Here is a 230,686-nt window from a genome sequence, read left to right on the forward strand (position 1 = left end):
CAGGTAAATGGTTGATGATCTTATTCAAACTCTCCTGCATCTTCGCAAAATTGCCGCCGGGCAGATCACATCTGCCGCAGTTTTCACAGAAAATGGTGTCCCCGCTCATGAGCACACCTTCGTCTTCGATATAATAACAGCAGGACCCCTCCGTGTGTCCGGGAGTCAGGTACATTTTTATCTGAAAACCCGCAAGTTCAAAAACATCCCCATCCTCCAGAAAGCAGTCCGCCTTCACAGTGCAATTGGTGCCCTCCCAGGATGCGGACAGATTTAACCGGGGGTCTGTGAGCATTTCTTCCTCCGCTCTCGCCGCATAGACAGGCACCTGCCACTTTTTCTGCAGCTCACTTACTGCCATAATATGGTCATAGTGTCCGTGGGTCAGGAGTATCCCTGCCGGTTTTCCCCCGATCCGGTCAATCGTACGGCAGATACGCTCCGCCTCAGCTGCGGGGTCAACCACAAGGATCTCCCCGCTCTGTGTATTTTTCAGGAAATAGCAGTTGGTCATGACCGGACCAACCACAATTCCTCTCAGGTTCAGATTCTTCATATCTCGACTCCTTAGCCGGTAGTACGCCCGATATCCAGGACGCTCTCTACCTGTCTGATTTTTTCCACCAGGCTGCCCAGTTCTTCCTTGCTCTTAATGTCAAAGGCAATGTTAATGGTGGCACGTCCCTGCTTGCTGGTTCTGGTATTCATGGACGTGATATCAATTTTCCTCTCTGTAAAGATCTTGGAAATGTCAACCAGAAGACCGGTGCGGTTATTGGCATACACATTGATCTCCGCCGTGTACTGCTCCCCGTCGCCTACGCTCTCTGCCTGCCATTCAGCATCGATCAGGCGCTCCCTGTCCTCCAGGGACATATTGATGATATTGATACAGTCTGTGCGGTGGATGGTAACGCCGCGTCCCCTTGTCACATAGCCTACGATCTCGTCGCCGGGAATAGGGTTGCAGCATCTGGAAAACCGGACGGAGACATCATGGATCCCCTTCACCACAATGCCGCTCTTGCTTTTGCGGATGTGCAGTTTATCTTTACTCTCCTCCGCGGCTTCCAGCACCTTCTCGTCTGTCAGTTCGCTCTTGTGGTCCTTCGTGTAAATCTCCAGGAGCTTGTTGATGACCTGGCCTTCCTTCAGACCGCCGTGTCCTACAGCCGCCAGTACGGAATCCCAGTCACGGAAACCGTATTTTTTCATAACGGATTCCAGGTATTTGGGCTTTGTCAGATTTCCCAGTCCGATGCCTTTTAGCTTGGCATATTGGGTGAGCATATCCTTGCCCTTTAAAATGTTGTCCTCTTTTAACTCCTGTTTGAACCACTGGTTGATCTTGTTCTTGGCCTGGGTGCTCTTCACCACCTTGAGCCAGTCGCGGCTTGGTCCTTTGGAGTTCTGAGAGGTGATGATCTCGATCCGGTCTCCGTTCTTGATCACATAGTCAATGGGAACCAGCTTTCCGTTCACTCTGGCACCCACCATCTTGTTGCCCACCGCACTATGTACATTATAGGCAAAGTCAATGGGAGTGGAGCCGTTCGGCAGTGTCTTCACATCTCCTGCCGGAGTAAAGCAGTACACACTCTCGGAAAACAGGTCCAGATCGCTTTTTAAGAGGCTTAAAAATTCCTTGTTGTCGGACATATCCCGCTGCCACTCCAGGATCTGGCGCAGCCAGCTCATCTTCTCCTCTTCCTGCTGGGTCACATTTGCCTTGCTGCTGTTTGATGCCTCCTTGTATTTCCAGTGGGCCGCAATACCGTATTCCGCGGTGCGGTGCATCTCAAAGGTACGGATCTGGATCTCAAAAGGCTGTCCGTTTGGTCCGATCAATGTGGTGTGCAGTGACTGGTACATATTGGGCTTTGGCATAGCAATGTAGTCCTTAAACCGGCCAGGAATTGGCTTGTACATCTCATGGATGATTCCCAGAGATGCGTAGCAGTCCTTCACCGTATCCACAATGATGCGGACCGCAAATAAATCATAAATCTGGTCCAAGGTCTTATCCTGGTTGACCATCTTCTTATATATACTGAAAAAATGCTTTACACGCCCGTCAATCTGGGCGTGAATGCCTGCATTCTCGATCTGATCCCGGACGCCGTTCACGATTTCGCTTACAAAGGCTTCCCGCTCACTTCTGCGCAGGTTGATCTTTTCCACCAGGTCGTAGTAGACTTCCGGCTCCAGATATTTTAAGGACAGATCGTCCAGCTCGATCTTCACCTTGGAAATACCGAGTCTCTGGGCTATGGGAGCATAGATGTCCATGGTCTCCCTTGCCTTCTCCTTCTGCTTGTGGGGAGGCATGTATTTCAGTGTCCTCATATTGTGCAGCCTGTCGGCCAGCTTTATCAGGATGACTCGGATATCTTTCGCCATGGCAAGGAACATTTTTCTTAAGTTCTCTGCCTGGACCTCCACCTTGTCGGCGGAGTAGTTCAACTGGCCCAGCTTGGTGACGCCGTCCACCAAAAGGGCCACCTCTGCGCCGAACTCCTGGGTGATCTCCTCCGTGGTCATGACCGTATCTTCCACCACATCATGGAGCAGGCCGGCCACGATCGTCTCCTTATCAAGCTCCAAATCCGCCAGGATGATCCCCACACAGAGGGGATGAATGATATAAGGCTCGCCGGACTTGCGCACCTGCCCTTCATGGGCATCTCTTGCAATCCGGTAAGCCTTCTCAATCATAGATATATCGGTGGAGGGATGGTACTTCTGCACACTGGAAATAAGCTCTTCATACAAAACAGAAGGGCTTGTAAAATCTTCCATTGTCTTCACACTTGCATCTGCCTTTTTAATTTTCGCTAATTCATCATCCAGAAGTGTTGCCTCTTTACTTTTCTCCATCTGCCATCACCTGATTTCTATTTACCTTCATAACATATAACGGAAGCCACATCGTAATCTTTTAAACGCTCTCTGCCATTGAGTCCGGCCAGTTCCATGAGGGTTATGATCTTCACCACTTTCCCTCCAAGCTCCTCCACCATTCTGGCTGTCGCTTCAATGGTACCGCCTGTGGCAATCAGATCATCCACCAGCACCACGTTCTGTCCCGGTGTGATGGAATCCTTATGCATCTCTATGGTTGCACTTCCGTATTCCAGCTCATAACTGCTCTCAATGGTCTCGCAGGGCAGTTTCCCCTTCTTTCGTATCAGTACAAAGGGCTTATGTAAATTGTAGGCAATAGGTGCCCCGAATATAAAGCCCCTGGACTCCGCGCCGGCAATCACATCCACCTCCACGCCGTCCAAAAGGGCCTGCATGGAATCCACCGCCAGTGCAAATCCATCCGCATCCTGCAATATGCTGGTCACATCTCTGAAAATGATTCCCGGCTCAGGAAAATCCGGGATACTGCGCACATATTCCTCAATCTTCTTCATAACTCTCTCCTGCCTTTAGTTTCATCAAATTATCTCACTATATGTCAACTATACTCAGATTTTGGGTGTAGTCTTTAGTATATCATCTTTTTTTAACATAATCAAATGTAATTTTGAACGATAATTTCAATACTTTCCCTGCCATTATAGGCATTTATGGATGGATAGTATGCAACAGACCATCTGGGCTTCTCTTTTATCCGCTCCACAAAGGCATCCCCCTCTCCGAACCACACGCCCTGTGCCTCACATCCGTTCTCGTCAAAGAGCTTCATCTTCACCACATTCCTGTTCTTTCCGAAGACGCGGCAGTTCTCAATGCGGACGTTTTTCTGTGCAAACAGAGGCTTGGTGTTTCCCTTGCCGAACGGCTCCAGCAGGGAAAGCTGGCGTATCAGAGGCATGTTCACATAAGAAATGGGCATGGGCACGTCAATCAGCACCTTCTGTGCCATGTCCTCCTCTGTAAGAGTACAATTTTCATTGAGCATCTGCCGGAAAGGCTCCACATTTTCCTCAGGAAGGGAAAGCCCCGCTGCCATGGGATGTCCGCCGAACTTTGACAGCAGCTCCCTGCATTTTGTAAGTTCCCTGAACATGTGGTAGGTCTCTATGGAGCGGCCGGAGCCCTTGACCCCCTCCTCCGCTTTTGTAAGGACAAATACCGGTTTGCTGTATCGCTCCCGGATACGGCCGGCGATAATGCCTGCCAGACTCTCATGACACTTGGGAAGGTAGATGACAAGTACCCTGTCCTCATGAAGAGATGTGTTCTCCACCATCTCTGCCGCTTCCTCCACACCTTTTGCTGTCATATCCTTTCTGCTGTCGTTGAGTGCTTTCAAATCCGCCGCCAGAGCTGCCGCTTCCTCCCGGTCACGGCACAGAAGCAGGTTCAGCGCTCTTTTGGCTGTGCTCAGGCGCCCGCTGGCATTCATACAGGGACCGATAACAAAGCCGATATGGTAAGCGGTAAGAGGCCTGTCATCCAGATTATTGACATGAATCAAAGCTTTTAATCCCAGATTCTGCGTGTGCATGATTCTTTTCAGCCCTTCTTTTACCATGATCCTGTTCTCATCCTGCAGGTCCATCACATCCCCCACGGTGGCGATGGCTGCAAATTCAATGAGTTCCTCCGTCTCTGAAGCAGGAATTTCCATCCGCTCATAAAGGCCGCAGATGACCTTGTAGGCTACCATGGCCCCGCAGATCCCCTTGTAAGGATAAGGGCAGTCCTGCTGTTTTGGATTTACAATGGCATCCGCGTCCGGGACAAAGGTCCTCACACTGCCGTCCTCCTGCTCCTCATAGGGAATCTCATGATGGTCTGTCACCACCACGGTCATGCCGAGGCTTTTGGCGTAAGCGATCTGCTCCAGGGCGCTGATGCCGTTGTCGCAGGTCACAATGGTGTCTGTATTTGCCGCCAAAGCCAGGTCGATCAGTTCTTTGCTGATGCCGTATCCGTCTTTCATCCTGTCCGGAATATCCACATCCACACAGGCCCCTGCGCGGCGAAGGCCAATGAGCAGAATATAGGTGGAACAGATGCCGTCAATATCGTAATCCCCGATGATCCTGATCTTTTTTCCTTCCCTGATCTTATGTATCAGAATGTCAAGAGCTGTGTCCATTCCCTTTAACAGCTTCCAGGAGTGAAGGCCCGTAAGCTTTCCATGCAGATATCTGTCGATCTCCTCATCTGTTATCTGTTCCCTGTTCCGTATCAGTCTTGCTATGACCGGGTCCACGCCGAACTTCCGGCTTATCTCATAAAAATCCGCTTTCTTGGCGGAAATCACCCATTTTTCCATCTGCTGTACTCTCCGTCTTCTTCTATTTTAAAAGAAAGGAGCGCTGCCGCTGCAGCACCCCTTCCCCATTTTAAGCCATTTTCTTTTTGATTTTTGTCTTCATGACATACCACAGAGCGCCTGTGATGCACACGGAGGAATATCCGCCGCACACAATACCGACCATCAGCGGCAGGGCAAACTCTCTTACAGAGGAAACACCCAGCACGAACAGCAGGAACACCATGATAAAGGTTGTCAGTGAAGTATAGATACTTCTTGTCAGAGTCTGTGTGATACTGTTGTTGACCAGTTCCTCCAGATCCGCTTTCTTTCTGGACACTGCCATGTTCTCACGGATACGGTCAAAGATAACGATCGTGGCATTGATGGAGTAACCCACAATGGTCAGCATACATGCGATAAAGGTGTTGCCCACAGATACTCTGGCCACTGCATAGAAAGCCAGAACTACCAGCACATCGTGAAGCAGAGCTACAACCGCACTGCTGGCGAACCGGATATCCTTGAAACGCAGCCAGATGTACAGCAGCATAAGGATCGTGGCGATCACCACTGCCTTCACCGCGTCAGCACGCATCTCATTGCTGACAGTGGAGGAAATGCTCTCGGTTGCGATCAGATCTTCTTCCACATCAAACTCGTCCACCAGGGCCTTATTAAGAGCTTCTCTTGTCTTAACATCCAGTGTGATGGTCTTGATGATAACCTGGTTGGTGCCCACCACCTTTGTGGCCTGCACATTGTTGTCACCGGTAACCTCTTCCACAATGGGAACTACCTTTGCGTCAATCTCTTTGATGTCCATATTGTCATGAAATGTCACATTGGTGGATGTACCGCCTTTGAACTCCAGGCTGTATTTCAGCGCATCCCCTGTGCTGGCTTTGAACACGCCCATGGCAATGGGAGCGCAGAGAACCAGAATGATAGAAACCGCAAAGAAGATTTTTCTCTTCTGTAAAAAGCGGACCGGCTGTCTCTCTTTCTTTCTGCCGTAGAACTTTTCGTCGCGGATTCCCACAGCGAACATGGCATAGGCAATGAAACGGGAAACTACCAGCGCGGTGAACATGGACAGAACAATACCGAGTGCCAGTGTCTGTGCAAAACCTTTTACTGTACCGGAGCCAAGCCAGTTCAGCACAAACGCCGCGATCAGCGTAGTGATATTGCCGTCAAAGATCGCAGAGAACGCTTTCTGAAATCCGTTCTGGATGGCAGTCCGCACGTTTCTTCCAAGGGCGATCTCCTCCTGGATACGGGCGTATATGATGACGTTTGCATCCACCGCCATACCGATGGACAGGATAATACCTGCAATACCCGGCAGAGTCAGTGTCAGGTCAAACGCGTTCAGGCATATGAGATCCAGGCATGTGTAGATAATCAGCGCAATGCCGGATACAAGACCGGGAATCCTGTATACGAAGATCATGAACAGGATAACAAGTGCAAGTCCGATCCCTGCAGCCTTCACACTGCTGGCAATGGCTTCCTCACCTAACTGTGCGGCAACCACGTTGGAACGAAGCTCGCTCAGCTCCAGCTTCAGACCACCGATACGGATGGTGGAAGCCAGGTTTTCAGCCTCAGCAGAATCCTTCATACCGGAAATCTGGGCATTGCCGTCTTTGATCTCCGCGTTTACATTGGGTACACTGACGAATTTGCCGTCATAGTAGATACCAATGCTGTCATGGCTGTCCTCAAAGGCAGCTTTTGTGGCCTCCGCGAATTTTGTGGTTCCCTCCTCTGTCAGAGTCAGGTCCACCACATTTTCTTTGTTCTTTAAATCGTTTTCAATGATGGCAGCTTTTGCTGTCTTAACCTCTGTACCTGTCAGGACAATGGAACCATCCTTCTGCAGTTCCTCAATAGTCTTGTTCAGAACATACTCTGTGCCGTTAAAGGTGTAGTTCTCAGAACCGTCAGAACCCTTGTGGGCAATAAAATACAGGGAGCCCGGTTTTCCCAGCTCTTCCAGAATCTGGTTGGCATCCGTAACACCCGGGATTTCCACGTTGATCCTGTTTGTACCCTCTTTGTAAACCTGGGCCTCGGAGCTGTACTGCTCCACTCGTTTTTGTAATTTGTAGATGGTGTCCGCCATCTCATCGTCTGTGGGGTTTTTCTTTGACGCCTCGTATGTAATGCTGACACCGCCTGCCAGATCAAGGCCGGTCTTAATGTGTTTTGCGGCACCTGTTCCGGTGGGACCCAGTCCGACTGCGGAGGTGAATACCAGGAAACCGGTAATCAGAACCGTCAGCACAAGTACGAGAATACCTCTGCTTTTCTTCATTGTTCTTTCCCTTCTTTACTTTTAGTCTTTATGTGTGTCATGATGTATGCTATTGTTCTGCCAAAGCGGCTTTTATCATAATGGCACATTCCACTCTCTTGCGCTGCAGTTCACAGCCAAGGTCATAGACATCGTTGATGGAGCCGTGGAAATTATAGGAATTTGCCGCACATCCGCCGCTGCAGTAAAATCTGGCGAAGCACTCCCGGCATTTTTCCTTTGCATATACATTACACTCTTTGAACGCATCGCGGATCTCCGGTTTCTGTACACCGTCCCACACATTGCCCATGAGGAATTTTTCCTCACCGACAAACTGATGGCAGGGATACAGGTCACCCCATGGTGTCACAGCCAGATATTCGGTTCCGGAACCGCAGCCGGAAAGCCGCTTATACACACAGGGACCTCCCGTCAGGTCTATCATAAAGTGGAAAAAGTTAAAGCCTCTTCCCTCTTTTTCCCTCTTGATGATCTCTTTTGCCAGCTTGTCATACTCCTCACAGATTTTCGGGACATCCTCCCACTGAAGCGCATATTCTTCTTTTTCATCCGCCACCACAGGCTCCACGGAAATCTGTTCAAATCCCAGGTCCGCCAGATGGAGCACATCTTTGGAAAAATCCAGGTTATGACGGGTAAAGGTACCTCTGGCATAATATTTCTTCTGCCCTCTGCTGTCGGCAAATTTCTGGAATTTCGGTACCACCAGGTCATAGCTGCCCGCTCCTTTTCGGAAGGGACGCATAAAATCATGGACTTCCCTGCGGCCGTCAATACTGAGCACTACGTTGTCCATCTCTTTGTTGGCAAATTCCATAATCTCATCATTGAGCAGGACGCCGTTTGTTGTGAGTGTAAAGCGAAAATGCTTGTTGTGGATCTTTTCCTGGGAACGGCCGTAGGCCACAAGGTCTTTGACCACCTTCCAGTTCATAAGCGGCTCCCCGCCGAAGAAATCCACCTCCAGGTTCTTCCTGTTGCCGGAATTGGCGATCAGAAAATCCAGCGCCTGTTTTCCCACTTCATAGGACATCATGGCCCTGCGTCCATGATACTCCCCTTCCTCCGCAAAACAGTAACGGCAGGCCAGGTTGCAGTCGTGGGCAATATGCAGGCAGAGAGCCTTCACCACTGTGGGCCTGTCCTTAAAACTGTCGATTGCTTTTTCGTACACATCCTCTGTAAACAGCATCTGCTCTTTTTTGAGCACCGCGCATTCCTCAAGAGCAGTTTTAATATCTTCCTCCTGATACCTGTCTTTCAGGGCAGTGAGTATCTCCTCCTCACTTTTTCCCTCATCCAGCAGACCGACCATGTCGTAGACAATCTCATCCACCACATGCACGGAACCGCTGTTTACATCGAGTACAATGTTGTATCCATTATTTTTATAACGATGAATCACAGTATTTTTCCTTTCTTCTCTTAGTATGCCGTACAATGAATAAGCAGCGGCTTTTATACCGCTGCTTCTGATGTCTTCCTATGACAGCAAATTATTCTTGATAACAGGAAGTTCGTGAAGCGCAGTTCCTGTTATTTATTCTCGCAGCTCTGATTTCCTACTGTGCAGGATGTTTTACAGGCTGACTGGCAGGATGTCTGGCACTCACCGCAACCGCCTTTTTTTACTGTATTCTGTAAGTTTTTTGTATTTAATGTTTTGATATGTTCCATGACATATTCCTCCCTGTGCTTAAATGTAATTCTATGCGTCTGCACGCTTGTGGCTATTATAGCATATCTATAACCGGCAAGGCAAGTATTTCTTTCGTAATTCAAGTGAACCTATCCCGGTTCCTGCAAGCGGAACTCTCACGACAACATACCGCCCAGGGCGCCTCCCAGAAAACAGAGAAAATAGGTGACTGCCATCTCCTTAAAATCAGCGGATATCTGATGCTCCGTCAAAAATGTGACTGCGGTCAGAAGCACTGCATAGCCAATCCCCAGCGCCATTCCCCACAGGTATCTCTGGTTTCCTACTTTTTTTCCAAGATAGAAGCCTCCCAGAAAACAGGACACTATGTAAATAATCAGGATACCCAGGTTCACCTGGTTTTCTCCCAGTCCCATCTTGTACAGAAGAAGCGCCAGAAGAAGCAGCATAAGGCCGGTTGCCAGGTAAGCTGCCAGCAGCGCCTTCATCATCAGTAGAGGTTTTGATTGTTTTGCAACTGTCTGCTCCATAAAGAAACCCTCCCATATGTATATATATGGGAGGGCATTCTGATGTATTACTATGTAATCATTTCTTTTTTCTTTTACCCAAGACTAAAAGGACCACCACAACAATGACTGCCGCAGCTGCCACCAGCACATAGGTAAGAATCGGTGACTCATCGCCTGTTCTGGGGTTTACCACCACTGCTCCGTTGTTTTTCTTAATGGAGGTGTTGGTTGGCTTTTTCACTGTGGAGGAACCATTGTTTCCGCCGTTCTTGTTGATGGAAGAACTGCCGCCGTTCCCTGTTGTGCCGGCTGACGGTACTGTAGGCTTATGGTTGGGGCTCTGTGTTCCGATTCCCACAAGCTGGCTGCCGCCTACATTGAAAGGACTCAGGGAGCCGGTTTCAAATACCAGGTATCCGCCTGAAACATTCATATTGCTTCCCAGTGTGAAATATTCATAACTGCCGGTCTCTTCCATATAATGTCCGATCACCAGCTTTTTGTAGAGATCTGCGTCCTTTGGCACCGGAATGGATACCGTCACCTTTTTGCCATCCGGAATCTTGTACTCTTTATCTGCTTTCAGATCCCAGAGTTCAATCTCATATGCCTGGAGAATCTGCTCAATATCCGCTGCCGGCAGACTGTCCACATCTGTATTCAGGGATACCCTGACTTCTACATAAGAGGGAATAAAATCACCGGATACTTTCACATCTGTGGCCTTGTCCCAAAGGCTGCCCACCGGTTCTTTTTCTGCCTTTTCGGAAGACTCCTTTTTCGATGATATATTCTCTTTTTTATCTGTGTTTTCCTTTTTGGAGGATTCTTCTTTTTTGGATGCGTCATCCTTTTTGGCTGACTCTTCTTTTTTGGTCTCTTCCTTCTTGGATGCGTCCTCTTTCTTGTCCTTTGCATCCTTTTTATCTTCTACGGGCTTTTCCGTCTTGTCTGTGTCTTTCTTATCGGCATCCGTATCCTTGTCATCTGCAGGCTTCTCAGCCTGGTCAGTCTTGCCGCTGTCCGTATCCTGCTTGGGTTCCTCTGTTTCGGCCTCTTCCTTCTTCGGCTCCTCTTTTTCTTCCGCAGAAGACTCCGGCGCTTTCAGAGACTCCACATATACGGTCACACTTCGAACCACCTGCTGCCCCTCCGCGCTCCAGCCCGGGACTCCGGAATAGTCATATGTCTCCGTGTCATTGGGCGTAAAGATGATCTGATGGGTGCTCTCATAGGTATCCGGCACTTTCTCAGGCTCCGCGAAACGGAAGGTACCGTCACCGTTGAAACCGTCTCCCATGAACATGGACTCCAGTGTGGCCGGCTCCTTCATGGTCATGCTGTCCGGTACCGTCACCGCAGGTGCTTCCTGCTTTTTAACCGGTGCCTCCTCCTTGGGTTCTTCCTTGGGTTCTTCCTTTTGTTCCTCTTTTGCCTCTTCTTTAGACTCTTCTTTTGTATCCTCTTTTACCGCATCTTTATCTGCGCTGTTATCCTCTGAGGTGTTATCCTCTTTTTTTTGTTCCTGATTTTCTTTGTTCTCCTCTTTTGCCTTTTCACCCACTACAAAGGCATCGGCGCCCAGATTGGCGCTCTTGGTATCCACATCGGAGGCGCTCAGCCAACCGTAAGACAAGGTAAGCTTACCGCTTCCCTCCACCTTTATGATCGGTCCGCTGAAACCGTCCGCACGCTTGACTGTGATCCCGGAGGGCATGGTGAGCTTTGTCTCACCGGAAATGGTGATGGTTCCGCATACCAGGATGGTCGCGCTGTCGGCTGCCAGGGATTTGGCTTTCTCAAAGCTGGAAACCGCCGTATCCTTGGAGGTGCCGTCCCCGCTCTTCTTACCGCTGCCGCTTACATAGACAGTTTTTAGCTTTGCCGCATTGTCCGTCTGCTCCGCTGCTGCCACCTGGGATAATCCCATGTGCATGCCGGTGCCCGCTCCCTGTACCACCAGCATGGCTGCCAGTGTAATGCCGAGAGTTGTCTTCAGGATTCTGTTCTTATATGATCTGCTGTTATTTCCGCTGTAATTTTTCTTCATAATCTGCCCCTTTTTAAAATCTATCTCGTCGTGGTCTGCTATGTATCTTTTATATGTAAAAATTGTGTTTCTGCACATTGTGCAAATTAGACAATTTCGGTACTCTTTCTTTAGGCATAATCATCATGCCTCTATCGGAGACATTATAGCATATTTCTGTTTGTTTCGACACCCCTAAAATTCAATTTTTTTATTTTTTCTGCGATACTTGCAATCCTTCCCAAAATCATGTATCATTTCTTAATATAATTTTATATTACAAAGGAGTTGAAATTTAATTGGATTCCAGTGACGCCATACAGTTTCTCGTCTTGATTGTACTTATATGCCTCTCGGCATTCTTTTCATCCGCAGAAACTTCTATGACAACCGCAAACAAAATTCGTATCCAGACCCTGGCCGAACAGGGAAATAAGAAGGCAAAAACCCTTCTGAAGGTAACAGGCAATTCCGGAAAGATGCTCAGCACGATTCTGATCGGCAACAACCTGGTCAATATCGGGGCTTCTTCCCTTGCCACATCCATGGCTATCCGCATGTTCGGCAATGCCGCAGTGGGTATATGCACCGGTGTACTGACACTGCTGATCCTGATCTTCGGTGAGATCACGCCGAAGACCATGGCAACCCTCAACGCGGAACGGCTTGCACTTTCCTACGCCGGCCCCATCCACGGACTGATGGTGCTTCTCACACCGGTCATCTATATTGTAAATAAGCTTTCCGACGGCGTGCTGTCTCTGCTGCGCGTGGACCAAAGCGGAAAGGGCAACCGGATCACAGAGCACGAGCTGCGTACCATCGTCAATGTCAGCCACGAGGAGGGCGTCATTGAGAGCGAGGAACGCCAGATGATATATAATGTGTTCGACTTTGGGGATTCCCAGGCCAAGGATGTTATGGTTCCCCGCATTGATGTGGCTTTCGCGGATATCGGAAGTTCCTATGATGACCTGATTTCCATGTTCCGGGAGGAAAAGCATACACGGTTCCCGGTCTACGAAGATACCACCGACAATGTGGTAGGCATCGTCAATGTCAAAGACCTGCTGCTTATGGGGTCCAGGGATAATTTCTCTTTAAAAGAGATCATGCGGGAGCCTTACTTTACTTTTGAGTACAAGAAGACCTCTGAACTGCTGGTGGAAATGAAGGAAGAGAGCGTTTCTTTCGCTGTCGTTCTGGACGAGTACGGCGCCACTGCCGGAATCATCACCCTGGAGGACCTGTTGGAGGAGATTGTGGGGGATATCCACGATGAATACGATGACACCGAGGAGGATGACTTAACGGAGATCATTCCCGGAAGGGAATACGTGGCACTTGGGGCCGCGAGACTGGATGATTTAAATGAAGTGCTTCCCGTGCAGATCGAATCTGAGGACTATGATTCCATCGGCGGGTATATCATCGAACAGCTTGACCGCTTCCCGGAGCCCGGGGAAAGTATCACAACCCCGGACCATGTGCGCCTGGTTGTGGACAAGGTAGAAAAAAACAGAATCGAGGCTGTACACATTTTCCTGCCTGAGATACAGGAACAGCCCGAAGAAGAATGACCGGCAGCGGGAGGAAATCCCGGACATCTGCCATAAGAACAACAAATGGAAAGGACAACAAAGAATTATGAGCGGTTTTTTTAACATGGACAGCCCGGTTATGCGGTTTCTGTCCCGCGTATGTGACCTGATGATCTTAAATTTTATGTGCCTGATATGCTGCATTCCTATTGTAACCATAGGAGCATCTGTCACTGCGCTGTACTCTGTTACCCTGAAAATGGTAAGGGGGGAAGAATCTTATATCTTCAAAGGCTTCTTAAAGGCTTTCAAGGAGAACTTCAAAATATCCACGATTATCTGGCTGCTTCTGGCGGTACTTGGCCTGCTGATCTTCGCAGATTACAAGGCAACACAGTTTCTGCCCGACAATATGAAGAACATATTCCGCATCCTGGTAGGCGTTGTGATAACTTTCTACCTGCTGCTGATGACCTACGTTTTCCCCTATGTGGCAAGATTTGAGAACAACGTAAAAAACACGCTCAAGAACGCGCTGCTGATCAGTATTCTGAACCTGCCCCATACGGTTCTGGTTGTCTGTATTCCGGTGGGAATCGTGTTCATCACCATGTTCAACTCCACCACACTGGTTTACGGAAGCCTGTTCTGGTTCCTGATCGGACTTTCCTTTATCGCCTTCTGCAACTCCTACATATTCCGCAAGGTCTTTGCAAAGTATGAGCCTCAGGAGGAGGAAGAGCAGGGAAATCCTGACGATTATACCGTACCGGAAGAAATAACCCCTGACAAACAGGATGTTATAGAAGAGATAGAAGAAAAGAAATAAAATCCTCCAAAGCGTGCCGGAATGAACTTTCCGGCACGTTTTAAACCAAAAGAAGCCGTTACGCATTACGCGTCCGGCTTCTTTTGGTTTTCTCTCATATCTTTCATGATCTCATGGAACTGCTCCCCGCAGCGGGCGATCTCACCGAGAACGGTATCACAGCCTTTTTCACTCAGATACCAATTGTCCCTGGTGATCTCACAATCATCTGCAGGGCAGACCAGAAGTTCCGCTTCCGGATACAGAAGCTGGTAATACAGAAGCGCCCGCCTGGCATGTGCCGGTTTACAGCAGATGATTCCCCGCTTCACCTGCAGTCCTGCCGCGTCTGTCACCTCCCTGGAACGGATGGCGTTCTCATATGTGTAGGTGGCCTTTTCCTCCCTCCATATGTGGCATTCCTTCACACCATGCTTTACAAGGACAGCCTTTAAAAATTCCCACTCTGTCCTGTACGTTCCCCTGTATTCCTCTTCCTTTGCCTGAACACCTCCGAATCTGCCGCGCAGTATACTGTATTTTCCAGACGGCAGCACAAGCTCAGAAAATCCTTCTCTGTAGAGACTGGCTGCCTTCTCCGCGATCTGGGGAAATCCGCTGCCGGGGACAAAGATAATATCCGCCGGCTTTGGCTCCTGTTCCACAAAAATAAATTCTGTCATCTGGTCTAAAAATCTTTTGTTCCACATGATTCCTGTCCTCTCTTCGTTTCTTACAGGTACTTTTCGGTGATCAGGTGAAGGAAGTCCAGAATCTCCGGGTAGGTAAAAATCTCCTCTGTCCGTATCATGCGCTCCAGCTCCTCCCCGGTCACCCACCTGACTTCTGCCACTTCCTCCGGGTCCAGGATAAGCTTTGAGACAGGGATATCCCGGCGGACAAGGAAAACCTCCCAGATCATATGACTTCCGTCTTCCCGGTTAATATGTGCCAGATGAATCAGTTCTTCCCTCTCCAGGGCAAGCCCTATCTCCTCCTGCACTTCTCTGATACACCCTTCTTTGGCGTCCTCGCCGGCCTGTATCCTGCCGGCAGTCAGGGACCAGACATTGGGATAGTGGACACATCTGCTGCTTCTCTTCTGGATCAGAAATTCTCCCTTTGTGTTCATGATCCAGGCCTCCACCGCCACGTGATATTCACCATCACCCAGGTCTTTTCCCTTTTCCATGACTCTCCCTGTAGGAATCCCTTTGCTGTCGCATATATCCCAGAGCTCCATCCTTTGTCCTCCATTTACCGAATATCATATACACTTCTCAAGCGCAGGCCTTTTGGTTCTCCGCTCAGGATCCTGACACGCTTCTCCCCTGCGTTCATGTCAAAGTAATTATCTGACAGGAGCAGGTCTTCCGCTTTATTTTGTATCTCCACGCTCTTTGCATAAGCCTGTGCCCGAACGACGATCTCATCCCCTTCCACTCTGCAGGAAAGCCCGGGGTCTGCATAGGCAAAATACTTGGGAAGGGAGAAGATGACGGTCCCCTCGGACAGAATTTCACCGTTCTGCAGAATCTCATAACTTACATACCTGTCAAAAATCTGGATATGCGGGAATTCCACTTTATCCAGCCAGACACTGGACATAGCCGGAACGCAGACAAGTTCCTCATGGGAGGAAAAAATCTCCGCCTTCTGGTTCCGCACCGCCCATCTGACCAGGACCTGCTGTTCTTTTCTGGTCTCATTGGTCACATTCAGACGGATAGACTTTTCAAACTCAAAATGCTCCCGGTTCATATCCGGCTTCTGTGTAAGCCAGCCCTCCTCCTGGCAGGACACCATAATGGGCGCGAAGAAACGTTTTGCGTAATAATGCAGCGCCTTCCACCGTCCGGTGTAGTCAATGGAAGACCAGGAAGCCACAGGCCAGCAGTCATTTAGCTGCCAGTAGATGGCTCCCATGCATCTTCCCCTGTTTCTCCTGAAATGTTCCACGCCGTAGCGGATGGCCTCCGCCTGGAGAAGCTGTGAAGCATAGAGCACGGTTTCAAAAGAGGAGGGATAGCGGAATGTCTGCTGCATGTAATTCATGATCTTTCCGTTGGCACCTGCATTTCTCTGGTGCTTTTCCATCACATAGGAAAAAATATTAAAGTCATCCGGATCATCCGTAAATGTCTTGACCGTGCTCAGACAGGGGAAAGACTGGAATCCGAATTCTGACGCATAGCGGAAGAAATAATTTCTGTAATCCGAGAAAGGCTTGTTTCCGTGCCACACATCCCAGTAATGCACATCACCTCTGTTCGGGTCATTTGGTTCGTCAAAGGAACCGCCTGAGGAAGGGCTTGCCGGCCAGTAAAAGGTCACAGGGTCATACTCCCTCAGCACCTCCGGGATCACTCTCTCATACATGAGCAGATAATCCCTCACCTCAGAGTGCTTTGATACCCAGTTGCCCTCCTTTACAAACATCTCCATCTCATTGTTGCCGCACCACAGACCTAAGGAAGGGTGACGGCGGATACGTTTTATGTTGTCAGCCAGCTCTTTTCTCATATTCTCCTCAAAGGCAGGCGTCAGATCATAGACCGCACAGGCGAACATAAAGTCCTGCCATACCATAAGACCCAGTTCATCGCAGATATCGTAGAACCAGTCCTCAGGATAATACCCGCCACCCCACACACGAACGGCGTTGAAATTGGCTGCCCTGCAGTCCTTAAGCAGTTTTCTGGTCTTTGCCGAGGTAGTCCTGCCCAGCAGGTGATCCTCGGGGATATAGTCAGCGCCCATGGCAAATACCTGTACCCCGTTAACCTCATGGGCAAAGCTCTCCCCATATGCGTCCTTCTCCACATGCATGGTCATTGTGCGAAGACCGATGCGCTGTATCTTTTCATCCACTGCCGTATCCCCGCACATAAGCTCTGTCTTGACGGTATACAAGGGCTGTTCCCCAAGGCCGTTGGGCCACCAGAGTCTGGGATCTTCAATAACGATCTCCTCCGGGGAGCCGTCAAAGACACGTTTTGACTTATCGGGGTCCTCTATGGTGATCCGGTAGGAACAGCAGGAATCCTGTCCGTGGAGTTCCACGGGGTCTCCTGCCACCCGGTCCTTCACGATCCTTACATGCACCTGAGGCTTCAGTCTGACATATCCTGCCCGGTGCTCCTGGCGCAGATACACACTGTCAAGGCAGGCTTTCTGTATCCCCAGAAGGGATACCGGGCGGAAGATACCTGCATCCGGCAAGTGAGCACCCCAGTCCCAGCCGAACATACAGTGCGCTTTCCGAATGTGCACAAAACCGTCCATGGCGTCCTCAGACCCTCTTGTGGGCGCCTCCGCAAATTTTTCCCTGATGTACGCAAGCGGTGAGTGGAAAAGTATCCGCAGGGAGTTTCCCTTTTCATGGAGAAGATGCCGCACGGAAAATTCCCAGGTCCGGTGCATATTGTCTGTTCTGCCTATATATTCATGATTCACATAGATGTCCGCAATGGTATCCAGCCCCTCAAAGCGCAGCAAAACGCTGTCACAGGAGAGAAGGTCCGTCCCACAGGCGAATATGGTCTCATATTCATAGTCGTTTTCCATCAGTGCCAGAGCTTTATTCTCATTGTCCTTCCAAAATGGATCCTCCATATTGCCGTTTCTCAAAAGATCCGTGTATACGGTTCCGGGTACCTGTGCCGGCTGCCAGTCGTCCCACCCCGCGGTATGCATTTCCCAGTTTTCATGAAGATTCTGTTTTATCATTTTGCTGCTTTCCCCTTTTCAGACTTCTTATTCTTCACTGCCGTCAAGCAGAAGATGACTATATTCCGGATGTTTTGCAAACCAGTCCACAGCATAAGAACATGTTGGAAGCACTTTTTTTCCGCTCTCATCCAGATACTGTGCCGCTGCCTGCATAAGCTTTCCCGCAATCCCCTGTCCGCGCAGAGATTCATCTACAAAGGTATGGTTGATATTCACCGTGTTTTTGTTTACAGCGGGAAATGTGACTTCTGCCAGTATTTTCCCCTCTTCATTGTAATAGGCGATTTTTGATTTTTCCTTCGTAAATTCCATAATCATTCTCCTCTTCACTTTTTTATTTCATAAAAGCCGGCTTAACCGGCTTTTATATTCCTACTTTTCTGCTGCTGCAAGCGCTTTTGTTTTCCACTTTCCTCTCCTGTAGAAAAACCAGGTGACAATGGCACCCAGTACCCAGGATACCAAGAGAGAGATAAAGATACACTCACTGCGGCCGTTGGGAAGTTCCGGTGTTCTGGTGGCCCAGGATATCCCGTAAGCCAGAGGCACACGAATCAGGACTGTGGTAATGATGGAGATCCACATAGGCGTCATGGTATCACCTGCTCCCCTCATGACTCCGGAAAGACTCTGGGTCACAGCCATGGCTATGTATCCCACTGCCAGTATGCACATCATGCGCATACTCAGATCCACAAGCTCAGAGGTGCCGGTAAAGATACCCATCAGATTCCTGCCGAACAGCAGGATGAGGACCGTGATCACAGCGGATGTGCCTGCCGCGATCATGGTGCCCTGTCTGGCTCCCTGTTCCACCCGGTCGTAGCTGTTTGCCCCCACATTCTGACCCGCATAAGTGGTCATGGTGGTGCCGAAGGAAAAGTTCGGCATCATGGCAAAGCCGTCCACACGCATAACGATCACATTGGCTGCTATGAGCATTTCCCCGAAGCTGTTGGTAAGGGACTGCACAATGACCATGGCCATGGAAAAAATAGCCTGGGTAAGCCCGGAGGGAAGTCCCAGACGGATAATATTCACGGCATGGTTCTTTTTCATCTTCAGATAGTGGAGTCTGAAATCAAAGACATCCTTCATGCGGGTCAGTTTCCACATGCAGAGGACTGCCGATACTGCCTGCGCAATGGCTGTGGCAAGGGCAACCCCCGGCACGCCCAGGCCCAGGCCGGCTACAAACCACAGATCCAGGATAATATTCAGCACCGTCGCCACAAGCAGATATATAAGGGCCGATACGGAATCTCCCAGACCCCTGAGGATTCCGCTCAGAATATTGTAGTAAGCCACACCTGCAATGCCGATGAACAAAATTCTCAGATAGGAATTACACCAGTCAATGATCGTATCCGGCGTATGCAGAAGCTCCAGCATAGGCATGATCACAAAGGGTGCCAGCGCCATGATAATGACTGAGGCAATGGCGGTCAGGGTGATACAGCTTCCTATGGTGCCGGAGAGTTCCTCCCTCTCCTTTGCCCCGAAATACTGGGAAACCATAACACTGCTTCCCACGGAAATACCGATAAATAAAACAAGCAGCAGGTTTAAGATCGGTCCGGCACTGCCCACCGCTGCCAGGGCATTGTCTCCCACATACCGTCCCACAATAATACTGTCCACCGTGTTGTAGAGCTGCTGCGCGATATTACCGATAACAAGCGGCACAGTAAAAGCCACGATCTTCTCCCACGGTCTACCCTCTGTCATATCCACAGGGGCGAATAATTTCTTCAGTTGTCCTCCCATAATACGTTTACCTTCTTCTGTCACATTTTTCTCATACATATTCAGCTCCGCTGAATATGATATATACTTATCCTACTATAAAAAGACAGCCCGGTCAAAATGTATTTTTCTTTGACCGGGTGTTTTTTTCCGCTGTCCGCAGGTGCTGCGGCAAAAAGAGCAAATAGAAAGGCGGAAACGGCTCATCTCCTTCCGTTTCCGCCTATCCCCTTGGGGTTAAATCACCACAATGATTCCGCCGTCATTGGCATACATACTGCTGACGCCTGCGGTATCTAAAAGAACTACATCCTTTACCGGAATCCGTTTTACAATGGCGTCCTTCACGATCTCCGCCCGCTCCCAGCAGTTGCAGTGTGAGATGCCCAGTATTCTGTCCGCACTGTTCTCTGAGCGCTCCACAATATAATCCACCATTTTCATAAGGGCCTTGTTGATGCCTCTCGCTTGGTCAAGCTGTATGATCGTGCCCTCCGGGGTCGCTCCCATGACAGGCTTGATCTTCAGGGCCGTGGCCACAAATGCCTTCAGATTACTTAATCGTCCGTTCTTTCGCAGAGTTTCAAGGCTCTCCAGCACAAAATAGGTGTTCTGGCTCTCAATATAAGCCTCTACCTCCCGGACAATATCCTCAAATTCCATATTTTTACTCTCACACTCTTCAATCTTCAGAGCGATCAGGGTCTCGCCCACAGAAGCTGAGCGGGAATTGAATACATGGATCTTTTTCTCAGGACTGCTCTCCAAAAGCAGATTTCTGCCGAGTACGGCACTGTTATAGGAGCCGCTCAGTTCTGAGGAAAGCGTCACTGCATACACATGGTCTGCCTCACAGTCATAGGCTTCCATATATCTCTCCGGGGAGGGACATGAGGATTTGGGACAGTTCGGTGATTCTGCCACTCTTTTTAAGAAATATGCCTGATCAAAGCTCTCATCATCCACAATATCTTCTTCGTCGACAGTAAGGGTCAGGGATGCCCGTTCAATGGCCGGGTCTTCTTTCCAACGTTCTATTAATTCTCCGCAGCTGTCTATTACTATTTTATATCTCATCTTGCAACCTCTTATATGTAGTTTTTAATACTATGTTTTATGATAACACAAAACCATGCTGTTGAAAAGGGCTTTTTTCATGAAAGTACTTTGATTTTTCCCGTTTTTCGTATATACTATTCATTAGACTAATGACAGGAAGAGGAAATAATATCATGATAGCTTTACAGGTACAGGATGTAAAAGACTTTATGTCCCGTCTGCTTATCGGAACCGACTTCGATGCCTTCTGGCTGTGTGAGGCCAATGTGACCACCTTTGTCACTTACCATATTGACGGTTCCCTCCACAAGGAGTTCTTTGATTCAGAACAGGCGGAAATGCTCGCCCGGACAGAGCGCACCTTCTCAACGTGGAAGGAAATAAAACCCTTCTGCTTCTCCATCATGAAAGGAAAACATACCCCGCTGCACTTTAAAATTGTATTTCAGCTCTCCCGGCAGAATGTGGAAAAACTGCTTGTGGGAAGCGGACTTTCCCAGACACCGGCAGATGTCTTCGGCCTGTATCTGAACCTGCAGTACGACGGCAGTCATGTGACCTGCACAACAGGTACATCCCTGAGAACCTTTACCATGGACAAGTCCCTGGACCGGGTGTGGGATGAAATGGTGACCAAATTTTTCAAGCAGCAGCAGATTCCTGTGCTGCTTGTCTGATTTTATATTGATAATAGTTTATGTGAAAGAAGGAAAAGTATGCAAAATTATGAAAAAAATGACTTCAAACAGGAATGGATGGAAAATCTGTCCCTGTTTGCCCGCGAGATGGATTACCCCCGGGAAGTTGCCGCCTCTCTTGCGCAGTCTCTGGAGCAGGTCTTTAAAAATAGAGAAGTTCTCCATATACTCACTGCTGCTGACCGGACATACAGTGAAAACATCCATATGGACTACGAAAAAATCCTGGAAGAATTAAAGGATGTCTCCCCGCGCTGCGGCATCCACACATATACCCTCCACATGCTCTTCTATATTATCCTGTCACGCAAAACCAGGAAAATCTACGAAGAACGCGGCATTGCGCCGGAAATCTTCCGTGCCTCCATGATGGACCTGCACTGGAAGCTTCTGGAATGCAGAAAAATGTTCGGCATATGGGGCACCAGCGTAGCGCAGTGGCAGATCTGGTGGTTTGAGGTCAGACGTTTTGCGCTTGGGCGTTTCCAGTATGAGCTGGTGCCCTTTCGGGAAACCTACGAAAAAGACGGCGTATCCCTGCATCCCGGTGACCTTGTCATCAACGTGCACATCCCGTCCTGCGGCCCCTTAAAAAGGGAGGAATACATGAAGTCCTACGCCATGGCCGCAGACTTCTTCCGTGATTCCTTCAAGGACAGGCCCATTGTGTTCCTGTGCGAATCCTGGATGCTCTTTCCGGAACACAGGCTGTTCCTTCCGAAGACTTCCAATATTCTGGGATTTATGCAGGATTATGACATTTTCAGAGAGGAGTATAACAACGGGGATCTGTGGAGAATCTTTTATGAGGACTACGAAAAACCGGCTGACAAGCTTCCTGGTAACACAGGACTCCAGAGAGCTTACCGCTCCTGGTTAATGGAAGGACACATGGCCGGAATGGGATTCGGCGTTTTTATATATGATAAAAGAGTGACAGGAGAAGAATTATGATACAGGATATTGCACCGCATATTTACCACAACGAATATCTGCCCCACCATCCTCAAAAGGACAGTGTGCTGCTCTGTTACGATAAAGATCGGATATTCATGAATGTCACAGACGGAGAAATCACATTCCCCACTTATGCAGAGGCGGAAGCCGTATATCCGGCTGTCAGAGACATGTGGACATATCTTTTCACCATAGATGAGACTGCATATTACCTTATATCCCGGCTCCCCTTTGAGGAGATGCCGGACTATGCCTTTGAAAAGACCTACAGCCTGCGCACCTTAAGCCCCCGTCATCTTATCTTTGCAGGTATTACCGGACACCAGCTCTACAAATGGTATAAAGGGCGCCGCTTCTGCGGATCCTGCGGCCGTAAGATGAAGCCGGATAAAAAAGAACGTATGATGTACTGCCCCCACTGCCAAACTATGGAGTATCCAAAGCTCTCCCCCGCGGTCATTGTTGCCGTGAGAAACGGGGATAAGCTGCTGCTCTCCAAATACGCAGGACGTGAATTTACCAACTATGCCCTTATTGCCGGATTTGCGGAGATCGGAGAGCCTATAGAAGACACGGTGAGACGAGAAGTCATGGAGGAGGTAGGCTTAAAGGTCAAAAATATCCGCTTTTACAAAAGCCAGCCATGGTCTTTCAGTGATACTCTGCTCTTCGGCTTCTTCTGTGATCTAGACGGTGACGACACCATCCGGCTGGACGAGGAGGAGCTGGCCCTGGCAGAATGGCACGAGCGTTCCCAGATACCTGATGACGCATATGAAATCAGTCTCACCAGGGAGATGATGACGCTGTTTAAAAACGGACTTGATGACAAATTGTCACTGTAATGTCATTTTCCCCTGCTATACTGTGTTTCCATAAGGAGGATACACAACTATGGAAATACTATCTTGTAAAAATCTTACGAAAATTTACGGCGCAGGGCCAAACGCGGTCACTGCCCTGGATCATGTCACTCTCTCCGTGGAAAGCGGAGAATTCGTAGCCATTGTAGGCGCTTCCGGTTCCGGAAAATCCACGCTTCTGCATCTTCTGGGAGGCGTGGACCGCCCTACAGAAGGCGAGATCCGTATTGAGGACACAGACATTTCCACCCTGAATGAGGAGGCACTCGCCGCCTTCAGGCGCCGGAAAGTCGGTCTGATCTATCAGTTTTATAATCTGATTCCCACTCTCACCATCCGGAAAAATATACTTCTGCCTGTTCTTCTGGACGGACGCAGGCCTGACCGGGAAAGATTTGACCAGATCGTCACGACTCTGGGTCTTACCGACCGGCTGGAACACCTTCCCGGGGAACTCTCCGGGGGACAGCAGCAGCGGGCTGCCATTGCCAGAAGCCTGATCTGCCGCCCTGCCATTTTGCTGGCAGATGAACCCACCGGCAACTTAGACCGGAAAAATTCCCGGGAAACCATGGATCTTCTGAAGCTGTCACACCGCAGGTTCGGACAGACCGTTCTTCTGATCACACACGATGAAAAGCTGGCACTGGAGGCTGACCGAATCCTGACCATGGAGGACGGCAGGGTAATCAAAGACCAGGTGAACCCATCATGAAGATTCTGAGAGAATATACCCTGGATTTTATCCGTCAGAACAAGCGCACAAGCTGTGCCATTATGATTGCCCTTTATCTGACCAGCACCTTCCTGGCCTCCCTCTGCGGCTTTTTGGAGACCATGTGGAAGGACACCATCACCCTCACCGTGTACAAATCCGGTGACTGGCACGGGGAACTGTTCGGGGAGACCTTCGGCCGGGATCTGCCTCTGATCAGGGATTACTCCACGGTGGAATCCCTGTTGATAAAAGGCGAATTTATCACGGCGAAGATCGAGGACCCCAGAAGAGAATATCTGTCCTTCCGCTGTGCCAATGCCCCATACTGGGAGCATATGTCTGATAAAAATGAGCTGACCGAAGGCCGCATTCCCAGAGCGTCCGATGAGATTGTCATCTCAAAACAGTATTTTGAGAACAATCCCCAGCTCAAAGTCGGGGATAGAATAACGCTTCCCATCGGGGATCGGGTAAAGGACGGTACAGTTCTGGAAGCCACAGAGCCGCTTCGCAGCGGGGAGAGTTTTTCCCAAAAAGGGGAACGCACCTTTACGATCGTGGGCATACTGGATGTCACAACAGCATCCACGGTCCCTATGTATTATGCTATGGGTTATATGGAGGAGGAAGAGATAAAACCGGAGGAGTCCGTCACAGTCTATCTGCGCTTTCATTCCATACACGACACCTACAGGGACCTTCCCAAGATAGCGGAACTGATCGGATGGGAAACAGATGAATACGGAAATTATAACCTGAAATACAATGCCGACTATCTGTCACAGCACTTTGTGTTTCCCAAAGGACAGCTTAGTTTTGACAGTACCATGCAGATGCTGGCCTATCCCCTGATGTATCTGTTTCTGGCAGCACTGGTTGTGGGCCTTTTTATCCTCATCATACACAACGCCTTTTCCCTGTCCGCCAATTCCCGGATCACCCAGTTGGGCGTTCTGGCAAGCATCGGCGCCTCGCCCCGTCAGATTCGGCGGTCCGTCATCTGGGAGGGCCTGCTCCTCATGCTTCTGCCTCTGCCGGCCGGCCTTGCTACCGGATGGTTTCTGGACAGCCGGCTCATCCGGTATATTAACTCCATTAACAACTCCGCACGCCAGGAGGGGATGAAGGTAATTTTCTCCTACGGGCTTTTGAGCATACTGCCCGCTGTGCTCCTCACCTTCCTGACGGTCTGGTTTTCAGCCGGAATACCCGCCAAACGGATCGCACGCCTCACGCCTATAGAAGCCATACGGCAGGGTGGTATGGGAAATATAAAAAAGACACGTTCCAGGCATCTTCTGTCCCGGTTCTTCGGTATTGAGGGGGAGATGGCATCCAGTGCACTTTCCGCCCGGAAGAGATCCTACCGGACAGCCACGATTTCCCTGACTCTGTCTTTTCTTCTGCTGGCCTGCTTCTGGCATCTGAATGCCTTAAGGAGCGCCCAAACGGACGCAGCCGTCCAAAAGGATGAGGCTTCAAAAGCCCATATTGAATATTACCTGGATAACGGGCAGGCTCCGGAACAGGAGATACTCTATGACTTAAAAAAGCTTCCCCATGTAAAGGACGCTGTCTTTTATTCTTCCTTAAAATCCGCCCTGTGGATGACCGCAGACATGGAGTCCGAGGAACTGAAGCGCGCAGGAGGCATGGAAGCTGTAACAGATGCAGGAAAATATTATCCCATCAAAAGAGACGGGCAGTACCGGATCCAAAGTTACATTATGGGACTGGATGATGCGTCTTTCCGTGCATACTGCTCTCTGCTTGGCATTGACCCGGCACCTTATTTTGACACTGCGGACCCACGTGCTATTGTGTACAACCGGACTGCTGACAAGATAAACGGAAAGCCCTCCCACACAGAGGACATAGATTTTCTGAAACTTCAGGAGGGAGATACCCTGACCTTATCCGATAAGATCCTGGATGAGGAGGAGGGCGAATCCACTTTCCGTATAAAAGCCGGACATATTACAGACAAAACGCCCCTTCCCGGCGTAGAATTTCCGGGATATACCCTGATCCAGTTTGTGCCCATGAGCTCCATGGATGCCCTGGCTGAAAACTGCAGGGAAAAACGGCGGCTTGGTTCCTATCACGCCATTGGCCTTTTCTACGCTGACAGCAGAAAGCATATTGAGGGAATCCGTAAGAATATGGAAGCGTTCAGTGACAAGTATTATGGTTCCGGTGACTATTATATCTCCGACATTCTGGAGGAAGAGAAACTTGACCGGGATGCCAATAAGATGTACAGTGCTGTTATCTTCTTCATTTCCGGCCTGATGGCTGTCATTGGCCTGTCCAATGTGTGGGCAACGGTATCCGGGACCTTAAAAAGCCGCAGAAGGGAGCTTTCCACCCTGCGCTCCGTAGGGCTTTCCCCGCGGGCCCTGTCCCGTATCCTGTCACTGGAGGCTTTGCTTTTCGGTCTGACACCGATTCTTGTAAGCCTTCCCGTGCAGGTGCTCTTTGTAGCCTTCTTCCTGAACGTATCCGGGCTTCCTGTCAGCATCTATCTGGCGCACGCGCCGTTTTTAAAGATTCTTGCTTACACGGTCCTGCTGCTGGTTGTCATGCTGGGCACATACGCTCTGGGCAGCAGAAAATTACTGAAGGAAAATATCATCGACGCGCTGAAGGATGAGACGTTCTAACGGGAATCTGTATAGAACCGCACGGTAAAACAGGCGCCTCCGTCCTGCCCGTTGTCCGCCCGCAAAGTTCCGTTCTGGCGCTCGATCAGGGATTTTGACAGCGCAAGGCCAATGCCGATGCTGTCCCTGCCGGCGTTTTTCCCCCGGTAGAACCGCTGGAAAAGATGGGGGATATCCTCCTCATCAAATCCCGGGCCGTTATCTGCCACCAGAATCTCCGTATAGAGGGGGTTCTGGTGGTATTTTATTGTGATGCTCCCGCCCTCTTCTGCGTGCTCACTGCAGTTCTTAATCAGATTGGACAGAGCTTCGGCTGTCCAGTGTCTGTCCCCCTTAAAACAGGCCTGTATCTGCTGTGGAATGCTGAGCGTCTGTTCCCGCGCTCTGATCTGCGGCTCCAGCGGCTCACAGGCTTCAATGATGACGGACGCAGCATCCAGGTTTTCCTGCTCCAGTTCCAGTGTTCCCGCATCCAGTCTGGACAGGGTGAGAAGGCTGGCAACCAGATACTCCATCCGAAAAATCTGATCCTCCAGCCGGTCCAGATACACCTTTGTCCCCTGTATCTCCCCTTCCTGCTGCAGAAGCTGTACCATCAAGGACATGGAGGTAATGGGTGTCTTTAACTGGTGGGCAATATCCGCCAGATTATCCGCCAGGTTCTGCCGCTCCTGACAGGCCTCTTCCTTGGTCCTGCGAAGTTCCCGGACAGTCTTATATATCTCATCCTCCAGTATGGAAAATTCATCTTCCCTGCGGGACAACACGGTCTCACGGCCCTGGTTTACATCCTCCAGATATGCGGTGAGCTCCTCAATACGCTGCCCTTTCCCCTTCTCCGACCTTTTATACCAGCATAACCAGACTGCGAAGATCCCCAGAAAGCACAGACAAGAAATCCCCAGATACACCGGAAGCAGACCTCTTCTGTAATAAGCAGCCGTGTATCCGTATCTGTCCAGCCACTCCCTGCCCTCCCGGGATACGGAGGCGGTACTGCTTTCCTTTAATATAGCCGTCACTTTGCCGGCAAGCTCCGGCTCCTCCTTTATAGTGCAGGACATAATCTGTTCCACAGTCTTTCTCTGCATACCGGAGGAAACCGCCGCGAAGACCGTTCCAAGAAGCAGTCCCAGGCAGACTGCCGCGGCCAGCACTGCCGGTACGGTTCTCTTTTTTTCTCTTCTATCCATTCTCCCCTGTCTCCTCCATCCGATAGCCAATCCCCCGAAGGGTCTGAATCTGTTTTGGGTTATTCATTTTCTCCCGAAGGCGTTTCATGGTGACCGTAAGGGTATTGTCATTGACAAAATTTCCATCCGCATCCCACAGAAGTTCCAGCAGACGGTTCCTGGTTATCGCCTGGTTTTTATTTTCCATAAGCACACGCAGCAGGCGCAGCTCACCGGCTGTGAGAACCACTTCCTCTGTCCCCAGATAAGCTTTCATCTTCTCCGTATCCATGGAAATGTCACCACAGGTAAGTTTTCCCTTCTCCGCTGCCCTGGTGCTCCTTCTTAAGACAGCCCGAACTCTGGATAAGAGAACAGACAGCAGAAACGGCTTCACAATATAGTCATCCGCTCCCATATCCAGCCCTTTCACAATATCCTTCTCGTCATCGCGCACAGTCAGGAAGATCACAGGAAGGGTTTCATCAAAGGCCTTAACCTGACTGCAGAAAGCAAATCCGCTGCCATCCGGCAGGTTCAGGTCCAGAAGCACTAACTCCACTCTTCCGTCCAGACAGGCTTCTGCCTCCTTTAATGTCCTGCACCAGACCGTGGTGCTTCCCTCCTTCTCCATTGCGCACCGGATTCCGAAGGCAATGGTCTCATCATCCTCAAGCAGTAATATATGGGGCATGGTTTTTCTCCTTTATCAAAAATAAAACAAATCCTCGAATTTCTTATCAAGAGCAATACATAATATCAGCGCCAGCTTTGCTGTTGGGTTAAACTGTCCCGTCTCAATGGAGCTGATGGTGTTTCTGGATACCCCCACCATCTCTGCCAGTTGGTTCTGGGACAGCTTTTTCTCTGTCCTGGCTTCCTTTAAACGGTTTCTTAAAATCAGATTCTCTTCCATCCGCACACCTGTTTTCTATATAATTTCACTGATATAGCCGATAAACAGTGCCGCCCCGGTGAGCAGGGAAAGAATACCTAAAAACAACTCTCCTTTTTTATGCAGCTTCACCCCATTATACAGACGGGAGATCCCCATACCCGCAAAAAAGATGCAGTACACGTCACTCCATGGCTGTCCTGCCACAATCTTTGTGATCATCAGCGCCAGTGATGCCAGAAGAATGACCATGAGTGCCAAAGTAAACCCTTTCTGGGAGACCTGCAGCTCCCACTCATCCATAGACCCTTTTCTGCTCTTCTGTACTCTCTCCAGAACTTCTTCTTTCTCCATTATGATACCTTCCTCTCTCTGCCAAGTTTTCTTGTCACTCTCAGTATATCATGCCAAGTTTTCTTGTCAATACCTTTTGCCAAGTTTTCTTTGCATCCTTTCAGGGATCGCGAGGCTGCCTGCCGAGAGTTCCTGATTCCCGCATAAAAGTGCAGTCATCTGCGGCCCTCTTCCAATGGAACAAAGAGTCCGGCTTGCCGGACTCTCGCGCCGAAGCGCGGCCGTTTGCGGCCCTTTTCCAGTGCAAAAAAATACAGACGGAAAAGAATACTCTCTCTTCCGTCTGCACTGTCTGTTAAATTGCTGCGATTCTTTTATTTGGCAAGCATCATCATAATCTCATTGCTGCGTGCCACAAATTTTGTCATCTCTTCCGGAGTGAGCTGTCTGTGGCTCAGCACAGCCAAGTCATAGAGCTGCTCGCAGATGACTTTTGTATTGTCTGTGTCCCCGTTCTCCAGAACATACTGTACCAGCTTGTTGTTGGCATTCAGTATCAGTGTCTCCTGTCCGCCGAACATGGACGGGTCCATGCCGTACATGTTATACATCTTCATCATTTCCTGCATACGGCGGCTTTCCTCTGAAACGGTCATCATGGAAGAAACGTTCTCATTTTTCAGTTTCTCCACCTTGACTGTCAGGTTCTCTTTATTCAACACTTTCTTGAACAGCTCGGAGAGTGTCTTTGTCTCCTCCTCAAGTGCTGCCGCGTCCTCCTCTTTTACGGATTCATTTATATCCGCATCAATGCGCAGGAATCTTACATTCTCCTTAAGCTGCTCTACATGGGAGATAAACGGAGAGTCAATATTGTGCTTCATGATAACAGCATCCTGACCCTGTTCCCTGAACATATTAATGTACTGGCTCTGCTGTACCTCGTCGGTCACATAGTAAACATTGGTCTTCTCAGGCTCTTTTTCCTCTTCGTCTTTCTTGTCTCCCTCAGCGCCTTCTTCTTTTGTCTCCTCAACCGTGGTCTCTTCTGCCTCTTTTGCATCTTCCGGTTTTTCATTCTCTTTGATGCAGTCTTCCAGAGTCAAATATTTGCCGTCAATATTCTTGTACAGGATGTAGTCCATCATTCTCTCAGAGAACTTGGTGTCTTTTAAGCAGCCGAATTTGATGAACGGGCTGATATCATCCCAGTATTTTTCATAGTTTTCTCTGTCTGTCTTGCACATGCCGGACAGTTTATCAGCCACCTTCTTGCTGATATAATCAGAGATTTTCTTTACAAATCCGTCATTCTGCAGCGCACTTCTGGATACGTTCAGAGGCAGATCCGGGCAGTCGATGACACCCTTTAACAGCATCAGAAACTCAGGAATGACTTCTTTGATATTATCCGCAATGAATACCTGATTGTTGTACAGTTTGATGGTTCCCTCAATGGATTCGTACTCCATATTGATTTTCGGGAAGTACAGGATACCTTTCAGATTGAAGGGGTAATCCATATTCAGGTGGATCCAGAACAGCGGCTCCTTGTAATCCATGAATACTTTCCTGTAGAAGTCCTTATACTCCTCATCGGTGCACTCATTGGGATGTTTTGTCCAAAGCGGATGGGTATCACTGAGAGATACCGGGCGCTTATTGATCTTAACTTTATCCCGGGCAGGAGATACCTCAACGATCTCTTTCTCGCCGTTCTCGTTTTCCTTCTCCTCTGTCTTGGCCTCCTCGTGGATATGCTCAACCACCACGTCGTCATCTCTTAAATCAGCCTCGTCGATGGTCTCATATTCCTGCTCTGCGTTAGCTTTTGACAGGAAAATTTCAACAGGCATGAAGGAACAGTATTTTTCAATGATTTCCCTTGCACGGTATTCATTGGCAAACTCCAGAGCGTCCTCATTGAGGAACAGGGTGATCTCTGTACCGACTTTGGTACGATTTCCCTCACCGATCTCATATTCCGTGCCGCCGTCACATTCCCAGTGTACCGGTACGGCATCTTCCTTGTAGGAAAGTGTATCGATATGAACCTCGTCCGCTACCATGAAAGCGGAGTAGAATCCCAGACCGAAATGTCCGATGATCTGGTCTTCGTTTGTCTTGTCCTTATATTTCTCCAGGAACTCTGTTGCACCGGAAAATGCAATCTGAGTGATGTATTCTTCCACCTCATCAGCAGTCATACCAAGACCGGTATCAATGAACTTCAGTGTCTTCTCTTCCGGATTCACGATCACTTCAATCTTGTTCTTATGTCCTTCCGGGAATGTATACTCACCCATAACTTCCAGTTTTTTCAGTTTGGTGATGGCATCACATCCGTTGGAAATCATCTCACGGAAAAAAATGTCATGGTCAGAATACAACCATTTCTTGATGATCGGAAAAATATTGTCGCTATTAATTGATAAGGTACCACGCTTGTTAGCCATGATATGCATCTCCTTTGCCTTTTCTGTGTGATTTTATTTTTTATTGCAAAAAACCTTACTCCAGTTTTCTGCTGCTAAAAATAATATTAATACCAGGGGGAGGAAAAGTCAAGAGAAAATTAGCACTCAATCTAATTGAGTGCTAACAAATTTTTATTAAGATTATAAACAAATTATAAATTCAGATTCTTTAATCCCTGTTGTCTATTTTCTGTGCCACAATAAATATATTCGGCGGATTTCTGTGCAGGTTTACGATTTCCAGCACAAGAAATCCCTTTTTCTGTATTTTTCTCATAAGACCGATTGGTGTGTCAAAAGCCACATAGGGCATCAGATGTAGCTTGCTTTTCAAAAACTTTTTCACGGAATCCTTTGAAAAATTCCTGCCCAGGCAGTCTGTGGCAGAGATAAACACGCCGCCCGGCTTGAGAAGAGACCATATTTTTTCCAGGACTTCATCCCTGTCTGAGAGGTATAACAGCACATTGAACGCGGTGACCACATCAAAGCTTTCCGGTTCACCGCTGAAATTCATCAGGTCCGTATGACAAAAGGTAATATTCCGGCACTCTTCCTGTGCTGCCTTCTGCACTGCTTTTTCCATCATCTCCTCTGAGGTATCAATCGCCACGATCTCCTTCACCTTCTGCGAGATGGGAATGGTGGTGTTGCCCGTGCCGCATCCGAAATCCAGGACCTTTGCCTCCTCGTTCAGATACGGCAGTGTACGTTTCACTGTCTTTTTATATGCTTTTTTATAGACCTTCCATACCTGGTCATCGTAAACTCTGGACCTCCTGTTCCAGAAATATTCATTGTCTGATGGTCTTTTTGACATCTTATGTTTCCCCTTTCTGAAATTACTGCGGACTGCTGCCGCTGTATGAAACCTTATAAAAATCTGCGGAGCAGCCACTCTTTCCCCTCCGTGTAAGGCTGATAACGGATGGGCAGATCGATACGGTCTGACTTCTTCACCACGCTTTTTTTATGGCTGAAAGTATCAAAGCTTTCTCTTCCGTGATAGCTTCCCATGCCGCTGCCGCCCACACCGCCGAAGCCCATATGCGGAGTAGCCAGATGAATGATGGTGTCATTGATACAGCCTCCGCCAAAGGAGAGATTCCCAAGAACCTTCCGTTCGGTCTTCTTATCTCTGGTAAAAAGGTAGAGGGCCAAAGGCTTTTCCCTCTCTTTTACAAACTGAAGCGCTTCCTGTATCTCTTTAAACGTCAGCACAGGAAGCACAGGACCGAAGATTTCTTCCTGCATGACCGGCGATTTTTCCGTGATGCCTGTCAGTACCGTAGGCGCAATCTGCAGTCGTTTTTCGTCCCCATAACCGCCGATCTCAGCCTTTTCATCTCTCAGAAGCCCCATGACCCTATGGTAATGTTTCTCATTGATCATACGGGGATAATCCGGGTTTTTCAAAGGCGCCTCACCGAACATCTCCCTGATATAATGTCTGACATATACCAGAAATTCTTCTTTGGCCCCTTCCTGCACGAGCAGATAATCCGGTGCCACACAGGTCTGTCCGCTGTTCAAATATTTACCGAAGACCAGTCTTTTCGCCGCCATCTTCAGATTAGCTGTCCTGTCCACAATACAGGGGCTTTTGCCGCCCAGTTCCAAGGTCACCGGTGTCAGATAACGGGCCGCCTTTTCCATCACCAGCCTGCCCACTGTCACGCCTCCGGTGAAGAAAATATAATCAAACCGCTGCTCCAAAAGCTCCTGGTTCTCCGCCCGTCCGCCTTCCACCACACACACAAACTCCGGCGGAAATGCCTGGCGGATCATCTTCGCGATCACAGCCGATACATGCCCCGAGTAAGCAGAAGGTTTCAAAATGCAGCAGTTCCCGGCAGCAATGGCCCCGATCAGAGGATCCAGACAGAGCATAAAAGGATAATTCCACGGTGCCATGACCAGTACCACACCATAAGGCTCATGCGTCACAAAACTCCTTGCCGGAAACTGTGCCAGTGGTGTGTGGACAGTCTTATCCTTCATCCACGATCTCAGGTGTCGCTTCACAAAAGACAGCTCACTTAAAACCATCCCCACCTCTGTCATATAAGACTCAAAAGAAGACTTATGCAGATCCTGATACAGCGCATGCCGGATTTCTCCTTCATGCTTCTTTATACTCTTCTCCAGCCGTTCAAGTGCCCGGAGTCTGAAAGCCAAAGTCAGGGTACATCCCTTATCGAAAAATTTTCTCTGACACTGCACCAGTTTATCTATTTCCATATTCATTCCTCTTTTCTGCACTTTTTCCTTATTGTAATACATTTTTTCGAAAAGAACAAGGTATGCCGGCGTTACAGCCTTTCGGTTTCATAGCAGCAAAAGCAACGGTTCGGCTTGCCTTTACTGTTACGGAACATTAAGGAATGCCTATAATTTTAAGATGTTAAATTGAAATAATAGGTAAAGCAGAAAGAAAATTTAGCCAGGAACTTAAGAGATACCTATAATTTTAAAATCTTGGATTGAAATATAGGTAAAGCAGGAAGAAAAATTGGTCAGGAACTTAAGAGATACCTATAATTTTAAAATCTCGGATTGAAATATAGGTAAAGCAGGAAGAAAAATTGGTCAGGAACTTAAGAAATACCTATAATTTTAAAATCTCAGATTGAAATATAGGTAAAGCAGGAAGAAAAATTGGTCAGGAACTTAAGAAATACCTATAATTTTAAAATCTTGGATTAAAATATAGGTAAAGCAGGAAGAAAAATTGGTCAGAAACTTAAGAAATACCTATAATTCTAAAAGGTTAGAGTTGTATAGTAGGTAAAGCAGGAAAAGAATCTGATCAGAATCTCCAGAAATACCTATAATTCTAAGATATTGGAACGGAATAGCAGGTAATCTTTCATAGGCCAAGCCAGGCTCACTGGAAATGTCGGGACTTTCTGGATTTTTTGCACTTTCTCAAATGGCACGGAAAAATCGTGTAGGAAAAGAAGGTGGTTTTTCTTATATTTTACCGGCCAGTTGAATAGGATTTTTTCTTTTGCAGCAGAAGAGGCCGAAAAAAGGCACAATATCCCATCATACCTTTTTTCGGCCACACCCATCTGCATTACATTTCTATGCCACTTCAGCCGGCATTCATTTAAACACTTTCGCCGGCACGCAGTCCTCAATTTTCTGCCCCGATTCTATCAGCCTTCCACGATCAAATACTGACCGTTCGGAAGCACAAAAACCTCACTTGCCTCCTCAATCTCGTCCAGTGACATTCCATCCACATCCATCCCGTTTTCCTCAAAATAATCCCGGACTTCCTCAATAGAGTCCACTACAACTGCCATGCAGTCCTCCAGGAAGGCTTCCGCCTCCTCCACAGTCTCCGCCACCGGCTCGGCAAAAAGCTGCCCCTGATTCTGTAAAAATGTGAGTAAGCATTCATCGCTGAATTCGTTCATTCTGCATATCCTCCTTTAATAATTATTTTATTTAAAACGGTTTCCACCCGTTTTGTTTCTGCTCTGCACGCCTTTTTCACTGCATCCTTCGCGTCGCCTGCCGCATAACTGTACTTTACCTTTGACAGCATCTCCAGGTCGTTATAGTTGTCGCCAAAGGCTGCGCACTCCTCCGGCTTTATCTGCAGGCTCTGCTGCAGAATCTGCATGGCGTTTCCTTTATCCGCGCCTTTCGGCATCATATCCAGCCAGGCGAATCCGGAGGTGACAACTGTGGCCCGCTCCCCGAATTTTTCTTTCCAGTAGGGGTAGATATTCTCCACGCCCGCCTCCTCATACACCGATATCTTCAGGTATGGCTCCTCTATATGAAAAATATCATCCATCAGAGTCACATCATTTTTTACAAAATTGGCAATATGGTCATAAAAAGAGGGCTTCTTTGGCTGGATGTAGCATGTACTCTCACCGGAGACCAGTGCCTCCGCGCTTTCCTTCTCCAGTATGCTTTCCAGTATCTCATCTCCTAATGTCCTGTCAAACACATCTTTATGTAGGACTCTGCCCTGATAGACCACAAGTGCGCCATTTTCACAAATATATGCAATATCATCCTTCACAGGCTCAAACAGTCTTCGCAGATTGGGATACTGCCTGCCGCTGGCTGCCGCAAATAAAATGCCCATTTCGGATAATTTTTTGATCATTGCAACCGCTTCCCGGGAGATTTCCCTTGTTCCCTGCAGAAGCGTCCCGTCCAAATCACTGGCAATGAGTTTCAGCATGGTTTCTCTCCTTTGCAAATGCCAGTACCTCGTCCGGTCTGTCCACTATTTTTTTCGCCTCATGCTCCTCAAGCTCTCTTCTCGGGCGAAATCCCCATGTAACGCCTACGGTAAACATACCCGCTGCCTTTCCGGTATCCATATCCGTGTTGGTATCCCCCAGATACAGACATTCCTCCGGAGTGACGCCAAGCCTGTCTGCAATGGCCAGCGCCCCCACAGGCGAAGGCTTTCTCGGCACTTGGGCGGTCTGGCCCTGCACTTCATCGAACAGGCCCTCTCCGAAAATCTTCTTCACAACATCCACTGCTGCGTGATGAGGCTTATTGGAAAATACAGCGATCCGTATTCCCTCCTCCTTCAGTCCCCGAAGCAGTTCCAGAATACCCTCAAAGGGCTTTACATGGTAAAAGGGGTCCTCCTCGAACCATTTCCTGTAAAGCACTCTCGCCTCCTCATAATCCACCTTGTCAGTGCCTTTGGAGGCTTTTAAGATCCGTTTTACCAGTTCATCGGCTCCGTCCCCTGCATAATAATTATACTCCTGAATCGGCTGTTCGGGAAGCCCATAATGGCGAAGAAGCCTGTTTCCCACAACACCGATGGATTCCACTGTGTCCGCGATCGTTCCGTCCAAATCAAATATACATGCCCGAATCATGAATGCCACTCCTTTATGTCTATTCCCATCTGTTTTAATTCCTGATAGAGCCTTGCCAGGGGAAGTCCGACCACATTGCTGTAATCACCATCTATCTTCTCCACAAAGACTGCGGATTTTCCCTGAATCCCATAGGCGCCCGCCTTGTCCATAGGCTCCCCGGTCCTCACATAGGCGTCAATCTCCTCCCCGGTCATGGGATAAAAGACGACCTCTGTCTTCTCATAAAAGCTCTTCTGCGTTACCGTGCCGCCCTGCCGTAACAGAAGGGTCACGCCTGTGTATACCTGATGGGTATTGCCCTGGAGACGTAAAAGCATATCCCGGGCCATGGCTGCGTCCGCCGGTTTTCCCAGAATGGAATCCTGAAATGCCACCACAGTGTCTGCTCCGATCACCAGCACATCCCCGGATGTCCTCTCAAAAACTTCATTTCCCTTACAGCGGGACAGTTCCTGTACTACTTCCCGGGGAACACTGGACGTCATAATTTCCTCCGCATTGCTCGGGCAGACTTCAAAGACAGCCCCAATCTGCTCCAGCAGTTCCCTGCGTCTGGGAGAAGCACTGGCTAATATTATTTTTCTCATTTATGCTCCCTGCCTCCTATTCATGCTTTTTTAAGTATAGCGTCTCTCACTCTTCCATGCAATATAATTTTTTGCCAAATTTTTCATCTGTGTTTTACAAAATCTGATATTATTTTACCAGAATCCCGTTGAAATATTCAGCCGGATATTTCCCGTCCCGCGCAGGAACTTATGTTCCCTTGGAAAAACAGAAAATATGGGATATAATAAACACCAGGTAACCCCTCAACAAAGAATAAAGGAGTGCTCTATGAAAATACTTTTTACTGATCTGGACGGCACACTGCTCAACGACGAAAAACAGATTCCGGAAGAAAATTCCATTGCTGTAAAGCAGACTCTTCAGAACGGAAATGCTGTGGTACTCTGCACGGGCCGCTCCTATTTTTCCGCCAAAAAGTTTGTGGACAGACTTGGACTGAACCGGGAAGGATGCTATGCCATTCTCTACAACGGAGGCATGATTTACGACTGCTGCAGCGGGGAGATTCTCTATCAGAACACCATGCCTCTGTCCTATGTAAAATACATTTTTGACCAGGCCGCCCGCTTTGGCCTCTACTGCCAGACCTATGAGGGGGATTATGTGGTCACCCCTGAGGACCGGCCGGAAGCGGCTCAGTACCACTGGTCTTCCCAGATGGAGGTGCGGGTGGATCCGGACCTTCTGGAGCATCTGAAGGAGGAGCCTGTGAAGGTGCTGACCTCCTGTCTGGACGACAGAAAAAAGCATGAGGCATACCGTGACGCTATGCTTCCGTGGGCCAAAGGAAAGGTTTCCATCTTTTTCTCCAGTGAATATTATCTGGAACATGTGATGGAGGGTGTTTCAAAAGGCGCTGCCATCCGCTGGCTCTGCCGGTATCTGCATGTGCCCATAGAGCAGACCATAGGCGCAGGGGACGCGGAAAACGACCTGTCCATGCTGGATGCCGCAGGCTTTGCCGTGTGCATGAAAAACGGCACCCCGGAGGCAAAAAAACACGCGGATTATATTACCCGGCGTGACAACAACCAGGGCGGTGTGGCGGAAATCATTGAAAAATTCATGTAAAACAACACTTTTTAGCAAATTTCATGTAAAATTTATGAATTAGGTCTTCCAATATTCTGTTAAAAAGTATTATAATGGTAATACTAAAAATAGTCATTTGAAAGGAAAGGGATTAATATGGGTAGCTTTGGAAAAAAATTATTGGGGTTCAGTGTAATCGGTGCGGCTGCCGGTGCAGCTTTTTATTATTTGAAAAAACAAAAAGAAGAAGATCCTGATCTGGAAGAAGATTTCGCCGACTTTCAGGACAATGTAAAAGAAACGGCTGCATCTGCCAAAAATGTGGCAAGCAAGCTCAAAGAAAAAGTGGAAAAAACGGTTGAGGAAACGGTAAATAAAGTAAAAGAACACACAGATGATATTCTGGATGATCTGGATGATGAGGACATCTTCGAGGATGACGACATGGATCTGGATGATATCAAAGAGGATGTCAAAGAGGCGGCCAAGGATGTTAAGGAAGATTTAGAAGACGCTGCCGGAACTGCCAAGGAATGCGCTGCGGAAACAGCCGAAAACGTGAAGGAAGCCGTGGAAAAAAGTGTGGAACAGGTATCTGAGGACCTGAAGGCAAGAATGGAAAACGCAAAAAAAGCCATGGAGAACACCACCGCTGAATCTTCAGACAAAACAGAATAATATACAGAACCCGGGGCGGCTGTACAAGCCGTATCCCGGGTCTTTTTTTATATCCTTTATGACTCCTGGCTGCCATTCAGCTTCTCCAGTATCTGCCTTTTATAACTCAGAAATTCATCTGTCAGATTGAAATCACTGCGCCTTGGGCGCGGTTCCTGTATGCATATCTCCTCTGTGATCCGTCCCGGTCTTCCTGTGAGCAGATAAATCCTGTCCGACAATAAAATAGCCTCATCCATGTCATGGGTGATAAAGATCGTGGACAGATGGATCTGCTCCATCACCTGCAGATACCACCTGTGCATGGCACTCTTGGTCAATGTATCAAGAGCTGAAAAGGGCTCATCCAAAAGGGCCAGTTTCCGGGAAAACAGGTACGTCCTTAAAAGGGCAGCCCTCTGGCGCATCCCCCCTGAGAGCTGGGCCGGATACTTTTTCTGGGTCCCTTCCAGTCCGAATTCCTGAAAATAAGGCTGTACTTTTTCCCTGGCAGCCTTTTTCTTCTCCCCTTTTATGAGAAGGGGAAGAGCCACATTGTCCTCTATAGTGCGGTACGGGAGAAGCATGTCCTTCTGCAGCATATAGCTGACATTTCCGGGACAACCTGTGATCTCCCGGCCATCCAGATATACATGCCCGGTCTCCGGCTTTTCCAGACCGGATATCACATTGAAAAGTGTTGTCTTGCCGCCGCCGCTGACACCTAAAAGGCTGACCAGCTCCTGGTCATGGAGTTCTATGCTGATATCCTCCAGGATCTTCACTCCGTCAAAGGATTTGCTCACATTTGAAACCTTTAATTCCGCCATATCTCCTCCTCCGAAAACTGCCTTTATTCCGGCAGATAGTCATTGGAAAATCCGGCATTTTCCGGAAGCTCTGCCTCTGACAAACCGTTTTCATTCAGCCAGCCGTAAAAGGCATTCCATCTGGCAGGGTCAATATATCCCCACTGCTTTACATCCGCTTTATACTGGTCCTTTAAATACTCCTGACTGGCTTTTACCAGTTCCTCATCCAGCTCCGGGGAAGCTTCCAGAAGAATAGATGCTGCTTCGTCCGGATCTACAATGGCATCCTCATAACCCTGCTTCAAAGCCCGGAGAAAAGCCTTTGCCGTATCCGGCTTCTCTTCCAGAAAATCATTGTTTGCTATCACAACCGGTGTATAGTAATCAAATACAGGATTGATATCCTTAAAGGCAAAGTAATCCGTCTCCAGATTTGCCACCTCTGTGGCAACTCCTGCCCACGCATAGAAAATCCAGATGGCATCCACGGATTTTGATTTCAGCGCGGAGACCTCGTCTGTGACCGTACTTGGGATCAGTTCCACTTTAGAGAAATCCCCGCCGTCTTTTTCCACCACATTCTGCATCATGGCTTTCTCAATGGGGGCATCCCAGGTGGCGTATTTCTTTCCTTCCAGACCTTTGGGGCGCTCCATCCCCTCCCCTTTTCTGGAGATAATGCCGGATGTATTGTGCTGGATCAGGGCTGCTACCGCTGTATTTGGCAGTGCGTTGTCACCTGCCACACCCGGTGCCATGCTGTCCTGGAAAGAGACACCAAACTGGGCTTTTCCCGATGCCACAAGAGCGTCCGCGCCGTCCTCCGGTGGCTGTACGATCTCTACATCCAGTCCCTCCTTCTCAAAATATCCCTTCTCTTTCGCCACGTAAAGACCTGTATGGTTTGTATTGGGGGTCCAGTCCAGCACGAAAGTGATCTTCTCCAAATCTTCGGAACCGCTGTCCTTCTTCCCGCTGTCTTCGCTGCTGCCGCACGCCGCCACAGATGTGAGCATACAGGCTGTCAGGACAGCCGCCAGAATCTTCTTTTTCATCCTCCATTGTCCTCTCTGTTCTGTCTTATTTTGCCCGTTCCCAGGGCATGCTTTTTTTCTGCAGAATATCCACCAGCTTCATGAGAAGAAGGCTGATAATGGATATGAGAAAAATAACTGCAAACATTTTGTCAAAGGCAAACGCCTTTTTCACACGTGTCATATACACACCGAGGCCGGAAAAACCGCCCAGCCACTCAGAGATAACCGCTCCCACCACGGAGTAGGAGGCAGATATGCGCAGGCTAGCATAAAACCGGCCCATGGCCCCCGGCATCTTGATATATCGGAAGATCTGAAGCCTGCCGGCCCCCATGCTTCGTAAAAGGTTCATCATATCCTTGTCTGCGGAGCGGAATCCTTCCAAAAGCCCAATGGTGATAGGGAAAAAGGTCACGATCACGATCAGAATGACCTTTGGCAGCATCTCATATCCGAACCACAGCACCAAAAGAGGCGCGATGGCTACGGTAGGCACGGTCTGTGTAATAACGATCAGCGGATAAAACGCCTTGTAAAGCTTGTCAAAGCGGTCCATAAGAACTGCCATGACAAACCCGAAAACCACACCGCAGAAAAGCCCTGCAGCCGCCTCCAAAAGCGTCACCCTGGAATTCTCCATGAGCAGGGGAAATTCACTGATAAACGCCCTCACCACCTGTACCGGCGAGGGCAGCATATATCCCGGGACCAGGCCTGCCATGGAGACAGCCTGCCAGATGACCAGAATGGCGGCCAGGGCTGCAGATGCCCACAGCTTACTGGTGGTGCTTTGTAACTTTTTTCTCAATGGTCAGCACATCTCCTTCTGGCTTATAGGACACTTTAATATAGGCCGCAACAGAAGGTGCGCCTGCACGGACAGCGATGTGCTGGCATTCTTTTACAATATCCATAAGTTCATCATAGTCACCCTCAATGGCTGTCTCAAAAGGCCCTACATAATAGTTCAGCCCCGTACTCTTAATATAGTCAATGACCTCATCGACTATACGGATCAGTTCCTCGTCATTTGCTGCCTCCGGCAGTGTCTGGATTGCTACGCTTGCGTTCATTTTCTTTTCCTCCTTAGAAATTTATCATCGTTTTCTGCCGGGGAATCTGTGCAAAAGAAAAAGCCCCCGACAGGTTTTACCCGAACAGGAGCTGTTTTTCAGAACAAATGCGCACCGGTCTATGGTGCCTCTCTTATGCTCCCTACGCCGGCATTACCCGGATCAGGTTAAGGGTGAAAAACGATTACGGTTTTACTCTCAGCCGGACTTCTCTCCAGCTCCCCTGTTGTCTTCTCAAGTTTACTTCATTGTAAATTGATTGTCAAGTCAATCTCATATATCTTTATCGCCGTACAGCGCAATTTCCTCTTTCTGTCTCTCATCATACTCCCTGCACACGGTCTCTACGTCCGCCCCCTCACAGAGCTCTACGCAGAGTTCCTTGATGGTATTCCAGGTATTAAACGGGAGCGTGAAATCCTGATTGGGAATCTGGCCTCCGGATGCCAGACAGGATACAAACTTCTCAGCCTGGGGCAGCGTGGTGGCCTCATTTCCGCGTGCTGAGGATACCTTCCCCAGCTCCCCTGCAAATGCATTGAGCGTATCTGTGGTACACAGGTTTTCCAGGATGGCAAGCGCCTCGCCAAGATGCTCTGTATTGGGATTGACAGCCAGCCTCTGGTCCGCACCCACAACACAGACGGGACCTTCCTTCAGCACCGGCAGCGCGGTCATCTCGGCTGCAAACGGGTAGTCCCTGGCAAACGCTGCCGCGCGGCAGAGAGAACTGATAAACGCGCATTTTCCCTCAGCGAAAAAGGCGGCCTCCTCGTCACTGCCCGGCAGTGTCTCCAAGGAGCGTTCCACATCCAGATATTCCCTGTCGATCATGGTCTGCAGAAAAGCAAAGCCGTCCCGCATATAGGTACTGACAGGCGTTTCCCCCTTTGCAAGAGCGGCAGTAAGCGCCTCACTCTCAGGATTCTGATACAGCGGCCCCAGTCCCGCACACATGGCAGGAACACTCAGTCCAAAATCCTTATTGGCCCCGTAGGGAAGGATGCCGTTCTGCTTTAATACATCACAGACGTTCCAGAACTCGTCCAGTGTCTCCGGAATCTCCAGCTGATACTGATGGAGCATATCCACATTCCAGATCAGGCCAAAACCGGTATAGGACAGAGGGACCGAAAACACCTTCCCCTTATATGTACTCTGCCGGAGGGCATCCTCAGAAAGGCTGCTGATACAGTCAAGACCGGATAAATCATAGATAAAACCTTTCTGGTCAAACTCCAGCACATCCTCCGCCGGTATGATATACAGGTCATCCGCCTGTCCGCTTTCCATGCGCTTCAGCAGAAGTTCCCGGTAAGAAAGCCCTTCCTCCGCATAGAAATCCGCGAAATCACTGTACAGGATAATATTGCCCTTTGTTTTTGGATTGATCACATCAGAACAGCACTTATTTATGATCTCTGATATGTTTTCCCCCTGGGTAAAGAGGGTGATCACAACATCCGGCTCATTTTTATCAATGTATACTTCCGGCTCTTCCTTCTCTCCGGAACAGCCGCTGCATAAAAGCATACATGCAAGTGCCGCTGCCGTTAACCTTCTATATCTTCTCTTCATTTTTTCCATCCCCGCTTTCCTTATCCGCATATATCCGGATGACTTCAAAAAGCCTTGCTATATCGATCGGTTTGGATATATGGGCATCCATTCCGGCATTTTTACATTTTAAAACATCCTCCTCAAAGGCATCGGCAGTCATGGCTATAATGGGAATATGTTCCGCACTGTTCTTCTGGAGCGCCCGGATCTCTCCCGTGGCTGTAAAGCCGTCCATCACAGGCATATGGATATCCATAAAGATCATATCATAATATCCCGGCCCGGTCTGCTCCACTTTCCTGACAGCCTGCAGACCGTCCTCCACGCTGTCCACCAAAATATCGCTGTCCCGCAGCAGTTCCTCCACAATTTCCCGGTTCAGTTCATTATCCTCAGCCATCAGAACATGCAGGCCTTCAAACCGTCCGCGATTTTCACTGTCCATGATCTCCTGTACTTTTGCGGAAGACCCCATGATATAATAACGCAGCTTCTGCACCAGTTCAGAGCGGAAAACAGGCTTTGTCAAAAATCCATTGATTCCCGCTTCCAGAGCTTCCTGCTCCACTTCCTCCCAATTGTAGGCTGACAACAGAATGATCGGGATATCACTGCCGAGATCCGCCCGGATACGGCGGGCAGTCTCCACCCCGTCCATCTCCGGCATCTTCCAGTCCAAAATCACCGCAAAGTAATCCCGGCCCATCCGGCGGGCCCTGTTGGCGGCTTTGACAGCCTCCCCGCCGCTCAGTGCCCAATCCACATGCACCCCGGCTTCCTCAAGCATGAGCTGAATGCCCTCGCAGGTATCCGGGCTGTCATCCACCACAAGCACCGTATGTCCCGCCAGCACGCCGGTCTCCTGTTTGTCAGGTTCCATAAGCACCATGGGCAGAACCACCGTAAACTTTGACCCTGCACCGAGCGTACTTTCCACATGGATCGTACCGCTCATCACATCCACAATGTTTTTTGTGATGGCCATTCCCAGGCCGGTGCCTGTCACCTTGCTCAGACGGTTATCCTCTGCCCGCTCAAAAGGATTGAAGATACGTTTTACAAAGTCAGGTTCCATTCCGATGCCGTTGTCTTCCACCTGGAATACAATATCGATCATCCGGTCATCCCGCTTTTTTTCCTGGAGCCGGATCGTGATCTCTCCGCCCTGCGGCGTGTATTTCACAGCGTTTGATAAGAGGTTCAGAAGGATCTTCTGAATATGCAAAGCATCCCCGATCACGATATCATAATCCAGGACAGACGATTTTACATGCATGGTGTGGCCTTTTTTTGTCATTTCCGGCTTAATGAGGAGCAGAACATTGGAGATCAGCTCCGGCAGGTTCACAGGCTCCTTTTTCAGGCTGAATTTACCGCTCTCGATACGCGACATATCCAGCACCTCATTGATGAGGGCAAGCAGATGATCAGATGCCGTGGATATTTTTTCCAGGCTGTCCTTAACCTTATCCGGGTTATTCAGATTGGCCCGCGCAATGGCTGTCATGCCGATGATGCCGTTCATTGGCGTACGGATATCATGTGACATGGAGGAAAAAAAGGCGTTTCTGGCCCGGTTGTTCTCCTGTGCCTGCCGCAGGGCATCCGCAAGGTCATCCCGCATATGGTGCTCGCCTGTGGTATCATGCAGGACAGCCAGGTACTGCCCGTTATCCGCGGGAAGAAGATGCACCTCTGTCCAGCGCTGCAGTTCATTGTCTGTGCCTGTCTTATACTCCTTTCGCATCTTCTTCACCAGACTGCCGTTAAAGAAGGAAATGCGGTCCCTGTCATCCCCCGGCATCCCACAGTGGTCAAAGAGGATTTCCGGCCTGGACATGACCTGCCCCGGTTCCACATCAAACAGCATCCTGACATTGTCGGAAACCATTTCCACGCTTCTGTCCGCAGGGTTGTAGACAAGGAAAGCAAAATCTATGTTGGAAGAAATGTTCTGGAAAAGCCGTTCCCGGTAAATCCTTCCCTGTTCACGCCCCTTCATGGATTCGCGGCTGAGCAGCAGTCCTGTGATCAGGATCAGCGCCACTGCCAGCTCTGTAAATGTGACGGCCACCATCTTGATGATCTCAGATGACTCTTGCTGCAGAACGCGTTTGGGCAGGATGGAAATGAGATACCAGTTATAAGAATCCCTCATGGGCAGAAAGCATAAAATGCCGCTCTCCCCCTGAAATTCCAGGCTGATGGTTCCCGCCTCTTTCTTCCTCATAAGGTCCTGCAGGGTACTCAGCATCTTTTCCCCGTTGTTGTGCTGCGCCAGAAAACCGTAGATGTCATCTGTCTTTGAACCTGTGCTTTCAATCACCCAGGAACCGCTGTCGCCATCCACCACATAAGCGTACCCGGATCCCCCGCTGAAAGTAAAAAGGGCAGGGTCATTGTATTTGGAAAGTGTCTTGTCAGCGTAAAGAGCTCCCACCTGTCTGCCACCCGCACAGACAGGGGCCTGGAAGGTGATCTGAGGCCGTCCGCTGCTCCCCACGTAGGCATCCGAATACCCGGATTTTCCCCGGGACAGCGCTGTTTCCTCAAAGGGAAAAGACGCAGTATCCACCGGTTCCGCGCTGCTGTCAATACCGGTTCCATCCAGCCCCACATAATAAAACCGGTAGAAATCCGAAGACTCCGCGTAGTTGGCAAGTGTCTCAAAAGACGCCGCATCCCCACCGCTTAAAGCAAACAGATTGGCATTGGATATGACCTGCTGCTCATCATTGTCCAATTCACTGTTGATACTGCTTTGGATCATACGTGTGGAATTCATCAGCGTCTCATTGGATCCCTGGTTCATCTTGGCATTGATACGGTCCAGAAAGGAGAGCATAAAGACAACAGTAAACGCAAGCAGAAGGATGACACTGATCAGGATCGCAACAGACCGTTTCTTATATTTCTTCATACCCTCACCTCAAATTATGGCAGGCCGGAATTCCAAAATGTGCGTTGAAAAATTCCATTCTGCTTTCTATAAAAATCTGCCATGCATCTGCAAAGTCATACAGACGGCCGGCGCGCAGATATTTTTCCGACAGTTCCAGCACTGCCTCAGGACTTGGGGGAAGCTGACCTGATTTCATCATCACTGCAGACAGAATATATCCCCATGTGATCAGTTCCCTTAATTTTCTGCAGCATTCCCGGATCATGGGTGACGGGCACTCCCGGATGATAAAGCTCAGTAACACATCCATACAGAGAATGCTGCTCTTTGTCCCCCTGACCTTACCCAGTTCCCGCAGAAATTCTTCACCTCTTTGCTGCGGCGATGACTCCAGGGTAAACAGCAAGATACCCCTGACCGTCAGGGCCAGGATCTGAAGGCTCTCGCCATGCAGACGCAGACTTTCCCGGATCTCCGCTGCATTCCAGTTAAAATCCGTATTTCCAAGGCATACCTCTGTGCCGATCCCCATATGTGACTTTGTCACTCCCAGGGATTCCAGCAAAACCAATGTGCGGCGCACTGTGCTCAGTGACACATGATACAGTTCTGCCATCTTAGGCTGTGAAGGCAGATAACTGCCCATGGAATAACGCCCGGAAAAAATCTCACGGATAATAACAGAAGCCAGCGTATACCTCACCTGAGGGCGCTGGCGGTAGATATCCCAATGAAACGGAATCTGACCGATATTTTCCAGATGATACTTTTCACGCGCACGTTCAATAAAATCCAGTACTTCTTCTTCAGCATTGACATACCGGTACCCGGATTGGGAATCCTGACTGCCTGCTGTTTGTTCCGCTAATATTTCCTCCGCACAGTTTCTGGGATTTGACCGGTTCTGCGGGTAAAGAAAATTCACATAGCGCAGACACTGCCAGTAAAGATTCAGCATGAGGGCATTGTCAAAAACACGAAGGGTATCAATACAGAGCTTTACCGGTATGGGTATGGCGCCGGACACGACAGCGTTATGTCTGCTGTTTTCCTCCTCTGCCGCTTTCCTGTCCAGTCTGCGCAGACCGGCCTCCCAAAGAGGCAGAAATAAAATCTTTCCCGCCCGGGCAATATCCCGGATTCCATCCCTGCGGGGCACAAAATAATCCGCGGCATTTTTTTCAAACTCCTCACTCGTTCCTCTGTATACCACCTCTGCGGCCCTGCGCTCCTCGGTTACGATATAACCTTTTTCCTCCAGCTTGGCAAGCGCCGCCCGGACTGTATTCCGCCCCACCTGAAATGTAGAACAAATCACGGAAACCGATGATAGGGAATCTCCGTATTTATAATATCCGAACAGAATACGGGATTCATAATACTCATAAATCAACTCGTAAAGCCCTTTGTCTTTTTTCATATTTTTCTCCTAAAAGAAATCATCTCAGATTCGGCGAAAACAACCCTGTTCATGTTGGTCAATATCATAATCTTACCATAACTGACATTATTATGCAATGTCAGACAAGAAGCTTTATGTATCTGCATGGACACAGATATACGAATTATTTATCTGTTAAGTTCACCGGCAAAAATAGGGCAGCCATCCGGCTGCTGCCCGCCGAATGACTGCCCTATTCAAATTTCCGTGCCGCTCCAAGCGGCTGTAAGCCTTTTTATCCCCTCCTCCAGGTCTTCCTCCGGCATGGTGGCATACCCCAGAAGGACAGTGGACTGCATGGGCGGCGTCTGCCCGCTGACCAGAAATTCAGACAGGCCGTAGACCCTGACACCCAAACGGGCCGCTTTTTCCACGGCCTCCTGTTCAGACAAGCCGTTTTTTAACTGTACCAGAAGATGTACGCCAGCGTGTTCGCCGAAATACGTGCACACATTTCCCATGCTGTCCTTCAGCCAGCGCAGAAGCAGGTCATGTTTTCCTTTGTAAAGGCTGCGCATTCTGTTCAAATGCCGCTCATAATGGCCTTCTCTGAGAAAACGCTCCAGTATTTTCTGGTCCGCCCTGGATACGGTGACAGAGAAAGGATTTTCTCCGCTCAGATACCGCCTCATAAGCTTTTTTGGAAGTACCATATAACTGATTCGGATGGAGGGAGCTATGGATTTTGAGAAGGTTCCAAGATAAATGACACGCTCCTCCTTGTCAAATCCCTGTAAAGCAGGTATGGGTTTTCCCTTATAACGGAACTCACTGTCATAGTCATCCTCTATGATATAGCGCTCCCCCCTCCCTGCCCATTTGAGCAGAGAGAGGCGGCGTTTCAGGGGCATGACCGTGCCCATGGGGAACTGATGGGAGGGCATGACATATACCATGTCCGCCCCGGTTTGCTCCAGATCTTTCACATCAATTCCCTGTTCATCCTGATTTACGACACACCGTTCAAATCCCATATGCCCAAAATCATGCCAGGCACTTCTGTATGTAGGATTCTCCATGGCGATCCTTCTGTCACGTCCAAGGATCGTGCACAGAAGCATCAGCAGATAATCGTTCCCCGCCCCCACAAGGATCTGCTCCGGTTCGCAGTGCACACCTCTCGCCCGGTAAAGATACTCTGCGATGGCTTCCCGAAGGGACAGTTCCCCGCAGGGATCGCCCAGCGCAAAGAGTGAATCCTGCGCATCTGTCAGTACCTGCCGTGACAATCTGCGCCAGGCATTGTGAGGAAAGCTGCCGGGGGCGATTCCGTTCAGAGCAAAATCATATACAAACCCATCCCTGTCTTTGAAAGATTCCCGGTCCGCCTGCCTTTTCGTTTCGTGCGGTCTGCCTTTTAACGCACCTTCCTGTGATGCACCGCTTCCCGCGTCCGTCTGCTCCTGTCTTCTGCCAGTGCCGTAATAAAGCCCTTCAATGTCGCATACATAGTACCCCTTGCACGGAACCGCTTCAATATATCCTTCCGACACAAGCTGGTCATAGGCCAGATCCACTGTACTCCTGCTCACTGCCAAATTTCCCGCAAGTGCACGGGAGGACGGCAGCCGCACACCTGCGGCCAGCCGTCCTTCCTGGATTTCCTGTTTAAAATATTCACATATCTGTTCGTACAAAGGCGCATCAGCCTTTGTATCCAGTGAAATGATCAAATCGTTCATTCTTTTCTCTCACACTCATGGCCCATAGAAAATATGACGGACATAATTTCTATAATTTAAAGGAGCTCTTCAAAGACACGATCCTGTTAAATACCGGTTCTCCCGGTTTGGAATCGTGGCAGTCTGCGCAGAAGAAACCGTTTCTCACAAACTGGAAGCTGTCATATGCCTCCGCCTGGGCAAGTGCCGGTTCCACATAGCAGTCTTTCAGCACAACCAGGGAATTGGGGTTCAGATTCAGGCTTCCGTCCTCTTTGTTGTACACACCTTTCTCCTCATCCACAATGTTCTCATAGAGACGGCACTCCACATTCACTGCAGTTTTCTGCGCTACCCAGTGAATGGTTCCCTTAACTTTTCTTCCGTCCGGGGAATTTCCGCCCTTAGACTCAGGGTCATAGGTACAGTGTACCACTGTGATATTGCCGTTCTCGTCTTTTTCAAAACCGGTGCATTTTACAAAATAAGCGTTCATCAGGCGCACTTCATTGTCCGGATAGAGACGTTTGTATTTCTTCGGCGGCACTTCCATGAAGTCCTCACGCTCAATATACAGTTCTCTTCCGAAAGGCACTTTTCTGCTGCCAAGCTCAGGATTTTCCATGTTGTTGGCAACGTCCAGATACTCGATCTGGTCTTCCGGATAATTGTCAATGACCAGCTTCAGCGGGTCCAACACTGCCATCATACGGGGCTTTTTCATCTTCAAATCCTCGCGGATGCAGTACTCCAGCATCGCGTAATCTACAGAGCTGTTTGCCTTTGACACTCCGCAGAGATCCACAAACATTTTGATGGATTCCGGGGTAAATCCGCGTCTTCTCAACGCCGCAATGGACACCAGACGGGGGTCATCCCATCCGTCCACAATGCCGTCCTCAACCAGTTTTTTAATATAACGCTTGCCTGTCACCACATTGGTCAGGTACAGCTTTGCAAATTCAATCTGTTTCGGCGGATGGGGATATTCAAGCTCCCTTACCACCCAGTCATACAGGGGGCGGTGGTCCTCAAATTCCAGGGTACAGATGGAATGTGTCACGCCCTCAATGGCATCCTCAATGGGATGAGCAAAGTCATACATGGGATAAATGCACCATTTGTCGCCTGTATTGTGATGTGTCATGTGGGCCACACGGTAGATGACCGGGTCTCTCATATTGATGTTCGGGGAAGCCATATCAATCTTAGCCCGGAGCACTTTGCTTCCGTCCTCAAACTCCCCGTTTTTCATGCGCTCAAACAGGTCCAGGTTCTCCTCCACACTTCTGTCTCTGTATGGGCTTTCCTTTCCCGGCTCTGTGAGGGTTCCGCGGTATTCACGGATCTGCTCTGCAGTCAGATCACAGACAAACGCTTTTCCTTTTTTGATCAGCTTTACCGCTGCCTCATACATCTGTTCAAAATAATCGGAGGCAAAATACAGACGGTCCTCCCAGTCTGCGCCCAGCCATTTGATATCCGCCTTGATGGATTCCACAAACTCCACCTTTTCTTTTGTGGGGTTGGTATCGTCAAAACGCATGTTGAACTTTCCATGGTATTTCTGTGCCAGGCCGTAGTTGAGCAGGATTGATTTTGCATGGCCGATATGCAGATAACCGTTGGGTTCCGGCGGGAAACGGGTACAGATCTCCTCGTATTTTCCTTCCTCCAGATCCTTGTCAATAATCTGTTCAATAAAGTTTTTAGAAACGGTTTCTTTTGCTGTTTCCTTTTCCACTTACAGTTCCTCCATCATCTATCATTTATGGTAATTTTTTGTCTAAGAAATATACTACCATAAAAATGGCATTTTTCAAAGGCTTTCTATTAAAAAATTTAGAAAGGCAAGTGTTGGGATACTGTTCACACGTCACTGTCCCGCGAGGTGTTTTCAGGCCGGTGCCCGGCCTAAACCGCAGCACCGGCCTGAAACCGGACCTTTATTTTCCGTATTACGGAATCATGTACCCGTAATCGGTTATGACTGCATCCATGATTTTTCTAAGCCCAGCCGGAACCGCGGGATTCTCATCATCCAGAAGGATTTCTACCGGTCCGCCGAAGAGGCGTACTTTTACACGTTTCTCTTCCCTGTCCAGAACTGTAAAACCATTATTCTCACTGTCTTCCATATCCGCTTCATTGGCAAACAGGGTAAATTTATCCTTATATGGAGCGCTTGCGTACGGACAGAATGTCTTACAGTTGCCGCACTCGTTACACATGTAATCCACATGGACGATCTGGCGCATAGCCATTCCCGGCACTTTCACCGCCACATTGGCCCTGTTTGGACATACATCTGTACAGTTTTCGCAGACTGCCGCGCAGTTCAGGCATCTGCCGCTTTCTTCTGCCGGTTCCCTCTCACTGTCCAGTATACCCTTTTTGCTGTAACAGGATTCCTCACAGCCGTCCTTTTTAAGCTCAGAGACAACTGCTTTTTGAAGGAATGCCGCTGCTGCCTTCTGGGCATCCCGGATTCCCTCCACTACGGTTGCAGGACCGCCAAGTCCGTCGCCGATCACGTAGACACCGCTTGAGGCTTCCAGTGTCCTGCTGTCAGCCACAACCTTTCCCCTGTTGTCAAGAGGAAGTCCGTTTGCCTGATAGAGCTCCGTGTCCACACGCTCTCCTACGGCTGCTATGACGGTATCCGCAGGTACTGTTTCCGTCTCACCGGTCTCCTCCACAGAGGCCCTTCCGGAAGCGTCCATAGCGCCAAGCTTCATCTTCCTGCACAGCAGTTTTCCATCCTCCACGGATACAGGGGACAGCAGTTCACGAAATTCAATGCCTTCCTCCTGCACAAGTGTCAGTTCCTCCGCGTCTGCAGGCATATAGCGTCTTGTTCTTCTGTATACCAGATATACATGCTCCACGCCTTTGGTGCGCTTTGCGGCTCTGGCTGTGTCCATGGCTGTGTTGCCTCCGCCGATGACCACCACATGCTTTCCAAGGTCCACATTGCCGTCTTTTGCCTTGAATTCTTTCAGGAATTCAGCGGCATCCAACGGTGTTTTGTTCTCCAGTTCTAATACTCCGGGTTTTCCTGCTCCTGCTGCGAAAAATACAGCGTCAAAGCCCTGGTCTTTCAACTCTTTGACAGAAGTTATCTCTTTTCCAAGCTCCACCTTCACACCCATTTTGCGGATGATGGCAGCGTCTTTTTCTATGGCCTCTTTTGTGATCCTGAAATCAGGAATCACGTGTGCAACCACGCCGCCCAGAGCCTTTTCTTTTTCAAATATGGTCACATCCGCGCCGCCTCTTGCCAGGAAATACGCTGCCGCCATACCGGAGGGGCCGCCGCCGATGACTGCCGCTTTTCTGCCGTCTGTCTTCTCGGGCACAGCCAGCTTCTCCATCACTGCATCGTATGCTTTTTCGGCTGCCTCCAGCTTCACATTTCTGATATGAACCGGCTCCTCATAGAAGTTCCTGGTACATTTGCTCATGCAGTTGTGGGCACAGATAGTTCCTGTGATGAAAGGAAGCGGATTCTTGTCGAGGATCACCTCCAGAGCCTCCTCATACTTACCTGCAGAAGCCAGTTCCATATAATTGCTCACATCCTGATGGATGGGACATCCCGCCTCGCAGGGTGCCATAAAGCAGTCCATAAGGGGAACACTGTCTTTTACCTTGCGGTTTGGAAGGGGCTTAATGGGTTTTACATGGTGCACATCACGTTTTGCATCCTCGGCAAGCTTTGTGACTGCCTCCACATCAATTCCCGCAAACGGCTTCAGGCCTTCTTCTGCCAGCAGTTTTGCCATCTGCGCACTGCGGTTGTATCCGCCCGGTTTTAAGAGGGTGGTAGCCACTGTCACAGGCCAGATGCCGGCTCCTACGATCCTGGATATATTGTAGTAATCCGCGCCGCCGGAATAAGCGATCCGCAGACGTCCGTCAAATTCCTTCGCAAGCTTTGCAGCCAGGGAAATAGACAGGGGGAACAGTGCCTTGCCGGACATATACATCTCCTCGCTTGGCAGCTCCTCTCTTGTCACATCCACCGGGAAGGTGTTGGTTATCTTCACGCCAAAGGACAGTCCCAGATCTTCGGACAGCTTCATAAGCCTTGTGAACATGGGCACAGCATCCGCGTACTGCAGGTCATCCTTAAAGTGGAAGTCCCCGAACATCATATAGTCATATCCCATCTCATCCATAGTCTTTCTGGCAAATTCGTATCCCAGAAGGGTTGGATTACATTTTACAAAGGTATTGATATGTTTTTCCGTGAGCAGATAGTTGGCTATGCTCTCGATCTCATGAGGCGGACATCCGTGAAGGGTGGAAATGGTGGCGGAATTGCAGATATCCTCCGGTATGGACTCCACGTCCTCTTTCGTGTAATGTTCAAATTTTTCTATGTTTTCCAGCAGCCAGTTCCTGCACTCCGCAAATGTGGCATCCTGTCCTGCATGCATCATGGTATCAATGAAATGGTTGATCTTTTCGGATTTGATGCCTGCCAGGTCATAACCCACACTGATGTTGAACTGGAAACCGTCCTGGGCACCCAGGCCGAACTCTTTTGCCATTACATGCAGGGCAAACCAGGCCTTAATATAGTCGCTCATGGCATCCGGTACGGTGAGCTCTGTGGACCATTCGCAGTTATAGCCTTCATCCTCAGCCAGAATACAGGGTTTGTTCACACAGGCGGAAAGCTCTGCCCCGTCCATGATCTGCACAGTCTTCAGCTCAAAGAAACGGCTTCCCGTATAATACGCTGCAATGATATTCTGCGCAAGCTGCGTGTGGGGGCCGGCTGCCGGACCGATGGGAGTCTCCAGATTCCTGCCGAAGATCTCCGCTTTTTCCTCTCCTGCCACGTACTTTTTATGTGTTCCGAATACTGTTTTACCCGCCTTTTTCTCTTCCAGAACCCAGTTCATGATCTGGGAAAACGGCATACATGTCATCTTATCGCCCATAATAAAAACCTCCCATAAATCCCTTATCTTCCATTAATAGAATCTGCTAATTTCTTCGCTTCTTCCCTGCATTTTGCCATTACTTCCGCTTCATCCGCCACTAAGACTTCCCTGTCTTTCATAAGGATCTTTCCGTTGCAGACTGTGGTATTTACCTGTCTTCCGCTCATGCCGAACAGTACATGGCTGTTGATATTTCCTGCGTGCATAGGGGTGAGCGGATCGTAATCCATAACGATCACATCTGCTGCTGCGCCCTCTTTCAGCACGCCCAGGTCTTTCTTAAAATAGCGTCCCGCGATTTGCGCATTGCCTTCAAAGAGCATTTTGGGAACCTCTCCCCATGCTGCGTTGGGGTCGCAGAGGTGATGTTTGTGAAGGACATTTGCCACCTTGTAGGACTCCAGCATATCATGGGTATAGCCGTCTGTGCCAAGGCCGGTCAGGATTCCCTTCTCCACGATTTTCATAGTTGGCGGGCATCCGCAGGCATTTCCCATGTTGGATTCCGGGTTATGTACGACCATGGTGTCCGTCTCTTTTAAGAGATCCATCTCATGCTCATTGATATAAATGCAGTGCCCGAGAAGTGTCTTCTCTCCCAGAATGCCGCAGTCCATCAGACGGTCCACGATTCTCTTTCCGTAGTGTTTCAGGCAGTGATGCAGGTCCTCGATTCCCTCTGCCACATGGATGTGATAACCGACCCCGTCCGGCTTATGAGCTGCTGCCATCTCCATGGTCTCATTGGAGATGGTGAAGGATGCGTGCATACCCATCATGCCTGCGATCATATCGCTGTCATCTGCCAGAGCATAGCGTGCAAACCTCTCATTTTCCAGTACGGATTCACGGGCCTTTTCCATCCCGTCCCTGTCTGAGATCTCATAACAGAGGCAGGTGCGGATTCCCAGGTCTTTTGCCGCCTCACTGATGGTAAACAGACTGTCAGGTATCCGACAGAAACTGGCATGATGGTCAAATACGGTGGTCACACCATTTTTAATACTATCCAGATATGTGGCATAAGCACTGTATTTTGTCCCCTCCAAGGTCAGATGGCGGTCAATGGTCCACCACATGCCGTCCAGGATATCCAGAAAACCGTGGGGATCATAACCGTCAATGGACAGGCCCCTGGCAAACGCGCTGTAAATATGCTCATGAGCATTGATAAATGCCGGCATGATCACACCGCCCTTTGCATCCACATATTCAGCATCGGGAAATTCCTTTTTAAGCTCAGCTTCTTCCCCTGCCTTTTTCACCACATTGCCGTCCAGAACTACTGCCCCGTGTTCAAAAAAAGGCGCCTGGTCATCTCTTGTCACAAGTCTTCCGTTCCCAATCATTAACATAGTTTTACCTCCTTGCGCATTCCATACTTGATAAGTATTCTGCATTTCCCATATTCATTAACTCTAGTTTATCATCACCGTGAAGTAATAGCAAGTGTTTTTCTAAAAATTTTTGAGGTATCACAAATTTTTTTGTATTTCTTTGTAAATCCTTATTTTTTCCGCAGAAAAGCCACCCCGGATCTCCTCTTACGGATATCCGTGATGGCTTTTTATCAGTCTCTCTGGAGCATAAAATTTACCATGGCTGATGCCAGAAGTTTTCCTGTCTTCTCAGAGCGGCATTCTGTATGTATATTGGCCAGATGTTTTCCGATCCTGTCTGCTTTTGCCGTCACCAGAAGTGCGTCTTCCCTGGTTCCGGGAAGCAGGTAATTGATATTCAGATTGATGGTGGGTGTCACTGCACATCCGGTCAAATTGCGTGTAAGCGCACCGCTGGTGGTATCCACAGCCGCAGCTATGAGCCCTCCGTGCATGGTGGACATGTGGTTCAGCTCCCACTCCTGCACCGGATAGCGCAGAGTCAGGGAACGCTCGGCCGCACTGCAGGAATGAAACTCCAGACCCATCCGGCAGTATAGATGTTCCGGATTCTTTGGGTACATTTTTTCTATATCGTGCTGAATTTCTGTCTCCATTTTCTTCTGCTTTTCTTCTGTTGTCATATTACTGTTTATCCTTTCTTTTCCAGCAGCAGTTCTTCCAGCCTGACAAGAGGAACTGCCGGGCTGTACAGATATCCCTGGTACAGACAGCACCCCATGCTTTCCAAAAGGCTGCGAATCTCCTCTGTCTCCACATATTCGGCCATCACCACAAAATCCAGGTTCCTGCCGAGAGAGATGATGGAAGATACGATTTCCTGATTTCTTTTGTTCTCCACTATGCCTCTGACCAGACCGCCGTCCAGCTTGATGGCATAAAAACTGTTGTGCTGCAGGTATTTCAGGCTGGTCCGGCCCATGCTGAAGTCATCCACAGCAGCCAGGATACCTGCTGCCTTCAGCCTGCTGATGTGATAGGGAATCTCCTCCATTTTATCCACAGCAGATTCCTCTGTGATCTCCAGACAGTAATGTCCCGCCACGCCGTATGTCTCTGCCATTCGTATGACCTTCTCCACAAACCGCGGTGAGTTAAGCTGTTCTGCCGTTATATTGGCTGAAATGGTGACAGGTTCGCCAAGATTCAGAAGTCTGCTGCATGCCTTCATGGAAGTCTCTATGACACACTCCGTCAGCCGGTCAAAAAAACCGTCCTCCTGTGCAAGCGCCACAGCCAGAGGAGGGTAAACCGCCTCATCCATATAGCGCCAGCGCAGAAGCGCTTCTGCCCCTGCCATCCTGTTTCGGCAGTCATACTGGGGCTGGTATCCCATGGTCAGATTCTTCTCCTCCACATCAATGCGGAGCTGGGATGCCATATTTCTTGCCAGGATTCCCATACTGTCCCGGCGTTCCAGAAGGCTTACAGCCGCACCGGCTTCCTGATGCTCCTTCAGATACTCCGTTAACTCTTGCTGCAGCATTTCTGCCTGAAGCTTCCGCACCTGTTCGGAGACTTTTACAAAAGGCGTATAGATGGCTGTTCCGACAAACACGATCACCGCCTGCACCGCCGCACCCCGCCAGGAACCGGAGGACAGATATCCGCTGAAGAATACCGGTGTGGTCCAGGTCACAGTCTCTCCCAAAAGAGGCAGGAAACCGCTCACTGCAGCCCCGTAAGCGATCAGCAGGGAACACAGGGGTGTCAATATAAACGGAATGACCATGATCGGATTCAATACGATCGGGAGTCCGTACACGAGAATTTCATTGATGTTAAAAAAGACTGCCGGGGCTGCGGAACGGGCAAGCTGCCGGTTATCCCTGCTTCCGGCAAACAACAGCAGCGCTATCACAAGGCAGATGGAAGTACCACATCCGCCCATCAGCGCGAAATTGTCCAAAAAAGATTTTGATATGACAGCTCCTGAGACCGTATCATTTGGCACCAGATATGTCTGGGATACCTGTTCCAGGGCATTGCCACCGTGAATCCCAAAGGCCCACAGCAGGTCCAGCACCAGCACATAAAGTACACCCGCCCCCAGACCGTCATTTACATTGTGAAACAGATTTACAATAAAATTTGTGATCAGGTCATTCAGATTATCCGCCTTAAACACTGTTTTGATCAGCAGGTTCAGCGCCACAAAAAGGAGTGTGCAGAACAAAAGCGGATAAATAGCGGAAAGGGAATTGCGGTAATCCACATCTGACCCGGCAGAACGAAACCGGAATGCCGGGGACAGCTTTTCACAGAAAAAATAAAAGATCCTGGTCGCCGCAATGGCGGCAAACATGGCCGTAAAAACTCCAACCGGCCCCAGATCGCTTAATTCCATGGAGCCGCTGGCAGCGCCAAAGGACACGGCAAAGCAGATGGCAGAGACCACCATTGCCATGACCTGAAGGAACTGGTCCCTGTCTTTCATGGTCGCTGCATAATAATAACTGATACTCATCACAAGGTAAATGGACATAAAACCAACGGTGGCATCAAAGAGAAAACTCAGTATCTGATGCAGGACACCCCCTGCCCATTTCTCAATAAACGTCTGAAACGCAGGCACCGGAAAACTTCTGAAAAGCAGGGCAAAAGCCCCCACCAGCAGGGCGGGAATCAGAAGCGTAAACCCCTTCCGGACGGAGGAGATGATGCTGTTAATCTCTATTCTGTAGATTATCCTCAATACTTTTCCATACATAACCGGCCCCCTCTGTTACCCCGTATAAAACCGGGGACGAAACAATATTGCCATACATTTTATTTTACATGCCTTACTCGTCTTTTGCAATCTAAAATCTCTTTGTTTTCCTTACTTTCCCTTTTCCAAAATATACCAGAAGCCGCCTTGTGACCATCAATACTCTACCTCAAGAAGCGTCAGCCCCTGGGCGGGCGCTGTAAATCCGGCCGCACCTCTGTCACAGGCTGACAAAATCCCTTTCATTTCCTCCGGCTTTCTGGTTCCTCTTCCTGCCTCGATCAGGGTACCTGTAAGAATCCGCACCATGTTGTAGAGAAATCCGTCTCCGGTGTATGTGATCCTCAGTTCATTCGGCAAAGATTCCACTCGTATACTGTATATAGTCCGTACTGTGGACTTTTTCATTTTCTTATTGGAGCAGAAGCTTTTAAAGTCATGGGTGCCTGTCAGCAGCTCTGCCGCTGCTTTTATGGCATCCACATCAAATTCCTCATGCAGGGGGCACTGGTATTTTCTCTCAAATACATTTTTGTGATGGCCTGTTGCTATTCTGTACTGATAGACTTTTTTCTTTGCCAGAAGGCGGCTGTGGAAGCGCTCCTGCACCTGGGTGACTTTATAAATTTCAATATCCTCCGGAAGATAGCGGTTCAGGTATGCGCAGATCTCCTCACAGTTTTTCTCTGTATCCATGTGCACATTAGCCACCTGGCCTTTTGCGTGTACGCCTGCATCTGTTCTTCCCGCGCCGTCGATCTGAACAGGTGCATCCAGCATCCTGGACAAGACTTCTTCGATTTTCCCCTGAATGGTATTGCCCGTTGTCTTCTGCCTCTGCCAGCCCTCATAGCGCGTTCCGTCATACTGTATATCCAGTCTGTAATTCATTTTCCATCCCTCTTTCCGAATAAAGTTTCCTTTCGTATCTGTCTATTCTATCAGACATCCCATCCGGCGAAAAGAGATATTTTTCGATTTTGCCTATTGACAAATCCGCTTTCACCAACTATAGTGATAAACATAAAATAAATCATGTAACAGCGAAACCGTAGAATAAGAGTAGTAGATATCCAGGTTTTATTGATAACGGCAGGTCATGCTGCCGGCAGAGAGTCTTAAAGTGGTGGGATTAAGATAATAAAACGGATGTTGAATGGACTTATGAGGTCGGGAAGAAAGGAATTTTCTGAGTAATGCCCGACGGGATGTTCACCCGTTATCAAGGAACCGTGTATGAAAGTACATGAACAGAGTGGATGATTGATTCATCAAGCCGGGTGGTACCGCAGAAGACTGTATAACAAGCTTCTGTCCCTGCAGAAATTGCAGAGACAGGGGCTTTTTTTATTGCCGCTGTACCCCAAACTTCATCTCCGGGATTCGCGCCATAAGAAAGGAGAACACAATTATGAAAAAAATTCCGCACAGAGTATATTTAACCGAGGAGCAGATGCCTAAGCAGTGGTATAACCTGAGGGCAGACATGAAGGACCTTCCCGACCCTCTTTTAAACCCGGGCACAGGCAGACCGATCACCGAGGAGGAACTCTATCCCGTATTCTGTGAAAAACTGGCACATCAGGAACTGGACAATACGACACGTTACATTGACATCCCGGAAGAGGTCCAGGACTTTTATAAAATGTACCGCCCCTCCCCTCTCATCCGCGCCTACAATCTGGAGAAATATCTGGACACACCAGCTAAGATTTATTATAAATTCGAGGGCAATAACACCTCCGGAAGCCACAAGTTAAACTCCGCTGTAGCTCAGGCATATTACGCAAAAGAACAGGGATTAAAGGGCCTGACAACAGAGACAGGCGCCGGTCAGTGGGGAACCGCCCTGGCAGAAGCGTGCTCCTTCTACCATCTGCCTCTGATCGTCTATATGGTAAAATGCTCCTACGAGCAGAAACCATTCCGCAAGTCCGTGATCCACACCTTTGATGCGGAGATCGTTCCAAGCCCCAGCGAGACCACAGAGATCGGCCGTAAAATCCTGGCTGAAAATCCCGGCACTTCAGGCAGCCTGGGCTGTGCCATCTCCGAAGCTGTGGAAAAAGCGGTTTCCACGGACGGCTATAAATACGTGCTGGGTTCTGTGCTGAACCAAGTGCTGCTCCACCAGTCCATCATCGGCCTGGAGTCCAAGACAGCCATGGAACTGCTGGATGAGTACCCGGACGTTGTGGTGGGATGCGCAGGCGGCGGCTCCAATCTGGGCGGCCTGATCTCACCATTTATGCAGGATAAACTCACAGGAAAGGCTGACCCGCGCATCGTGGCAGTGGAACCGGCTTCCTGTCCGTCCCTTACCCGCGGAAAATACGCCTACGATTTCTGTGATACCGGAAAGGTGACGCCGCTTGCCAGAATGTACACTCTGGGCTGTGACTTCATCCCATCCGCAAACCATGCAGGCGGTCTGCGTTACCACGGCATGTCCCCTATCCTCTCCAAGCTGTATCATGACGGCTATATGGAGGCCATTTCCGTAGAACAGACAAAAGTATTTGAGGCAGCCACCATGTTTGCGAAACAGGAGACCATCCTGCCTGCACCTGAGTCCGCACATGCCATCTATGGTGCCGTACAGGAGGCTCTGAAATGCAAAGAATCCGGGGAAGCCAAAACGATTCTCTTCGGCCTGACAGGAACCGGATATTTCGATATGTATGCGTATCAGTCCTATATGGACGGAACAATGAAAGATTATATTCCTACGGATGCGGAGCTGGAAAAGAGTTTTGCAAGACTGCCTAAAATACCTGGAATCCAGGAATAAGAGCAAATACAAAAGCCCGTTTTTCAGATTTTCAGTCTGAAAAAGCGGGCTTTTACTATGGATTGTATTCCTGTCAGGCACTCACATCTGACTCTTCCAACCGCACAGCAGGCATACCTTCATCCACAGGCAGTTTTTTCAGAAATGACGCTACCAGAGGAAGAGAGATAGCAAAGGTCAGGACATCCGCCACTGCCTGCGCGATCTGGACTCCTCTCAGCCCCATCACTGCCGGCAGTATGAGAATGAGGGGAATAAAGCAGATCCCGCTCCTGAGCGCAGAGAGAAGGGATGCTTTTTTACTCTCGCCCACACTCTGCAGCATCATGTTGGTACAGACAGAAAGAGGCTGGAAGAAGAAAGCAATGCACTGACATCGAAGGGCAAAGACACCGATGGCGATTACCTGCGGGTCATCCCGGAACACCCCGATGATGCCGGAGGATACGAAAAGGCAGATAATCGCAAAGCTTCCAAGCATGACCTCCCCTGAGCCTGCCGTAAACCAGAACCCCTTCTTTACACGGGAATATTTCCCGGCGCCGTAATTAAATGCCGCCACCGGCTGAAATCCCTGACCCAGACCCAGCCCTACTGAGAATACCAGCATGCAGATCCTGTTCACAATACTCATAGCCGCCACTGCCGCGTCTCCATACACTGCTGCCTGATGATTGAGGAGCATGGTGGACACACTGCCCAGCCCCTGCCGGATCAGACTTGGAAATCCTGTCGCAACGATCAGCCCCACCTCGTGGATATCCCTTGTCATAAGCCGTATGGACAATCTGCTCTGGGTCTTCTTCGCCACAAACATATAGAGAAGGATAAAAAAGCTGATCATCTGGGATAGGGCTGTGGCAAGCCCGGCGCCCAATACCCCCATATTCAGGCCGAACATAAGGATCGGGTCACCTATCATATTCAGAATGCCGCCTGTTGTCAGTCCTATCATGGCATAAGCAGCCATGCCCTCGTATCGCAGAATATTGTTCAGCACACAGCTCCCCGTCATAAAAGGACCTGCCAGCAGAATAAAAAGTCCATACTGTTTGGCAAACGGCAGGATTGTCGGGGTACTTCCCAGTGCCCGCATAAACGGAGTTAAAAACGTAATCCCCACCGCGCCGATCAGTGTTCCCGTCAGAATAGACAGAAAAAAGCTGGTGGATGCAAATCTGCTTGCGCTCTCCCGGTCTCTTTTTCCAAGCTTTCTGGATATGATACTGCCTGCCCCGTGTCCGAACATAAACCCAAAAGCCTGCAGAATGGCCATCAGGCTGAACACCACTCCCACCGCCCCGCTGGCGCTGGTTCCTAAACGGCTGACAAAATATGTGTCTGCCGTGTTATAGATATTGGTGATCAGCATACTTATAATAGTAGGAATGCCCAGACGCACGATCAGGTTGGATACCGGCGTCTGCGTCATCTTCTCATATTGTTTTCGTTCCCGCTCCTCCGCTGTGATTTCCGATGCTGTCATAATCTTTCTTTCTCCCCCTCTCTCATTACAAGTACCGCCAGACTTTCCACCATATACCGAAAACTGGTACTGCTGTCCGGATTTTCATAGGTAAGATACCCTTCCTGTTCCAAAGAGACAAAGCCGTGAAGGGCACTCCGTATGGTTCGCTGAAGGTTCACTGTCTTTTCGTGGTCTTTTACCTCCCTGCCGATGAGCACCAGGAAAGGATGGATGATCCGCTGGATGGCATGTTTCAGCTCCTCATTTTCGGAGGTGCGCATCTCTATGATGGCCTGGTAGAGTTCCGGGCTTTCCATGGCGAATTTACGGTAAGCATCCGCCATGATACCCAGCGCCTCTGTAAAATCAGAATATGTATATGCCTGTTTCAGGGCTTTTTCCAATTCTGTTATACCGTGCATGCCAACTGCCGTGTTGACCTCCTCAATGCCATTTACATGATTATAGAGAGAGGCCGGCTGCACGCCCAGACGAGCTGCCAGCTCACGCATGGAAAAATTCCGGTATCCCTTCTCTTCCACCAGTTCTATGGCTGCCTCCATGATCACTTCCGCATTCAATCCTCTTCTTCCCATGACGGTCTCCTTTTTCCGGACAAAATTGATATGCCGCGTGCGGTATTTTCCATTGCGGCAAAAAACTAACACCGTTCGTATAATCTATATTATATACGAACGGTGTTAGTTTTGTCAAATATACTTAGTCAAAGGCTGCCTCTGCCGCATTTTTCATCAATTGTTCCATATCGCTGTAGGTAATATGAAAATACTCTTTTAAAAGTTCCAGCTCCTTCGTTATCGTCGTGCCGCTCACGGTCCTGTTATCCGTGTTCACCGTAACGGGAATCCCGGCTTCCATAAACTCCAGGATCGGGTAATCCTTCAGGCTGTCCACAGCTTTTGTCTGCAGATTGCTGGTGGGACACATTTCAAGAGGAATCCTCCGCTGTGCACACAGTGCCTTCAGATTCTTATTCTTCCTGACCGCGATTCCATGGCCTATCCTGTCAGCTCCCAGTTCAATGGCGTCCCACACGCTCTGCGCGCTGCCACACTCGCCTGCATGGATCGTAAAGGGCATACCCAGTCTCTTTGCTTTCCGGAACATTTCCGCCTGGGTCTTTACCGGAAATGCAGCTTCATCCCCGGCCAGATCAACGGCAGCCACGCCCCGGCCCAGATACTCTCTTGCTGTTTCTACCAGCTCCACGTTTTTTTCCGCCGGCATATGACGCATACCGCAGAGGATCAGATTTCCGCCTACACCATACTTTTCCCGGCCTTCCCGCAGACCATCCAGAGCTCCTTCAATGATCTCCCTGCATGTAAGTCCCTCCCGCACGGACAGAAGCGGCGCAAAACGAATCTCCATGTATACCACATTCTCCTTTGCCCCATCTCCTAAAAGCTGGGACACAGCCATGCGGAAACTATCCCGGTCCGCCAGACAGGACAGGGGCAGGTCGAACTTTTCCAGATATTCTTTCAGGCTTTTGCAGTCCGGCTGTACCTGAAGAAGATCCATAAGCTTTTCCCCTGCAGGAATGTCCACCCCGGCACCGGATGCCAGTTTTCTTATGACTGCCTCCGATAGGGAGCCGTCCAGGTGGCAGTGCAGGTCATATTTTTTCAGTTCCTCAATGGCATTCATCTGCATTCCTCCATATAATTCCGGGATATCCGAATCGTTCCTTCTGGCATGGGTATACCGAAATTCTCCGCCACACAGGCGCCGACTGCCGCAAAGGAATCCGCCTGGGGCAGCGCTTTTCCTTCCTGTATGGACGGCGAATACAGCAAAAACGGCACCTGCTCTCTTGTGTGGTCTGTCCCCTGGTAAGTAGGGTCATTTCCATGGTCCGCCGTGATGATGAGCATATCGTCTTCCCTCATGGCGTCCAGAAAAACTCCCAGCTTTTCATCAAAACGTTCCAGCTCCCCGGCATATCCTTCCGGATCCCTTCTGTGCCCCCAAAGGGCATCAAAATCTACCAGATTCACAAAACACAGCCCGTGAAAATCATCCTCCTCTGCCTCCCGGATGGTCTGTTCCATGCCGTGGACAGAGCTCTTTGATTTCAGCGCTTTTGTGATTCCTTCTCCGGCGAAGATATCATTGATCTTGCCAATGGAGATCACATCCAGCCCCGCATCCTTCAGGGCATTCAGCACGGTTTTCCCAAAGGGTTTGACCGCGTAGTCATGGCGGTTGCTGGTCCGTCTGAACTCTCCCTTCTTTCTGCCCACATAAGGTCTCGCAATGACTCTTCCCACCTTCCACTCATCTTTCATGGTAAGCTCCCTTGCGATCTCACAGCACCGGTACAGCTCCTCCAGGCCGAAAGTCTCCTCATTGCCGCAGATCTGCAGTACAGAATCCGCGGAGGTGTAGACGATCATATGTCCGGTGGCAATTTCCTCCTCACCAAGTTCATCCAAAATCTCTGTGCCGCTGGCGCTCTTATTGCCGATCACCTTATGCCCGGTTCGTCTTTCCAGCTCCGCGATCAGTTCAGGTGGAAATCCTGTCTCAGTGAACGTGATAAAAGGCTTTTCTGTCTTTAGGCCCATCATCTCCCAGTGGCCTGTCATGGTGTCCTTTCCCCTGCTGGTCTCATTGAGTTTTGTGTAATATGCCAGAGGATGTTTTACAGGTTCTATTCCCTCCAGCGGGTGAAGATTGGCAATTCCCAGCTTCTGCATATTGGGAACAGAAAATCCCTTCACATGCGAGGCAATGTGCCCAAGAGTATCTGCCCCTGCATCACCAAACTGCTCCGCATCCACGGCACCGCCCACCCCCAGGGAATCTATAACGATCACAAACACTCTTCTGAATCTTTCTTTACTTTCCATCTGCTACCTCTTTTCTGTTATGCCATATTTTCCGCTCCGGATCACTTTTTTTCCTTTCGGATCAGTTCCCGGACTGCTTCCACTGCCACCTGTATGGCGCCCTCCGTATCGTGTACGACAGGATTCGGCAGATCCTTTTTCGCCCGCTCCTGGTTAGCCACCACCAGAAAAACGCTGCCTGCCCGGACTTTCAGATAACTGGCTACAATGAAAATAGCTGCGGATTCCATCTCCGATGCTTTACAGCCCAGTTTCAGCCATGCATCCCATTTGTTCAGCAGTTCATAGCCCACCGGTTTCGTCTCCGGGGAATGCTGTCCGAAAAAGGAATCCTTACACTGCACCACTCCCACATGGTAAGGCTTCTTCAGCGTTTCTGCTGCATTTACAAGGGCATTGGTCACACCAAAATCCGGTACTGCCGGGAACTCAATGGGCGCGTATTCCTTGCTGGTCCCCTCCATGCGGATGGCTCCGTTGGCAATGACGATATCGCCGCTTTTTACATCCAGATCCATGCCTCCGCAGGTTCCTATCCGGATAAATGTATCAGCGCCTGACATGACCAGTTCCTCCATGGCGATGGACGCAGAAGGGCCGCCGATGCCGGTGGATGTCACACTGACCATTTCCCCCTCCAGGGTACCCGTGTAGGTCACATACTCCCTGCTGTCCGCGATCAGCCTGGGATGGTCAAAATATTTCGCGATCTTTTCACAGCGCTTTGGGTCACCCGGCATGATGACATAACGCCCCACATCCCCTCTGCCAACCTGTGTGTGATATTGTTTTCCCTCTACTTCTGAATAATTTATCATATATTCATCCCTTTCCTGTAATTTACGTGGTTCATAGATTTATTATAACAAATCACAGGAAATAAAAAAGGTCATGTGTCTCTTTTTTACAAAAACCTGTTTTCATGTTACAATAACCTCAGGTTTCACTTCCCTGACGCCTGCCCACTCTGAAAACTCTGCTTCCACTGCGGACACTCACCAGGAGGTAAAAAAATGACATGGAACTTATTATTAATTTCATCTGTAATTCTGCTCTGTATTGTACTGCATCGGATTTCCGATAAGATCGGTGTACCCATGCTGCTGGCCTTTATCCTTCTCGGTATGGCTTTCGGAACAGACGGTATCGTAAAAATCTCTTTCGACAATTATCCGCTGGCGGAAAATATCTGCTCCACAGCACTGATCTTCATTATGTTCTACGGCGGTTTCGGCACCAACTGGAATGAGGCCAGACCTGTTGCCGTCAAATCTGTGTTCCTCTCCACTCTGGGAGTTGTGATCACCGCCGCCCTCACAGGTTTCTTCTGTTATTTTGTCCTGAAATTCAGCTTTCTGGACAGCATGCTCATAGGCTCTGTCATCAGCTCCACGGACGCGGCCTCTGTCTTCTCCATACTCCGTTCTAAAAATATGGGCCTCAAATACGGCACAGCCTCCATGCTGGAGCTGGAAAGCGGCAGCAATGACCCCTGTTCCTATATGCTGACAGCAGTGGTTCTCTCTGCCATGAGCGGTACGGCAAGCGCAGGCTCTGTCTTTTATATGATTTTTGCGCAGCTCTTCTTCGGTATTCTCTTTGGATGCCTCATTGCTTTTGCAGCCCGTTTTATCCTGCGGCATATCCGTTTTGATATTGCGGGATTTGATATGGCTTTTGTCATCGCGGCAGCGCTGCTCTCCTATGCACTGCCTTCCATGGCGGGCGGCAACGGATACTTAAGTGCCTATATGGTAGGAATCATTCTCGGCAATACCAAGATCAGGAACAAAAAATCACTGGTAAACTTCTTCGACGGTATCACAGGACTTATGCAGATGCTCATCTTCTTTCTCCTTGGTCTGCTGGCAACGCCCTCAAAGCTTCCCCATATTTTCCTTCCGGCACTGGCAATCGCCCTGTTTTTGACCCTGGCGGCACGGCCTCTGGCGGTCCTGGCCATACTGATGCCATTCAAATGCCGTCTCAATCAGCAGGCCCTTGTCTCCTTTGCAGGGCTCAGAGGTGCAGCGTCCATTGTTTTTGCCATTATGGCCACTGTGGATGAGGCTTATACCGGCTTTGATGTCTATCATATTGTATTTTGTATTGTACTGCTCTCCATCTTATTCCAGGGAAGTTTTCTCTCCCAGGCAGCGAAGAAACTGAATATGAGTGACACAGAGGCGGATGTCATGAAGACCTTCAGTGATTACTCTGAGGAAGTTGACCTGCAGTTTATCCGCATCCGCATAACAGAGACACACTCCTGGAGCCATACGGCTGTGAAGGACATTCCCCTTCCCCCGGACACTCTTTTTCTCATGCTTCTGCGGGGGGACAAGACCGTGATCCCAAGCGGAGAAACCATTTTTCTCCCCGGGGATACGGCTGTATTAAGCGCCCGCGGATATCAGGAACAGGAAGATCTGGAGCTGACGGAAATGCGGATAACCGCAAAAAGTCCCTGGATCGGTATTAAGATTTCCGACTTCTCTCCCTATCCCGGCGAACTGGTCATTATGATTCTGCGCGGGGAGGAAACGGTTGTTCCGAACGGGGACACAGTCATTATGGAAAATGACCTGCTTGTGATCTATTCCGTACCGGAATACCGGAAAAACCTGCCCGTAAAAGAATTACCTGCCGGATAAGGCAAAAGCAGCTCCGCGGTTTTATTTTCCGCAGAGCTGCTCTTTTTTACATATAAGATCTCCAGTATCCTACATGTCTTTCATTGATTTCCCTGATAATTTCCGGTTCTATCTTGAAGTTTCTTTCCATATCCATAAGACCGTTGATCTCCTGCTGTACATCTGTCACCTGTGTGTAGCAGAAGCCGCAGATATAAGGTACCTTCTTCACAGCAGTCGTGATCTCATCAAAACGCCGGATGAACTCCTCCCTGCTGTTCACTTTATTGCCGTATCCCCAGCCGCTGTCGTCATTGTTGAAGGCAATTCCGCCGTATTCACTGATCAGGACCGGCTGGCCTTTGTATTCGTATCCGTTTGCCATTGCGGATTTGCTGCTGCTGTGATACATCTCTGTACTCAGAATCTCTTCTTTATGTCCCGCATACCGGTCATAGAAAATATCGCCGCATTCTTCATAATCATGAAGCGTAATGATATCGGAAACTGTATGCTCCCAACCGTCATTGACTACCACCGGGCGGTATCCGTCCATGCTCTTTGTGAGATGGTAAACTGCCTCTGTAAAATGCTGTTGTTTTCTATCCACTTCCACCCTCTGGATTCCCCAGGATTCGTTAAACGGAGTCCAGGTGATGATAGACGGATGGTTGTAATTCTGACGCACAATGTCGATCCATTCCTTTGTGAACAGCTCCACGGCATAATCTGAAAATCCATAGGCAGCGGCAGCCTCACTCCACACCAACATGCCTTTAACATCACACCAGTACAGGAAACGCTCATCCTCGATCTTCTGATGTTTGCGCAGGCCGTTGTAACCAAGCGCATGAATCTTGTCGATATCTTCGATCAGCGCCTCCTCACTTGGCGGGGTCAGATGGGAATCCTTCCAGTATCCCTGGTCAAGAATGAGTCTCTGATACAGTGGTTTGCCGTTCAGCAGAATGTTTGGTCCATCAATGCGGATTTCCCGCATGCCAAAATAAGAACCCACCTCATCACAAACCTCTCCTTTATACCGAACGCGGAAAGTAATGTCATACAGATCAGGCTCCTCCGGTGACCAGGTTCTTACGCCCCAGACAAAGGCATTCTCCCCTGAACCGGAGACTTCCAGCACGGTTTTTGCGTGGGAAGCAGCCATGAAAACCGTTCCTTTTGCCACAAACATTCCGTCAAAACTGACTACCGCTTCCACCGAAAGCTCATCGCCGAAGCATTCCGCGGCGGCGGCTATTTCATACTCCAGCTCCACCGCATTGTCTGTGAGTACAGGTGTTATCTTTACGTGGTCCAGTCTGATCTCCGGCACGTATTCCATCCATACGGTTTTCCAGATGCCTGTTGTCTGCACATACCAGCAGGCAAAATTTTCTTTAATCCAGCGCTGTTTTCCTCTTGGCTGGCGGATGTCAGTGGAATCCTCCACCTTCACTACAAGCTCATTTTCCCCGTCACGCACAAGGTCTGTCACGTCAAAGGAAAAGCGGGAATATCCGCCTCTGTGACTGCCCGCAAAACTGCCGTTTACCCACACTTTTGTCAGGAAATCACTGCCTTCAAAATGCAGGAGAAGCCTTTTGCCGCAAAGCATTTCGCCATTTACCGCAAAGCTGCGTCTGTACCAGACATTTCCATGGATCTCCTCCTCGCCGATACCGCTCAAGTTGGTCTCGTAGGTAAAGGGAACCTGAATCTGTCTCTCTCCTTTAAACTTCTCATACCATGCCTCTTTTTCTCCGCGGTTTTCGTCATCGAATCCAAAATCCCATGTCCCGTTTAAATTCATCCAGTTGTCACGCACAAACTGGGGTCTCGGATAGTCTTTTTTGTAGCATTTCATTTCTGTTTGTCCTCCTTATAGGTAAATGTCAATTACTTTTCCTGTCATCCCTTGACGCCGGACATGGTGATGCCTTCCACGATCTGACGCTCAAACAGGATATAAATAAGAATAACAGGCACCGCTGCTATCATATTTGCTGTCATTGGTTTTACATAGTCCACCGTATAAGTTCCCGCAAAGGTCGGAATACCTATGGGAAGGGTGAACTTACTGCTGCTCATGGAACAGAGCAGGGGCCAGAGATAATTGTTCCAGCTTCCGATAAAGGCGAAAATACACACAGTTGAGATAACCGCCTTTGACAAGGGCAGCACCACTTTGAAGAATGCGGTCAGCTCTCCTCCCCCGTCAATCTGCACTGCCTCCAGAAGCTCGTTTGGCAGTCCTTTAAAAAAGGTCACCATTATGATCAGATTCATGGAACCCGCAATTGTGGGCAATACAAGGCCTGCGTAGGAATCAATGAGATTCAGGCCGTTTGCCGTGATAAAAAGAGGTACAATGGTTGCTTCCCCCGGCACCATCAATCCCAGAAGAAAATAGAAATATAGCGCATTGCTCCCCTTAAATTTGATCTTTGCCAGAGCATACGCAGCCATGGCAGAAAGGATCACGGTCAGAACTGTAGTCAACACAGCGATAAATACACTGTTGAACAGCCATTTTGTAACATCCGAACCCAGAATAAGATCCGGGTAATTCTGGAATGTATACGGTGGTGTGAACCAGTCCAGTATACTATTGATCTGCTTTCCCTCTTTCTGGAAGGAAACTGCCAGAGACCACAGAATCGGCGTCATAAAGATCGCCGCCAGGATCACGGATATGATGGATAATACAATACTGCCCGGTTTTTTCTTTGCCTTAGAATTCATCAGCCTCTGCCCCCTTTCTCTCAATCGTCTTCTGCACAATAGTCAATACTACAAGTATCAGAAACAGTACATAGGACATGGCTGCCGCATACCCCATGTTGTTTTTCTTGAAGGCTGTCTCATATACGTACTGGATCAGCGGCCTTGTAGATCCTGCCGGCCCGCCTACTGTGATCATATAAATCTGTCCAAATACTTTGAAACAAGCAATGACCTGCAGAAGAACCACCAGATAAGTAGTCGGCTTCAAAAGCGGCAGTACGATGGAGAAAAGCTGCTGTCTCTTGGTTGCGCCGTCTATGGATGCGGCCTCATATATCTGGGGCGATATATCCTGAAGCGCAGACAGATACAGAAGCATGGAAAATCCAACCGTCCACCAGATCGTCATGGCTGTGATGGCTGACCAGGCAAGACCGCTCTCGTTGAGCCACTGCAGCTCCCTGTCCGGGGGAAGGACCTTAATAAAATGCAGAAATCCGTTGATAAATCCCCGGTACGGCGTGAACATATATTTTGCTATAAATGCCGCAACAGACACAGACAGTACACTGGGAAGATAATAACAGATACGCAGGCCCTTCTTTAATTTGTTCGGCCGGTTGGCAAACAAGGCTAGAATCAGTGCCATAATCACCAGAAGGGGTGTGGTGATCAGTACGAAATACGTAGTGTGCCATAGGGCGTCCAGAAACTTTTTATCCCCCAGGAATTTTATGTAATTGTCAAGTCCCACGAACTTTACTTTTCCCATCAGAGACCATTTATGAAGGCTGACATAGACACCCTGAATCACCGGCCAAATGGTAAATACTGTATACAGGATAAAAAAGGGCAGTATGAATCCCAGTCCTGCCAGCAGGTTTTTTCGCTTTCTTTTTTTACTCACTTGATTTCCTCCTTACAGCTTCCCGCTCACGATAGTTTTGCTGTCTGCAAGGGAAAGGAGAGCCTTATGCTCCCCCTTCTCTGCCCTGCTTATTTACGGAAGATTCGTATCAAGTTCGTCGTAAAGCATACCGACTGCCTCTTCTGCGTCAGTATCACCTGACCACAGAGTATTCAGACTGTCAATCATACCTGACTTCATAGCATTAAATGTAGAAACCTTTGAGGGAAGAACTGCTGTCTCCAGAGCTTCCATGTAGCTGCTTCTGTAGGGCATATCCAGATATTCCTGGCTTTCCCTGACTGCATTGCTGGCAGGGATCTGACCTGAGCCTGCCCATGTAAGGCCGCCTTTTTCGGAAGCACTTACCATAAATTCCACTGCTGCCTTGCTGTCCTCCTCGCTTCTGTCTTTCTTAGTCGGAAGAATCAGTGTATGGGAGTCTGCCCAGCATGCATTCTTGTCAAACATCTGCGGATAAGGCATGGCACCGAAATTCAGGTTTTCTGTTTTCTCCAGGGCTCCGGTTCCCCATGTACCACCAATATAGATGCCGGCTTTTCCGCTCTGGAAAAACTGCTGGTGGTCATCAATTCCTTCTGCCACATAGCCCTTGTCATAGAGGCTCTTTACAAATTCCGCCGCCTTTACCGCAATGTCTTTATCCATGGTGACTTCACTGCCGTCTTCATTCACAAGAGGGGTTCCTCCCATCTGGAAGTAAGTCGCCCACCATACACGATATGGGTCATCACCATTATTTGTCAGAGAGATAACTGAGCCTCCCTCCGGGATAACCGCTTTGATCTTATCACAAACTGCGTAGAAATCGTCTTCACTGGCAATAGCAAGCTGGCCCTTGTCATTCAGCGCGACGCCTGCCTGGTCCAGGATATCTTTGTTGAAATACATGATCTCTGCATGGGTATCCAGCGGAACCGCGTAAATAGAGCCGTCAAAGGTTACAGATTCCAGGGATGTCTCGGAATACATGGTGCTCAGGTCCACGCCCAGTTCATCCAGATAATCGTCCAGAGGGGCAACCACACCCTGTTCTACCAGTTCCGGAAGGGATGATGCATGGGAAACACCAATATCAGGGCCTTTGCCTGCTGCCACTGCTGTCTGCAGCTTTGTATAGTAATCTGCCCATACCAGCATAATGGACTGTACCTGCTTTTCCGGGCCACCCTCATTGTATTCGCTTATCATCTTATCCATGAATTCCCCGTCGCCGCCGCTGAACAGAGACCAGAATACCAATTTATTTTTGTCTACAGCAACTGCTTCCGGATTGTTGACTGTTCCATCGTCGTTTACATCCGCTGAGGCCTCTTCACCCTGCTCTTCGGTTCCTTCTTCCTGAGAGGATTTTACCCCCCCCCTCGCTTTTTTCTGAATTTTCGCTTCCACAGCCGGAAAGGACTGCTGCTGCAGTTAATGTAAGTGCCAGGATCGATGCGATTGCTTTACGTTTCATACTTTCTCTTCCTCCTTGAAATTTGGTTTCTTATCCTTTTGTGACCGGTCATAAAAACAATATTACTGTTGGTTATTTCTTTGTAAGAGCCTCATTTAAAACAGTTTTATTGTTCTTTATGCATCTATAATACCGTCATTCCGTCAGTATGTCAAGTTTTATTTTGCTAATTTTTGTGTTTTTGACCATTTATAACAGTATTTCTATTTATATACAACAGTATTACTGTTCTATTAAGTATCTTTTTACTGTTTGTTTTCAGTATTTCTGTCATAACTGAGTGGGTGTGCTTCTTGTTCTCATAATTATTTGGCATGTGATGTCAAAACTGCAGGCTCCCGCAGTAAGCCAAAAGGTCCAAAGACAGAATTCCTCTGCTTATAATTTAAAAATATAATTTACAATAGGATTTTTCATATACCAGATCTGGTATAGATTTGTAAGACAGGGATGCCGCTGTCAGATTAAGCAGCATCCGCTCTCAGAATTTCGGTTATGTTATCAGGTCTCAGAAGCAGCGGATCAAATTTTATCCATTATATCCATAAATTCGGCAACGGAGCCGACATGTGCCGCCAGCTTCAAATACTTTAAAAGGACGTCCCGATTCCTCTCCCCCAGGATTTTATCTCTGAGTTCATCGGAAACAGGCCCCAGATCCTGCAGTAAGAACAGGACTGACTCAGACTTGCCTTCCGTTTTACCTTCCGCGCGCTCATCTCTCAATAACTCTTCCAGCAGCATGAATTTCTCCTCCATTTCCCGGCTGCTCTTGATTTTTATCATAGACTCCTGGATTTTTTTTATAAAATCATCCCGGTAATCCTGAGTGCTCTCAGGCAGATCAGCCTTAACAAATTTCAGAAACTTAACTAGATTTTCAGGTACTTCTTTCTCATTTTCCCCACAGGTGCTTAAAAATATGGTAACTCTCCCGTCCGAAACGGTTCTCTTTGTCTCTGCACAGACATTCTGAAGCGTATAGCGGTATTTCTTCAGGCCAAAGGGGTCAAAATCACAGATAAAGATCACATAAGCTGCGGGAGGCCGTTCATAATCCTCCCCTGTAAGCAGCAGCTCTATGTCCATCTGGCTGTGATAGTATCTGGCCCTTTTCTCCAGAAAAGACTTTTTTGCCACCTGCATTTCTACATTGTAATGTGTTCGGTTCTCATCTTTGGCTATGATGTCAAGTCGTATCCCCCGGTATTCCGGATGATAAATCATGCTTTTCTCTCTGCTGATTTCTACCTTTTCAATAGGAAAACCCACAGCCATCTCCAGAAAATCACGGCAGATTTCTTCATTTACCATAACTGCACCAAACATAAAATTGTCTTTGAACATCAGTTGTGCCAGTTTTCTGTTTTGATTCATAAACAACCTCCGCATAAGCAGAGGAATTCTGTTCTGATTATATCACATCAGGTTTGCAATTGCCATATTTAATTTTATATATTCGAATTTTCCTTTTGAGTCACTGCTCTTCCCAAACAGTAAGCAGGCAAGCCTGACGCCCATAAGGCAGGAGGTACTGTTTCCTCCGTGCCGGCCAATACGCTTGGCGCTGCACAGATCGGGAAGATTCTGCTCCATATGGCACCGACAGCCTGTACAACAGATTTGATTTAATACTCCACACTCATTACAATATCCTGCTCATAGTTTCCAAAAGACTTTCCAAACAGATTAAATCCGCCTATATACCTGGCGTCCTCCTTATTTCCTATCCGTACATCAATGTATGGCTTCTCCATGAGGAAGAGGTCCTCCAGTGTGGCTTCCGCTGCCTTGTTTCCATTGATAAAACAGCCGTCTCCAAGTATCTCCCAGGTCATGAGCATTCCGTACTGGGTAGAGCCGTCCGGCCATACGGCGGGATTCAGTCTGCCTCTTCTGCTTCCGAAATCGCCTGGGCATGTCCAGGTTCCGCAGTCCACACCGTTTATCCATACCGTGATATCTGATTTCCAGTCCTCCCTGTATCCCGGAGCCTCGGAACAGATTTCCATGGACAGGCTCAGGCTCTTGGCATGACGGTTCTTTGGCACTGCGTTTGCGAATTTGTATTCCACATAGCCGGCAGATGTCCAGAAAAGTCCGGCTCTTATTTTCTCCGGATCATAAAAGCTGTACTCGGTATCCTCCATACCGATGACGCCTTCCGGGGAGTACAGGCCGCAGGTGGGATGGACCTTGCAGCCCGTATAACTGCCGATGGGCATTTCCACACTGACGATCTCATTGACGTCCAGGTTCCGCCTGAGCAGACACATATTTACAAAATCAAATTTTCTGCTGCACACCTTCATGGTTCCCCTGCTGCCCGGCTGTTCCTCCATACGGATCAAATCCGCCTTCTCTAAAAGCTTCAGATGAAAGGCAGCACTGGACTGGGGAATGTCCAGCGCCTTTGCGATCTCTCCTATGATCATATTGTCAGAATAGAGAAGCTTCAGGATTTCCACACGCACAGGGGAAGATAAAGCCTTTCCCACGTCACAGAGCGTCTCCACATTCTCCATATCCAGCTCTCTTATTTTTGCCATAATTCACCAACCCGTTTCTTTTTCTGATACAGCCATATGCGGTATCTCCATAGATTTTGTTTTAGTATATCATCTTCTCCTGGCAGCAGCAAGAAAGTTTATGGCTGTATTCTCTTACCTTTTTTCTTTTTATCGGCTATGTATTTCACTTCCCGTCCCAAAAAGAACAGCGCCAGCAGATTCGGAATTGCCATCATACCGTTCAATGTATCGGACAGTTCCCATATAACACCCGGGGAAAGCATGCAGCCCGGCAGGGTCAGCAGAATATAACAGAACCGGTACGCTGCGGCGCCCTTTTCCTTACAGAGATAAGCAGCGGTCCGTTCTCCGAAGCAGGACCATCCCACAATGGTGGCAAAGGCAAACAGTACGGTGGCAGCGGCCAGAAACTGTTTTCCGAAAGGTATGGCCGTGGAAAATGCCATTCCCGTAAGTGTGGTGCCGTCAATATTCTCAATGCCTGCGGCCAGGTTCTGCAGACAGATTTCCGGCTGATAGACGCCGCTGACCAAAATAACAAGGGCTGTGACCGTGCAGACTAAAATCGTGTCTATGAAAATTTCCGCGATTCCCCACATTCCCTGGGTTTCCGGGTCTTTGACATCGGACTGCGCATGGGCGATCACCGAGGAACCAAGACCTGCCTCATTGGAAAAGATACCGCGGGCAACGCCCATCTGCAGCGCCCTGCTGATTCCGTATCCCGCTGCACCGCCCACTGCTGCCTTCACACGGAACGCCTCCCGGAATATGATACCGAATGCATCCGGTATCATCTCCTTATGGGCCCACAAAACCACCAGCGCCCCCAAAAGGTAAGCAGCCGCCATAACCGGGACCAGTTTCTCTGTGAGTGCTGCCACGCGCTTCAATCCTCCGTTCAGCACATAAGCGGTTGCCAGCATAGTCACAACACCTGTGAAAAAGGCCGGTATATGAAAGGCCTCCTCCAGGCCTTTTGCCATGGAATTCCCCTGTACCATGTTTCCCATGCCAAAAGAAGCGCCCAGGCAGCAGAGTGAAAAAATAACGGCCATCCATCTGCAGTGAAGCCCTTTGTCCATATAAACCATGGCTCCCCCCACCCAGCCGCCGTTTTCATCCCTGTAGCGGTAACGGATTCCCAGATAGTTCTCCGCGTAATTGGTCATCATTCCAAAGAATGCGGAAACCCACATCCAAAATATAGCGCCGGGTCCGCCGGCCATGAGCGCAGTTGCCACCCCCGTGATATTTCCGGTTCCCAAAGTTGCCGCCAGCGCAGTGCAGAAAGACTGAAACTGGGAGATGGAATGCTCCTCTTTTGTTTTTCTCACCTCTTCTTTTTTCAGCAGGGAACCCAGTGTGGTGCTAAACCATTCCTTTGCATGGGTGATCTGGAAAAATCTTGATTTTATGGTAAATCGTATGCCTGTTGCCAGAAAGAAAAACAGCATCCCCGGACTCCAGACAAATTCGTGAAGCGTGTGCAGAAAGTTTGACATGCAGGACCTGCCCAAAAAGATATTCATAGCAGTATATGAGAGTGCTGTCCGAACTATGAACAGCCGGAAAGAGCGGGAAGAGAAAAAGGCTGCTCCGGTCATCCCGAAACAGCCTTAAATACATATGTTTTACAGCGGAATTACTCGAAAGCTTTTCCTACAGAACCAAACAGTTCCATTTTCTCTTTGATAGTAGCACAGATAGCGTCAAAGCCCGGTTTTAATAATTTACGCGGGTCATAGCCTTTGCCCTGATTATCTTTTCCTGCTTCGATGTACTCACGTGTAGCAGCAGCGAAAGTAAGCTGGCACTCTGTGTTTACGTTGATCTTGGATACGCCAAGGTCGATGGCTTTTTTGATCATATCAGCCGGGATACCTGTACCGCCGTGCAGAACTAACGGCATCTCTCCTGTCAGTTTCTGGATGTCATCCAGAACGTCAAAACGAAGGCCAGCCCAGTTTTCCGGGTATTTTCCATGGATATTTCCAATACCTGCTGCCAGCATGTCCACACCCAGGTCAGCGATCATCTTGCATTCCTTCGGGTCTGCGCACTCGCCCATTCCCACAACGCCGTCTTCCTCGCCGCCGATGGAACCAACTTCAGCTTCCAGAGATAAGCCGAGGCCTTTGCAGACACCTGCTAACTCTTTTGTCTTCTCAACGTTCTCTTCGATGGGGTAATGAGAACCATCAAACATGATGGATGAGAATCCGGCTTTGATACATTTGTAGCATCCTTCATAAGTACCGTGATCCAAATGCAGAGCCACCGGAACAGTGATGTTCAGCTCTTCAATCATAGCCTTTGTCATTTCCGCAACGGTCTTGAAACCGGTCATGTATTTTCCGGCTCCCTCGGATACACCCAGGATGATCGGGGATTTGCACTCTTCTGCTGTTAACAGAGCTGCTTTTGTCCACTCCAGGTTGTTGATATTGAACTGTCCTACTGCATAGTGTCCTGCTTTTGCTTTTTTAAGCATTTCAGCTGCTGATACTAACATAAATATAACCTCCACTAATTGAAAATTCTCGCTTTTCCCATCCCTGCTCAGACGAATGGCCTGTTCATAAGGAAAGAACGATTTGTTATTATTATAACACATTTCCCCCTTCTGGCAAGCTTTTCTTACGCAAATTTACCAATACTGAGCACCTGCTGTTATCCCTTAACGCCTCCGGCAGTCATACCCGCTATAAAATATTTCTGAAAAGCCAGGAAAAGTATCAACACGGGAATGATTGCCATAACTGACCCTGCAAGCAGAATATCATAATTATTTCCATAAGGAGTCATCAATGTTGAAAGTCCGATAGGCAGAGTCATTTTGCTGTTACTCTTCAATACGATCAAAGGCCACAGAAAATTATTCCAGCTGATCATACCCTGGTATATTCCCATGGAAGCAAATGCCGGAGCCATCAGCGGAAGAATGATCTTCACAAAAATACCAATCTCTGTACAGCCATCTACCCGAGCCGCATCCAAAAAGGCTGTTGATATACCTTTTAAGAACTGGTAAAAAAAGAAAATGGGGATAGGTGCTGCAATAAAAGGAAGAAGAACACCGGTAAATCTATCAATGAGCTGAAAAGTAATCATCTCTTTATAAAGAGGCAGCATAATAATCTCCATTGGTATCATCATTATCAAAAGCATACAGGAAAACCACAATTTTTTCATTTTAAATTCATACATAGCAAATCCATAGGCCACAGATGCACTTACAAATAAGGACAACAGTGTCTGCACAATTGTCAGCAGAAAACTATTTTTAAACCAGATAAAGTACTCTGTTCCGGATGTAAACAGGCTCTTAAAATTAAAAAAGCCCATAATATCCAAATCTATCCTGGCATTCAACCCGGAACGTATAATCTCTGATGAAGGCTTTAGTGCTCCAATTACCAGGCAAAGTATGGGAAATAACACAATCACGGAAAGAATCAAAAAAATCAGCATAATACCTGCGTTTATCTTCTTTTTAGTCATTTATGCCCTCTCCTTTTTATTTGAAATATACATCTGCACTGCATTAAATGCCAAAGTCACGATCAGCAGAAATACACCAATGGAAGATCCGAATCCCATATTATTCTGTTCCCATCCTGCTCTGTACAGATATCCCACAATTGTAAGTCCCATATCATTCGGTGAACTGTTCCCTGCCCACAGCATATAACTCTCTGTGAACATAGCAAGACCGCCGTAGATAGAAATGGTCAGGACATACGTTGTTATTGGCCTCAACATAGGCACCGTGATATATCTAAACTTCTGCCATGTATTTACACCATCCAGATCTGCAGACTCATAAATTTCTTCTGGAATGCTCTGAAGACCGGAAAGAAAATACAGCAGATTTATCCCTACCCATCTCCAGAATGCCAGAAAGATCAGAACCATAAAACCAGTGGTACCATTTCTTAACCATTTTACCGGACTTTTCCCGAAGACACCAATAATCTGATTCATCAGCGCGCCGTCAGATTCGGCAAACAGAAGCCGAAAAATAATGCCCGCCACTACAACAGATGTCAATGTGGGCACAAATAATGCAGACTTAAAAAATGTCTTTCCCACCATTTTTCTGCTGTTGATCATACAAGCCAAAATCATTGGCACAGGTATTAAAATTGCAAGTGTAATCAGTGTATACGCCAGACTGTTTTTTACTGCCTTAAAAAATGTTGGGTTTAACAGATTTTTATAATTCTCCATACCGATATATTCCACCATTCCAGGCAGTACCGACTGGAAACTCATCTGTACAATGGAAATAACAGGGTACAGAAAAAATATCAGAAAAGACAACATAAAAGGCAGAATAAACAAGTATGGCGCTGCTTTTTTTGAATAACCAAACTGTTTGATTCTTTTCACCATATTAACCCCTTTTCCTTTATCAGAAATCCGGCACGGAATATACCCTTGACAGAATATATTCCGTTTATTCCGGTTAACCTTTTACTTTAATGAAGCAGCCTCTTCACTGCAGACAGCTGCCGGATCCTCTTTCTCTTCAAATGCCCTGTACATCACTTTTGTATTCATGGCACTCACTACATCAGGGAAGTTCTCCCCTACTGTTATGGCCGGAATTTCGTCTTTTACTTCCAGTAATGCTTCAAAAGGATTATTCTTAAAATACTTTGTGTATTTTGTATCAGCTTTTTTCACTTCATCCATATCCCAGACATCACTGCGCATGGGATCAAATCCTAAAATTGTATATTCTCTTACAGCCCCTTCCTCAGAAAGTTTTGCAAAGGCAAGAAATTCTGCTGCGAGCTCCTGATTTTCACATTGTACAGTGACTGCCGTTCCGGTACCGCCAAGGCCAACCGACCGGTCCTGTCCCTCTTCCCATACTGGATTAGGCGCGATTATAATTTTCCCGCTCAAATCAGGCATATAATCTGTAAAACGCCCCATATACCACATAGGCATCATAGCCGAAGCTGCGCCCCCCTCATTCATAAAGCCCCAATACTCCTCACATTGATGGCTGCCGCCCGGAGAGACAACAGCAGTTCCGTCATCCAGCATTTCCTGAAGGAACGTAAGTGTCTTTATCATCTCAGGAGAATTTACATTATTGGTACCGTCTTCTTTTAAAAGCCCGCCGCCCTGCTGAGCAAGAAAAGGCATGAGAAAAAACGGATCATTTCCGGTATCTACTGTGCACATAGGTTTCCCTGTTTTCTCAAGCACTGTCCTGCCGGCTTCATGGAAATCATCCCATGTCTTAATCTGTGTATAATCCACACCGGCTTCCTCAAGAATTTCCGCATTGTAGTATGTCATAGATGCACCTACATGAAAATCCAAACCGTAACAGTTGTCATCTTTGGTATAAATATCAAGCCTGGACTGCACCACATTATCTTTATACTGTGCAATGGCATCATTTAAAGATACCAGCTGCGGTTCACCCTTTAGAAAATTGGCAAATTTTCCGAGTTCGATATCAGCCATATCAGGAGCGCCTGTCCCTGCCTGCAGGGCAATGAGAAGTTTATTGTGCATATCCTCATACGGCAGTACAGAATATGTCAGTTTTATCTGTTTATCCGGATTTTCTTCATTCCAGAGTGCCTGCATTTCATCGTAAAAATCACAGTGAAGTTCCGTGGTCAGCCATATTTCAAAATCTGTCGCGGCTTTATTTCCTGCGGTCTCCTCCTCTGTATTTGTGTCACTCTTTTTTTCATTTTCTGTACTCTGGCTGCTGTTATTCCCACATCCTGCAAGCAGACCAAACGCCAAAACTACCCCAATGGCATAAGCAATTGTTTTTCTCTTCATAAATAAATACCTCCTTTAGCGTATACTTAGAATTTACTGTTTTCTTCCCGCTGCCCTCCTTCTACAGCCTTATCAATAAAACACTTCTCGGTGGAATTTCGAAATCTATTCCCCGTTCCGTCATTTTATAGTCATAAAATTGTACTTTTTTCACACAGTCAGACGCCTGCACAGTATTGTGCGCATTCATCGCCCCGTGAAGAATAAACGCTTCTGCCTCGTCTGCCTTACCACCTAAAATTTCACATTCTATATCATAAGAAGTATCTGCAGAAAAATTCACAATTGTAATATTTAACTTCCCATCATCCCCGATAGATACGGAATGATTCATATTCACTATTCTGTCAGCTTCCGGACCAATCTCCTCTGTTTCCAGATAGCTATCCAAAAGTATAGCGTTTTGATGATATTTGAACATATCATATACATAATAAGTAGGTGTTTTAACAACTTTATCTTTCTCCGTGATAAGAACAGACTGCAGAACATTAACAGCTTGTGCTATATTAGCCATGGAGATTCTGTCACTGTACTGATTAAAAATATTAAGGTTCGCAGCTGCAGTCACCGCATCACGGACTGTATTCTGCTGAAACAGATGTCCCGGATTCGTGCCGGGTTCCGGATTATACCAGTTTCCCCACTCGTCTATGATGAAATCGACTCTTCCCTTCGGGTCATACCTGCGCATAATTCCTGTATGTATACGAATCAGATTTTCCATTTTCAAAGACTGTGAGATTGTGTGATACCATTCACTCTCTCCGAATTTTATGGACTCTCCCTTCTGTCCTTCTATGTTTACACCCGGATATGTATAGTAATGCAGAGAAATCGCATCCAGATTATTCGCTGCCTTTTTCATCAGGACATCTGTCCATTCGTAATCATCATCCAGCGGTCCGCAGGCAATTTTGTAAACAGATTCCTCACCATAGCTTCTGACGTAAGTTTGAAACTGATTATAAACATCCGCATAATAACCTGCAGTCATGTTTCCTCCGCAAAGCCAGTTTTCATTTCCTATTCCCAGGTATTTCAGTTTCCAGGGCTTCTCCTGCCCATTTTTTTTTCTGAGACGAGTAAGGGAAGAATCTCCTGCAAATGTCATATATTCAATCCATTTCTGCATCTCTTCCACTCTTCCGCTTCCCAAATTCACGTTTATATAGGGTTCACAGCCAATCTGTCTGCAGAGCTCAAAAAACTCGTGTGTTCCAAAACTATTATCTTCCACATCACCTCCCCAATGTGTATTTATGGTCCTACGCCTTTCACTGCGTGTGCCAATTCCGTCCATCCAGTGATATTCGTCTGCAAAATTCCCTCCCGGCCAGCGCAAAACAGGAACGCGTATTTCTCTGAGAGCTGACACTACGTCTTTTCTCATTCCTTTTTCATTTGGTATACCGGAGTTCTCACCGACATAAATCCCTTCATAAATGCAGCGCCCCAGATGTTCTGTAAAATGCCCGTATATATTTTTATTAATGCGGTTTTTCCGATGATAACCATTGATGACCAGTCTGCTCATGGACTTTCCTCCCTTAATTTAACTTTTTAATTTAATATTTAATGTTTTGATTGATTAATTGTATAGTATCACTATTTTATTGACATATCAACGCTTTTATTAGTCATTATTCAACATTTTTTAATGTATTTAACATTTATATTAAATATATTTCTTATTATTAAATATATTTTCAAACAAATATTTAGTCTTTTTGTACGTTGCCATGTTTTTTTTTAAATGTTATAATCTGGTAATAGAAAGCGTATCTATGAAAGGAAATCCTTATGCTGTATTTTAAAAACCCAGAACAGGCTCTGCCTGTCTTTAAAGCATTGTCATCAGAAGTCAGGCTGAAAATCCTGAATATCATTTCAGAAAACGAAGGAAAAAATCTGAATGAAATTGCTCAGATGCTTAGTCTTACCAACAGTGCAATCTCAACCCATATCAACAAATTGCTGGAAGCAGATTTAATTGAAATCCATTCTGTATCCGGTACAAGAGGTTCCATGAAAATCTGCAAACCCAAACATAATAATCTGATCGTTGAATTGCAGCCATCCATCACCCAGGAGAACTGTTATCATCAGGACATCCGTATTGGTCATTATACTGCCTGTCAGGTAAAACCAACTTGCGGTCTGGCCACTGTAAACGGCCTGATTGGTGAATTTGATGATCCCAGATATTTTTATTTTGCTCAGAGATTTGAGGCTTCTGTTTTATGGTTCTCCTCAGGATATATCGAATACAATATTCCCAATGATTTAAAAGCGGGGGAACGTCTGGTTGAACTGCAGCTGTCTTTTGAAATTTCGTCTGAGGCACCGGGCTTTCAGGATGTCTATCCCTCAGATATTTATTTTTCAGTCAATGATGTCCCACTTGGTTACTGGGTAAGTCCTGGAGATTATGGCTCAAAACGCGGCCGTTTTAATCCCTCCTGGTATCCGGACGGCAACAATCAATACGGGCTGCTCAAAATGCTCATTGTCAATAAAAACGGAACCTTCATCGATGGAAGTACTAAAATCTCAGATACCACCATTGATGACCTGCATATTGATTACAGCCATCCCATCACCCTGCGTTTTTCTAATCCGGAGGACACCCGAAATCCCGGAGGATTTACTATTTTCGGTGCAGGTTTTGGAAATCACAATCAATCCATCAAAGCAAAGCTTTTATATGAATGACAACCTGACAACAAAAAAGCCCTTTGCCATATGCATTCTCAGCACACAGCAAAGGGCTTTTATATCATAATTTACTCTATTATTTACAACCGCATCTTAAAATCCTCATACCCAAACGCCTTCACCACCTCGCACTCCCCATGTTCCCGCTCCACAGCAATTGCGGGCAGACACATACCGTTAAAGGTATTATTCTTCACCATGGTATATATGGCCATATCGCCGAATTCCAGGCGTTCCCCCACTGACAGGGGATGGTCAAAGGAATAGGTTCCTATCACATCGCCGGCCAGACACGTCGGCCCGGCCAGACGATACGTGTATGGGTATTCCCCCGCCTCCCTGCTTCCGGCCAGAGGCGGTCTGTAGGGCATCTCCAGTACATCGGGCATATGGCAGGCAGCAGAGGCATCTAAAATGGCGATGCCGCCGTCCTGGGAAAAGGTATCCAGCACCTTTGTAAGAAGCACCCCCGCGTTTAATGCCACCGCCTCACCGGGTTCCAGATAGACGGTGACCCGGTATTTTTCCCGAATGTGCCGGATACATTCCTCCAAAAGCCCGATGTTATAACCCGGTCTGGTAATATGGTGTCCGCCGCCGAAATTTACCCATTTCATCCGGTACAGATACTCACCGAACTTCTCCTCCACAGCATCCAGTGTTGTTTTCAAATCATCTGCGTCCTGCTCGCAGAGTGTGTGGAAATGTATTCCCTCCACACCTTCCAGAAGCTCCGGCCGAAACCGTTCCCTCGTCACACCCAGTCGGGAACCGGGTGCACAGGGGTCATAGACGGCATGTCCCTCCTGCGTGGAACACTGGGGATTGATCCGTATCCCCATACTTTTTCCCGCGTCCAGCACCCGTTTCCCGTATTTTTCTATCTGCGCAAAAGAATTGAATACAATATGCCCGCAGTAAGAAAGGATCTCCTCAAACTCCTCCTCCTTATAGGCTGGGGAATAGATGTGGTTTTCCTTTCCCATCTCCTTCGCCCCCAGTCTTGCCTCGAAAAGTCCGCTGGCAGCCGTACCGCTCAAATAACTGCCGATCAGCGGATAGAGGCTGTACATGGAAAACGCCTTCTGTGCCAGCAGTATCCTGCACCCGGTCCGGTCCATGATTCCTTTTAAAAGGCGCAGGTTTTTCTCCAGATCCGGTAAGGAGACCAAATAGCACGGCGTGGGCAGTTCCTCCCGTCTCATAGGCCTACTCCACCAGGCAGGGGGTCTCATTTATCTGATACGGCAGCCCCCACTCCTTCAGTGCCTCCATAAACGGGTCCGGATCAAACTCCTCGATATTGTGCACACCTGGCTTGTTCCAGGTACCGGTCATAAGCATCATGGCACCGATCATGGCCGGCACTCCGGTGGTGTAGGACACTGCCTGGGAACCGGTCTCCTTATAACACTCCTGATGGTCACACACATTATAAATATACAGATGCTGTTCCTTCCCATTCTTTTTGCCTGTAAATATACAGCCGATATTAGTCTTTCCCTTTGTCCTGGGCCCCAGGGCAGCCGGGTCAGGAAGCACAGCTTTTAAAAACTGCAGCGGCACAATCTCCTTTCCCTCATACAGTATGGGTTCAATGGATGTCATTCCCACATTTTCCAGACATTTCAGATGTGTAAGATAACTCTCCCCGAAAGTCATAAAGAAACGTATCCTTTTGATCCCCGGAATATTCAGCGCAAGAGATTCCAGTTCCTCATGGTGGAGCAGATACATATCCTTTTCCCCCACTTCCGCGAAATTATATACCCGCTTGATCTCCATGGGTTCTGTCTCCACCCAGTGCCCGTCCTCCCAATAGGAGCCTTTGGCGGAAACCTCGCGGATGTTGATCTCCGGATTGAAATTGGTGGCAAAAGGATACCCATGGTCCCCGCCGTTACAGTCCAGAATATCAATATAGTTGATCTCATCAAAATAATGTTTCAGTGCATAAGCGGAGAATACTCCCGTGACACCCGGGTCAAATCCGCTCCCCAGCAGTGCGGTGATGCCGGCCTTCTCAAACTTTTCCCGGTAGGCCCACTGCCATTTGTATTCAAATTTCGCCGTATCTTCCGGTTCATAATTGGCAGTATCCACATAGTGAGTCCCGGTGGCCAGACAGGCCTCCATGATCGTCAGGTCCTGATAGGGAAGCGCCAGATTCAAAACCACCTGCGGTTTTTCCCTCTCGATCAGAGCTGTCAGCTCCGCCACATTGCCTGCATCCACCTGCGCGGTTGTGATCCTAGTCTTTGTCTTTCCCTCCAGTTCCGCCTTCAGGGCATCGCATTTTGACAGCGTCCTGCTTGCAATACAGACCTCGTCGAATACCCGGCTGTTTGCACAGCATTTGCGGATCGCAACGCCTGCCACACCGCCGCAGCCGATCACCATTACTTTTCCCATATTCTTTTCCTCCTGTCATTTATTTTTTTGTAAACGTGAGATAGCTGTTCAATCATGTCTGCGCATTTACAGAGCAAGCAGCATCTCTCTCACGATTTTTCCTGCCGTAGCTGTGGATACACCGCTCTGGTCAAAAGGCGGACACAGCTCATTCACGTCACATGCTATAACCCGGCATTTTCCGCACACCAAAAGCACTGCCTGCAGAAGTTCCAAAAAGGTTACGCCTCCTGCCTCCGGAGTACCCGTTCCCGGAAATACGGAGGGGTCCAGCACATCCAGGTCCAGCGTAAAATACACCGGCTTTCCCGAAATTCTGTCAACTGCCCGGGAGAGCCCCTTCAGATCAAAGGGATGCATGTTTACATGCCCTTTTTCTGCCCACAGAAATTCTTCCCGGTCACCGGAACGAATGCCGAACTGAAAAATGCGGTCATCCCCCACCAATTCCCAGCAGCGCCTCAGCACACAGGCATGGGAGAGCTCTACCCCCAGATAATCCTGCCGCAGATCCGCATGAGCGTCAAAATGCACGATACAGAGGTCAGGATACTTCTTTGCTGCTGCCCGCACACTTCCCAGGGTCACCAAATGTTCCCCGCCGATCATAAAGGGCAGCTTGCCGTCTCTCAAAATCTCCCCTGCCCGGTCCTCAATCTGGTAAAGCACCCGGGCGGTATCCCCGATGGGAAGCTCCAGATCCCCGCTGTCAAATATTTTAAAATCTGTCAGGTCTTTTTTCTGATAAGGACTGTATGTCTCAAGGCCATAGGATTCATTCCGGATGGCCTGGCTTCCAAACCGGGTTCCCGGCCTGAAGGATGTGGTGGAGTCAAAAGGCGCTCCGAATATGACAATACGCGACTCCTCATATTCCCCGCCGCATCCGATAAAATTCACAATATTTTTACTCAACATCTTTCAGCATCTCCTCCACATAAGCCGGCAGGGCAAAGACTCCCGCATGAAGCCTGGGCAGATAATATCTGGTGTGTATCCCCAGAAGCTTCCATCTGACCCCATCCAGGTCGTCCACCGGATGATATTTCTTTGAAGCAAAACCAAACAGCCAGTGTCCCGAGGGGTAGGAGGGAATATGGGCCTGGTAAACCCTGCTCACCGGAAAGGACTCCACGATCCGCTTGTGCATTCTGAGACACCAGAAAGCCTCCTCATCGTAAAAGGGGCTCTCATGCTGGTTGATCATGATCCCATCCTCATGAAGCGCGTTAAAACAGTTCCCGTAAAACTCTTTTGTGAACAGCCCCTCTGCCGCCCCGAAAGGATTGGGGGAGTCAATAATGATCAGATCATAGGCATCTGAACGGCTGCGGATGAATTTCAGTCCGTCCTCATGATAGATATTCACTCTCCTGTCATTTAAGCTGCAGGCCATCTGCGGAAAATACCTTCTGCAGACTTCCACCAGAAGCGGGTCTGCCTCCACCACGTCAATCTGCTCTACCTCCTCATATTTGACCAGCTCCCGGACAACGCCGCCGTCACCGCCGCCGATGACAAGGATCTGCTTCACATCGGGATGGACCGCCATGGGTACATGGCTTATCATTTCATGGTATATGAATTCATCCTTTTCCGTCAGAGCCAGATCCCCGTCCACCACCAGTATCTTCCCGAATTCCCTGGAGCTTAACACGTCCAGACGCTGAAGCTCACTGTTGGCGGAAAAGAGCTGTTCATCCACCCGGATGGATAATTTTACATTGGGTGTATGTACATCCGAAAACCACATTTCCATCATACAGCCCCTCCTTTCAGCACATTGAGACGCCGGATGCCCGCATCCTCAGGCCCTGTCATGGAACAACCTTTTTCCTTTGCATAGACGATATAGTCTAAAATATCCTCTGTGATCTCTTCCCCGGGGGCCAGGATCGGGATTCCCGGCGGGTAACACATGACAAACTCACTGCATATCCTTCCGGCCGTCTCTTCCAAAGGCAGGGATTCTTTCGGCGCATAGAAGGCCTCCTGGGGTGTTGCCACTACTTTGGGGTCTATATACTCCTGGGTCAGCATGCCTGCGCGGTCCTTTTTATACCGCCGCTTTACCTCTGCAAGAGCGCTCACCAAACGTTCCACCTCCTGTCTGCGGTCCCCGATAGACAGGTAAGCCAGAATATTGCCGATGTCGCCAAACTCGATCTGGATGTCATATTCATCCCGCAGAATGTCATAGACCTCAATCCCGGCCAGTCCAATCTCCAGCGTATGCACAGAGAGCTTGGTGCGGTCAAAGGCAAAGATACTGTTTCCGTTTACCAGTTCTTCGGAAAAAGCATAATAGCCGCCGATATTGTTGATCTCCTCCCGGGCGTATTCCGCCAGACCGATAACCTTTTCAAACTCCCGGCGCCCGCGAAGAGCCAGATTTCTCCTGGAAATGTCCAGGCTTGAGAGCAGCAGGTAGGAGCCGCTTGTGGTCTGGGTCAGATTGATGATCTGCCGTACATGCCCCACACTGACTCCCGGCCCTGTCAAAAGAAAAGAGCTCTGCGTCAGGCTCCCCCCTGACTTGTGCATACTCACTGCTGCAATATCAGCCCCGGCAGCCATGGCGGACACGGGAAGCCCCTCCCCGAAGTAAAAGTGTGTCCCGTGGGCTTCATCTGCCAGCACAAGCATACCGTGCTCATGTGCCAGCTTTACGATGGAACGCAGGTCGGAACAGACACCGTAATACGTGGGGTTATTTACAAACACTGCCACTGCATCCGGATTGTTCCGAATCGCCGCCTCCACCTGCTCCAGGCGCATCCCCAGAGAGATTCCCAGCCTGCAGTCCACATCGGGATTCACGTATATCGGCTGCGCGCCGCAGAGGACCAGGGCATTGATGGCGCTTCTGTGTACATTTCTGGGCATGATGATCTTATCTCCCCGCTTGCAGCAGGACAGAACCATGCTCTGCACAGAGGAGGTGGTACCTCCTACCATGAGAAACGCGTGGGCCGCGCCGAAAGCCTCCGCCGCCAGCTCCTCCGCCTCACGGATCACAGAGACAGGATGGCAGAGATTATCAAGAGGCTTCATGGAATTAACATCAATCCCCACACATTTTTCTCCCAGAAGCTCCACAAGTTCCGGGTTTCCTTTTCCGTGCTTATGTCCCGGAACATCAAAGGGCACGACCCGCATTTTTCTGAAACGTTCCAGCGCCTCATAGATAGGCGCCCGTTCCTGCTTTAATTCTGACATGTTCGACCTCCTTTTCCGATTCCTGCCTGCACACGGGTGTGCTGTATGTATATACACAAAAAAAGCAAGCAGGACCGTATACATTGTCCTTTGCTTGCTTCTGTTCATCATTATTATAGAACTCCACCGTCCCCCCGTCTGCACCGGGTCTCAAATAAGCCCCTACCCGGGTGAACATGGCTGTTATTCTTTTTCACAAAAACAGATATGGTTTAGAGTCTATATAGCAAATATTTATACTTTTAATACTCTTATTGACCGTTTCACAAGTTTGACGTTTTGTATACGCACTAGTTATAAAGTAACCAACTTATAAAATTTGAGCTTCTAACTCAATCAATAAGGCAATTAAATTGCCGGAAATATTTGCATGGAAATCTTCACCTTTATCTGTCTTCCATACATGCCATACTTTACCACAGCTTTATCAAAATAGCAAGAAAAAATTTAGACAACGCCTGCAAATTTCTGTTTTCACCCCCGGATATCTGTGGTATGATATATTTGTAGCAAAATTTCTGATTCGTAAGGAAAGGAGGGTATAATTGCCGGAATATTGATGACTGTTCAGACCTGCTGGACAGTGACAAATACTGCAGTTATACAGAGAATACAGAATTATGGAAATGAAAAATATGATCGTCGGCCAGTCCGGCGGCCCTACTGCTGCCATTAACAGCAGCCTGTACGGTGTGGTATCGGAGGGACTTCGCCAGAAAGAATTTATCGGACGTGTCTATGGAATGGTAAACGGAATTGAGGGGTTTTTGGAGGGCCATATCCTGGACTTTGAGGACGCACTTCCCGGCGGCACACTGGAAGGGCTGAAAACCACCCCCGGTGCTTACCTGGGATCCTGCCGTTATAAACTGCCGGAAGATTTGTCCGACCCGGTCTATCCTGAGCTGTTTGCCAAGTTTGAGGAGCTGCAGATAGGCTATGTCTTCTACATCGGAGGCAATGACTCCATGGATACTGTGAGCAAGCTCTCCCGCTATGCCGCCTCCGCAGGCAGCGAGATCCGTTTTATCGGAGAGCCGAAGACTGTGGACAATGACCTGGTCCTCACAGACCACACCCCCGGGTTTGGAAGCGCTGCCAGATATGTGGCCTCCACTGTGCGGGAAATCGTCATTGACGCCAATGTTTATGAGAAAAAATCAGTGACCATCATAGAGATCATGGGACGCCACGCCGGCTGGCTCACAGCCGCTTCCGCCCTGGCAAGAAAATATAAAGGGGACAATCCACTGCTCATCTACCTGCCGGAGACAGCCTTTGACCAGGAAGCCTTCCTCAAAAAAGTGGAAGAATGCTTTGAAAAGACGCCCAATGTCATTGTATGCGTTTCTGAGGGCATCCATGATGACAAGGGAACCTTTATCTGTGAATACGACAACCATGTAGGCACCGACACCTTTGGCCATAAAATGCTGGCCGGATGCGGCAAATACCTGGAGAACCTGGTGAGAAACCGCCTGGGTGTCAAGGCTCGCTCCGTAGAGCTGAATGTAAGCCAGCGCTGTTCCTCCTCCATGATGTCCCAGGCAGACCAAAAAGAGGCCGTCATGGCCGGTGAATTCGGCGTCCGCGCTGCACTCAAAGGATATACAGGGAAAATGGTGGCATACAAAAGGACATGCAACCTGCCTTACGCTATCACCTTGGGACTTGAGGATGTAAATGAAATCTGCAACAAGGAAAAAACCGTTCCCCTTGCATGGATCACCGGGGATGGTTCAGACGTAAGCGATGATTTCATCATTTATGCCCTTCCCCTCATTCAGGGAACGGTTGAGGTACCCACAGGTACAGACGGCCTGCCCGCATTTGTATATAGAAAATAAAATCTTTCATACCAAGAGAGAGGGAATCCCGCTTACCGCCGGATTCCCTCTCTCTTATTTCTGTTCTTCGCTGCTGCTGAAAGCCAGCAGAATATTTCTCTGTAAAAATTCTTTCGTCTGCTCTCTCGGAACCTCCTCTGTCTCCAGTCCCTCAAGCAGGTATACAAAATAACTCATAAATCCGGCCATCAATACCATGGTCACAAATGTTTCCGGCATCTTTACAGGGATGGTCCCTTCCTGCTTTCCCTGTTCCATGAGAATGCGGAGCACATTCTCCACCTGGCACTGGGGGCCGCCGAATTTTGTAAATTCCCTGTACAGATTCTCCTTCATTCTGCACTCCTGCCCCTGCAGACGCATAAGCTGTGTGCTGCATCTGCTCTCACTCATCTCTGTCTCGATGAAATCCAGCACTGCCATAATCTGTCCCTTCAGGCTTCCGGTCGTTCGGAGTATCTCCATAATTTTCTGAAACATTTTCTCCCCGGACCAGATGATGGCTTTTGCCACCATCTCCTCCTTACTGGAAAAGTATTCATACGCCGTGCCTTTTCCGATCCCGGCCCGGTTGGTAATATCAGATACTTTAATGGAGTGAATGTCCGCATCTTCCTCTATCAGGTCAATGACCGCCTGAAAAAGAGCCAGTTCCTTCTCACTGAGCTTCTCCTTCATCCACTAATCTCTCCTCATCCTTTTTATAATGACGGCGGTTCAGTATATCATAGATACACGGCACCACAAACAGGGTCAGCAGTGTACCGTAGATCAAACCTCCGATCGTGACGATTGCCATGGGCTGCACCATATCCGCACCCATACCCATGCCCATAGCCATAGTGACAAGGCCGAGGATGGTGGTGAGCGCTGTCATTACAATGGGGCGCAGACGGGCACGGCCGGCTTCCTCGATCGCCGCCCTCTTTTCCATGCCGTCCTTGCGGAGCTGATTGATGTAATCCACAAGCACGATACCATTGTTTACAATGATGCCCGACAGCATGACAAATCCAACCATTGCCACAATGCTGACCGGCTTGTTGCTGACAAGAAGGCCCAGGAAACCGCCTGTAAATGCCAGTGGAATGGTGAACATGATAATGAACGGAGAGAGCAGGGACTGGAACTGTGCCACCATGATCAGGTACATGAACACAAGCGCCAGCGCCAGCATCTGAAGGAGCTGCCCCATGGCCTCATTGATGCTCTCGTCCTCACCTTTCATTTCAACTGTGTACCCCTCCGGTATGGTGTATTTGTCAAGGATCTTCTGTACATCCTGGCTTACAAGCCCGATGTTATAACCGGACGCGATCTCCGCTGTCACGGACATATAGCGTGACTGTCCGTCCCTGTTGATCGCCTGGGGGCTTACGGAATCCTCAAAGTCGGCGATATCCCCCACTTTTATCTCCTCTGTCTCCCCTTCCGCATTGGTAGTCTGGATGGTTATGTCCGCAATCTGTTCCCTTGTGAGGGATTCATCCTTCTCGCTTCTGACATATACGTCGTAATCCTTGGTTGCTGTGGAGATAGTGGTGGCACTTGTGGCCTCAGCAATCTTCTTGTTTATCTCCTGGAACACCTGCGCCACAGTCAGGCCGTGCCGCATGGCTTTTGATTTATCCACAACCACCTTGTACTGGGCGTCTGTCTCCTCCATGCCGTCACTGACATTCTGGGTGCCCTCCACTTTTTCAATCTTGCCGGCCAGGTCTGTGGCAATCTCCTGGAGCTGTTCCAGGTCTTTTCCCTTGATCTCTATCTGTATGCCGCTGCCGCCCAGGGCGCTCATATCCATATTGGAAGTGGAAACCACCACCTCACAGCCCTCTACATCCTTGGTTCTTTTCAGTATTTCTTTCTCAAGCTGTCCGTTGTCCAGCTTCTTATCTTCCTTCAGCACCAGGTACATGGTAACTTCATTGGTGGAGCTTCCGCCCATAGACATGGCGGAGCCTCCGGCCATGGCTCCGATGGTCTCAATATCATCTATATCGGAAATTTTTTCAATGACCTCATCTGCTTTCGCCGCAGTCTCCTTCAGCGGCGTTCCCTTATCCGTGGTCACAGTCATGCTTGCCTGTGTGCTCTCCATGGACGGGAAAAATTCTGTACCCTTGCGCACGGACAGGTACATGCTTCCCAGAAACAAAACCAGGGCTCCCAAAAGCACCCAGGCTTTGTGCGTCAGTGTCTTATGGATCATACGACCGTAAAAGTTCTGTACCTTATCCAGAAACTTTGACGGCTTTGCCTCCGCCCGCTTTAAAAGTCCGGCGGACATCATGGGCACCAGTGTCAGCGCCACGACAAGGCTGGCCACCAGGGAATAGAAAATGGTCAGACCCATATCCACAAAGAGCTGACGGGTAATTCCCTCTGTAAATACAATAGGCGCAAATACGCACACCGTTGTCAAAGTTGAGGAGACGATGGCTCCCGCCACCTGCTTCGCACCCTCCACAGCAGCTTTTCTGGCAGGTATTCCCAGGCTTCGCATGCGGTATATATTCTCTATAACAACAATGGAGTTATCCACCAGCATACCGACACCAAGGGCAAGTCCTGAGAGGGAAATAATATTAAGCGTAACTCCTGAGAAATACATGAGCACCAGAGCTGCCACCACACTGATGGGGATGGAGCAGGCAATGACAAAAGTAGGCTTAATATCCCGCAGGAATAAAAACAGCACCAAGATTGCCAGAATACCGCCGTACAGCATATTCTGCAGAACGGAATTAACAACCATATCAATATAAATACCCTGATTCATCAGCGTTGTAAAATGCAGACCGTTGTTTTCCTTTTCCAGTTCATCCATACGCTCCAGAATCTTATCTGCCACATCCCCCGTGGAATATCCGGTCTGCTTCTCTATGGAGAGCATCACGCCGGGGTTGCCGTTGATCTTGGCATACACGTCTGCGGAGTTATCGGTAACGCTGATATCAGCCACATCAGACAGACGGATGGATGCAAGTCCGTCCAGCTTCAGATCCAGAAGGACCAGATCCCCCAGACTGTCCACATCCTGCACCTTATCTCCTACTCTGATCAGATACTCCTTGTTGTCCTCCGTCACGTAGCCTGCAGGCATGGCAAAGTTCTCTGCCGTGAGGATACCCTTAACCATATCAGATGTCAGGATCGTATTTAAGTCCGCTTTGTCCTGCGCCTGTTCCTTCGCCTCATCTAACTGTTCCCTGCCTGAGTCAAGCTGGGACTGGGCTGCCTCCAACTGGGCCGTTCCCATGGCAATCTTGGAAGAAGCGGAACTGAGCTGAATGGAGGCCATGATCTTCTGGGTCTCAAGCTGGATCTGAGCTGCGCTCATCTGGGACTGTCCTGCCTCGATCTGGGCCTTTGCCTCCTGCAGCTTTTGTATCCCTGCGCTTAACTGGGCCTGGCCCTCTGCAAGCTGGGCTTTTGCCCCTGCGATTTCCTGCAGTCCTTTGTTAGCGGCATCCAGCCCTTTATCCACTACCTCAACAGGGTCAAGCTTGGAAAGCTGCTCATTCAGAGCGGCAAGCTGCTGCTCCATCTCCGCCTTTTTGTTCTCCATCTCCTCTTTGGCTGCTGTGAGCTGGGCAATAGCCTGCTGCCATTCCTCATCTGTCATACTGTCAGGTTTTTCAGGTGTCAGGGCACTCAGCTGTTCTTCCAGCTCTTCTATCTGCCCCTGAATCGCCGCAATCCCTTCCTCCAGCTTCTGGCTCCCCTCCTGGGCCTCCAGGAGTTTATTCTTTGCCTCTGTCAGCTTTTCCACAGTCAGGTTCAGGCCTTCCTCTGTGGCCTGCAGCAGCTTGGACTGACTGTCAAGCTCTGTCTGTTTGCTCTCCAGGTTCTGAAGCTGCATATCCACCTCAGCCGCACTTTTCGTCAGTTCACTCTGGGCCTGGGAGAGCTGTCCGCTTCCCTCCCCAATCTGGGAGGCCGCTTCATTCTGGCCGTTTTCCAGTTCACTCTGACCGCTTTCCAGCTCACTTTTTCCGGAATCCAGCTCTGCCTGGGCATCATTGAGCTTCTGCTCCTCCTCGGCGAACTTGCCGTTTATGGCATCCTGAACCTTACGGTTCATGGCATCCAGCTTCTCCTGATTGATCCGCACCTCAACACTCTCGGTGACGCCGCCGCTTTGGGAAACCCTGGCAACCCCATCTATGCTCTCGATATTGGGCTGTACATTATCTTCTATGTAATCGGTAAGCTCCGCAGCCGTAAGGCCATCCACATCCACGGCTGCCACCAGGACCGGAAGCATATCCGGGTTCAGCTTCATAATAATAGGATTGCTCACCGAGTCATCCCAGTACCCTTTGATCTGATCCAGATTCTCCCGCATCTCCAGTGACACGGAATCCATATTGGTGGTCTCCTCAAACTCCAGGATCACCATGGATACATTTTCCCTGGAAACAGAGCTTACATTCTTGATATTGCTGACTGTTGCCATACTCTGTTCAATAGGCTTTGTAACAGTCTCCTCCACCGATTCGGGGCTGGCTCCCACATAGGTGGTCATTACAATTGCATAGGGCAGATTCATGCTGGGCAGCAGATCCGTGTTCATCTTCGTCACAGACACCACGCCCAAAAGAATCACCAGCACCACCGCCACAATGACGGTATAGGGCTTTTTCACACTAAAACGCGATAACATTTGAAGTCCTCCTGTATTTTTGATCGGCCGACCGACCGACTGACCGGTCAGTCTAATGTAAAAATTATATGTCTTTCCAGTAGGTGTGTCAACAAATCTATTTATTAAAGTTGCATAAACTTCCAAATATATTACGGTTCACGGCATGCCCGGCAGCCTGAATATTCAGACATCTTTCCGGGACAGGCCCACGCAGAGGCCTGCCAGCAGAAAATAAAAAGGTGTGGTCACCGGCTGAAGGATTCCGATGAACCCCTGAAGAAACATACAGAGAAAGGGAATCAGCCAGGGATATATCTCCTCTCTTCTGTTTTTCCACACCGCGCGGCATACACCGGCAAAACACCCCGCCCAGGCGGCTGCCCCGAAGATTCCGGTGGTAAGGAGCAGATGCAGGAGATCATTGTGGGCACTGTCGTAAATCTGTCCCGTCTTTTCTACCATCTCCCCGCTGCTTGTCTGCATCATGAGAAGTTTCAGTGTATCAGGTCCATATCCGAACAGCTTCCGCACAGGCGGCGCCTCCAAAAAAAGCTCCCAGGTCCGTTTCCAGATATATCCCCGATTACTGCCCCAAAAGTCCGTGACCCGAAGAAAACCCGGTCCCCGCAGCACCCCTGCGTTCACCAGCCCGAAAGCAAGTATCCCTATCGCCGCCACCCCGCCCAGGCAAAGCATATAATAACGGTGCACTCCGGCTGCCGCCTGTTTCCACCAATCCTCTTTCAGGCCCCATCTCACTGCCGCGTACAGACAGGCAGATAACACCAGTCCCGCTGCCGCTGTCTGCCAGGATGCCAGGTATCCGGGCAGTGCCGTATAGCTGCAGACTGCCTTTTTCCCCAGAAGCCAGGCTGCAAAGCAGGCCGCAGAAAAGGCAGCCCCTGTCTGTGTGATCCTGTACAGATATATCTTACTTTTGTAAAAGGCTGCGGGCAGGAAAAGGAATCCGGCGAAAACTCCCAGAAAGCCCCCGTCACTGTTTCCTGCGAACAATCCCAGAAATCCTATAAAACAGACAGCCAGAACCTCCCGCTCCCCGCCCAGGCAGAATCCCGCCATAGCGGAAACCGCCAGCAGTGCGCAGAACCCGGAAAAAATGTTGCTGTACCCAATGGTGGAAAGATAGGCTCCTGTAAGCCCCTCAGGAACGTGTTCCAGAAACCCCCAGAAATCCACGCCCGCAAAGTGCAGAATCCCTACCGCTGCGGTCACTGCCCCGATGGTATAGAATATAAGGGAAAAGAAGGATAGGTCGCAGCAGTTCCTTGATACCAGCAGATAACACAGGCACATACACACATACAGCAGGGCTCCCGCCCATCTCCCTCCGCTTCCCGTAAAGGATGCCATCCCGTAAGGGGACAGGACCGAGGATACCAGCACCGCTGCCCCCAGAGACAAGAAGCAGATATCCGCCGTCTCCGCCTTCCGGTTTCCTCTTTGCCCCATAAACGCTGTCACACACCAAAAAACGGCCGCGGCAATGGTAACCGCAATAAAAAAACAGCTTTTTGACTTCTGTATATTATAATAATAATCTGTAAAGAACAGCGGAAACACGCCCGCCACCAGACAGATGTAAACCTTTCTTCCTTTTTCGCAAAGTTCGCTCATAGTCTTCCTCCCACAACATTTAGATATATTATATCAAAAAAAGTGAAAACAAGAAAGATTATTCGTCATTTTAACCATTTCTTCCTTTACTTATTTTCATATCATGGTATAATGATATTTATAAGTGCAATACCAACAAATATATGGGGGCACAGAAAGCATGAACAGAAACAGCAAATGGTTCCGTATTTTATTTCTGGTGATCGCAGCTATATTTGTGATCAGCACCTGTGCTTTTGTGAACACAAAGGTTCAGGACGCAAAAGCGCAGAAGGAATATGAACGGCTGCAGGAACTGGCACGAAAGCAGCAGGAGGAAGAGGACAAAAAAGCAGAAGAGGAAATGAAACGGCAGGAAGAGGAGGAAGCACAGCGGGCTAAAAAAGCTGCGGAGGAGGAAGCCGCAAGGCAGGCAGCTCTTGAAAAAGAAAAGAAAAGGAAATCCTTCCCCATTGATTTTGAAGGGCTGAGAGAACAGAATGAAGATATCTTTGCCTGGATCACCATTCCCGATACCGTCATAGACTATCCGCTCCTATGCCATCCGTCAGACGATACCTACTATCTCAACCACGACCCGGCAGGTAATCAGGTACAGCCCGGCGCCATTTTCATTGAGAGCATCAACAGCCTGGACATGCGTGATTCCAACACCATTCTCTATGGACATAACCAGCGAGATCAGTCCATGTTCGGCTCTCTCCATCAGTATGAAGATCAGGCTTATTTTGATACGCATCCCACGATTCTTATCTATACAAAAGATTATAAACTGCTTACATATACTGTCTTTAACTGCGGACAGATTGATGACAGCCATATTCTGGGGGAACCCAGCATGAACGGGGATACCGCTTTATTCCAGTCCTATCTGGACAATATAAAGAGCGGTACCATGCCAAAACAACATCTGCGAAAAGATGTACAGGTAACTTCTGCGGATAAGATCATTACCCTGTCTACATGCGAAAACGGAGGACAAAATGACAGGCGTTTTATTGTACAGGCAGTGCTCACTTCCAGCGAGGATTACTGAGACACAGCCGTCAGGGGGAATATAAAGCAGCACGGCTTTATATAATATTTCTACTTTGAAAGGAGATTTAAAAAGATGAAGATGAAAAAGTTATTGGCTGTAGTGACTGCAGCAGTGCTGACCATGGCAACCGCCATGACCGCTTACGCCGCGCCTGTTGCCAGCGGAGGGGATGTATCAAAAGAAGACCCTGATGATGACGGCCTGACACCGGAGGAAGAAGAGTTCCTCAAAAAGGCTGCAACTGACAAAGTATCTGCTGTGGGGGAAAACGGCACTTCTCTTGTCACCATCGCCCTGGATTACAACAAAGTGGATGAAGATGTGGTAAAAGAGTTATCGAAACAGATCGACACAAGCAAAGCTCCCGGAAAGCTGGTCGGCTTATATGAAGTAGGCGTTGCAACTGCAGCCGGCGAAGAATACAGCGGCAAAGTTACTCTGACCTTTAAAGTTGACGGTGTTAAACCAGGTGATACCGTGACCGTGGTTCATTATCTCACAGATGCGGACGGAAACCTGACCGGAGAGATTGAATATATTAAGCCGGACAGTGTGGGCAACGGAACCGTGACAGCCACCTTCACAAGCCTTTCTCCAATCGGTATTGTGGTACAGGTTGCAAAAGCAGAAAAAACTCCGGCCAAAACAACAGCAGCCAAAACAAAGAAGACAACCACTGCTGCCAAAAAATCCCCGAAGACAGGAAACGAGGACTACACCATGATCATGCTCCTCTCTGCAGCAGCACTTGGCGTAATGACCGCAGTTTCCAAAAAGGGTAAAAAAGCCTGATTGACAAAATCCTTCTTATAAAATACAGAGACAGCCCCGGCAGCGAATCCGCCGGGGCTGTCTCTGTATTTATAGGAAGGATTTTATTATTTGTCATAGAGATGGCAGGCGACCATATGTCCGTTTCCATTATCCTTTAATTCCGGGATCACCGTATCGCACCCTTCTGTCTTCTTAAAGCAGCGGGAACAGAAGCGGCAGCCTGCCGGAGGATTTATGGGTGTGGGAACATCTCCTGTCAGGATGATCCTCTCTTTTTTCTTTGTAATATCCGTGGAGGGGATGGCTGACAGCAGTGCCTGTGTGTAAGGGTTCAGCGGGTTATCATAGATCTCACGCTTATCTGCCACCTCCATCAGCTTGCCCAGGTACATAACGCCAACCCGGTCGCTGATATGTTTCACCACATTCAGTCCGTGGGCGATGAACAGATAGGTAAGGCCGAACTCCTCCTTTAAGTCATCCAGCAGGTTCAGTACCTGTGCCTGAATGGATACGTCCAGCGCGGATACCGGCTCATCACAGACGATCAGCTTGGGCTGTACAGCCAGCGCACGGGCAATGCCCACCCTCTGCCTCTGTCCGCCTGAGAACTCATGGGGATAACGGTTTCTCTGGTGGTTTGCAAGGCCTACACAGTTCATGAGATATGTAACCCTGTCCTCCACCTGGTCATCCGGCATCAGTTTGTTGATGCGGATCGGCTCTCCGATAATATCCCCCACTGTCATACGGGGATTTAAGGATGCATAGGGGTCCTGGAAAATGAGCTGAATATCCTTACAGTATTTCCGCCTCTCCTTTGTGGAGAGCTTGGAGATATCCTTTCCGTCGTACAGGATCTCACCGGCAGTTGGTTTGTACAGATCCACCAGCATTTTGCCGATGGTGGATTTGCCGCAGCCGGACTCTCCTACCAGGCCCAGGGCCTCGCCTTTATATATTTTAAATGATACATCGTCCACAGCTTTTAAAACAGCGGTGGGTTTTCCGAAGAAATTTGTCTCCACATCGAAATACTTTTTCAGGTGTTTTACCTCCAAAAGGACTTCTTTCTTCTCTTCACTCATCTTACTCACCCTCCACTTCGTCGCTTACCAGGAAGCATCTTACTTTTCTTCCATCCTCTGTGACGGACAGCTTCGGCATATGCTCTCTACACTTTTCCATGCATTTGTCACAGCGGTCTGCAAAGGAACATCCCTTTGGCAGATGGATGGGGTCCGGTACGATACCTTTGATCATATAAAGCCGCTCTCTGTCCTCATCCATTTTCGGGATGGAATCCAGAAGCCCCTGTGTATAGGGGTGCAGAGGTTTCGTGAAAAGCTGCTCCACAGTTGCCTGCTCCACTACACGGCCGCAGTACATAACCACTACTTTGTCTGCAGTCTCAGCCACAACACCCAGATCATGGGTGATCAGCAGCACTGCCATACCCAGCTTTTCCCTCAGCCGGTTGATCAGATCCAGGATCTGTGCCTGGATGGTCACGTCAAGGGCTGTTGTAGGCTCATCCGCGATCAGCAGCTCCGGGTCACAGGCCAGTGCCATGGCGATCATGACACGCTGGCGCATACCTCCTGACATCTGATGGGGATAGTCGTTCACGCGCTGTTCCGGCGCAGGAATCCCTACCAGATCCAGCATTTCAATGGCTCTTTTAAGGGCCTCCTTTTTGTTCATGGTGGTGTGGGTCAGAATTGTCTCCATGATCTGGTCTTTGACTCTGTACACCGGGTTTAAGGAGGTCATTGGCTCCTGGAAGATCATGGAGATCTTGTCCCCGCGGACAGCCTGCATCTCCTTTGTGCTCTTCTTTAACAGGTTCTCACCGTTAAACAGGATCTCTCCCCCTGCCACACGGCCCGGATCACGGATCAGGCCCATAACGGAGAGGGAGGTAACACTTTTTCCGGAACCGGACTCTCCCACAACTGCCAGGATCTCTCCCTTGTCCACTTCAAAGCTGACACCGTTTACCGCCTTGACCGTACCTCTTTTTACTTTAAATTCTGTCTCCAGATCTTTTACTTCCAACAACATGATACGGTCCTCCTTATACTCGTTCTTTCGGGTCCAGCGCGTCCCGCAGGCCGTCACCAAACAGGTTGAATGCCAGCACTGCCAGGGTAATGGCAAGACCCGGGAAAATCAGTGTGTAGGGAGCGGAGAATATATAAGTTCTCGCACGCCCCAGCATATCTCCCCACTCTGCCATGGGAGGCTGCACGCCCATACCTAAAAATCCAAGAGCTGCCGTATCCAGAATGGCAGTGGAGATACCCAGGGTTGCCCTTACCACAATGGAGCTGACCACGTTAGGAAGGATGTGGTGGAAAATGATCCTCCTGTCAGAGTTTCCCACAACCTTGGCTGCCGCCACATAATCATTTTCCTTGACAGACAAAATGGAGCTTCGCACAATACGCGCGTACTCCGGAATGGATACCGTACCGATGGCGATGATGGCCTTGTCAAGTCCTTTGCCCAGCGCTGCCATCAAGGTGATGGCCAGAAGAATGGATGGAATTGAGAGCATGATGTCCATACATCTCATGATAAAGGAGTCCACCTTCCCTCCGAAATAGCCTGCCACTGAGCCAAGCACGGTCCCGATCAGCAGGGAATAAGCCACAGCAGCCACACCTACAAAAAGAGAAATCTTCGTACCCGAAAGCACACGTGAAAAGATATCACGTCCAAGCTGGTCTGTTCCGAAATAGTAATCCCTGCAGGGTGCCACAAATGTGTGCCCCATATCAGAGTATTCCGGGTCATAGGGAGCCAGCCAGTCTCCCATAACAGCTAAAAATAGGAAAAACAGAATCACTACAAGGCCTGCCACTGCTGCTTTGTTCTTTTTCAGGGTGTCCCACATCACGCGGATTTGGGATTCCGGTTTTTCCAGTGCCTCCCCTGTTGTCTGTACCTGTTGTTTTTTCCGCATGACGGTTACACCTCCTTCTTCTCAAACTTAATACGCGGATCCAGAAACGCATAGATCACATCCACAATAAGATTCATCAGCACGAATATCACTGCAATGAGCAGAACCACGCCCTGCACCACCGGGAAATCCGATTTCATAATACACTGTACTGTGTAGTTGCCGATACCCGGCCATGCGTACACAGATTCTGTCAGCACAGCACCTCCCAAAAGAGAGCCGAGCTGCAGACCGATAACGGTGGTGACGGGAAGCATTGCATTTCTCAGCGCATGTTTTCTTGTCACCTTGCCTTCGCTGATACCTTTTGCCCTGGCTGTACGGATATAATCCTGGTTCAGGGTCTCCAGCATACTGGAACGTGTCATACGGGCAATGATAGCCATGGAATACAGACTCAGGGTCACTGCCGGAAGTACCATATGTACGACAGCGTCCTTCAAAGCTACCGTATCTCCCTGGATGATACTGTCAATGATCATAAAACCTGTCACTGTGTCCGGGCGCAGAGACGGGTCAATACGTCCGCTGGAAGGCAGCCAGTGAAGGATGCCGGAAAACAGGATGATCAGCATGATTCCGAGCCAGAAAATAGGCACCGATACACCGACCAGGGACAGCAGCATACCTCCGTTATCAAATATGGAGTTCTTCTTCACAGAAGACACCACGCCGATAATAATACCGAAAATAGCTGCCAGGATGATCGCTATAATAGCCAGCTCCACTGTTGCCGGAAAACGGCTGGCAATCTCTTTTGTCACAGGTGCTTTTGTATAATAGGAAGTTCCCAGATCACCGGTGACTGCTCCTTTGATAAAATCAACATACTGTGTGACCACAGGTTCATTCAGCCCATTGGCTTCACGCCATTCCTCCATGCTCTCCCTGGTTGCGTGCTGACCCAGAACGATAGGCGCCGGGTCCGGTGCGCATACACGCATAAGAAAGAACACAATCAGGGATACACCGAAGAGAACGGGTATGAGCTGTAAAAGCCGTTTAATTATGTACTTAAACATGTCTTGACCTCTCTTTTTCTTTTGTTTCAATCTGCGCTCGGTAATTTGTCTCCGCCCGCCGCTGTTTTGCTGAATTCCTCCGGAACAATTCATTTCTCAAGGGGTTTATCCTGCAGAGCCCTTTCAGAGATGAACTGTTCCCCGGTAAAACAAGCTTTTAGACCGCATATAAGGGCAGATTTCTCTGCCCTTATGCAATCCCGTTTTACCTGATTAGTTCTTATATGTCTTGCTCAAGAAAACATTTCCTGTCGGATGTGCGATGAAGTTCTGTACATTAGATACATAGCCTGACAGGTTCTGCTGATGGGAAATCGGCAGCCAGATATTCTCGTCTGCGATCTTCTGTTCCATCTTGGCATATGCTGCATTTCTGTCGTCACCGTTTTCCATGGAGGCTGCTTCGGAAAGCATGGTATTGTACTCCTCATTGCGGTACAGGGCAACGTTCATCTCCGGGTCCTCATGAGCTAACAGATACATAAAGTTATCCGGGTCACCATTGTCACCGATCCAGCCGTACAGGCACATGTCATAATCGCCTGCGCCCAGCTTCTCTTTGTATGTTGTCCAGTCATAGGAATCAATGGAAACTTTTACGCCTACCTTGTCAAAGTATCCCTGCAGAGCCTCTGCCAATGTCTGGCCTGTTGCAGTATTGTAAGGTCTCGGGTTTGTATAAGCCATCATCTTCAGTTCCGTGATGCCCTTTTCTTCCAGAATCTTCTTAGCATCATCCGGGTTGTACGCTGTCTGTTTTACATCTGCGCTGTAGCCCGGCATAAAGGTGGGAAGAATGCTGGTAGCCTGGGAAGCGTATCCCTTGTAAAGGCTATCAACCAGTTCCGGAATATTTACTGCCTCAGATAATGCTTTTCTCACATCAGGGTCTGTCACTTTCTGTGTGTTATATGCCATATAGTTGATATTCATACCTTCTGCCTGGTATAACAGACAGCCTGCAGATGTGATCTGGTCAACTACAGTAGCGTCGATACCGTCGATGATATCTACTTCCCCGTTTGTCAGGGCAACTACACGTGCGGAGTTATCGGGAATGGTTGAGAAGATGATCTCTTTTGCAACTCCCTTGTCACCCCAGTAGTCTTCGTTTCTTTCCATAACAACTGCTTCGTTCTTATCCCATCTTACGAATTTGTAAGGGCCTGTTCCGCACGGAGCTTCATTTAAGTTTCCGTTTGCCGCGTCACATGCGGTTGGGCTAACCATCGGTGCACCCAGAGACATAGCCAGGTTGTTTAAGAACGGTGTGGATTTTTTGGTGAGTTTGAACTCTACGGTATATTCATCCACTACGTTGCACTCTGCAACATCACCGTATACGAAGTCAGCGTAGAGCATGTCCTCTGTTTTATTGACTGTCTGTCTGTCAACATTATATTTTACTGCTTCCGCGTTGAAATCTGTTCCGTCGTGGAATTTTACGCCTTCTCTTAACTTGAAGGTATAGGTAAGGCCGTCCTCACTGATCTCCCATGACTCAGCCAGGCAGGGTTCTACCTCTGTATCGCTGTCGCCGTATTTCAGAAGGCCTTCATACATCTGGCAGATTGGTTTGGAGGACTCACCGTCATCGATCATAGCCGGGTCAAGACCACGTGGGTCGGCGCCCTGCGCATATCTCAGTGTCTGCTCCTTGTCCACATCTTCCGGAACATCAGCAAATTTTGTCAGCATCTCGCCGCTTGCTTTTTTCTCGGTTGTTCCGGTTTCCGTCTCTGCATCCGCATCCGCATTTCCTTCATCACCGGCAGTTTCTGTTTTTGTTGTGTCACTGGCATTGTCTGCGCCAGTCTTCTTGTTGCTTCCGCATCCTGCCATCAGGGTGATTGCCATAGATGTGCAGAGCAAAGCCGCAATTACTTTTCTCTTCATAGAAAATCCCTCCTTTGATTCACGCAGCGCTCCCTGTGTCCTGTCATTTTGACATCACTTTGACGTGGTAAACACAAAGAACTCTGTGCTAACCATTTTACTATAGATAGAGAAAAATTACAAGTTTTAATTTCTTATCCTGCATTTATTGTATGATTATGCGTAACCGTTACAGTCACTTTGACGTGGGCCGTATGCCTGCCGGCACTGCCTTTTCGTGCGGTGAACGCAGTAAATACGCAGACCGGTCTGGGCTGTTATGGTTATGCAGACCGGTTTTATCTGGCTTTGATTTGTATATAAGTATAGAAATGATATTTTATTCAGGATGAATGTATATTTATATTCATCATTTGCAAGTTGGCTTTGTTTTTCCTGCAAATTTTTCTGTATAGATTTTTATATGCATGATGTGCGAGTGTACATTTGTCTTTTTATGGAAGACATTTTTGTATGAATCATGAATATTTTCGAGTTTTTTGGATAAAATGTCTCTCCTTAACAGACATGCAAGAGAACCTTTTGCCAAACACTTGCATATCTTGTTAGTATATTGCAGGCAACGCTTAAAATATGCAAAAGTTTCCTGCAGATAAACAAATGCTCAAGATTACTATAATTATATCGGAATTCCTCTGTCTGTCATTTTTGATCGTGTTCATAGTTGGATTTATTATATGCCTGATTCGACATAGATTTGTATGACATGGATGCAGCATTTCGATGATTGCTGCATCCACTTTTAGATTATCGATTTATTATATTCTTTGCCTTGTCCGCAAACTCCTGTACAGACTCTGCATGTGCCGCCAGTTTTAAATATTTTGAGAGAATATCCATATCCTGTTCTTCCAATATTTTTTCTCTGAGTCCATCCGGTACAGAACCCAAATCTTCCAGCAAAAGCAGGATACCCTCAGCTTTGCCGCGTACCAGTCCTTTTGCTTCTCCTTCAGCGCGTTCCTCCCTCAATAACTCTTCCAGCAACATAAACCTCTCCTCCATTTCCCGGCTGCTCTTTATTCTTGCCATGGACTCCTGGATTTTTCTGACAAAGCTATCCTGATAGTCCTGGATACTGTCTGCTAAATCAGCTTTGACAAATTTCAGGAAATGAACAAGTCCCTCAGGTACTTCTGCTTCATTTTCGCCACAGGTGCTCAAAAAAATAACCGTGCTCCCGTCATTCATCGGCCTGCCTGTTTCCGCGCAGATATTTTGAAAGGTATAGCGGTATTTTTTACTGCTAAATGGGTCGAAATCACAGATAAAAATCACATAAGATGCAGGAAGTGCTGCGTAATCTTCTCCTGTAAGAAGCAGCTCCATATCCATCTGGCTGTGATAATATCTGGCTCTTTTTCCCAGATGAGGTCTTTTTGCCACCTGCATTTCAACATTGTAATGGGTCCTTTTTTCATCCCTGGCAATAATGTCAAGCCGAATACCATGGTATTCCGGGTGATAAATCATACTTTTCTCTTTACTGATCTCCACTCTCTCAATTGGAAAGCCTACTGCCAGTTCAAGGAAATCCTGACAGATTTCTTCATTTACCATGACCGCGCCGAACATAAAATTATCTTTAAACATCAGCTGTGCCAGTTTTCTGTTTTGGTTCATAAGCAACCTCCGCGCAGGCAGAGGAATTCTTTTTTTATTATATCATAATACAATTAAAATTTCCATATTTATTTTGTTTTTGCAAATTAATTCATCGCATATCGCTTATGAATTTCAGTCCTATTTTCCAAACACCGGGCCTGCTGATCATATGGTTCTTCCCCATTTATCTCTCCTGTATGGTAACCTTAATCCTGTCCCCCGGCTGCTTCCCTGTTTTCTGCCTGATATCTTTCCTTACTCCTATAATATGGCCTGGTGTTTTCATCCGCACCAGGCTTCCGTCATACGGCTCACCATCAAAGGTTGCATGGACTTTCACTCTTCCTTTTCCGAACTCTTCCCGTACATCAAAAGGAAATTCAATATATGCGCCATCTATATCCGGCACCTTTTTTATAACCGCCTCAAATTCATATATTCTTGTATTCATGCCTCATTCCCTCCTGATTTCCTAAAATATAGCCTGCCGGCCAACAGAAGAAATACTCATACTTGCTTCCGTTCAAATAATGCCCCGTCTGTAATTACGGCTCCCGCATTCTCCTCTGTGAGAGATACATCCGCGGACTTCTCCTGTATAAATTTCAATGTATTTTCATCTACTACCTCAAAGACATACCGGCTCCCTTTTTCTTTATCCGTCGCGATCAGTTCCCCATCCGTGATCTCATACGTTCCCATAGGAATATAGGAACTGAGGACATCATACGAAAAGACAAAATTCTCCTTATCCAGAAGTGTCAGACAGGGAAGACTCTGCTCCGTTTTTCCCAGCTCCTCTGCATTCATGTAATAATTCTTTACGGATGAGATCTCCGCCTTATCCCTCAAAGGATTTGCATCATCCAGCAGAATGATCCTGCTCACATCCTGTATCTGCGCAGGATAACTTTCCTGAACTCCTCCTGAAAAGGTAATGGATACATGCTGTCCGGGCATCAGTTCGGTCAAGGCTATATCCGTATGATGCCATTCTATCTTTGTGTCAGCGGTAACCTGAAAACTAAACTCGCCTCTGTAATTCACATCATTTTCCTTCAGCCCTGATACCAGCATGGATCTGCCGTCTATTTCCAGTATCTCAGCATAAAAAGCAGCGGAATCACCAAAATCCTCCTGATCCATACGGTTCGTTCCTACCGTATATCCTGCCCAAAAGATAAGTAAAACAAACAACAGTATTATAACACCTTTTAAAAAATTCTTCATACCCAATTCCCCCGTATCACTCATTTACAGATAAATAAACATTACCCAGAAACACAATATGAAACATATTTTTTGTTTTCTATTGTAATTATACCTTTTATTCCCGCACAGTCCAACCGTTATTTATGTAACATCATAATCCTTTTCTCCGACATCCCTGTGGAAACGGAAAAAACATGCTCCGCCGCAATATACCACTCAGCCATTTTTTCAAGCTCAACATGAACCACCTGATGATACATCCTCCATGCATAAGGCATCTGATCACGGACCATCCCCTTTGCCACACCTGTATAAAAAATGGATGAAAGGTCCAAAAATTGTGTGTATAAATTGGTATTTTTCTCTCTTCTGTGTTAGAATATATGCATCAGATACAGAAAATACGAAAGACAAAATGTCTTCGTCAGGAAGGAATGAGAGTATACTCGTGAAAAAACAGATAAAACTGAAAAAACAAACAAAACCCCAGCTATCTGACAGTCAAGAGGAAAAAAAGGACCGCAGGATTCCAACCACCCGGTATCATCCGGATTACAAAACCGGGCTTACCAGCCAGCAGGTGCAGGAGCACAGACTTCACGGCTGGACCAACAAAGCGGTGGACCCGCCGTCCAAGACCACAAAGGAAATCATACATGACAATGTCTTCACATATTTTAACTTAATCTTCGTAGTGCTGGCAGTCCTGCTCTGTATCGTGGGATCTTTCCGGGATTTGACCTTTCTCCCAGTCATCATTGCCAACACTCTGATCGGTATTATTCAGGAGGTGCGTGCCAAACAGGTCCTGGATAATCTGACCATGTTAAATGCCCCCAATGCCTCAGTGGTGCGTAACGGCAAAACTTCAGTGGTTAATGCCGAGGAACTGGTGCTGGATGATATGGTCATCTTCAAAGCCGGCAACCAGGTCTGCGCAGACGCAGAGGTCAGCGCCGGGGAAGTGCAGGTAAATGAATCCCTGCTCACCGGTGAATCGGATGAGATCACCAAGAAAAAAGGGGACCGGCTCATGTCAGGCAGCTTCATCGTATCCGGCCAGTGTCATGCAAGACTTGACAAAGTGGGGAAGGATTCCTATATCTCCCGCCTGACTCTGGAGGCCAAGGAAATGCAGAGCGGGGAACAGTCAGAGATGATACGCTCCCTGGATAAGCTGGTAAAATTCGTGGGCATCGCCATTATCCCCATTGGCCTTGTGCTGTTCATACAGGCATTTTTCTTCCAGCATGAGGCGTTTCGCTCCAGCGTCACCTCCATGGTGGCTGCTGTCATCGGCATGATCCCCGAAGGGCTGTACCTTCTCGCAAGCGTAGCTCTGGCCGTAAGCTCCATCCGCCTGGCCCAGAAAAAAGTCCTGCTGCACGATATGAAATGCATTGAAACGCTGGCAAGGGTCAACGTGCTCTGTGTAGATAAGACGGGAACCATCACGGAAAACTCCATGGAAGTCCAGGAGGTCATTGCAACGGAAGATTACGATTCCGAAGAGATGGAACCACTGTCTGTGATGATCGGGGATTTTGCAGCGGCCATGAGCAGTGACAACATCACCATGGCTGCCATCAAAAAACATTTCAAAACTACCTCCGGCAAAAAGGCCGTGAGCAAAACAGGCTTCTCCTCTGCCACCAAATACAGCAGTGTGACCTTTGAGGATGTGACCTGTGTATTGGGCGCCCCGGAGTTTGTGCTGAAAGAGGATTATGAGGATTACAGAGATGAAATATTAGAATACGCCTCCAAAGGTTCCCGCGTCCTGGTATTCGGAACTTACGAGGAAAAGATTGACGGCAAAGCGCTCCAATGCCCCATCATCCCCTTAGGTTACATTCTCCTTGCAAATCCCATCCGCAGGCAGGCAAAGGAGACTTTTACCTACTTTGCCGAGCAGGGTGTGGAGGTGAAGGTGATTTCCGGGGATAATCCCACTACGGTATCTGAAGTGGCAAAGCAGGCAGGTATCGCCGGGGCTGAGAATTATGTGGATGCCTCGGAACTGGAGACAGACGCGGAAATGCGGGAGGCTGTCCTGAACAGCACCGTCTTCGGGCGTGTCACTCCCAACCAGAAGAGACAGTTTGTACAGATCTTAAAGGAAGCCGGCAAAACAGTTGCCATGACAGGAGACGGTGTCAACGATGTGCTGGCCCTGAAGGATGCGGACTGCAGCATTGCCATGGCCTCAGGAAGTGACGCGGCAGCCCAGGCTTCCCAGCTTGTACTGCTGGAATCTGATTTTTCCTGTATGCCGCAGGTGGTTCTGGAAGGACGGCGGGTGGTAAATAATATCCAGCGTTCCGCCAGTTTGTTCCTGGTTAAGAATATTTTTTCCTTCCTGCTCTCCCTGTTCTCAGTTGTATTTATGCTGACCTATCCGCTGGAACCCTCACAGGTATCCCTGATCAGCATGTTCACCATCGGCATCCCGGCCTTTTTCCTGGCGCTGGAGCCGAATAAAAATATCATCAAGGGGCATTTTCTCACCAATGTATGCCTGAAAGCCATGCCGGCGGCACTGACGGACGTTCTGGCAGTAGGAGCGCTGGTGGTGTTCGGGCGGACCTTTGGAGTAAACTCCACGGATATCTCAACCGCGGCCACCATGCTGCTGGCAATCGTGGGATTTATGATCCTCTACAAGATCAGCGCGCCCATGAACAAGATCCGTGTGGGGATTTTGCTGGGAACCATTGCCGGGCTTATCTTCTGCAGTCTGTTTTTAAACAACCTGTTTGCCCTCACCGGCATGTCCACCAAATGTATTATGCTCTTCGTGGTATTTGCCATTGCCACAGAACCGGTGCTCAGATACCTCACCATGGCAATCGAAAAATGCCGCAATCTATATCTCCGTCTAAAAGAGCACGGGATAAACGGATTATCATAAAACGAGTGCAGGCTGCCGCCGCTTACCGCCGGTATCCTGCACTCGTTTCTTTTATTTCTGCATAATGAAATGTGTTGCTATGCGCTCCTCATATTCCGGTAACGAAATACCCTTTTCACGGCCCGCCTCAATGCATTTCAGCAGCCATGCCATATTCTCTCCCAAAGTACGCATGGTCTGCAGTCCTTCCCCGTCTTTTCTCACATCTTCCGGCGTAAATCCGTGTACCTGATTCCAATACTGGGATGAGACAACCGGCATGCTGCTGATGGTGAAATATTTGTTCAGCCGGTCAAATGCCGCGCTGGCACCGCCTCTTCTGCAGGATACCACGCTGGCTCCCAGCTTTCCGGCCATTCTGCCGCCGCCGCTGTAGAACAAACGGTCCAGAAATGCGGTGAGCTGCCCGCTGGGGCCTGCATAGTAGACCGGAGAGCCGACTACAATAGCGTCAATGCTGTCCAGTTTATCTATCACCTCATTTACCTTGTCGTCAAAGACACATTTTCCTGTCTCTCTGCATTTGCCGCAGGCAATGCAGCCCGCCACCGGCTTTTTGCCCAGATACAGGATCTCTGTATCAATCCCGTGTTTCTGCAGCGTTTCCGCTGTCTCTGAGAGGGCTGTGTAGGTACAGCCGTGTTCGTTTGGACTTCCGTTGATCAAAAGAACTTTCATTTATCTGCCTTCTTTCCCGTCTGCTGACGCTGATACTTGACTGTTACGCATCCAGCCTTTAAAAATCCCTTTGCTATGGGCTGGATGCCTGCTGACGCTGCCTTTTCCGCACATTTTTATGAAAAAACGCATTTCAGGACCTCCGCTGCTTTTTTCACCGGTATGATCTCCAGCTTTTCCTTCACCTCCTCTGCCACTTCCTCCAGGTCTTCCACATTTTCATAAGGGATAAATACTTTCTTCACACCCGCTCTCTGGGCTGCCATCAGTTTCTCGGGAAGGCCGCCGATAGGCATAACGCCGCCGCGGAGTGAAACCTCACCTGTCATGGCATATTCCGGGCTGACCGCATTTCCTGTCACAAGGGAGGACAGGGCAGTCACCAGGGTGATTCCCGCAGATGGACCGTCCTTTGGAACCGCTCCTGAGGGGACATGGATATGAAGGTCCTTCTCGTCAAGCTGCTTCGTCTCCTCCGGGTACATGGCCTTTACCAGTGTCAGGGCTATCTCAGCGGATTCTTTCATTACATCTCCCAATTGTCCGGTGATCCTCACCTTTCCGCTTCCCCTGGTCAGCGTTGTCTCCACGAACAGAATTTCTCCTCCCGCCCGGGTCCAGGCCAGACCTGTCACCACACCGGGTACGGCTTCCTGAAGAATCCCCTCGTGATGCATGGCGTTCCTTCCTAAAAATTCAGGGACACGTTTTTCACTGACTGTGATGCTCTTCTGTTCTCCCCTGACCAGCTTCACCGCAGCAAAGCGGCACAGGATATCCATCTGTTTTTTCAGACCGCGGACACCGGCCTCTGCCGTATAATCGCTGATGATCTTCATAATGGCCTCATCCGTCACCTTCAGGTTCTGGGCCTTGATGCCCATACTCTTCATAGCCTTGGGAAGCAGATGCTTTCTTGCAATATGGGACTTTTCAATGGGTGTATATCCCGGGAACTGGATCACTTCCATGCGGTTTAAAAGCGGCTCCGGTATGGTGTCTGTGCTGTTGGCCGTGCAGACGAAGAATACGTTTGACAGGTCATAGGGCACATTCATATAGTGGTCTGTAAAGCTGTTGTTCTGTTCCGGGTCCAGCACCTCCAGAAGTGCACTTGCCGGATCACCGCCGTAATCCTTTGCCAGCTTATCCACTTCATCCAATACCATGACCGGGTTCATGGCTCCGCTTCGCTTCATGCCCTCCATGATCCGACCGGGCATGGCGCCTACATACGTCCTTCTGTGTCCCCTTATCTCCGCCTCATCCCGGATACCGCCAAGGCTGATCCTTACATATTCCCTGTGGAGGGCTTTTGCAATACTCTGCCCGATACTTGTCTTTCCGGTACCGGGAGCGCCTACAAAGAGAAGAATGGAGCCTGACTGTTTTTTATTCAATGCCATGACAGCAATCTGCTGGATGATCCTGTCCTTTACTTTTTTCAGTCCGTAATGTTCCTCATCCAGGATTTTTTCCGCTTCTCCCAGATCGATGTCAGGGTTCTCACCCGTTTTCCAGGACAGGCTTGTCACAAAATCCAGATAATCGTAGAGAAGACCGTACTCGTGACTGTCCTTGCCCTCCTGCTTCATACGGTTTAATACCTTTTCAGCCTCTTTTCGTGCCTCCTCGTTCATACCCGACTCTTTTAGTTTGTTCTCAAATCTGCGCACATCGGAAATGTTTTCAGGATGCATCTCATCCAACTGATTCTGCAGAAAATCAATCTGTTTTTTAATGGCTGACTCTCTGTACGCCTGTTCATGCGTCTCCTTCTGGGCACTCTGGGCCTCCTCGCTGACTTTGAACAGCTCGATAAACTCGTAAATGGCCTTCTCGATCCGTTCACATCTCTGTCCTCTGGTATCCGCCTCCAAAACAGCATATTTTTCCGGCCAGGACAGATTCAGGTAACCGGAGAGGGCGCAGAGGATCTCATTCATATTTTTCCAGTGCAGGATAAAGCTCCTTGCCCACACGCCCCACTGAAACATCTGCACAAATCTCAGTAAATCTCTTTTCAGTGTCTCAAAACGCTTCTGCATCTCTTCATCGGAAATATCCTCCACTTCACCGCAGATGGCTGCTGAAGCGGATATGGACTGCATGGTCACCTCCACATCGGAGATTGTGACCCGTTCCTTTGTACGGACACGAATATTTCCTTCCTCGTCTATGCTTTCGATCTTACCGGAAACCCCTATGGGACAGATATCCTCCGGTGTCATGTCCTCCCGTTTCTTATCCTGCTTCATCATCAGGAACAGAACATCCTCGCCCACATGCTCTGCTGTTATCTCCTGGTCTGTAAAAATATCTTTTTTGAAAAAAAAGGTAACGCCCGGCAGTATCATCATATCAAAAATAGGTATTGTAATCATATGCATCCTCCTCACTTTATCAGCACTCAACCCAATCGAGTGCTAGCATCAAGTTAAAATATATAGCGAATCCGTTGGAATCCGCCAAGTATTGTGATATAATTTTACCATTCAATAATTATTTTACAAGTACGCAGTATTTTCATACCTGGTATGCTTTTTCATACCTACTCAGATCCTATAGAAAGGAAAAGGCAGCTGTTCAACTGACTGAATGGCTGCAGGAAAGGATTTATGTACGCATCATCCATGGAAAAAGAGGAAAACAACACGGTCTGTCCGCTGAAGTACGCCCTGAATATGGTGGGAGGAAAATGGAAGCTCCCCATTATCTGTATCCTGGCACGGGAAGAATCCGTGCGGTACAACAGCCTGAAACGAAAGCTTGTAGGTATCACTAATATGATGCTCTCCCAGTCTCTAAAAGAACTGGAAGAAAACGGAATTGTCCACCGGGAGCAGTATAATGAGATACCGCCCCGGGTGGAATATTCCCTCACAAAAGAAGGGCGCAGCATTCTGGAGCCGCTTGAAAGCCTGTCCAAATGGGGGAAACTCCATATGGATAAACTCCGGACACAATCCCCCTACTGCGGAGAATGCAGGGAGGTAAAATAGGTGCTGCCCGCACTTTCATCTGCCTGCTCAAAGGATGCCTGTTCTGAAATAATATCAAATACCAGCCCATCCCCCAGCCAGAATTCATATCTGACGCGGCAGGAAGGGCTTTCCCGGATCGTGCGGGTCATCTCCCCGCGCACGGGGGCTTTCAGGTCATGGGATGCCTCCTCCAGCCTGTGTACACAGAGCCGCATCTTCCCCTGCCTGACAGTCACTCTGCCCTCCCCGTATTCCTCTATGCGGACGCCCAGATAAGTTGCCATTCTGTATTCCCTGCCCCTGCAGTGTACCACACAGATACACCCCTGAAAATGAAAGCCCAAAAAGGGAATATCCGCAACAGACAGCATAACACTGCTGCGTTCCCCGTATCCGCACTGCGTCCAGAGATAGGACTTCGGAAAGGAACGGCCTTTGTCTGTCTCTATATACCCTCTTCCGCCTGTCATAGAGATTTTCCTGCCGTTTACCGTCAGTCCGCCTCTGAGACTGTGATGCATGCTCAGTACGCCGTGGCTGCACTGCAGGAAGGGAATATATTTAAAAAATCCCATAATATCATACCTCAACCTGTCAAAAGGCCCATACGCAATACTTCCCTTTACCGTCAAATCTCTGCTTTTTATATCCAGTTGTATTCCCTTTTCCGTGAAAATATTTCTTCCAATCCTTACAGCAAAGGGCTTTCTGCTGATGCGGCAGGCCTCCTTGGGATAAGTAAAATACCAGGAACCCTCCTCAGTCACGATCTGCAGGGATACGGTCCACTGTCCGTTCTGATCCGCATGGACTGCGGGAATAAATGCAATGGTATCGTCCCGGTTCTGGTGTTTCAGATACCAGCCTTCAAAATAAGGGAACAAAAATGCCGCACATCCCTTATGAATACATGTTTCTTTCATGTTCTTCACCTCTATGTCTCAGTTCCTCTGCACATGGGCACCGGTGTTTTACCGGCTGTGCCCATATGACTGCGTCTGTTTTATTGACATAGTTAGGATGTACGGCATTTCTAAACGCTATACGCTGTTTGTTCAGGCGTTTTTCTGTTCTTCTATTTTTTCCGCCAGGTCATTCAGATAGACCCAGCGCTCCATCTTCTCTTCCAGTTCTGCCTCCGCCTTTTCCTTCTCGGCAGTAATCTCAGACAGCTTTAATGAATTGGTGGCATTTGCCATCATATCTCTGTCCAGTTTTTCTATCTTCTCCTCCAGAGCCGCAATGTCATCGTCGATGGTATCATATTCTCTCTGTTCCTTGAACGTAAATTTCAGTTTGGCCGGACGGCTCTGCTTCCACTCTTTGGACCCTTCTTTTTTCTCCGGTATCTCCTTTTTCAGGGAAACACCGCTGTCCGTACCTGCAGACCTGTTTTTCCTGGCTTCCAGATAATCCGTGTATCCGCCCTCATACTGCTGCAGATGGCCATTGCCGTCAAATTCAAAGATCCGGTCCACCACATTGTCCAGAAAATACCTGTCATGGGACACTGTGATCACGATCCCGGAAAAAGAATTCAGATAATCCTCCAGAATGGTGAGCGTAGGGATATCCACATTGTTGGATGGCTCATCCAGAATATACACATTGGCTCCGCTTATGAGCACGGAGAGCAGGTACAGTCTTCTCTTCTCTCCGCCGGAGAGTTTACACACAGGCGTGTACTGCATATCCGGTGTAAATAAAAAGCGTTCCAGGAGCTGGGAGGCACTGATCTTTCCGTCTCTTGTCTGCACATACTCCGCAATATCCTTGATATAGTCGATCACCCGCTGGTTCGTATCCAGATCCGGTTCTTCCTGTGCCAGATAGCCGATCTTTATGGTCTCCCCGATTTCAATCTCTCCCGCGTCCGGCTGTATCAGACCTGCGATCATTCTGATCAGGGTGGATTTTCCGCAGCCATTGGGACCGATAATGCCCAGTCTCTGGTTTCTCAGCACAATGTAGTCAAAATCATCCACCAATTTGGTTTCACCATAGCTTTTGCTCACATGGTGCAGTTCGATGGTCTTTTTCCCCATCCTTGTCTCCACGGAATCCATCTCCACCGCCTGGTCCTGTACCGGAGCCTTACCGTTTTTCAAAGCTTCCAGACGTTCCAGCCTTGCCCTCTGCTTTGTACTCCTTGCTCTGCAGCCGCGCTTCGCCCACTCCAGCTCCATCCGAAGGACACTTTGCCGTTTGCGCTCAGATGCCAGTTCCATCTCCTCCCGCTCGGCCTTCAGCTCCAGGAATCTGGAATAATTGGCATCATAGCTGTACATATTTCCCCGGCTGATCTCCAGGATCCGGTTGGAGACCTTGTCCAGGAAGTAGCGGTCATGGGTCACCATGAGTACCACGCCCCTGTACTCCCGCAGGTACTCTTCCAGCCAGACGATCATCTCCTCATCCAGATGATTGGTAGGCTCGTCAAGCAGCAGAACGTCAAAATCAGAGGCCAGCACTTTAGCCATAGCCACCTTCCTTCTCTGCCCTCCTGACAACTGTGCAAGCGGTGTGTCATACTCCGCGATTCCAAGCTTCGTCAGATTGCTCTGCACCTTCCAGTCTGTCTCCGCCGACTTTCCTAGGGCATAGGAAGAGACCGTTGCATCTTGGGGAAATTCCGGGTTCTGAGGCAGATATGCAATACGCAGTCCGTTCTGTCTGACGATCTGTCCTGCATCCGGCTCCTCGATTCCCGCAACCATTCTGAGAAGTGTGGTCTTTCCTGTGCCGTTGATCCCGATGATGCCTATCTTATCACCTTCGTGGATACCGAAAGATGCATCCTCGAAGATTGTCTTTTCTCCGTATATTTTACTGATATGTTCTATATTTAATATGTTCATTTGTGACGCTCCTCTTATTCTCATTCTGACCATATTCATCATAAATGATTTTTAACAGAACGTCAACTTCTATCCGGACAGCCTTCCCTTGTTACTGTTCACGGCCCTGCAAAAGCACAGTTCTGTGATCAGTAACACGCTTCGCGATGCACACAAAATGCAATAAATTGCATTTTGGCGCTGGCTAACTCGGGATTTTGATTCGCATCGCGCAGCATCCCCTTGGGGAAAACACCTCCCGGGACATTGGCCGTGAACAGTAACCTTCCCTTATCTATGGCATACACCAGGTCCGCCGGATGCATGGTGGATTTCCTGTCAGGATGTTGAAGACTTCAGGCTGCTGTGCCCTCATATGGGTTCAGGATAGAAAGGTTTTGCATCATTTGTAAAATTATTTTGCATTTGATACCTCATATTCAGCCAGGATTTGTGCATTGCTGTAGTCAGGGTATTGATTCTGCAGTTCCACAATCCTCTCAATATATGCCTTGTCCATATCAAGCCAATGACTGATGGCTGCCGGTGTGAGTTCATTTTTCAGCAATTTGCGGATCACATGAATCTCTTCTTCCATTTTTGCTTCTTCTTTTAATTCTTCCAATGCTCTGCACATAGTAAATTCCTCCTTATCCTTTTCTGCTTTTATATCCCGGCCCAGCATGGTAAGCAGAGCTCTGCTTGCTTTCGCCGATAATTCTTCCAGTTCTTTTTCATGACTTTCTACATATCTTATCAGATCATCCTTACAGTTTCCGCATCTCAATGTTTCCAGGATCACTTTCCAATCACCCGAAAATTTATCCGGGTCTGTGTTCCTGGCATCGATCAAATGCACTTTATACCCCGGCAGATACTCCTTTAATTCTGCCGTATCATCCGGCAGCAGAATCATTTCCTCCATGCTGAGCGGTCCGTCCCAGGGACTGTCTCCATAATAAAAAACAACGCTTACTACCGGCATAAGTTTCTCTCCTTTATGAAGACCAGACAGAAACTCCGCTGATGTTTTCAAGTCTCCGGTTTTCTTATTTTCTCTCTGCCTCTTTTTCATCTGTTCCCCATATTGGACAGAATCGTATAGAAGCATACGCACCGGCATTCCATAATGCACCTCACTTTGATTTTCACAAATAAAGATCACGTACATTGTATGAAAATATGCCTGTTTCACTGTATCTCTTATCAAGGTCTTTTGATTTGATCTGCCATCCGTTTCCCAGGGAAGCTGCATGATCAATTCTCTTGGTAACTGTTCTATGTTTTCCGGCCGCAATACCTGTTTTCCTTTAAAAACAGCACCGTTTATAAAATCACAGAACACAGTAGAGTCCTCAAAATACGGCGTAATGATATTATCTTTTACTCCCATTTTTCCTCCTTATATCATTTTTAATTTCTGGAAATCGTCTGGCCGAACGGCCGGAATGGATACATATGCTGCTGGATGCAGCGATTTGATGTTTCCAGAATATCATGCGGAGAAAAAAAGAGCAAATGAACTTTCTATAAAATTTAATAAGAACAAATAAACATTATTTCTTCTGCTTATACTCCTATTATATAATGCATATTATTACATTGCAATATCTGTTTTTAATATTGCTCAAGAACAACTATATACCGGTACTCCTATAGACAACAGCACACTTTGAAGCAAAAAAACAGGAGTATCCGATTCCCAAAGACGGAACGATACCCCTGTTTCCTATGCATTATGTAATTTCTTTATACCCTTAACAAAAAAACACAGTGCCCTGATTTAGTATGCAAGAATCCTGGCCGGATTGTTTACAGTCATATTGCGGACAGCCAGGTCAGAGACCTCACCGTATTTCTTCAGAGCAGGCACACCGAACTTTGTCAGCCTGCAGTATCCCTCTCCGCCAAACTGTCTGCACATGGTCTTTACACACATGTCTGTGCCGAGTACGATCTGGCGGCTGTATCCCTGCTGGATAAGACGCACAATGCCTGCCATTTTCATCCAGTCCGGAATCGGCGCAGTTCCGAGGGCCTCCAGGCCGATGTCACCTGATAAAAATTCCACTGAAAAATTTGCACCTTTATCCAGCACACGTTTTGCCACGTCAAGATCCAGTCCCCATTTTTCCGGATAGAGGACCATTTCCTTCATGGGTCTTTTCACGGTTGTCTCCATGTGGGCGATAACAATCTTCTCAGGATTCACGCCTTCTTCCATGAGAATCTCCACGATCTCACCCGGCGTGCCGCCGAAGGCATAATCCGGATGTACGGTAATGGACATCCCCGTGTCTTTTGCCGCCTGGCCGCCGGCTCTCAGCGCTTTTTCCTCTGCCTCTGTAAAATCGTTTAGTGCAATCTTTACACAGCCCGGCCGGATCTGCGTATCCTCGATTCCGTTTTCAATCTCATCCATCAGATGGTCATAAAACTGCCGGATACTCCATCCGTCATATTTTCCATTCCAGGAAGTCTCCACATAATAACCGGCAGCGGTAATGACATGGACGCCTGTCTTCTCTGAGATCCGTCTGACTGCTTCCACATCCAGACGGATTCCGGGGACACTCAGCTCCACCATGGAATCTCCGCCGGAATCTTTATATTCCTGCACTTCCCGGGTCATGGCGGCCTCATCGTTCAGATCCATGGCATCCTGCACCAGCGGAAAGTTTCTCTTCAAAAATCCGATATTCTCCAGGGAGACCTTATCCTCGTATTTGACCGGCAGGTCCGTGGGCATGGCCGGTCTGCAGATTGCCCCCATATCTGCGCCGTTGAACATAATGTGTTCATGCATATCCGTAAATCCCAATTCTTCCGGAGCAATATCCCCGCACACGGTTGTTACTCGTTTCATAAATGTAAAACCCTCCAATCCATAAATATACGCCGGAGCGTGTCTGAAAATTGCTTTCAGCAGCCTGTACGTCACACTTTGCTGGAGATTTTCCGGCCCAAAAGCACCTTCTCTACGTCTTTCCGTTTCCCTGTCAAAGACCCCTGTACCATGGGTGGTCTGCCGCCGCCTTTTCCGCTGCAGGCCTGATTCATCTCTTTTGCAAGAGCAGTGATATCTCTTCCTGAACTGCCCAAAACATAGCGGTAGCCCGCCTTGTCACTGCCTACAAATACTCCGCAGATACCCTCAGTGATCTCCATGGCATCATTGACAAAACGACGCATGGCGGCCGGGTCCAGCTCCTCCTCAAACAGAAGCACTGCCGGTGTATCAGGTGTGACCTCTGACAAACGGCGTTTCAGATAGTGTTCCTGCAGACGTTTGATCTTCTCTTTCTGTCCGGCAATCTCTTCCTCCAGGCGGGAAACTGCCTGCACGACCTCCTCCTGTCTGGCTGAAAGTCTGACCGATATGGCTGCCACGCTCTCCTCTTTTCTGTTATAATCTTCAAGCGCCCGGAAACCACAGAGCATATTCACCCGCATGCCGCCTTTATAATGAATAGCACCGGTGATCTTGATCATTCCCACCGCTCCGGTTGTCTTTACATGGGGCGCACAGCAGGCACAGGTATCATATCCCGGAATACGGACAATGCGGACCTGACCCTCGATCTCGATCTTACTGCGGTAGGCCATGGTATCCAGCTCCTCCTCAGTGGGATACAGGACTTCTATGGGGATATCCTCTGCCACTGCCCGATTGGCTTCCCACTCGATCCTGCGCAGCTCCTCCTCGGTAAGAGGGCCGTCATAATCCATGGTCACAGCTTCATCTCCCAGATGAAATCCCACATTCCGGTAACCGAAATGCCGGTTTACGATCCCGGATACAATGTGCTCTCCCGTATGCTGCTGCATTTTGGAAAAACGCTCCTCAAAATCCAGTACCCCCGTAACAGCAGTCCCGGGCTCTGCCGGTCTGTCCGTACAATGAAGGACAATGCCATCCTGCTCTCTCACATCCAGAACGCGGATCTGCGAATCCGCCAGGCGCAGAACACCGGTATCCGCATACTGGCCTCCCCCCACCGGGAAAAAGGCGGTTCTGTCAAGAACCACCTCATAGTTTATTCCTCTATTTGTATATTCTTCCTCAGACAGCGGGCTGCAGGAAACCACCTTCGCCTGAAATTCTTTTATCATGCTGTCTCTGTAAAATAATTTTTCAGTCATGTTCAGTCTCCATACACGCGGATCAGGGCCGAAACCTTATGTACCACACTCATGCCCTCGATTATCATCATGGCATCATTGAAATTGCCTTCCCGCACCTTTGATGTCACGACCACGATCTCAGCCAGATCCCCGTCTTTATTTTTCTGTATCATCTGCGCAATACTCACGTCGTTATTGCCTAACACACTGGCGATGCTGGCCAGCACACCAGGTCTGTCATCCACCTGCAGGCGCAGGAAGAAGCGGCTGTCCATGTCATCTGCCTTCTTCACAGGCAGCTCTTTGTAACAGGTACAGCTTATCCTTCCGGTACAGCCGAACCGGATATTCCTTACAATATCAAATACATCCCCAACAATGGCACTGGCTGTGGGCATTTCTCCGGCACCTCGGCCGTAGAACATGGTATCTCCCACAGCGTCTCCTCTTACGAAGACCGCATTGAAGGAGTCATTCACAGAAGCCAGGGGATGGCTCTCGGAGATCAGCATGGGCTGTACCCGCACTTCGATTCCCGTCTCTGTGTTCCTTGCAAGTCCCAGCAGCTTGATCAGACAGCCCAGCTCTTTTGCATAGCGGATATCCTTTGCTGTGATATGAGTGATGCCCTCAGTGGTCACATCCTCAAAAGTCACCCGTGAGTTAAAAGCAATAGATGCCATAATCGCCATCTTGCGCCCTGCGTCATATCCCCTGATGTCCGCAGTCGGGTCCGCCTCCGCATAGCCAAGCTCTGTGGCAAGAGCCAGCGCCTCGGAGAACTCCATCCCCTCCTGGGTCATTTTGGTCAGGATAAAGTTGGTAGTGCCGTTTACAATGCCAATGACTTCCTCAATATGATTGCCGGCCAGACACTGCTTCAGCGGCCGGATAATGGGTATGCCCCCGGCCACTGCTGCTTCAAAAAGGAAATCACACTGGTGCTCAGCCGCACAGTCTAACAGCTCCCCGCCATTGGAGGCCACCAGATCCTTGTTTGCCGTCACCACATGCTTGCCTGCCCGCAGCGCTTCCAGAATATAAGTCCTTGCAGGCTCAAATCCACCCATGACCTCGATCACGATCTCAATGGACGGATCCTCCAGAATGGCCTTCCAGTCATTGGTCAGTATGGAAGGATCTTCCACCTTGGCAGCCGCTTTCTTCAGATTGCGGACCAGGATCTTCTCCACCTGCACCACGGCTCCGATTTTTTTCTCCATCTCTTCTCTCTGGTTTTTCAGAACTTTATATACACCGTTTCCAACGGTTCCAAGCCCCAGCAGGGCAGCTTTTATCACTTTTTCACTCATAACTATTCTTCTCCGTCCTCCGGCTCCTCCTTTTTGGGTTTCACAACCTGCTCCACCCTCTCGATAAACCCTTTTTTCATCTTGTTATTCCGTTTAAAGGCCTTGCTCCATCCACCAATCTTGTTGTAGACCCAAAAGGAATGGACCAGAACCGCATTGGCCTTACCTATCTTGTCCTTGGTGGTCTTATTATAGATCTCGCCGCCGCACTCAAACTTGGTGCCTTTGATAATCTCCGTGATCAGATCCGATTCACAGGTAATAGTGTCCGGCACCTCTGTGTATGCTTTTCCCACGCAGTCAGCCCTGTGGGCGTCACTTCCGCCCGTGCCTGTCAGATTGTACTTCTCTGCCAGCCTGGCTGCCCTTTCATTGACCTCTAAGGATTCACAGGCATTAAAGGTCTCAATAAAATCAAATTCTTTTAAAATATCAGGATTCCTCTTATAGGCCTTGGCATTCATAAAGCTCATATATTTTTCCCCGCAGGGATGAGCCGGTCCCAGGATTCCGCCATAGTTGTGTACTATGGGAATCAGCATCTGAATGGGAATCCCCCGCAGCTCCAGCAGACGAAGCTTGATGCTTTCCGGCATAATGACAATAATATGTCCTGCATCCAGCGTGTCATACTCGATTCCTTTGAGCACCACAAAATCCGAGTATTTCTGACCCTTGATATTCTTTTTCCAATGGCGGAATCCCCCATAAGAATCATGATCCGTCACGAGCATTCCGCCGAATCCCTGGTTTCTCAGCATACGGATATATTCTTCGATGCTCACTTTGCCGTCTATAGATCCTTCTTTTGTATGGCAGTGCATGTCAATTTTCACGACAAAACATCTCCTTCCCAACAGGCTGCAGATCTCAAAACAAATCTACAGCTTTAAAATTCGTCTCGCATTCTCCCCCAAAATGGCTTCTTTTTCATCCTCTTTCATATTCATTTCCCGTAAACGGGATAAAAATTCCTTCTGACCATCCCATGGACTGTCCGTGGCAAACAAAATTTTATCCACGCCGTGTTTTTGGGACAGACGTATGAACTGTTCATCCTCCATATGTCCCAGGCTGTAAGCGGTATCAAAATAAAGCCTGCTGCCTGCCAGATACTTCTCCACATCCTCCCAGCAGTTCCAGCCGCCCATGTGTGCCATTACCAGGATTCCCCCGTCTATCTGGCGAAGCACATGTTCCACACGTTTTGGTGTACAGTGTACCACTTCAGGAAGTCCCACGTCCACCCCTGCATGGGCAACGACAATGAGTCCCCGCTCTGCCGCCCGGTCCATAATACGCATGTACCTGATATCGTCAATAAATACTCTCTGATAGTCCGGATGCAGCTTGATCCCCTTCAGACCCATATCCGCGATCTGGTCCACCTCTGCCTTATAATTCTCCGTGTCCGGATGGATGCCGCCAAAGGAGAGAAACTCACCGCCGCCGCAGAACTCTTCCGGAGTGATCTCCCTTGCGTAGCGGTTAATGGACGAAAACTGCTGCGGCTTTGTCACCACCGGCAGGACTACGGATATATCCACCCCGGACTCTTCCATGGATCTTTTAAGTCCGTCCTTGGTTCCGTCAGTATATGCCGGAGAATCGGATGCTTTTGAAAGCTTTTCTATGGTCGCCCCGGCTATTTTATCCGGGAATATATGTGTATGGAAATCTATGATCATTTTGGATGCCCCGCCTATTTGCTTTCTTTCTGGATTCCGAAACGCTTCAGCAGGTTTTCAAACTGTTCACTCATGACAATAAGATTAAAGCCCTGGGGATTGACCACAACGCCTTTTGCCAGCGGAATTAATATTTTGTCCAGATTTTTAAATTCTACCACGACAGCCTTAAACTTCTTATCTTTGTTGAACTTTGCGAATTCGCCCGGGTCTGTAAAAATAGGCTGGAATACATCGCCGTTCTTGTTCTTGATATAGGGGACCTGGACATTTTCCTGGCCTTCCTCCTGCTTCTCCACTGCCACCAGAAATTTGCTCTTTACCAGATTGGCTGCCATCTCTTCTTCCAGCTCATTGATGTTCGCCTTCTCAGACATTTCCACGCCCCTTCTGAATTCCTGCATGAAATAAATGCCTGTGAGCTGGAGCTGGGGATTAAACAGCGGTCTCTGGTTCTCCGGGAGCTGGGAAAAATCCGGTCTGCGCACGATCTCCTCCAGGTCAAATTCCGTGGTCTTATCCTTTTCCACAAAAACCACCTCATTGACACCCAGTGTAAAAAGTGTGGAATAAAAATTCAGGAAACTTTTGTTCTCCACCTTGATGGAGGCCACAGGATTTTTCTGCTCCATATACGGTTTTGCCTTTTCCTCCAAATCCTTGCTTTCCTCAAAGACCCACACCTGATCATTATATGTCTCCGGATCGCAGATGATAAAAGGATTGTTGGTTCCTCTGGAAAAAAGCACGTAAAAGGCTTCCATCTGCTGAATTTTCTTAATTGTCTCCATTCTTACTTTGTCCATTGTTCTATGTTCTCCTGTTGTATATTTTTTTTAACGGCAGAGATCTGCCAGCTTTTTCTTCTTTTAGTATACACCCAAATCCCGTTCTTGTCCTCAAAAATTTGCATTCTGTGCTATGGCAGGAAATTTACAAATTACTGTTCACACGCCACTGTCCCGCGAGGTGTTTTCAGGCCGAAGGCATGAAAATCCCGAGACAGCCAGCGCGATATGGAGCAGAATGCTCCATATCTGTGCATCGCGAAGCGGGTTGCTGGGCACGCAGGGAACAGTAACCTCAAAACTCCAGCACCTGTCCGGTCTCCGGCAGGATACAGGAATCTCCAAATGCCGCTGCCATCATGCCTGCTGCCCTTTTTCCCGTACAGTGGACCGGCATGAGCACCGGGATGTTCATCTTCTGCAGGCTCTCAATCGTCCCTGTGATCTGTTTTTCCCCTGCCCTGCCAAGATGCATACCTGCAAATACACTGTAAACAGGTATATCCGGCAAGGCTTCCTCTGCCCGCAGAATGCAGTTGACCACACCTCTGTGGCTGCAGCCCATGAACAGGCACAGTCCTTTTTTTGTGCTCACGGCCAGTATCTGTTCATCTTCCATCTCATCTGCCCGCCAGCAAAGCCCTCCGTCTTTTTTGTCCCGGATCCAGAAGCCGGCAGGCCGCTTTTCAAAATCCGTGCGGTACGGGATCTTCCCGATCAGCCAGAAGCCTGGGGCAATCTCTTCCAGGTCTTTGGTATAGCGGACATGGGCCATCCAGTCAGCGTGGCTGTCCGGAATGCCGATGAAGCGCTTGTCTTCTTCCATACCGCTGTATTTCTTTTCAAAGGCGCTTTTTTGTATGTACACAGGAGGCATCCCGCGGCTGCCATCCAGATATTCCATGCCTCCGCAGTGGTCATAATGGCCGTGGCTCAGTATGATACCGTTCAGTTTTGTCAGGTCCACACCCAGGGTCTCCGCATTTTTTAAAAACACATCGCTCTGCCCTGTATCCATCAGAAACCTTCTGTCATTCTCCTCGATCAGAACAGACAGCCCGTGTTCTGCAAAAAGCCCCTGTCTGTAAACTGTATTTTCATTCAATATCGTTATCTTCATCTGCTGCTTCCTCTACTGCAGGGAAGGCATGGGGAAGGTCTGAAATCCGTATTCCGCTTCCCCGTTGTCCCATTTCACTTTTACACTGTAGATAAATCCCGGTTCTGCCTGCAGGACACTGCCCTCTTCCCCCGCAGAGACCGCCACGGATTCCCCCTCAGGTTCTGTCCCTGACTCCCCTGCCTGTCCCTGCATGGAAGAGTCGTACCGGGTCACCGTGATCTCTTCCGGTTCTTTTGAAAACACAAGTTTTACTTCCGTATGCTCCTGTATCTTTATCTCCTCATACTGGCTCCACTGCAGAATGGAAGGTGCGTCTGTGGTTTCACTGACCGTCTCACCGTCCTCATTTTCATATTCCCAGCGGTAGCCGCCGACAGTGTTTACTGCTGCTGTGACATTTGCCTGAGGCTGGCTGTACTCCAGATTCAAAAAAGGCAGGGAGGAGGCTTCTTCCTGGAAACTGAACTGCTTCAGAAGTTCACCGTATTGTTCCAGCAGCTCCCGGTTCTCTTTTTCCATCCTTATGATTTTGGTGATACCCGGATACTGACCCGGATAGGACATGGTCATAGCGCCGTTGCCGTAGATTTTTACCACGTCGCCGTTTTCAAGCTCCCACGATTCCAGCTCATCTCCCCGTTCATCCAGAACAGCACCCTCCGGAAGAGGGCCTGTAAAAGGGGTTCCGTTTCTGGTATCTACGAACAGATAGTTTCCCACCGTCTCACCGGTCCCGTCCCGCAAAAACAGGGCTTCCAAAGCCGCAGCTTCTGCCTCCCTGTCCCTTTTTTCCTTTCCAAACCAGAAAACCGAAACAGCCGCAGCAGCGGCCAGCACACCTGTTACTGCAATTATAATCAATGTCTTTTTTTTCATGGCGATTTCCTTTCCTGTTTCTATTCCATATTATACCCTAAGTTTCCGTTTATTCCAATGACAGATATAACCATAAAACAATAAAAACACAAAAGCTGCCGCTCCTTCTCTGCCGGAGCCTGCAGCCTTTGTGCTTTTCTTTTCACAAGTCAGATATTCTTTTATTGATAAGCAAATCCGCCGTTGTGGGTGACCTTTGCTTCATAGAGCGCTTCATCTGCCGCCTTTGCCAGGGAAAGATAGGTATCCCCGTGTCCGGCGATCACAGCGCCTGCTGACAGGGTGATGGACGGCATATTGCGGCGTTTTGCCTCTTTGCCGATGGTGTTGTTGATATCCTCCATGATCCGTCTGGCAACCGAATAATCGGAGGTGTTGGCAATAAAGATTGCGAACTCATCGCCGTGAAGACGGGAAGCCAGATCCACGGTCCTGATTCGTCCGATGATCATCTGTGCGGTCAGTTTGATCACCTCATCCCCCACACTGTGTCCGTAGTTATCATTGATGCTTTTAAAATGGTCTCCGTCTATCATGACCAGAATACCTCTCTCCTCTTCCTCCATATCATCCAGGGCTGAGGTGATTTCTTTGCGGAAGGACTTGAAATTCATCATTCCGGTCAGGTCATCCACTGCCGCAGCCTTCTGGGCCGCGCTCAGGGCGATTTCAAGTCTTCTCTGTGTCTGTCCAAGCTCCACATAGGCATCTCTCAGCTCCCGGTTCTTTATTCCCTTGCTGACACGTCCTATGACGTAGATGAGCAGAAGCTCCGTCAAAAGCAGAGGAATCAGCCATACCGTCATGGTGGCCTTCACAATGGACATGGCAGGCACCAATACAAGAAAGTTAAAATCCTGCTCCCTGTGCAGGTATCCGAACTGTGACCTGCCGTTCAGGTTCAGACGGACCGTCTCTTCTTTTTTATCAAGAAGCTTCTCCATCCCGTTCCCCAAATCCTGCCTGAAAGCATAGAATGCCTCTGCTGCTTCCTTCTTATCTTTGGCCTTTGCCAGTTCCTCCGGGGCACCGGATGCGGCATCCTCCATCTCTTTTTTGGCAGCCTCCACACTGTCTGCTGTTTCATCCAAAGACGCGTACAGGCTGCCTCCCAGATACTTTTCTTCCGTGCTTCCTATAACGGTTCCGCTGCCGTCGAATATCATTACCTGTTCCTTCTCATAGCGGTCGAGTCCGGATACCAGATTCTGGATATCCCCCATTTTGATATCATAGGCAAAGACAGTCTCCCCGTCAGGCTGAAGCTGTGAGATCGTAGTCAGAATGTAATGGTTTGCGTAGCTCATATAAGGGGGTGTGAATACAATCTCTCCTTTTCCCTCCACAGCAGCTTTGTACCATGGACGCTCAGTTGCAACATACCCGGTTTCCTCGTACTGGGAATATGGCGTGTCCCAGCTATAGAGATAGCGGCCTTTGTAATACATATAAAGTCCGTCAAAAGTGTCTCCCTCAATCTCCAGCATTTTAGAATCCATGCTTTTTAAATAATCCCAGATGGAGTCAGGCTCGGGATGGTTTCCGATCTCCTGGGTCATCATCTCTGCAAACAGCCGGAAGGAGTGCTTGTAATTCTCCATGATCTCATGGAAAGCCGTTCCCGTGTCACCTGCATGTTCTGCCAGATTTCCGTCAATTGCTCTTATCTCCCCTCTGCCGATCAGACAGACTGCCAGTATGTTGACCGCAAGAAAGACGGCTGCCATAACCGCCGTCTTTTTCCGGCCCTCCAGTTTTTTCCGCTGCATAAACGTATTCCCCCCAGGTATGTAGTCTTCCATTACACCTTTATATCCTTTTTACTTTTCCTGCATTTTATGTAATTATATCATATAACAAAGGAAGAGGTAAAGGTGAAGCGTTGTCCCGTTCTGTTCTTTTTTGTATATTTTTGTCATGTAACTGTGAGATATATACAAAAACAGCGGAAGGTGTATTTTCCTTCCGCTGTACCGGTTCCTATACTATTTCATTACTTCCTCATAGAGATTCCTGCCCTGGGAATCAATGACTACGATCACAGGGAAATTCTCCACCTCAAGCCGGCGGATAGCCTCTGTTCCCAGATTGTCATAAGCGATGACCTCTGCTTTCTTGATACATTTGGAGAGCAGAGCTCCTGCCCCGCCCACGGCTGCGAAGAACACAGCTCCGTTTCTGACAATGGCATCTGTCACCTCTTTTTTCCTCTTTCCCTTGCCGATCATTCCGGTAAGGCCCAGGTCGAGAAGCCTGGGCGCGTATTTGTCCATACGGCTGGCCGTGGTCGGTCCCGCGGAACCGATGGGACGTCCCTCCCTGGCAGGTGTGGGGCCCATGTAATAGATCACATTGCCTTCCATCTCAATGGGAAGCTTTTCCCCTCTGTCCAGTGTCTGGTCCATGCGGAGATGGGCCGCATCCCTTGCTGTATAAATAGTTCCCGTAATATACACATAATCGCCTGCCTGGAGTGTCTTCACTTCTTCCCTGTCAAGCGGCGCTTTCAAATATCTATCCATAGCGTAACCTCCTTACTCTCATCAGATTCTGATCAGATTGTCCTCACAATATGCCGATTTACATGACAGCAGATGTTCACTGCCACAGGCAGGCCCGCAATATGGGTGGCATATGTATTGATATTCACGGCAAGGGCAGTGGTGTCTCCGCCCAGACCTGCAGGTCCCAGACCGATACCATTGATCTTTGCCAGCAGTTCCTCCTCCAGCGCTTTGATATGCTCCAGCTCTGAATGGGTTCCCACCTCTCTTGTGAGGGCTTTCTTTGCCAGAATGGCCGCTTTTTCAAAGGTGCCGCCAATGCCCACACCCACAACTACAGGCGGACATGCGTTTGGCCCGGCTTCCCGCACAGCGTTTATAATGGCGTCCTTTACACCCTCCACGCCGTCCGCCGGTTTCAGCATATAGATCTTGCTCATGTTCTCGCTTCCGAAGCCCTTAGGTGCCACCGTGATCTCCACCTGATCACCGGGGACCAGCTCATAATGGATGATAGCAGGGGTGTTGTCCTTTGTGTTCACACGGATGAGAGGATCCCCCACAACGGATTTCCGAAGATATCCTTCCTCATACCCTCTGCGCACACCTTCATTTACAGCCTCTTCCACACTGCCGCCCTCAAAATGCACATCCTGTCCGATCTTCAGAAAAACCACCGCCATGCCTGTATCCTGACAGATGGGGATCATATCTTTTCCCGCAATATCCAGATTCTCCAGAAGCTGTCCCAGAATCTGTTTTGCCAGCGGTTTTGTCTCCCGCTCACAGGCATTCTTCATTGCCCTGTCCATATCCGGGGCAAGATAGTGGTTGGCCTGAATGCACATCTCTTTGATGTTATCTGTTAAAAGTTCAACGTTTACACTACGAACCATGCCTTTTTCCTCCAAATCTTATTTCTTCCCTGCTCAGCTTAACTGCCGCTTCACGTCAATGCGGTTAAAGTCTGACAAATCCTCAGACCTGTGCTTACCGATCAGTCCCACCAGCATATAATAGCCGGTTCTGGGATCAATGGGATAGTCTTTTACCAGGGTGAAATCCTCTATTTTTCCTGTGCTGGATACATGCATACGCGGCCCCAGACACTCCAGGACCATCTCGCCGATCTGCACGTGGTTCTCATCATAGTAGGATACAGATAAATCCTGCTTCACTGCATCCTTCACCTTTTTCTCCAGCTCATATAAATCCACATCCGGCTTTTCCTCAAACTCCAGCACGAATCCGTGGCGCACATCCGAGCGCGGGCCGTCCTGGGCAAAGCCGTCTCCCATATAGTACACGCACAGATCCTCCAGGGTATGGGCCATCTTCCTGTATTTTACGGATTTGTGCACAATATTCGCTATATTCTCCGGCAGAGGGCCGAACATGTTCGGTCTGGTGATGATGATCTCCTCGCCAATGCCTACAAGCAGATCCGCATTTCTGTGCAGCATGGGGTAGATCAGATCAAAGTGTTCCACAATGACCTGTTTCCCGTGATTGGCGGCATCCAGAATGGTGTCCGCCAGCACATGCATCTGGGTAAATGCGGATTCAAAGCGGATATCCAGATGATAAGTATGCGGGGAGAACGGGTCCGTCAGGTCCTCATGCAGCAGGGGCAGGGGCCTGATATTCACGCCCTCATCGTCATTGGTCAGGTCAATACCGGGAAACATACCTTTTATGAGCAGGCTCTTTCCCGCTCCGGCATCTCCTATGATTCCTATAATATGGTCAAAAGGGCTCAAATACATCTGACTGAGCTGCATCCCCAGATCCGCCATACGACGGTTTCCTCTGGGCGCAAAATAAAAGCTGTACAGGTTTCCTTCCTGCATCTGTTTTGAATATGCCATAGACTGTTCCTTCCCAAAATGCTGAAATAGCCGGACAATCCTGCAGGCAGAAGCCCGCAGAACCGTCTGGCATAGTCATTCATTTTCATTTAATTTGCTTTTTTCGCATTTCTAAGGGCAATGATCCTCTGCATTTCATTGTAGACGATCATGTATCCTTCGTCAACACCCATACCCGGTTTTGCCAGGATCTGGTCCGGTTTGGTAGCCATTGCGCAGTTTACGCAGACCTGTGCGGAACGGTCTGTCTCGTTGCAGGTACCTCCCTGATAAGCGCCGAAGCCTTTTTCCTTGCAGTAAAGAACAGCTTCCACAATGTTGTTGATGCCGCCCAGGTCAGGTGTTTTGATCTGAGCCATATGGCCTGCTTTGTTGTCTGCAAAGTATTTTACATCTTCCAGAGTGTTGCACCATTCGTCGGCAACCAGCTCCACGTCAATGCCTCTTCTGTCTACTTCTTCTCTTAATCCCTTTAAGCAGAGCATCTGTTTTTCTCTCTCCTCTGCGTCCATAGGTCCTTCGATCCTCAAGTGGAAAGGTTTTGCGGCCTCCTCAAGCTCTGCCAGATAATCTGCCATTGCGGTGTAGTTGTCCACGCCGAAGATAGCGCCGATGGTGCCGTATACGTCAATGTGGAATACAGGCATGTAATTCTCGTCATTGCGCAGTTTCAGCACACGGTCACTTAACCATTTTACATACTCTTTCAAAAGCTCACCGTGCTCGCCCAGTTTTGTCTTTACGTTATTGATGAGGGCATGAGGCATAACTGCCGCTCCCTTTAAGATCATCTTGTCAGAGTTGTCATATCTGTTGTCACCGGACTGGGTAAAGATGGGAATCGGCTCCTCGGAAACGGTTGTGCCGTACTCATCTGCCACTACCTCACACATCAGTCTCTTGGAGGATTTTGCAACAGCATCCAGAATTGCCTGGCTTACACCGTAGCGAATGGCTGTGTGCAGTCTCTTACCGTCAACCTGCAGGTTTTCCAGCATTGCACACAGGTCTTTAAAGCTGTCTGCCTCTCTGCCTACCAGTTCCGGTTTGATATATTTTTCAATGATCGGAATAAAGTCCTCTGCTAAGAACAGCGGGTCTCTTCCGCCTGCGCCGGAATACTGAACAGCCGCGCAGTCTCCCCATGCGATCTGTCCGTCTTCCAGGATCAGCATAACGGAGATGGCTTCTCCTGCCTGTCTTACGGATTTGAACCCCGGTGTCACAGTCTCGCCAAAGTACGCGGAACCGTCTGCTACAGCACCTTTTTTGATCGCTCTCTGGTCATCAAAGAAAAAACCTGTTCTTGCTTTGGAACAAACAACGTCTACAATTTTCATGATACACTTCTCCTATTATTGTGATTTTCTGTAACCGCCCGGAATGTCCGGGCAGTTCTGATTTTCTATATTCCGGGTTATGCTGTGATTTTATTTTGGTTTACCAACCAGTCTGCCTTTGCTGATGGCATATACGTCATCAATGACCATCTGGAAGGATGCTTTTCTCTTCTCCATTTTCGCTCTGTGCTCAATCTTGCCCTGGTTAAAGTCTTTAAGCTCTCTTGGCAACGGCACGTTGGCTACGTTCAGGTAACGCACAGCGCCTTCAAAGTCACGGGCCGGAAGCATCTTGCCTGCATTGTATTTGCTGGGTGCAAACGGAATATCCAGGACACCTGCCTTCACTGCGCGGATGGCGCCCAGTGCCAGATCTCCCATGCCAAGCTCAAAGCATTTGTCCACGATCGCACAGGTCTCACCTTTGATGATGGCTTTTTCAAGCTCTAAGGCAGAGCTTTTCAGTTCCTGGTCTGCCAAAAGGGAGATAGCCTGTTTGGTACAGCGCAGTCCCTGTGCATTGGCTTCCATGGTAGGAACGCCCATAGCTTCATGAGGTGTCTTTACGATCACCTTTGTAGCTTTTGCCAGGGCCGCCACAGAGCTTCCCCAGGAGATAACCGCAAATGCTTTGGACTCATCCTGCGGGAAACCGCCCATCCACTGATGGAGCACGGAGGTAACGGTCACGTCCTCATAGCCGTATTTTTCCAGATATTCCTCTGTCAGCTCCTCTAAAACTCTGAGGGCTGCAACGTCCTGAACCAGGTTACCGCACTGGCCATAGCCTACTGTCACGTTCTTTACACCCTGTTCTGCCGCCAGCATGGCCTCAATGATAGCCACTGCGTTGGACATGGAGGGCGGAACCAGTGTTCCGGTCAGAGGGCCGTATGGCTCACGGTTGATGGAAACACCTGCTTCCTCGTAGATGCCTGTCAGACGGTCAACATACATCCAGTCATAAATCGTTCTCTCCAGGGGCACATCTTTGGCATAGGGAATATTATAAGAAATACCGCCTCCCTCATAGCTTGTGAAGCCGCCTGCATAACAGATCTCTGTCAGCAGTCTGGCATCCGGTGTGCCGTGGCGTACCTGTACCGGGGTATCCAGATTCTCGATAATAGAACGGCAGCCGAATACGCCATGGTTTACAGCCGGAAAACCGTTCAGCATGGATTTCTGTGTGTGGATAGATTCTTTGATCCCCACCTCAGCCTCTTCGTAGCGGTTCTGACGGGTATAGGAATCAATGGTGGTGGGCAGTAAATCTGCCTCGCCCTTGTCCTGCAGATACTGCAGCAGTTTGATATGCTCGTCAATCAGTGCCACACCGGCTCTTGGCTGGATCAGCGTTTTTCTCTCTTTTTTGGCATTTGCCAGTTTCCGTGAAAAGCTCTTGCTCTCCGGCATCGCTTTATGGTAATCTATGGCCTCCTCGAAGTTTACTTCTTTTCCGGTAGGCCACTGTTCCATAACCTCTTTCCGTATTCCATAGAACTCATCATCAGATAATTTCTTATTCCTTATGTCCATAATAAGCAATCTCCTTCTTCATGATTTCCAGGGCAGCCTGGGGGTACTGTTTTGATAGCAGTCCCATGGCAGCCAGGATATACTTTCTATCCACTAAGATTTCCGCTTTTTCCGGCCTTAATGAGGCAGGACTGCTTTCATCAAATAGTGCATACTTTGCAATTTCTTCTGTGTGTTTTGCATGGATCAATGCGCCCCCCGTAACTACCACGTATTTTACGCGGCGCAGATCCTTTCCGCTCTGTACAAAGGTCAGCCCGCTGGGGGTATAGACCTGTTCCAGAGAACCGGCATGGCGGGCAACCGCGGTTTCAACGGCTGCACATGCCAGTGCATAATCCATCTTTTCCATCTCTTCGCTGTCAGGAATGTAATCTGTGTGGTGTTCCAGATAGTCCACAAGCTCGTTTACCTTGTTCCGGGCAAGTCCCGCGATCTTGGCAAGCTTTCTGTCTCCTGCTGCTTCCATGATGCCCCTGACGCTGTACCGCATCCCTATGTCACCCTCCACGGTCCGCTTGGTGTAAGGCTCCTGCAGTCCCTTGATAACGGTCATAGTGTTGGCCGGGCTTCCTTCTGCCACAGAATATACGTCCGTGGTGGCCCCGCCCAGATCCACGCCCACCAGTTCTCCGATCCCGGGAATCTCGTCCCAGCCGTCTGAGAGAAGTTCCATGGCTGTCAGCATGGCTGACGGTGTGGGCATGATAATGCCGGACATCAGATCCATGGCCTGGGTCAGTCCCTTTCCCTGCACAATGCGGTTCAGGAAGATCTCCCGTATCTGCTTCTGCGTGGGTTCAATGTTCAGCTCGCCCAGCCTCGGCATCACGTTCTCACAGATGTAAGTGGTCCTACCGGCCAGGATCTCCTGGCAGTCATCCGCACAGCAGCGGTTGCCTGCAATGACCACAGGACAGTCATAGCTGAGTCCTGCCAGCATCTTTGCATTGTACAGGATGCAGTCTGTATTTCCGCCGTCCGTTCCCCCTGTAAGCAGGATAATATCCGGATGGTATTCCTCAATCTCCTTCATGTCGCCTTTTGTGAGCTGGAAGGAGTAGGTCTTCCATACCTTTGCGCCTGCACCCAGAGATGCCTCCCTGGAAGCCTGGGCTGTGAGCTCGGGAACCAGTCCGCAGGAAATCATTTTCAGTCCGCCGGCTGCGCTGGAACAGGCGTACGTCTCACCGAATTCCAGATGGCCTGTGGTCTTCTCCAGAATCTGTATGGCATCATGAAGACCATTGTTGATATCTGTCTCTACTGTTGTATATGCCGCCGCCGTTCCCAGAATCTCGCAATTCTCCACGTCAACAGCTGTCGCTTTGGTGTTGGTACTTCCAAAGTCCACCAAAAGAACTGGTTTCATTTTCCATCGCCCCTTTTATTCTGCTGCCTGCTGGTCTTCTTCCGGGATTCCCAGGTCCTCATAAAGCGCTGCAATGGTTGTCTCCGGTGCAGTGCCCGGCCCGAATACACGGTCAAAGCCCATGGCTTTGAAGCGTCTCTCCACCTCGTCAAAGGGCTGTTTTCCCACTACGATATTGCCGCCCACATAGAGAAGGATGCCTTTTAATCCGGCCTCATCACATTTGTCGCGAAGACCTCTGCAGTCCAGCTCTCCGTGTCCGTAGAGAGAGGAAACCATAATGCCGTCAGCATTGGTCTCGATGGCTGCTGAAATATACTCTTCCTGGGAAACCATAACCCCCAGATTGATCACCTCAAACCCTGCACCCGTAAATGCATGTTCCAGAATACTGATGCCTACCGCATGCACATCGGCTCCGATAACACCGATGACTAATTTTTTCTTATCCACTGTAAACCGCTCCCTTCCAGTTATATAGTATTTTTAATGGTATCCAAAAGTGTGCCGTCGCGGTACAGGACTTTCGCAACGACCCTGTCTCCCCGTTCTACGGCCTTCGGTACGCCCGCAATCTCTTCTGCGATCTTCTTTAATTCTTTGATATCTTTTACCGGAAGTCCGGCTTTTTCTAATTTCTCCCTCAGTTCCTTCTGGGCCGGATTGACTGCAATGCCCCTCTGCGTTACGATCACATCCACGGTGCTGCCCGGTGTGGATTTACAGAGCACCTGGTCCACGATAAGGGGAAGTCTTGCCCTTATCAGGGGAGCCACCACGATCGCCAGCTTGGCGCCTGCCGCTGTATCGCAGTGTCCGCCGGAGCCGCCCATAATGTAACCATTGGAGTCTGTATGTACATTTACATTAAAGTCCGTGTCCACCTGGGTAGCTCCCAGGATCACCACATCCAGGCTGTCTACCGCGGCACTTTTCGCTGCCGGAGAAGCATAGCGCATAGCGGATATCTCCTGATGCTTTGGATTCTCACGGATGGATTCGATAGCTTTTAAATCAAAGCACTGCACATCCAGAATGGTTTCAAAATACCCTTTGTTCGCCATATCGACCAGATATCCGGTGATCCCGCCCATGCAGAAGCTGCCTTTGATATGGTCTTTTTCCATCATCTCCTCCACGTATTTGGCAACAGCCAGGGATGCACCGCCGGCTCCTGTCTGGAAGGAGAATCCGTCTTTTAAGTATCCGGAGTTCTTTACCACCTGCGCGGCCAGTCCTGCGATGCGCAGTCCCACCGGGTCACGGGTGATCTTAGTTGTTCCGGAGACAATCTTTGTGGGGTCGCCGATCTGCTCCACTTCCACCACATAGTCGATATATCCTTCCGCAATAGAGGTATCTTTCAGTGGGTAGGGCACCAGATTGTCAGTCAGAACCACCACCTTGTCCGCATGCATGGCATCAGAGAAGGCATAGCCCAGGGAACCGCAGGCAGACGGTCCGTACTTGCCGCTGCAGTTTCCCATATTGTCCGCACAGGGTGCGGCGATGAACGCAATGTCAATCTTGGAGGAACCGTTCTCCATGTCCCCGGCCCTTCCGCCGTGGCTTCTGAAGATCACGGGCTTTTCCAGGATTCCCCGGGAGATGGCTTTTCCCACCTTGCCGCCCATGTAGTTGCACTCCAGGCCAGTGACAACACCGCTTTCGATGTGTCCGATAATGGGTTCATGGATATCAAATATGGAACTTGCGTTCACGGTCAGATTCTTGATTCCCATCTCGGCAGCCTGGGCGAGCACCATGTTCAGCACATAGTCCCCGTTTCTCATATGATGATGGAAGGAAATCGTCATTCCATCCTTCAAACCTGTCTTTTCAATGGCTTCTTTTAATGAACCGAGTAATTTACTCATACTGCGCACCTCCATAAATGGCTTTCTCCATTTCCAGCACCTGGGAGGCGCGTTTTACTATGGGGGCATCTATCATTTTGCCGCGGAGGGAGATCACGCCCTTGCCCTGACGCTTGCCCTCTTCAATGGCATCCATCACATCGTGGGCATAGGCGATCTCCGCCTCTGTGGGTGAAAATACGGCATTGACTATGTCCACATGGCGCGGTGAGATGACTGCCTTGCCGGCAAATCCCAGGCTCTTGGCAAACTCTGTGTCTTTTTCAAGGCCCTCCATATCCTCCACATCCGTGAACGGTGTATCGTATGCTTCGATGCCGCAGGCCCTGGCTGCACACACCAGCCTGGTTCTGGCATAGAAAATCTCATTTCCCTCTTTTGTCCGTTTACAGTGCAGGTCAGCGGTAAAATCCTCACCGCCTAAAAACAGGCCGATCACTCTGGCATCCGCAGTCGCGATCTCAAAAGCCTTCTCCACACCCATAGCAGTTTCAATGAGCGGAAGGATCTTAACAGTTCCCTCCTCTATTCCTGCTGCCCGTTCCACCTCTGCCATACAGGCAGATACTTCCCGGATCATGGCACCGCCGTTTACTTTTGTGGGCATGATCACATCCGGTTTCAGGGGAATGACAGCTCTCAAATCCTCTTTCCAGAACGCGGTGTCTGTGGGATTGATCCGCACCACAGTCTCACAGCCCGGATAGGACTGGTAGCGAAGGGCGTTTCTCACCAGTATTCTGGCTGCGTCCTTTTCATCCGGAGATACCGCATCCTCCAGATCAAAGATGATGGTATCAGCTCCCAGGGTGTCACCGTTAATCAGCATGTTCGGCGTATTTCCCGGCAAAAACAACATGGTTCGTCTCATGGCTGTTCAACTCCCCCTCTTTTTAATGCGGTCTCCATACGCGCACGGATCACACAGTCCAATGCGCCTTTGTCCTTGATAAAAACTTTCCCTGTAGACACTTCAAATTCTTTCAGTGTGTCCAGTACAGCGGCCCGAATGGAATCCATATACTGGTTGGCTACTACAGAGTCAATTTCCAGGATCAGCTCTTTGTCATCCGGTTCGATCTGAATGAACAAATCACTGGATTCCAGGGTTCCTGCTACTGCATTCTTGAGAATCTTCACAGGTTTTCTCCTTTCTGCATTACATATTCTTTTCTTTCTTTCCTCCGCGCAAAAATCCGTCGACTCCGGCTTTTGCAGAAACCTCCGCGTACACGGAACCTTCTGGAAAAGCCGAAGTCAATCGGCTTTTTCTCATTCCTCCACTGTGCTCTTGGAGACACCGGCCTGTGCCAGAATCTTTTTCTCGTATGCCAGAGCATTTTTTTCTATGACTGCGACTTCTTTGGCGGTCTCTTCCACAAAAGCCTCGTCTTTGATGGATTCCAGATTGATCTTTACATTGAAAAGGGCTCCAAGTACTGCAGTTCTGGCCATCATAGTGGCTACCAGTGCGTCGGTCACTGCTGTCTTGTTGCCTTTTGTCACCATAACTTCCGCGTAGGGCATAACCTCATAGGCGCGTTTTGCCACAGATAAAGGAACCGCAACGGCTGCCTTTAAGCCGTCCTGCATGGCTTTCGTACGGGCTGCTTTCTCCTCCTCTGTCTCCTTTGGAAGGGTCAGTGCCTGCATGTAGAGGTCAAAGGATTCGCTGTCGCGCTTGATGTCATCCAGAAGATGCTCACAGATCTCATGCATGGGAGCAACTGCCTTCTTCATCTCCTCCTCCACTTCCGCGTATTTTTTCTTGCCGATGGTGAGTCCTGCCACCATCTCTGTCAGCGCTGCCGCCAGGGCACCAGCAAGGGCGGAAATACTTCCGCCCCCCGGTACTGGTTCATTGGAGGCTGTCTGCATGGCAAACTGTTCTACTGTCATATTTTTCATGTCGTATAACCTCTCTTTATTCCACTCTATATTACGTGCAGTGTCCTGCCGTTTTCTTACAGACGTGTCTCCAGAACCTGTTTGGAATCAAAGCCTTCAAAGCCTAAGTAGTATTCTGCGCAGTCAACGATAGCCTGCAGCGGGATCAGTCCTACTACCTCGCTGCCCAGTACATTGACACCGTAGCGTCTGGCTTCCATGCGTACGGTTTCAAATACAGTGTAAACAGAAGTCTTTGTATAGTCTGTCAGGTTCATGGATACCTGTGCGATATTTCTGTCTTCCAGCATAACGCCCATAGCTTTGCAGAAACGGAAGCCGCCTTTTACGTGACGGATCTTATCTGCGATTTTCTGTGCGATCTCCACATTTGGAGTATCCAGGTTGATGTTGTAGGCGATCAGAGGCATTCTTGCGCCGATCGCTGTCACACCGCCGGTAGGATGGATGGTGTTCGGGCCAAAGTCCGGTTTCCATTTTTCCTGGTCTTTCATTTTCTCAGCCATACCCTCAAACTGTCCCTGGCGAACCTTTGCCAGATTCTCTCTGTGAGGAGCTGTCGCTGATTTTTCATATAAGAAGAACGGCTGTCCGAATTTCTCAGATGCCTCTTTTGCCACTGCTTTTGCCACTGCGTCAGCGTCTTCCACTGTCACGCCGCGGATGGGGATGAACGGAACAACGTCCACACAGCCCATGCGGGGATGCTGGCCCTGATGTTTTGTCATGTCGATCAGTTCCACTGCTTTACCGATTGCTGCAACCATTACGTCTTTTAATGGCTCCGGCTCACCGATAACGGTTACAACGCTTCTGTTGTGGTCTTCATCGGAAGTGTAGTCCAAAAGTTTAACGCCCTCTCTGTTACGGAAGCAGTCAACGATCTTTTCGACTTTCTCTTTGTCTCTTCCTTCACTGAAATTAGGTACGCATTCGATAATTCTATCCATGATATTTTCTCCTTTATGTTTTAATGAATTTAGGGTTACCACTCTTTATGATAAACAGTATCGCCATTCTTGATGACCGTCTCCACCAGGTTGATGGCGGTATGATACGGCATGAAATGAATGGACGGGAATTTCAGGAAAATAATGTCCGCAGCTTTCCCCGGCTCTATGCTTCCCACTTTGTCAGCGCGGTCAACAGCGGCTGCGCCGTTGATGGTCAGAGCTGTGATGACTTCCTCTATGGACATATTCATGTAAATGCATCCAAGGGCAACCATCAGGGGGATGGAGTTGGAAAAGCAGCTTCCCGGATTCAGATCAGAAGCCAGTGCAACTGCGCAGCCCTCGTCGATCATCTTCCTTGCGGGGGCATACTCCTCCTTCAAGCCAAAAGCAGTCAGGGGCAGGATGGTGCTGATCACACCGGCATCCCGCATCTGGCGGATGCCCTCATCGGATGCCTTCAGCAGATGGTCTGCGGAAACCGCTCCCACTCTCGCCGCCAGCTCAGAGCCTCCAAGCTGGTAGATCTCATCTGCATGGATCTTCAGCTTAAAGCCCATCTCCTTTGCTTTTGTCATATAATACTCGGAGTCCTCCACGGTAAACACATTCTTCTCTGTGAAGATATCCGCAAATTCTGCCAGATTCTCTTCTTTTACCTTTGGCATTACATGGTTTAACTGTTCGTCCAGGAATTCTCTTTCTTTTCCCTTCCACTGGGGAAGTACGCTGTGAGGGCCCAAAAATGTGGATACAATGTCCACCGGATGGGTCTCATTTAACTTCTTCATGGCACGGAGCATTTTCAGCTCTGTCTCACAGTCCATGCCGTAGCCGCTCTTGCCTTCCACGGTTGTCACGCCGAATTCCAGCATGCGGTTCAGGCGCTCTTTGCCGGCTTCCATCAGTTCTTCCTCTGAAGCTTCTCTGGTGGGAACCACGGTGGCGTTGATGCCGCCGCCGCGTTCCATGATTGACATGTAGCTGTCACCTTTCAGTCTCCAGGAGAATTCATCTGCACGGTATCCGCCGAAAATGAAATGTGTATGGGAATCCACGAATCCCGGCATAACGGTTTTGCCCGCTGCGTCGATCACTTCGTATTCTTCCGAATTTACCTGTTTATCCAGTTCCTCTGTGGTGCCCACAGCGATGATCTTATCGTCATGGATGATCACTGCGCCGTCATAGATCAGGCCGATATCTGACATTTCTTTTCCATGCTTCGGCGCTTTGCCCTTACAGGTCACAAGCTCGGAGGCATGGCGGATGTAACGTTTCTTCATGTCTTATCTCCTTTTCCTGCTTCTCAGTGATGTGCGTGATGCTCTTCCACTACAACGTCTTTGCATACTCTCTCGATCATATCTTCATCTGCAAGGTACGGCATGGTGATGTAATCCTGCCCTTCCCTTGTCTTGTTGTACTCTGCTACGGTCTCGATGGAGTGCTCGCATCTTCCCCAGCTCCTTCTCGATACACCGATCATGGTATCCCACGGGATCGCTGCCCGTAAGATCTCGTCCACTCTCTCGCTTCCGTCCAGCACCATTCCGAATCCTCCGTTGATGGATTTGCTGATGCCGACTCCGCCTCCGTTGTGCAGGGCTACCAGGCTCATTCCCCTGGCTGCGTTTCCTGCATAGCAGTGTACTGCCATGTCCGCTGTGATGTTGGATCCGTCATAGATATTGGAGGTCTCTCTGTACGGAGAGTCTGTTCCGCCTGTGTCGTGGTGGTCACGGCCCAGCATCACCGGTCCGATCTCTCCCTTCCTTACCATCTCGTTGAACTTCAGCGCGATGTCCCTTCTTCCCAGGGCATCCTGGTACAGGATACGGCACTGGGTGCCCACTACCAGTTTGTTCTTCTCCGCGTCACGGATCCAGATGTAGTTATCCCTGTCCTGGCTCCTTCTGTTCGGGTCGATCACTTCCATGGCTGCATGGTCTGTGGCACGCAGGTCCTCCGGCTTGCCGGACAGACAGCACCAGCGGAACGGGCCGTATCCGTAGTCAAACAGCTCCGGTCCCAGGATATCCTCCACATAGGACGGGAAGATGAATCCTTCGCTTGTGTCCACGCCGTTCTTGGCGATGTCCTTTGCTCCCGCATCGAACACGGCACGCATGAAGGAGTTTCCGTAATCGAAGAAGTAGGAGCCTCTCTCCACCAGGGTCTTGATCAGGTGGTAGTGTTTTACCAGGGTCTGGTCCACCAGCTCGCAGAATCTCTCTTTATCGTTTGCCAGCATCTCCGTGCGCTCCTCAAAGGTCAGGCCCTGCGGGCAGTAGCCTCCGTCGTACGGCACATGGCAGCTTGTCTGGTCAGATAACAGCTCTATCTTGATGTTGTTGTCCACTGCGTACTGCAGCAGGTCAACGATGTTTCCGTGGTACGCAATGGATACGGTCTCTTTCTTCTCCATATATTCCTCTGCCACACGGAACGCCTCAGCGGCATCCTCGATCACCAGGCTCACCCAGCCCTGGCTGTGGCGGGTCTCGATACGGGAGGCATCCACCTCTGCTACGATACCCACTCCTCTTGCGATCTCTATAGCTTTTGGCTGTGCACCGCTCATTCCGCCCAGGCCGCTCGTAACGAACAGATGGCCTGCCAGGTCCCCGTCCTGCGGTACGCCTAAGAACTTACGTCCTGCATTCAGGATAGTATTAAAGGTTCCGTGCACGATGCCCTGCGGGCCGATGTACATCCAGCCGCCGGCTGTCATCTGTCCATAGGAGGATACGCCCATGGCTGTGGCCTTTGCCCAGTCCTCCGGGTTGTCGAACATTCCCACCATCAGGCCGTTGGTCACGATGACACGGGGGCTGGTCTTGTGGGATTTGAACAGGCCCATGGGATGGCCGCTCATCATCACAAGGGTGTGCTCGTCTGTGAGCTCCTCCAGGTATCTCTTGATGAGCTGGTACTGCATCCAGTTCTGGCATACCTGGCCGGTCTCTCCGTATGTAACAAGCTCGTAGGGGTAAAGGGCAACATCATGGTCCAGGTTGTTGTCGATCATGACCTGGAATGCCTTTCCTTCCACACATTTTCCTTTATATTCATCGATCGGTCTTCCGTAGATCCTTTCCTTCGGCATGAAACGGTATCCGTAGATACGTCCTCTTGTCAGAAGTTCGTCTAAAAATTCCGGTGCGAGCTGTTCGTGCAGCTCTTCCGGCACATATCTGAGGGCGTTTGCTACCGCCAGCTTGATCTCTCTTTTGTTCAGGGTCAGCTCTCTTTTCGGGGCTCTTCTGACACCTTCTTTAAAGGTCGGGTACTCCGGCAGAACGGGATCCAGTTTGATTACCATTGCTTTTCCGATTTCCGCATTGTTCATTTCACATCGTCTCCTTTACTTTTTTTATGATTTTATCATTGGGACAGTCTAAAAAACGTCTATTTCTGATAAAGTTCTACGATGCTTTGAATTTTTTTTAGATAATTTAACCGAAATCCCTTCTCCATTTTAGTCTGATAAAGGGAAAATGTACTAATACACCAGAAAGTATTTTGGCTATTTTTGCAACAAATGCGATTTCAGGAATTCTGCTGCGGTCAAAATATACTTTATTCTGTTTTTTTGCTTAATTATCATGTGTCCTTCGTCCTCAAAGCAGAGGTATTCCACCTCTCTTCCAAGGGCTTTCAGACGTTTTGCCGCGTGCTCCGCCTCGCTCACAGGCACCCTGGTGTCATTGGCTCCGTGCACGATGAGAAGCGGACATTCCAGATTCTCAATGACTGCCTCCGGGGAGATGTCTTCCAGTAACTGTCTGTCCTGTTCCAGGCTTCCGTACTCAGCCTCCCTGGCAGCTCTTCGGTATCCTGCCGTATGCTTCAGGAAGCTTACCAGATTAAACATACCCACAACCTCCACTGCACAGGCCCAGAGCTTCGGCATCCTGGCCGCGCAGGAAAGGGTCATATAACCCCCGTAGCTTCTTCCGAAGACTGCCATCCGCTTTGGATCCGCAGTCCCGTTCTCTGTCAGATGCTTCACCAGCGCCTCGATGTCTCTCACTGCGTCCAGACGCTTTTCCTTATTGTCAAGATCCTGATAGGTCTTGCCGTATCCTGTGCTTCCCCGCACATTGGGGGCTGCCACTGCAATGCCTTCGCTGACCAGGTACTGGATGGTCTCCTCGTAGAAGCGTCGGATCTGAGATTCCGGTCCTCCGTGGATATAGACAGCCACCGGCAGATTCCCGGCGGGTATCCCCTTGGGGATATAGAGCCAGTATGGAATCTCCAGGCCGTCAAAGCTCTTGTAACGGCACAGCACAGGCTCTGTCAAATCCTCCTGCCTTACAGTCATATGTTCATTTTCCGTCACCTGTTCCAAGATTCCCTTTTCTATGTCCAGCAGCCAGATATTCTGGATCCTGCTGCCGCTTTCAAAGGAAAAAAGCAGCCTGTATCCTTCCTCTGACCATGTGACAGGCTCCTCATCCCCAATGGTTCCCCTGGGGATACGGGGAATCTCTATCTCTTTTCCTGTCTCTGTCTCCAGAATATGGATTCCGGAATCTCCGTCCTCATTGACCACAACAGCCAGATACCGGTCCTTTCCCGACACGGCTATATGCGTGACATCCCAGTTTACCTCATATACCTCCTCCGTCCGGCCTGTTTCCCTGTCCCAGAACAGAACTCGTTTGAACTCCCGCTCCCTGTCGCTGATAAAATAAAAGCCGCTTCCGTCCCCCAGCCACACCGGGCTGTCCTCCATGGCGCACTGACGTTTGGGGCTCACCTTTGTCTCCTGATTGGTCAAAAGGTTCCTGCAGTATATCTGCATGTCAGCAAATGAAGTTCTTTTACTATATAAAAGGAGTTCTTCATCCGGGCTTACACAAAGAGGAAGACAGACTGCGTCTTTTCCTTCTATTAATATATCCGTTTTTCCGTTCTCCAGATTCTTTCTGCAGATGTCAAAAATACAGCGCAGCCTTTTGTTGGAGGCATAGTACACCCATTCACTGCCCACATCCCCCAGATGGCTGCGCACGTTTCTCGGATGATATACAACAGGCGTGACCTCTTCGCTGTCTGCGCCGATGCTGTATATCTGTTCATTTTCATCCCCGTCCATATCCATGGCGAAGAATATCTGCCCTCTGCCAAACTGCATCCGGCTGATCTTATCGCTGTTATGTGTTCTTTTTCTGCTGTTTCCCGTACGCAGGTCCTTTTCCCAGATCTGAGGTGCACCATCCCTGGTATCCAGGTAATAAATGGTATCCTCCTCTCCCCATACAGGGCAGCTGCATTTTGATGCTGTCAGATAATCTCTTACATTTCCCATAATCCATCTCCGTTAATCGGAGATCCGGATGATCTGTTCCGGCCTTCCTCTTGTCTTCCGCTGTTTGGTGCCCACCACCTGCGCGGCGCCTGCAGTCACCATCTTCTGAAGGTATTTGCTGGCTGCGCGCACTGTGACACCCAGGCTGTCCGCAAGAAGCTGGGCGGTTACGCTTCCTTCCTCCTGCTTCCGGGCCACTGTGCAGATCTTCTGCAGGGTCAGTGCCGATACCCCTGTCTTTTCTGCCATTTCGGCATACTTCTCAGAAGGGGTTGTGGACAGTACCATACAGTTTCCTGAGACCAGAGGGCCGATCAGGTTTTCGTTTTCATCGATGGCATAGCTGGCGCCCTGAGGATGCATCATGGACTCCTGGTTGGCGTTCATGGCCTCCAGTCTGGCGCGCGTGGTATCTCTTCCCAGTCCGTATCCGATGCATACCCGGGCTCCTGTTTTTTTCTCAAGATATATTTTCAGCATGCAGACAGAATATGTTTCCGTGATCCTGTCTACCACACCGGCACTGGTATAGACCTCATACACAGAGGCATGTCTCTGGAGCATAAAATCGCAGTCATATTCCTTTGAGAACTGCAGGATCGCGGTCTGCATGGCAAGCTCTCCCAGCTCATCCCGCTCCTGTCCGCCTCTGTCCGCAGTGATATTGATAACTGCAGGCATGCTCTCCTTCATCCTGTCCATCTCAAGGGTCATGAGGAGCTGCTTTATCACATCCCGCATGTAAGGAATGCCCGGATATACAAAGTGGCAGGGAATCCCCATCTCCTCAAAATCCTTTGCTGCTGTACTGAGCCTTGTGATGACCTGGTCGATCCGGCCTGCCTCCCATTTTCCGCGCACATCCTCCACCATCTTAAAGCGGAGTTCTTTTAACTCCTCCAGGCTCATATGTGCCACCAGACTGCAGAAGTTCTCTCCCTCCGCATCCAGCGTGCCGTTCTCCACAGCTTCCCTGATATTTTTCCCCATCATGAAATCCGCATAGAGGCGCTCTGCCTTCAGATCCGGCTTCAGCGTCATGAGGCGAAACAGCTCCTGATAATAAGCCAGCATATCCACATGAAAGGTCTCAATGGGCTTCTTTGTATCCGGGCAGGCTGCGCGCAGCATGGCTCTTGAAATAATGCCGTTTACAATGAATCCGTCATACTTGTCTTCAATGCTTTTATAGATTTCCGGAATCTCCGATGATTTTTTATAATAATAGGTGGTAAACGTACAGTGCTCCTCAAAGGGAAGGACTGCCTCCTTCACCCTGGTATCCATAAATTCTGTACTGATAATTGCTGTTCTGTATTTCATCGTCTGCCACCTTTCCAAAGAATATTTTCCTGCGGCCTGCGCAGCAACCGCACAGACCTGCTATCGTTATATTCAGTTTACTACTACTTCACCTTCGCCGCAAGATATGCTTTCGCACCGCAGGCAAAGGCCGCAGCGCCGCTTACAAGGCTCGTCTCATCATAGCGGACTTTCGGATGGTGTGCTGAGAATTCATAGCCGTGTTTCCGGTCCCCGCCGCCCACTGCAAAGAACATGGAGGGTACCAGACGGCTCACCTCAGCAAAATCCTCTGAGCCGGAAGTCGTCTGATTGACACGGACGGCTGCCTTTCCCAGTGTTTCGGCAAATCCTTTTCCAACAATATCCGCGCATGTCTCATCCACTGTCAGCGCGCTGACTGAGGCGGGTATTTTCAGTTCTGCCTTTGCCCGGAACATTTCGGCGGTCATCTCCACACAGTTTTTGATCCTTGCCAGCAGATATTCCCTTGTCTCCTGTCTCACGGTTCTTAAAGTGCCGCCCATGTATGCCGTCTTCGGGATAATGTTCTTGGCATCCCCGCTGTGGAACTCTCCGAAAGTCAGGGCCGCCTGATCCTGGGGGTCTACCTCCCTGGCGATCAGCTCCTGAAGGGCCAGATGGATATGCAGGCCCACATTGATGGGATCCACCGAGTGATGAGGGCTTGCTCCGTGCCCGCTTTTTCCCTCAATGGAAATTTCCAGCAGGTCACTGGAATTACACACGACTCCCGCATTGTATCCCACAAATCCGGCAGGAGCCAGAGGCGCCATATGTACTCCCATGGCAGCATCCACATGGGGCTTTTCCAGGATTCCGTCTGCGATCATGGCTTTTGCCCCTTCCAGGGTCTCTTCGCCCGGCTGGAACATGAGCTTAACACGTCCGGGAAGTTCTTCCTCCTGCTCTTTTAATATCTTCGCAGCACCCAGAAGCATGGCCGTGTGCATGTCATGGCCGCAGCAGTGAGCAGTATCGCCTTTAGCCGCAAAGGGAAGGCCGCTCTCCTCCTTCATGGGCAGGGCATCCATATCTGCCCTTAAAAGGAACACCGGGCCATCCTCTTTTTTGCCGATAAGGGCAGTGACGCCGCATCCTCCGCAGAGCTTCGGCTCAATGCCCATTTCACGCAGCTTCTCCATGACAAATTCTGTGGTAACCTTCAGGTTCATACCAAGCTCCGGATTCTGATGCAGAAATCTTCTGTTTGCGGTCATCTCCGGAAGTATTGCTTTTGCTCTCTCTAAATCGTTCATTTTTTTCTCCTTTATTTCTCTGTGATCGTTTCATTTTTTACGGTATTTGGCTGCTTTTCCTCTGCAGATGGCTGTCCTTCCTGTATGACCTTGACCTGTCCTGACTTAAAGAGCAGCCAGGAGGAGAGGATCATGACCGGAATGGTGATCAGCACACCGATTCCCCTGTTTAACTTTGTCACAAACACCAGAATAGCCAGCAAAAACAGAATGGGCGGTATCATCATCTTCCACTTTCCCGTGATCCTGCCGCCTGCCGGGTTCGTCACCATAAGGCGGATGAACATACATCCGAAGAGTGCCGGCAGCATATAAGAGGTTGCCACCTGAACTGTGGGGGAGCTTAAAAGCGGCTGCAGCGGAACCAGCATCAGCACGCCCACAATGACAACAGCAATGGTGATCAGAGAGGAGACGGCAATGGCTATGGTACAGACCGCATCCCCCTCGTCGGTATTCTGCTCTGCTTTGGCGATATCAAGGGCATTGAGTGCGCAAGGCAGCTTAATATTTGACACATTTCCGGTGATCAGGCTCATGTAAATGGAGGAGCCTAAAATGGGAGTGTAAGTGACAGACTCCACAATCCCCGTGGGAACATACAGAGCCAGAAGGCCGCCGCAGAACATGAGCAGATCTGCTGCTTTTGGCCACATGTCAAAATCTGTACACATGGTAACCGGAATTCCCAGCATGACCGCAATGGCGATCACGGTTCCGATCCTGCCGATCCGATGGACCGAATTGGTGTATTCGCTTAATCCGTTTTTGTTCATTCTCAATTCTCCTTTATCCCAGAATATTGGTGGCCATGACCGCAGCGATCATACCCATGATGAGAGCCGCTGACATGATAAAACTGCCAAGCCACTGTATTTTGTATTTTCCCACAATATAGAACATGACAGCCGACACGCAGGCGCTTACGATCAGCACTACGATCCCCACGGAACCTCCCAGAATGATGTAGGGGATAAAAGCAGCGACCAGGGCCGCGGCAAATGAAAAATTGAAAACAGCTCCCCAGGCGCCCTTGCTTTTTCTGTATCTCGTCATGCTCACCTGAATTCTTTTCGCGCAGAAAATATTTGTTATCATTCCCGCCAAAATGCATATACTGGTTACGAACATAATTGCTCCGAACACCTGGTAATTATTGGCTGCAGCCATGGCTCCCGCTGACTGGAATCCCAGCGCGTCCGACACCATTTCCGCTGCTGTCAGTTCATAGCTCACAGCTCCCACCACGGAGAGCCGGAACCAGGACCAGGGAACTCCCAGCACTGCGGAGAGGGAGAAGAGTCCGATAATTACAGAGATGGATGGGATCACGGTAAACACGGCAGAGGATTTGACAACCTCCAGGATCGTTTTTTTGGGGATTCCAAGTTCCAGTGCCCGCCTCCAGGCTTTGCGCATAAACACCACCACAAGTCCGGAAATGTACAGCAGCCCTATGCCCACCAGCACGTAGAGCAGTCTGCTGTTCGCCACGTCAAAATAATTCATTATTTTTCCTCCTGTTGTATTGGGTTCTCTTTTTTATTAAAAGAACATTTAAAGAACGTACGTTAATTGTACAATAAATCATTCCGGCATTTTAGTCAATATGTTTTTATATTTTTCTTCTGTTTCGTGAATAATATACAATTTTCGGGTGGTTTTTTCGTGGCATTTGCGGGGTAGCCAGAAATCTTTTTTGATGTACAATGGAAATAAAGAACGATTTGATAAAGGAGACAAAACACATGATATCACAGGCTTGTCTGCACGATGCCCTGTCCTACGGAAAATGCTTTACAGGACTCGGACAGCCGGCAGATTACATCCCGGAACTTGCCCGGGTAAACAAACACCAGCTCGGTGTCTGCATTGTAAATCTGGATCAGGAGATTTTAAAAGAGGGGGATTATGACAGGCCCTTCACCATTCAGAGCATTTCCAAACTGGTCTCTCTGATCCTTGCCCTGCACGACAGGGGCGGGGAATACCTCTTTCAGGACAAGGTCGGTGTGGAGCCTACCGGTGATCCGTTTAATTCGATCATAAAGCTGGAAACAAAGACACGCCCCTTCAATCCTTTCATCAACGCAGGTGCCATCACCGTGGCCAGCTGTATTGACGGTAAGGATACAGAGGAGCGGTTTGAACGTTTCCTCACCTACATCCGGCATCTGTGCAACAATGACGAGATCTGCCTCAACGAAAATGTCTATCTGTCCGAAAAAAGCACCGGGGACCGGAACCGTGCCCTGGCTTACTACCTGAAGGCATCGGGAATTTTGGAGGGAGATGTAGAGGAATGTCTGGATTTTTATTTCCGGATGTGCTCTGTAGATGTGACGGCCCTTGACATTGCCAATCTCAGCGCTGTGCTGGCAAACCATGGGACGAATCCTTTTACAGGGGAGAATCTCATTGAACCTTCCTGCGCCAAAGCGCTCCGTGCGCTGATGCTCACCTGCGGCATGTATGACGGTTCCGGAAGGTTTGCCATGAAGGTGGGATTTCCCGCCAAAAGCGGCGTGGGCGGCGGAATCGCGGCTGTGGTTGTGGACCGGATGGGTATCGGAGTGTACGGACCGGCGCTGGATGAGAAGGGAAACAGTATCGGGGGAATTAAAATCCTGGAATATCTGGCTGATAAGCTTGACTGCAGTCTCTTTTAGAGCATGTTTGAAAAAAGCCCTCTGCAGATATGATTTCCATACCTGCAGAAGGCTTTTCATAAAATGATCTATGCCAGATATTCCTCTATGAAATGGGAGGCCACAGCTCCGTCTGATGCTGCTGTCACAACCTGGCGCAGAGGTTTTGTTCTCACATCCCCTACTGCAAACACACCCGGCAGATTCGTTCTGGTCGTCTCATCCGCCAGGATATACCCCTGGCTGTCAAGCTCTGTCTGGCCGATAAACAGTTTGGTGTCGGGAATCCTGCCTATGGCTGCAAAGACACCGTCACAGAGGATTTCTTTCCGGTGCCCTTTTTTGTCCTCAACCACAACACCTGTCACTTTTTTCTCGTGGAGGATTTCTTTTACCTGGCTGTTCCAGATAAACTCCACGCTGCTGTTTTTCAGCGGTTCCAGGTAAACTTTGGAGGCCCGCAGCGTGTCTCTTCTGTGGACCAGATAGACCTTCTTACATATTTTTGACAGGTACAGGGCATCTGCTGCCGCACTGTTGCCTCCGCCCACCACAACTACCGTCTTATCGCGGTACATCATCCCATCACAGGTGGCACAGTAGGCAACACCACGTCCGCGCAGGGATGGTTCCTCAGGCAGTCCGATCTCTCTTGGGGATGCGCCTGTGGCGAGGACAACCGCTCTGGCTTTTACCTGGCCTTTGGATGTCTCAATGGTCTTGATATCCTGTTTCAGATCAACTGCTGTCACATTTACAAAAGATGTCTCAGCGCCGAACCGCTCGGCCTGACGCTGCATTTTTTCCCCAAGCTCGAATCCGTCGATTCCTTCTTCAAATCCGGGGTAGTTATCCACAACACTGGTGGTTGCCATCTGTCCACCCGGTGACATTTTTTCCAGAACCAGAACAGAAAGTCCGCTTCTGGCACAGTAGAGGGCAGCGGTGTATCCGCCGGGCCCTCCGCCGATAACTGCCACGTCGTATATATCCCGTTTCATTTGTATTCCTCCCTGTTTGTCAGATGACCTGATTTGTTTTTAACCACTCTTCTACCGCGTCCTGGGAGGGAGGATTGACCACGCGGTCTGCTTCCTTTCCGTCTTGAAAGAGGATCAGGGTAGGGATGGTGTCTATCTCGTACTGCCGGGCAATTTCAGGCAGTTCGTCGATGTCCGCTTTTGCCACTGTGACTTTGCTGCCGATTTCAGCTTCCAGCCTTTCCACCGCAGGGGCAAGCCTGCGGCAGTAGCCGCACCATGGAGCCCAGAAGTCCACGACTACCGGTTTTTCGGATTCTAATACCTCTGTTTGGAATTTTGTTTTTTCGATTGCGTTTACTGACATGCTCTATCATCCTTTCGTATTTGATTTCCGGGAGTACCGGAGATTGTTTTATCTGTATTGATATTGTTTACAGTTCCTTTACTGTCACTATATCAGTTACAGTTAAATTTGTCAATAGGCAGCATACATTTTTTTGAATGCTGTGGTAATTTGTCTGTTCTCCTGTCAGGGCAGAACCATGGCATACGAAAACAGACAGGCAAACCAGCCGATTTGCCTGTCTGTTTCTCTATTCGCGTTTTGCAGTTTTACAATTTTACGTCCACACCTGCATTCTGCACTGCCTTCAGGATCTCACCTTCTAAAATCAGGTTCTGCACAGCCTCGATATAAGGCTCCAGTGCGGCATCTTCATTCAGCGGCGGCATGACCTCCCTGATCTTCGCGTAGACCGCCTCGATAGCCGGGGAAGACTGGTCAGCCGGGTAAAATTCTTTGGCCTGGGCAGCGCAGATCAGCTCAATGGCAAGGATATACCGGGCAGTCTCCACCGCGTCACAGGCTTTTCTGGCGGCATTGTATCCCATGTTCACATAGTCCTCCTGGTTGGCGCAGGTAGGCACATTGTCTACCACAGCCGGATGGGAAAGAAGACGCATCTCCCCTGCAAGGCCGGCTGCCGTGTACTGGATCATCATAAGGCCGTCATTGAAGTCTGCACTGGCATTTAAAAAAGGCGGCAGTTCGCTCAGATGCCGGTTGACCAGCCGGTCTGTACGGCGCTCTGCCATTTTGGTCAGATCTGTGAGGGCAATGCAGAGGAAATCTGAAGCCATGCCCAGGTATGTGCCGTCCGCGTTGCATCCCATAAGGGCCTCTGCCTCCCCGTTCTCCTCAAAAATAAGAGGATTGTCCACAGAGGAATTCAATTCAATATCAATGGACTCCAGGCCGTCCTTCAATGTCTTTTTCACTGCGCCGTGAAGCTGGGGCATGCAGCGCAGGGACAGGGCGTCCTGGACGCGGTAATCTCTGTATTTTTCCGCGATCCGGCTGCCGGACAAGATATGTCTGATATTCTCGGCTGTCTGCATCTGGCCCGGATGGGGTCTGGCGCGCATGAGCCTTTCATCCATTGCCTTTAACGTTCCCTTGAGCATTTCCAGGGAGAACGCACCCGACACATCCGCTGTCCTGGCAAGAACCGTGCCGTCGTAATAGGCCAGGCAGGCAAGGGCTGTCACGGATGTGGTTCCCGATACAAGGGTAAGGCCTTCTTTTGAGCCAAGGACGGCGGGCTGTAAGCCTGCGCGTTCTAAGGCTTCCGCGCCGGAAAGAAGTTCTCCTTCATACCAGGCTCTTCCCTCCCCGATCAGTACCATGCCGATGTGTGATTCCAGGCCGAGGTAGCCCACAGAACCGTGCTTCGGCACCCTGGGCGTGATGTTCCTGTTCAGCAGTTCCTTTATCAGTTCCAGGGTTTCCAGACGAAAACCGGTGTGGCCGCTTCCAAAGTGAAGGAGCATGACAAACATCATGGCCCTGACCCCCTCCTCACAGAGCGGCTCCCCCACGGAAACCGTATGGGCCAGAATATGGTTTCTCTGGATCTTGACTCTGTCCTCCTCGGGAATGAATTTCCTGCAGTTGTCCCCCAGGCCCGTAGTGATACCGTAGATTGCTTTTCCTTCCCTGCTGAAACGCTCCACATGTGCTCTGCACGCATTGACTCTCGCTCTGTATTCTGCGGAAAATTCCACCTTTGCCCCGTATCTGGCTACTGCCACTACCTGCTCCAGGGAATTTTTTCCTCCTAATGTAACAAGTTCCATATATACCTCCGCTGCTAAATGACGCACGCAGGGACAAGCCGCTGCGTGCGCATTTCAGTTCAGTTTTTTATTGTTCTCGTATCCGCCTTCCAGGGACACGCTCATGATTTTCAGCCTCCGGTAGACATCTTCCTCCACTTCCGCCTCATCCGACGGAATCTGGCTTATCGGCCTGCTCCCGAATATTTCACCCGGTACAAACACCTGACCGCCCGGTTTCATAGGCGGGCAGCCGCGCACATCGCCGGCCAGGGCATCCACCTCCTCTGTAAAGGTATCCAGAGTTGTGAACATCTCCGGGGAAAATGCCACAAACAGGTAACCCAGATCATATTCATCCCTGGCGTTGTAACCCATTTTCGCCCCCACAAAAGCACCGGTCATCACCTCCAGCGCATAACAGAGGGCATAGCCTTTCGGTCCGCCGAAGGGCACGCCTGCCTCCGCTTTCTCCGGGTCTGTGGTAAAATTTCCCTCCCCGTCTATAAAACAGTTGTCCGGCAGAGGGCGGTTCTCCACAATCGCCTGACGCACTTCTCCCCAGACCTTCTGGGAGGTGGCAAAGTCAAATACATAGGGCTTTCCCCTGCCGCTTGGGAAAGAAAAACAAAGGGGATTTGTACCGAACATGGCTTTTGCCCCTCCAAAGGGAGCCACACAGGCCGGGCCTCCGTTGTTGGTGATCATACCCACAAGACCCTCCCCCGATATCTTTCTGGCATAAGGGGTGATCCTTGAATAGCGGCCCACATTTTTCAGCGCCGTGATTCCCACGCCGTGTTCCTTTGCCGCGGCGATGGCCAGATTGGTGGAATACAGTGCCGCGATATGGCCCAGTTCTCCGTTACCATCTACCTGGGCATAACAGCCCTTCTGTTTTAACAGCTTCATCTCTCCGCTTCTCCTGGAAAGGCCTGCATCCACCGTCAGGAATTTTGACAGGCCATGGGTCCTGTGCCCCTCCAGCTCTGATTCCAGATAATCGGAGATCATGAATTCCGCGTATTCCCCCGTAATTCCCCTTAAAGCCAGAGCCTTTCTCATCAGCTCTTTTATCTCTTCTATTTTTACTGTAACACCCATAACATTTATCCTCTCTGTAACTGTATCGTACCCTCACAGTTACTCTTCTCACAGAATTGCCAGAAGCTCATCCAGCATCTGTGTCTGCCGTTTATCATAGACAGGCAGACAGTAGGCATCCAGACGCTCTCTCACCATATCCTGGGCTTTTAAGATGACAGAGGGCATGCCGAGCTGCTTCCAGTTGTGGTAGATCTCACTGTTGAACAGCCTGGGGTGAAACAGCTCTTTCTGATACAGCTCCAGTGTCTCATCCTCCAGCATGTAGGTCCCCCCCGGTCCCACTCGTTTGATCATGTCCATATGAATGGCTTCCTCTGTTATATAATCGCAGTTCTCCACGGAGAATCTGGCTTCCAGCAGCTCCTCGTCCAGCACGTATTTTTCCAGGCTGAATACATTTAAACAGTCCATCTCACCAAACGCATGGAAAATAAAATCCGTATCACAGTCAAAGGTGGTCATGAGTGACACGGCAGTCTCCGCGCCGTCCTGCCAGTCAAGCTGCTTTGCGCCTGACAGGGAGCCTCCCACCCGGGAGGGAATACCGTAAAAATCAGCCATGGCCTTAGCGTACTGCATAAACACCGCAACCTCCGGCCCCCAGGAAATGGGAACTGCCTTGCGCATGTCCGCGCTGTAAGTCACATTGCCGTAGACCACCGGAACACCAGGATTTACCACCTGGGTCATAATAATGCCTGCCAGTACTTCCGCATTGTTCTGCACTACAGTCCCGCCCACCGTGATGGGGCTGGTCATGCCGGGTGCGGAACAGCAGGTGATGACAACCGGCTGGTTTTGCTTGACATAGGCCAGGGTCGCTGCCACGTCCTCCCTGCTGTATCGAAGCGGGGAGATGACATTCTCCACACCGATCGTAAAATATTCTCCCGTCTCACCGTAAAAGTCCCGGATGAATGCAATGGACTCCGCAGCGCTTTTTCCTGTTTCGCAGGACGCGATCAGTGGCTTTTTGGAGTATTTCAGGCTCAGGACCGTCTTTAACAGTTCCACCTTGCCGTCCGGAAGGCCCGAGGCATAGATACCCGGCACACAGCACAGATTGACAAAACGGCTGGTCTCATCCATCTTCGTGGCATCAATATAATCTTTTACTGTCGGGGTACAGATCTCCCCGTCTCTCAATATGGTCATGGCACCTGAGGCAGTGGAGATGGCCTTTCCTCCATCCCCTATTTTCAGGCTGGCAAAAGGTGTCTCTATGGTAAAGCTGGGTTTCAGTCCTCTCAATATCTCCTCTGCCAGAGAGCGTTCAAAATACACCCTCTGTCCATCCACCCGGATTCCTCTTTTTTTGAATACCTCCAGAATTTCCCGGTGTTCAAAATTCACGCCCACACTCTCCAGAATTTCCAGAGACTTCTCATGAATCATCTGCACTTCTGAATCTTTAATCTTCTTCACGAGCATAGCAGGTTATTCCTCTCTTCCTGTGCCGGCTCTGCCATGGTCCCGGCCTTCAATCTATCACTTTTTCTTCACTGCGAAGATGTCTTCAGGATCTCCAGCGTGCCTTTTGTTCCGTCAAGCCTCACATAGTCTCCTGTCTTCACCCGCACGCAGGGGTCATCCTCCTTGGAAAAATCCACCACGGTGGGAATCTGCATAACAGCGCTTGCCACCCCTGCGCTGCTGTCTATTCTGGAAAATGCCCAGCCCTTTGGCGCAGAACCGGCAGCCCTGGCAGCCCCGAAATAACAGGACCATCCGTTGGACCCCTTGCTGCCCGGCATGATCAGAATCGTGTCTTTTATGCTCTTCCCTTTGTTGATGTTCTCATAATCTTTTATCACACCGGTTTTAGGGTCAATGCCGCCCCATCCCGTAATACTGTCGGCACACACCAGTGCTTCCCCTTCCACAATGCCCGGTATGACGCCTCTGCCCTGCAGAACTATTTTTTCCACCGGTATTCCTCCTTCCACACACCGGAAACTGCCGCATCCATGCAGCGGTATTTATCCGTATAATAAACACGCTCGGCACAGCCGTCTGAACGCACGCTTCCGGACTGCTTCAGGCTGTCGTAAGCCTGCCCTTTGTAGTGCTTCAGGAAACAGTCTCCGATGGTGACCGGACAGGTACTTGTCTGTATGGTTCCCCCGGCATCTTCGATGATCTTCGTATATCCGTTTAAATCCGCCATGGCCTTGATCGGATACACGGTCCATACCATAAATCTTACACCATCGTGTATTTTTTTTCCACAAATATAATCAGCGACTTCCTTGATCTGATGGATATCATAGTGGGGACAGCCCAGGCTGACCAGATCCACAGAACCTTCTTCCGTCTCACAGAGCGCCTCATAGGCTGTGCGGATATCCTTTTCTGTCAAAGTAAATTCCTCCTGCACCTCATGTCCCATGAAAGCCTCCTCCAGTGTATTGGCTTCCGGCGTGATTCCCACAATATGGCACATCCGGCAGTTGGTGGTAATGGCAAGGGCCGTAAAAAAGCTTTTCAGCTTCACAAAATCCACGCCCTCAAAATTGCCGGTGAGCACCGGTGTACATCCGGTCAGAGGCAGGCGTTTTCCCATGGCCTTGCCGAGCACTTCCCATTCAAGTGGAGAGTCAAGCGCTGCATCCACATGTATGAGATGGGTGCCGTAACGGTTTTCCTTCACATGGTATCCCCAGTATGGTGTCCTGCCGCAGATCGCTGACCAGAAAGCCGCCTCTATCCCATCCGCGTTGCAGCATGCGCCCCAGATGGAGTTGCCTATAATGGTAACCCCTGACTCTGTCGTCACAAAATGCTCTCCGCGAACAGGCAGCCACCCCATCAGATAAGGGGAACAGGAGCCGGCTATGGTGACCCCCGCTTTTCTGGATTCCTCCAGATAATAGCTGTTCTTGTCAAACTCCTCCTTCGGCTGGTCAAAGATCTCATAGTCAAACTGATCGCTGGCAGCCACGCAGGACTGCACATAACAGTCCTTATCCACGCTGTCAAAGACGATTCTCTCATCGCGTGCCAGATTCATCCTGGTAAATACATCATGGAAATCCCCGCACTCACAGACATTCAGGTAATTGTGATTACCGCAGAATACAGTGGCTTTCGTCACTTTACAGAGCTTTTCGGCGCCGAGCACCTGAGCATAGCGCACAATATTCTCCAGTGCTGTCTGACGGAGCCTTCCCTCTCTGCCGTCCAGGATATCCTGCTCTTCCTTCGTCAATTGAATCACTTGCTCTCCTCCGTTTCCTCCAGGATCTCAATGAACCCCCGGTCTGCATCTACCACGATCCTGTCTCCGTCCTTCACAGTTTCATAAAATGCAGGCTCTACTCTGTCCACCATGGGCACCTCCATGATGATGGCACTGGATACCAGAACGGTTTCGGGGTGCTCAATGATCATAGCAGCCGGTGCGTTTTCCTTCAGGTTTAACTGGTAGAGGCCGTCTGCCTGTACCACGGAGCTGCCCTTACCGCCCGGGAAGATAAGCACCTTATGGGCAACGGATCTTCCCTCCAGATCATGGGCCTTCTCTATGACGGTGCCTGTGGCAGGGTCTATCAGATAGAACATAATATGGTCTTTTGACACAACGGCCTGTGCCTCTGCGCGGCCCTCAGAAATTTTATGGCATGTAAATCTTTTTCCCATGTTATTTTACCTCCCCTGTAAGTGCTGCTTCGATACATGTATCCAGGTCGCGGATGACAAAATGAATGCCTCTTCGCTGGGGATAGTAAGCACATTTCGGTGACTCCGTGATGCCCACCTTGCCCGTCAGGTGACGCCAGCAGGGCTGGTCCGGACAGCTGTCCGGGACGATAAAGCCCCCTGCTTTCGTGATAATCTCATCAAATCCCATACGGACTGCCATTTCCTTTACATGGCTGGATGTGAGGATCCACATTTCCTTTTCCAGTTTTTTTCCTGCCAGCTTCTCCGCAATATATTTTACTTCCTCCAGGGTGAAGTGGGGGCATCCGAACATGGCAAAATCAATTTTTCTGCTGCCGTCCAGAGAGATTTCTTTTAAGATCGCTTCCTTATCTTCATTGGTAATCACAACGGTCCTCTTTGGTGTCCTGCCTCCAAACGCAGTTTCCAGATCAGGCGCTTCCGGTGTAAATCCCACAATATGATACATGCCGTAGGCACCTGAAGTATTGAGCTGGGCGCCCAGATTTCTCAGTGCTTCCTTGGTGATAGTCTCTTTCGGAAAGCCGGTGAATACGGGAATCCCCTCCCCGATCTTCTTGCCCAGCATGCCGATGATATGATAGTCAAAATCATTCTTCACATCTGCCCGGATCTCTACCAGAATATCGCCCTTTCTGTTCTCATCAAGCAAAAGGCCGTACTCCGGCACATAGCCTGTGATGGCTGCACAGAGCGCGCTGTTTGCGCCCTCCCGGTTTGTCCTGGCACCCCACACGGCATTGGCATAAGGTGTGGCGCTGGACTCAGAAAAGGCGATCACTTCCCTGTAATTCGGTACATTGGTGTCAATATAAGGGGTACAGTTGTAGGAAAGCTGTGCGCCCAGTGCTTTGTAGGCGTTGTGCGTTCTCTGCATCAGATCCGCATACTCCGGTGCTACCATATCCCTGTTTTTGAAAAATTCCAGACAGAAACCCGGATTGACGGTAGGTGTCACGCGGCATTTTGCGCCTCCTGCCAGCATTTTCTCCGCAAACCACAGGTCTGCCTCCTGATTTGACAGGGCCACATGTGCCCTGGTGATGGGAACCATCCTCTCTGCTCCGAAGGACTCACCGATGGCCGCCTGTATTTTCATGGCGTACGCTGTCCCTTTTCCGTATTTTCCATCCAGCATATCCTGCTGGTGCTGTGTTAACTGCATTTAAAAACCTCCGTTTATTTTACTTTTCCAGTACAACGCGGGCGCTGTTTAAAAGTCCGCCGTCGTGAATCCAGTCTTTTAATTTTTCCAGGTAAGGATAAATATAGATATCCTCCTCCATGACAGGAACCAGATCTTTCATCACTTCCAGTACGGCTGCTGTTCCCTCACCCCTTGCCAGGGAATCATCCACAAACTGCTGCGCCTGATAAGCGGAGAGCAGTTCGATGGCCAGGATATACTCAAATTTTTCCGCTATGCTAAGCGCCTTTTTGCAGGCATTGTATCCCATGGATACATAGTCCTCCTGGTTGGCGCTTGTGGTCACACTGTCCACAGATGCAGGGGCGGATAAGATCTTCATATCATTCAGCAGACCTGCCTGCGTATACTGGGGTATCATAAGGCCGGAATTCAGGCCCGGCTTTTTGATCAGGAAATAAGGGTGCGCAGACAGTTTTTCGTCCAGGAAACGGACATTTCTGCGCTCTGACATTTTCGCTGCCGCTGTGGCTGCGATACAGGCGGAATCCATCTCGATTCCCACATAGGAGGCATCCGGATTCCCATTGGAGAACACCTGGGGATCGTCCGGCTCTCCGCATACGATCGGATTGTCCGCGCATCCGTTGATCTCCACCTCAATGGCTGCCCAGGCATCCCTGAGGGTTTTCTTCACCGCGCCGTGAAGCTGCGGAATACATCTGAGGGATAAGGGGTCCTGTACATGAGTCCCCTCTGCCTTTTTCGTCACCTGGGAACCGCGCAGCATACGCTTGATGATATCCGCAGTCTCCAGAAGCTCCTTCTGGGGACGGCAGTTCAATACTCTCTCGTCATAGGCGCGCAGAAGTCCGTTCAGCATCTCAAAGGACATGGCAGCCACCACGTCAGCGGATTCCACGGCTTTTAACAGGTCATATATACCGATGGCAGCAAGGGCAGTGGGGGAAGAAGTCCCGTTAAGAAGTGCCAGGCCCTCCTTATAACTGGGGGCAAAAGGCGCCATTCCCGCTTTGCAAAGCGCTGTTTTACTGTCTGAGAGTTCTCCTTTGTAATAGGCCCTTCCCTCTCCCAGTAATACCGCCGCAATGTGGCCCTCCGCACACAGATATCCCACAGAGCCTTCCCTGGGCGTGTAGGGAATCAGATTCCTGTTCAGGAAATCCCGATAATGCTCCAAAAGCTCTATCCGCACACCGCTGACTCCCATGCCGAGACTCTGCAGGACCATCAGGATAATGGCCCTTACCTCCTCCTCCTTAAAAGGTTCTCCGACACTGGTAGAGTGTGTCAGAATAATATTTCTCTGTAATTTTTCCGCGTCCTCTTTTCCTATGGTCTTTGTGACCAGAGCACCGAAGCCTGTGGTGGTGCCGTATACTACCCGCGCCTCATTCACACATGTCTCAACGATCTTCCTGGATTTTTCCACACGCTCTCTGTACGCTTCCGAAAATTCCACCTCCGCGTGAAAACGTGCCACTGCCATGAACTCTTCTATGGTCATTTTTTCGCCTAATACTACTTTTTTTATCTCTTCTGCTTTCATCTGCTTTCCCCTTTAAAAATTTCTGCACACTATATTTCCGTCTGCCGCTATGGGCATATATCTTGCCTTTGTCCCTTCCACCATATCTCCATAGATAGCAATGTAAAACGGGCGGTAGACCTTGCGCTCCTCAACGGGCTTTATAGATAAATTCCTGCCCATATGACGCCTCACCATCCGGGTTGCCATAATGGCGCCGCAGTCGGTGAGTCTCTTGTCTTCGTAATACGTGGGCTGGATATCATTTTCTTCTATTTCTTTTACTTCAGTTTCAATGTCATCTTCTACATAAGATGCACTGCAGGTGGTAGCTTCCACCATAACACGGATCTTCTGTCTGTCCTCTTCTTTTTTCTTCTTGATCGCCTTTACAATAATATTATCTTTGTATGTCATTTCATAAGTGATATAACGGCTCTCCAGATACATAACACGGAGGTTGATCTTCTTTCTGCCAAACAGCGCCCGTACAATAGGGTTCTTTCCTCCTTTTGCGATTCTGAGAGCCTCTTCCTCTTTCATTTTTACAGGAAAACATTCTATTTTCATAAAGCCATACCTCCGTGCAAATCCTTATCTTCCGGCCCGCCATGAGCCGCCGTTCCTCTGTTACGTTCTTTATCCTGTACAGGGCTGCGCCTTCTTTGCACTGCAGCCCTGCACGAAGCATCTTTGTTTTGTGTTTTCTCTATTCTTTCTTTGACTTATCGCCGCCCTTTTTGCCTGTGGCAAAAGAAAATACCTCTGTACAATATTTCAGGAAAACCCCCACTGTGATGAGGATTGCAATTCCCGGGGCCATAATTCCAATGATAAAATCAATGCTGTTCAGCATTCCGTATCCGTAGATACATGCCAGCGCAATATAGAGCAATACCAGGGCACCGTCTACTCCCAGCCATTCCACTTTCAGTTCTGATTTTTCCTGCTCAGTCAATTCACTCATATCTTTTTTAGAATCTTTCATATTTTTTCCTCCTTACAACCCTTTCAGCCTGCGTTCTGCGTTCAGATCCTTTCCAAAACGGTTTCCGATCAGGAAAGCCACAAAGGAAAGAGGCAGACCGATGAGAACGGGATCGATCGCTACTCCTGATATAGACACAGGGCATACATACTGGAACAAAATCCAGATGACACCGCCCACGACCATACTGGCAACACCTGCCACCGTAGTCTTTTTGCCGTCATACATAAGAGCTGCAATAATAGGCACAAATAATAGTGTCATACTGATACTGCTTAAAAACAGATATGCATCATACACCCGGTCAAATCTGAATGCAGTGAAAAGACCGATAATACCAAAGATCACTGCTGCTATTCTCGTTATTGTAATACTGACCTTATCTTTCAGCTTTCTGTCTCCTCTGAGCATATAAATAATATCATTGGAGATGATTTCACCGCCAATCAGATAGTAACTGTCCAGAGTTGAGATAATGGCTCCCAGAATACCTACAATGAACAATCCTTTTGCCACTACAGGCAGGTATTCCACAACAGTTGCCACATAGGTAACCTCCGGCTGAACAGCCAGTGCAGTATCACGCACGCGGATAATGGTTCCTGTCATAATAGTTACAACATCAAAAGAGAGCCAGATAGAGAAGCATAAAAGCATGGCTCTTTTACCTGTTTTCGGAGAGTTGGCTGCTGCAAACCTCTGATAAAATGTTGGGTCTTTATACAGGTTGATACAGAGAATGATCAGGATTGCCGCCTGCGGAATCGGAATTCCGCCGAATGCAGTGAGCATCTCGGGAGCCGGACCGCTCAGTGCTGCCTTGATGCCATCCAGTCCTCCGACACTGAAAAACAGTTTTGGAAATGCAGCCGATACACAGGTAACCATCAGGAAGAAGAAAATCATATCCGTTACAGCTACCCCCATCAGACCACCCAGACAGGTAACCCCAATGGAAAGGGCTACCACGATAGCTGCAACCAGAATCTTATTTGCGTGCCATGCACCCTCTCCTACATACCCGACTGCTGCGATCTCGCCTATAGAAAGACAACTGATAACAATAACAACAGCACCTAAAACAGCAGCAAATTTACCGTAATTAACCCGCAGAAGGTCCGGAATGGTCCCCTTTGCCTTTACGGAGATTCTGGGCGCCACCCACAGAGCCAGCGGAAAACGCACCGCATGGGCACCGATGGACCAGATAAAGAATCCCGCAAAGCCCATTGTAGTGGAATATCCAACTGTACCCACAACACCTGCGCCGCCGTACCAGGATGCCATCAGCGTGCCGACTACCAGTGACCAGGGCAGGGCCCGGTTCGCTTTATAGAAACTGTCCATATCCTGGGATGTTTTGGAAAAATAATACCCTACCAGCAGAATGCCGATGAAGCATACAACAACTACTACATTATCAATAATGGTCATAGAACAACCTCCCTCTTCTTTTGCTTTTCCTTTTCAGCACACAGCGACAGGCTGTATGCTCTCATTCTGTTACAGGTCAAATCCCTCAAGAGCTTTTTTAAGCACAGCCTTCTGTTTTTCTGTATACTCCGGCGCCGTGTATTCTTTCAGGCGTTTTTCCACCCGTTCCTTTGCTTTCTGCTCCACGGACACTCTTCCGCTGCGCTCCCACTCCGCATAGTTTTCCATGCTGTAAAGCTCCGGATAGTAAATTTCCGTGCGGTAGCGCAGAATAGTCTCCTCCTCTGCCAGGTAATTTCCTCCCGGTCCTACTTCCTGAATGGTTTCCAGGTCCATATCTTCCTCTGAGAAAATGTCGATACGCTCCACGGACTTTCTGGCTTCCATGATCTGCTCATCCAGCACATATTTCTCGAAGCTGAACACATTCAGACCGTCCATCTCGCCGAAGGAGTGGAAAATAAAATCTGCCTTTACATCCAGGCTGGTCATAAGGGACATGGCTGTCTCCGCGCCGTTCTGGTAATCCAGTTCTTTTCCCATGGACAGGGAGCCGCCGGTACGGCAGGGCACGTGATAGTAATCCGCCATTGCCTTTGCGTACTGGATAAACAGTGCCTCCTCACAACCCCAAGAAACCGGCATGGCCTTTCTCATGTTGGAGACATAGGTGGTATTTCCGTAGATAACCGGGGCGCCGGGGTTGACAAGCTGGGTCATGATGACACCTGCAAGTACCTCTGCATTATTCTGGACAATGGTGCCGCCCAGAGTCACAGGACTTGTCATGCCGGGAATCGCGCAGCAGGCAATCACCACAGGGAGATTTCTCTTTGTATAGGCAAGCTGTCCTTCTATGTCATCCTTTGCATAGCGCATGGGTGAGATCACATTTCCCACACCGATGGTATAGTACCCCTCGTCCGTGTCGTAAAAATCTCGGGCGAGCTGTATGGTCTCCTCCGCGTCTGTCTTTCCGAAACAGGACATGATGACAGGATGCGTGGAATATTTAAGCGTAAGCGCTCCCTTGATCACCTCTGCCCTCTCCTTTGGAAATGCAGGGATATAGGTAAGCGGTGAGCTTGACAGATTGATCATGCTGCTTGACGCATCCAGTTTGCGGATATTCACATAATCCTCAGGAGTCGGGTCGTATACCTGATTGTCCCTAAGAATCTTCCTGGCCCCTGACGCGGAACTGATAGCCTGTCCGCCTTCCCCGATCTTCAGTTCCTCAAAAGGTGTCTTCAGCACAAAACTGGGCGGTACTGTGGACAGTGCCCGCTCCACTGTCTTTCTGTCGAAATACACACGGTTTCCCTCTGTGCGGATGCCCTGTTTTCTGTACAGCTCCAAAAGCTCGGGATGTTCAAAATCCACACCCATATGTTCCAGCAGATACAGGGTCTTTTCATGAATCGTTTCCAGGTCTGTTTGTTTTATCTGGTTTATTAACATATGCCATCCTCCGTTTACAATTTTACAATGGCTCCCACTTCAATCTTCATACCGCCCCACAGTTCAAGGGCAACGCCGCATCTGGCAGGGGGGCATTCGGTGCCGAAAAATTCTGTATATATTTCATTCATGGCATCAAAGTCTTTCATTGTAGATAAAAACACATCACATTTCACCACATCCTCCAGCGTAGCTCCCATCTCCTCCACCAACAGTTTCAGGTTACTGAGGGCTGCTCTCGTCTCCTCCTGGATGGTTCCGTGAATGATCTCACCGGTCTCAGGATTCAGGGCGATCTGTCCCGAAACAAATGCAAATCCTCCTGCAATGGCTGCCTCAGCCACAGGTCCCCCGAACACTTTCATTCCTTTTGGGGTGAATACTTCTTTCTTCATTTCTGCTGTTACTCCTTTCCGTTTTTCGTCATCTGACTGATAAACTATTTGTACCAGCAATTCGTCGGAAAACCGTCTGCTGTCCAATATTTTTTTCATAATCTTAAGTTTATCTAACAAAAGACACGAGGATCTTCTCCCCGTGCCTTTCTTAACTTTCCATGCTCTTCAGTTCTTCCCACAAAAATCTGCTGTCCAGTTTTTTTGCTATCCTGTCCGCAAGTTCCCGGCGGCGTTTTCCCTCCTCCGGTTCCCCCTGGGCCTCCTTGATCAGCGCATAGCAAAGCTCCGTTTTTGCCTCTCCCCACAGGGATCCTGCCCGGACAAAACAGGTACGGGCTTTTTCGGCAAATCGCTCTGCCCCGCTGCAGTCTCCCATGCGGCACAGCGCAAGGCTCATATCCGAGTAGAACACCCCCGCCTCACCGGAAATCATGTATTTTTCCCCGATTTCCACGGCTCGTTTCAGGCACACACAGGCCTTTTCCCACTTTTTCTGACGGATATAGCAGATGCCCATATCGTGGTGGCAGGCCGACAGCTCCCTTCTGTAGCGTTCCGTACTGCCATCCGTATGGTCCAAACGTTTTACAGCCTCCATAAAAAGCTTCTCCGCCTTCTCATACTCACCATCTTTCATCATACAGATGCCCAGATACCGTATGAGCATACACTCCTCCTCCAGATGGTGGCGGGTGCAGTCTTTCATAAACTCCATACAGGTCTCGATCACCTGACGCATATACGCGTTCTGCCCTGTCAGGTCCCCATACAGAATAAGCTGCAGGTAATTATAGAAAATGTAGTCCCTGTCCGGAATCTCCTTTGCCAGTTCAAGGCTTTTCTCAATGCAGCTTCGTCCTCTCTGAGAGTCCCTGACGAACATCTCATAACGCCCCAGCAGGTATTCCACCCGCATGCGTATGGGTGTCATCCCGGAATCCGTCTCCTGCAGTGCCCGAATCTCCTCTGCCAGCTCCACAAGTTCATCTTCCTTAGCCGAAAAACCGTCGATATTGCCGCTGAACACGGCTTTTCTGGCCAGCATGGGATAGAAATCGTAGGAGATCCGGTAGAACGCCTCCAGATATTCCACCTTATACCAGTACATTTTATACCGGTCATGACAGCACTCATAGTGATGGATGACCAGGGAACAGGTTCCCAGATTTTTGTCCTTCCCATACTCCTGTTCGTAATATCTGGCTATGTAATTGTGGTATATGTCCTTCTTCTCTTTTGACAGGCTGCTGTATACATACTCCCGGATGATCTGATGGCGGAAGCCATAATGCACCTCTCCGCCCGCCAATTTTTCATAGAGAAGCTTTTTATCCAGCAGCGGTTCCAGTATCTGCAAAAGCTGCTGCTCCTCCATCCCCAGAATCTGATTGATCTCCTCTTTTGTCACGGGCATGGAAAAGATAGAGATAATATCCAGCATGACCCGCTCCCGCCTTGAAAGGCTCAACAGACGGCTCTGGATCACATTTGTCATCCTGTCTGTAAATGCAGCGCCGTCCTCCTGCCGTGCAAACAGCCGCAGGGACTCCATAAAAAACAAAGGATTCCCCTGAGTCTTCCTGTATATCTGCTCCACAAGCTGCGGATTGTTTAAAAGACCCGCATCTGTCTCCTCTATGATCTGCCTGGACTCTTCCAGGGTAAATGGCTTTAACTCGATCTCCTTTAAGATTCCCCTTCCGATAAGCGGAATCTTAAAACTCTTGATATCATCACCGTCATCCTCCCGGCTGGCAGCCACCACAAGTATCTGCCCCTGCCCCATCCGGAACAGGAGATTACTCATAAGCCGCATGCTCATGGAATCCATCCACTGGATATCATCAATAAATAAGAGGATTTTTCTGTCCCGGAAATATTTTGTCAGGTACCGGAACACAGACTCTGTCAGGATCTCAAATCGCGTCATAAAAAACTGCACGTCTGAGGCATTCTGCCGAAGCAGAATATCGGTCGGGGACTCTACATCCAGCCCGTTTCGCTTACAGTATTCATCCACCTTCGCCATGATTCCATGCCAGGGCATCAGATACAGGTCCTTCTCCGTCTCACAGCAGACCCAGGTAAACACCAGATAGTCTGAGTCTTCCACCATCCGCTGGATCTGTTCCAGGAGCATGCTCTTCCCCACGCCTGGTTCCCCTGTGATCAAAAAAGAACGGCAGCGCCTCTCCGAATCCCCGTCTTTTGTGTTGATTCTGGAGTAAATATCATAGAGAATATCCGCTCTTCCGAAAAAATACTCTCCTCTCTCTTCCGGCAGGCGTTTCAGCCTGTTTTTCATATCAGATATTTTCTCATAAAGCTCCTGTGTCTCCTCCTCCGGCAGTTCCTCCACTTCCCTTTCCAGAAATACTTTCAAAGACTGGAAAATCTCCATTGCCTGAACATATCTTCCCGCCTCCGCCAGTTTTTTCATGATGCTGCGGTACAGTTCTTCATCCAGGACTTCAGACTGTATGAGGATCCTGCCGCTCTCCTCCAGAAAATCAAGGCCCTGTCCCGTCTTCTGCCCCATGATCTTAAGCTGCAGCGCTTTTAGATAAGTACGTTTCCGTTCAAAACGCTCTCCCTCCGCCCACGCCTCAAACTCATAGCAGTTCTTCACAAAGAAAAACTGGAGGAATTCTCCCTTCCAGCTTTCCAGCAGGTTTTCCCTTGTGACATGTTCAATGTCGATATCAATATCCATCTGGCGGTTCAGGACAATCAAGGTGTTGCCTTCCATAGTCAGAATGTCCTGCCCCAGCACTTTTCTTATATTATAGACAGCATCCCGCAGGTTTTTCCTGGCTGTTGCCTCACTGCTCCCTGCCCACAAAACACTGATTGCCTGGCTTCTGGATATCTGGTTATTCACACATAAATAATAAAACAGGCCCTCCACCTTTTGATAAGGAAAAGAGACCTTTTCCCCCAAAAGTAGTACACCCGGCCGTCCTAAAAGCTGAACTTCTATGTCATGAGAATATCTTCTATCCATGTTTTCACCTTTACCTATTTTCCGTAAGATTACTTCCCGCTTCTCTTCTTCAATGTAATTGCGCCTTTGGGACAGTTTGCGGAACAGATGGTGCAGCCCCAGCATTTTTCAGGGTCAAACTTCACTTTCCCTTCTTTGTCTTTATAAAACGCTCCGAAATTACAGATCTTCGTACATTTCCCACATTGAATACAAATGCTTTCATCCCACAGGGTCTCATAGTGGGATGTGGGATAGTGAAGCCTTGTTCCCAGTATCCTGGCCATTTTCGTGGGATAACAGTACACGCCGTCACAGTTGCACAGCACGTTATTTTCCCCTGACTGCATCAGTCCTTTTTTGTTGATCTGGCGGATGAGTTCCTTGGTCTCCTCCAGGGTCAGGATTTTGCCCAGTTTTCTGTCATAGGGAGTGTTCGGTCCCTTTTCCAGCTTATTGATACACACATTCACAGGCTTTTCCGTACATCTGCCCATGGCTTTGCAGTTACACGGAAGGATCAAAATTTCCTCCCCCAGGGTATCCATCATGTCATAGGACTCCTGCAGAGTCAGGTACTGTGTCTGGTGCATGGGCACATCCTTTCCTGCCGCTATGTCAAGGGCCGCCTGTGAGGTGCGATCCATGTATACCTTCAGATCCCAGGCATTTAACCGGTCCACTGTCTCCTGGGAGAATTCCCCGTAAGCTTCCGGTTCATACTGGGCAAAATACGGATACCGGGTATAAAAATCCGTCATTTTGTAAAATGTGCTGCCGCTTTCGTTCCCCTCGCATTTTTCCAGTACATTTCTCTGATAACTCTCGAAAAGCAGCCTCTCCGGCTCCGCTTTCCCCCATTCCTTCAGCAGTCGGCAGATTTCCTGTCCGGATACGGGATTTCTTCCGAACATGGCGGCAAGCTCCGCTTCATAACCGCGGTACATGGGAACCGCTGCCTCATAAAACTCTTCCGGGACTTCCCAGACTTCCATTGCTTTTTTGTAATTATCTTTCATGCTTCATCCCCCAATTCCTGTTTTTCATCCGTAAATACAGTTGTAACTATTCAGCCGACTGAATAGTTACAAATAGTTAGAAAAAGTTAACAAAAGCGTACCGCCCGATTGTCGGAAAAATGTCGGCTGGCGTCGGTTGGAAATCTACTCTATTCTACCTGATATCAGCACCTGTGTCTACAGCATAGCCCATGGGCAGAAAAAGCCGGGGAAACCTCCTATTGATGTCTCCCCGGCCCTGCACGGTTCTTTTTATTCTTCTGCCTCTGCTTTCTTATCCCAGAACTCACAGTCATCCCTTCCGATCACCTTTGAAGTAAAGGGTGTCCCGTCACGTTTCTTATAATGCCTGGTTGCCCGGAATACATACTTTGCCCCCACATATACAATGGGAACGTTGAAATACACGATCAAAATATTCCCCAGATCTGAGAATGCCCACAGGTTTCCCAGCTCCAGCCCTGCAATGTTGCAGAGGATTCCGAAAGCTGCCACAAAAAGCGCGATACACCGCACGGTATTCATACAGATTTTATCTTTCCTGATCCTGTTTGCCGCTATCTCGGAGAAGCTGATCATCCCCAGCAGACAGGTAAAGGCAAACAGACAGAAGCACAGCGTCACCAGAAATGTCATGACAGCATTCATGGCTGTCCCCGGTGTCAGCACGGCAATGGATTCCGTGAATTTCGGAAGCTTATCAAGCGCTGCCCATGACTCCGCCCCTGCACCGCTCCAGCAGTGAGCCATGACCACTACAAAGCCTGTCAGTGTACAGATGACCATGGTATCCAGGAACACACCCATGGAGGCGATCATACCCTGCTCGCAGGGATGCTTTGCATCTGCGGCTGCTGCTGACATGGTGATGGTACCCTGTCCGGCCTCATTGGACATCAGTCCTCTCTTTACCCCCTGCGCCAGAACAGTTCCGAAGACACCGCCGAAAAAGGCATCCGGCTTAAAGGCGCCGGCAAACACTGCCCGGAAGAAATAGGGAATGGTTTTAACATTCATCACAACTAAAACCAGCACCACCACAATATATAAAACTGCCATGACAGGCACCATCTTGTCTGTCCACTTGGTCACCTTCCTGATGCCTCCGAAAGCAATCGCTGCTGTCAGGAGAATAATGCCTGCCCCCACCAGATAATAGAACAGGGAATCTGTTGAAATGGTGGTATTCGTCACGATTTCTGCCATCCGCCCCACAGATGATACCACATTAAATCCCTGGGCCGGAAGACAGCACAGAGCGTAGAGTATATACAATACAGAGAGAAATATACCGACCCAGACCTTATTGCCCAATAGTCTTCTTCCATAGAAAGGCAGACCGCCTACGAACTCTTCTTCTTTTTTCTCCTTGAATATCTGTGCCAGCACACCCTCCATATAAGCAACTGCCATTCCGAAAAAAGCAGATACCCACATCCAGAACAAGGCTCCGGGTCCGCCAACGGCGATGGCTCCTGTCACACCGATGATATTGCCGGGTCCTACACGCATGGCTGAACTCAGGAAGAACGCTGCAAGCGGAGAAATCCCAGTCTCCACGGAACGCTTCTCTGTGAGAATTTTAATTGCCTTTTTAAAATGCGTGACCTGCATAAATCCAAGTTTAAAACTGAAAAAGATACCGGACCCTAAAAGCAGGATGATCGCAAACGAAAAACTTCCCAGAACAGGGATGTTGGCATACCACGCAAAGTTCGTGGGAAAGTCCCACAAAAAATCAGACAGCGGCCCGATAAAACCGAAGACACTGTTGATTCCTTCAAATACTGCTTCCATACTTTACCCTCCTAAGTTGTCAGCACTGCAGAACCCTTCTGTGATTATGGAAGGGGTATTTTCTGTCAGGCGTATAAATCTGTTGTTACTACAAGTATATGGGATATTTTTTGCAATGTAAACCTTTTGTGTGTTTATTTTATTGCATATCGTGTTGCGTGTTCGGAATTTTCAGACTTGGCAGAAACAGTGTGCAGAGTCCACGATTTATTGACAGACAAACACAAACATCGTACAATATAGATAGAAACACAGGGAAATATAGGAGGTGCGTATATATGAATAAATCAAAGAAATTTGCTTTGGCTGCCAGTGCTTTTCTGTTGCTTGCAGCAGGATTTTCTTCCGTCAGCTCCGGAACGACGGAAAAATTTGTACCTTTATCGGAATATAATGAACAGTTTGCCGGCCAGGAACAGATTTTAATCCCCATCAATAACTATAATAGACAATTTTCATCCCTGGAGCACAGTTTCGTTCCTATTGCAGAATACAATGATACGTTCTCCGGCCAGATACAGAACTTCGTTCCTCTCACGGATTACAACAATACGTTCTCCGGTCAGGTACAGGACTTCGTTCCTCTCATGGATTACAATGATAGGTTTTCCAACCGGACTCAGGACTTCGTTCCCATCTTCCAATACAACAAAAAATTCTCCGATTAGGCTCATGAATATCCGGCTGCACCCAAACACTCAAGTTACACCCATGCCGCCCCATTATGACACAGCGCCACCATGCACACCGTCCAAATTTCATTTGACAAAGCTGCACGCATATGCTATAGTTGTCCGCATCAACAGTAAGGAGATTCAAAATGGGTTATCATTTATCAAACCAACCAAAACCAGTTGCCAAGACCATCTCTGTACCATCCGCACCGATGAAACATTGTACAGAGTATGGCATATCATATACGCTATAGATTTCATCGGGAAATAAAAGAATAAAATTTCAGAAGAAGGGACTGCCCTGCCGGGTCAGCGCTCTCTTGTTTTATTGCTTTATTTCCCGTTATATACTGCGTAAAAGGCTATGGACAATGTTTTGTCTGTAGCCTTTTGCTGTTTTACAGAGATATGCGTGCAGACGCAAGCAGATCATTTCTGCTTCCCACAATCTGTGTCATCAGCAGAAGGCGGATACATGAGAATGTATCACTGCCCTCTGCTTTTTTTGTCACCCAAACACGGCTGCAGACAGACCGGATCACACAACTTAGAATTTCAGACTGTAAAAAAAGAAAGGAAACATATAACCATGAGTTTACTGGAAATCACCGGCCTGACACACACCTTCGGCGAAGGCCGGCTGTTTAAAGATGCCGAAATGACACTCAACAAAGGAGAGCACATAGGAATCGTCGGCCAAAACGGTGCCGGGAAAAGTACCCTGATCAAAATCTGCACAGAACAGCTCATCCCAGACGCAGGCCGGATCACCTGGCACCCGAAGACAACCGTGGGCTATCTGGACCAGTATGCACAGATCGACCCCTGCATGACCATGGAGGATTTTCTCCGCTCCGCGTTTCACTCCCTTTATGTTTTGGAAGATAAAATGAACAGCCTCTATGAGCAGGCTGCCGGGGACATGGACGCGTTAAAGGCAGCAGCAGGCTGCCAGGAAGAACTTGAAATAAGCGGATTCTATACCATAGATACCCGCATCGAACAGGTAGCCTCCGGCCTCGGCCTTTTATCCCTGGGCCTTTCCCGACCGGTGTCACAGATGAGCGGCGGTCAGCGTGCAAAGGTCATTCTGGCAAAACTGCTGCTCCAAAAACCGGACGTCCTCCTTCTGGATGAACCCACCAATTTTCTTGACAAAGAACATGTTGCCTGGCTGGCAGACTATCTCTCAGCCCTTGATAATGCCTTCCTGATCGTATCACACGACTATGATTTTCTGGAAAAGACAGCAAACCGGATCTGTGATATTGACAACAGCAGAATATCCAAATACTATGGCACCTATTCTGAGTTTTTGAAGAAAAAGATTCTGCTCCGTGAGGATTATATCCGTCAGTATTCCGCACAGCAAAAAGAGATCAAAAAGACCGAGGAATTTATCCGGAAAAATATAGCCGGCCGCAAATCCCGGATGGCCCGGGGCAGACAAAAACAATTGGACCGTATGGATAAAATGGAAGCGCTTGATTTAAAAGAACTGAAACCATATTTCCGTTTTTCCGGCCTTCCGCTCACTGCAGCGGAGCATCTGTCTGTACATCGCCTGTCCGTGGGATACCATTATCCCCTTTTATCTGATCTGGATTTTTCCATTACAGGCGGACAGAAAACCGTAATTACAGGATTCAACGGTATCGGTAAATCCACACTGCTCAAAACACTGCTGGGACAAATCCCCGCAAAAAAGGGCAGCTATACCTTTTCCGAACAGGTAAAGACCGGATATTTTGAACAGGACCTGCTCTGGCCAAACAGCACTCTCACTCCGGTCCAGATCGTATCTGACGCGTTTCCCGCCATGAACGTAAAAGAGATCCGAAAACACCTTTCCCTCTGCGGCATTACAAGCAAACACGCATCCCAGGCCATCGGGACACTGAGCGGCGGCGAACAGGCTAAGGTCAAACTATGCCTGCTCACCCTCACCCCCTGCAATTTTTTGATCCTGGACGAGCCCACAAATCATCTGGATATCCAGGCCAAAGAATCCCTGCGAACTGCCCTTCTCGACTTCCCGGGCAGTATTCTTCTTGTCTCCCACGAAGAATCCTTCTATGGGGGCCTGGTCCACAGAACCATTGACATTGAAAAAATCATGCGTAAAAAATAATGCCAAAGCGTTATAGAAACGTTATCTTTTCATGCTACGATTCTTCCTGTAAAAGAAACAGCCCCATTACAAGAAAGGATAAATACACATGAAAAATTTAATTCTTGAAACTGAAAACTTATCCAAACAATATGGAGAACAAATGGCTGTCCGCAATGTTTCCCTGCAAATTGAACGAGGCAGTATTTACGGTCTCCTCGGACCGAACGGCGCCGGAAAATCCACAACGCTGAAAATGCTGGTTGGCCTTCTCCGCCCCACAGGCGGCCGGATTATCCTGGACGGCAGGCCGTGGCAAAGGGAATCCCTTTCCAAAATCGGTTCTCTCATTGAGTCCCCTGCCCTGTACGGCAACCTGACAGCGGAAGAAAACCTTCTGGTGCATACCAGACTTTTGAAGATCCCCAAAACTAAGATCACAGAGGTTCTGGAAACCGTCAATTTAAAAAACACCGGCAAAAAGCGTGTCTCGCAGTTTTCCATGGGTATGAAGCAGCGGCTTGGCATTGCAGCCGCCCTTCTCAATGACCCGGAACTTCTGATCCTGGATGAGCCCACCAACGGGCTTGACCCTTTCGGCATTCAGGAGCTGAGAGAGCTGATCGTCTCTTTTTCCGAAAAAGGCATGACCGTAATCCTCTCCAGCCATATTTTATCCGAGGTTTCCCAGGTTGCGGACACCATCGGCATCATCAGCGGCGGAAAGCTTTTATTTCAGGGAATGCCGGATTCCGATGAAAATCTGGAGAACTTCTTCACAGAGGTTATACTGAAAGGAGGGAAAAACTGTGAGTGGACTGAAATCTGAGCTTTTAAAATATAAAAGAACATTTATGGGGAAACTGATTATATTCATTCCTGTATTTTTCGCCGTATACGCCCTGGTCACCCAGACATCCCTTATGGAAAATCCCATGTCTGAGAGCAGTTCCTGGAAATGGGAGAGTCTTTTAGCCCTTATTTTTAACTGGTGGCCCTTTGTGTTCCTGCCCCTGGGCTATGCGCTCTTCGCCGCCCTGGCTGCTGCCCAGGAAAAAAAATCCGGTGATTACCGTGCTCTGCGTGCCCGCAATATCCATCCTATGGCACTCTGGATCAATAAGATCACAGCTATGGCTTTCTTTGGCCTGCTTTCCACTCTTGTCCTCATGGCTGCGGCTGTCACGGCCGGCCTGCTTACAAATGCGGGAGCCCTGCCCTTCGGGAAGATTTTTACAGCCGGCATGGTCTGTTGGCTCTCTTCCCTCACACTGATTCCCATCCAGCTATGGGCTGCTGTGTGGAAGGGATTATTTCTCAGTATGGGAATCGGATTCCTGGGTATGATCACAGGAGTCCTGGCAGCGCCAATGTCTTTTTGGATGGCAGTTCCCTGGAGCTGGGCCACAAGAATGATGTGTCCCCTGATCGGTGTACATCCAAACGGCATCCTTTTACATGCAGGTGATCCCCTTCTGGATTTTTCTGTGATTCCTGTGGGACTTGCTGTTTCTCTGGCTGCGTTTTCTGCATTTACACTGCTCACTGCAGCCTGGTTCGCAAGAAGGGAGGCGAAATGATGCGCTTTTTATGGTCAGAATGGCTCAGGACAAAACGGACGGCGATCCGTTTTCTCACATTCTGTATGCCGGTCCTTTTTTCCCTTTGTGCAGCCGCCTACCTCATATCACATCCCGGCAGTACACAGGCATTTGCCTTTGAAGGATTTTTTACCATATGGACCGTATTTTTCATTCCCATAGGGGCAGGTGTCTTCGCAGGATTTCTTGTACATGAGGAAGAGCTTGCCGGCAGTTTTAACGGATTTTTAGGAACCGGTATTTCCAGAATCAAACTTTATATGGGAAAGTTCTCGCTTCTGCTGTTCTGCCTGACCGCCTGTACCTTTACAGCGGTGCTGACACTTTGCGTCTGCGTAAAGCCGATAATGCCGGAAGTTGTCTCATTCCGGCTGTTTCTTCCGGCTGCTGCCCTTATGGTGGTGGGAACACTTCCCCTCCTTGCCCTCCACCTGTGGATAAGTTTTGCATGGGGCATGGGCGCTTCCATCGGCATCAGCATGGGCGGTCTGCTCATGGCAGCCATTCTGGGACTCACCGGCATAGGATCCCGGATCTGGCCCCTGATTCCCTGGACATGGCCGGTAAAATTAGGTATGCTGCCGGGTGCTCTGATTCTGGAAGAAAGCGCTGCCATCCGATCCACAGAGATTTTTTCCGGTATCATGCACACAGCCGCCGTGGGATTCAGTGCAGCCGCAGCCGGCCTGCTTCTCTTCCTGGCAGGCGGAATGATGTGGTTTCATTTATGGGAAGGAAGGAAAAACTGCGAGTAACCAAAAAAAGAAAGGAAAACTATCTTGAGCAGAATACTGATCATTGACGATGAGACAGACCTGGTCATGCTGCTGGAGGACGAGCTGCGCGCAAAAGGCCATGACGTACTCACTGCCTATGACGGACAGACCGGCATAGAGCTCTCCAAAAAACAGCCTGATCTTATTATACTGGACATTATGATGCCCGGAACTGATGGATTTGAAGTCTGCCGGGCAATCCGGGACGAGGTCCTGTGCCCCATTATTTTTTTGAGTGCCAGGCAATCCGAGACGGATAAAGTCAGGGGACTGACCCTTGGCGGTGACGATTACGTGACAAAACCCTTTGGTCTTCGGGAACTGATGGCACGGATTGACGCCAATCTGCGAAGGGAAAAGCGCTCACAATATATCAATGCAGAGCATAAACGCTCCAAACTCTATTTCGGAACGCTCTGCCTGTACCTGAAAGAACGCGCTGTCAAAATTGAGGGCAGCAGGATCGATCTGACCAGACGGGAATACGACATTGTGGAGCTCCTTGCCCTCCACGCAGGCCAGGTCTTCTCAAGAGAACAGATCTATGAAAAAGTCTGGGGCTATGATTCCGAGGGGGATTCCGCAACGGTTGTGGAGCGGATCAAAAATATACGCGCAAAATTTGCCGCAGTGACCCCCGGCAGAGAATACATTTCCACAGTCTGGGGGATCGGATATAAATGGAACAAAATGTGAAAAGGCGGGAAAATAAAATGAAGAACAAATCACTTGCCGCCCAGTTCAGGCATACATTTCTTATGACCCTGGCAGCCTGCCTGACAGCCACCGTGCTGACCTATGTGCTGGCTGCCGCCCTGTTTGCCTATGCTCTTGACAGGTATATTTTACCGGCAAATTATTATCAGCAGCAGGTTTCCGATGTGGCCGCATATGTCCGTGAAAAAAACAGGGCACTGCTGTCCCCATCAGAGGAAAATGGATTAAAACATTCTTTTCAGGGGAACGGCATGCTCTATCAGGTGGTGGATTCCCGGGGTAATCTCCTGTACGGCACCAATGCTCAAAAACCCTTTGCCTCAGCTGAGGAACTTTTTGACAGCTTCGCGGATGAAACCGTCATCCGTCAGGGGTATTACATTTATACAGTCCCCATCACAGAGGAAAGCGGGGAACACGCAGGTGCTGTACTTCTCTTCTACCATATAAGCCCCACATTTGCCAATCATAAAGGATGGGTGGTCTCTGCCGTTCTTCTTCTGGCTCTGCTCTCTCCGTTTTTCTACATGATTGGTTTTACCCTGCTGTTTTCAAGAATCTTTGCTAAAAATGTAAATGCGCCTCTGCAGCTTTTGACGGAAGCCTCTAAAAAGATCAAAGAAAAAAATCTGGATTTTGAAATCAACTATTCTTCAGACAATGAACTTGGCAGGCTGTGCAGTGCCTTTTCAGAGATGAAGGAGGAACTGAAAAAATCCCTGTCCGCCCAGTGGGAAATGGAACAGGAACGTGTCTGGATGGCGGAATCCCTGGCGCACGATTTAAAATCCCCCCTTTCAATCATACTGGGGTATACAGACTCCCTGCTTGAAAACACACCGGACGACACGGAAAAGCTCCGCAGATACCTGACTGTCATCAGGGACAATACAAAGAAAAGCACTGCTCTGGTCCAGCAGATGCAGTATGCCTCCGATCTTGAAAGATCCGGCCTCCGACTGGAGCCGTCCCCACTTGATATCGCTGTATTTCTCACACAAAAAGTTCAGGACTATCAACTGCCGGCCCGGCAAAAGGGAATCACCCTCTCCCTTCACCTTCCTGAGCGGATACCACGTTCTGTCTGCACTGACGCGGATAAACTGGCACGTATCCTTGACAACGTCATCTCCAACAGCCTGCAGTATACCCCGCAGGGCGGCAGAATAGACATTTCCGTAAAGGCGGAAAAAAACCGGCTGCGCTATATTGTCTGCGATACAGGAAGCGGCTTTGGCCCGAAAGATTTGAAAAAGGCACTGGATAAATTTTACCGCGGTGACGAATCCCGGCAGAGTAAAGGAGGCCACTCCGGCCTGGGCCTGTACATTGCCGCGCAGCTGGCCGGGCAGCTTGGCGGATCTGTTGAAATCGGAAACACCAAAGCCGGCGGCGCATGTGTGACCTTCTGGCACAGCATTTAATCATAAGAAGAAGGCTGATCTTCGCGGGACCAGCCTTCTTTTTCTGTTCTGCTGTGCGCAGATATTTTTATGCTTTTGTACCTGTCAGCGCAATGCCCTCAATGAACTGTTTCTGGAAAATCAGATAGATCACGATCATAGGCACCATAGCCAGCACAGACCCTGCCATCAGGTTGGGGTAATTCACGGAAAACTGTCCGCGAAGCGTCGACAATCCTGAGGAAAGCGTCAGCATATCCAGCTTGGTATTTACGATCAGCGGCCACATCAGGTCCGCATAGGCAAACAATGCCGTGAACACTGCGAGTGCCGCGATCGCCGTCTTCGTAAGCGGAAATGCAATGCTCACAAAGGTTCTGAACTGCCCGCATCCGTCTATTCTGGCTGCCTCGATCAGATCATCCGGGATTCCCATATACGTCTGCCTGAGGAAAAAGGTACCAAAGGCACTCACAAGTCCCGGGAACACCAGCGCGAAGATGGAATCCGTCCTGCCTATGGCAGAGATCATTTCATACTGGGGTAGAATAAACACCTGCGCCGGGAACATAAGCTGTGATACCACCAGCGCAAAGCACAGATTCTTCATGGGAAAATGTACCTTTGCAAAGGCGTATGCCGCCATGGACGAAAATACGACTGCACAGACCACGCGGATGAAGATCATCATCAGCGTATTATAATACAGCTTCAAAAACGGGAGACTGTTCGTCACCTGTATATATGCCGCTGTATTCTGAAACGACTCCGGGAAAAATGTAGGCGGCACCAATGTCGTCTCCGGTACACTCTTAAAACTTGTCAAAATCATCCATAAAAATGGAAAAATCATTATTACACTGCCGAGTATCAGCACAAGATATATAAAAATATTGGCTTTGCTGATCTTTCTGCCATTTCTGCTTGCTCCAGCCATCACCTGTAACCTCCTCCTGCATCACACATCGTAAGTAACCCATTTTTTCTGTCCGATAAACTGAATGATCGTTATAACGGCGATCAATATCACACACCAGACAACCAGCGCAGAACCGTATCCCTTATTATTTTTCACAAATGTTTCCTGATAGAAATTATAAAGGATCGTCTCCGCACTGCGGATCGCAGGGTTTGTCTTCTCAATCATCATATAGACAATATCGAATACTTTCAGGGATGCCATCACACGCATCATCAGGACAAAAAACAGGGTTGGTGAAACCAGGGGAACCGTGATCTTCCGAAACTGCTGGAATCCCGTGGCGCCGTCTATCCTTGCCGCCTCATAATAGGTTCTGGATATACTCTGCAGCCCTGAAAGAAGCAGGATGGCATCATATCCCACGCTGCTCCAGATCGTCACGATGGCGCAGGTCAGAAGCGCTGTCTTAGGGTCTGCGATCCAGTTGATATCCGAGGGAAGATGCAGCGCCCCAAGTACGGTATTGATGATTCCGTACTCAGAGTTAAACAGCCACTTCCACACCATGGCTACCGCCGCCGGAGCAACTACCATGGGGAGAAAGTAAATGGCTCTGAATACTGTTTTTCCCTTGATCTTCTGGTCCAGCAGAACCGCGATGATAAGGCCGAAGATCACGGTCACCGGAACCGTAAGGACCATAAATACCAGTGTATTTTTCGTGATGGTCCAGAAGCCGGCGCTCTGGAACATTTTAATATAATTGTCCAGTCCCACAAATGTCCACTTTCCGAAGGCTCCTGATTTGAAAAAGCTCATATAAACCGTCCGAAGCAGCGGATAAATGTTCAGGATGATCAATCCGATGACGGTTGGCATCACCATAAAGAATCCCGTTGCCGCACCTTTGCTGTATTTTGTCTTTGTTTTCTGCTGTCTTGCCACCTCGTCCACCTCTCATTCTCAGTGTTCTGTAGCCAGGCTCTCATCCACTTGCTGCTGACACTGTTTACATGCATCCTCAAAACTCATATTTCCGCTGTATACCTCCAGAAGTGTTGCCTCAACCTCCGGGAACCAGGTGGATTTTGTCTTGGAATAGGGATACTGTACGCTGTACGCAAGCTGGTCTACATATGCCTGTACATTCTTACCCTCATAGTTTTTGGACCAGGATTCGCCTGTTCCGTTGAAGGCCGGGATCGCTGCTCCGTTTTCTCCGTGGATAATGGCTGCCTCCTCGGTTCCCAGGAATTTCAGGACATCTTTTACCACATCCAGGTTCGGGTTATCTGCTGCTGTGGCGTATGCAAGTCCGTTGGAAATGCTGGCACGTCCGTCGCCTTTGACCGGATCCGGGCATTTTGGCAGCACTGCCACATCCCAGTTCAGGTCAGGATAATTGATATACAGGTTGTTGATGCCCCAGCTTCCGAAATACATCATGGCACCCTCGCCTGCGAAGAAACGCTCTGCCTTTCCCAGGTCGGAAAGCTCTGACTGATTCGGTGAGAAATCATAGGCAAGCTGCCAGTCCATGTACTCTTTTAAGCCTTTTTGGGTACCCGGGTCTTCAAAGCCCGCTTTTGTCTTGTCCTCATTTACATAGAAACCGCCTGCCTGGTAAATGGTATTCAGCCATCCCTCCTGCTCGTTGTGATCAGCCATAATACCGTATTTTCCTGTCTTGTCGTGAATGGTCTGAGATGCTTCCACCAACGTATCCCATGTCCAGGTATCATCCGGATAGGAGACACCTGCCTCATCGAAAATGTCCTTATTGTAGACAAGCGCCACAGTATCTACATCTTTCGGAACACCGTAAACCTTGTCCTCATAGGTAAAGTTCTGGACCAGATTCTCTGCAAAGTTCTTGGTGTAATAATCTTTTCCCTCATCGTACAGGTCTGTCAGATCTGCCAGAATGCCTGCCTCCGCATATTTGCTGAATTCATTTGTGTGCATCCAGAAAATGTCGGGGAGAGAGTTGCTGTTTGCCATTGCCTCCAGTTTTGTCCAGTATTCACTCCATGTGGAGATCTGTACGTCAATGGTCACATTGGGATGCTGCTCGTGATAAGCCTTTGCCAGTGCCTCCATACCTGCCTGCTGGTAGATCTCCCAGCCCAGCATGGTGAGCTTCACTTCTTTGTCGGAAGAGGTTCCCGATGCCTCAGTACCGCTGTCCTTGCTGCCGCCGGAACTTCCCTTGGAATCCGTACCTCCCCCGGAGCCGCATCCGGCCATGACGGACGCCAGCATACATGCTGTTAAACCTAATGCCCAATAACGTTTTTTGTTTCTCATAACTTTTCCTCCCATATGTCATTATTTTTTACACATTTCTTTTTGCATTAAGGAAATATGTCTCATATATGATGTTTATCATTATAACATTTCGTCATTTTCCACAAAACATCATAAGCTGGCAATATGTGTACAATTTGGATGTACAAAGTAGTATTTTGTATATACATGCGCGATTTTGATAGTATATTTAAATTACAGCCTCTATTTTTCGCATTTTTTCATTATTTTTTTCTACTTTACAGTTTTCTTTTCAGTCTATAAAATAACAATGCAATCTCCGCTTTTGCGAAAATTCATTTTTACTCAGGAGGCATACATATGGAAAGCTACATCTTTAACTTTAATGAATACCAGGACTTAAATTTACTGGAAATCGGCGACCAGCAATGTACCCCGCTTTATTCTTTTGGTCCGTACATCAGGAATGAATATATTTTCCATTATGTGCTTTCCGGAAAAGGCTATATCTCTTACGCGCCGTCCACCTGCTCTGACAACAAGATCCTGGCAGACATATCCGGCAGTATCGAGATCAATGCAGGGGAGGGATTTCTTTTTGAGCCACACAGCAAACACATATATCATGCGGATGAGAAGGAACCGTGGCATTACATCTGGATTCTCTTCAAGGGGTTATGCGTTCCCCAGTACCTGCGTGCCTGCGGACTGAACCACGGTTCGCCCGTCTATCATCCCAAGGATTACAGCGCACAGACCACCACAAGCATAAAAGAGCATCTGTCCGCCATCCTGCAGCATCCCCACGCCTCCAAGGCATTTATCATAGGGCATCTGCACCTGTTTTTTGACACCCTGATCAAAAACGCGGCAGGCTCCATCAAATCCGGGCACGCCAATATCCGCATCGCCGACCTATACATATCCGAGGCGGTCCGCTACATAGGCGCAGAGTACGCCGGCATCCGCTCCCTGGACGAAATATCCAACTACTGTAATGTGAGCAGAAGCCACCTGACCAAATTATTCCGCGCCAACCTGCATATGTCCCTGCAGGAATATCTGATCCAGTTTCGGATCAACAAATCTCTGGATCTCCTGGCGAGTACCAATCTTCCGGTCTACCAGATTGCTTATCATGTGGGATATGAAAATGAATTGAACTTCTTAAGAGCGTTTAAGAAACAGATGGGTATATCACCGAGTACGTGGCGGAAGCAGAATAAGCTATGACAGCCTGATTCTCCGTTGGCTCCTACGCCTCGTATCCGGTGCGGTTTTTGTTGATGTAGTGCTGACCATAAACAAAAGAGACCGCCGGCAAGCCGGCAGCCTCTTTTGTTTATTTAGGAATGAATATTGTGGCCTTTATTTTTCAAATCAGTGGTGTGCGTGATGCTCTTCCACTGCAACGTCTTTGCATACTCTCTCGATCATATCTTCATCTGCAAGGTACGGCATGGTGATGTAATCCTGCCCTTCCCTTGTCTTGTTGTACTCTGCTACGGTCTCGATGGAGTGCTCGCATCTTCCCCAGCTCCTTCTCGATACACCGATCATGGTATCCCACGGGATCGCTGCCCGTAAGATCTCGTCCACTCTCTCGCTTCCGTCCAGCACCATTCCGAATCCTCCGTTGATGGATTTGCTGATGCCGACTCCGCCTCCGTTGTGCAGGGCTACCAGGCTCATTCCCCTGGCTGCGTTTCCTGCATAGCAGTGTACTGCCATGTCCGCTGTGATGTTGGATCCGTCATAGATGTTGGAGGTCTCTCTGTACGGAGAGTCTGTTCCGCCTGTGTCGTGGTGGTCACGGCCCAGCATCACCGGTCCGATCTCTCCCTTCCTTACCATCTCGTTGAACTTCAGCGCGATGTCCCTTCTTCCCAGGGCATCCTGGTACAGGATACGGCACTGGGTGCCCACTACCAGTTTGTTCTTCTCCGCGTCACGGATCCAGATGTAGTTATCCCTGTCCTGGCTCCTTCTGTTCGGGTCGATCACTTCCATGGCTGCATGGTCTGTGGCACGCAGGTCCTCCGGCTTGCCGGACAGACAGCACCAGCGGAACGGGCCGTATCCGTAGTCAAACAGCTCCGGTCCCAGGATATCCTCCACATAGGATGGGAAGATGAATCCTTCGCTTGTGTCCACGCCGTTCTTGGCGATGTCCTTTGCTCCCGCATCGAACACGGCACGCATGAAGGAGTTTCCGTAATCGAAGAAGTAGGAGCCTCTCTCCACCAGGGTCTTGATCAGGTGGTAGTGTTTTACCAGGGTCTGGTCCACCAGCTCGCAGAATCTCTCTTTATCGTTTGCCAGCATCTCCGTGCGCTCCTCAAAGGTCAGGCCCTGCGGGCAGTAGCCTCCGTCGTACGGCACATGGCAGCTTGTCTGGTCAGATAACAGCTCTATCTTGATGTTGTTGTCCACTGCGTACTGCAGCAGGTCAACGATGTTTCCGTGGTACGCAATGGATACGGTCTCTTTCTTCTCCATATATTCCTCTGCCACACGGAACGCCTCAGCGGCATCCTCGATCACCAGGCTCACCCAGCCCTGGCTGTGGCGGGTCTCGATACGGGAGGCATCCACCTCTGCTACGATACCCACTCCTCTTGCGATCTCTATGGCTTTTGGCTGTGCACCGCTCATGCCGCCCAGGCCGCTCGTAACGAACAGATGGCCTGCCAGGTCCCCGTCCTGCGGTACGCCTAAGAACTTACGTCCTGCATTCAGGATAGTATTAAAGGTTCCGTGCACGATGCCCTGCGGGCCGATGTACATCCAGCCGCCGGCTGTCATCTGTCCATAGGAGGATACGCCCATGGCTGTGGCCTTTGCCCAGTCCTCCGGGTTGTCGAACATTCCCACCATCAGGCCGTTGGTCACGATGACACGGGGGCTGGTCTTGTGGGATTTGAACAGGCCCATGGGATGGCCGCTCATCATCACAAGGGTGTGCTCGTCTGTGAGCTCCTCCAGGTATCTCTTGATGAGCTGGTACTGCATCCAGTTCTGGCATACCTGGCCGGTCTCTCCGTATGTAACAAGCTCGTAGGGGTAAAGGGCAACATCATGGTCCAGGTTGTTGTCGATCATGACCTGGAATGCCTTTCCTTCCACACATTTTCCTTTATATTCATCGATCGGTCTTCCGTAGATCCTTTCCTTCGGCATGAAACGGTATCCGTAGATACGTCCTCTTGTCAGAAGTTCGTCTAAAAATTCCGGTGCGAGCTGTTCGTGCAGCTCTTCCGGCACATATCTGAGGGCGTTTGCTACCGCCAGTTTGATCTCTCTTTTGTTCAGGGTCAGCTCTCTTTTCGGGGCTCTTCTGACACCTTCTTTAAAGGTCGGGTACTCCGGCAGAACGGGATCCAGTTTGATTACCATTGCTTTTCCGATTTCCGCATTGTTCATCTCTCATCTTCTCCTTTTCCTGTTTATTACATCGAATCTTTATATAGACTTTACCATACAGTTAGTCAAGAAAGCGTCGAAGAAGACGCCGAAACTATTAAAATTTTGTGAATTATCAACTATTTTTGCCTTAATTTCGTCGAATTTTTCAAATATCCTCCAGCCAGCGGATTTCATAGGCCCCCGGTATTTCCTCCAGACACCGTCTTGCCCTCTCTTTGTACACCTCCACAGACTCTGTCAGGATATCCCTGAAATCCTCCGGAAAACGTACCAGCAGTTCTGCCTCAGTCAGTGCCAGAAGCCCTTTCGCATAGGGTGAGGCAAACTGGTGCGCGCTCTTCATGGCTTCCTCCAGATACCGGACCGCTTCCGCCTTATTTCCCTTTTCTGCCTCCAAAACCGCCAGATACCCTTTGGTAATGGAACGCCCGATAAGGGTAAAGGACTCCTCGTACACACGGTCTGCCTGATAAAGAGCTTCCTCGCTCTGTCTCGTCTTCCCCATTGCCAGATAGGAGCGCCCCATATTGGAATAGAACGTGGCGTTGCAGGGACAGTGGTTGCTGTCGCAGGTGGCAACCGCCTGTCTGTAATATCTGTTTGCCTCCTCAAAATCCCTCTGTTTTCTCCGTATTTCGCCCATGTAATTATAGCACGCAGCAATATTCAGCGCATAAATTCTGGACTTAAGCGGAGCATTCTTAAAAAATTCCAGGGATTTTACCAGATACTCCATCCCCTCCTCAAACCTGCCCTTCATAGACAGATAGAGTCCATAGAGACGGCAGGTTATGGCATAATCCTCCTGCAGTCCGTTCTTTTTTGCCAGCACAAGGCTTTCCTCCAGATACTCTTCCGTGTGCTCTACCTTCCACAGATTGGTCTGCTGATATATGAGAAAACGCAGACATCTAATCTTTTCTGCCGGGTCATCTCCTGCAAGGACATTGGACTTCAGGGCCTTTTCAATATACTGTGCCCCCTCCTCGTAATATCCCTGAGGAATGCAGTATTGAGCTGTAGCCTGCATAAGGCTCACATGCAGCTTCAGATATGACTCCTTCTGGGGATTTCTCTGGCTCAGCTCCAGAAGTTCTTCCTCAAGCTGCCTGCAGTAATCCAGCACGGAATCCATCTGCACTTCCTTTTTCCCTCCGGCAGGGAAGAGAGGATACAGCTCATAATACCTGTAAGAATATTCTGTCAGTGCCCGAATCCTGTACTCCAGCGCCTTCTCCCTGTCCCCGCAGAGAGTATAGTGGTAAATCAGACGCTCATATCTGTTGGCTTCATAGAGCGGCAGCCCCTCAATATATTCTGCCAGTTTTCTGTGGAATACACGGCGTTTGGAGGGGGACATTTTTGTATGTACAAACTTCTGTATGCTGTCATGGCAGAAAAAGAACCGCACTTTCTCACTGTCCTGCTGTTCTTTTATAAATCCCTGCTCCTTCAGTTCATCCACAGCATCCAGGATCTCCATCTCATCACATTTAAGAATCTGCATGCAGGCATCCATATCCGCCCAGGCCTGGCAGGAGGATATGAGTTCCAGCACCTGTCTTGTCTTTTTCTGCAGCGCTGCCATCTTCTGCTCCCACACCTGGTTCAGAGGCGTGATATCACCGGCCTCCAGCCTTCCGTCCCCGCAGCAGTCCAGCAGCGTCTTCAGATACAGGGCATTTCCGGATGTCTCGCCGTAAATAGTGTCTAAAAACTCTTCGCTGACCCGCTCCTCCCCCAGTCTCCCTGCCAGAATTTTTCTGACTGCCTCCCTGGTAAAGGGAAACAGCGTGATCTCCTGAAGACATTCCTCCTTCAAAAGAGGCTTCAGGGCTGTCCGCAAAGGCTGGGTAAAGATACAGGGACTGGTGGCCAGTACCATAATATTGGGATTCTTGGCCCGTATGAGCAGGGAGAGAAATTCCAGGCTCGTCTCATCCATAAACTGTATATTGTCGAAAAAAAGTACCACCAGCACCTGTTCCCCGATCTCCTCAAATAATTTTATGAGCAGATTCCTGGTTGCCCGGTAGCTGTAGGAAATCGTGGTATCACCCAATACCGGTTCTTTCACATCCTGGGTATCGAAAAGCGGAAACAAAAGCTCTGCTGCCTGCAGATATTTTTTGTCCAGAGCAAAATCCTGCTTTTTCAGAAGGGAATTTACCTGCATCATAATGGTATTCCATGGCTGAAGCACGATATTCTGTTCATTTTCCAGACAGACGGCCCGTAAAATGACTGTGTTTTCCCCTGTGATCTCTTCCAGGAATCTCTCTGCCAGATAAGTTTTGCCCACACCGCTTTTGCCGGAAAGCAGAACAGAGGTGGGTGAACCGGACAAGAACTGACGGTATGAGGCCTGGAGAAGCTGCAGTTCGCGCTCGCGGCCTGTACATACTTCCCCTGAATGTTCCTCCTCCTTCTCCCCCTCCTCTGACCAGACGTGGAGAAGCTTCCTGTAAAGTTCCCGTATTTCCCTGCGGGGCGCCACCCTGAGCTCTGTGTTCAGCAGATTCACAAGCTGCTGGTACAGGCGGATGCCCTTGTAGTAAAGATGCGCACTCTCATATATCTCCATCATGCGCAGATATACCCGCTCGTCTAAAGGGTCCTCCTGTACATAGCGCTCAAACAGGGTTTCCCCTTCCGCCACGGACAGATCTGCTTCGCTCTGCATCTTCTCATAAATGGCTCTCAAAAATGCCTCTTTTGCCAGCCCTCTTTTCATGGTCAGCCATTCTTCGTAAGGGTACGCATTTTTTATATAAAATCCGCCCAGAAGCTCCTCCCGGTAGAGAGACGGATCTCTTTTTTCCATGAATGCATCGTAATCCACAAGAAACATAAGTTCCGGATTCAGCTCCAGGGTCTGCCTTGTCGGTGAGGAGACAAGATCTGTATGAAATATTTTACGAATGGTGTACAGTGCATGCCTCAGATTCTTCTTTGCGGTGGCCTCATCACAGGAATCCCAGAGAAGGGCCGCAATCTGGTCCCTTGTGGCCTTTTTCTCAATGGCCATATAGAACAGAAGCGCCTCTGCCTTCTTATAAGGCAGTATGACCTGTTCCCCATCCAGTAAAATCTGCGGTGTCTGTAACACATATATCTGAACTGTTGACACAATTTTCTCCTTTCCGAAAAACCTGTTGCTTCTGCACTCCATTTTATACAAAATCCGACATAAAGTAAAGCAAAAAGGCCGCCGCTTCGGAAATTCACCAAAGCGGCGGCCCTGCTGCCGATCATCTTTATTCTGCTTTTTTTACTTTACAGATACCGAGTTTTGCGGCGGTATCACCCGTACTCTGTACGGCAAGCGCTTCTTCCCAGTTTTGGCACAGAAGCAGTTCGCCCTCTTTCACCGTATGATCCGAAACACAGATACATCCCTCACCCACGTAGACAGCCAGCAGGTCAAACATGCCTTCCGGCTCCAGCATACAGGACTGTCCGGCCTCCAGTATAGCGGCCTCCATCCTGCCGTCCGCGCCGTTTTTCAGCATCAGGTTAAAATCTGTCACTTTCCCGTAGCTGACTGTGGGCACACCTCCGTCAAAGCAGTCTACCTCATATGGCTCCAGCTCTGCTTTGGTGTTGACACCGTGAATCATATCCAGATGTCCCTTCAGAGTCATCAGATAGCGTTTTACTCCGGGAAGGCTTGTGAAACTGGATTTCTGCAGTTCCACTGTGGCACTGCTGATGCGTGCCTGAAAGGTGCCCTCCTTGTAATCCCCATCCTCAGGATAGATAAAGAGCTGTGTTGTGGTTCCTCCTGACCAGACAGAAGTCTGATACTGCTCAGCGTTTCTTACAGTGATACTGGCATTCATGACGTTTTTCCCCTTTCTTTGCCTTCGGCTCAGGGTTCTTACAGAATTCCCTCTTCCGAAACAGGCTTCTTAAAAGCACCATCCAGCCCCAGGAAATTGTAAGGGCGGGAAATGCTGATAAAATAATCCCTTTTACGGGAGATATTTCCGTAAATGTAACCGGCCCGAAAAACATCACAAATACGACAACCATCATGATCACCAGCGTTATCTTTTCTTTCATGGTGTTAGGCGGTGTCAAAAATATCTTCTGGAGATCCATCTCCACTCTTTCCGGTTCTTTTTTCATACGCTCACTACTCCTATCCTTTAAACTATACCGCAAAAAATCTTATCTGTAAAGCAGCAGACAAAAACTCAAGTTCAGGCTTTTGCATGTTCCTCAAGCACCTGAGGCTCCACATCGACCACATCATCCACATCCTCAATGATCTTATCAATAAAGAAAATCTTAAAGGTGGACGCAAGCTGCAGGATGAAGATAGGCAGTACGCAGAATCCGCCTACACCCGACAGATATTTCACGCCTTCCACGCCCTGCTGTCCTCCGCCGAAGATTACCATGATCACGGAAATGATACCGATAGAAACGCCCCATACGATCTTCTGCCAGTTTGCAGGCTCCTCATCGTAGCTGGAACCCTCCGTACAAATCTGGGAGATGGTGGTGGACATGGTATCCGCCGTAGTTGAGAACGCCGCTATCATGGTGATCATGATAAGAGGAATGAGGATAAAACTGATCGGCATCTTCTTAAGCAGCTCCCACAGACCGGACACCGCAATGCCGTTCTGGATCGCCCCAATCAGATCCGCCTTTCCGATATCCTGCCAGTTGAGTGCAGTTCCGCTCCATACGGAGAACCAGATAAGGCCAAAGGTAGACGGCATAATCCAGTTTACGATCATGAACTGGCGAATGGTTCTTCCGTAGGAAATCATAGCAAAGAAGATAGCCATCAGCGGCGCATAAGCGATCCAGCACGCCCAGTCAAACATGGTCCACCAGGTAACCAGTGCCTCACCGCCTACATTTCCGGGGTCAAGTCCCCATGAGAGGAAGTGGTCGCCCCAGTATCCGATACCTGTATTCATCATGTTCAGTATGTACACCGTCGGTCCTGCGATCAACAGGAATACAAGAAGCACATAGAAGATCTTGGAAGTTCCGTTCGCCAGCCACTTGATACCTTTATCAAGGCCAGCCACAGAGGCAATGGTAAAGGTGGCCGTAATGATCACGAACAAGGTGATCCACACAACCGGTCCCTGCTTGATACCGTAAGCTGCCTCCAGACCGGAGCCGATCAGAGCCAGTCCCATACCCAGGTTACTGGAAAGTCCCAGTGCCAGAGCCACGATGGAAATTACGTCGATGATGCTTCTCAGTACACCGTATTTGACTCTCTGTCCAAAGAGAGGAGTCAGGGAAGCTGCCACAGACAGTTCTTCCTTCTTGTTGAAATAAATGTAAGCCATTGCACATCCAACGATGGAGTACATTGCGTAAGGGATAAATGTCCAGTTGTAGAACACACGGCCCATACCGAACATGGCAGCCTCCTGGGTCAGCGGCTCAATGCCGTAGCCTCCCAGTTCCCCGTAAATACTGCCGTAATAAATCATTACCTCATTGGCACCGTACACGATACATCCTGTAGCGATACCGCCTGTCAGCGTCATGGCGAACCATGAACCAAAGGAGTGCTTTGCCTTGGCATTGCGGCCTCCGAACCTGACCTTGCCCAGTTTGGAAAATGTAAGTATCATTACCACAACCAGACAGAAAATAGCTACCAGCTGATACAGCCATCCAAAGCTCTTCAGGGACCATCCGAAAATAGCTGAGCAGACTTCCGTCAGCCACTCATTTTTCAGGATTCCCAGAAGTGCTCCGCCGCCGATGATAATGAACGCAGGAATAAACACACTCCATCGAACAGCTTTTTGTTGTTTCTTTTCTCCACTCATAGAATACCCTCCTGGTGATATAATTTTTTCCCGCGGCTCCCCGGTATATGACCGGACAGCCGCTTATGTAATGCGGATTGGTCTTTCCGCTTTACTGCAGTCTTATTTACTCTGTCTTATAAGATTTCAGGAACTCATAAGTCTTCTGGATGTCCACTGACATGTTCCTGTCATTGTCCAGATAGGGGACCACTTTCCTGTAGGACTCAAACAATGGCTTTGTCCCCTCCCCAAGCATGGGATTCTCTCTTAAATCCACGGCCTGGGCTGCATGCATCAGCTCAATGGCTGCCATGTAGTACAGGTTGTCAATGATCCTGCGCATATTTGCCGCTGCCATGGTGGAATTGCTTGCGGTATCCTCTATATGGCCTGCCATGCTCAGGAAATCAAGGGAACATGGATTGGCATACATGCGGTTCTCCGTATCCAGATAAGACACGGTCTTCTGAATGGTTCCGTAGGCAATGACCGCGCCCTCCACAGGTGTCAGGAAACGATTCAGCTTTGTAAAGCCCGGGTCACCGATCCTTAAAATCTGCTGGGAGATCATCTTTGACATATGTGCCAGTCCCGTGCTCGCCATCTCCACAGCCAGTACCCAGGTAAGCGGTTCAAAGTTAGGGCTTCCGCACATTCTGTCCTCCTCAGGAAGCAGGCATGGATTGTCATCTGTGGCATTTAACTCCACACTAAGCTGCTGTTTCAGGTAGCCCAGGGCATCCATCACAGAACCTGTGATGGCGCTCTGGCACCGGAAGCTCAATGGGTCCTGAAGGGCTCTGCCCTCCCAGGGTTTTTCCAGATAACTGCCCTTTAAGAGCTCCTTACATTTTCTGGCTGATTCTATCTGGCCCTGATAGCCCCTCTCCCGGTTCACGCTCTCGTCCATGGGGTCAAGCACGCCGTTCAGCCCCTCAAGCGCCAGGCAGAATACCCTTCTGTAACGCTCAATAAACTGTTCCGCCTCAATGACTCCCATGGCTGCGAAAGCGGCTCCCTGGGCATTGGAGGAGACAATGCCCAGGCCGTCCTTTGGTCCCAGCTTCAGCGGCTCCAAACCTGCCAGCTCCAGCGCTTTCGCACTTTCCATGCGCTGGTTCTGGTAATAAGCTTCGCCTTCCCCGATGGCTGTCAGTCCAATGGCGGGAAGGGTTGCGATATCTGCTTCCCCCACGCTGCCCCGGCTCTTCATGACCGGATGGACGCCTCTGTTTAAAAATTCCACATAATACTGCACAATCTCCGGGGCCACACCTGTGTGACCGCAGAGAAAACCGTTCAAACGGACAGCCATGATGGTTCTTGTCTCCGGAATGCTGCACTCCGGCCCCACACCGATCATATGGCTTCTCAAAAGATTCTTGTTGTAGGCGTCGTATCGGTCTGCATACACCACCTTGTCCTTGTTCCAGCCCACACCTGTATTCAGCCCGTAAACTGCAACACCGCGTTTGTCCAGCTCAAAAATCAGCTCTCTGGCTTTCCTGACCTTGTCCATGGCTTCTGCATCCACTTCCACTTTTGCATTTTCAAATGCGATTTCCTTGATCTGGGAAATCGTCAGCTCACTTCCGGTCAGCCGAATTACCTTCTCCTGCATGTTAATTGCCCTCCTTACGTTTCTCTTCCAGATATGCCACTACCTTCTCCGGTGTGATGGGATAACTTGCAAAACAGCTCCCCAGCGCGTAGTTTATGGCATTGGCCACTGCCGGCGCCGGTGCCACGGCTGCGATCTCTCCCAAACTCTTTCCTCCGTATGGGCCATCCGGCTCCCCGTCCTCCACAAAGATGGAGCGCACCTTTGGCATATCCGGTGCATTGATAATATGATACTTGGAGAAGTTTTTGGTCTTGACCCTTCCCTTTGCATCATAGGAAATCTCTTCAAAGAGAGCCTGCCCCAGACTCATCTGGGCACCACCCTCCACCTGGCCTTCAGACAGCGTCCGGTTCATGACCTGTCCCACATCATGTACGCAGAACAGGTCCAGCACCTCTGTCTGCCCCGTATACTTATCCACCCGCACCTCAGCAAAGGCACAGCAGTAAGTTCCCGGGTTGGACGGCGGCTCGTATTCCAGCTCCGTGTGCATGTAACGGCAGCACTTAAGTTCATAGTCAAGCGCTATTTGTTTATAAGACTTCTCCTCCTTTTCGCAGCGAAGGATTCCGTCATCGGCCTCTATCTTGTCCTGATCCCATTGATACATCTCCACACATGCCTGTTTCATCTTGTCCAGAAGCTGTTCTCCTGCCTTCTGCACTGCCCGTCCGCACACATAGGTGACACGGCTGGCCTGTGTTCCCGCCGCGTCATATGGGGTGATAAAAGTGTCGGCCTCGTGGATCTTGATCCGATATACATCCATATGCAGCGCTTCTGCTGCTATCTGCTGCATGGTCATAACCGTTCCGCAGCCCTGGTCATGGATTCCGATCTGCACCTCCACAGTTCCGTCCGGATGCAGGGATATGGTCACATTTGTAAACTCCGGATACGCGCCCTTATAGCCATTTCCATGGGCACCGCAGGCCATGCCTACTCCATACGCGTACCGTCTGGTATCCTTCTCATGAATATGTTCTCTTTTTTCTTTCCAGGAAAAGACCTCCATGCCTTTCCGGATACATTCCTCTATCCTGGCATTTCCCAGATTCGTTCCCCCTGTGGGGTCATCATCCATAGGATGTACAATGTTTTTCAGCCTGAGTTCACAAGGGTCCATACCGATGGCATTTGCTGCCTGGTCCAGATTTACCTCCGTGACAGCATGAGCCTGGGGAGAACCGTAGCCTCTGCAGGCGCCCCCGGAAATGGTATTTGTATAGAAGGTCCGCACATGGCAGGTCTGGTTCTCAACATGATACATGCGGAACAGTTTTTTACAGTACGCCATGGCAATTGCCGAAGCATTGGTATAATAGGCACCTCCGTCAATATCCGCATCTATTCTGCGTCCTCTAATGACGCCATCTCTGGTAACCGCTGTTTTTACACGGGTTTCCGTGGCATTTCTGCTTCTGGTTCCCATGACTGCATCCTGCCTGTCCATATACAGCATGACCGGACATCTCAGTATCCATGTGGCAAATGCACAGGCCGGCTCCACCACGGTCTGCCCCTTTCCTCCAAAAGAACCGCCCATCACAGCTTTTATAACACGGACCTTTGTATAAGGGATGCCCAGCAGATGGCTGATATGGTATCTGACCTGGTAAACCGTCTGGCACGGGGTCCAGAGTACCAGATTGCCGTTCTCGTCAATCTCACTCAGTGCAATATGGGGTTCAATGGCGCTGTGGTGGATTTTCTGGGTACTTCCCTCTGTGCTCACCACGATCAGCCCATCTTTTGCTTCCCCATCTCCGGTAAGCGCCTCATAATCCCCGCAGCTAACCTCTTTTTCAAATGCAAGCATACCCTCTGTTTTCCTGGCAGCATTAAGGCCGATGACGGGGGCAGCTTCATCATAATCGATCTCCACCAGACTGACTGCCTCCTCCACGGCTGCCTTGGTTTCCCCTACGACAAGGGCCAGATGGTCTCCCACATAACGGGCCTTTTCGCTTAAAATATACTGGTCCATGGGAGCATCCAGACAGGCAGACCAGTTGTGCGGGTTGTAAGGTATTTTCGGCACATTCGCATGGGTAAACACTGCCCGGACGCCCGGTACCTGTTTTGCCTTCTCCGTACGGATTGTAATATCCGCATTGGCTTTTTCACTCAGAACCAGCTTGGCATAGAGCATGCCGGCGATCTGCCTGTCACAGGTGTACTTTGTCTTTCCCCTGGCCTTGTCATACACATCCTCACGGATATAGCTCTTTCCCACATATTTCAAATCGCTTTTATTTGTATCCATTATCTGCCCGCCTCCTCTTCTGCCCTGCGAAGGTCATCCAGTATCTGGTCAATGACCCCGAAAGCGGCTGATTTTTTATAATGCTTTGACGGCCGGTTCGGAATATTCTCCTCTATCTGGGCGTACACAGCATCCCGAATCTTTTCCTCGTCACAGCCGGAAAGTGTCTGTCCCTCCAGACACGCTTCAATCAGACGGGCACGGCCCGCTTTTGCGCCCACGGCCCCCAGATATACTACAGGGTGCATCATACATCCCTCTTTTATCTCTGTACAGATACAGCCGTTTATCTTTGAAATGGTAACTGCTTTTCTGGCACCTACTTTTGCAAATGCTGAAAGCACATGCTGTTTCTTCACAATAAACTTAAGGATGACTTCTCTTTCTCCCAGGGTGGTCTTCTCCAGGCCTTCCACAAAATCATCCACCAGACGTTTTGTCACTGCACCTGTCCCGTCCAGAATCTCTGCCTCTGCGCCATAGGCAAGCAGCACCGGGGTAGTATCTGAACTCTGGGATGCGTTTGCCACATTTCCTCCCAGGGTGGCCCGGTTCCTGATCTGGGTGGAGCCTACCATGGATGCGGCCTTAGAAAGAGCCGGTATCCATGTCCTGACAAGGGGACTCTGTTCCAGCTCTGTCATGGTGACACCTGCGCCGATGATCACGGAATCCTCTGTCTCTGTGATCTGTGACAGCTCCGGCAGATGTGTCAGGTCAATCAATGAATAATGAAATTTTTTTTCTTTTCTCAAGTGGATGACAAGGTCTGTTCCCCCTGCGCAGAGATAAGTATTCTCATCTTTTTCCCTGAGGGCAGCAGCCAGTTCATCCAGATTTTGCGGTATTCGGAAACTCACTTGATTTCCCCCTCTCCCACGGCATTCACAGCCTTCACGATTTTCTCATACCCTGTACAGCGGCACAGATTTCCCTCGATGGCTCTCTTGATTTCCTCCACTGTGGGGTGGGGATTCTCATAGAGCAGTGCCTTACAGGACAATATCATACCCGGTGTGCAGAAACCGCACTGGACAGCTCCCATCCGGATAAACGCCTTCTGCAGCGCGTCCAGCTCACCGTTTTGTTCCAGTCCCTCAATGGTGGTGATCTCCCGGTCCATGACCTGGCCTGCAAAGACCGTACAGCTTGTCACAGCTTTTCTGTCCAGCAGTACCGTACAGGCACCGCATTCTCCCTCGCTACAGCCCTCCTTCACACCGGTCAGTCCGCAGTCCTCACGCAGAAAATCGAGCAGACGTTTTGTCGGCTCTGTCTCTTTCTCTATCTGTTCTCCGTTGATCATACATCTGAGCAGCATTCTATTCACCCTCTCCTGCTTTTTTCTTATATCTTTTACGCCTCTTTGTGCGTTTTTCAGTCTGTCCATTGTCTGATGAGTCTATTGTATATCACTTCCGTTGAAAAACCGTTGAAATCCCTCTGGTTTTTTGTCTATTTTCCAAGAAACTCTTGACGGAAATGGTTTTTTCTTAAATAATGAGTAACAGACAGGAGGTTTTACTATGGAACTGGCAAACAGCTACCTGGAGGAGGGCTTTCCCTTCCGGGGCCGAAAGAGAAAAAAAATGGAACAGTTTCTGGAAAAAAGCGGCCTGACCTATGACGCGCAGATCATCTACTCTGTCCTGCTGTGCAGGGGGGACGGGGAGATCATAGGCTGCGGTTCCAGACATGAAAATATTTTGAAATGCATTGCTGTGGATGAAACTTACCAGGGGGAAGGGCTTCTGCAGCGAATCGTCACACAGCTTATCAAACAGGCTTATACCTGCGGCATTCCGCATCTGTTTTTATTTACCAAACCAAAATACCGGGTTGTTTTTGAGGATATGGGCTTCTACCCCATAACGGAAACAGATACCATGCTGCTGCTGGAGAACAGAAAGGATGGTATCTCCCATTATCTGAAGGAGGAGCTTGCCAAATTTCCTCTCCCTCCCTGCAAAGACGCGGGTGCCATTGTCATGAATGCCAATCCCTTCACCAGGGGGCACCGTTATCTGATCGAAACCGCGGCACAGGCGTGTGACGTGCTCCATGTCTTTGTGCTCTCCGCTGACGCTTCGGAGTTTCCCGCTGATGTCAGGCTTCGTCTTGTCAGGGAGGGATGCAGGGATCTTGAAAATGTCATGGTCCACGGCAGTTCCGAATATCTCATCTCCCATGCCACCTTTCCCGACTATTTCCTGAAGGATAAGGCAGGGGCTTCGGACAAAGCCGCGGAACTGGATTTGAAAATTTTTGCAGACTATTTCAGGGATGCCTTTCATATTAAAAAGCGTTTTGTTGGGGAGGAACCCTTTTCCCCGGTCACAAGAGCGTATAATGAACAGATGAAGCAGACCCTTCCGGCCTGTGGGATCGAGGTTGTGGAAATTCCACGGAAGACATGCGGAGATACAATTATCAGTGCAACCCTTGTCCGGGAGAAATTCCTGGCAGGCCATATGGAATCCCTTCGTCCGCTGGTGCCGGACAATACTTACCACTATCTGGTATCACAGGAGGGGATTGCCCTCAGAAAACAACTATTGGAGAGACAGTCATGAACCATACAGATTTATGCTCCGGCACTCCCATTACCCTGGATCAGGTGCTGGATGCCAGAGAACGGCGGGCAGCCATTCAAAGAGAAATGCTGAAAGATATACAGCGTGATAACACTGCCCTGATCAGCTTTACATTGAATATCGTAGGGCCAATCAAGGTCTTCCCCTATACCATTCTGGCCTTTGAAGCAGGTCTGGAAGCCATCCGGGAATGCCTTCTCTGGCTGGAAGCGGATATCACCGCTTTTCGGGAGGTTCGGGAAGTTACAGGATATGAGGCATTCTTTTCTGTTAAAAAGGAGTCCGGTCTTGCCCGTATATGTAAAATACATCTCACAGAACTGGAGGAAACCCATCCTCTCGGACGTCTCTTTGACATTGACGTGCTGATGCCCGACGGCACTAAAGTATCCAGGGAATCCCTCGGATATGCCGGGCGCACCTGTCTGCTCTGTGACAGACCTGCCTTTCTGTGCGGACGCTCCCGGACACATACAGCTCAGGAGCTGGTGGAGCGGGAGATTTCTCTTATGAGAGATTTTTTTGTGGAACGTTTTTCCGTCCATATCGGACTGCTGATGCAGAAAGCGCTTTTTTATGAGGTCAATACCACTTTAAAGCCCGGCCTTGTGGACCTTATGCACAACGGTGCGCACACAGATATGGACCGGTATACCTTCCGTGACAGTGCCTATGCTCTTACTTCTTATTTTATTGAGGTGACCAGGCAGGGGATGGAATTCGCCCTTAAGGAGGGAAAGGAGGAGGACCTGCCGGAGCTGTTCGCATCCATCCGTCCGCTGGGCATAGCTGCGGAGACGGCTATGAAACAGGCTACGGGCGGGGTCAACACCCATAAAGGCATGATCTTTTCCGGGGGCATTCTCTGCTGTGCGCTTGGCTATGATATGGTTTCCAGAGACGCGGGCGGCTCTTTCCGCCTGAAATACGCCAATCCCGGGGAGGCCTTTCCCCATCTGGAAACCACAGTGCGGCAGATGCTGGTTCATCTTCCGGATGACTTTCAGAGGCTTGACACCTCCCATGCCGCAAGCCACGGAGAGTGGCTGTACAGACAGTATGGCATCACCGGAATCCGCGGGGAGGCTCATCTTGGTTTCCCATCCCTCTTTCACATGGGATATCCCCTCTTTCTCCGGGTACTGGCCCATGGCGGTTCCCTGAATGAGGCGGGATGCATCACACTTCTGCACTATATGGCAGAGACAGAAGATTCCAATCTGATCACCCGCTCCGGCTATGAAACAGCGGCGAAAATCCGGAGAGAATTAAAACGATTCTTAGAATATGCCTCTTACGAAGAACAGCTTGCCGTTCTTCCCCGGCTGGATGATCATTTTGTACGAAATCATATCAGTCCGGGCGGAAGCGCGGATATGCTGGCCCTCACATATTTTTTATATTTTACAGGCATTTTGCCCTGCAGATGGGATTGAGAGGCTGCGCAGAAAGGAAAATGAAATGGAGTTTCAAATAAGAAAAGCAGATTACCGTGATATTCCTGCCATTATGCAGGTGATGGCTGAGGCTCAGAAGGCCATGGAACACCCGGAGTGGTTCTGCTCCGACTGTGAAGAATATATGAAAAAACACATTGAGACATGCGGCTTTACCATTGTCGCAGAACCTATCTCCCAGTCTTCCCTGGCAGGATTCTTTCTTATAAAATTCCCGGGACTTGCAGAGGAAAACCTCGGTCATTTACTTGGCTATACGAAAGAAGAACTGGAGAAAACCGTTCATATGGATATGGCGGTGGTGCATCCCGCATATCAGGGAAACCGCCTTCAGTCCCGTATGCTTCATAAAGCAGAGGAGGTTCTTGCCGGCTCCCCTGTTTTGAGGAACCGGCTTCTGGCAACCGTACATCCTGACAATCGTTTCAGTCTGAACAATATGCTGAATAGTGGCTATGAGATTGTAAAGACCACCCGTCTATACGGCGGCCTGCCAAGGCATGTGCTTCAAAAAATATTGTAAATTTCATTCCGCATTTGTTATAATTTATCACATTCTCCGCAAACTATATGCATGGAGGTGATCACAAATGGAAAATGATTATCAGGTAGCTTCTATTTCAGAGGACTGTGTCTCTGAAATCAATGAGCTTCAGAACAGATTAAATAAAGAGACGGATAAGGATATTGTACTTATCGCTTATCAGTCTAAAGCAGACGACTAAAGCTGCTGTGCCGGAAGAGGCGCTGCGTTTTCCTTCCCCATCTTTGAATCGGAAGCGATCAGACGGCCGCGCCCCTCCACTTTGACCAGCTTTTCCAATTCTTTCAGGGCATCTTTTCCTATCCATTTCTGGGCCTTGTCTCCGTTTTCTATCAGCTCATGGGCCAGCAGCACTGCTTTTTCCTGGTAATCAAAATCTCTTTTTCCAATCTCTCTCAATGCCCAGGATACGGAATTTTTCACATGCTCTCTCTCATCATCCGAATATGTGCGGATGAGGGAAAGGTAATGGTCCAGTGTCTCGCTTTCCGGATTCTTTTCATGGATGGCAGCGGATGCCATAAGGGTATAGGCAGCGCGTTTGACGTATACTGCCTCCGCGTCACACCATTTTTCAATGAGATCCTCGTATCCTTTCAGCTTGACCAGCAGATTCTTGCACAGATGGTCGCACAGATCCCAGGAGATGACATCATGCATGAATGCCTCTCCCTCCTGCAGTGTAAACTTCTTTTTGTCAATTACCAATACGGCAAGCAGCCTCGCCTCATGGTAACCTGTGTTCCACAATTCATGAGCCAGAGCATTGTCCTTGCCCGCCTTTTTTGCAAGTTTTCTCACATCCGCAGTGGATACGCCTATGCTGCACGCCTCCGGTATGCCCAGTTTCACCACATTTGCTTTGTATTTTTCTGAACTCATTGTTCTTAATTCTGACAGGATTTCATCACTTGTCATGCTTTTGTTCCCCCTTTGATATGTAGTTTTTCGACAGGTTTTTGTCTGAGATTTTCACAGATGCCGCAAACCATTTAAACGGATGCGGTTGAGTTCCTCAGCACCCAGAACACCGTTATTATACAGTAACAGATATTCTTTTGACACATCACTGTCGAATATTAAAATATCATCCGAATTGACCGTTACATCTACACCCGCACCATATAATTTTGCGATTGGATGAGTCTTTATGCTGGCTGTCCTGCTCAACAAAACATTACTTGTCGGTGTAATATTTAATCTGATCTTATGTTTCACCAAATATTCCACTGCAGCATCCGATTCCGCTGCTGCGATTCCATGCTGAACCTCATCAAGTGAAAGCAGTTTTATTCCCTGTATCACATCCTCTGCTGTTCCCCATTCACCTATGTGCGCTTTCAGCCGCAGGCCATTTTCCCTGGCTTTACGATAAATAGGGATAAAATTCTCTATGGGCTGAGCAGATTCATCCCCATATAAATCTATGGAATAGAATTCCTCTCTGCCCCAAAACGGCTCTAAACAGGACTGAAGATACTCAATGCTGCAATGTCTCGAAAGACCAATCTGCAGCCTAAGTTCAATATGCGGCGCAATACGGTCATTGACACTTTTAAATGCGTCAATCAACTCATCAATATCATTATGAAAATAGGTGGCAAGAGCCCACACATCCTCCCCTATCTCCAAAACAGTGACTCCATCCTGCTTTGCCTGAACAAATGCAGCTTCTATTAACAGTCTGCGCATCTGTTCAGTGTCAAATCGGGCTCCCATATTCTTGTCTGACCAGTTGTGCATTTGATCCATGGTAAATAATGGCTTGGTTATGGGCCATATGTCAAACCCTGTTCTGCTTTTAATATACGCTCTGCTGCCGCCTAAAACAAAATGGTTATGCAAGTCAGACTTTGGTATTTGTCTGATAGTCTCTATATCATTATTTTCTAAGGCCCAAATAAATTTTGACGAATGATCCATAGTATTTCTTTCCTCCGAATACCTGGTTTCTTCTGCACTGTATTCACCCATAATTGCGAATCACGGCATATCTTGCAGGTGCAGTTCCCCCACCGGGATCACCGCCTCCGGTTTATCCGAATGCTCCTGCAGGAATTTTTCCATCCACACCACATCAAGCCAGTGTCCGCCCTTATATCCGCATTTCGTAAAATGTCCCACTGTCCGATACCCCATTTTTTCATGGAATCCTATACTCTCGGGATTCGGATATGTGATGCAGGCGTTGGCATTTGTTATATTCTGTCTTCTGAGAATATCCTCCAGAGCAGTATAGAGCTGCCGGCCTATTCCATTTCCTCTTACATTTACCTTGAGATATACCGTTGTCTCCACAGCCCAGTCATAAGCTGGCCTTCCCTTAAAAGGTGATGCATAGGCATAGCCCAGGATTTCGCCATTCTGCTCTGCTATAAGGTATGGATATTTTTTCAGGGTTTCCCGGATTCTCTGTGTAAATTCCTCCACAGAAGGTACCTGATATTCAAATGTGATGCAGGTATTTTTTACATATGGCTCGTAAATTTTAAGCAGTGTTCCGGCATCCTCCGGTACTGCCATTCTTATGCGAAGATTCTTTCTATTCATGGACTTTCTTTCCCTTCTATGATCAAATGTGGTTTGTGGTGTTTCATATAATCTGCCAGTTCTCCGGAATCCTTCACCTGCTGTTCCAGTATAATGCCCCCAAATCCCAGATTGTCCATAGCATGGAAATCACTGCCGGACACCCATTTCAAATCAGGATAGTCACAGATCCATTTCTCCAGTAGTTCATTATGATTACTTCCATTCGGTCGTTGGTTAAATTCCACTCCGTCCAGATACGCAGGATTTTGCGGTCTGCATGGTGGACGGAACGGGTGTGCCTGATACAAAAGTGCTCCATTTTCATGGCATAATTCATACAATTCCTGCTGGGTGAGAAAGCACAGATTGGGATGGGCAAACAAAAATTCTCTGTCCGCCCCATAGATAAGGAAATCCTCTGCATAAGGCTCCAGCCGGATTTCAATTCCCAGTATTACCGTTAGTCCGCACTCTCTGCCTGCTTCATATGCTGTGTCATATCCCAGAAGGTAACGCTCCATACGCTCACGGTCCGTATTTCCAAAATCTTTTAAAAGGTCATTGTCAAAATGATTCGTTATAACTATACCGTCATAATCCGTCTGGCTGTACGCCTTTACCACTTCCCTTGCCAAAATCCGGGCGCAGGGGCTTCCTTCTGCTGTGTGGGTGTGCATTTCCAGTTTCATTCCTTGTCCCCCTTTTTTATTATTTCTCCTCAACCCGTCCGGACAGCAGTCTGCTATATTTTATTTGGGTAAAGGAATCTCCCCTGTAAATTGTCCTCTTTTCACCGGTTACGACAAAATTATTTTGTTCATAAAATCTCCTGGCCCTTTTATTACACTCCAAAGTCCATAAAGAAATTTTACGCTTTCCTAATGCCTCTGCTGTTTTAACCACAAACGCCAAAGCAGCCGAACCTGCCCCCACGTTTCTAAAAGCTTCCAGGATATAGAGACTTTCAATCTCCAAAACATTTTTACTGTCAGCCTCTAATATCAGAATTCCAATTGGTATCTGTTTCTTATAAATCAAATAGTCAAAATAGCTATCCGCACTTATTCTGCTTATAAATTCCTGTTTTCTTACCTCTACAGATTTTGATAACAGATATGCCTCATCAAATGTCCCTCTGTAGGACTGTTGCCAGGCCACGGCATGCGTATAAGCTGCAGTCTCCGCATCTGCGGCTCCGGCTTTTTTTAATACAATTTCATTGTCAAAACCACGGAACATCATACTCTTCCACCTTCTCCGCATCCAAATCAACAGAATACCCTGTAGCTGTATCCGATTTTTCATGATACTTTTTATACATCACAAACAGAAGAGACTTCCCGTCATCTGAAACTCTGTCATACACTACCGTCACTTCGTATGGCCTGTCCGCCTCATTTTCGTACTCAGCAGTATCGCCTCCCAAAATAGCGTAAAAGTTTCCTTTTGCATTGTACGTTTTTTCTGATGTTGTATACTGCTCTGACAGTTTTTTCTCATACAGAAGGTCATAGGAACGCTCCATACGGTCAAAATATTTTTTATTTTCATCCTCCGTGTCTTCTGTGATCTGCTCTATCCTTTCACTCTCTTCCATGGACTGCAGCAGTTCATTGTATGTCTGTGCCAGCGTTTTCTCTGTATTTTCGGCATCCGCATAATAATCACCGCGCTTTTCCAGATCTGAAGATTCCGATTCACCTCCGAAGTACAGACTGCATATTCTTTTATTCTCTTTTACCTCAATCTGTACCTGCAGAACGCCGGTAAATTTCTTAAATATGGAATCTTCCATGGCATCGGAAATCATAGCGGCAGCTTCTTTTGACGCCTGCTTTATCTCCGATTCCTTTTTCACAATAAGATGGTATCCTTCGGTTCCGTTCTCCTTTGTTTCACTCCACTCTGTCTGAAACGCCTCCGCTTCATAAGTCTTTTTAAAATGATCACACGCAATATTTTCAATAAAATCATCAGAAAGCCCGCTGCCGGAAACGGTAGGATAGCCTAAAATATGGACCGCGATCTGCGGATATTTTTCCGTCACATACGCGCCGGAATTCTCCGCAAATTCCATTCCGTATTTGTCCTCCAGAAGCCTGATATCTCTCTCCTCGTCCCACTCAAACTGCCTTCTTCCGAAGAAAGATATTTTATCCCAATAGGTATAGCCTGTTGTATAACCACCTGACTGCTCTGCCACGCAGATCATACCCAGGCCGATATCATGCTCCGAGGGCGATGTCAACAGGAAATAAACAAAGCCTCCTATAAACACGATCACTGCCAAAACAGCATAAATAACTGTCAGTACAACAGCCAGCACCTTATACTTTATTCTGGTCAGGTAATATCCGATAAGCAGGGCCGGAAAAAGGAAAACCAGAGCCCAGAACAGGGCCTGCACCCACAATCTGAACTCAACCCCAATCCCCCGCAGGATAAACCTGGCAAGTACGAATCCCAACAGGCTCCCCAGATAAATGATCCAGGGAAGCGCATATTTTATCTTACGTTCCATATTGTCTCCTATCCGAAAAATACAGTTTCAAGGTTTCCGTATTCTATACCGTTTTGAATCCTGACAGCATATTCATGGCACAGGCTGTCAAAATAAGAAGTCCATATCTGTCTGCCGGATTTTTCAGCAAGAATCCGAAGCAGCATTCTCAGCTTTCCTTCTGTCCTCTGCAGATTATCCCCCCGGAAATATTGTTCTGCTGCCTCTATATCCTGACTGCAGAGCCGAAGCTGTGAAAGCTGCCTGTCCGTTATCATGCAGCCAAATGCTGTGACGAGCACCAATTCACTGAGATTCCCCATATATCCAGTACTATTCCCGCTCTGAACACGCTCCAGAAGCTGCCTCACAGCCTGCTGCGGAAAGCATTCCAGAAAATCCTTCTCCACTACTATATCACATAAATACTGATAGATGATATCGATTCCGCACATTTCCCTGTGAATATTCACTGTCGGATAGTCCAGTGTGAGCAAATGGTCCTGCGGCCTGAATCTGGCATCATAGGCAATAAGAAATGCAGGCATTCCTTTGAGTATCGTCTCCCTGTAGTTGCTGCAGCCGTAATCACAGAAATCTTGGATCAGTTTATCGTAGATTTCTTTTGCCTTGCGGGTCTTTTCTACTACCCTGTCATAGCCGATTCTATATGCATCTTCCGCTTTCACTGTATGTTCGGACACTAATGTATATTCTGAGGTATCCCGGCATTCCCTCACACAATAGAGCACTGCCTCCATCAGCATCTGCGCTGTCTCATACGTCACAGAACTGCTCTCCTTGGAGGTGTATTTCTCTGCAAGCCATGCTGTCAGCGGCAGTAATTCTTCCAATTGGTATTCCATTTGCTTTTTCCCCTTTCCCAATCACAGATAACACCCACTTTTTACTCCCAGAAAAGCTCCCTCAGGACAGACTGATAGAGTTCGTCATCCCATCTTTTTTCCTCACTGAGCGCTTCATATTCATCGAGTCCACCGCTTTCCGTAAACCCCTGATAGCCTCCTCTGACAGCCTTTGCAAAACGTTCCAGGCACGTATCTTCCAGATAATCCAGGTCCCCGAAGCACACAGATTCAAACTGCTGCCTCATAAAAGTCAAAAGCTCATCATCTGTCATTTTATCCTGAGACTCGTTCTTAAAATGATAAAAAATGTCCTGCAGTCTGGTGAGAACAGCGAGATAATTTTCCTGGCTGACATATTGGGAATCGCAGAAATTATAGACAATCTTATCTAAAATCCCCCTGCCAAACTCAACTCTGCCGTACTTTTTCAGACTTTCATTCCGCCTTACGATCAATTCTTTTGCCTCCTGCTCCGTAAGTGTAAGCCCGAATTTTTCCGTCTTCTGATTGTACGCGTCCAGCAGAGCCAATTCGTCCTTCTGCCTCTTTTCCGTAAGCAGTTCAAAAATCTGTTTTTCCATGACTTATCTACCTGTCCTTTCCTGAAAACATTTAACCGGCGGAACTATTCAGCCGGCCAGACAGTTACCGGCCGGTTTCTATAGCTGCTGATTCGTTACTGTTCATTCTGTACCCGGCAGCGTGCTTCCCGATGCACAGACACAGAACATTCTGTTCTATACCTCACCGGCCGCCGTGGTCTCTGCATGCTTCGGGCAGAAAACACTTGGCAGGACAGTGGATATGAATGGTAACGCTCATTATACAGTCGCAGAAAGACCATTACAAGCCTTGAAAAAAACCCTGTTTTGTGGTAATATAATAATGCAAGAGGAAGCAGAAAATAAAAATCTGCTTCCTTTTTTCGTTTCTGTATTCTATTCTTTTGCCTTTCACGCTTCCGCCATATTGATGCGCATTATCTTCCGGGACACCGCCGGACTGATCAGCCGGGAAAGGAACAGGCCGGCAGAGCATCCACATCCCCGCGGAAGGTAAAGAAAATACCAAATTCATACCACTTCCATATTTTTTCCATACTTTTTCCTGTTATTGTTATCTCATAATAAAAATTCGTACAGGGAAAAGGAGGAAGGGCACATGAACCGAATATCGTTAGCAGTAAAATACTTGATGCGCAGAAAATCACGTACGCTTTTGATTCTGATCGTATTTCTCACAATAAATATAATGGCATTTACAATTCTCTCCATACGGCAGGCCGCCAACGACGCTTTAACAAATCTGGAACAAAAGCCGCCGGATCATTTTTATCTTGAGTCGCAATATGAGGCGGACCCGAAAACCGTTGTGACCGAAGGAAGTGCGATCAGCTATATGTCTGTGCCTCATTTAATAACCCATGATGTAATCGAAAAAATAATGAATATTGACGGAATAAAAATATATGCCGTCCATTATGCCACTTCATCCGGAATCATAACTGATAAAAACGGCAGTCCACTGGAATTGGTTCATTATAATATACCGGTGAGCGCTGATGACGTGTCTTCCGTCAGGGGGATTTCTGATTCCGGTTTATATTTGAGTTCAAGAATAAATTTAAAGGCAGGAAAACACATTACACCCGATTCTAAGCGCGAAGCAATGGTAACTCTTCCATTCGCAGAGCTAAACCATCTGAATCCGGGCGATCATCTGCTCATTACAACACCGGGCAATCCATCCGGTATAAGGGTTGCCCTATCCGGCATATATGAATTTACGGATAAAACAGATGAAACAGATTTATCACCATCAGAAATAAGCGCAAATGTTATCTATGTCGATCCCGACACGGCGCTTGCCCTGGACAATGGGACGAAAGGAATCATCAGCGCAGCATTTTTTGTGGAACAGCCGGATCAGCTTGCATCCATCTTCGCGCAGGTTCAAAAGCTGGACATTGACTGGAACAAATATGAACTGTACAAGGAAACGGATGCATATGTGATAGACACGGATTCCGTTAAGGCCGTATCCAAACAATTTTCCGTTTTGACTGCAGTGATCATTGTGACAGGATTCCTCGTTGTCACCCTTGTCCTGATGCTTCAAACAAAAATGCGTACAAACGAAATGGCAGTCTTACTTTCACTGGGCTTTACTAAAAACAGTATCCGATTGCAGCACATGATCGAGGCCATGATACCGGCGGGAATCTCCATAGCCGCCGCATACTTCATAGGCCGATGCCTGTTATCCGGTGTACTGTTTCATGCATTCAACATACCTGCAGAGGATATCCCCATGGTGACACTCGCAGAGATCCTTGTGCTCAACTTAAGTCTTCTGACCGCATCTATATGGATATCCGGTGCCCGAATTTTAAACGCTCCGCCAAATACGGTTTTTGAAAAAAACAACTGAGGTAAATATCTATGAACTTTATCCAATGCGCAGGCCGCTGTTTTATAAGGAAAAAAAGCAGGAGTATTTTTCTGATTCTGCTGCTGACCACAGTGTTTCTATTGTTACTGACTGTTGTGTCTGTTGCCGGTCACGCAAAGACTGTCCTCGAGAAAATGGAACATAACTTTAACAGGGAATTCGTTGTAGACGCGCAGAATGCACCGGGTTCACTGACACTGGAAAGAATACATGAGATTTCAGCCCGGGAAGATATCACCGCATATCGCCTGATCTCAAACGCCGTCCCTGTAGAATTTGCGGACAATAACGGAACATCTCTGTCCGTAAAAACGGATGGTGACAATTGTTTTATCAGCCCCGGCTTTGAACACGCCGGTACACTTGTCAGCAATGTGACGTCAGATTCCGACGAGCTGTTTTCAGAGGGAACACTCAAGATCATTTCAGGCAGGCATGTGAAGGAAAATGATGCACACAAAATTTTAGTCCACAAAGAACTGACAGATAAAAATTCCCTGCACCTAGGCGATACCATACAGTTAAAATTTCCCCGGGCAATCACCCGGGACCTGGAAAGCATGGGATATGACACAAGCCATATGAACACCCATACGATTCAGGCAGAAATCATAGGCATTTTTGAATCGCAGGATAACGGACATACTGCAGGGATGCACCTCTCACATCAGCTATACGAAAATTACTGCTACCTTGATTTGGAGACCTATTCTTCGGTATTCAATCCGAAAGCACCACCCTTTTTCTTTCAGGCGGCTTTCAGCGCTGCTTCCTCTTCGGATTTTGCCGCCGCCGTAAATGCTGTCAAAAATCTGGATTGGCCCGCCGGGCAGCCAAACAGTATTGTTTCTGACCTGGATCATTACGCTGATATGATCGGTTCCCTGAGTTCTCTGTCAAACCTGCTTAGGATCCTATGGATCGTCATTATACTTGTGTGTATCACCCTGATATATTTCCTGCTGTCTCATGGGGTAAAACAGCGAAAGCGGGAAATCGGGATTCTGATGAGTCTTGGACTGTCAAGAAGCCGTATCCTGATGCAGCATATTGCCGAGGTTTTGCTTGCCGCCGCAACTGCGATGGTCATTGCCTTCGCTTTGAGCAGAGGCATCGTACACGTGGCCAGAGAGCATATGATCGCAGCCGCCGTTAAGCAAAGTGACGGGACAGAGCAGGCCCAGCCGGAACAAGCCGATGGCAGTCCAACTTCTGTTTCTTCGGACGCGGCCGGAATCATGTTGATACTTGGATTTTTACTGATTCCTGTCTCCGTTATAGCAGCGGAGTATCCTGTTTTACAAAAAGAGCCGGACGAAAACTTAAGATCCGTATCTTGATCCGCAGTGTTCCGCCCCCCCTGTCTGGGCATGTGTTACGACATACCCGGATGAGTATCCCCTATAAAACATAAGCAATCCAATAAATATAAGTCAGGAGGATCATAAAATGCTGGAATTACAGAACATCAGTTATTCATATCAACCGGGAAAATCCGTATTAAATAACATAAACGCCGCCTTCCGCCCAGGCTGTGTCTATGCCATAGTGGGCAGTTCGGGCTGTGGAAAGTCAACATTGCTTTCCATTATGGGAGGGCTGGATATGCCTGTTTCAGGCAGCGTCCTGTACAATGGAAAACCTCTGACCAAAAAAGATTTGCCAGAATATCGAAAAAAGTACGTTTCATTTATTTTTCAAAGCTACAACCTGATCGACTATCTGACAGTGGAAGAAAACCTAAAGCTGGTATCCCCGCTTCTTGCGCTTCCTGTTCTGGAAAAGGTCGGATTAAACAGGGAGCTTGCCAAACGCAATGTCATGAAACTGTCGGGCGGACAGCAGCAAAGGGCTGCCATAGCCCGCGCGCTGATTTCCGATTCCTCCTTATTACTGGCCGACGAGCCGACAGGCAGTCTTGACGAAGAAAACGCCCGCGCAGTTTTTGATTTACTCATACAATATGCGCATGGTCCGCTGCAAGGCTGCGTGATCGCCGTTACGCATTCTCCTGTACTTGCCCGGAAAGCTGATGTTGTGTTGAAGCTGGAGGACGGTGTCCTTCGTAAAGAGAACAGCCTATAAACAAACATATGACATTTGAAAGAATGGCATCCAAAATTAACAACAGTCCAAAGTCAACAACAGTCCAAAGTCAACAAGTTTGCTATATCATCCGCATTCTTGTATAATGTTAGAAACAGATTCATTTAAACGGCAAGGGGGCAGGTGCATTGGATAAGAAGACCAAAATATTGATCGTCGAGGATGAGGAAAGCATCCGTGACATATTGCAGGCGTTCATACAGCAAAATGGATATTTTGTCATCACTGCTGCCGATGGTATCGCCGGATACAATCTCTTTGTCCGGGAGGCTCCCCATTTGGTGATTCTCGACATCATGATGCCACGCATGAACGGATATGAATTGCTGACAAAAATAAGAGAGATCTCAGACACGCCTGTTATCCTGCTGACTGCTTTAGGTAAAGAGCAGGAACAGGCCCGCGGCTTCGACTTACTGGCAGATGACTATATTGTGAAACCCTTCTCGCATACGATTTTGGTCAAACGGATAGAGGCGGTGTTAAGGCGAAATAAGCCGGACAATCCGCCTGACGATATTATCAGGCATGGCGAAGTAGAATTACGCAGAAACAGCTGTGAAATACGATACCGTGATGCATTGATCGACTTTACCCCAAAAGAATATGAATTGATCAAATTCATGCTTGAGAATCAGGACCATGTGTTCACACGGAACCATTTGCTGGACACCCTATGGGGAGAGGAATATTACGGGAATGAAAAAATCATCGACAACCACATCAAAAACATCAGAAAAAAACTGGATTGTGAACTTATTCAAACGGTTTGGGGCATGGGTTACAAAATCAGCAGCGAAAATCCAAAGTAACCTGGGTCTGAAACTATTCCTGCAGCTATTCACCATACTGTTTTTGACGTGCACCGGGATCGTATTATTCCTGAAGTTTTACCTGCCCATCCGATATACGGAAAAAATTGCATATGAATTGGATTCACGGGCAATGGAATTAGTAGATATGTTTGAAAGCAGGCCGTTGACAGAGGCTGAAATGAAGAATCATATTCTGGCGTTTTGTCTGCAGAACGGAACAGCAGCGGAATTGTTCGATCAAAACGAAAACCGCATATACAAAATAGATCTGTCCCAAAACATACTGGCGGAAAATCCGGTGTATGTCAGAGATTTGAATGCCTCCTTTACAACGGACAATAAAAGTTACACTCTGGACTTATTGATTTCCCATAATAAAGGCTCAGAGGTTACGGAAGTCATAAAGGAAATGTACCCCTTGCTCCTGCTTGTGATCTTAATCCTGTCTGCTGTGATTGCGGTTATCTATTCAAAACATATTGCCGGGCCAATCGTTGAAATAAGCAATATAGCCAGGCGAATGGAAAAGCTTGATATGACATGGAAGTGCAGGATTAACAGAATGGATGAAATCGGCTTGCTGGCGAACAGCCTGAATCATATGGCATTTCAACTAGACAAAACACTGAAAGAATTGGAGGACGCCAATGAAAAATTGAAATTAGATATGGAAAAAGAAAGGACCCAGGCAAAGCAGCGATCTGACTTTTTCATGTCGATTTCACATGAACTGAAAACGCCCCTTACCATTCTGAAAGGCGAAACAGAAGGAATGCTCCAGAACTTAACCCCTTTTGACAACAGGGATAAATATCTTTTACACTCCATGCAGGTCATCGAGACTATGGAAAAAATGATCAAAGATATTTTAGCAGCGGCGAGAACACAGATGCTGCAGAATAATGGGGGAATGCGCCCTGCTGACATTGGAGAAATCACTGCCGGTATCATTCAAAATCAAAATGAGCTGGCAGAATCCAAAAATATCAGTATCCATATGACATTGGAACAAGGGTTATTTGTCAACCTTGAACAGGCGTTGTTCAGCAAGGCACTTGCAAATGTGATCAATAATGCCATTGTCCATTCCGCGGAGGATTCTTCTGTTTATATCACAGCCGAACGATCGGGGCGCGCATGTGTTTTGACTGTTAAAAACATGAACAGTTCCATACCGGACGATGAAATCCAACATGTGTTTGAACCTTTCTACAAAGTTGATAAATCACGCCAAGGGAACGGCACAGGCTTAGGGCTGTATATTGTAAAGTCGTTTCTGGAATATCATGGATTCCGGTTTCAAATTGGGAATCAGGATAACAGTGTTGTATTTACCATTGTCATGCCGTTATGTAGTTGATCATGAATACTGATGTGCCCACCCGGGAGAAAAGAGCTTTTAAAAGCAGAAAGATTATAATGAAAATAATTGTACATACAATGGAATATACCGGAGAAAAAGCAGATTCCCCACTTACGTTGAGAAATTATGAAAGCAGCGATTTTAGCCGGTATCAAATTATCTATAATGAATGTTTCTCTGAAATGAGATCTTGTTTAAGTATAAATCCTATCAATTGTTGTGACAAAGAGGAAAACTTACTAAAAAAGCGCCAGAAAATTTTTATTCTTGAGGATAACAAAAAAATTATTGGTTCTGTCGCTGTATATGGAAATGAAATTGACGACCTAATCGTAGCAAAGAGTCACCAAAGAAGAGGGTATGGCGAAAGATTATTAAAATTCGCAGTTTCATATTTACAAAAAAATAAGATCTCCCCTATCCGCCTTTACGTCGCTGACTGGAATCAGGGAGCCCTTAAAATGTATATAAAAAATGGTTTTAAAATCACACATACTGAAATAATCAATTAAAAAATTTCTTTTAGAGCCTGTTCTTCCCAGTGACACAGGCTCTTTTTTCCTATCAATCTATGAGGAAAAAAATACATTCCCAGATACCCCAGAAGCTACTGATAACTGCCCCGTAAAACACTGTCCTACCATTAAACGGTCCGTCACCCCGGTCATTCCTCTCAAGCTTATGGAAACTCATCTATATATACGCACTCTTTTCCTATTTGTCTCAAAAAAATGATACGGTGATTTTGAATTTTCATCAAAACCGCCGTATCATTTTACAGAAATCGGACCACTACATTATTTTATTTTCCAACCGGATGCTCCTGCGCATATTTTCTTCCGTAGGAGTGCAGTTCATCCATGACAATGCTGTTATTCCACTCCCTGAAACAGATGCCGTTTGGTATGGATGGATAAAATCTTCCGCCCGGGCAATAGGTATCAATCGCTCTTCTGACCTCTGCCCTGATCTCCTCCTCCGTGATATTTTCAATATCTACTTTCGGGCCGTCAATGCCGCCGACCATAGCAAGCTTTCCCTCTGTCACTCTCTGGATTTCCACAATATCATTCTGCGCAATCGTACCCTGCCAGATATCCACGCCGATTTCCACCATATCTGTGACAATGGGCTGGCAGATACAGTCCGCATGGTGCATATAAATCATACCGCAGGCATGTATGGTATCCGCGATCTCTTTCTGCAGAGGTTTAATGATTTGGCGCCATACCCTTGGCGGAAGAAAAACATTTTGTTTTGAACCCCAGTCATCGTGATAAAAGATTATGTCAGGGTGGATCTGTTCTGCCACCATCTTGATATACTTTATTTTATAATCAGCGATTACCCGGAGCAGTGCTGCCATCTCATCCGGATACTCCAGATAATTTACCAGGGCTTCCTCCATTCCCATCAGATGATGAGAGCGCTCAAAAAGGCCTCCGGCACACATGAATCCCACAAATTTTTCCCTGCGGTCCACTTTCGCCGCTTCCTCTTTCACCAGCGTCCAGTCCAGATGATCCAGATCCGGTACGGTGAGCTGTTCCTCCCATTTTTCAATATCCTTGATGACAGCATTTTCACTGTTCACCCTTGGATGAGGGCCGGGGGCACCCGGCTTATAAACATAGACCGTTCCCCAGGAATCCTTGTGCTCCAGTCCATCCTGAGGGCACATGTCTCCCATGAGCACAGGGTCCGGCACAAGTACGATGGCATCCATCAAATCCCCGTAAAAATCAGGTTGTTCCCTGTTATAAATCGCCATAGCATTTTCCCGCAGATTCATATGATCGTTTCCTCCTTTGTCTTCCGAAAACTTTTTATAGGTAACTATTCAGCCAGCTGAATCGTTACGGGTATTCGCCCATTAAAAATCGCTTCGCGATGGGGCGAATACCTGCTGCCACTACTCTTATGCACGGTCAGCGCAGTAAATGCGCAGACCTGACTGAACAGTTACTTTTATAGTTCTATTGTATAACAATCTATGTTTTCAGAAAATGTACAGACTGTATCTGTTTTTCCACTCCTTATAGGCACTCTGCCCATACTTTTTCTTGACAAATAGAGGCATAAATTATAGTATTTTGACAAAGGAGTATATTCTTATGAAAATCAATCTGGATATCATCGCAGAAGAATTATCTGCCTTCTCCCCCAGACGGGCAGGCAGGAAAAAATCAGATACTACAGCGCCAAACCTGCAGGGTGTCGGCCTGTACCATTCCCAATCCTCCCTGTCGCCGGAAATCTGTTATGCCGTGGATGCAGACAGTATTTCGGATTCTTTTATCTGCCCTTTTGGCATCACACTGACTGTCATGGGAAATACAGCCGGGCTTTTGCCGGATACAGCGGACGCGGATATTCTGATACTGGATCGAGGGGATGCACAGTGCACATTCAGCGACATGTTCAATGCGCTTAATTCCGTTTTCCTAAAATACCAGGCGATTGACACGCGGCTCAGTTCTGCTGTCATGAAAAACGCCCCTCTGCAGGAAATACTGAAAATCGGTGAGGCCCTCTTCGGAAACCCTCTCATTCTTTTCGATAAAAATTACTGCATTTTAGGGGAAGCGGATTCCCGCCTGGAGAAACTGGAGCTGGTGTGTGACAAATGGTCGGATTCCAAAATGCTCTCCATTGATACAGTCAATGCCATCAAGACTTCACCGGAATACCGCAGGGCTTCTGAATCCTCTGATATTTGTTTTGTATCGGAGGAATATTTTGCATACAATACGCTTTTTGCCCCTGTGGAGGGAAGCGGCTCCCCTTTGACCCTGGCTGTTATGGAGACAAACTGCCCTCTCACCCGGGTACACCGGCAGCTTGCCCTGTACTTTTCCGGTATTCTGCGGCTTGCCCTGGGAAGAAATCATTTAAGCTCCGGACATTCTCTGCGGTTTGAGGATTTTCTGAAAGAGCTTCTGTACGACACGCAGATTGAACAGGCCGTGATAGACCGCTATCTGCTGGCTATGAATTGGAAAAATGGGGACAATTACCTGCTGGTTACCTTTCAGACTAATCGTTTCGACAAGATTAATTCTATATACAATAACATCTGCGGAAACATCGAAAAACAGATACCTGAGAGTTTTGCCTTTTATTTTGAAGACAATCTTCTCACTGTTATCAATCTGGACCAGGCCCGCCTGACCAAGACGGATGCTGTCCATATGCTCTCTATTTTCCTGAGGGAAGGATTATTTCACGCCGGCATCAGTTATATTTTCTTTGATTTCAGCACTTTTTCCAGCTATTATAAACAGGCTCTAGGAGCTCTTGAGATGGGAGAAAAATATAGTCCTCATGAGTGGTGCTATGATTTTGAGGACTATGTGCTGCACTATTTTATGCACTACGGCACTAGCCGGATCGACGGAAGACATCTGTGCCATCCCGGTGTAGTGCAGCTTTATATATATGATTCTAAGAATAACACAAATCTTCTGGAAACATTGAGGGCTTATCTGGACTGCGGAGGAAATGCGGTTCTGACCGCGCAGAAACTCTATATCCACAGGAACACCCTGTACCAGAGACTGAAAAAAATAAACGGCATCATCCATACTAATCTGGATAATGCCAATGTCAGGCTGTTTATTATGATGTCCTATACATTTGTAGACCTGCTGGGGCTGACCCCTGTGGAATCTTAAGGCATACCCCAAAGCACATTCCGTCATTCATGCCTGCGGCAGGCACGCTTTGCGCGGCAAGGGATACTCTCCCAATCGCTTTTCAGCATGCGGTATTCCATACGTGTTTTCATTTTACCGTCATGCCATTCGTAGTCCACATGCTCTGCCTCCCTGATCATGCCGCATTTCTGCATAACACGCTCGGAGCCTCTGTTTTCCTTGAGGCATCCGGTGGTGATGCGGTATACGCCGCCCTTTGAAAAAGCAAAGTCCATCACCTTTTCCAGCGCTTCTGTCACATAATCGCAGCCCCAGAATTTCGGATATGTAAAATACCCCAGGTGCACCAGCTTTCCCACAGGTGTTGTATCCATGACCGTATATCCGATACTGCCGATTTGTTCTTTTGTATCCTTTTTCTGCATGTGCAGAAAATATCTGCACCTGTCTTTCCCCCGGATATCCTGCAGAATATCCGCAAAATACTTCTCCGATTCCTCCCTGGAATGGTGCTGGATATCCTGAAGATAATACATCACCTCATCGTCTGCCATAAGTCTGCTGTACTCTTCTGCATCATCCTTTGTATAATCCCGTAAAATAAGGCGTTCTGTTTCTAAGTATATCAATGCATGTTCCTCCTATATGACCACTTCGGTGATTATCTTTCCGGCTTCGTTGATTTTTTTAATTCCGGTCTTCTTTTCCTTTGCTTTATTAAAACAGAAACTGACCAGCCATCCTTTATTTTGCTCATAGCTGTCCAGATAATCACAGAGCTGCTTTCGACCTTTTACCTGGTATTCTTCACCATGCCATATTTTCAGTTCAATGATATATTGTTTTCCATGGTAATCTACAATGATATCTGTCCGCCGCTGGTCGCGTGTTCCGGCATCCACATAATAATGTCCTGTACCGTTAATGATTGGTTTTAAAAATGTAAGAAACAGAAATCTGCCATCTTCCTCCAGGAATTCCCAATCTTTTTCTCCATAATAAGAAGTATAATGAGCCTGAAATCGTTCCAAAACTTTATCCATATCCAAATAGTGTCCTGAAATAAACTGGTTTCTTTCAACTACCGCAGCATCTGCCAGCCTGCTGTTCTTTGTTTCATTGAGATAAAATAAATCATACAGATACGTTTCAAAAATACGGTTTGTTATGGCTACTTTATAGTCTTCTTCTTTCAAATATCCAAACATTGTGCCTATTTGAATTGTATTATCCGCAAGCGAAAACGGGTACGATTTTCCGCCCAAAAGTATATGATGGAGCATCTCATTTAAGTCAGGATACAAGTCAAGATTTTTGTTAATATCATCAAATAGTATACTCCGGCTCATCAGCATATATTTAACAGCAGCTCTTACTCCTTCCGGGCACCACACAGAGGCTCTGTCACCAAAATCTTTATTTTTCCAGACTGATTCATCCAGCAATTTGCAGATTTGTGATACAAGGTATGGATATCCGGACGTATAGGCATATATTTCATTACTTAATTTGTCTATATCCATTCCATATTTATAATCTGCCTCATACTCTTCCAGCATTGTAGCTATTTCTTTCGGCGAAAAGGACATATCTACATCAAAACTTTCTGCAATATTCCATGGACTGTTATATCTATGCTCTGCATCCGGCCTGATCTTCAATTTTAAATTTTTTATGTCGTAAACACCCGTAAGAATCACGTTATGAAAAAAATTCTCTTTTCCCTTTTCTCTGTCCAGGTATTTGTCTCGAAGTAAACTGAGAAAAGAAAGAAATATCTGATTGCTTGAGCTTTTGTCAACTTCGTCAATCAAAAGGATGATTTCCTTATCTGAATCCGTACATAACCGGCTTATCTTATCGCCGAGGTTCTGAAAAGTCAGCTCATCTTCTTCATAATGATTCCATTGTTCAATTACATTAGCATCTAAACTTTCATTTTCCAATTCTTTGGTGACCAGCTGCACAAATCCTCTTACAAAATTTTCTCTGGAATCAAATAAATCATCTGCGCCTTCAAAACTGATACTGATAATCATGTACTGATCCTGCAAATATTTTTCTAACTGATACAGCGTTGTGGTTTTCCCGTATTGCCTGCCTCTGTTAATTGCAAAATAATACCCTGGTTCAATGTATTCTTCTACAATTTGTTTTACTTTTTGTGATATGTCTACCATATAATGTTTCTCTGGTATACAGATTCCGGTCACGTTATAACGCTTTCTCATGTAAATCTCCTGGGATGTATTATTGTTGGGGAATCATTTGCAAGATGATTTTTATGCATAAATGCGATAAAAATTTGAATTTGCAGTGCTGATTATTATCTTTATGTCTTTATTAAACGTAAATATAAAATGTTGAATAAATGGTAGGTGATCTTGTTTTGATTCTAATTTAAGTGGACGTTAATTTCAAGGTACGAATTTTGTCCGGTGTATTTAGTGTTAATACTATTGTGACTGTCTTCGGTGTGAAGCTAAAGACAATACCCAAAACTGTGGTTGTATTCCTACAAGCATTTCTATCTGCTTCGGCTCGAAGCCGGAGACTTAATTGTCCAAGAGTAGAAGCAGATGTTGCATATTTCAATTCACTCCAGCGCGAAGCCGGAGACTATACATGCACAAGCAGAGGGGACAACAGCTTTATTTCAATCCACTCCAGCGCGATGCCGGAGACAAATATTGCATTTAAACTGAACCGGATTTATCAGATTTCAATCCACTCCAGCGCGATGCCGGAGACCAGACTGAAATATAAAACCTGTCTCATACGTTGTATTTCAATCCACTCCAGCGCGATGCCGGAGACTTCGTTCATCGCTTTTCTCCTGTCATCTATATAATTTCAATCCACTCCAGCGCGAAGCCGGAGACCCCCCATAGAAACAGATTTACCGCCTGAACTTATTATTTCAATCCACTCCAGCGCGAAGCCGGAGACTGAGTGAGTAATGTATCACTCTAACACAGTATTTATTTCAATCCACTCCAGCGCGAAGCCGGAGACATCCGTAGACCTCCTCGGTCCCCTTATCATTGTTATTTCAATCCACTCCAGCGCGAAGCCGGAGACTCACAGGTTGCGTCCGCAAGGGAGCCAGTGGAATATTTCAATCCACTCCAGCGCGAAGCCGGAGACTGGAAAAAGTGGAGGAGAAACCATGAATTTAATCATTTCAATCCACTCCAGCGCGAAGCCGGAGACGTTAGAAAGGAGCATTTTTTTGTATAATAGAGAATTTCAATCCACTCCAGCGCGAAGCCGGAGACACCTGTATGATAATAAGGTTGTGGTAGATAGCTGATTTCAATCCACTCCAGCGCGAAGCCGGAGACTGGGAATCCGCCTTTTGCATACCAGTCCAGGTTATTTCAATCCACTCCAGCGCGAAGCCGGAGACGGCAATTATTACCAATTTCCATCTATATTCTACACATTTCCTTATACAAATCAACTAATGTTTTATATTCTCCACCCCATTCCTCCACCAATCCCCCTATCACAATGCGCTTTTTCCAGTGCGAATCCCCTAAGAAATTAATGTCCACTTACGTTTCGCACCACCAAAGCACTATATCATTATAACACACCTAATCCAAATATTCCAGAAAAGCATCTTCGCCTCAAAAATATTTCTCATATTCCCCATCCGGGAATTTACCTTCCAGTCCCAGGACTCTGGGCCAAAGACCTGTCTCTGCTGTTATAACGCCCATAATCATTCCCATATGCGTATGCAGATGCCTGTGCTGCGCCAGTATAAGTGTAAATCTTTTATACTTACACCCTTCCGGTTTCAAAAGCAGCATATCATCCTCCAGATTTTCCGTATAATTCTTAATTTTCTTCTCAATCTCCAGAAAATACGCCTCCAAAGTCTCACGGGAAAGCAATTTATTCGTAACCACATCCAGATTATTCAAATCTTTCTCATGAAACCAGGGGTTTGCATACCCCGGGTCATCTGGATTTATAAACCACAAATCCAGGGAGTGCAGCATATGGTACACATGTTTCCACAAAGGCATTCCGCAGTATTCCTTTTCCCACATCGCATCCGGAATGCAGGTAACTACATTTTCCACTTCCCACAATGCCCTGTTTGTCTGTTCTTTGATAATATCTGAATATTTTTCCTGAACCATTGCTGGCGATTCCCCTTCCGCTCATTTACCTCTCCATCATACCATTTTCCTGCAGCCATACCACAGACTCTCTGAGTGCCTGAACAGTCTTTGTCTCCAGCACACATCTGCAGTTTCTTTTGCCGGCAATCTCAAATTTCTCTTTCAGGTCAATTTCTCCTGTCCCCAAAGCCAGATGATTCTTATTTCCGGCCGCATCATGCATATGAAAATGTACCAATTTCTTCTCATGCTCCAAAATAAAGCTCTCAAACTCTTTGGAATCCACATGGGAATGCCCTACATCCCAGGTCAGGAAAAATACCCTATTTTAGGTACAGCCTCCGCACCAACTCATCATACCCCGAACTCCCATCCAGTATATTTTTATATGTACTGATCCAACAAGGCTTCAATCCCGCCCGGAATGCTGTTGCCTGGGATGCTGCATTTGAGGAAGCGACGCAGTAAATAGGCAGAATATCCCTCTCCAGAATATCATGCATCAAATGATTCACCAGCACTGATGCCAGTCCACCCTTACGATACCTTTCCTTTACATCCACGCCGATCTCCCAAACCCTTCCGGATTCTATGGAGGCCCCGGCAAGCCCTGCAATCTCTCCATGTATTTCCGCATAAAACACTATATATGTATTTGTTCTTCCCTTCTCATCAAACAACAAGGAATTGTCAAATCCCTCTGTTCCCTGAAGCTCCCCAAGTTTCTCCCCTTCCAGCCCCCTGTAAGTGTACCCCGGCAGAAACTCTATTCTGTTGCTATGTTTTGCATCCGGTATGTAATAGATGGACTGCCCGTAAAGCAGGGGACACTTCTGTCACCTCTATACTCCCAGCTCTTTTTTCAAATCTTCCGCATACTTTTTCTGCTGCCTCTTCAGATACATCCCCGCTGCAAACTTCATAAACGGTTTCTTCAGCTCCACATCCTCAGTAAAATCTATCTCCGTGCCATTTCTGCTTTCACGGAGCAGGCCTGTCCAGTGGCCCTTCATGTTTTCATTCTCCATGTCAAATTCATACCGGCAAAACGGTACCTTTTTTGTGATTGTAAATGTAGTGGGAAACCCGCTCTTTGTGTACTCCACAAAGGTCTTCCCATCCCCCATCTCTTCTATCCTGTCCAAATCGCTGCGCCAGCCGTAATTCTTATTATCCGTGATCACCTTCCAGACCTGTTCCGCGCTGGCGGACAGTTGGATCTTCATATTTGCTTTCGCCATAACTGCCTCCATTTTTCCTTTTCTACCAGTCTACCCTGTACCCTCTTTCTTGTCAAACCGAAAACCCTTTCCTGCATCAAACAAAAAGAAGAAAGAGTCCGGTTTTCGGACTCCCGCTCCTGAGCGCAGCCGCCTGCGGCTAAAAAGTTCACGGATTTTTCTAAGTATAACAAAAGAAAAAGCGCCTGCCCCCCATCTTCGGGAAGGCAGACGCCGCATTATTTCATGCAATATCACATTACCAAGCCGCATACCACATACAGCACCGTAGCAATCGCCGCCGTCACCAGTGCGTAGGGAAGCTGTGTCTTCACATGCGAGAACAAGTCCGTGCCCACCGACATGGAGGACAGAATGGTGGTATCTGATATAGGAGAACAGTGGTCTCCGAAAATACCTCCTGAAACAACCGCTCCGATTGCCAGCAGAATATTGGAATCCATGGCAACCGCCATTGGAATGGCAATAGGCATCATAATGGAGAACGTTCCCCAGCTTGTACCTGTACTGAATGCCATAACTGCACCCAACAGGAAAATGATAGCAGGTCCGAAGGCTCCGCTGACTTTTCCTCCGATCAGGCTGGCAAGGAAGGTACCGGTACCCAGTGTCTTGATCACACCGCCGATGGCAAATGCCAGAACCAGCAGGATGACAAGTGTGAGCATATTGCTGACACCTTTCAGCACATAATCCCCAAACTGTTTTCCGGTCATGATCTTCTGTCTTGTGTAGAGCATACCCATAACAAGCAGTGTAATGGTAACTGCATAGAGGATGGATGTGGTTCCGTCACCCTCTGTGATATTTCCTTTTCCTGTGACCAGCAGGCCGATGAAGGTACCGCCGATCAGCACGATAAGCGGAAGCATCATGTTCCACTTGTTCTCCTTGCCCGGCTCTACCAGCTCATCAAATCCTTCACTGTCGTTTAACAGAGGAACCACTCCGTCATCGTACAGCTTGCCTGTCTTCTGCACACGCTCCTCAGCTTTCTTCATAGGGCCCCAGTCTTTTCCGCTCAGTATGTAGAACAATACCATAACGAGAGACACAATACTGTAGAACTGGAACGGAAGACTCCGGATCAGAAGATTCATAGGGTCTCCGGCGATAACGCCGGCAGTGATCTCCGCCCCGATCAGTCCCATGAGCATGGCACCCCAGGAGTTCAGCGGAATAATGGCATTGATGGGCGCTGACGTGGAGTCACAGATATAAGCCAGCTTTTCTCTGGAAACTTTATATTTGTCGATCAGCGGTCTTGTCACAACGCCGGTGAACATGATACTTAAAAGGCCGTCAATGAAAATAATGACACCGATAATATAGGCGATCATCATAGCCATCTTTTTACTTCTCACTTTATTCCCCTGCTCAGTCAGATACGTCACAAAGCCATTGACGCCGCCTGACACACGCACCAGTATTACAAATGCGCCCATCAGCGTGGTAAACAAAAACGTTTTCAGATTTCCGGTATCTGCACATACATTTAGAATCTGGTTCACCAGCTCATTTACAGCGGTGATGGGATTCCACCCGCACAGAATCAGTTCTCCGGAAAAAATACCGATCAAAAGAGCAAGCGCCACCTTACGAAACGCAATGGCAAATGCAATGGCAATGATCGGCGGAATTAATGTCAAAAATCCATAATCCATAGTATTCCCTCCTCTTTTGTGTCAATACTGGGCAAACAAAGAGCCAAACCCTCCTGTATGCAGGTAACAGACAGGCCCCTTTGCTTTCCCCTTTCCCAACCAGTCCCTCATGCCGACCAGGACTTTACTGTTGTAGATATTTTCAATGAAAATACCCTCTGCCCTGGCAAATTCAAAAATCTCCCGGGCACTTTCGCTGGTATTTACGCCCCAGCCCCGGCCCCGGAAACCGTCCTCAATACTGCAGAGTTCTTCCACGGATTTCCCTGCAGGGATTCCGGTTATAGCCTCCACTTCCCGCACAGTGTCCGCAATGTGTTTCTTCAGGTTTTCCCTGTCGTCCTCCACACTCACGATCACGATCCGGAAGGGATTTCCCATAACTGCATTTCCATACACCAGCCCTGCTGCCACACCGCCGTTACCACCCGGTGCGAAGATTGTCATGCCGGTGATTCCCTGTGCCTGGCACTGTTTCATAAGCTCCGGTACGGCTGCCGTATAGCCCAGAGCGCCTCTTCCCGTGGTAGCCCCGTTTCTCACTACATAGGGATTTCTCCCCTCTCTGCGGTATTTTTCAAAAAGCTCCTCCACAAAGGCATTGCGTGCGTCAGAATCCACGTCCCCGAGAAAATGGGATTTCACCCCGAGAATCTGATTCAGCAGCAGATTTCCTTGCTTCTTCTCCGGCTCGGTGCCATTGTGAACCAGTTCACAGTCCAGTCCCACTTTCGCGCAGGCTGCAGCTGTCAGGGTACACAGGTTTGACTGGGCAGGTCCTGCAGCCAGAATCACTTTACTGCCCTCTTTTACTGCCTCTCCCAGTATGTATTCCAGGCTTCTGATCTTGTTGCCGCCGGGGCCTATGCCTGTCATATCATCACGTTTGATATAGATCTTTGGACAGCCCCACTGCTCTTCCAGCCTGTGCAGACGGTGAAGCGGCGTGGGAGCGGGCATCAGCGGTACGCGTTCTGTCTTCTCCAAAAAAGTCTCCAGCAAATGCATGCTTCCATTCCCCCTTTTCTAACGCTCGGCGATCACCTCGACTTCACAGAGCACACCCTTTGGCAGCGTCTTAACCGCAACACAGGAGCGCGCCGGATTGGTGGTAAAGTATTTTGCGTAAACTTCATTAAATGCCGCAAAATCCTTCATGTCCGCAAGAAAACAAGTCGTCTTGATCACTTTTTCAAAACTGCTTCCGCCTGCTGCAAGCACGGCACCTACATTTTCAATAGACTGCTTTGCCTGAGCGGTGATCTCCGCCTCCACTACCTGGCCGGTAGCCGGGTCAATGGGTATCTGACCTGAAGTGAACAAAAGTTCATTTGTCTTCATTCCCTGTGAGTATGGGCCGATTGCGGCCGGTGCTTTTTCTGTACTGATGATTTCCATAATTTCAGTCCCCCATTCCTCTGTCGTTTTATCATATTAAAGAGTATATCACTAAACTATTTTTTAGTCAATAGTTATTTTTTCATTCTTTCATCATTTTGACTGAAATATTTTTCAGTCCAGGTTGCGTTTCCCCCGTAAAAAAGTTATAATGGGTAAAAGGAGGATTTTACCATGAATTACCTTACCCTGACAGAAACAGACAAAGCTATTTTGGAATCATATAAGACAGTCCTGGACGGACTTGCAGAATATTTAGGCGATGGATATGAACTGATTCTTCACAGTCTGGAGAATCTGGAGCACTCCGTCATCAAGATCATCAACGGCCACTATACCGGACGCGTGGAGGGCGCCCCCATCACGGACCTTGCTTTAAAAATGCTGGATAATATCCGTCAGAAAAAGGAGCCCGCGGCCCTGTGTTATTTTAATAAGAAAAACGGAAACACATTAAAATCCGCTACCATCCCTATCCTGGGGGAAAAGAAGCGCATCATCGGCCTTCTCTGCATCAATTTTCACACAGAGGTGTCCTTCGCCAGCATCCTGGCAAGCTTCACCCCTGCAAACAGCATTGTCCCCGGTGTGACAGAGACCTTCAGCGACAATGTGGACGACCTGATCACCTCTGCACTGGACGAGGCCAAAAACAAAGTATACGCCAATCCTCTGATCTCCACCACCAATAAAAATAAGGAGATCATTCATCTCCTGTACGAAAAAGGTATCTTTAATATGAAGGACGCAGTCATTAAGGCGGCGGAAAGCCTTGGCATCTCTAAAAACACCGTCTACCTTCATCTGCGGAATCTGGAAAAAGAAAACAGCAATTAAAAAGCGCCGGACAGAAACGATCTCTGTCCGGCACACTATTCTCAGGCCGCCCTCCCTACAGAAGCAGATTCAGCAGTCCAATGACAAACCCGATCAATGCTCCCAGATTGATGACAGCATTCAGCTCTTTCTTCATAATAGACATGAGGATGTTCTCCACTTCCAGCACATCCATACCGTTTACCTTCTCCTCTACTACTTTGGCGATCTGGAACTGTTCCGCCAGCTCTCCTGCTTTGTCACCTACAAATTTTACATAGATGCTCTCCACCAGGCCACGGATTCTCTCCTCGCCCAGAGGGATGGATTCCACAATCTCACTGACTTTACGGCTTTCCACAGCCGCGATCTCTCCTACCACAACCGGATGGATCTTGTCATGGCCGTTCTCACGGATGTAATCCCCCACCTTTCTGCCGATGGGTTCTGCAATGGAGTTGATCAGATCATCTGTAAGGAACATGGACACCATGGAGCCCTGGAATTTCTGCTTCACTTCTTTGGCACCCTCCTCCGCAATGATGGAGCCCACATCCAGCTTATTAAGCCCCTCTGTGATGCGTTCTGTGATAAAATTTTCCAGCTTCTCCCGCATGGCCTCATAGTCGTCCTGCTCCACATAGTGCTGCAGGAACCCCTCTACTGTGTCATCGCTTTTCTGCACCTTCTGGATACCCTCGCTGATACGGCCCACAATGGTATTCTTCACACCATCGGACAGCAGCATGTCCTCCAGATCCTGCTTTGTGATCAGATGGTCGCCCACCGCGCTTCCCAAAGCCTTTGCCAGCCTGCTTTTTCCTCTCGGAATGATGCCCGGCGTAAAGGGCAGGGTCCAGTTTCCGATCTTCACCGGATACAGGGGACGAAACAACATTTTCACTGCAATATAGTTTGTACAGTAGCCGATGACCGCCCCGATGAGCGGCCCGGCAAGTAAACGTAAAAAGTTCATTTGTATCCCTTCTATTCGTTATGTTCTATCATAATTTTCAGTATCTCTTTGTCTGTCTGCTTCATGCCTTCCTTGCCTATGTATCCCACACAACTGATGGTCTCAGGCGTATCCTCCTGCAGAATACCCGTATAGGGGGCATAGACTTTGTTCTTCATTGCCAGGTTATGTGCCATAATGGCTGCATCCAGGCTGGTGGCGATCTTAGCTGCGCAGGAGATTTTCGCTCCGTCGCAGATAATCCCCGGTATATTTGCCAGCGTGTTCTCCACGGTCATTTTGATCTGGTCCAGGGTCCCGCCCACCATATAGGTGAGAGCCGCACCACTGGCACAGGAGGCGGAGACTGCGCCGCAGAAGGCGGACAGCTTGCCGATATATGTCTTCTGGTATATGGTCAGAAGGTTGGAAAATACTAAGGAACGGTAAAGTGTCTCCTGGTCCACCTGCTTGATCCTGGCATAGACCACCACAGGAACAGAGGAGGCGATTCCCTGGTTGCCGGAGCCGGAATTGATGATGACCGGAAGATCGCATCCTCCCATTCTGGCCTCAGAGCCTGCCGCGGCATATGCCTTCATTTGATTTAAGGTAGTGTCAGGATAAGACTCCACCAAAAGCTTTCCAAGACCCAGGCCGTATCCGCCTTTCATTCCCTCATTGGCGATCGCCATATTGCAGGTGATCTGTCTCTCTATCAAATGCTGCACTTTGGAAAGCTCCACCGTGTCGGCAAATTCTTTGATGTTTTCCATATTCAGGATGACTTTTCTCTCGTCTGTGTCATCGTGCTCAACTAAAGCGGCACCCTCGAGCAGCTCTTTCCCGTCTTTCCGGATGCTGGTGATGTTGGTATGTCCGTCACGGATCTCCACCACGGCGCTGTGTTCTTCGGTGTAAAGCTCCAGAATTATATGGAGTACACTGGAACTGTCCAGGAATTCCACCTTACAGACACCTTTTTTCAGCATATCCTTTGCCTTCTCAATATCCTCGTCCGCAACATCCTCCAGGACTTCCATCTGTTTCTGTGCATTACCTCCCGCAATACCCAGAAGCACGCCGGCCTCAATACCTACCAGCCCCTTTGAATTCGGTATGGTGACACAGCGCACATTTTTGATGATATTGCCGCTGCACTTTGCAATAACTTTTTCGGGCATTTGGCCCAGAACTTCTCTTGCCCTGGCGCCGCCGTAGGCAAGCGCGATGGGCTCTGTACACCCCATGGCCGGAACCAGCTCGGATTCCAGGATTTTAATATAATCTTCTATTATTTCATTTGTCAGCATTTTTTTAACCTCTCCCAAATAATTTTCCGCGTAAATTCCCCCACATGCGGATCAAAAAGTAATCATATGCCTTGTCAAACAGATACAGGGCAATCTGGCCTCCCAGTACAAAGACAAGCATCAGCTTTCCGGAAACCTCACCTGCAAAGAGAAGCTTCGGAAACAGAAAAAGCGCAGGCAGGTACATGATATTGAAGATCACAACCTTTCCTGCCGCAAAAATCAGCTTAGGATTTTTCATATTCTGGTGTTTTCCCAGAAAACGCCACAGGCCCTCTATCAAAAGCACATAGACCCCCATCATGGCAAAGGTAATACAGTAGAGCTTCTGAGGCGCCAGAAGAAATCCCAGAAGCAGGGTTCCCCCGAAAAAGATGATTCCTGTCTTCAGCTCATATTCTCTCACAATGATACCCACACAGAAGGCGGCTGCCGCCAGAAAAAACAAAGTATTAAAGTCCAGAATACCGCTGAGTACGATCATAACCACTGACAAAGCCATCAGAAGGCCGGATACGGCCATTTTCTTTCCATTTACAGGCATGGACAAAGATCTCCTCCCATACACTCACACAAACTGTCGGCGCACCACAGATCACAGCAGAAGTTTCCTGTACCACAGGAGGAACCGCCGTTGTTGGCGTAAGGACTGCCGCCGCCCTGGTAGCGCTGGCTGTTCCACTGCAGACGGTTCACCAGGTTGGAATACTCCGGATTGCCCGGTTCCATGCTGGATGCCTGCCTTGCCAGATTCAGGGCATTTACATTGTTACCCATTCCCATATTGGCTACTGCACTGAGATAATACCACTGTGCACTTCTGTTCTGTATACGGGACAGCACATTAAGCGCCTGCTGGTACTGGCGGGCGTTCAGGTAATTGGCTGCTGCCTGAAGCTGTACATTGTCCTCGGAGGACGCGTAATTCTGCTGGCTGTAACCTGAACTGTAGCTGTTCCCTGCATTGCTGCCGTAGCCGCTCTGGTAGCCGCCGTCCCTCTCGCGCATGATCTGGTCATAAGCCTCCTGTACTTCCTTGAATTTTTCCTCTGCCAGACCTGCCAGCGGATTGTCCACATAAGAATCGGGATGGTATTTTCTGCTCAGGTCCCTGTATGCTCTCTTGATTTCGTCATTGCTGGCGTTTTGTGATACGCCCAGCACTTCATAAGGATTGTTGATCATGGTTCTCTTTTATCTCCTGTCTTTCTTTTTTTAATTTATTATATTTTGACCATACTCCTGAATAGATGATATTCCGAAGCAGTTCAGACTCCTTAATACAGGGAAGCTTCTCAAAGGCACCGCTGGCCTCAGCCATCATCATGAGAAGAATATTGTATACTTCCTTCTCGTAGCCTTCCCTGTCCTCCCGATAAGATTCATAGAGGGGTTTCAGCGGATTGTAGCTGCCCTTCTCCATATCCTTTTCCAGGTCATCATAGGCATCCATAATATAAATGAATTTTCCCAGATAAAAACCGAATTTTCTCAAATACTCTTCCCAGACATCCTCCCGAATCACAAAGATCTCAGCCATCAGTTCCCCGAAACAGCCAGCCACCAGATCCAGGTCTGTCTCCTGCTTCTTCTCATATTCCGAGAGCTTACGAAGCTTCATCCTAATCGCCCTGCTCTGTCTTGGGTACTCCTGACTGATTTTTCTGGCCTGTTTCTTAAACAAATGAATGCCTGTCAGTCCTTTCATGCTCTTGTCATCCTGCCAGTCATCGGCAAAATGATAAAAAGAGAGCAGAATATTCATCCCGGCACCATACTGTGTGATCTCATTTTGGAGCATGGGAATTTTCTTCACAGGGTGCACCGGGCACCTGGAGCTGATTTCCCTGGTCTCGCTCTCATAAAGAGAAGTAAGGAGTACCACCAGAAATGTCATATCATAGGTGAGTGTCATTCTCCCCCGAAATCCGTATTCTTCATTGAGGGTCCGGCAAAGACCGCAGTAATATGCCTTGTACTGATAAAATTCTTTTACTTTCAGCTCCGGTTTATCCACCGTCACATATCCAAACATATGATTTAGCTGCCTTTCTCCTGCCGTTACTATTCACAGCCCTGCAAAAAACGCAGTTCTCTGAACAGCAGCATCTTGCCTGCTGCAGGTTCTTACTTCTTGACATAGTCTATATTATTATACTATAAGTTTCTGCAAAATACCATCCCCACATTGACGTAACCTTATTTTTCCGATATACTGAAAAAAAACATGAAAGAAGGCATATTTTTGCAGAAAAAAACAGAGGATATGAACATAGCTCCACAGGACTTTGACGTGCGCTTTCCTGAGCGCTTTATAAAAAATACAGATTACTACAACTCTCTCATGATGATGTACCGCTGTGCCATACGGGAGATCCAGACCAAACTGGAAGTGCTGGATGATGAATTCTCCGTAAAATACAACCGAAATCCCATCTCCTCCATCAAGACCAGGATCAAAAAGCCCATGAGCATCTACAGCAAGCTGCAGAAACTGGGGTACGAATTTACG

199 protein-coding genes, 1 pseudogene, 1 CRISPR repeat array and 1 riboswitch (2 of these 202 cut by a window edge) are annotated in these 230,686 nt (G+C 48.6%); of the genes and pseudogenes, 39 read left to right on the forward strand and 161 right to left on the reverse strand.

The window, feature by feature from the left end; genetic code table 11:
* The 9 genes from LC508_RS07365 to LC508_RS07405 form a co-directional block, all read right to left on the reverse strand.
* A protein-coding gene (locus tag LC508_RS07365) for an MBL fold metallo-hydrolase (RefSeq protein ID WP_033139718.1) crosses the window boundary here: on the reverse strand, window positions 1-556 show its 5' portion. Its footprint begins 77 nt before the window's first position; the window shows 556 of its 633 coding nt (coding positions 1-556); it begins with the start codon at window positions 554-556; the stop codon falls past the left edge of the window.
* 11 nt (window positions 557-567) lie between these two features.
* Window positions 568-2,877 (reverse strand): RelA/SpoT family protein, encoded by a 2,310-nt coding sequence (locus LC508_RS07370; RefSeq protein ID WP_033139719.1) that lies wholly within the window; start codon window positions 2,875-2,877, stop codon window positions 568-570.
* A 17-nt stretch (window positions 2,878-2,894) separates the two neighbouring features.
* Window positions 2,895-3,419, reverse strand: a complete 525-nt coding sequence (locus LC508_RS07375) for an adenine phosphoribosyltransferase (RefSeq protein WP_033139720.1) — start codon at window positions 3,417-3,419, stop codon at window positions 2,895-2,897.
* Between the two features lie 101 nt (window positions 3,420-3,520).
* Window positions 3,521-5,236 (reverse strand): single-stranded-DNA-specific exonuclease RecJ, encoded by a 1,716-nt coding sequence (gene recJ / locus LC508_RS07380; protein ID WP_033139721.1) that lies wholly within the window; start codon window positions 5,234-5,236, stop codon window positions 3,521-3,523.
* Window positions 5,237-5,306: 70 nt separating this feature from the next.
* Complete coding sequence (gene secD, locus LC508_RS07385; RefSeq protein ID WP_103731306.1) at window positions 5,307-7,541, reverse strand: protein translocase subunit SecD; 2,235 nt, start codon at window positions 7,539-7,541, stop codon at window positions 5,307-5,309.
* A 49-nt stretch (window positions 7,542-7,590) separates the two neighbouring features.
* Window positions 7,591-8,949, reverse strand: coding sequence for a thioether cross-link-forming SCIFF peptide maturase (gene scfB / locus LC508_RS07390; protein WP_033139723.1), 1,359 nt, complete (start codon window positions 8,947-8,949; stop codon window positions 7,591-7,593).
* A gap of 131 nt (window positions 8,950-9,080) precedes the next feature.
* On the reverse strand, window positions 9,081-9,221 hold the full coding sequence (scfA, locus tag LC508_RS07395; RefSeq protein ID WP_015541285.1) for a six-cysteine ranthipeptide SCIFF: 141 nt from the start codon (window positions 9,219-9,221) through the stop codon (window positions 9,081-9,083).
* Between the two features lie 138 nt (window positions 9,222-9,359).
* Window positions 9,360-9,734 carry a TIGR04086 family membrane protein gene (locus LC508_RS07400; protein WP_033139724.1) on the reverse strand — a complete coding sequence of 125 codons (375 nt, stop codon included), beginning with the start codon at window positions 9,732-9,734 and terminating at the stop codon, window positions 9,360-9,362.
* Window positions 9,735-9,792: 58 nt separating this feature from the next.
* Window positions 9,793-11,766, reverse strand: coding sequence for a hypothetical protein (locus tag LC508_RS07405; RefSeq protein WP_146051667.1), 1,974 nt, complete (start codon window positions 11,764-11,766; stop codon window positions 9,793-9,795).
* Between the two features lie 278 nt (window positions 11,767-12,044).
* Here LC508_RS07405 and LC508_RS07410 point away from each other — a divergent pair, with 278 nt between their 5' ends.
* Together LC508_RS07410 and LC508_RS07415 are read left to right on the forward strand one after the other, a co-directional pair.
* On the forward strand, window positions 12,045-13,325 hold the full coding sequence (locus tag LC508_RS07410) for an HlyC/CorC family transporter (RefSeq protein WP_033139726.1): 1,281 nt from the start codon (window positions 12,045-12,047) through the stop codon (window positions 13,323-13,325).
* Between the two features lie 67 nt (window positions 13,326-13,392).
* Complete coding sequence (locus tag LC508_RS07415) at window positions 13,393-14,115, forward strand: YesL family protein (protein ID WP_033139727.1); 723 nt, start codon at window positions 13,393-13,395, stop codon at window positions 14,113-14,115.
* A gap of 65 nt (window positions 14,116-14,180) precedes the next feature.
* Here LC508_RS07415 and LC508_RS07420 read toward each other — a convergent pair whose 3' ends face one another.
* The 6 genes from LC508_RS07420 to LC508_RS07445 form a co-directional block, all read right to left on the reverse strand.
* Entirely contained in the window at window positions 14,181-14,804 is a 624-nt protein-coding gene (locus LC508_RS07420) for a YdcF family protein (protein WP_054353371.1), read from the reverse strand.
* A gap of 23 nt (window positions 14,805-14,827) precedes the next feature.
* Window positions 14,828-15,337 carry an NUDIX hydrolase gene (locus LC508_RS07425; protein ID WP_054353370.1) on the reverse strand — a complete coding sequence of 170 codons (510 nt, stop codon included), beginning with the start codon at window positions 15,335-15,337 and terminating at the stop codon, window positions 14,828-14,830.
* Window positions 15,338-15,351: 14 nt separating this feature from the next.
* Complete coding sequence (locus LC508_RS07430) at window positions 15,352-17,823, reverse strand: beta-mannosidase (protein WP_103731677.1); 2,472 nt, start codon at window positions 17,821-17,823, stop codon at window positions 15,352-15,354.
* Between the two features lie 27 nt (window positions 17,824-17,850).
* Complete coding sequence (locus LC508_RS07435; RefSeq protein ID WP_054353369.1) at window positions 17,851-18,138, reverse strand: GNAT family N-acetyltransferase; 288 nt, start codon at window positions 18,136-18,138, stop codon at window positions 17,851-17,853.
* A 60-nt stretch (window positions 18,139-18,198) separates the two neighbouring features.
* The gene (locus tag LC508_RS07440) at window positions 18,199-19,632 is read right to left on the reverse strand and encodes an MATE family efflux transporter (protein WP_225305338.1); all 1,434 of its coding nucleotides are present in this window, start codon (window positions 19,630-19,632) and stop codon (window positions 18,199-18,201) included.
* Window positions 19,633-19,809: 177 nt separating this feature from the next.
* Window positions 19,810-20,649: a DegV family protein gene (locus LC508_RS07445; protein WP_054353368.1), complete on the reverse strand. Its 840-nt coding sequence runs from the start codon at window positions 20,647-20,649 to the stop codon at window positions 19,810-19,812.
* Between the two features lie 155 nt (window positions 20,650-20,804).
* On the opposite strand from LC508_RS07445, the gene LC508_RS07450 reads away from it, so the two are divergent.
* Genes LC508_RS07450 through LC508_RS07470 form a run of 5 tightly spaced genes read left to right on the forward strand, consistent with a single transcriptional unit; the run spans window position 20,805 to window position 26,530 of the window.
* Window positions 20,805-21,308, forward strand: coding sequence for a DUF5721 family protein (locus LC508_RS07450; RefSeq protein WP_033139733.1), 504 nt, complete (start codon window positions 20,805-20,807; stop codon window positions 21,306-21,308).
* Window positions 21,309-21,347: 39 nt separating this feature from the next.
* Window positions 21,348-22,283, forward strand: a complete 936-nt coding sequence (locus LC508_RS07455; protein WP_118594056.1) for an acyltransferase domain-containing protein — start codon at window positions 21,348-21,350, stop codon at window positions 22,281-22,283.
* Entirely contained in the window at window positions 22,280-23,131 is an 852-nt protein-coding gene (gene nudC / locus LC508_RS07460; protein WP_054353365.1) for an NAD(+) diphosphatase, read from the forward strand. Before LC508_RS07455 ends, nudC begins: the two co-directional genes overlap by 4 nt.
* A 49-nt stretch (window positions 23,132-23,180) precedes the next feature.
* Window positions 23,181-23,864: an ABC transporter ATP-binding protein gene (locus tag LC508_RS07465; protein ID WP_054353364.1), complete on the forward strand. Its 684-nt coding sequence runs from the start codon at window positions 23,181-23,183 to the stop codon at window positions 23,862-23,864.
* Window positions 23,861-26,530 (forward strand): ABC transporter permease, encoded by a 2,670-nt coding sequence (locus tag LC508_RS07470; protein ID WP_103731679.1) that lies wholly within the window; start codon window positions 23,861-23,863, stop codon window positions 26,528-26,530. The genes LC508_RS07465 and LC508_RS07470 overlap by 4 nt, the downstream gene beginning before the upstream one ends.
* On the opposite strand, the gene LC508_RS07475 is transcribed toward LC508_RS07470, so the two are convergent.
* The 11 genes from LC508_RS07475 to LC508_RS07525 form a co-directional block, all read right to left on the reverse strand.
* Window positions 26,527-27,723 (reverse strand): sensor histidine kinase, encoded by a 1,197-nt coding sequence (locus tag LC508_RS07475; RefSeq protein ID WP_225305339.1) that lies wholly within the window; start codon window positions 27,721-27,723, stop codon window positions 26,527-26,529. The genes LC508_RS07470 and LC508_RS07475 overlap by 4 nt on opposite strands.
* Window positions 27,716-28,396, reverse strand: a complete 681-nt coding sequence (locus LC508_RS07480; RefSeq protein ID WP_103731680.1) for a response regulator transcription factor — start codon at window positions 28,394-28,396, stop codon at window positions 27,716-27,718. The genes LC508_RS07475 and LC508_RS07480 overlap by 8 nt, the downstream gene beginning before the upstream one ends.
* 15 nt (window positions 28,397-28,411) lie before the next feature.
* The gene (locus LC508_RS07485) at window positions 28,412-28,618 is read right to left on the reverse strand and encodes a helix-turn-helix transcriptional regulator (RefSeq protein ID WP_054353358.1); all 207 of its coding nucleotides are present in this window, start codon (window positions 28,616-28,618) and stop codon (window positions 28,412-28,414) included.
* 15 nt (window positions 28,619-28,633) lie between these two features.
* Window positions 28,634-28,951 carry a DUF6442 family protein gene (locus tag LC508_RS07490; RefSeq protein WP_054353357.1) on the reverse strand — a complete coding sequence of 106 codons (318 nt, stop codon included), beginning with the start codon at window positions 28,949-28,951 and terminating at the stop codon, window positions 28,634-28,636.
* A 314-nt stretch (window positions 28,952-29,265) separates the two neighbouring features.
* A complete protein-coding gene (gene htpG / locus LC508_RS07495) occupies window positions 29,266-31,347 on the reverse strand; it encodes a molecular chaperone HtpG (protein ID WP_033139742.1) in 2,082 nt (693 codons plus the stop codon).
* 190 nt (window positions 31,348-31,537) lie between these two features.
* Window positions 31,538-32,188: a class I SAM-dependent methyltransferase gene (locus LC508_RS07500; protein ID WP_103733168.1), complete on the reverse strand. Its 651-nt coding sequence runs from the start codon at window positions 32,186-32,188 to the stop codon at window positions 31,538-31,540.
* Window positions 32,189-32,241: 53 nt separating this feature from the next.
* The gene (locus tag LC508_RS07505; RefSeq protein ID WP_103733167.1) at window positions 32,242-33,609 is read right to left on the reverse strand and encodes an aldehyde dehydrogenase; all 1,368 of its coding nucleotides are present in this window, start codon (window positions 33,607-33,609) and stop codon (window positions 32,242-32,244) included.
* A gap of 920 nt (window positions 33,610-34,529) precedes the next feature.
* Complete coding sequence (locus LC508_RS07510) at window positions 34,530-34,793, reverse strand: hypothetical protein (RefSeq protein WP_033139746.1); 264 nt, start codon at window positions 34,791-34,793, stop codon at window positions 34,530-34,532.
* The gene (locus LC508_RS07515; RefSeq protein WP_103731826.1) at window positions 34,790-35,578 is read right to left on the reverse strand and encodes an HAD family hydrolase; all 789 of its coding nucleotides are present in this window, start codon (window positions 35,576-35,578) and stop codon (window positions 34,790-34,792) included. The genes LC508_RS07510 and LC508_RS07515 overlap by 4 nt, the downstream gene beginning before the upstream one ends.
* Entirely contained in the window at window positions 35,556-36,239 is a 684-nt protein-coding gene (locus LC508_RS07520; RefSeq protein ID WP_103731825.1) for an HAD family hydrolase, read from the reverse strand. The genes LC508_RS07515 and LC508_RS07520 overlap by 23 nt, the downstream gene beginning before the upstream one ends.
* A complete protein-coding gene (locus LC508_RS07525; RefSeq protein ID WP_054352887.1) occupies window positions 36,236-36,829 on the reverse strand; it encodes a Maf family protein in 594 nt (197 codons plus the stop codon). Before LC508_RS07525 ends, LC508_RS07520 begins: the two co-directional genes overlap by 4 nt.
* 250 nt (window positions 36,830-37,079) lie before the next feature.
* Here LC508_RS07525 and LC508_RS07530 point away from each other — a divergent pair, with 250 nt between their 5' ends.
* Window positions 37,080-37,883, forward strand: a complete 804-nt coding sequence (locus LC508_RS07530; protein ID WP_158587311.1) for a Cof-type HAD-IIB family hydrolase — start codon at window positions 37,080-37,082, stop codon at window positions 37,881-37,883.
* A gap of 117 nt (window positions 37,884-38,000) precedes the next feature.
* Window positions 38,001-38,522 carry a hypothetical protein gene (locus LC508_RS07535; RefSeq protein WP_033139751.1) on the forward strand — a complete coding sequence of 174 codons (522 nt, stop codon included), beginning with the start codon at window positions 38,001-38,003 and terminating at the stop codon, window positions 38,520-38,522.
* 56 nt (window positions 38,523-38,578) lie between these two features.
* Here LC508_RS07535 and LC508_RS07540 read toward each other — a convergent pair whose 3' ends face one another.
* The 14 genes from LC508_RS07540 to truA form a co-directional block, all read right to left on the reverse strand.
* Window positions 38,579-39,331 carry an ABC transporter ATP-binding protein gene (locus tag LC508_RS07540; RefSeq protein WP_103732301.1) on the reverse strand — a complete coding sequence of 251 codons (753 nt, stop codon included), beginning with the start codon at window positions 39,329-39,331 and terminating at the stop codon, window positions 38,579-38,581.
* Between the two features lie 23 nt (window positions 39,332-39,354).
* Entirely contained in the window at window positions 39,355-40,368 is a 1,014-nt protein-coding gene (locus tag LC508_RS07545) for an ABC transporter substrate-binding protein (RefSeq protein ID WP_103732302.1), read from the reverse strand.
* 25 nt (window positions 40,369-40,393) lie between these two features.
* Window positions 40,394-41,158: an ABC transporter permease gene (locus LC508_RS07550; protein WP_054352884.1), complete on the reverse strand. Its 765-nt coding sequence runs from the start codon at window positions 41,156-41,158 to the stop codon at window positions 40,394-40,396.
* Window positions 41,127-41,423: a thiamine-binding protein gene (locus LC508_RS07555; protein WP_033139755.1), complete on the reverse strand. Its 297-nt coding sequence runs from the start codon at window positions 41,421-41,423 to the stop codon at window positions 41,127-41,129. Before LC508_RS07555 ends, LC508_RS07550 begins: the two co-directional genes overlap by 32 nt.
* A 122-nt stretch (window positions 41,424-41,545) precedes the next feature.
* A riboswitch (TPP riboswitch) is annotated at window positions 41,546-41,658 on the reverse strand.
* A 38-nt stretch (window positions 41,659-41,696) separates the two neighbouring features.
* The gene (locus tag LC508_RS07560; protein WP_225305340.1) at window positions 41,697-43,001 is read right to left on the reverse strand and encodes an ABC transporter substrate-binding protein; all 1,305 of its coding nucleotides are present in this window, start codon (window positions 42,999-43,001) and stop codon (window positions 41,697-41,699) included.
* Entirely contained in the window at window positions 42,985-45,903 is a 2,919-nt protein-coding gene (locus LC508_RS07565) for a hybrid sensor histidine kinase/response regulator (protein WP_103732303.1), read from the reverse strand. The genes LC508_RS07560 and LC508_RS07565 overlap by 17 nt, the downstream gene beginning before the upstream one ends.
* Before the next feature lie 4 nt (window positions 45,904-45,907).
* Window positions 45,908-47,305, reverse strand: a complete 1,398-nt coding sequence (locus LC508_RS07570; protein ID WP_103732304.1) for a GntR family transcriptional regulator — start codon at window positions 47,303-47,305, stop codon at window positions 45,908-45,910.
* A gap of 218 nt (window positions 47,306-47,523) precedes the next feature.
* Complete coding sequence (gene pdxR, locus LC508_RS07575) at window positions 47,524-49,008, reverse strand: MocR-like pyridoxine biosynthesis transcription factor PdxR (protein ID WP_103731287.1); 1,485 nt, start codon at window positions 49,006-49,008, stop codon at window positions 47,524-47,526.
* A 49-nt stretch (window positions 49,009-49,057) separates the two neighbouring features.
* Window positions 49,058-50,731 carry a glutamine--tRNA ligase/YqeY domain fusion protein gene (locus LC508_RS07580; protein ID WP_033139759.1) on the reverse strand — a complete coding sequence of 558 codons (1,674 nt, stop codon included), beginning with the start codon at window positions 50,729-50,731 and terminating at the stop codon, window positions 49,058-49,060.
* A 214-nt stretch (window positions 50,732-50,945) separates the two neighbouring features.
* Window positions 50,946-53,939 (reverse strand): putative selenate reductase subunit YgfK, encoded by a 2,994-nt coding sequence (gene ygfK / locus LC508_RS07585; protein ID WP_054352878.1) that lies wholly within the window; start codon window positions 53,937-53,939, stop codon window positions 50,946-50,948.
* A gap of 23 nt (window positions 53,940-53,962) precedes the next feature.
* The gene (ssnA, locus tag LC508_RS07590; RefSeq protein ID WP_033139761.1) at window positions 53,963-55,297 is read right to left on the reverse strand and encodes a putative aminohydrolase SsnA; all 1,335 of its coding nucleotides are present in this window, start codon (window positions 55,295-55,297) and stop codon (window positions 53,963-53,965) included.
* Between the two features lie 215 nt (window positions 55,298-55,512).
* On the reverse strand, window positions 55,513-55,965 hold the full coding sequence (locus LC508_RS07595) for a PaaI family thioesterase (protein ID WP_033139762.1): 453 nt from the start codon (window positions 55,963-55,965) through the stop codon (window positions 55,513-55,515).
* 8 nt (window positions 55,966-55,973) lie between these two features.
* On the reverse strand, window positions 55,974-58,052 hold the full coding sequence (locus LC508_RS07600) for a PTS sugar transporter subunit IIC/EAL domain-containing protein (protein WP_103731286.1): 2,079 nt from the start codon (window positions 58,050-58,052) through the stop codon (window positions 55,974-55,976).
* Between the two features lie 156 nt (window positions 58,053-58,208).
* Window positions 58,209-58,943 (reverse strand): tRNA pseudouridine(38-40) synthase TruA, encoded by a 735-nt coding sequence (gene truA, locus LC508_RS07605; RefSeq protein ID WP_033139764.1) that lies wholly within the window; start codon window positions 58,941-58,943, stop codon window positions 58,209-58,211.
* Between the two features lie 520 nt (window positions 58,944-59,463).
* On the opposite strand from truA, the gene LC508_RS07610 reads away from it, so the two are divergent.
* Window positions 59,464-60,843 (forward strand): TrpB-like pyridoxal phosphate-dependent enzyme, encoded by a 1,380-nt coding sequence (locus LC508_RS07610; protein WP_033139765.1) that lies wholly within the window; start codon window positions 59,464-59,466, stop codon window positions 60,841-60,843.
* Window positions 60,844-60,916: 73 nt separating this feature from the next.
* Here LC508_RS07610 and LC508_RS07615 read toward each other — a convergent pair whose 3' ends face one another.
* The 5 genes from LC508_RS07615 to udp form a co-directional block, all read right to left on the reverse strand.
* Complete coding sequence (locus LC508_RS07615; protein WP_103731285.1) at window positions 60,917-62,329, reverse strand: MATE family efflux transporter; 1,413 nt, start codon at window positions 62,327-62,329, stop codon at window positions 60,917-60,919.
* Window positions 62,326-62,907, reverse strand: coding sequence for a TetR/AcrR family transcriptional regulator (locus LC508_RS07620; RefSeq protein WP_103731284.1), 582 nt, complete (start codon window positions 62,905-62,907; stop codon window positions 62,326-62,328). The genes LC508_RS07615 and LC508_RS07620 overlap by 4 nt, the downstream gene beginning before the upstream one ends.
* A 124-nt stretch (window positions 62,908-63,031) precedes the next feature.
* Complete coding sequence (gene add / locus LC508_RS07625; protein WP_103731283.1) at window positions 63,032-63,982, reverse strand: adenosine deaminase; 951 nt, start codon at window positions 63,980-63,982, stop codon at window positions 63,032-63,034.
* On the reverse strand, window positions 63,979-65,187 hold the full coding sequence (locus tag LC508_RS07630) for a phosphopentomutase (RefSeq protein ID WP_033139770.1): 1,209 nt from the start codon (window positions 65,185-65,187) through the stop codon (window positions 63,979-63,981). The genes add and LC508_RS07630 overlap by 4 nt, the downstream gene beginning before the upstream one ends.
* Window positions 65,188-65,228: 41 nt before the next feature.
* Window positions 65,229-66,005: a uridine phosphorylase gene (udp, locus tag LC508_RS07635; protein WP_033139771.1), complete on the reverse strand. Its 777-nt coding sequence runs from the start codon at window positions 66,003-66,005 to the stop codon at window positions 65,229-65,231.
* A 195-nt stretch (window positions 66,006-66,200) separates the two neighbouring features.
* On the opposite strand from udp, the gene LC508_RS07640 reads away from it, so the two are divergent.
* Complete coding sequence (locus LC508_RS07640; protein ID WP_103731282.1) at window positions 66,201-67,841, forward strand: potassium/proton antiporter; 1,641 nt, start codon at window positions 66,201-66,203, stop codon at window positions 67,839-67,841.
* 46 nt (window positions 67,842-67,887) lie between these two features.
* Here LC508_RS07640 and LC508_RS07645 read toward each other — a convergent pair whose 3' ends face one another.
* The 12 genes from LC508_RS07645 to LC508_RS07700 form a co-directional block, all read right to left on the reverse strand.
* Window positions 67,888-69,687: a glycoside hydrolase family 2 protein gene (locus LC508_RS07645; protein WP_103731281.1), complete on the reverse strand. Its 1,800-nt coding sequence runs from the start codon at window positions 69,685-69,687 to the stop codon at window positions 67,888-67,890.
* Between the two features lie 44 nt (window positions 69,688-69,731).
* A complete protein-coding gene (locus tag LC508_RS07650; protein WP_033139774.1) occupies window positions 69,732-70,565 on the reverse strand; it encodes a carbohydrate ABC transporter permease in 834 nt (277 codons plus the stop codon).
* A complete protein-coding gene (locus LC508_RS07655) occupies window positions 70,555-71,454 on the reverse strand; it encodes a carbohydrate ABC transporter permease (protein WP_033139775.1) in 900 nt (299 codons plus the stop codon). Before LC508_RS07655 ends, LC508_RS07650 begins: the two co-directional genes overlap by 11 nt.
* A 93-nt stretch (window positions 71,455-71,547) precedes the next feature.
* A complete protein-coding gene (locus tag LC508_RS07660; protein ID WP_225305341.1) occupies window positions 71,548-72,867 on the reverse strand; it encodes an ABC transporter substrate-binding protein in 1,320 nt (439 codons plus the stop codon).
* Window positions 72,868-73,456: 589 nt separating this feature from the next.
* Entirely contained in the window at window positions 73,457-74,311 is an 855-nt protein-coding gene (locus LC508_RS07665; RefSeq protein WP_054352873.1) for an Rpn family recombination-promoting nuclease/putative transposase, read from the reverse strand.
* 251 nt (window positions 74,312-74,562) lie between these two features.
* Window positions 74,563-75,483 (reverse strand): ArsR/SmtB family transcription factor, encoded by a 921-nt coding sequence (locus LC508_RS07670; protein ID WP_033142781.1) that lies wholly within the window; start codon window positions 75,481-75,483, stop codon window positions 74,563-74,565.
* Window positions 75,484-75,581: 98 nt separating this feature from the next.
* Window positions 75,582-76,970 carry an alanine/glycine:cation symporter family protein gene (locus tag LC508_RS07675; RefSeq protein ID WP_033142780.1) on the reverse strand — a complete coding sequence of 463 codons (1,389 nt, stop codon included), beginning with the start codon at window positions 76,968-76,970 and terminating at the stop codon, window positions 75,582-75,584.
* Window positions 76,971-77,110: 140 nt separating this feature from the next.
* Window positions 77,111-77,980 carry a class II fructose-1,6-bisphosphate aldolase gene (gene fba / locus LC508_RS07680; protein ID WP_033142779.1) on the reverse strand — a complete coding sequence of 290 codons (870 nt, stop codon included), beginning with the start codon at window positions 77,978-77,980 and terminating at the stop codon, window positions 77,111-77,113.
* A gap of 158 nt (window positions 77,981-78,138) precedes the next feature.
* Window positions 78,139-78,969 carry a carbohydrate ABC transporter permease gene (locus LC508_RS07685; protein ID WP_033142778.1) on the reverse strand — a complete coding sequence of 277 codons (831 nt, stop codon included), beginning with the start codon at window positions 78,967-78,969 and terminating at the stop codon, window positions 78,139-78,141.
* On the reverse strand, window positions 78,970-79,863 hold the full coding sequence (locus LC508_RS07690; RefSeq protein WP_054352872.1) for a carbohydrate ABC transporter permease: 894 nt from the start codon (window positions 79,861-79,863) through the stop codon (window positions 78,970-78,972).
* Window positions 79,864-79,944: 81 nt separating this feature from the next.
* Entirely contained in the window at window positions 79,945-81,285 is a 1,341-nt protein-coding gene (locus LC508_RS07695; protein WP_103733071.1) for an ABC transporter substrate-binding protein, read from the reverse strand.
* A 61-nt stretch (window positions 81,286-81,346) separates the two neighbouring features.
* Complete coding sequence (locus tag LC508_RS07700; RefSeq protein WP_103733070.1) at window positions 81,347-82,822, reverse strand: alpha-N-arabinofuranosidase; 1,476 nt, start codon at window positions 82,820-82,822, stop codon at window positions 81,347-81,349.
* Window positions 82,823-83,088: 266 nt separating this feature from the next.
* Here LC508_RS07700 and LC508_RS07705 point away from each other — a divergent pair, with 266 nt between their 5' ends.
* Entirely contained in the window at window positions 83,089-84,000 is a 912-nt protein-coding gene (locus LC508_RS07705) for an ArsR/SmtB family transcription factor (protein WP_033142774.1), read from the forward strand.
* An 83-nt stretch (window positions 84,001-84,083) separates the two neighbouring features.
* Here the strand turns inward: LC508_RS07705 and nspC are convergent, their stop codons facing one another.
* The 5 genes from nspC to LC508_RS07730 all read right to left on the reverse strand — a co-directional run bounded on the left by nspC (window position 84,084) and on the right by LC508_RS07730 (window position 89,634).
* The gene (gene nspC / locus LC508_RS07710) at window positions 84,084-85,208 is read right to left on the reverse strand and encodes a carboxynorspermidine decarboxylase (protein ID WP_033142773.1); all 1,125 of its coding nucleotides are present in this window, start codon (window positions 85,206-85,208) and stop codon (window positions 84,084-84,086) included.
* A 4-nt stretch (window positions 85,209-85,212) separates the two neighbouring features.
* Window positions 85,213-86,415 (reverse strand): saccharopine dehydrogenase family protein, encoded by a 1,203-nt coding sequence (locus LC508_RS07715; RefSeq protein WP_033142772.1) that lies wholly within the window; start codon window positions 86,413-86,415, stop codon window positions 85,213-85,215.
* A 66-nt stretch (window positions 86,416-86,481) separates the two neighbouring features.
* Window positions 86,482-87,333, reverse strand: a complete 852-nt coding sequence (gene speB, locus LC508_RS07720) for an agmatinase (protein WP_033142771.1) — start codon at window positions 87,331-87,333, stop codon at window positions 86,482-86,484.
* Window positions 87,323-88,174 carry a polyamine aminopropyltransferase gene (gene speE, locus LC508_RS07725; protein WP_103731882.1) on the reverse strand — a complete coding sequence of 284 codons (852 nt, stop codon included), beginning with the start codon at window positions 88,172-88,174 and terminating at the stop codon, window positions 87,323-87,325. The genes speB and speE overlap by 11 nt, the downstream gene beginning before the upstream one ends.
* Window positions 88,174-89,634 carry an aminotransferase class I/II-fold pyridoxal phosphate-dependent enzyme gene (locus LC508_RS07730; RefSeq protein ID WP_033142770.1) on the reverse strand — a complete coding sequence of 487 codons (1,461 nt, stop codon included), beginning with the start codon at window positions 89,632-89,634 and terminating at the stop codon, window positions 88,174-88,176. The genes speE and LC508_RS07730 overlap by 1 nt, the downstream gene beginning before the upstream one ends.
* A gap of 620 nt (window positions 89,635-90,254) precedes the next feature.
* Between LC508_RS07730 and LC508_RS07735 the strand changes: the two genes are divergently transcribed.
* A complete protein-coding gene (locus LC508_RS07735) occupies window positions 90,255-91,481 on the forward strand; it encodes a 6-phosphofructokinase (RefSeq protein WP_181014444.1) in 1,227 nt (408 codons plus the stop codon).
* A gap of 54 nt (window positions 91,482-91,535) precedes the next feature.
* Here the strand turns inward: LC508_RS07735 and LC508_RS07740 are convergent, their stop codons facing one another.
* The 3 genes from LC508_RS07740 to LC508_RS07750 all read right to left on the reverse strand — a co-directional run bounded on the left by LC508_RS07740 (window position 91,536) and on the right by LC508_RS07750 (window position 97,767).
* The gene (locus LC508_RS07740; protein WP_033142769.1) at window positions 91,536-92,159 is read right to left on the reverse strand and encodes a TetR/AcrR family transcriptional regulator; all 624 of its coding nucleotides are present in this window, start codon (window positions 92,157-92,159) and stop codon (window positions 91,536-91,538) included.
* Window positions 92,140-96,150 (reverse strand): efflux RND transporter permease subunit, encoded by a 4,011-nt coding sequence (locus LC508_RS07745; RefSeq protein WP_103731881.1) that lies wholly within the window; start codon window positions 96,148-96,150, stop codon window positions 92,140-92,142. The genes LC508_RS07740 and LC508_RS07745 overlap by 20 nt, the downstream gene beginning before the upstream one ends.
* A gap of 165 nt (window positions 96,151-96,315) precedes the next feature.
* Window positions 96,316-97,767 (reverse strand): O-antigen ligase family protein, encoded by a 1,452-nt coding sequence (locus tag LC508_RS07750; protein ID WP_118594058.1) that lies wholly within the window; start codon window positions 97,765-97,767, stop codon window positions 96,316-96,318.
* A 160-nt stretch (window positions 97,768-97,927) separates the two neighbouring features.
* On the opposite strand from LC508_RS07750, the gene srtB reads away from it, so the two are divergent.
* Together srtB and LC508_RS07760 are read left to right on the forward strand one after the other, a co-directional pair.
* On the forward strand, window positions 97,928-98,803 hold the full coding sequence (gene srtB / locus LC508_RS07755; protein WP_054352867.1) for a class B sortase: 876 nt from the start codon (window positions 97,928-97,930) through the stop codon (window positions 98,801-98,803).
* A 75-nt stretch (window positions 98,804-98,878) separates the two neighbouring features.
* A complete protein-coding gene (locus tag LC508_RS07760) occupies window positions 98,879-99,598 on the forward strand; it encodes a hypothetical protein (protein ID WP_033142766.1) in 720 nt (239 codons plus the stop codon).
* Window positions 99,599-99,684: 86 nt separating this feature from the next.
* Here the strand turns inward: LC508_RS07760 and LC508_RS07765 are convergent, their stop codons facing one another.
* The 9 genes from LC508_RS07765 to LC508_RS28720 form a co-directional block, all read right to left on the reverse strand.
* The gene (locus LC508_RS07765; RefSeq protein WP_054352864.1) at window positions 99,685-100,668 is read right to left on the reverse strand and encodes an ABC transporter ATP-binding protein; all 984 of its coding nucleotides are present in this window, start codon (window positions 100,666-100,668) and stop codon (window positions 99,685-99,687) included.
* Window position 100,669: 1 nt separating this feature from the next.
* Window positions 100,670-101,644 carry an ABC transporter ATP-binding protein gene (locus LC508_RS07770; RefSeq protein ID WP_033142764.1) on the reverse strand — a complete coding sequence of 325 codons (975 nt, stop codon included), beginning with the start codon at window positions 101,642-101,644 and terminating at the stop codon, window positions 100,670-100,672.
* Between the two features lie 13 nt (window positions 101,645-101,657).
* Window positions 101,658-102,548 (reverse strand): ABC transporter permease, encoded by an 891-nt coding sequence (locus LC508_RS07775; protein WP_033142763.1) that lies wholly within the window; start codon window positions 102,546-102,548, stop codon window positions 101,658-101,660.
* Between the two features lie 5 nt (window positions 102,549-102,553).
* On the reverse strand, window positions 102,554-103,570 hold the full coding sequence (locus LC508_RS07780; protein ID WP_033142762.1) for an ABC transporter permease: 1,017 nt from the start codon (window positions 103,568-103,570) through the stop codon (window positions 102,554-102,556).
* A 213-nt stretch (window positions 103,571-103,783) separates the two neighbouring features.
* Window positions 103,784-105,466 carry an ABC transporter substrate-binding protein gene (locus LC508_RS07785; protein WP_033142761.1) on the reverse strand — a complete coding sequence of 561 codons (1,683 nt, stop codon included), beginning with the start codon at window positions 105,464-105,466 and terminating at the stop codon, window positions 103,784-103,786.
* A 747-nt stretch (window positions 105,467-106,213) separates the two neighbouring features.
* Window positions 106,214-107,089 carry an Rpn family recombination-promoting nuclease/putative transposase gene (locus LC508_RS07790; RefSeq protein ID WP_033142760.1) on the reverse strand — a complete coding sequence of 292 codons (876 nt, stop codon included), beginning with the start codon at window positions 107,087-107,089 and terminating at the stop codon, window positions 106,214-106,216.
* A 166-nt stretch (window positions 107,090-107,255) separates the two neighbouring features.
* Window positions 107,256-107,522: a DUF1905 domain-containing protein gene (locus tag LC508_RS07795; protein WP_033142759.1), complete on the reverse strand. Its 267-nt coding sequence runs from the start codon at window positions 107,520-107,522 to the stop codon at window positions 107,256-107,258.
* Between the two features lie 56 nt (window positions 107,523-107,578).
* The gene (locus tag LC508_RS07800) at window positions 107,579-108,301 is read right to left on the reverse strand and encodes a hypothetical protein (RefSeq protein WP_181014591.1); all 723 of its coding nucleotides are present in this window, start codon (window positions 108,299-108,301) and stop codon (window positions 107,579-107,581) included.
* Window positions 108,302-108,420: 119 nt separating this feature from the next.
* Window positions 108,421-108,588 (reverse strand): aminoglycoside 6-adenylyltransferase, encoded by a 168-nt coding sequence (locus LC508_RS28720; RefSeq protein WP_225305342.1) that lies wholly within the window; start codon window positions 108,586-108,588, stop codon window positions 108,421-108,423.
* Window positions 108,589-108,731: 143 nt separating this feature from the next.
* Between LC508_RS28720 and LC508_RS07810 the strand changes: the two genes are divergently transcribed.
* Window positions 108,732-111,194, forward strand: coding sequence for a cation-translocating P-type ATPase (locus LC508_RS07810; protein ID WP_118594059.1), 2,463 nt, complete (start codon window positions 108,732-108,734; stop codon window positions 111,192-111,194).
* Between the two features lie 51 nt (window positions 111,195-111,245).
* Here the strand turns inward: LC508_RS07810 and LC508_RS07815 are convergent, their stop codons facing one another.
* The gene (locus LC508_RS07815) at window positions 111,246-111,872 is read right to left on the reverse strand and encodes a flavodoxin family protein (protein WP_033142757.1); all 627 of its coding nucleotides are present in this window, start codon (window positions 111,870-111,872) and stop codon (window positions 111,246-111,248) included.
* A gap of 116 nt (window positions 111,873-111,988) precedes the next feature.
* Window positions 111,989-114,256: an endopeptidase La gene (gene lon / locus LC508_RS07820; protein ID WP_103732469.1), complete on the reverse strand. Its 2,268-nt coding sequence runs from the start codon at window positions 114,254-114,256 to the stop codon at window positions 111,989-111,991.
* Window positions 114,257-114,490: 234 nt separating this feature from the next.
* Here lon and LC508_RS07825 point away from each other — a divergent pair, with 234 nt between their 5' ends.
* Complete coding sequence (locus tag LC508_RS07825; protein WP_225305343.1) at window positions 114,491-114,874, forward strand: winged helix-turn-helix transcriptional regulator; 384 nt, start codon at window positions 114,491-114,493, stop codon at window positions 114,872-114,874.
* Here the strand turns inward: LC508_RS07825 and LC508_RS07830 are convergent.
* The 32 genes and pseudogenes from LC508_RS07830 to LC508_RS07980 form a co-directional block, all read right to left on the reverse strand.
* Window positions 114,844-115,779 carry a tocopherol cyclase family protein gene (locus LC508_RS07830; RefSeq protein WP_103732470.1) on the reverse strand — a complete coding sequence of 312 codons (936 nt, stop codon included), beginning with the start codon at window positions 115,777-115,779 and terminating at the stop codon, window positions 114,844-114,846. The two genes, LC508_RS07825 and LC508_RS07830, sit on opposite strands and share 31 nt — an antisense overlap.
* A gap of 132 nt (window positions 115,780-115,911) precedes the next feature.
* Window positions 115,912-117,714 (reverse strand): ABC-F family ATP-binding cassette domain-containing protein, encoded by a 1,803-nt coding sequence (locus tag LC508_RS07835; protein WP_103732471.1) that lies wholly within the window; start codon window positions 117,712-117,714, stop codon window positions 115,912-115,914.
* A gap of 394 nt (window positions 117,715-118,108) precedes the next feature.
* Window positions 118,109-119,086: an Rpn family recombination-promoting nuclease/putative transposase gene (locus tag LC508_RS07840; RefSeq protein WP_103733273.1), complete on the reverse strand. Its 978-nt coding sequence runs from the start codon at window positions 119,084-119,086 to the stop codon at window positions 118,109-118,111.
* A 390-nt stretch (window positions 119,087-119,476) separates the two neighbouring features.
* Window positions 119,477-120,541 carry a phosphotriesterase family protein gene (locus tag LC508_RS07845; RefSeq protein WP_353964000.1) on the reverse strand — a complete coding sequence of 355 codons (1,065 nt, stop codon included), beginning with the start codon at window positions 120,539-120,541 and terminating at the stop codon, window positions 119,477-119,479.
* Window positions 120,492-120,623 (reverse strand): annotated as a pseudogene (locus tag LC508_RS28725) (hypothetical protein); the annotation flags it as partial. The pseudogene LC508_RS28725 and the gene LC508_RS07845, both read right to left, overlap by 50 nt.
* A gap of 7 nt (window positions 120,624-120,630) precedes the next feature.
* Window positions 120,631-121,836 carry a serine-tRNA(Ala) deacylase AlaX gene (locus LC508_RS07850; RefSeq protein ID WP_054352860.1) on the reverse strand — a complete coding sequence of 402 codons (1,206 nt, stop codon included), beginning with the start codon at window positions 121,834-121,836 and terminating at the stop codon, window positions 120,631-120,633.
* Between the two features lie 2 nt (window positions 121,837-121,838).
* Window positions 121,839-123,131, reverse strand: coding sequence for a homoserine dehydrogenase (locus LC508_RS07855; protein WP_033142751.1), 1,293 nt, complete (start codon window positions 123,129-123,131; stop codon window positions 121,839-121,841).
* Between the two features lie 2 nt (window positions 123,132-123,133).
* Window positions 123,134-123,967, reverse strand: a complete 834-nt coding sequence (locus LC508_RS07860) for a PHP-associated domain-containing protein (protein ID WP_033142750.1) — start codon at window positions 123,965-123,967, stop codon at window positions 123,134-123,136.
* Window positions 123,968-124,012: 45 nt separating this feature from the next.
* Entirely contained in the window at window positions 124,013-124,819 is an 807-nt protein-coding gene (locus LC508_RS07865; protein WP_054352859.1) for an amidohydrolase family protein, read from the reverse strand.
* 14 nt (window positions 124,820-124,833) lie between these two features.
* Window positions 124,834-125,625 carry an SseB family protein gene (locus tag LC508_RS07870; RefSeq protein WP_103732714.1) on the reverse strand — a complete coding sequence of 264 codons (792 nt, stop codon included), beginning with the start codon at window positions 125,623-125,625 and terminating at the stop codon, window positions 124,834-124,836.
* Between the two features lie 277 nt (window positions 125,626-125,902).
* A complete protein-coding gene (locus tag LC508_RS07875; protein WP_103731750.1) occupies window positions 125,903-126,727 on the reverse strand; it encodes an MBL fold metallo-hydrolase in 825 nt (274 codons plus the stop codon).
* 12 nt (window positions 126,728-126,739) lie between these two features.
* On the reverse strand, window positions 126,740-127,606 hold the full coding sequence (locus tag LC508_RS07880) for a hypothetical protein (protein ID WP_103731749.1): 867 nt from the start codon (window positions 127,604-127,606) through the stop codon (window positions 126,740-126,742).
* Between the two features lie 161 nt (window positions 127,607-127,767).
* Window positions 127,768-129,375, reverse strand: a complete 1,608-nt coding sequence (locus tag LC508_RS07885) for a sensor domain-containing diguanylate cyclase (protein ID WP_225305344.1) — start codon at window positions 129,373-129,375, stop codon at window positions 127,768-127,770.
* A 216-nt stretch (window positions 129,376-129,591) separates the two neighbouring features.
* Window positions 129,592-130,128, reverse strand: a complete 537-nt coding sequence (locus tag LC508_RS07890; protein ID WP_054352855.1) for a Fe-S-containing hydro-lyase — start codon at window positions 130,126-130,128, stop codon at window positions 129,592-129,594.
* Window positions 130,129-130,160: 32 nt separating this feature from the next.
* Entirely contained in the window at window positions 130,161-131,006 is an 846-nt protein-coding gene (locus tag LC508_RS07895; protein WP_033142745.1) for a fumarate hydratase, read from the reverse strand.
* A gap of 33 nt (window positions 131,007-131,039) precedes the next feature.
* Window positions 131,040-131,978 (reverse strand): alanine-tRNA synthetase second additional domain-containing protein, encoded by a 939-nt coding sequence (locus tag LC508_RS07900; protein ID WP_033142744.1) that lies wholly within the window; start codon window positions 131,976-131,978, stop codon window positions 131,040-131,042.
* Window positions 131,979-132,067: 89 nt separating this feature from the next.
* Window positions 132,068-133,318 (reverse strand): methylaspartate ammonia-lyase, encoded by a 1,251-nt coding sequence (locus tag LC508_RS07905; protein ID WP_033142743.1) that lies wholly within the window; start codon window positions 133,316-133,318, stop codon window positions 132,068-132,070.
* 90 nt (window positions 133,319-133,408) lie between these two features.
* The gene (locus tag LC508_RS07910) at window positions 133,409-134,857 is read right to left on the reverse strand and encodes a methylaspartate mutase subunit E (RefSeq protein WP_033142742.1); all 1,449 of its coding nucleotides are present in this window, start codon (window positions 134,855-134,857) and stop codon (window positions 133,409-133,411) included.
* A complete protein-coding gene (gene glmL / locus LC508_RS07915; protein WP_033142741.1) occupies window positions 134,841-136,229 on the reverse strand; it encodes a methylaspartate mutase accessory protein GlmL in 1,389 nt (462 codons plus the stop codon). The genes LC508_RS07910 and glmL overlap by 17 nt, the downstream gene beginning before the upstream one ends.
* Before the next feature lie 15 nt (window positions 136,230-136,244).
* Window positions 136,245-136,682, reverse strand: a complete 438-nt coding sequence (glmS, locus tag LC508_RS07920) for a methylaspartate mutase subunit S (protein ID WP_018594830.1) — start codon at window positions 136,680-136,682, stop codon at window positions 136,245-136,247.
* A gap of 20 nt (window positions 136,683-136,702) precedes the next feature.
* Complete coding sequence (gene citF, locus LC508_RS07925; protein WP_033142740.1) at window positions 136,703-138,106, reverse strand: citrate lyase subunit alpha; 1,404 nt, start codon at window positions 138,104-138,106, stop codon at window positions 136,703-136,705.
* On the reverse strand, window positions 138,099-138,977 hold the full coding sequence (locus tag LC508_RS07930) for an HpcH/HpaI aldolase/citrate lyase family protein (protein WP_033142739.1): 879 nt from the start codon (window positions 138,975-138,977) through the stop codon (window positions 138,099-138,101). Before LC508_RS07930 ends, citF begins: the two co-directional genes overlap by 8 nt.
* Window positions 138,974-139,246, reverse strand: coding sequence for a citrate lyase acyl carrier protein (citD, locus tag LC508_RS07935; RefSeq protein WP_033142738.1), 273 nt, complete (start codon window positions 139,244-139,246; stop codon window positions 138,974-138,976). The genes LC508_RS07930 and citD overlap by 4 nt, the downstream gene beginning before the upstream one ends.
* A 132-nt stretch (window positions 139,247-139,378) precedes the next feature.
* Window positions 139,379-140,014, reverse strand: a complete 636-nt coding sequence (locus LC508_RS07940) for a cyclodeaminase/cyclohydrolase family protein (protein ID WP_033142737.1) — start codon at window positions 140,012-140,014, stop codon at window positions 139,379-139,381.
* A gap of 56 nt (window positions 140,015-140,070) precedes the next feature.
* Complete coding sequence (gene ftcD / locus LC508_RS07945) at window positions 140,071-140,964, reverse strand: glutamate formimidoyltransferase (RefSeq protein ID WP_054352854.1); 894 nt, start codon at window positions 140,962-140,964, stop codon at window positions 140,071-140,073.
* Window positions 140,965-140,999: 35 nt separating this feature from the next.
* The gene (hutI, locus tag LC508_RS07950) at window positions 141,000-142,253 is read right to left on the reverse strand and encodes an imidazolonepropionase (RefSeq protein WP_054352853.1); all 1,254 of its coding nucleotides are present in this window, start codon (window positions 142,251-142,253) and stop codon (window positions 141,000-141,002) included.
* Window positions 142,254-142,276: 23 nt separating this feature from the next.
* Window positions 142,277-144,319, reverse strand: coding sequence for a urocanate hydratase (locus LC508_RS07955; protein WP_118743533.1), 2,043 nt, complete (start codon window positions 144,317-144,319; stop codon window positions 142,277-142,279).
* A gap of 177 nt (window positions 144,320-144,496) precedes the next feature.
* Window positions 144,497-146,287 carry a S9 family peptidase gene (locus LC508_RS07960; protein WP_103732964.1) on the reverse strand — a complete coding sequence of 597 codons (1,791 nt, stop codon included), beginning with the start codon at window positions 146,285-146,287 and terminating at the stop codon, window positions 144,497-144,499.
* A 12-nt stretch (window positions 146,288-146,299) separates the two neighbouring features.
* Window positions 146,300-147,610: a helix-turn-helix domain-containing protein gene (locus tag LC508_RS07965; protein WP_103732965.1), complete on the reverse strand. Its 1,311-nt coding sequence runs from the start codon at window positions 147,608-147,610 to the stop codon at window positions 146,300-146,302.
* Between the two features lie 83 nt (window positions 147,611-147,693).
* Window positions 147,694-148,869, reverse strand: coding sequence for a M20 metallopeptidase family protein (locus tag LC508_RS07970; protein WP_103732966.1), 1,176 nt, complete (start codon window positions 148,867-148,869; stop codon window positions 147,694-147,696).
* Window positions 148,870-148,880: 11 nt separating this feature from the next.
* Window positions 148,881-149,645, reverse strand: a complete 765-nt coding sequence (locus LC508_RS07975) for a hypothetical protein (protein WP_054353616.1) — start codon at window positions 149,643-149,645, stop codon at window positions 148,881-148,883.
* Between the two features lie 13 nt (window positions 149,646-149,658).
* Window positions 149,659-150,378, reverse strand: a complete 720-nt coding sequence (locus LC508_RS07980; RefSeq protein ID WP_033141386.1) for a DUF5058 family protein — start codon at window positions 150,376-150,378, stop codon at window positions 149,659-149,661.
* A 239-nt stretch (window positions 150,379-150,617) separates the two neighbouring features.
* Between LC508_RS07980 and glsA the strand changes: the two genes are divergently transcribed.
* Window positions 150,618-151,538 (forward strand): glutaminase A, encoded by a 921-nt coding sequence (gene glsA, locus LC508_RS07985; RefSeq protein ID WP_052099447.1) that lies wholly within the window; start codon window positions 150,618-150,620, stop codon window positions 151,536-151,538.
* A 68-nt stretch (window positions 151,539-151,606) separates the two neighbouring features.
* Here glsA and trxB read toward each other — a convergent pair whose 3' ends face one another.
* The 18 genes from trxB to LC508_RS08075 form a co-directional block, all read right to left on the reverse strand.
* A complete protein-coding gene (gene trxB, locus LC508_RS07990; protein WP_033141385.1) occupies window positions 151,607-152,518 on the reverse strand; it encodes a thioredoxin-disulfide reductase in 912 nt (303 codons plus the stop codon).
* A gap of 19 nt (window positions 152,519-152,537) precedes the next feature.
* Entirely contained in the window at window positions 152,538-152,864 is a 327-nt protein-coding gene (gene trxA, locus LC508_RS07995; protein ID WP_033141384.1) for a thioredoxin, read from the reverse strand.
* A 248-nt stretch (window positions 152,865-153,112) separates the two neighbouring features.
* Window positions 153,113-154,636 carry an HAL/PAL/TAL family ammonia-lyase gene (locus tag LC508_RS08000; protein ID WP_033141383.1) on the reverse strand — a complete coding sequence of 508 codons (1,524 nt, stop codon included), beginning with the start codon at window positions 154,634-154,636 and terminating at the stop codon, window positions 153,113-153,115.
* Between the two features lie 54 nt (window positions 154,637-154,690).
* Window positions 154,691-155,719, reverse strand: a complete 1,029-nt coding sequence (locus LC508_RS08005) for an Ldh family oxidoreductase (RefSeq protein WP_033141382.1) — start codon at window positions 155,717-155,719, stop codon at window positions 154,691-154,693.
* A gap of 48 nt (window positions 155,720-155,767) precedes the next feature.
* Entirely contained in the window at window positions 155,768-157,153 is a 1,386-nt protein-coding gene (locus tag LC508_RS08010; protein ID WP_033141381.1) for a trimethylamine methyltransferase family protein, read from the reverse strand.
* Window positions 157,154-157,221: 68 nt separating this feature from the next.
* Window positions 157,222-157,650: an aconitase X swivel domain-containing protein gene (locus LC508_RS08015; RefSeq protein ID WP_052099445.1), complete on the reverse strand. Its 429-nt coding sequence runs from the start codon at window positions 157,648-157,650 to the stop codon at window positions 157,222-157,224.
* Window positions 157,638-158,939 (reverse strand): aconitase X, encoded by a 1,302-nt coding sequence (locus LC508_RS08020; protein ID WP_033141379.1) that lies wholly within the window; start codon window positions 158,937-158,939, stop codon window positions 157,638-157,640. The genes LC508_RS08015 and LC508_RS08020 overlap by 13 nt, the downstream gene beginning before the upstream one ends.
* Window positions 158,936-159,361, reverse strand: coding sequence for an aconitase X swivel domain-containing protein (locus tag LC508_RS08025; protein WP_033141378.1), 426 nt, complete (start codon window positions 159,359-159,361; stop codon window positions 158,936-158,938). The genes LC508_RS08020 and LC508_RS08025 overlap by 4 nt, the downstream gene beginning before the upstream one ends.
* Before the next feature lies 1 nt (window position 159,362).
* Window positions 159,363-160,571 (reverse strand): aconitase X catalytic domain-containing protein, encoded by a 1,209-nt coding sequence (locus tag LC508_RS08030; RefSeq protein ID WP_103731908.1) that lies wholly within the window; start codon window positions 160,569-160,571, stop codon window positions 159,363-159,365.
* Window positions 160,572-160,590: 19 nt separating this feature from the next.
* Complete coding sequence (locus tag LC508_RS08035) at window positions 160,591-162,123, reverse strand: HAL/PAL/TAL family ammonia-lyase (protein ID WP_103731909.1); 1,533 nt, start codon at window positions 162,121-162,123, stop codon at window positions 160,591-160,593.
* A gap of 12 nt (window positions 162,124-162,135) precedes the next feature.
* Entirely contained in the window at window positions 162,136-162,672 is a 537-nt protein-coding gene (locus LC508_RS08040) for a hypothetical protein (protein WP_033141375.1), read from the reverse strand.
* Between the two features lie 139 nt (window positions 162,673-162,811).
* Entirely contained in the window at window positions 162,812-163,090 is a 279-nt protein-coding gene (locus LC508_RS08045; protein ID WP_033141374.1) for a hypothetical protein, read from the reverse strand.
* A 12-nt stretch (window positions 163,091-163,102) separates the two neighbouring features.
* The gene (locus LC508_RS08050) at window positions 163,103-164,524 is read right to left on the reverse strand and encodes a sodium:solute symporter family protein (protein WP_033141373.1); all 1,422 of its coding nucleotides are present in this window, start codon (window positions 164,522-164,524) and stop codon (window positions 163,103-163,105) included.
* Window positions 164,525-164,593: 69 nt separating this feature from the next.
* A complete protein-coding gene (locus LC508_RS08055; protein WP_054353606.1) occupies window positions 164,594-165,985 on the reverse strand; it encodes a trimethylamine methyltransferase family protein in 1,392 nt (463 codons plus the stop codon).
* 14 nt (window positions 165,986-165,999) lie between these two features.
* Window positions 166,000-166,380: a RidA family protein gene (locus tag LC508_RS08060; protein WP_158587368.1), complete on the reverse strand. Its 381-nt coding sequence runs from the start codon at window positions 166,378-166,380 to the stop codon at window positions 166,000-166,002.
* Between the two features lie 151 nt (window positions 166,381-166,531).
* Window positions 166,532-169,387, reverse strand: coding sequence for an AAA family ATPase (locus tag LC508_RS08065; protein WP_158587369.1), 2,856 nt, complete (start codon window positions 169,385-169,387; stop codon window positions 166,532-166,534).
* A gap of 29 nt (window positions 169,388-169,416) precedes the next feature.
* A complete protein-coding gene (locus LC508_RS08070; protein WP_103731428.1) occupies window positions 169,417-170,385 on the reverse strand; it encodes an ATP-binding protein in 969 nt (322 codons plus the stop codon).
* Window positions 170,386-170,637: 252 nt separating this feature from the next.
* Entirely contained in the window at window positions 170,638-172,182 is a 1,545-nt protein-coding gene (locus LC508_RS08075) for an alanine/glycine:cation symporter family protein (protein WP_103731429.1), read from the reverse strand.
* Window positions 172,183-172,460: 278 nt separating this feature from the next.
* On the opposite strand from LC508_RS08075, the gene LC508_RS08080 reads away from it, so the two are divergent.
* The 7 genes from LC508_RS08080 (at window position 172,461) to LC508_RS08110 (ending at window position 179,484) form a co-directional block, all read left to right on the forward strand.
* Window positions 172,461-172,850, forward strand: coding sequence for a hypothetical protein (locus LC508_RS08080; RefSeq protein WP_103731430.1), 390 nt, complete (start codon window positions 172,461-172,463; stop codon window positions 172,848-172,850).
* Window positions 172,851-173,445: 595 nt separating this feature from the next.
* The gene (locus tag LC508_RS08085; RefSeq protein ID WP_103731432.1) at window positions 173,446-174,987 is read left to right on the forward strand and encodes an ABC-F family ATP-binding cassette domain-containing protein; all 1,542 of its coding nucleotides are present in this window, start codon (window positions 173,446-173,448) and stop codon (window positions 174,985-174,987) included.
* Window positions 174,988-175,075: 88 nt separating this feature from the next.
* Window positions 175,076-175,795, forward strand: coding sequence for a lantibiotic protection ABC transporter ATP-binding protein (locus LC508_RS08090; protein ID WP_103731431.1), 720 nt, complete (start codon window positions 175,076-175,078; stop codon window positions 175,793-175,795).
* A complete protein-coding gene (locus LC508_RS08095) occupies window positions 175,776-176,546 on the forward strand; it encodes a lantibiotic immunity ABC transporter MutE/EpiE family permease subunit (protein ID WP_033141366.1) in 771 nt (256 codons plus the stop codon). Before LC508_RS08090 ends, LC508_RS08095 begins: the two co-directional genes overlap by 20 nt.
* The gene (locus LC508_RS08100; protein WP_054353598.1) at window positions 176,543-177,322 is read left to right on the forward strand and encodes a lantibiotic immunity ABC transporter MutG family permease subunit; all 780 of its coding nucleotides are present in this window, start codon (window positions 176,543-176,545) and stop codon (window positions 177,320-177,322) included. Before LC508_RS08095 ends, LC508_RS08100 begins: the two co-directional genes overlap by 4 nt.
* A gap of 24 nt (window positions 177,323-177,346) precedes the next feature.
* Window positions 177,347-178,039, forward strand: coding sequence for a response regulator transcription factor (locus LC508_RS08105; protein WP_033141364.1), 693 nt, complete (start codon window positions 177,347-177,349; stop codon window positions 178,037-178,039).
* Between the two features lie 17 nt (window positions 178,040-178,056).
* Window positions 178,057-179,484: a HAMP domain-containing sensor histidine kinase gene (locus LC508_RS08110; protein ID WP_103731433.1), complete on the forward strand. Its 1,428-nt coding sequence runs from the start codon at window positions 178,057-178,059 to the stop codon at window positions 179,482-179,484.
* Between the two features lie 67 nt (window positions 179,485-179,551).
* Here LC508_RS08110 and LC508_RS08115 read toward each other — a convergent pair whose 3' ends face one another.
* The 3 genes from LC508_RS08115 to LC508_RS08125 form a co-directional block, all read right to left on the reverse strand.
* Window positions 179,552-180,400, reverse strand: a complete 849-nt coding sequence (locus tag LC508_RS08115) for a carbohydrate ABC transporter permease (RefSeq protein ID WP_033141362.1) — start codon at window positions 180,398-180,400, stop codon at window positions 179,552-179,554.
* 21 nt (window positions 180,401-180,421) lie between these two features.
* Window positions 180,422-181,270: a carbohydrate ABC transporter permease gene (locus LC508_RS08120; RefSeq protein ID WP_052099451.1), complete on the reverse strand. Its 849-nt coding sequence runs from the start codon at window positions 181,268-181,270 to the stop codon at window positions 180,422-180,424.
* Window positions 181,271-181,348: 78 nt separating this feature from the next.
* Window positions 181,349-182,692, reverse strand: coding sequence for an ABC transporter substrate-binding protein (locus LC508_RS08125; RefSeq protein ID WP_033141360.1), 1,344 nt, complete (start codon window positions 182,690-182,692; stop codon window positions 181,349-181,351).
* Window positions 182,693-183,013: 321 nt separating this feature from the next.
* On the opposite strand from LC508_RS08125, the gene LC508_RS08130 reads away from it, so the two are divergent.
* Window positions 183,014-183,886, forward strand: coding sequence for an AraC family transcriptional regulator (locus tag LC508_RS08130; protein WP_033141359.1), 873 nt, complete (start codon window positions 183,014-183,016; stop codon window positions 183,884-183,886).
* Between the two features lie 147 nt (window positions 183,887-184,033).
* Here LC508_RS08130 and LC508_RS08135 read toward each other — a convergent pair whose 3' ends face one another.
* The 9 genes from LC508_RS08135 to LC508_RS08175 all read right to left on the reverse strand — a co-directional run bounded on the left by LC508_RS08135 (window position 184,034) and on the right by LC508_RS08175 (window position 197,085).
* Window positions 184,034-186,076: a urocanate hydratase gene (locus LC508_RS08135; protein WP_186971063.1), complete on the reverse strand. Its 2,043-nt coding sequence runs from the start codon at window positions 186,074-186,076 to the stop codon at window positions 184,034-184,036.
* Window positions 186,077-186,224: 148 nt separating this feature from the next.
* Window positions 186,225-189,209, reverse strand: a complete 2,985-nt coding sequence (locus tag LC508_RS08140; protein ID WP_158587349.1) for an AAA family ATPase — start codon at window positions 189,207-189,209, stop codon at window positions 186,225-186,227.
* 127 nt (window positions 189,210-189,336) lie between these two features.
* On the reverse strand, window positions 189,337-189,921 hold the full coding sequence (locus tag LC508_RS08145) for a HutD family protein (RefSeq protein ID WP_033143992.1): 585 nt from the start codon (window positions 189,919-189,921) through the stop codon (window positions 189,337-189,339).
* A complete protein-coding gene (locus LC508_RS08150; RefSeq protein WP_033143993.1) occupies window positions 189,890-190,210 on the reverse strand; it encodes a hypothetical protein in 321 nt (106 codons plus the stop codon). Before LC508_RS08150 ends, LC508_RS08145 begins: the two co-directional genes overlap by 32 nt.
* Window positions 190,211-190,284: 74 nt before the next feature.
* On the reverse strand, window positions 190,285-191,892 hold the full coding sequence (locus LC508_RS08155) for a BCCT family transporter (RefSeq protein WP_054353703.1): 1,608 nt from the start codon (window positions 191,890-191,892) through the stop codon (window positions 190,285-190,287).
* Window positions 191,893-191,998: 106 nt separating this feature from the next.
* A complete protein-coding gene (locus tag LC508_RS08160) occupies window positions 191,999-193,495 on the reverse strand; it encodes an HAL/PAL/TAL family ammonia-lyase (RefSeq protein ID WP_033143927.1) in 1,497 nt (498 codons plus the stop codon).
* A 1-nt stretch (window position 193,496) separates the two neighbouring features.
* Window positions 193,497-195,764 (reverse strand): xanthine dehydrogenase family protein molybdopterin-binding subunit, encoded by a 2,268-nt coding sequence (locus LC508_RS08165; protein WP_103732306.1) that lies wholly within the window; start codon window positions 195,762-195,764, stop codon window positions 193,497-193,499.
* A complete protein-coding gene (locus LC508_RS08170) occupies window positions 195,764-196,624 on the reverse strand; it encodes an FAD binding domain-containing protein (protein WP_033143925.1) in 861 nt (286 codons plus the stop codon). The genes LC508_RS08165 and LC508_RS08170 overlap by 1 nt, the downstream gene beginning before the upstream one ends.
* Complete coding sequence (locus LC508_RS08175; protein ID WP_054353725.1) at window positions 196,621-197,085, reverse strand: (2Fe-2S)-binding protein; 465 nt, start codon at window positions 197,083-197,085, stop codon at window positions 196,621-196,623. The genes LC508_RS08170 and LC508_RS08175 overlap by 4 nt, the downstream gene beginning before the upstream one ends.
* A gap of 205 nt (window positions 197,086-197,290) precedes the next feature.
* Between LC508_RS08175 and citC the strand changes: the two genes are divergently transcribed.
* From citC to LC508_RS28230, 4 genes are all read left to right on the forward strand, one after another.
* Complete coding sequence (citC, locus tag LC508_RS08180) at window positions 197,291-198,337, forward strand: [citrate (pro-3S)-lyase] ligase (RefSeq protein WP_103732256.1); 1,047 nt, start codon at window positions 197,291-197,293, stop codon at window positions 198,335-198,337.
* Window positions 198,334-199,794, forward strand: coding sequence for a citrate lyase holo-[acyl-carrier protein] synthase (citX, locus tag LC508_RS08185; protein ID WP_033143923.1), 1,461 nt, complete (start codon window positions 198,334-198,336; stop codon window positions 199,792-199,794). The genes citC and citX overlap by 4 nt, the downstream gene beginning before the upstream one ends.
* A gap of 25 nt (window positions 199,795-199,819) precedes the next feature.
* A complete protein-coding gene (locus LC508_RS08190) occupies window positions 199,820-200,338 on the forward strand; it encodes a GNAT family N-acetyltransferase (RefSeq protein WP_033143922.1) in 519 nt (172 codons plus the stop codon).
* Window positions 200,339-200,405: 67 nt separating this feature from the next.
* Complete coding sequence (locus LC508_RS28230; RefSeq protein WP_255611251.1) at window positions 200,406-200,540, forward strand: hypothetical protein; 135 nt, start codon at window positions 200,406-200,408, stop codon at window positions 200,538-200,540.
* Here the strand turns inward: LC508_RS28230 and LC508_RS08195 are convergent.
* The 8 genes from LC508_RS08195 to LC508_RS08230 all read right to left on the reverse strand — a co-directional run bounded on the left by LC508_RS08195 (window position 200,537) and on the right by LC508_RS08230 (window position 206,841).
* On the reverse strand, window positions 200,537-201,277 hold the full coding sequence (locus tag LC508_RS08195) for a DNA alkylation repair protein (protein ID WP_054353704.1): 741 nt from the start codon (window positions 201,275-201,277) through the stop codon (window positions 200,537-200,539). The genes LC508_RS28230 and LC508_RS08195 overlap by 4 nt on opposite strands.
* 54 nt (window positions 201,278-201,331) lie before the next feature.
* A complete protein-coding gene (locus LC508_RS08200) occupies window positions 201,332-202,282 on the reverse strand; it encodes an amidohydrolase family protein (protein WP_103732262.1) in 951 nt (316 codons plus the stop codon).
* Between the two features lie 60 nt (window positions 202,283-202,342).
* A complete protein-coding gene (locus tag LC508_RS08205) occupies window positions 202,343-202,909 on the reverse strand; it encodes a GNAT family N-acetyltransferase (RefSeq protein WP_103732257.1) in 567 nt (188 codons plus the stop codon).
* Window positions 202,906-203,580 (reverse strand): PHP domain-containing protein, encoded by a 675-nt coding sequence (locus tag LC508_RS08210; protein WP_103732258.1) that lies wholly within the window; start codon window positions 203,578-203,580, stop codon window positions 202,906-202,908. The genes LC508_RS08205 and LC508_RS08210 overlap by 4 nt, the downstream gene beginning before the upstream one ends.
* Before the next feature lie 19 nt (window positions 203,581-203,599).
* Window positions 203,600-204,049, reverse strand: a complete 450-nt coding sequence (locus LC508_RS08215; RefSeq protein ID WP_158587350.1) for a GNAT family N-acetyltransferase — start codon at window positions 204,047-204,049, stop codon at window positions 203,600-203,602.
* 64 nt (window positions 204,050-204,113) lie between these two features.
* Window positions 204,114-205,412: a hypothetical protein gene (locus tag LC508_RS08220; protein ID WP_103732260.1), complete on the reverse strand. Its 1,299-nt coding sequence runs from the start codon at window positions 205,410-205,412 to the stop codon at window positions 204,114-204,116.
* Window positions 205,413-205,420: 8 nt separating this feature from the next.
* On the reverse strand, window positions 205,421-206,257 hold the full coding sequence (locus tag LC508_RS08225; protein WP_054353710.1) for a DUF6179 domain-containing protein: 837 nt from the start codon (window positions 206,255-206,257) through the stop codon (window positions 205,421-205,423).
* A gap of 41 nt (window positions 206,258-206,298) precedes the next feature.
* The gene (locus LC508_RS08230; protein WP_103732261.1) at window positions 206,299-206,841 is read right to left on the reverse strand and encodes a DUF6323 family protein; all 543 of its coding nucleotides are present in this window, start codon (window positions 206,839-206,841) and stop codon (window positions 206,299-206,301) included.
* A 580-nt stretch (window positions 206,842-207,421) separates the two neighbouring features.
* Between LC508_RS08230 and LC508_RS08235 the strand changes: the two genes are divergently transcribed.
* From LC508_RS08235 to LC508_RS08260, 6 genes are all read left to right on the forward strand, one after another.
* Entirely contained in the window at window positions 207,422-208,690 is a 1,269-nt protein-coding gene (locus LC508_RS08235; RefSeq protein ID WP_054353712.1) for an ABC transporter permease, read from the forward strand.
* Between the two features lie 11 nt (window positions 208,691-208,701).
* Window positions 208,702-210,051, forward strand: a complete 1,350-nt coding sequence (locus tag LC508_RS08240) for an FtsX-like permease family protein (RefSeq protein WP_103732606.1) — start codon at window positions 208,702-208,704, stop codon at window positions 210,049-210,051.
* A 109-nt stretch (window positions 210,052-210,160) separates the two neighbouring features.
* Entirely contained in the window at window positions 210,161-210,796 is a 636-nt protein-coding gene (locus LC508_RS08245) for an ABC transporter ATP-binding protein (protein ID WP_103732605.1), read from the forward strand.
* 149 nt (window positions 210,797-210,945) lie between these two features.
* Window positions 210,946-211,629 (forward strand): response regulator transcription factor, encoded by a 684-nt coding sequence (locus tag LC508_RS08250; protein ID WP_103732604.1) that lies wholly within the window; start codon window positions 210,946-210,948, stop codon window positions 211,627-211,629.
* Window positions 211,630-211,762: 133 nt separating this feature from the next.
* On the forward strand, window positions 211,763-212,992 hold the full coding sequence (locus LC508_RS08255) for a sensor histidine kinase (protein ID WP_158587351.1): 1,230 nt from the start codon (window positions 211,763-211,765) through the stop codon (window positions 212,990-212,992).
* 59 nt (window positions 212,993-213,051) lie between these two features.
* Window positions 213,052-213,507: a GNAT family N-acetyltransferase gene (locus LC508_RS08260; protein WP_103732602.1), complete on the forward strand. Its 456-nt coding sequence runs from the start codon at window positions 213,052-213,054 to the stop codon at window positions 213,505-213,507.
* A 290-nt stretch (window positions 213,508-213,797) separates the two neighbouring features.
* On the opposite strand, the gene LC508_RS08265 is transcribed toward LC508_RS08260, so the two are convergent.
* Window positions 213,798-214,787, reverse strand: a complete 990-nt coding sequence (locus LC508_RS08265; RefSeq protein ID WP_103732601.1) for a uroporphyrinogen decarboxylase family protein — start codon at window positions 214,785-214,787, stop codon at window positions 213,798-213,800.
* A gap of 322 nt (window positions 214,788-215,109) precedes the next feature.
* Here LC508_RS08265 and LC508_RS08270 point away from each other — a divergent pair, with 322 nt between their 5' ends.
* Window positions 215,110-216,669, forward strand: coding sequence for a PucR family transcriptional regulator (locus tag LC508_RS08270; protein ID WP_103733059.1), 1,560 nt, complete (start codon window positions 215,110-215,112; stop codon window positions 216,667-216,669).
* Between the two features lie 23 nt (window positions 216,670-216,692).
* On the opposite strand, the gene LC508_RS08275 is transcribed toward LC508_RS08270, so the two are convergent.
* The 9 genes from LC508_RS08275 to LC508_RS08315 all read right to left on the reverse strand — a co-directional run bounded on the left by LC508_RS08275 (window position 216,693) and on the right by LC508_RS08315 (window position 225,090).
* Window positions 216,693-217,280: a GNAT family N-acetyltransferase gene (locus LC508_RS08275; protein ID WP_052099739.1), complete on the reverse strand. Its 588-nt coding sequence runs from the start codon at window positions 217,278-217,280 to the stop codon at window positions 216,693-216,695.
* A 12-nt stretch (window positions 217,281-217,292) separates the two neighbouring features.
* Entirely contained in the window at window positions 217,293-218,882 is a 1,590-nt protein-coding gene (locus LC508_RS08280) for an AAA-like domain-containing protein (protein WP_118594129.1), read from the reverse strand.
* A gap of 292 nt (window positions 218,883-219,174) precedes the next feature.
* A CRISPR array of direct repeats spans window positions 219,175-220,060; the repeat unit is 32 nt; unit sequence ATTTCAATCCACTCCAGCGCGAAGCCGGAGAC.
* Between the two features lie 223 nt (window positions 220,061-220,283).
* Window positions 220,284-220,805, reverse strand: a complete 522-nt coding sequence (locus LC508_RS08285; protein WP_103732900.1) for a hypothetical protein — start codon at window positions 220,803-220,805, stop codon at window positions 220,284-220,286.
* A gap of 25 nt (window positions 220,806-220,830) precedes the next feature.
* Window positions 220,831-221,100, reverse strand: coding sequence for a hypothetical protein (locus LC508_RS08290; protein ID WP_330425244.1), 270 nt, complete (start codon window positions 221,098-221,100; stop codon window positions 220,831-220,833).
* 10 nt (window positions 221,101-221,110) lie between these two features.
* The gene (locus tag LC508_RS08295; RefSeq protein WP_225305345.1) at window positions 221,111-221,470 is read right to left on the reverse strand and encodes a GNAT family N-acetyltransferase; all 360 of its coding nucleotides are present in this window, start codon (window positions 221,468-221,470) and stop codon (window positions 221,111-221,113) included.
* Window positions 221,471-221,629: 159 nt separating this feature from the next.
* Window positions 221,630-222,028: an SRPBCC family protein gene (locus LC508_RS08300; protein WP_033143911.1), complete on the reverse strand. Its 399-nt coding sequence runs from the start codon at window positions 222,026-222,028 to the stop codon at window positions 221,630-221,632.
* 233 nt (window positions 222,029-222,261) lie between these two features.
* Window positions 222,262-223,692, reverse strand: coding sequence for a Na+/H+ antiporter NhaC family protein (locus tag LC508_RS08305; RefSeq protein WP_103732901.1), 1,431 nt, complete (start codon window positions 223,690-223,692; stop codon window positions 222,262-222,264).
* A gap of 21 nt (window positions 223,693-223,713) precedes the next feature.
* Window positions 223,714-224,679 carry a 1-aminocyclopropane-1-carboxylate deaminase/D-cysteine desulfhydrase gene (locus tag LC508_RS08310; protein WP_158587352.1) on the reverse strand — a complete coding sequence of 322 codons (966 nt, stop codon included), beginning with the start codon at window positions 224,677-224,679 and terminating at the stop codon, window positions 223,714-223,716.
* Between the two features lie 39 nt (window positions 224,680-224,718).
* Window positions 224,719-225,090, reverse strand: a complete 372-nt coding sequence (locus LC508_RS08315) for a RidA family protein (RefSeq protein ID WP_033143909.1) — start codon at window positions 225,088-225,090, stop codon at window positions 224,719-224,721.
* Between the two features lie 174 nt (window positions 225,091-225,264).
* Here LC508_RS08315 and LC508_RS08320 point away from each other — a divergent pair, with 174 nt between their 5' ends.
* Complete coding sequence (locus tag LC508_RS08320; RefSeq protein ID WP_033143908.1) at window positions 225,265-225,927, forward strand: helix-turn-helix transcriptional regulator; 663 nt, start codon at window positions 225,265-225,267, stop codon at window positions 225,925-225,927.
* 55 nt (window positions 225,928-225,982) lie between these two features.
* Here LC508_RS08320 and LC508_RS08325 read toward each other — a convergent pair whose 3' ends face one another.
* Genes LC508_RS08325 through LC508_RS08345 form a run of 5 tightly spaced genes read right to left on the reverse strand, consistent with a single transcriptional unit; the run spans window position 225,983 to window position 230,209 of the window.
* Window positions 225,983-226,882, reverse strand: a complete 900-nt coding sequence (locus tag LC508_RS08325) for a DUF445 domain-containing protein (RefSeq protein ID WP_033143907.1) — start codon at window positions 226,880-226,882, stop codon at window positions 225,983-225,985.
* 11 nt (window positions 226,883-226,893) lie between these two features.
* Window positions 226,894-228,174 (reverse strand): L-cysteine desulfidase family protein, encoded by a 1,281-nt coding sequence (locus LC508_RS08330; protein ID WP_033143906.1) that lies wholly within the window; start codon window positions 228,172-228,174, stop codon window positions 226,894-226,896.
* Between the two features lie 4 nt (window positions 228,175-228,178).
* Complete coding sequence (locus LC508_RS08335) at window positions 228,179-228,718, reverse strand: hypothetical protein (protein WP_054353563.1); 540 nt, start codon at window positions 228,716-228,718, stop codon at window positions 228,179-228,181.
* On the reverse strand, window positions 228,709-229,359 hold the full coding sequence (locus LC508_RS08340; RefSeq protein ID WP_103733002.1) for a J domain-containing protein: 651 nt from the start codon (window positions 229,357-229,359) through the stop codon (window positions 228,709-228,711). Before LC508_RS08340 ends, LC508_RS08335 begins: the two co-directional genes overlap by 10 nt.
* A complete protein-coding gene (locus tag LC508_RS08345; RefSeq protein ID WP_033141327.1) occupies window positions 229,340-230,209 on the reverse strand; it encodes a DUF5685 family protein in 870 nt (289 codons plus the stop codon). The genes LC508_RS08340 and LC508_RS08345 overlap by 20 nt, the downstream gene beginning before the upstream one ends.
* A 231-nt stretch (window positions 230,210-230,440) precedes the next feature.
* Between LC508_RS08345 and LC508_RS08350 the strand changes: the two genes are divergently transcribed.
* Window positions 230,441-230,686: the beginning of a GTP pyrophosphokinase gene (locus LC508_RS08350; RefSeq protein WP_033141350.1), read on the forward strand. It continues 420 nt past the right edge of the window; 246 of the gene's 666 nt are visible here — the first part of the coding sequence; its start codon is at window positions 230,441-230,443; the stop codon falls past the right edge of the window.

It is taken from the genome of Blautia parvula, from assembly GCF_020215665.1.
Taxonomy (GTDB): Bacteria; Bacillota; Clostridia; order Lachnospirales; family Lachnospiraceae; genus Blautia; species Blautia celeris.

Bases quoted from the DNA above. Each gene is read 5' to 3' on its own strand.
- LC508_RS07370 (WP_033139719.1), bottom strand. From the start codon at position 2,877: ATGGAGAAAAGTAAAGAGGCAACACTTCTGGATGATGAATTAGCGAAA.
- LC508_RS07375 (WP_033139720.1), bottom strand. From the start codon at position 3,419: ATGAAGAAGATTGAGGAATATGTGCGCAGTATCCCGGATTTTCCTGAG.
- recJ (WP_033139721.1), bottom strand. From the start codon at position 5,236: ATGGAAAAATGGGTGATTTCCGCCAAGAAAGCGGATTTTTATGAGATA.
- secD (WP_103731306.1), bottom strand. From the start codon at position 7,541: ATGAAGAAAAGCAGAGGTATTCTCGTACTTGTGCTGACGGTTCTGATT.
- scfA (WP_015541285.1), bottom strand. From the start codon at position 9,221: ATGGAACATATCAAAACATTAAATACAAAAAACTTACAGAATACAGTA.
- LC508_RS07400 (WP_033139724.1), bottom strand. From the start codon at position 9,734: ATGGAGCAGACAGTTGCAAAACAATCAAAACCTCTACTGATGATGAAG.
- LC508_RS07405 (WP_146051667.1), bottom strand. From the start codon at position 11,766: ATGAAGAAAAATTACAGCGGAAATAACAGCAGATCATATAAGAACAGA.
- LC508_RS07415 (WP_033139727.1), top strand. From the start codon at position 13,393: ATGAGCGGTTTTTTTAACATGGACAGCCCGGTTATGCGGTTTCTGTCC.
- LC508_RS07420 (WP_054353371.1), bottom strand. From the start codon at position 14,804: ATGTGGAACAAAAGATTTTTAGACCAGATGACAGAATTTATTTTTGTG.
- LC508_RS07425 (WP_054353370.1), bottom strand. From the start codon at position 15,337: ATGGAGCTCTGGGATATATGCGACAGCAAAGGGATTCCTACAGGGAGA.
- LC508_RS07430 (WP_103731677.1), bottom strand. From the start codon at position 17,823: ATGATAAAACAGAATCTTCATGAAAACTGGGAAATGCATACCGCGGGG.
- LC508_RS07435 (WP_054353369.1), bottom strand. From the start codon at position 18,138: ATGGAATTTACGAAGGAAAAATCAAAAATCGCCTATTACAATGAAGAG.
- LC508_RS07440 (WP_225305338.1), bottom strand. From the start codon at position 19,632: ATGTATGAGAAAAATGTGACAGAAGAAGGTAAACGTATTATGGGAGGA.
- LC508_RS07445 (WP_054353368.1), bottom strand. From the start codon at position 20,649: ATGAGATATAAAATAGTAATAGACAGCTGCGGAGAATTAATAGAACGT.
- LC508_RS07450 (WP_033139733.1), top strand. From the start codon at position 20,805: ATGATAGCTTTACAGGTACAGGATGTAAAAGACTTTATGTCCCGTCTG.
- LC508_RS07455 (WP_118594056.1), top strand. From the start codon at position 21,348: ATGCAAAATTATGAAAAAAATGACTTCAAACAGGAATGGATGGAAAAT.
- nudC (WP_054353365.1), top strand. From the start codon at position 22,280: ATGATACAGGATATTGCACCGCATATTTACCACAACGAATATCTGCCC.
- LC508_RS07465 (WP_054353364.1), top strand. From the start codon at position 23,181: ATGGAAATACTATCTTGTAAAAATCTTACGAAAATTTACGGCGCAGGG.
- LC508_RS07470 (WP_103731679.1), top strand. From the start codon at position 23,861: ATGAAGATTCTGAGAGAATATACCCTGGATTTTATCCGTCAGAACAAG.
- LC508_RS07475 (WP_225305339.1), bottom strand. From the start codon at position 27,723: ATGGATAGAAGAGAAAAAAAGAGAACCGTACCGGCAGTGCTGGCCGCG.
- LC508_RS07480 (WP_103731680.1), bottom strand. From the start codon at position 28,396: ATGCCCCATATATTACTGCTTGAGGATGATGAGACCATTGCCTTCGGA.
- LC508_RS07485 (WP_054353358.1), bottom strand. From the start codon at position 28,618: ATGGAAGAGAATCTGATTTTAAGAAACCGTTTAAAGGAAGCCAGGACA.
- LC508_RS07490 (WP_054353357.1), bottom strand. From the start codon at position 28,951: ATGGAGAAAGAAGAAGTTCTGGAGAGAGTACAGAAGAGCAGAAAAGGG.
- htpG (WP_033139742.1), bottom strand. From the start codon at position 31,347: ATGGCTAACAAGCGTGGTACCTTATCAATTAATAGCGACAATATTTTT.
- LC508_RS07500 (WP_103733168.1), bottom strand. From the start codon at position 32,188: ATGTCAAAAAGACCATCAGACAATGAATATTTCTGGAACAGGAGGTCC.
- LC508_RS07505 (WP_103733167.1), bottom strand. From the start codon at position 33,609: ATGGAAATAGATAAACTGGTGCAGTGTCAGAGAAAATTTTTCGATAAG.
- LC508_RS07510 (WP_033139746.1), bottom strand. From the start codon at position 34,793: ATGAACGAATTCAGCGATGAATGCTTACTCACATTTTTACAGAATCAG.
- LC508_RS07515 (WP_103731826.1), bottom strand. From the start codon at position 35,578: ATGCTGAAACTCATTGCCAGTGATTTGGACGGGACGCTTCTGCAGGGA.
- LC508_RS07520 (WP_103731825.1), bottom strand. From the start codon at position 36,239: ATGATTCGGGCATGTATATTTGATTTGGACGGAACGATCGCGGACACA.
- LC508_RS07525 (WP_054352887.1), bottom strand. From the start codon at position 36,829: ATGAGAAAAATAATATTAGCCAGTGCTTCTCCCAGACGCAGGGAACTG.
- LC508_RS07530 (WP_158587311.1), top strand. From the start codon at position 37,080: ATGAAAATACTTTTTACTGATCTGGACGGCACACTGCTCAACGACGAA.
- LC508_RS07535 (WP_033139751.1), top strand. From the start codon at position 38,001: ATGGGTAGCTTTGGAAAAAAATTATTGGGGTTCAGTGTAATCGGTGCG.
- LC508_RS07540 (WP_103732301.1), bottom strand. From the start codon at position 39,331: ATGGCGGAATTAAAGGTTTCAAATGTGAGCAAATCCTTTGACGGAGTG.
- LC508_RS07545 (WP_103732302.1), bottom strand. From the start codon at position 40,368: ATGAAAAAGAAGATTCTGGCGGCTGTCCTGACAGCCTGTATGCTCACA.
- LC508_RS07555 (WP_033139755.1), bottom strand. From the start codon at position 41,423: ATGAACGCAAGCGTAGCAATCCAGACACTGCCGGAGGCAGCAAATGAC.
- LC508_RS07560 (WP_225305340.1), bottom strand. From the start codon at position 43,001: ATGAAGAGAAGATATAGAAGGTTAACGGCAGCGGCACTTGCATGTATG.
- LC508_RS07565 (WP_103732303.1), bottom strand. From the start codon at position 45,903: ATGAAGAAATATAAGAAACGGTCTGTTGCGATCCTGATCAGTGTCATC.
- LC508_RS07570 (WP_103732304.1), bottom strand. From the start codon at position 47,305: ATGAAAAAAGACAAAGGGCTTTACGAGTTGATTTATGAGTATTATGAA.
- pdxR (WP_103731287.1), bottom strand. From the start codon at position 49,008: ATGAACGATTTGATCATTTCACTGGATACAAAGGCTGATGCGCCTTTG.
- ygfK (WP_054352878.1), bottom strand. From the start codon at position 53,939: ATGGGCGATAAGATGACATGTATGCCGTTTTCCCAGATCATGAACTGG.
- ssnA (WP_033139761.1), bottom strand. From the start codon at position 55,297: ATGTTAATGATTGGGAACGGAAGACTTGTGACAAGAGATGACCAGGCG.
- LC508_RS07595 (WP_033139762.1), bottom strand. From the start codon at position 55,965: ATGACAACAGAAGAAAAGCAGAAGAAAATGGAGACAGAAATTCAGCAC.
- LC508_RS07600 (WP_103731286.1), bottom strand. From the start codon at position 58,052: ATGTATGGAAAAGTATTGAGGATAATCTACAGAATAGAGATTAACAGC.
- truA (WP_033139764.1), bottom strand. From the start codon at position 58,943: ATGAATTACAGACTGGATATACAGTATGACGGAACGCGCTATGAGGGC.
- LC508_RS07610 (WP_033139765.1), top strand. From the start codon at position 59,464: ATGAAAAAAATTCCGCACAGAGTATATTTAACCGAGGAGCAGATGCCT.
- LC508_RS07615 (WP_103731285.1), bottom strand. From the start codon at position 62,329: ATGACAGCATCGGAAATCACAGCGGAGGAGCGGGAACGAAAACAATAT.
- LC508_RS07620 (WP_103731284.1), bottom strand. From the start codon at position 62,907: ATGGGAAGAAGAGGATTGAATGCGGAAGTGATCATGGAGGCAGCCATA.
- add (WP_103731283.1), bottom strand. From the start codon at position 63,982: ATGAATGCCATTGAGGAACTGAAAAAATATGACCTGCACTGCCACCTG.
- LC508_RS07630 (WP_033139770.1), bottom strand. From the start codon at position 65,187: ATGGAAAGTAAAGAAAGATTCAGAAGAGTGTTTGTGATCGTTATAGAT.
- udp (WP_033139771.1), bottom strand. From the start codon at position 66,005: ATGATAAATTATTCAGAAGTAGAGGGAAAACAATATCACACACAGGTT.
- LC508_RS07640 (WP_103731282.1), top strand. From the start codon at position 66,201: ATGACATGGAACTTATTATTAATTTCATCTGTAATTCTGCTCTGTATT.
- LC508_RS07645 (WP_103731281.1), bottom strand. From the start codon at position 69,687: ATGAAATGCTACAAAAAAGACTATCCGAGACCCCAGTTTGTGCGTGAC.
- LC508_RS07650 (WP_033139774.1), bottom strand. From the start codon at position 70,565: ATGAATTCTAAGGCAAAGAAAAAACCGGGCAGTATTGTATTATCCATC.
- LC508_RS07665 (WP_054352873.1), bottom strand. From the start codon at position 74,311: ATGAATCAAAACAGAAAACTGGCACAACTGATGTTCAAAGACAATTTT.
- LC508_RS07670 (WP_033142781.1), bottom strand. From the start codon at position 75,483: ATGGCAAAAATAAGAGAGCTGGATATGGAGAATGTGGAGACGCTCTGT.
- LC508_RS07675 (WP_033142780.1), bottom strand. From the start codon at position 76,970: ATGTCAAACTTTCTGCACACGCTTCACGAATTTGTCTGGAGTCCGGGG.
- fba (WP_033142779.1), bottom strand. From the start codon at position 77,980: ATGTTAGTATCAGCAGCTGAAATGCTTAAAAAAGCAAAAGCAGGACAC.
- LC508_RS07685 (WP_033142778.1), bottom strand. From the start codon at position 78,969: ATGACTAAAAAGAAGATAAACGCAGGTATTATGCTGATTTTTTTGATT.
- LC508_RS07690 (WP_054352872.1), bottom strand. From the start codon at position 79,863: ATGGTGAAAAGAATCAAACAGTTTGGTTATTCAAAAAAAGCAGCGCCA.
- LC508_RS07695 (WP_103733071.1), bottom strand. From the start codon at position 81,285: ATGAAGAGAAAAACAATTGCTTATGCCATTGGGGTAGTTTTGGCGTTT.
- LC508_RS07700 (WP_103733070.1), bottom strand. From the start codon at position 82,822: ATGAGCAGACTGGTCATCAATGGTTATCATCGGAAAAACCGCATTAAT.
- LC508_RS07705 (WP_033142774.1), top strand. From the start codon at position 83,089: ATGCTGTATTTTAAAAACCCAGAACAGGCTCTGCCTGTCTTTAAAGCA.
- nspC (WP_033142773.1), bottom strand. From the start codon at position 85,208: ATGAGACGGGAGGAACTGCCCACGCCGTGCTATTTGGTCTCCTTACCG.
- LC508_RS07715 (WP_033142772.1), bottom strand. From the start codon at position 86,415: ATGGGAAAAGTAATGGTGATCGGCTGCGGCGGTGTGGCAGGCGTTGCG.
- speB (WP_033142771.1), bottom strand. From the start codon at position 87,333: ATGTTGAGTAAAAATATTGTGAATTTTATCGGATGCGGCGGGGAATAT.
- speE (WP_103731882.1), bottom strand. From the start codon at position 88,174: ATGGAAATGTGGTTTTCGGATGTACATACACCCAATGTAAAATTATCC.
- LC508_RS07730 (WP_033142770.1), bottom strand. From the start codon at position 89,634: ATGTCAGAATTAAAGCAGGAACGGGCGCCTATCTATGAGGCGCTGGAA.
- LC508_RS07735 (WP_181014444.1), top strand. From the start codon at position 90,255: ATGGAAATGAAAAATATGATCGTCGGCCAGTCCGGCGGCCCTACTGCT.
- LC508_RS07740 (WP_033142769.1), bottom strand. From the start codon at position 92,159: ATGAAGGAGAAGCTCAGTGAGAAGGAACTGGCTCTTTTTCAGGCGGTC.
- LC508_RS07745 (WP_103731881.1), bottom strand. From the start codon at position 96,150: ATGTTATCGCGTTTTAGTGTGAAAAAGCCCTATACCGTCATTGTGGCG.
- LC508_RS07750 (WP_118594058.1), bottom strand. From the start codon at position 97,767: ATGAGCGAACTTTGCGAAAAAGGAAGAAAGGTTTACATCTGTCTGGTG.
- srtB (WP_054352867.1), top strand. From the start codon at position 97,928: ATGAACAGAAACAGCAAATGGTTCCGTATTTTATTTCTGGTGATCGCA.
- LC508_RS07760 (WP_033142766.1), top strand. From the start codon at position 98,879: ATGAAGATGAAAAAGTTATTGGCTGTAGTGACTGCAGCAGTGCTGACC.
- LC508_RS07765 (WP_054352864.1), bottom strand. From the start codon at position 100,668: ATGAGTGAAGAGAAGAAAGAAGTCCTTTTGGAGGTAAAACACCTGAAA.
- LC508_RS07770 (WP_033142764.1), bottom strand. From the start codon at position 101,644: ATGTTGTTGGAAGTAAAAGATCTGGAGACAGAATTTAAAGTAAAAAGA.
- LC508_RS07775 (WP_033142763.1), bottom strand. From the start codon at position 102,548: ATGCGGAAAAAACAACAGGTACAGACAACAGGGGAGGCACTGGAAAAA.
- LC508_RS07780 (WP_033142762.1), bottom strand. From the start codon at position 103,570: ATGTTTAAGTACATAATTAAACGGCTTTTACAGCTCATACCCGTTCTC.
- LC508_RS07785 (WP_033142761.1), bottom strand. From the start codon at position 105,466: ATGAAGAGAAAAGTAATTGCGGCTTTGCTCTGCACATCTATGGCAATC.
- LC508_RS07790 (WP_033142760.1), bottom strand. From the start codon at position 107,089: ATGAACCAAAACAGAAAACTGGCACAGCTGATGTTTAAAGATAATTTT.
- LC508_RS07795 (WP_033142759.1), bottom strand. From the start codon at position 107,522: ATGAATACAAGAATATATGAATTTGAGGCGGTTATAAAAAAGGTGCCG.
- LC508_RS07800 (WP_181014591.1), bottom strand. From the start codon at position 108,301: ATGAAGAATTTTTTAAAAGGTGTTATAATACTGTTGTTTGTTTTACTT.
- LC508_RS07815 (WP_033142757.1), bottom strand. From the start codon at position 111,872: ATGAAAGTTCTTTTGATCAACGGAAGTCCAAACGAACACGGCTGTACC.
- lon (WP_103732469.1), bottom strand. From the start codon at position 114,256: ATGATTACAATACCTATTTTTGATATGATGATACTGCCGGGCGTTACC.
- LC508_RS07825 (WP_225305343.1), top strand. From the start codon at position 114,491: ATGTACGCATCATCCATGGAAAAAGAGGAAAACAACACGGTCTGTCCG.
- LC508_RS07830 (WP_103732470.1), bottom strand. From the start codon at position 115,779: ATGAAAGAAACATGTATTCATAAGGGATGTGCGGCATTTTTGTTCCCT.
- LC508_RS07835 (WP_103732471.1), bottom strand. From the start codon at position 117,714: ATGAACATATTAAATATAGAACATATCAGTAAAATATACGGAGAAAAG.
- LC508_RS07840 (WP_103733273.1), bottom strand. From the start codon at position 119,086: ATGGGAGTAAAAGATAATATCATTACGCCGTATTTTGAGGACTCTACT.
- LC508_RS07850 (WP_054352860.1), bottom strand. From the start codon at position 121,836: ATGACTGAAAAATTATTTTACAGAGACAGCATGATAAAAGAATTTCAG.
- LC508_RS07855 (WP_033142751.1), bottom strand. From the start codon at position 123,131: ATGAGTGAAAAAGTGATAAAAGCTGCCCTGCTGGGGCTTGGAACCGTT.
- LC508_RS07865 (WP_054352859.1), bottom strand. From the start codon at position 124,819: ATGATCATAGATTTCCATACACATATATTCCCGGATAAAATAGCCGGG.
- LC508_RS07870 (WP_103732714.1), bottom strand. From the start codon at position 125,625: ATGGACAAAGTAAGAATGGAGACAATTAAGAAAATTCAGCAGATGGAA.
- LC508_RS07875 (WP_103731750.1), bottom strand. From the start codon at position 126,727: ATGAAGATAACGATATTGAATGAAAATACAGTTTACAGACAGGGGCTT.
- LC508_RS07880 (WP_103731749.1), bottom strand. From the start codon at position 127,606: ATGAAAAAAAAGACATTGATTATAATTGCAGTAACAGGTGTGCTGGCC.
- LC508_RS07885 (WP_225305344.1), bottom strand. From the start codon at position 129,375: ATGCAGCGGAAAAAACTGGAGGGCCGGAAAAAGACGGCGGTTATGGCA.
- LC508_RS07890 (WP_054352855.1), bottom strand. From the start codon at position 130,128: ATGGATAGATATTTGAAAGCGCCGCTTGACAGGGAAGAAGTGAAGACA.
- LC508_RS07895 (WP_033142745.1), bottom strand. From the start codon at position 131,006: ATGGTTCGTAGTGTAAACGTTGAACTTTTAACAGATAACATCAAAGAG.
- LC508_RS07900 (WP_033142744.1), bottom strand. From the start codon at position 131,978: ATGGCATATTCAAAACAGATGCAGGAAGGAAACCTGTACAGCTTTTAT.
- LC508_RS07905 (WP_033142743.1), bottom strand. From the start codon at position 133,318: ATGAAAATTGTAGACGTTGTTTGTTCCAAAGCAAGAACAGGTTTTTTC.
- LC508_RS07910 (WP_033142742.1), bottom strand. From the start codon at position 134,857: ATGGACATAAGGAATAAGAAATTATCTGATGATGAGTTCTATGGAATA.
- glmL (WP_033142741.1), bottom strand. From the start codon at position 136,229: ATGAAACCAGTTCTTTTGGTGGACTTTGGAAGTACCAACACCAAAGCG.
- citF (WP_033142740.1), bottom strand. From the start codon at position 138,106: ATGAGTAAATTACTCGGTTCATTAAAAGAAGCCATTGAAAAGACAGGT.
- LC508_RS07930 (WP_033142739.1), bottom strand. From the start codon at position 138,977: ATGAGACGAACCATGTTGTTTTTGCCGGGAAATACGCCGAACATGCTG.
- LC508_RS07940 (WP_033142737.1), bottom strand. From the start codon at position 140,014: ATGAAAAATATGACAGTAGAACAGTTTGCCATGCAGACAGCCTCCAAT.
- ftcD (WP_054352854.1), bottom strand. From the start codon at position 140,964: ATGGATAGAATTATCGAATGCGTACCTAATTTCAGTGAAGGAAGAGAC.
- hutI (WP_054352853.1), bottom strand. From the start codon at position 142,253: ATGAAGAAACGTTACATCCGCCATGCCTCCGAGCTTGTGACCTGTAAG.
- LC508_RS07955 (WP_118743533.1), bottom strand. From the start codon at position 144,319: ATGAACAATGCGGAAATCGGAAAAGCAATGGTAATCAAACTGGATCCC.
- LC508_RS07960 (WP_103732964.1), bottom strand. From the start codon at position 146,287: ATGGGAAATGTAAGAGATTATCTGACAGCATCAAAATGCAGCTGCCCT.
- LC508_RS07965 (WP_103732965.1), bottom strand. From the start codon at position 147,610: ATGAAATACAGAACAGCAATTATCAGTACAGAATTTATGGATACCAGG.
- LC508_RS07970 (WP_103732966.1), bottom strand. From the start codon at position 148,869: ATGAACGATTTAGAGAGAGCAAAAGCAATACTTCCGGAGATGACCGCA.
- LC508_RS07975 (WP_054353616.1), bottom strand. From the start codon at position 149,645: ATGAACAAAAACGGATTAAGCGAATACACCAATTCGGTCCATCGGATC.
- LC508_RS07980 (WP_033141386.1), bottom strand. From the start codon at position 150,378: ATGAATTATTTTGACGTGGCGAACAGCAGACTGCTCTACGTGCTGGTG.
- glsA (WP_052099447.1), top strand. From the start codon at position 150,618: ATGATATCACAGGCTTGTCTGCACGATGCCCTGTCCTACGGAAAATGC.
- trxB (WP_033141385.1), bottom strand. From the start codon at position 152,518: ATGAAACGGGATATATACGACGTGGCAGTTATCGGCGGAGGGCCCGGC.
- trxA (WP_033141384.1), bottom strand. From the start codon at position 152,864: ATGTCAGTAAACGCAATCGAAAAAACAAAATTCCAAACAGAGGTATTA.
- LC508_RS08000 (WP_033141383.1), bottom strand. From the start codon at position 154,636: ATGGAACTTGTTACATTAGGAGGAAAAAATTCCCTGGAGCAGGTAGTG.
- LC508_RS08005 (WP_033141382.1), bottom strand. From the start codon at position 155,719: ATGGGTGTTACAGTAAAAATAGAAGAGATAAAAGAGCTGATGAGAAAG.
- LC508_RS08010 (WP_033141381.1), bottom strand. From the start codon at position 157,153: ATGCTCGTGAAGAAGATTAAAGATTCAGAAGTGCAGATGATTCATGAG.
- LC508_RS08025 (WP_033141378.1), bottom strand. From the start codon at position 159,361: ATGGGAAAAAGATTTACATGCCATAAAATTTCTGAGGGCCGCGCAGAG.
- LC508_RS08030 (WP_103731908.1), bottom strand. From the start codon at position 160,571: ATGCAGTTAACACAGCACCAGCAGGATATGCTGGATGGAAAATACGGA.
- LC508_RS08035 (WP_103731909.1), bottom strand. From the start codon at position 162,123: ATGAAAGCAGAAGAGATAAAAAAAGTAGTATTAGGCGAAAAAATGACC.
- LC508_RS08040 (WP_033141375.1), bottom strand. From the start codon at position 162,672: ATGAAAATAGAATGTTTTCCTGTAAAAATGAAAGAGGAAGAGGCTCTC.
- LC508_RS08045 (WP_033141374.1), bottom strand. From the start codon at position 163,090: ATGAAAGATTCTAAAAAAGATATGAGTGAATTGACTGAGCAGGAAAAA.
- LC508_RS08050 (WP_033141373.1), bottom strand. From the start codon at position 164,524: ATGACCATTATTGATAATGTAGTAGTTGTTGTATGCTTCATCGGCATT.
- LC508_RS08055 (WP_054353606.1), bottom strand. From the start codon at position 165,985: ATGTTAATAAACCAGATAAAACAAACAGACCTGGAAACGATTCATGAA.
- LC508_RS08060 (WP_158587368.1), bottom strand. From the start codon at position 166,380: ATGAAGAAAGAAGTATTCACCCCAAAAGGAATGAAAGTGTTCGGGGGA.
- LC508_RS08065 (WP_158587369.1), bottom strand. From the start codon at position 169,387: ATGGATAGAAGATATTCTCATGACATAGAAGTTCAGCTTTTAGGACGG.
- LC508_RS08070 (WP_103731428.1), bottom strand. From the start codon at position 170,385: ATGAAAGATAATTACAAAAAAGCAATGGAAGTCTGGGAAGTCCCGGAA.
- LC508_RS08075 (WP_103731429.1), bottom strand. From the start codon at position 172,182: ATGGAAGCAGTATTTGAAGGAATCAACAGTGTCTTCGGTTTTATCGGG.
- LC508_RS08080 (WP_103731430.1), top strand. From the start codon at position 172,461: ATGAATAAATCAAAGAAATTTGCTTTGGCTGCCAGTGCTTTTCTGTTG.
- LC508_RS08085 (WP_103731432.1), top strand. From the start codon at position 173,446: ATGAGTTTACTGGAAATCACCGGCCTGACACACACCTTCGGCGAAGGC.
- LC508_RS08090 (WP_103731431.1), top strand. From the start codon at position 175,076: ATGAAAAATTTAATTCTTGAAACTGAAAACTTATCCAAACAATATGGA.
- LC508_RS08100 (WP_054353598.1), top strand. From the start codon at position 176,543: ATGATGCGCTTTTTATGGTCAGAATGGCTCAGGACAAAACGGACGGCG.
- LC508_RS08110 (WP_103731433.1), top strand. From the start codon at position 178,057: ATGAAGAACAAATCACTTGCCGCCCAGTTCAGGCATACATTTCTTATG.
- LC508_RS08115 (WP_033141362.1), bottom strand. From the start codon at position 180,400: ATGGCTGGAGCAAGCAGAAATGGCAGAAAGATCAGCAAAGCCAATATT.
- LC508_RS08120 (WP_052099451.1), bottom strand. From the start codon at position 181,270: ATGGTGATGCCAACCGTCATCGGATTGATCATCCTGAACATTTATCCG.
- LC508_RS08125 (WP_033141360.1), bottom strand. From the start codon at position 182,692: ATGAGAAACAAAAAACGTTATTGGGCATTAGGTTTAACAGCATGTATG.
- LC508_RS08130 (WP_033141359.1), top strand. From the start codon at position 183,014: ATGGAAAGCTACATCTTTAACTTTAATGAATACCAGGACTTAAATTTA.
- LC508_RS08135 (WP_186971063.1), bottom strand. From the start codon at position 186,076: ATGAACAATGCGGAAATCGGAAAAGCAATGGTAATCAAACTGGATCCC.
- LC508_RS08145 (WP_033143992.1), bottom strand. From the start codon at position 189,921: ATGAATGCCAGTATCACTGTAAGAAACGCTGAGCAGTATCAGACTTCT.
- LC508_RS08150 (WP_033143993.1), bottom strand. From the start codon at position 190,210: ATGAAAAAAGAACCGGAAAGAGTGGAGATGGATCTCCAGAAGATATTT.
- LC508_RS08155 (WP_054353703.1), bottom strand. From the start codon at position 191,892: ATGAGTGGAGAAAAGAAACAACAAAAAGCTGTTCGATGGAGTGTGTTT.
- LC508_RS08160 (WP_033143927.1), bottom strand. From the start codon at position 193,495: ATGCAGGAGAAGGTAATTCGGCTGACCGGAAGTGAGCTGACGATTTCC.
- LC508_RS08165 (WP_103732306.1), bottom strand. From the start codon at position 195,764: ATGGATACAAATAAAAGCGATTTGAAATATGTGGGAAAGAGCTATATC.
- LC508_RS08175 (WP_054353725.1), bottom strand. From the start codon at position 197,085: ATGCTGCTCAGATGTATGATCAACGGAGAACAGATAGAGAAAGAGACA.
- citC (WP_103732256.1), top strand. From the start codon at position 197,291: ATGGAACTGGCAAACAGCTACCTGGAGGAGGGCTTTCCCTTCCGGGGC.
- citX (WP_033143923.1), top strand. From the start codon at position 198,334: ATGAACCATACAGATTTATGCTCCGGCACTCCCATTACCCTGGATCAG.
- LC508_RS08190 (WP_033143922.1), top strand. From the start codon at position 199,820: ATGGAGTTTCAAATAAGAAAAGCAGATTACCGTGATATTCCTGCCATT.
- LC508_RS28230 (WP_255611251.1), top strand. From the start codon at position 200,406: ATGGAAAATGATTATCAGGTAGCTTCTATTTCAGAGGACTGTGTCTCT.
- LC508_RS08195 (WP_054353704.1), bottom strand. From the start codon at position 201,277: ATGACAAGTGATGAAATCCTGTCAGAATTAAGAACAATGAGTTCAGAA.
- LC508_RS08200 (WP_103732262.1), bottom strand. From the start codon at position 202,282: ATGGATCATTCGTCAAAATTTATTTGGGCCTTAGAAAATAATGATATA.
- LC508_RS08205 (WP_103732257.1), bottom strand. From the start codon at position 202,909: ATGAATAGAAAGAATCTTCGCATAAGAATGGCAGTACCGGAGGATGCC.
- LC508_RS08210 (WP_103732258.1), bottom strand. From the start codon at position 203,580: ATGAAACTGGAAATGCACACCCACACAGCAGAAGGAAGCCCCTGCGCC.
- LC508_RS08220 (WP_103732260.1), bottom strand. From the start codon at position 205,412: ATGGAACGTAAGATAAAATATGCGCTTCCCTGGATCATTTATCTGGGG.
- LC508_RS08225 (WP_054353710.1), bottom strand. From the start codon at position 206,257: ATGGAATACCAATTGGAAGAATTACTGCCGCTGACAGCATGGCTTGCA.
- LC508_RS08230 (WP_103732261.1), bottom strand. From the start codon at position 206,841: ATGGAAAAACAGATTTTTGAACTGCTTACGGAAAAGAGGCAGAAGGAC.
- LC508_RS08235 (WP_054353712.1), top strand. From the start codon at position 207,422: ATGAACCGAATATCGTTAGCAGTAAAATACTTGATGCGCAGAAAATCA.
- LC508_RS08240 (WP_103732606.1), top strand. From the start codon at position 208,702: ATGAACTTTATCCAATGCGCAGGCCGCTGTTTTATAAGGAAAAAAAGC.
- LC508_RS08245 (WP_103732605.1), top strand. From the start codon at position 210,161: ATGCTGGAATTACAGAACATCAGTTATTCATATCAACCGGGAAAATCC.
- LC508_RS08255 (WP_158587351.1), top strand. From the start codon at position 211,763: ATGGAATTAGTAGATATGTTTGAAAGCAGGCCGTTGACAGAGGCTGAA.
- LC508_RS08260 (WP_103732602.1), top strand. From the start codon at position 213,052: ATGAAAATAATTGTACATACAATGGAATATACCGGAGAAAAAGCAGAT.
- LC508_RS08265 (WP_103732601.1), bottom strand. From the start codon at position 214,787: ATGAATCTGCGGGAAAATGCTATGGCGATTTATAACAGGGAACAACCT.
- LC508_RS08270 (WP_103733059.1), top strand. From the start codon at position 215,110: ATGAAAATCAATCTGGATATCATCGCAGAAGAATTATCTGCCTTCTCC.
- LC508_RS08280 (WP_118594129.1), bottom strand. From the start codon at position 218,882: ATGAGAAAGCGTTATAACGTGACCGGAATCTGTATACCAGAGAAACAT.
- LC508_RS08285 (WP_103732900.1), bottom strand. From the start codon at position 220,805: ATGGTTCAGGAAAAATATTCAGATATTATCAAAGAACAGACAAACAGG.
- LC508_RS08300 (WP_033143911.1), bottom strand. From the start codon at position 222,028: ATGGCGAAAGCAAATATGAAGATCCAACTGTCCGCCAGCGCGGAACAG.
- LC508_RS08305 (WP_103732901.1), bottom strand. From the start codon at position 223,692: ATGGATTATGGATTTTTGACATTAATTCCGCCGATCATTGCCATTGCA.
- LC508_RS08315 (WP_033143909.1), bottom strand. From the start codon at position 225,090: ATGGAAATCATCAGTACAGAAAAAGCACCGGCCGCAATCGGCCCATAC.
- LC508_RS08320 (WP_033143908.1), top strand. From the start codon at position 225,265: ATGAATTACCTTACCCTGACAGAAACAGACAAAGCTATTTTGGAATCA.
- LC508_RS08325 (WP_033143907.1), bottom strand. From the start codon at position 226,882: ATGAACTTTTTACGTTTACTTGCCGGGCCGCTCATCGGGGCGGTCATC.
- LC508_RS08330 (WP_033143906.1), bottom strand. From the start codon at position 228,174: ATGCTGACAAATGAAATAATAGAAGATTATATTAAAATCCTGGAATCC.
- LC508_RS08335 (WP_054353563.1), bottom strand. From the start codon at position 228,718: ATGCCTGTAAATGGAAAGAAAATGGCCGTATCCGGCCTTCTGATGGCT.
- LC508_RS08340 (WP_103733002.1), bottom strand. From the start codon at position 229,359: ATGATCAACAATCCTTATGAAGTGCTGGGCGTATCACAAAACGCCAGC.
- LC508_RS08345 (WP_033141327.1), bottom strand. From the start codon at position 230,209: ATGTTTGGATATGTGACGGTGGATAAACCGGAGCTGAAAGTAAAAGAA.